The 174871-nt window shown below is 67.1% G+C and carries 155 protein-coding genes, 2 tRNA genes and 1 pseudogene (1 of these 158 running past the window's edge); 81 read left to right on the top strand and 77 right to left on the bottom strand.

Features of this window, described 5'->3' with window-relative positions; all coding sequences use genetic code 11:
• The first annotated feature begins 364 nt into the window (after window positions 1-364).
• Window positions 365-811 carry a hypothetical protein gene (locus FBZ90_RS12695; protein ID WP_145732626.1) on the top strand — a complete coding sequence of 149 codons (447 nt, stop codon included), beginning with the start codon at window positions 365-367 and terminating at the stop codon, window positions 809-811.
• 74 nt (window positions 812-885) lie between these two features.
• Here FBZ90_RS12695 and FBZ90_RS12690 read toward each other — a convergent pair whose 3' ends face one another.
• Window positions 886-3225 carry a HAMP domain-containing protein gene (locus FBZ90_RS12690; RefSeq protein ID WP_145732624.1) on the bottom strand — a complete coding sequence of 780 codons (2340 nt, stop codon included), beginning with the start codon at window positions 3223-3225 and terminating at the stop codon, window positions 886-888.
• Between the two features lie 327 nt (window positions 3226-3552).
• On the opposite strand from FBZ90_RS12690, the gene FBZ90_RS12685 reads away from it, so the two are divergent.
• Entirely contained in the window at window positions 3553-4749 is a 1197-nt protein-coding gene (locus tag FBZ90_RS12685) for a glycosyltransferase (RefSeq protein WP_186455780.1), read from the top strand.
• On the opposite strand, the gene ygfZ is transcribed toward FBZ90_RS12685, so the two are convergent.
• Window positions 4718-5638, bottom strand: a complete 921-nt coding sequence (gene ygfZ, locus FBZ90_RS12680) for a CAF17-like 4Fe-4S cluster assembly/insertion protein YgfZ (protein WP_145732621.1) — start codon at window positions 5636-5638, stop codon at window positions 4718-4720. The two genes, FBZ90_RS12685 and ygfZ, sit on opposite strands and share 32 nt — an antisense overlap.
• A gap of 181 nt (window positions 5639-5819) precedes the next feature.
• Here ygfZ and FBZ90_RS12675 point away from each other — a divergent pair, with 181 nt between their 5' ends.
• The 3 genes from FBZ90_RS12675 to FBZ90_RS12665 all read left to right on the top strand — a co-directional run bounded on the left by FBZ90_RS12675 (window position 5820) and on the right by FBZ90_RS12665 (window position 8737).
• The gene (locus tag FBZ90_RS12675) at window positions 5820-6770 is read left to right on the top strand and encodes a glycosyltransferase family 9 protein (RefSeq protein ID WP_145732620.1); all 951 of its coding nucleotides are present in this window, start codon (window positions 5820-5822) and stop codon (window positions 6768-6770) included.
• A 131-nt stretch (window positions 6771-6901) separates the two neighbouring features.
• On the top strand, window positions 6902-8311 hold the full coding sequence (locus tag FBZ90_RS12670) for an O-antigen ligase family protein (RefSeq protein WP_186455779.1): 1410 nt from the start codon (window positions 6902-6904) through the stop codon (window positions 8309-8311).
• Between the two features lie 81 nt (window positions 8312-8392).
• On the top strand, window positions 8393-8737 hold the full coding sequence (locus tag FBZ90_RS12665) for a hypothetical protein (RefSeq protein ID WP_145732618.1): 345 nt from the start codon (window positions 8393-8395) through the stop codon (window positions 8735-8737).
• Between the two features lie 72 nt (window positions 8738-8809).
• Here the strand turns inward: FBZ90_RS12665 and FBZ90_RS12660 are convergent, their stop codons facing one another.
• The 4 genes from FBZ90_RS12660 to FBZ90_RS12645 all read right to left on the bottom strand — a co-directional run bounded on the left by FBZ90_RS12660 (window position 8810) and on the right by FBZ90_RS12645 (window position 12273).
• Window positions 8810-9772 carry an NAD(P)H-dependent flavin oxidoreductase gene (locus FBZ90_RS12660; RefSeq protein WP_145732616.1) on the bottom strand — a complete coding sequence of 321 codons (963 nt, stop codon included), beginning with the start codon at window positions 9770-9772 and terminating at the stop codon, window positions 8810-8812.
• Between the two features lie 264 nt (window positions 9773-10036).
• The gene (locus tag FBZ90_RS12655; protein ID WP_145732615.1) at window positions 10037-10318 is read right to left on the bottom strand and encodes a hypothetical protein; all 282 of its coding nucleotides are present in this window, start codon (window positions 10316-10318) and stop codon (window positions 10037-10039) included.
• A 270-nt stretch (window positions 10319-10588) separates the two neighbouring features.
• The gene (locus FBZ90_RS12650) at window positions 10589-11485 is read right to left on the bottom strand and encodes an SDR family oxidoreductase (RefSeq protein WP_211102006.1); all 897 of its coding nucleotides are present in this window, start codon (window positions 11483-11485) and stop codon (window positions 10589-10591) included.
• 35 nt (window positions 11486-11520) lie between these two features.
• A complete protein-coding gene (locus FBZ90_RS12645) occupies window positions 11521-12273 on the bottom strand; it encodes an SDR family oxidoreductase (protein WP_145732613.1) in 753 nt (250 codons plus the stop codon).
• A 180-nt stretch (window positions 12274-12453) separates the two neighbouring features.
• Between FBZ90_RS12645 and FBZ90_RS12640 the strand changes: the two genes are divergently transcribed.
• A complete protein-coding gene (locus FBZ90_RS12640) occupies window positions 12454-13320 on the top strand; it encodes a LysR family transcriptional regulator (protein WP_420872594.1) in 867 nt (288 codons plus the stop codon).
• Here FBZ90_RS12640 and FBZ90_RS12635 read toward each other — a convergent pair.
• The 4 genes from FBZ90_RS12635 to FBZ90_RS12620 form a co-directional block, all read right to left on the bottom strand.
• Window positions 13310-14266, bottom strand: coding sequence for an NAD-dependent epimerase/dehydratase family protein (locus FBZ90_RS12635; RefSeq protein ID WP_145732610.1), 957 nt, complete (start codon window positions 14264-14266; stop codon window positions 13310-13312). The two genes, FBZ90_RS12640 and FBZ90_RS12635, sit on opposite strands and share 11 nt — an antisense overlap.
• Window positions 14267-14341: 75 nt before the next feature.
• Window positions 14342-14695, bottom strand: a complete 354-nt coding sequence (locus FBZ90_RS12630) for a hypothetical protein (protein WP_145732609.1) — start codon at window positions 14693-14695, stop codon at window positions 14342-14344.
• A gap of 234 nt (window positions 14696-14929) precedes the next feature.
• A complete protein-coding gene (locus FBZ90_RS12625; protein ID WP_186455778.1) occupies window positions 14930-16300 on the bottom strand; it encodes an MFS transporter in 1371 nt (456 codons plus the stop codon).
• Between the two features lie 7 nt (window positions 16301-16307).
• The gene (locus FBZ90_RS12620; protein ID WP_145732606.1) at window positions 16308-17003 is read right to left on the bottom strand and encodes a PadR family transcriptional regulator; all 696 of its coding nucleotides are present in this window, start codon (window positions 17001-17003) and stop codon (window positions 16308-16310) included.
• Window positions 17004-17121: 118 nt separating this feature from the next.
• Here FBZ90_RS12620 and FBZ90_RS12615 point away from each other — a divergent pair, with 118 nt between their 5' ends.
• Window positions 17122-17469, top strand: a complete 348-nt coding sequence (locus FBZ90_RS12615) for a winged helix-turn-helix domain-containing protein (protein ID WP_145732605.1) — start codon at window positions 17122-17124, stop codon at window positions 17467-17469.
• Here the strand turns inward: FBZ90_RS12615 and modC are convergent.
• The 3 genes from modC to modA are packed head-to-tail and all read right to left on the bottom strand — an operon-like array spanning window position 17466 to window position 20095.
• The gene (modC, locus tag FBZ90_RS12610; RefSeq protein WP_145732603.1) at window positions 17466-18569 is read right to left on the bottom strand and encodes a molybdenum ABC transporter ATP-binding protein; all 1104 of its coding nucleotides are present in this window, start codon (window positions 18567-18569) and stop codon (window positions 17466-17468) included. The two genes, FBZ90_RS12615 and modC, sit on opposite strands and share 4 nt — an antisense overlap.
• Window positions 18569-19270, bottom strand: coding sequence for a molybdate ABC transporter permease subunit (gene modB, locus FBZ90_RS12605; RefSeq protein WP_145732601.1), 702 nt, complete (start codon window positions 19268-19270; stop codon window positions 18569-18571). Before modB ends, modC begins: the two co-directional genes overlap by 1 nt.
• 24 nt (window positions 19271-19294) lie before the next feature.
• Entirely contained in the window at window positions 19295-20095 is an 801-nt protein-coding gene (gene modA, locus FBZ90_RS12600) for a molybdate ABC transporter substrate-binding protein (protein ID WP_145732599.1), read from the bottom strand.
• Window positions 20096-20360: 265 nt separating this feature from the next.
• On the opposite strand from modA, the gene FBZ90_RS12595 reads away from it, so the two are divergent.
• Window positions 20361-20753, top strand: a complete 393-nt coding sequence (locus FBZ90_RS12595; protein ID WP_145732597.1) for a hypothetical protein — start codon at window positions 20361-20363, stop codon at window positions 20751-20753.
• A gap of 104 nt (window positions 20754-20857) precedes the next feature.
• On the top strand, window positions 20858-21340 hold the full coding sequence (locus FBZ90_RS12590; protein WP_145732595.1) for a glutathione peroxidase: 483 nt from the start codon (window positions 20858-20860) through the stop codon (window positions 21338-21340).
• Here the strand turns inward: FBZ90_RS12590 and FBZ90_RS12585 are convergent.
• The 7 genes from FBZ90_RS12585 to FBZ90_RS12555 all read right to left on the bottom strand — a co-directional run bounded on the left by FBZ90_RS12585 (window position 21337) and on the right by FBZ90_RS12555 (window position 28523).
• Window positions 21337-21963, bottom strand: a complete 627-nt coding sequence (locus FBZ90_RS12585; protein WP_145732593.1) for a GNAT family N-acetyltransferase — start codon at window positions 21961-21963, stop codon at window positions 21337-21339. The two genes, FBZ90_RS12590 and FBZ90_RS12585, sit on opposite strands and share 4 nt — an antisense overlap.
• A gap of 24 nt (window positions 21964-21987) precedes the next feature.
• Complete coding sequence (locus FBZ90_RS12580; protein WP_145732591.1) at window positions 21988-22416, bottom strand: hypothetical protein; 429 nt, start codon at window positions 22414-22416, stop codon at window positions 21988-21990.
• Between the two features lie 82 nt (window positions 22417-22498).
• The gene (locus FBZ90_RS12575; RefSeq protein WP_145732588.1) at window positions 22499-23911 is read right to left on the bottom strand and encodes a short-chain fatty acid transporter; all 1413 of its coding nucleotides are present in this window, start codon (window positions 23909-23911) and stop codon (window positions 22499-22501) included.
• Window positions 23912-24000: 89 nt separating this feature from the next.
• Window positions 24001-24576 (bottom strand): RDD family protein, encoded by a 576-nt coding sequence (locus FBZ90_RS12570; RefSeq protein ID WP_145732586.1) that lies wholly within the window; start codon window positions 24574-24576, stop codon window positions 24001-24003.
• A 538-nt stretch (window positions 24577-25114) separates the two neighbouring features.
• A complete protein-coding gene (locus tag FBZ90_RS12565; protein WP_186455777.1) occupies window positions 25115-26161 on the bottom strand; it encodes a retroviral-like aspartic protease family protein in 1047 nt (348 codons plus the stop codon).
• A 180-nt stretch (window positions 26162-26341) separates the two neighbouring features.
• Complete coding sequence (locus FBZ90_RS12560) at window positions 26342-27412, bottom strand: retroviral-like aspartic protease family protein (protein ID WP_186455776.1); 1071 nt, start codon at window positions 27410-27412, stop codon at window positions 26342-26344.
• Window positions 27413-27839: 427 nt separating this feature from the next.
• On the bottom strand, window positions 27840-28523 hold the full coding sequence (locus tag FBZ90_RS12555) for a Crp/Fnr family transcriptional regulator (RefSeq protein WP_145732580.1): 684 nt from the start codon (window positions 28521-28523) through the stop codon (window positions 27840-27842).
• Between the two features lie 106 nt (window positions 28524-28629).
• Here FBZ90_RS12555 and FBZ90_RS12550 point away from each other — a divergent pair, with 106 nt between their 5' ends.
• Window positions 28630-29418: a class II aldolase/adducin family protein gene (locus FBZ90_RS12550; RefSeq protein ID WP_145732578.1), complete on the top strand. Its 789-nt coding sequence runs from the start codon at window positions 28630-28632 to the stop codon at window positions 29416-29418.
• A gap of 185 nt (window positions 29419-29603) precedes the next feature.
• Here FBZ90_RS12550 and ppk2 read toward each other — a convergent pair whose 3' ends face one another.
• Entirely contained in the window at window positions 29604-30599 is a 996-nt protein-coding gene (gene ppk2 / locus FBZ90_RS12545) for a polyphosphate kinase 2 (RefSeq protein WP_246130382.1), read from the bottom strand.
• A 196-nt stretch (window positions 30600-30795) separates the two neighbouring features.
• Between ppk2 and FBZ90_RS12540 the strand changes: the two genes are divergently transcribed.
• On the top strand, window positions 30796-31290 hold the full coding sequence (locus FBZ90_RS12540) for a PaaI family thioesterase (RefSeq protein ID WP_246130377.1): 495 nt from the start codon (window positions 30796-30798) through the stop codon (window positions 31288-31290).
• On the opposite strand, the gene FBZ90_RS12535 is transcribed toward FBZ90_RS12540, so the two are convergent.
• The gene (locus FBZ90_RS12535; RefSeq protein WP_145732576.1) at window positions 31234-32712 is read right to left on the bottom strand and encodes an MFS transporter; all 1479 of its coding nucleotides are present in this window, start codon (window positions 32710-32712) and stop codon (window positions 31234-31236) included. The two genes, FBZ90_RS12540 and FBZ90_RS12535, sit on opposite strands and share 57 nt — an antisense overlap.
• 260 nt (window positions 32713-32972) lie before the next feature.
• Here FBZ90_RS12535 and FBZ90_RS12530 point away from each other — a divergent pair, with 260 nt between their 5' ends.
• A complete protein-coding gene (locus tag FBZ90_RS12530) occupies window positions 32973-34022 on the top strand; it encodes a LacI family DNA-binding transcriptional regulator (RefSeq protein ID WP_145732574.1) in 1050 nt (349 codons plus the stop codon).
• 17 nt (window positions 34023-34039) lie between these two features.
• On the opposite strand, the gene FBZ90_RS12525 is transcribed toward FBZ90_RS12530, so the two are convergent.
• A complete protein-coding gene (locus FBZ90_RS12525; protein ID WP_145732572.1) occupies window positions 34040-35689 on the bottom strand; it encodes a tryptophan halogenase family protein in 1650 nt (549 codons plus the stop codon).
• Between the two features lie 345 nt (window positions 35690-36034).
• Here FBZ90_RS12525 and FBZ90_RS12520 point away from each other — a divergent pair, with 345 nt between their 5' ends.
• The 3 genes from FBZ90_RS12520 (at window position 36035) to FBZ90_RS12510 (ending at window position 41282) form a co-directional block, all read left to right on the top strand.
• Complete coding sequence (locus FBZ90_RS12520) at window positions 36035-38335, top strand: TonB-dependent receptor (protein WP_246130375.1); 2301 nt, start codon at window positions 36035-36037, stop codon at window positions 38333-38335.
• Between the two features lie 216 nt (window positions 38336-38551).
• Complete coding sequence (locus FBZ90_RS12515) at window positions 38552-39607, top strand: LacI family DNA-binding transcriptional regulator (protein ID WP_145732570.1); 1056 nt, start codon at window positions 38552-38554, stop codon at window positions 39605-39607.
• Between the two features lie 196 nt (window positions 39608-39803).
• Window positions 39804-41282 (top strand): GGDEF domain-containing protein, encoded by a 1479-nt coding sequence (locus tag FBZ90_RS12510; protein WP_145732567.1) that lies wholly within the window; start codon window positions 39804-39806, stop codon window positions 41280-41282.
• A gap of 18 nt (window positions 41283-41300) precedes the next feature.
• Here the strand turns inward: FBZ90_RS12510 and FBZ90_RS12505 are convergent, their stop codons facing one another.
• Together FBZ90_RS12505 and FBZ90_RS12500 are read right to left on the bottom strand one after the other, a co-directional pair.
• A complete protein-coding gene (locus FBZ90_RS12505) occupies window positions 41301-42290 on the bottom strand; it encodes a tetratricopeptide repeat protein (protein WP_145732565.1) in 990 nt (329 codons plus the stop codon).
• Between the two features lie 35 nt (window positions 42291-42325).
• A complete protein-coding gene (locus FBZ90_RS12500; protein ID WP_145732563.1) occupies window positions 42326-43294 on the bottom strand; it encodes a LysR family transcriptional regulator in 969 nt (322 codons plus the stop codon).
• Window positions 43295-43372: 78 nt separating this feature from the next.
• On the opposite strand from FBZ90_RS12500, the gene FBZ90_RS12495 reads away from it, so the two are divergent.
• The 5 genes from FBZ90_RS12495 (at window position 43373) to FBZ90_RS12475 (ending at window position 48133) form a co-directional block, all read left to right on the top strand.
• Window positions 43373-44617 carry an acyl-CoA dehydrogenase family protein gene (locus tag FBZ90_RS12495; protein WP_145732561.1) on the top strand — a complete coding sequence of 415 codons (1245 nt, stop codon included), beginning with the start codon at window positions 43373-43375 and terminating at the stop codon, window positions 44615-44617.
• Window positions 44618-44621: 4 nt separating this feature from the next.
• Window positions 44622-45503 carry an SDR family oxidoreductase gene (locus FBZ90_RS12490; RefSeq protein ID WP_145732560.1) on the top strand — a complete coding sequence of 294 codons (882 nt, stop codon included), beginning with the start codon at window positions 44622-44624 and terminating at the stop codon, window positions 45501-45503.
• A 77-nt stretch (window positions 45504-45580) separates the two neighbouring features.
• On the top strand, window positions 45581-46618 hold the full coding sequence (locus FBZ90_RS12485; RefSeq protein ID WP_246130370.1) for a phosphotransferase family protein: 1038 nt from the start codon (window positions 45581-45583) through the stop codon (window positions 46616-46618).
• 4 nt (window positions 46619-46622) lie between these two features.
• The gene (locus FBZ90_RS12480) at window positions 46623-47342 is read left to right on the top strand and encodes a histidine phosphatase family protein (RefSeq protein ID WP_145732556.1); all 720 of its coding nucleotides are present in this window, start codon (window positions 46623-46625) and stop codon (window positions 47340-47342) included.
• A 26-nt stretch (window positions 47343-47368) separates the two neighbouring features.
• Window positions 47369-48133 carry an SDR family oxidoreductase gene (locus FBZ90_RS12475; protein ID WP_145732554.1) on the top strand — a complete coding sequence of 255 codons (765 nt, stop codon included), beginning with the start codon at window positions 47369-47371 and terminating at the stop codon, window positions 48131-48133.
• A gap of 74 nt (window positions 48134-48207) precedes the next feature.
• Here the strand turns inward: FBZ90_RS12475 and FBZ90_RS12470 are convergent, their stop codons facing one another.
• Window positions 48208-49077 carry a DUF4349 domain-containing protein gene (locus tag FBZ90_RS12470; RefSeq protein WP_145732552.1) on the bottom strand — a complete coding sequence of 290 codons (870 nt, stop codon included), beginning with the start codon at window positions 49075-49077 and terminating at the stop codon, window positions 48208-48210.
• A 242-nt stretch (window positions 49078-49319) separates the two neighbouring features.
• Between FBZ90_RS12470 and FBZ90_RS12465 the strand changes: the two genes are divergently transcribed.
• From FBZ90_RS12465 to FBZ90_RS28110, 3 genes are all read left to right on the top strand, one after another.
• Entirely contained in the window at window positions 49320-50807 is a 1488-nt protein-coding gene (locus FBZ90_RS12465) for a metallophosphoesterase (protein ID WP_186455775.1), read from the top strand.
• A 14-nt stretch (window positions 50808-50821) separates the two neighbouring features.
• Complete coding sequence (locus FBZ90_RS12460) at window positions 50822-51562, top strand: HAD family acid phosphatase (protein ID WP_145732548.1); 741 nt, start codon at window positions 50822-50824, stop codon at window positions 51560-51562.
• A gap of 111 nt (window positions 51563-51673) precedes the next feature.
• On the top strand, window positions 51674-52924 hold the full coding sequence (locus FBZ90_RS28110) for a DUF3667 domain-containing protein (protein ID WP_211102004.1): 1251 nt from the start codon (window positions 51674-51676) through the stop codon (window positions 52922-52924).
• A gap of 25 nt (window positions 52925-52949) precedes the next feature.
• Here FBZ90_RS28110 and FBZ90_RS12450 read toward each other — a convergent pair whose 3' ends face one another.
• Window positions 52950-53867, bottom strand: a complete 918-nt coding sequence (locus FBZ90_RS12450; RefSeq protein ID WP_145732546.1) for a hypothetical protein — start codon at window positions 53865-53867, stop codon at window positions 52950-52952.
• 502 nt (window positions 53868-54369) lie between these two features.
• On the opposite strand from FBZ90_RS12450, the gene FBZ90_RS12445 reads away from it, so the two are divergent.
• The 4 genes from FBZ90_RS12445 (at window position 54370) to FBZ90_RS12430 (ending at window position 62819) form a co-directional block, all read left to right on the top strand.
• Window positions 54370-56070: a methyl-accepting chemotaxis protein gene (locus FBZ90_RS12445; protein WP_186455774.1), complete on the top strand. Its 1701-nt coding sequence runs from the start codon at window positions 54370-54372 to the stop codon at window positions 56068-56070.
• 190 nt (window positions 56071-56260) lie between these two features.
• Window positions 56261-56671: a hypothetical protein gene (locus tag FBZ90_RS12440; protein WP_145732542.1), complete on the top strand. Its 411-nt coding sequence runs from the start codon at window positions 56261-56263 to the stop codon at window positions 56669-56671.
• Between the two features lie 201 nt (window positions 56672-56872).
• Window positions 56873-59401, top strand: coding sequence for a DUF3141 domain-containing protein (locus FBZ90_RS12435; RefSeq protein WP_145732540.1), 2529 nt, complete (start codon window positions 56873-56875; stop codon window positions 59399-59401).
• A gap of 136 nt (window positions 59402-59537) precedes the next feature.
• Entirely contained in the window at window positions 59538-62819 is a 3282-nt protein-coding gene (locus FBZ90_RS12430) for a DUF3857 domain-containing protein (protein WP_145732538.1), read from the top strand.
• Between the two features lie 74 nt (window positions 62820-62893).
• Here FBZ90_RS12430 and FBZ90_RS12425 read toward each other — a convergent pair whose 3' ends face one another.
• Window positions 62894-63802, bottom strand: coding sequence for a hydrogen peroxide-inducible genes activator (locus FBZ90_RS12425; RefSeq protein WP_145732536.1), 909 nt, complete (start codon window positions 63800-63802; stop codon window positions 62894-62896).
• 156 nt (window positions 63803-63958) lie between these two features.
• Here FBZ90_RS12425 and FBZ90_RS12420 point away from each other — a divergent pair, with 156 nt between their 5' ends.
• Together FBZ90_RS12420 and FBZ90_RS12415 are read left to right on the top strand one after the other, a co-directional pair.
• Entirely contained in the window at window positions 63959-65440 is a 1482-nt protein-coding gene (locus tag FBZ90_RS12420) for a catalase (protein ID WP_145732534.1), read from the top strand.
• Window positions 65441-65961: 521 nt separating this feature from the next.
• Window positions 65962-66651: a LysE family translocator gene (locus FBZ90_RS12415; RefSeq protein ID WP_186455773.1), complete on the top strand. Its 690-nt coding sequence runs from the start codon at window positions 65962-65964 to the stop codon at window positions 66649-66651.
• 2 nt (window positions 66652-66653) lie between these two features.
• Here the strand turns inward: FBZ90_RS12415 and FBZ90_RS12410 are convergent, their stop codons facing one another.
• Genes FBZ90_RS12410 through FBZ90_RS12395 form a run of 4 tightly spaced genes read right to left on the bottom strand, consistent with a single transcriptional unit; the run spans window position 66654 to window position 69065 of the window.
• Complete coding sequence (locus FBZ90_RS12410; RefSeq protein ID WP_186455772.1) at window positions 66654-67100, bottom strand: periplasmic heavy metal sensor; 447 nt, start codon at window positions 67098-67100, stop codon at window positions 66654-66656.
• Between the two features lie 50 nt (window positions 67101-67150).
• The gene (locus tag FBZ90_RS12405; RefSeq protein WP_145732528.1) at window positions 67151-67588 is read right to left on the bottom strand and encodes a hypothetical protein; all 438 of its coding nucleotides are present in this window, start codon (window positions 67586-67588) and stop codon (window positions 67151-67153) included.
• Entirely contained in the window at window positions 67585-68196 is a 612-nt protein-coding gene (locus FBZ90_RS12400; RefSeq protein WP_145732526.1) for a sigma-70 family RNA polymerase sigma factor, read from the bottom strand. The genes FBZ90_RS12405 and FBZ90_RS12400 overlap by 4 nt, the downstream gene beginning before the upstream one ends.
• Window positions 68193-69065: a sterol desaturase family protein gene (locus FBZ90_RS12395; RefSeq protein WP_145732524.1), complete on the bottom strand. Its 873-nt coding sequence runs from the start codon at window positions 69063-69065 to the stop codon at window positions 68193-68195. The genes FBZ90_RS12400 and FBZ90_RS12395 overlap by 4 nt, the downstream gene beginning before the upstream one ends.
• Before the next feature lie 170 nt (window positions 69066-69235).
• On the opposite strand from FBZ90_RS12395, the gene FBZ90_RS12390 reads away from it, so the two are divergent.
• The 7 genes from FBZ90_RS12390 to FBZ90_RS12360 all read left to right on the top strand — a co-directional run bounded on the left by FBZ90_RS12390 (window position 69236) and on the right by FBZ90_RS12360 (window position 73735).
• Complete coding sequence (locus FBZ90_RS12390; RefSeq protein ID WP_145732522.1) at window positions 69236-69517, top strand: cysteine rich repeat-containing protein; 282 nt, start codon at window positions 69236-69238, stop codon at window positions 69515-69517.
• Between the two features lie 171 nt (window positions 69518-69688).
• Window positions 69689-70432, top strand: coding sequence for an ATP phosphoribosyltransferase (gene hisG / locus FBZ90_RS12385; protein WP_145732520.1), 744 nt, complete (start codon window positions 69689-69691; stop codon window positions 70430-70432).
• Window positions 70422-71714 (top strand): histidinol dehydrogenase, encoded by a 1293-nt coding sequence (hisD, locus tag FBZ90_RS12380; protein ID WP_145732517.1) that lies wholly within the window; start codon window positions 70422-70424, stop codon window positions 71712-71714. Before hisG ends, hisD begins: the two co-directional genes overlap by 11 nt.
• Window positions 71715-71725: 11 nt before the next feature.
• Window positions 71726-72226 carry a UPF0262 family protein gene (locus FBZ90_RS12375; protein ID WP_145732515.1) on the top strand — a complete coding sequence of 167 codons (501 nt, stop codon included), beginning with the start codon at window positions 71726-71728 and terminating at the stop codon, window positions 72224-72226.
• An 8-nt stretch (window positions 72227-72234) separates the two neighbouring features.
• Window positions 72235-72723, top strand: coding sequence for an arsenate-mycothiol transferase ArsC (locus FBZ90_RS12370; RefSeq protein ID WP_145732513.1), 489 nt, complete (start codon window positions 72235-72237; stop codon window positions 72721-72723).
• A 175-nt stretch (window positions 72724-72898) separates the two neighbouring features.
• Window positions 72899-73330: a T6SS effector amidase Tae4 family protein gene (locus tag FBZ90_RS28800; protein WP_145732511.1), complete on the top strand. Its 432-nt coding sequence runs from the start codon at window positions 72899-72901 to the stop codon at window positions 73328-73330.
• On the top strand, window positions 73331-73735 hold the full coding sequence (locus FBZ90_RS12360; protein WP_145732509.1) for a hypothetical protein: 405 nt from the start codon (window positions 73331-73333) through the stop codon (window positions 73733-73735).
• An 8-nt stretch (window positions 73736-73743) separates the two neighbouring features.
• On the opposite strand, the gene FBZ90_RS12355 is transcribed toward FBZ90_RS12360, so the two are convergent.
• Window positions 73744-74682: a type 2 periplasmic-binding domain-containing protein gene (locus FBZ90_RS12355; protein WP_186455771.1), complete on the bottom strand. Its 939-nt coding sequence runs from the start codon at window positions 74680-74682 to the stop codon at window positions 73744-73746.
• A 363-nt stretch (window positions 74683-75045) separates the two neighbouring features.
• Between FBZ90_RS12355 and FBZ90_RS12350 the strand changes: the two genes are divergently transcribed.
• Entirely contained in the window at window positions 75046-78327 is a 3282-nt protein-coding gene (locus FBZ90_RS12350; RefSeq protein WP_246130368.1) for a S41 family peptidase, read from the top strand.
• A gap of 357 nt (window positions 78328-78684) precedes the next feature.
• Here the strand turns inward: FBZ90_RS12350 and ybaL are convergent, their stop codons facing one another.
• The 6 genes from ybaL to tyrS form a co-directional block, all read right to left on the bottom strand.
• The gene (ybaL, locus tag FBZ90_RS12345; RefSeq protein WP_145732505.1) at window positions 78685-80427 is read right to left on the bottom strand and encodes a YbaL family putative K(+) efflux transporter; all 1743 of its coding nucleotides are present in this window, start codon (window positions 80425-80427) and stop codon (window positions 78685-78687) included.
• Window positions 80428-80612: 185 nt separating this feature from the next.
• Window positions 80613-84251: a M1 family aminopeptidase gene (locus FBZ90_RS12340; protein ID WP_246130362.1), complete on the bottom strand. Its 3639-nt coding sequence runs from the start codon at window positions 84249-84251 to the stop codon at window positions 80613-80615.
• A 41-nt stretch (window positions 84252-84292) separates the two neighbouring features.
• A complete protein-coding gene (locus FBZ90_RS12335; RefSeq protein WP_145732503.1) occupies window positions 84293-85183 on the bottom strand; it encodes an ABC transporter ATP-binding protein in 891 nt (296 codons plus the stop codon).
• A 134-nt stretch (window positions 85184-85317) separates the two neighbouring features.
• The gene (locus FBZ90_RS12330) at window positions 85318-86067 is read right to left on the bottom strand and encodes a hypothetical protein (RefSeq protein WP_145732501.1); all 750 of its coding nucleotides are present in this window, start codon (window positions 86065-86067) and stop codon (window positions 85318-85320) included.
• A gap of 129 nt (window positions 86068-86196) precedes the next feature.
• Window positions 86197-86502, bottom strand: coding sequence for a hypothetical protein (locus FBZ90_RS12325; protein WP_145732499.1), 306 nt, complete (start codon window positions 86500-86502; stop codon window positions 86197-86199).
• Window positions 86499-87785, bottom strand: coding sequence for a tyrosine--tRNA ligase (gene tyrS / locus FBZ90_RS12320; RefSeq protein ID WP_145732497.1), 1287 nt, complete (start codon window positions 87783-87785; stop codon window positions 86499-86501). Before tyrS ends, FBZ90_RS12325 begins: the two co-directional genes overlap by 4 nt.
• A 142-nt stretch (window positions 87786-87927) precedes the next feature.
• Here tyrS and FBZ90_RS12315 point away from each other — a divergent pair, with 142 nt between their 5' ends.
• The gene (locus FBZ90_RS12315; protein WP_246130360.1) at window positions 87928-89022 is read left to right on the top strand and encodes an anhydro-N-acetylmuramic acid kinase; all 1095 of its coding nucleotides are present in this window, start codon (window positions 87928-87930) and stop codon (window positions 89020-89022) included.
• A 12-nt stretch (window positions 89023-89034) separates the two neighbouring features.
• Here the strand turns inward: FBZ90_RS12315 and FBZ90_RS12310 are convergent, their stop codons facing one another.
• Together FBZ90_RS12310 and FBZ90_RS12305 are read right to left on the bottom strand one after the other, a co-directional pair.
• Window positions 89035-89799: a substrate-binding periplasmic protein gene (locus FBZ90_RS12310; protein ID WP_145732496.1), complete on the bottom strand. Its 765-nt coding sequence runs from the start codon at window positions 89797-89799 to the stop codon at window positions 89035-89037.
• A 106-nt stretch (window positions 89800-89905) separates the two neighbouring features.
• Window positions 89906-90562, bottom strand: a complete 657-nt coding sequence (locus FBZ90_RS12305; RefSeq protein ID WP_004271979.1) for an alpha/beta hydrolase — start codon at window positions 90560-90562, stop codon at window positions 89906-89908.
• 261 nt (window positions 90563-90823) lie between these two features.
• Here FBZ90_RS12305 and cysE point away from each other — a divergent pair, with 261 nt between their 5' ends.
• The 4 genes and pseudogenes from cysE to FBZ90_RS12285 all read left to right on the top strand — a co-directional run.
• Window positions 90824-91564, top strand: a complete 741-nt coding sequence (cysE, locus tag FBZ90_RS12300; RefSeq protein ID WP_145732492.1) for a serine O-acetyltransferase — start codon at window positions 90824-90826, stop codon at window positions 91562-91564.
• Between the two features lie 40 nt (window positions 91565-91604).
• Window positions 91605-92768: a cysteine desulfurase family protein gene (locus tag FBZ90_RS12295; RefSeq protein ID WP_145732491.1), complete on the top strand. Its 1164-nt coding sequence runs from the start codon at window positions 91605-91607 to the stop codon at window positions 92766-92768.
• 81 nt (window positions 92769-92849) lie between these two features.
• Complete coding sequence (locus FBZ90_RS12290) at window positions 92850-93542, top strand: hypothetical protein (RefSeq protein WP_145732489.1); 693 nt, start codon at window positions 92850-92852, stop codon at window positions 93540-93542.
• 157 nt (window positions 93543-93699) lie between these two features.
• A pseudogene (locus FBZ90_RS12285) lies at window positions 93700-94443 on the top strand (YoaK family protein); the annotation flags it as partial.
• 43 nt (window positions 94444-94486) lie between these two features.
• Here the strand turns inward: FBZ90_RS12285 and FBZ90_RS12280 are convergent.
• Entirely contained in the window at window positions 94487-96505 is a 2019-nt protein-coding gene (locus FBZ90_RS12280; protein WP_246130353.1) for a CocE/NonD family hydrolase, read from the bottom strand.
• A 388-nt stretch (window positions 96506-96893) separates the two neighbouring features.
• Here FBZ90_RS12280 and FBZ90_RS12275 point away from each other — a divergent pair, with 388 nt between their 5' ends.
• The 5 genes from FBZ90_RS12275 (at window position 96894) to FBZ90_RS12255 (ending at window position 101130) form a co-directional block, all read left to right on the top strand.
• Window positions 96894-97208, top strand: coding sequence for a ferredoxin family 2Fe-2S iron-sulfur cluster binding protein (locus FBZ90_RS12275; RefSeq protein WP_145732486.1), 315 nt, complete (start codon window positions 96894-96896; stop codon window positions 97206-97208).
• Between the two features lie 113 nt (window positions 97209-97321).
• On the top strand, window positions 97322-98485 hold the full coding sequence (gene mnmA, locus FBZ90_RS12270; RefSeq protein ID WP_145732485.1) for a tRNA 2-thiouridine(34) synthase MnmA: 1164 nt from the start codon (window positions 97322-97324) through the stop codon (window positions 98483-98485).
• 38 nt (window positions 98486-98523) lie between these two features.
• Complete coding sequence (locus FBZ90_RS12265; protein ID WP_145732484.1) at window positions 98524-99399, top strand: class I SAM-dependent methyltransferase; 876 nt, start codon at window positions 98524-98526, stop codon at window positions 99397-99399.
• Between the two features lie 64 nt (window positions 99400-99463).
• The gene (locus tag FBZ90_RS12260) at window positions 99464-100492 is read left to right on the top strand and encodes an alpha/beta hydrolase family protein (RefSeq protein ID WP_145732483.1); all 1029 of its coding nucleotides are present in this window, start codon (window positions 99464-99466) and stop codon (window positions 100490-100492) included.
• Window positions 100493-100608: 116 nt separating this feature from the next.
• Complete coding sequence (locus FBZ90_RS12255; RefSeq protein ID WP_145732481.1) at window positions 100609-101130, top strand: META domain-containing protein; 522 nt, start codon at window positions 100609-100611, stop codon at window positions 101128-101130.
• A 99-nt stretch (window positions 101131-101229) separates the two neighbouring features.
• Here the strand turns inward: FBZ90_RS12255 and FBZ90_RS12250 are convergent.
• Window positions 101230-101304: transfer RNA gene (locus FBZ90_RS12250), tRNA-Met, on the bottom strand.
• 255 nt (window positions 101305-101559) lie between these two features.
• Between FBZ90_RS12250 and FBZ90_RS12245 the strand changes: the two genes are divergently transcribed.
• On the top strand, window positions 101560-102132 hold the full coding sequence (locus FBZ90_RS12245) for a hypothetical protein (RefSeq protein WP_145732479.1): 573 nt from the start codon (window positions 101560-101562) through the stop codon (window positions 102130-102132).
• Here the strand turns inward: FBZ90_RS12245 and FBZ90_RS12240 are convergent.
• On the bottom strand, window positions 102102-103448 hold the full coding sequence (locus FBZ90_RS12240; protein WP_145732477.1) for an AmpG family muropeptide MFS transporter: 1347 nt from the start codon (window positions 103446-103448) through the stop codon (window positions 102102-102104). The two genes, FBZ90_RS12245 and FBZ90_RS12240, sit on opposite strands and share 31 nt — an antisense overlap.
• 89 nt (window positions 103449-103537) lie before the next feature.
• Window positions 103538-104194: a TetR/AcrR family transcriptional regulator gene (locus FBZ90_RS12235; protein WP_211102003.1), complete on the bottom strand. Its 657-nt coding sequence runs from the start codon at window positions 104192-104194 to the stop codon at window positions 103538-103540.
• A gap of 61 nt (window positions 104195-104255) precedes the next feature.
• On the opposite strand from FBZ90_RS12235, the gene FBZ90_RS12230 reads away from it, so the two are divergent.
• The 4 genes from FBZ90_RS12230 to FBZ90_RS12215 all read left to right on the top strand — a co-directional run bounded on the left by FBZ90_RS12230 (window position 104256) and on the right by FBZ90_RS12215 (window position 108376).
• On the top strand, window positions 104256-104705 hold the full coding sequence (locus FBZ90_RS12230) for a monooxygenase family protein (protein WP_145732473.1): 450 nt from the start codon (window positions 104256-104258) through the stop codon (window positions 104703-104705).
• A 104-nt stretch (window positions 104706-104809) separates the two neighbouring features.
• Complete coding sequence (locus FBZ90_RS12225) at window positions 104810-105922, top strand: isoaspartyl peptidase/L-asparaginase family protein (RefSeq protein WP_145732471.1); 1113 nt, start codon at window positions 104810-104812, stop codon at window positions 105920-105922.
• Window positions 105923-105926: 4 nt separating this feature from the next.
• Entirely contained in the window at window positions 105927-107231 is a 1305-nt protein-coding gene (locus tag FBZ90_RS12220) for a metal-dependent hydrolase family protein (RefSeq protein ID WP_145732469.1), read from the top strand.
• An 8-nt stretch (window positions 107232-107239) separates the two neighbouring features.
• Window positions 107240-108376 carry a hypothetical protein gene (locus FBZ90_RS12215; protein ID WP_145732467.1) on the top strand — a complete coding sequence of 379 codons (1137 nt, stop codon included), beginning with the start codon at window positions 107240-107242 and terminating at the stop codon, window positions 108374-108376.
• A gap of 25 nt (window positions 108377-108401) precedes the next feature.
• Here the strand turns inward: FBZ90_RS12215 and FBZ90_RS12210 are convergent, their stop codons facing one another.
• From FBZ90_RS12210 to FBZ90_RS12200, 3 genes are all read right to left on the bottom strand, one after another.
• Window positions 108402-109016, bottom strand: coding sequence for a glutathione S-transferase family protein (locus FBZ90_RS12210; protein WP_145732465.1), 615 nt, complete (start codon window positions 109014-109016; stop codon window positions 108402-108404).
• Between the two features lie 148 nt (window positions 109017-109164).
• Window positions 109165-109671: a DUF1993 domain-containing protein gene (locus tag FBZ90_RS12205; protein ID WP_145732463.1), complete on the bottom strand. Its 507-nt coding sequence runs from the start codon at window positions 109669-109671 to the stop codon at window positions 109165-109167.
• A 118-nt stretch (window positions 109672-109789) separates the two neighbouring features.
• Window positions 109790-112168: a S8 family serine peptidase gene (locus FBZ90_RS12200; RefSeq protein ID WP_186455770.1), complete on the bottom strand. Its 2379-nt coding sequence runs from the start codon at window positions 112166-112168 to the stop codon at window positions 109790-109792.
• 338 nt (window positions 112169-112506) lie between these two features.
• Here FBZ90_RS12200 and FBZ90_RS12195 point away from each other — a divergent pair, with 338 nt between their 5' ends.
• Window positions 112507-113901 (top strand): class II 3-deoxy-7-phosphoheptulonate synthase, encoded by a 1395-nt coding sequence (locus FBZ90_RS12195; protein ID WP_145732459.1) that lies wholly within the window; start codon window positions 112507-112509, stop codon window positions 113899-113901.
• Window positions 113902-113978: 77 nt separating this feature from the next.
• On the opposite strand, the gene FBZ90_RS12190 is transcribed toward FBZ90_RS12195, so the two are convergent.
• Window positions 113979-114410, bottom strand: a complete 432-nt coding sequence (locus FBZ90_RS12190) for an OsmC family protein (RefSeq protein ID WP_145732457.1) — start codon at window positions 114408-114410, stop codon at window positions 113979-113981.
• A gap of 269 nt (window positions 114411-114679) precedes the next feature.
• Between FBZ90_RS12190 and FBZ90_RS12185 the strand changes: the two genes are divergently transcribed.
• Window positions 114680-115453 carry a hypothetical protein gene (locus FBZ90_RS12185; protein ID WP_145732455.1) on the top strand — a complete coding sequence of 258 codons (774 nt, stop codon included), beginning with the start codon at window positions 114680-114682 and terminating at the stop codon, window positions 115451-115453.
• 11 nt (window positions 115454-115464) lie between these two features.
• Here the strand turns inward: FBZ90_RS12185 and FBZ90_RS12180 are convergent, their stop codons facing one another.
• Both FBZ90_RS12180 and FBZ90_RS12175 read right to left on the bottom strand, forming a co-directional pair.
• Window positions 115465-115968 (bottom strand): hypothetical protein, encoded by a 504-nt coding sequence (locus tag FBZ90_RS12180; protein WP_145732453.1) that lies wholly within the window; start codon window positions 115966-115968, stop codon window positions 115465-115467.
• 167 nt (window positions 115969-116135) lie between these two features.
• The gene (locus FBZ90_RS12175) at window positions 116136-116684 is read right to left on the bottom strand and encodes a TetR/AcrR family transcriptional regulator (RefSeq protein ID WP_145732451.1); all 549 of its coding nucleotides are present in this window, start codon (window positions 116682-116684) and stop codon (window positions 116136-116138) included.
• A 65-nt stretch (window positions 116685-116749) separates the two neighbouring features.
• Between FBZ90_RS12175 and FBZ90_RS12170 the strand changes: the two genes are divergently transcribed.
• Entirely contained in the window at window positions 116750-117652 is a 903-nt protein-coding gene (locus tag FBZ90_RS12170) for an alpha/beta hydrolase family protein (protein ID WP_145732449.1), read from the top strand.
• Here FBZ90_RS12170 and FBZ90_RS12165 read toward each other — a convergent pair.
• On the bottom strand, window positions 117649-118365 hold the full coding sequence (locus FBZ90_RS12165; protein WP_145732447.1) for a hypothetical protein: 717 nt from the start codon (window positions 118363-118365) through the stop codon (window positions 117649-117651). The genes FBZ90_RS12170 and FBZ90_RS12165 overlap by 4 nt on opposite strands.
• Before the next feature lie 208 nt (window positions 118366-118573).
• Between FBZ90_RS12165 and FBZ90_RS12160 the strand changes: the two genes are divergently transcribed.
• Window positions 118574-120919, top strand: coding sequence for a DUF6600 domain-containing protein (locus FBZ90_RS12160; RefSeq protein WP_145732445.1), 2346 nt, complete (start codon window positions 118574-118576; stop codon window positions 120917-120919).
• Between the two features lie 23 nt (window positions 120920-120942).
• Here FBZ90_RS12160 and FBZ90_RS12155 read toward each other — a convergent pair whose 3' ends face one another.
• Window positions 120943-121260 (bottom strand): chorismate mutase, encoded by a 318-nt coding sequence (locus FBZ90_RS12155; protein ID WP_145732443.1) that lies wholly within the window; start codon window positions 121258-121260, stop codon window positions 120943-120945.
• Between the two features lie 304 nt (window positions 121261-121564).
• Here FBZ90_RS12155 and FBZ90_RS12150 point away from each other — a divergent pair, with 304 nt between their 5' ends.
• The 4 genes from FBZ90_RS12150 to FBZ90_RS12135 all read left to right on the top strand — a co-directional run bounded on the left by FBZ90_RS12150 (window position 121565) and on the right by FBZ90_RS12135 (window position 125401).
• Window positions 121565-121822 carry a hypothetical protein gene (locus FBZ90_RS12150; protein ID WP_145732441.1) on the top strand — a complete coding sequence of 86 codons (258 nt, stop codon included), beginning with the start codon at window positions 121565-121567 and terminating at the stop codon, window positions 121820-121822.
• A gap of 249 nt (window positions 121823-122071) precedes the next feature.
• A complete protein-coding gene (locus tag FBZ90_RS12145) occupies window positions 122072-122581 on the top strand; it encodes a hypothetical protein (RefSeq protein WP_145732439.1) in 510 nt (169 codons plus the stop codon).
• A gap of 201 nt (window positions 122582-122782) precedes the next feature.
• Window positions 122783-123991 carry a glycoside hydrolase family 27 protein gene (locus FBZ90_RS12140; protein ID WP_246130347.1) on the top strand — a complete coding sequence of 403 codons (1209 nt, stop codon included), beginning with the start codon at window positions 122783-122785 and terminating at the stop codon, window positions 123989-123991.
• A 150-nt stretch (window positions 123992-124141) separates the two neighbouring features.
• Window positions 124142-125401 carry an alkaline phosphatase family protein gene (locus FBZ90_RS12135; protein WP_211102002.1) on the top strand — a complete coding sequence of 420 codons (1260 nt, stop codon included), beginning with the start codon at window positions 124142-124144 and terminating at the stop codon, window positions 125399-125401.
• Window positions 125402-125408: 7 nt separating this feature from the next.
• Here the strand turns inward: FBZ90_RS12135 and FBZ90_RS12130 are convergent, their stop codons facing one another.
• The 3 genes from FBZ90_RS12130 to FBZ90_RS12120 form a co-directional block, all read right to left on the bottom strand.
• The gene (locus FBZ90_RS12130; RefSeq protein WP_145732435.1) at window positions 125409-127853 is read right to left on the bottom strand and encodes a methyl-accepting chemotaxis protein; all 2445 of its coding nucleotides are present in this window, start codon (window positions 127851-127853) and stop codon (window positions 125409-125411) included.
• A gap of 165 nt (window positions 127854-128018) precedes the next feature.
• Entirely contained in the window at window positions 128019-129122 is a 1104-nt protein-coding gene (locus tag FBZ90_RS12125) for an alpha/beta fold hydrolase (RefSeq protein WP_145732433.1), read from the bottom strand.
• A 91-nt stretch (window positions 129123-129213) separates the two neighbouring features.
• On the bottom strand, window positions 129214-130575 hold the full coding sequence (locus FBZ90_RS12120; RefSeq protein ID WP_145732431.1) for a chloride channel protein: 1362 nt from the start codon (window positions 130573-130575) through the stop codon (window positions 129214-129216).
• Between the two features lie 257 nt (window positions 130576-130832).
• Here FBZ90_RS12120 and FBZ90_RS12115 point away from each other — a divergent pair, with 257 nt between their 5' ends.
• Window positions 130833-132659 carry a tetratricopeptide repeat protein gene (locus tag FBZ90_RS12115; RefSeq protein ID WP_145732429.1) on the top strand — a complete coding sequence of 609 codons (1827 nt, stop codon included), beginning with the start codon at window positions 130833-130835 and terminating at the stop codon, window positions 132657-132659.
• A 49-nt stretch (window positions 132660-132708) separates the two neighbouring features.
• Here FBZ90_RS12115 and FBZ90_RS12110 read toward each other — a convergent pair whose 3' ends face one another.
• The gene (locus tag FBZ90_RS12110) at window positions 132709-133050 is read right to left on the bottom strand and encodes a BufA1 family periplasmic bufferin-type metallophore (RefSeq protein WP_145732427.1); all 342 of its coding nucleotides are present in this window, start codon (window positions 133048-133050) and stop codon (window positions 132709-132711) included.
• Between the two features lie 190 nt (window positions 133051-133240).
• Between FBZ90_RS12110 and FBZ90_RS12105 the strand changes: the two genes are divergently transcribed.
• Complete coding sequence (locus FBZ90_RS12105) at window positions 133241-135511, top strand: tetratricopeptide repeat protein (protein ID WP_145732425.1); 2271 nt, start codon at window positions 133241-133243, stop codon at window positions 135509-135511.
• 63 nt (window positions 135512-135574) lie between these two features.
• Window positions 135575-136258 (top strand): alpha/beta hydrolase, encoded by a 684-nt coding sequence (locus FBZ90_RS12100; protein ID WP_145732423.1) that lies wholly within the window; start codon window positions 135575-135577, stop codon window positions 136256-136258.
• 24 nt (window positions 136259-136282) lie between these two features.
• Here the strand turns inward: FBZ90_RS12100 and FBZ90_RS12095 are convergent, their stop codons facing one another.
• From FBZ90_RS12095 to FBZ90_RS12070, 6 genes are all read right to left on the bottom strand, one after another.
• Window positions 136283-136483 (bottom strand): helix-turn-helix transcriptional regulator, encoded by a 201-nt coding sequence (locus FBZ90_RS12095; protein ID WP_145732421.1) that lies wholly within the window; start codon window positions 136481-136483, stop codon window positions 136283-136285.
• Window positions 136484-136516: 33 nt separating this feature from the next.
• Window positions 136517-136939, bottom strand: a complete 423-nt coding sequence (locus FBZ90_RS12090; protein ID WP_145732419.1) for a hypothetical protein — start codon at window positions 136937-136939, stop codon at window positions 136517-136519.
• A gap of 95 nt (window positions 136940-137034) precedes the next feature.
• Complete coding sequence (locus FBZ90_RS12085) at window positions 137035-137790, bottom strand: substrate-binding periplasmic protein (protein ID WP_186455769.1); 756 nt, start codon at window positions 137788-137790, stop codon at window positions 137035-137037.
• A gap of 195 nt (window positions 137791-137985) precedes the next feature.
• A complete protein-coding gene (locus FBZ90_RS12080) occupies window positions 137986-138867 on the bottom strand; it encodes a protein phosphatase CheZ (RefSeq protein WP_186455768.1) in 882 nt (293 codons plus the stop codon).
• Entirely contained in the window at window positions 138867-139250 is a 384-nt protein-coding gene (locus FBZ90_RS12075; protein WP_276509093.1) for a chemotaxis response regulator CheY, read from the bottom strand. Before FBZ90_RS12075 ends, FBZ90_RS12080 begins: the two co-directional genes overlap by 1 nt.
• Before the next feature lie 296 nt (window positions 139251-139546).
• Window positions 139547-140788, bottom strand: a complete 1242-nt coding sequence (locus FBZ90_RS12070) for a glycosyltransferase (protein ID WP_186455767.1) — start codon at window positions 140786-140788, stop codon at window positions 139547-139549.
• Between the two features lie 359 nt (window positions 140789-141147).
• On the opposite strand from FBZ90_RS12070, the gene FBZ90_RS12065 reads away from it, so the two are divergent.
• The 4 genes from FBZ90_RS12065 to FBZ90_RS12050 all read left to right on the top strand — a co-directional run bounded on the left by FBZ90_RS12065 (window position 141148) and on the right by FBZ90_RS12050 (window position 146593).
• Window positions 141148-141705: a hypothetical protein gene (locus FBZ90_RS12065; RefSeq protein WP_145732414.1), complete on the top strand. Its 558-nt coding sequence runs from the start codon at window positions 141148-141150 to the stop codon at window positions 141703-141705.
• 117 nt (window positions 141706-141822) lie between these two features.
• On the top strand, window positions 141823-142365 hold the full coding sequence (locus FBZ90_RS12060; RefSeq protein ID WP_145732412.1) for an FKBP-type peptidyl-prolyl cis-trans isomerase: 543 nt from the start codon (window positions 141823-141825) through the stop codon (window positions 142363-142365).
• A 180-nt stretch (window positions 142366-142545) separates the two neighbouring features.
• Entirely contained in the window at window positions 142546-145659 is a 3114-nt protein-coding gene (locus tag FBZ90_RS12055; protein WP_246130386.1) for a ligand-binding sensor domain-containing diguanylate cyclase, read from the top strand.
• A 136-nt stretch (window positions 145660-145795) separates the two neighbouring features.
• Complete coding sequence (locus FBZ90_RS12050) at window positions 145796-146593, top strand: crotonase/enoyl-CoA hydratase family protein (protein WP_145732407.1); 798 nt, start codon at window positions 145796-145798, stop codon at window positions 146591-146593.
• Here FBZ90_RS12050 and gcvA read toward each other — a convergent pair.
• From gcvA to FBZ90_RS27810, 4 genes are all read right to left on the bottom strand, one after another.
• Window positions 146578-147498 (bottom strand): transcriptional regulator GcvA, encoded by a 921-nt coding sequence (gcvA, locus tag FBZ90_RS12045; RefSeq protein WP_145732405.1) that lies wholly within the window; start codon window positions 147496-147498, stop codon window positions 146578-146580. The two genes, FBZ90_RS12050 and gcvA, sit on opposite strands and share 16 nt — an antisense overlap.
• Before the next feature lie 76 nt (window positions 147499-147574).
• Entirely contained in the window at window positions 147575-148858 is a 1284-nt protein-coding gene (murA, locus tag FBZ90_RS12040; protein ID WP_145732403.1) for a UDP-N-acetylglucosamine 1-carboxyvinyltransferase, read from the bottom strand.
• Between the two features lie 148 nt (window positions 148859-149006).
• The gene (dcd, locus tag FBZ90_RS12035; protein WP_088873773.1) at window positions 149007-149561 is read right to left on the bottom strand and encodes a dCTP deaminase; all 555 of its coding nucleotides are present in this window, start codon (window positions 149559-149561) and stop codon (window positions 149007-149009) included.
• A 192-nt stretch (window positions 149562-149753) separates the two neighbouring features.
• Window positions 149754-149909: a hypothetical protein gene (locus tag FBZ90_RS27810; RefSeq protein ID WP_186455766.1), complete on the bottom strand. Its 156-nt coding sequence runs from the start codon at window positions 149907-149909 to the stop codon at window positions 149754-149756.
• Between the two features lie 223 nt (window positions 149910-150132).
• Here FBZ90_RS27810 and FBZ90_RS12030 point away from each other — a divergent pair.
• The 3 genes from FBZ90_RS12030 (at window position 150133) to FBZ90_RS12020 (ending at window position 154626) form a co-directional block, all read left to right on the top strand.
• Window positions 150133-150207, top strand: a tRNA-Thr gene (locus FBZ90_RS12030).
• Between the two features lie 277 nt (window positions 150208-150484).
• Entirely contained in the window at window positions 150485-151900 is a 1416-nt protein-coding gene (locus tag FBZ90_RS12025; RefSeq protein WP_145732401.1) for a DUF2252 domain-containing protein, read from the top strand.
• Between the two features lie 320 nt (window positions 151901-152220).
• Window positions 152221-154626: a TonB-dependent receptor gene (locus FBZ90_RS12020; RefSeq protein ID WP_145732399.1), complete on the top strand. Its 2406-nt coding sequence runs from the start codon at window positions 152221-152223 to the stop codon at window positions 154624-154626.
• Here the strand turns inward: FBZ90_RS12020 and FBZ90_RS12015 are convergent.
• Window positions 154620-155708, bottom strand: coding sequence for a helix-turn-helix transcriptional regulator (locus FBZ90_RS12015; RefSeq protein WP_145732397.1), 1089 nt, complete (start codon window positions 155706-155708; stop codon window positions 154620-154622). The two genes, FBZ90_RS12020 and FBZ90_RS12015, sit on opposite strands and share 7 nt — an antisense overlap.
• 108 nt (window positions 155709-155816) lie before the next feature.
• Between FBZ90_RS12015 and FBZ90_RS12010 the strand changes: the two genes are divergently transcribed.
• The 3 genes from FBZ90_RS12010 (at window position 155817) to FBZ90_RS12000 (ending at window position 157377) form a co-directional block, all read left to right on the top strand.
• Window positions 155817-156458, top strand: a complete 642-nt coding sequence (locus FBZ90_RS12010; protein WP_145732395.1) for a hypothetical protein — start codon at window positions 155817-155819, stop codon at window positions 156456-156458.
• A gap of 76 nt (window positions 156459-156534) precedes the next feature.
• Window positions 156535-156927 (top strand): hypothetical protein, encoded by a 393-nt coding sequence (locus FBZ90_RS12005; RefSeq protein WP_145732393.1) that lies wholly within the window; start codon window positions 156535-156537, stop codon window positions 156925-156927.
• Window positions 156928-157134: 207 nt separating this feature from the next.
• Window positions 157135-157377, top strand: coding sequence for a hypothetical protein (locus FBZ90_RS12000; protein ID WP_145732391.1), 243 nt, complete (start codon window positions 157135-157137; stop codon window positions 157375-157377).
• Between the two features lie 18 nt (window positions 157378-157395).
• Here the strand turns inward: FBZ90_RS12000 and FBZ90_RS11995 are convergent, their stop codons facing one another.
• Window positions 157396-157926 (bottom strand): hypothetical protein, encoded by a 531-nt coding sequence (locus tag FBZ90_RS11995; protein ID WP_145732389.1) that lies wholly within the window; start codon window positions 157924-157926, stop codon window positions 157396-157398.
• A gap of 498 nt (window positions 157927-158424) precedes the next feature.
• On the opposite strand from FBZ90_RS11995, the gene FBZ90_RS11990 reads away from it, so the two are divergent.
• A complete protein-coding gene (locus tag FBZ90_RS11990; protein WP_145732387.1) occupies window positions 158425-158841 on the top strand; it encodes a hypothetical protein in 417 nt (138 codons plus the stop codon).
• A 44-nt stretch (window positions 158842-158885) separates the two neighbouring features.
• Here FBZ90_RS11990 and FBZ90_RS11985 read toward each other — a convergent pair whose 3' ends face one another.
• The 3 genes from FBZ90_RS11985 to FBZ90_RS11975 all read right to left on the bottom strand — a co-directional run bounded on the left by FBZ90_RS11985 (window position 158886) and on the right by FBZ90_RS11975 (window position 161547).
• Entirely contained in the window at window positions 158886-159359 is a 474-nt protein-coding gene (locus FBZ90_RS11985) for a helix-turn-helix domain-containing protein (protein ID WP_186455765.1), read from the bottom strand.
• 1170 nt (window positions 159360-160529) lie between these two features.
• Window positions 160530-161258 (bottom strand): hypothetical protein, encoded by a 729-nt coding sequence (locus tag FBZ90_RS11980; protein ID WP_145732383.1) that lies wholly within the window; start codon window positions 161256-161258, stop codon window positions 160530-160532.
• A 37-nt stretch (window positions 161259-161295) separates the two neighbouring features.
• Entirely contained in the window at window positions 161296-161547 is a 252-nt protein-coding gene (locus FBZ90_RS11975) for a hypothetical protein (protein WP_145732381.1), read from the bottom strand.
• Between the two features lie 255 nt (window positions 161548-161802).
• Here FBZ90_RS11975 and FBZ90_RS11970 point away from each other — a divergent pair, with 255 nt between their 5' ends.
• The 5 genes from FBZ90_RS11970 to FBZ90_RS11950 all read left to right on the top strand — a co-directional run bounded on the left by FBZ90_RS11970 (window position 161803) and on the right by FBZ90_RS11950 (window position 170988).
• The gene (locus tag FBZ90_RS11970; RefSeq protein WP_186455764.1) at window positions 161803-162723 is read left to right on the top strand and encodes an SIR2 family protein; all 921 of its coding nucleotides are present in this window, start codon (window positions 161803-161805) and stop codon (window positions 162721-162723) included.
• 12 nt (window positions 162724-162735) lie between these two features.
• Complete coding sequence (locus FBZ90_RS11965; protein WP_145732377.1) at window positions 162736-164502, top strand: ATP-binding protein; 1767 nt, start codon at window positions 162736-162738, stop codon at window positions 164500-164502.
• 72 nt (window positions 164503-164574) lie between these two features.
• Window positions 164575-165828 carry a ComEC/Rec2 family competence protein gene (locus FBZ90_RS11960; protein ID WP_145732375.1) on the top strand — a complete coding sequence of 418 codons (1254 nt, stop codon included), beginning with the start codon at window positions 164575-164577 and terminating at the stop codon, window positions 165826-165828.
• A 195-nt stretch (window positions 165829-166023) separates the two neighbouring features.
• Window positions 166024-167247: an exonuclease SbcCD subunit D gene (locus FBZ90_RS11955; protein WP_145732373.1), complete on the top strand. Its 1224-nt coding sequence runs from the start codon at window positions 166024-166026 to the stop codon at window positions 167245-167247.
• Window positions 167248-167250: 3 nt separating this feature from the next.
• Window positions 167251-170988: an AAA family ATPase gene (locus FBZ90_RS11950; RefSeq protein WP_145732371.1), complete on the top strand. Its 3738-nt coding sequence runs from the start codon at window positions 167251-167253 to the stop codon at window positions 170986-170988.
• 423 nt (window positions 170989-171411) lie between these two features.
• On the opposite strand, the gene FBZ90_RS11945 is transcribed toward FBZ90_RS11950, so the two are convergent.
• From FBZ90_RS11945 to FBZ90_RS11935, 3 genes are read right to left on the bottom strand one after another with little or no spacing between them, the layout of a single operon-like run.
• Window positions 171412-172263: an LPO_1073/Vpar_1526 family protein gene (locus FBZ90_RS11945; RefSeq protein ID WP_145732369.1), complete on the bottom strand. Its 852-nt coding sequence runs from the start codon at window positions 172261-172263 to the stop codon at window positions 171412-171414.
• A complete protein-coding gene (locus tag FBZ90_RS11940; RefSeq protein WP_145732367.1) occupies window positions 172250-172507 on the bottom strand; it encodes a hypothetical protein in 258 nt (85 codons plus the stop codon). Before FBZ90_RS11940 ends, FBZ90_RS11945 begins: the two co-directional genes overlap by 14 nt.
• 5 nt (window positions 172508-172512) lie before the next feature.
• A complete protein-coding gene (locus tag FBZ90_RS11935; protein WP_145732365.1) occupies window positions 172513-172767 on the bottom strand; it encodes a hypothetical protein in 255 nt (84 codons plus the stop codon).
• Between the two features lie 185 nt (window positions 172768-172952).
• Between FBZ90_RS11935 and FBZ90_RS11930 the strand changes: the two genes are divergently transcribed.
• A complete protein-coding gene (locus tag FBZ90_RS11930) occupies window positions 172953-173669 on the top strand; it encodes a hypothetical protein (protein ID WP_145732363.1) in 717 nt (238 codons plus the stop codon).
• A gap of 226 nt (window positions 173670-173895) precedes the next feature.
• Here the strand turns inward: FBZ90_RS11930 and FBZ90_RS11925 are convergent, their stop codons facing one another.
• Both FBZ90_RS11925 and FBZ90_RS11920 read right to left on the bottom strand, forming a co-directional pair.
• Window positions 173896-174462, bottom strand: coding sequence for a hypothetical protein (locus tag FBZ90_RS11925; RefSeq protein ID WP_186455763.1), 567 nt, complete (start codon window positions 174460-174462; stop codon window positions 173896-173898).
• 15 nt (window positions 174463-174477) lie between these two features.
• Window positions 174478-174783: a hypothetical protein gene (locus FBZ90_RS11920; protein WP_145732361.1), complete on the bottom strand. Its 306-nt coding sequence runs from the start codon at window positions 174781-174783 to the stop codon at window positions 174478-174480.
• Window positions 174784-174860: 77 nt separating this feature from the next.
• On the opposite strand from FBZ90_RS11920, the gene FBZ90_RS11915 reads away from it, so the two are divergent.
• Window positions 174861-174871, top strand: partial view of a hypothetical protein gene (locus FBZ90_RS11915; RefSeq protein ID WP_145732359.1) — the start only. Its footprint extends 283 nt past the window's final position; 11 of the gene's 294 nt are visible here — the first part of the coding sequence; its start codon is at window positions 174861-174863; its stop codon lies off the right edge, out of view.

Genomic DNA, 174871 nt, shown 5'->3' with positions numbered 1-174871 from the left:
CCGCAAAAGCGGCCCGTAGCCCCTCGATCAAGCCTTCAATCGGCTTGGTTCATGGGGAAAGGGGCCTTAACGCTCCATTCTTCCGCACCCTGCTAAACCAAACGGGGGCGGGGGGCGGCGGATGGCCGCACCTTCCGACCCGAAGCGGATATCCCATGCGAATGCTGTTCTTATCCCTTCTTCAGCCAGCCGTCGGGCCTATGACGCGGCGCATTTAGAAGGGGAGGAGTAGACCGCAGCATCCCGGCGGTATGCGACATTGTGTCGCTGCGACGACGGGTCGTTAACCGCAATCATGCAATGAATAACGGTCATGCAACCAATATGCTCCCGAGCCTTACTATCCATTAAGTGGTGACTCGTTATGCATATTCGGTTAGCGCTTGCTGCCACCCTGGCCATATTCAGCTTGTCGGCCTGCTCCTCCATTATCGAGGGCACCTCCCAGGAAATCGCCGTCAACACCACTCCCGCCGGCGCCAGCTGCGCCCTGGAACGGGAAGGCGCGGTCATCGCCCGCGTGAGCCAGACCCCCGCCTCGGCCACGGTGAAGAAGACGAAACACGACATCACCATCCGGTGCACCAAGGATGGTTTCCAGGAAGCGACCTTCCTGGACAAATCCGGCACCGCCGGCGCCACCGTCGGCAATATCCTGGCCGGTGGCGGTATCGGTTGGGCGATCGACAGCGCCAGCGGCGCTGACAACAAGTACGACAGCCCCGTGAACGTCACGCTGGTGCCGGTGGGTACCGCCGTCCCGGCTCCGGCCGCCGCGCCCGTGGCGCCGGCCGCCCCGGCTGCGAAATAAGCAGCCGCTGCGGAAGCCAAAAGGGCGGCGGCTGATTGGCCGTCGCCCTTTTTCTTTGCCCTGAGGGGGCCCCCTCAGCCGCCGGTGGCGGCGCGCAGCTGTTCCGCGATGGCCGCCAGGCGGTCGCCCAGCTCCTTGGTCGCGGCGGTGCTCGCCTGCTCATGGGCGCGGCTGGTGTCGACCAGCGCTTTCAGATGGTCCGTCAGGTCCAACAGGCCGCGTATGGTGCGGTCGGCCGCCTCCATGCGGATGCGCAGGCCGTCGGCCAGCGTCGCGACGGTGGCCAGATTGGGGTCCACCCGCGGGGCCAGCGCCTCCGCCAGGCTTCCGGTCAGGGCGCGCAGCGCCTCCGTCGCCTCGTCCTGGCGCGCAAGGGCGCGGTTCAAGGCGTTGGTGGCGCCGCTGGCGTCGGTCGCCAGGCCGGCGGCCTCGCGCTGAAGGTCGCGCACCGCGCCCTCCACCTTGGCGCCGGCGTCGCCCAGGCCGGCGCTCAGCATGTCCGACAGGCGGGTGGCGGTGTCGCCGATGCTGCCCGCCCGGTCGCCCAGGGCGTGGGCGGTCGCCTCCAGCCGGGCGATGGCCTCGTCGGCGGCGGCTTTCTGGTCGGGATCGGCGCTGCGGCGTTCCAGCTCGGCGCGCATGGCTTCCGACACCTTGCCCAGTCCCTCCAGGGTGCGTGTCATTTCGCCGGCGCGCAGCGCCACACCGGCGGCGGCGCCCGCCAGGTCGCGCTGTACCGCGGCCAGGCTTTCCGCCACCGGCTCCAGCCGTGTGCTGTTGGCCTCGGCGGCCGTCTCGATCAGGCGGTTGGCCCGGTTCAGACCATCCAGCGCGCCCGACAGGTTGCGCGTGACCTCGTCCGCCGTGCCGCGCAGCAGCTCGGCCGAGCTTTCCACGCGGCCGGTCACCCGTTCCAACCGGTCACCGGCGTGGGCCAAGGCCGCCTGCAGGTTGCGGTCGCTGTTGCCCACCGCTTCCGTCGCCCGCGTCAGGCCGCTCGTGGCCTCCGCGGTGCTGCTGGCCAACATCTCGCCCGACGCGCGCAGCAGCTTGACCGAGGCCAGCAACTTGGATTGCAGGTCGCCCATGGCGGTGTTCATGCGCTCGTTGGCTTCCTGCGCGTCGCCGGTGGCGCGGCGCAACGCGCCCTCCGTCTCCGACAGGCCGCGCACCACGCGGCCCACATCCTCGCCCGCGGTCAGGACCGTGCTGGCCACCAGGTCGGCGTTGCGGCGCAGGGCCTCCACCAGATTGTCCAGCCCGCCGCCGCCGCCCCGGTCGTCAAAGGCGTGCACCTGCAGGGCGGCGCGGCTCAACAGCTCCGTCGCCTCCTTGATCTCGCGGTTGCTATCGCCGGCCGCCTTGGCCACGGCGCCACACAGTTCACCCATGCGGCGCACGCCGTCCGTCAACTCCTGGCGCGTGTCACCCAGCAGCGCCGTCAGGTCGCGCCGCGTGTCGGCCACCAGGCTCGACACGGCGTCGCCGTTGCCGGCCAGGGTGTCGCCGGCGCTGCGCAGCCGGCTGGTCAGTTGGCCGAACAGGTCGCCGGCGCCCCCGTCGAACTTCAGGCGGGCCCGCCCGTCCTCGGTGATGATGGAAACGTCCGGCAGGTCAGCCACTTGGCGGCGGAAGGATTCGATGGCGCGGGCCATGTCACCCAGCTCGTCGGCGCGGTCGGTGCCGGCCACCGGCACGCGCCAGTCGCCCCGGGCCACGCCGCTCACGCTGTCGCGCAGCTGGTCCAGCGGCACCAGCAGCCGCAGCCGGATCAGCCACAGCGCGGCGGCGGCGGTGGCCAACATGGCGCCAACCGCCGCGATGCCCAGCCAGAACCCGGCGCGGGCCGGTCCGGCCAGGACATCGGCCGTGGCCTGCACCTCTTGCCGGCGCAATTGGGCGATACGGTCGGCCACGGCGGCGTGCAGTGTCATCAGCGACAGGCCGGTGGCGCCGGACAGCGCCTGCGGCTTGTCGCCCGCAGCATTCACCGCCGCCCGGTACCGGTCGACCAGACGGTGGAGGTCGCGCGCCAAATCCGACTCGGCGGTGGTCAGGCGGTTGCCTTCAAAGGCCCGAACGTTGCGGTCGGCCGTCTCAAGGGCCTGGGAAATGTCGGCCCGCGCCTGCACGCTGCCGGTCTCGGCATAGACAGCCAGGGCGTTCAGCAGGCCGCCGTTGCCCAAAGCCGATCGCGCCTCATCCAAGGCGCGGGACTTGGCCGCGGCCACGGCCGGCGTTTCATCCAGCGAGCGGTCGACCCGGCTGAACAAGGCCATGTTATAGGTCGCTGCCGCCACCAGGGCGATCGAGGCGGCGATGACCAGGGCGGTGATCCAGCTGCTGGCGCGACGCAGGCTGCCCCCCGTCGCGCCCCTGCTGGCCGTGGGCGTTGAACTGACCCCTGACTTCATACCCCCACCCGCCTATCGCCCGCGTACCGGGCCACCGGAGGCGACCCATTCCCAAGGCGTCATGGTGTGTAAGGGTGGCCGGCCTTCGTCAATTACTTTGTAAGGCGCGGTTTGGCCACGGGGTGGCGATGGGTTGGTATCGCTGGCGCGTAATAAGAAAGCGCGCCCTGCGACCTTACGCGCCGGGTGCCGCCCCGGGGCTTGCCCCCACGCCGGCCAGGGCGTAGGAAGGATCAGGTCGGGCAGGATGACATGCCTGGATCCTGGCTGCGGGGGCCCGGTTGGCTGCACCGGTGTGGCTGCGCGGGTTTCGTGTCGAGGGCCTGTATGCGTATCGTCCAGATTATCTTGTCCAAGGGCTTTCGCGGGGCCGAGCGCCACGTGGCCAGTCTGGCCATGTCCCAGGCGCGCCATCACGATGTTTTGCTGATCGTGCGGGCCGATTGCGCCGACGCGGGCGGCCGGTCCATTCGCGACGAGCTGCCGCCCTCGGGCGAACTGCCGGGTCTGAGGGTGGTGACGGTGGGACCTGGGCTGATGGCGCCGGGGATTTGGAGTCACATCCGCCGGTTCCGGCCGGATGTCATCCACTGCCATGGCGGCCGGGCGGGCCAAACCGTGGGACGGCTGCGGCCCTTGCTGCCGGGGCGGCCATCGGTGCTGGCGACCATGCATCCCGATTACCGCCGCCGCTGGTACCAGAATCACGATGCCGTCGTCGCGACCACGGACTGGCAGGCGCAGGAAGCCAAGCTGGGCGGCTTCGAGGGGCGCATCGCCCGTGTGAATCTGTGGCAACAAGCCCATCCCGCCCCTGACAGGGGGCGCGTCGCCGCGTTGCGCGCCGAAATGGGCGCTGAACTGCCGGGCGACATGCTGGTGTTGGGCGTGGGGCCGCTGGTGCGGGAAAAGGGCTTCGACCTGCTGGTCAGCGCCGTGCGGGGCCTGGATCGTCCGAACCTGAAATTGGCCATCGTGGGCGACGGGCCGGAGATGGGGCCCCTGCGCCAGCAGGCGGCCGATTGCCCCGCCATCCGTCTCATGGGCTTTCGCGGCGACGTTAAGGATTTCTACCACGCCGCCGACCTGTTCTGTTCCCCCTCCCGGTTCGAACCTTTCGGCCTGGTGTTCCTCGAGGCCTTGGACGCCGGCGTGCCGGTGGTGGCTTCCGCCTCGGAAGGGGCGCGCACCGTGCTGCAACCGCCGTCGCTGGAGGGGCATGACGCCTTCGGCGTGGCGGACGGGGTGCGCACGGGCAACGGATTGGCGCTGGCGCCCTTGGCGGCGCTGGGCGATGCCGATGATTTGGCGGAGGCCCTGGGCGTGGCGCTGAACGCCGTGGCGCAGGCCCGGGACTCCGGTATCCGCCTGCGCCATCGCCCCGCGCTCGCCGCATACAGCCAGGCCGCCAGTCTGGAGGCGTTGGAGCGCCTCTATGCCGAGTTGGTCGCGTCCGCTGAGGCCGCCGCGTCCGCCGAAGCTGGCACGGTGCCTAAGGCCGGGGCGCCGGCACCGGGCCACTGACGACAAGCGGCACGCCGCCGCTGGTCAGGGCCACGTCAGGCTTTTCCACATCCTCGATACGCAGCAGGGCCAGGCCGTGCGCACCCAGGCCGCTGCGCATCTCCCCCACCTCGCGGTCGCCCCAGACGACGGGCGTCCCGGCGGGCGGCAGGGACTGCCCGGCGGTCGCCGCCACCCGCATGAGGCGCTTGCGGATAAGCGCGCGGTAGTGAGTGCGCGCCGTCAATTCCTGCCCCATATAGCACCCCTTGTCGAAGGCCACGGCGTGCAGATGATCCATGCCGTTTTCCAGCGGTATGGATTTCTCGGGGACCAGGTCGCGGCTGCCGTCGGGCACGCCGAGGTCGAGACGCAGGCGGGTATAAGCCTCCGCCGCGTCCGGCAGGGCCTCCACCGCCGCGCGCGGCGCCACCAGGCGCAGGCCAAGGCCGGGATGGCGCGGGTCGGTATAGGCGATGGCGATTCCGTCCGGCGTCTCCACAGTCCAGGCGCTTCCGGGTTCCCCGTTCCCTGCCACGCCAGGGGCGACGGCCACGGCCCACTGCGCGCTCGCGTCGGCCAACGTCACCTTGGACCGCAGCTTGTACAGGGACAGGCGACGCAGCAGGTCGGCGGCCCGCGCGGACTCCGTCTCGATCAGCAGCGTCTCTTCCCCGGCGGCGTCGACATGGGCGATCACGAACATTTCGTGCAGGAACTTGCCCTGGGCCGTCAGGAACAGGGCATAGATGGCGTGCGACGGGTCGACGCGCCGGACGTCGTTGGTGATCAGGCCCTGCAGGAAGGTGCGGGCGTCGGGCCCGGTCAGCGCCAGGACGCCCCGCTCTGCCAATCGACCGGCACCCGCCGCCGGGACGGGGGGCCAGGAAAGTGCGACGCCTTCAGTCATGATGCCGAACCTGAACAGTTTCCCAAGGAATGGCTTCAACACGTAAGGGACGGGGCCCCTCACCGCAAGGGGTGCAGTTCCGAGGCAATGGTCCGCCGCCATCGCCGCATTGGCAAGCGTCTGATGACGCTTGTATAAGGGGCCGTCGCCGGAATCGGCCGTGGGTGTGGGGGTCAGTCTGTTGCGGGTTCTGTTCATCACCTCCACCCGTCTGGGCGACGCGGTGCTGACCACTGGCCTTCTGGGGCATCTGGTGGACAACCTGCCCGATGCGCGTTTCACCATCGCCTGCGGTCCAATCGCCGCCCCCTTGTTCCGCGCCGTGCCGCGCCTGGACCAGATCATCGCCATGCCCAAGCGGCGCATGGCGGGCCATTGGCTGGCCCTGTGGCGCCACGTGGTGGGCCATCGTTGGGATCTGGTGGTGGACCTGCGCGACAGCGCGGTTTCCTGGCTGGTTCTGGCCCGTCGCCGCGCCACCTTCCGGGGCGGCGATGATCGCCAGCCCAAGGTCGTCTCCCTGGGCCGGGTGCTGAGCCTGGACCCGCCCCCCAGCCCGCGCCTTTTCCTGGATGACGCCATTCGGGCCCAGGCGCGCGCGCTGGTCCGCCCCGATGGCGGGCCCATCCTGGCGCTGGGGCCCGCAGCCAATTGGACGGGCAAGGAATGGCCCGCCGACCGCTTCGCCGCGCTGGCCCAATGCCTGGTGGCGGGGCCGCTGGCCGCCGGGCAAGCCCCCGCCCGGGTCATGGTCCTGGCGGCGGAGGCGGAACGGCCGCGTTGCGCCCCGGTGCTGGATGCCCTGTCCGCCGCGCTGGGCGCGCACCGTGTCATCGACCTGGTGGGGCGCACCGATCCCCTGCTGGCGGGGGCCTGCCTGGAACACGCCCGCCTGTTCGTGGGCAACGACAGTGGCCTCATGCATGTCGCGGCGGCGGCAGGAACGCCCACCCTGGGCCTGTTCGGTCCCACACCGTCGCATCTTTACGCCCCTTGGGGCCCCCGGGCCCAGGCCGTGGTGGCGCCGGTCCCGGCGAATGGCGGGGGGGAGCCCACGGCCGAGGCCCGCATGGCGGCGCTGCCGCTGGAGCAGGTGGCCGCCGCCGCCGCCGGCTTGCTGGCCCGGATATGATCCCGCATATCGTGCCAATGGTATGATCCTGTGAAAAAGCGCTGGGAGCTGGCCTATTCCCGAGTAAAAGGGGTGGGGCTTGCATGGCGGGGCTGGGGGGCCTTGAGCCATCGGACAGAGACTGGAGCAAGATGTCGTTGACCCGGACCACGCCTGACCTGCGGACCACAGCGCCGGTTCTTCCCCCGCCTCATCCCGTCGGGCGTACCGTCGCCACCCCGGTGCCGTCGTTCAGCCTGCCCTGGATGGGGCTGACGCTGTTCCTGGTGACGATACTCGGCTTCATCTGCGCCCTGCTGCCCCTGGGCACGGCGCCCACGCTGATCAGCCTGTCGGTGCTGGGGGGCATCCTCTATGCGTTGCGTGCCCGGCGGCTTCCCGCGTTCCTGACCGCCCGCGCCACCTGGCGGGCCAGCCCGATGCTGCCGCTCGTGCTGTGCCTGGCGCTGGGCGCGGTTTCCGTGTTGTGGACGCCGGTGCGCAAGGACGGCGTCACCCAACTGTTGACCTTCCTCTACACGGTCGTGCCGTTCCTGTTCTGGATGGGCACCCTGCGCGAGGTGGATGACCGGCGGCGCTGGCTGCTTCTGCGCTGGGCCACCCTGGGCATGGTCGTGGGCCTCGCCATCTTCGCCATCGAGGTCTTGGGTGATCAGCCCATCTATCGCCTGGAAAAGGCGCTGGAGGGCACCAAGGTGGATCATGACCGGGCGTTGAACCGGCCGGCGGTGCTGTTCGCCACCTTGGCGTGGCCCTTGGGACTGGCGCTGGCCCGCCTGGCCTGGGTCACTGGCCGCGGCGCTTTCGCCCGGCTGCCGGCGCTGGCGGCGATGGCGCAGCCCCCGGCGGGGCGCGCCATGCCCTGGGCCTGGGTCATGCCCGCCGCCTTTTTCCTGACGGCCTTGGGTGGCACCAGCGCCTCGGCCAAGGTGGGCCTGGGGGCCGGCCTGGTGTTCTACGGCCTGGCGCGGCTGTCGGCCCGCACGGCGCGGGTGGTGATGATCGCTGTGCTGCTGGCCGGGCCCGTGCTGTCCATCCCGATTTCCCTGGGCCTGCACCGCGCCGGCCTGACGGAAGAGACGCGGATGCCGTGGAGCTTCCGCCATCGGGTGGAGATATGGGATGTCGCCGCCCGCCGCATTCTGGAAAAGCCGGTGTTCGGCTGGGGGCTCGACAGCTCCCGCAACATCCCGGATGAGGGCGAAGTTTCCAAGTTCCATCCAGAATCCCCCATCATCCCCCTACATCCGCACAACATTTTCCTTCAGGTGTTGTTGGAGCTGGGCGTGGTGGGCAGCATCCTGCACACTTGGCTGGGGGCTGGGCTGGCCTTGGCCACGCGGCGTCTGCCCGCCTATGCCCAGGCCACGGCGTTGGCGGCCATCGCCGCCACCATCGCGGTGGGCTGCTTCTCCTACGGCGCGTGGCAGACCTGGTGGCTGTGCGGCATCATGCTGGCGGCGGGCCTGCTTGAACTGAATTTGCCTGCGGGCTGGTGGGCGCGCGGCCAAGGATCGGCGAAGGCGCGTCAGAAACGCTGATGGCTTGCGGGCGGCGGGCTGGCGGGGGTAAATGGCACCCCCATATCAACGCTTCCCCGTCATTCCTTTGAGGACACGCCCATGTCGCCCGCGAAAAAGAACCCGCTGAAGCTGAATCCCCTGCAGCTTAAGACCCTGACCCTGCTGCAGGTTCTGGCCGGGATCGAGGGCGTGGGCCAGCCGGTGGTCGAGGGCGGCGTTCTGGTCGACCGTTTCCCCCATGCGCATGGCAACCACTTCCACCTGGGCCCCTATACCGTGATGTCGGCCGACGCCACCGGCCTGAGCAACCCGGCCGCCTGGGTGGCGCTGGAGCGCAAGGGCCTGATCAAGTCGCAATTCCCCAACGCCGCCATCATCACCGAGGAAGGTCTGGCGTACGACACCGGCATCCGCGACCAGATCCTGCACGGCTCCGACCATTGAGCCTCGGTTGAACAAAAAGGGGCGCGACGGCCGGACCGTCGCGCCCCTTTTTCTTTTGTTGGCGCTTTTTCCTTACAGGCTCAACCGGGCGCGGGCGGCGGCATACTCCGCCTTCAGCCGCGCGATGAGGTCGGCGGTGGGCATGACCTCGCCAATGGCGCCCACGCCCTGGCCGGCCCCCCAGATGTCCTTCCAGGCCTTGGCGCCCGGTGCCGCCGCCGCGCCGAAGTTCATCTTGCTGCGGTCCACCTGGGGCAGGTTATCCGGGTCCATGCCCGCGGCCACGATGCTGGACTTCAGGTAGTTGCCCGCCACGCCGGTGAAGAAGGGCGTGTAGACGATGTCGGAGGCGCTGGCGTCGACGATGGCCTGCTTGTAGGCGGCGGCGGCGTTGGCCTCGGTCGTGGCGATGAAGCGGGTGCCCATGTAGGCGAGGTCGGCGCCCATGGCTTGTGCCGCCAGGATGGCGTCGCCGGTGGCGATGGCGCCGGACAGGATGATGGGGCCATCGTAGAAGCGCCGCACCTCCCCCACCAGGGCGAAGGGGCTCAGCGCTCCGGCATGCCCGCCGGCCCCGGCGGCCACCAGGATCAGCCCATCCACCCCGGCCTCCAGCGCCTTCTCCGCGTGGCGCAGGCTGATGACGTCGTGGAACACCAGGCCACCATAGCTGTGGACATGGGGCACGATGTCGCCCGGCGCGCGCAGCGAGGTGATGATGATCGGCACCTTGTGGCGCACGCACACCTCCATGTCGTGCTCCAGCCGGTCATTGGATTGGTGGATGATCTGGTTGACGGCATAGGGCGCGATCTTCGCGTCCGGGTTGGCGGCGCGGGCGTCGGCCAGGGTGGTGTCGATGCGCGTCAGCCACGCGTCCAGCGTCTCCTTCGGCCGGGCGTTCAGCGCGGGGAAGGATCCGACGATGCCGCCCAGGCACTGGGCGATGACCAGATCCGGGTTGGACACGATGAACATGGGCGAGGCGATGACCGGCAGCGCCAGGTTCTGGGCAAGGACGGGCGGCAGGCTCATGGAATGGCATCTCCCCTGTATTTCTTGAACGGCCGCGGGCGGCCGATCCGGCCTCAATGCCATGGGCCCCCGGGGCCGTCAATGCGGGGGAGGGGGCCGCTTTTCCAGGAGAAATGGCAAAGCCCAGGCGCAGCCCACTGCCGGTGCGGACAAATTTTTTCAGGGGACCCGCGCACAAGAAAACGGGTGGGGACCGGGGCCGCCGGTCCCCACCCGAGGCGCCTCAGACGGGAGGGGAACCACGAGACTGAGGATTGGGAGGGATTAAGGGTAGTTCCGCGGTACCGGCGCCGGGGGTGGCGCCATGGTGGTGGAATTGGGCGGGGCGACGCTGCCGATCAGGTTGTTGTCGGCGTCGTAAACCGCGCCTCCGCCGGCGGGATAGAATACCACCTGGCCGGCGGTGCGGCCGCGCTCATCCACCATGCGGTAGCTGTGGCTGAGGTCCACGCGTTCGGGCCGGGGTGACCCGCAGGCGGCGACGGTGGTCAGCGCGGCGCCGGCCAACAGGCCGCGCCATAAGAAGCGATGGCGATTATTTTTCATGATTTTCTCCGGTCGGCATGGGTTTAAACGACGCCCCCAAGTCTTTTTCACGGATCAGGAAATGAGATTTTAAGTAACCAATTACAGGTGGAACGCTATCACGGACACCGCCACCTGTCATGAAGCAGTCCGACGTAGGCGGAAAGGACGGTGAAATCTGGTGTTTGTCTTTCCAATGACGAAAGGGGGTGCCAAAGGACTGGGAAACCCCCTTCCGGCCTACGCGGGTCGATCTATAAAAGGCTGGCTCGGACTATTCGGCGTGGTGTTTCAGGACACCTTAGGGGACAGCAGGTCTTCCAGCCCGATTCGGCGGAACATCTCGGCCCGCACGCGGTCGGCGACGCCGTTCACCACCTCCGCCCCGTCCTGCGACGGGTCGATGTGGGTGCGGAAGGGGCGCTTGCCATGGGGTAGGTCCACCACCCGCACGATGGCTTCGCCCACGCTGGCGGCGTCGGCGTCCGGCGGCTCCAACGCGGCCAAGCCCTCCAGCGCTTGGGTCGGCACGCCGGCGTAGGGCCCGTCATCGTACTCGGCGGCGCGGGCAGTATCGGCGGGGGAGCCGGCATGGGCGAAGTGGTTGGTGCCTTTGGTGAAGGCGCCCGGGACGATGATGGCGGTCTCGATGCCCCAGCGGGTCAGTTCCGGGGCATAACTGACGGCTAGGCTGTCCATGGCGGCCTTGGCGGCGAAATAGGGCGCCAGATAGGGTGGGGTGCCACCCCGTGTGCTGCTGCTGGATACCCATACCACCAGGCCCTTGCCCTGGCGCCGCAGGTGGGGCAGGGCCGCGCGGTTCAGCCGCTGGGTGCTCAGCACGTTGATGTCGAACAGCTGGGCGTACTGCTCCGGCGTGAAGGCCTCGGCCGGGCCGAAGGACATGTGGCCCGCATTATGGACGATCACATCCAATCGGCCCGCCTCCTGGACGATCTGGGCCACGGCGGCTTCGACGGAGGCATCGGACTGCACGTCCATGTCCGCCGTGCGCAAGTCCACGCCGTGCTCGGCGGCAAACGCTTTGGCCTTTTCCACCTGCGGGGCGTTGCGGCCCGATGTGTCGCGCATGGTGGCGTAAACGGTGTGGCCGGCCCGGGCCAGGGCGCGGGCGGCCATCGCGCCGAAACCGCTGGAGGCGCCGGTGATGACGATGATCTGTTTCATGATCGGGTCCTCGCAATTCTGTCGGGGTGCGGATTTCAGATGATGCCGCCATTGGCGCGCAGCACTTGCCCGTTGATCCAGGCGCCGTCCGGGCCCACCAGGAACGCGACGGCGGCGGCGATGTCCTCGGGCTGTCCCAACCGCTCCAGCGGGGCCTGCTTGGCCAGGCGGTCCACCACCTCCTGCGGCTTGCCGTCCAGGAACAGCTCGGTGGCGGTGGGCCCCGGGGCGATGGCGTTCACCGTGATGGACCGCCCGCGCATCTCCCGCGCCATGACGATGGTCAGGGCCTCCACCGCCGCCTTGGTGGCCGCGTACACGCCGTACGTGGGCGGGTACAGTCCCACGATGCTGGAAGAGAAATTGACGATCCGGCCGCCGTCGCGCAGGCGCTGCGCCGCCTCCCGCAGGGTGTTGAAGGTGCCCTTCAGGTTGACATCGACCAGCTTGTCGAAGGTGTCGTCACCCATGTCGCCGATGGCCCCCAGGGGCATGATGCCGGCGTTGTTCACCAGGATGTCGATGCCGCCGAACGCGGCCTCCACCCGGTCGAACATGCTCTTCACCGCCGCGGCGTCGGCCACATCCGCCTGTACGGTCAGGGCCCGTCCGCCCGCCGCCTCGATCGTCGCGGCCACGGCATCGGCGGCGGCGGCATTGCCGGCGTAGTTGACGATGACGGTGTGCCCGTCGCGACCCAGCCGTTGGGCGATGGCGGCGCCGATGCCGCGGGACGCGCCCGTTACCAGCGCGATCCTCGGGGCGGTTTTGGTGGTCGTCGTGGTCATGGTGTGATCCTTTTCTTCGCCAGGGGCCTCTGCCGGGGACCTCCCCCGTCGCGGGGGCGCCCGTGGTGGTGACGAAGAAAAGGTGCCCCCTCAGGGTTTCTTGGATAAACCCCCCATTTCTGGCATCACTAGACAAATTCCATAAACAATCTGCCGGGCATCATGGACCGCTTCGACGCCATGCGCGTTTTCACCCGTATCGTCGAGCGGCGCAGCTTCACCGCGGCGGCGGAGGATCTGGGCATGCCCCGCGCCACCGTGACCCACACCCTGCAGCAGTTGGAGGGGCGGCTGGGCACGCGGCTGCTGAATCGCACTACCCGGCACGTCAGTCCCACCCTGGACGGCGAGGCTTTCTACCAGCGCTGCCTACGCCTGCTGGCCGACGTGGAGGAGGCGGAGGGCGCCTTCCGCGCCACCAATCCCAAGGGCCTACTGCGGGTCGACGTGCACGGCACGCTGGCGCGCCACTTCCTGTTCCCCGCCCTGCCGGACCTGCTGGCCCGCCACCCGGGCCTGGAACTGAGCATCAGCGAGGGCGATCGCCTGGTCGACCTGGTGCGGGAGGGGGTGGATTGCGTGCTGCGGGTGGGCGAACCGCGTGACAGCGCCCTCATCGGGCGCCGGGTGGCCTTGCTGCCCCAGGCCACGGTGGCCAGTCCGGCCTATCTGGAACGTTTCGGCATGCCGGCGACGCTTGAGGCGTTGGAAGGTCACCAGGCGGTGAACTTCGTATCCTCCTCCACCGGTCGGCCTTATCCCTTTGAATTCACGGTGGGGGAGGAAACGCGGCGCCTGACCCTGCCCGGACGGATCAGCGTCACCGGCGCCGACAGCTTCACCGCTGCGGCGCGCCTGGGGTTGGGCCTGATCCAGGTGCCGCGCTATCATCTGGCGGCGGACCTGGCGGCGGGCACCATGGTGGAGGTCCTGTCCCTGTATCCCCCGCCCGCCCTGCCGGTATCGGTGCTGTATCCGCAGAACCGGCAGTTGTCGCCGCGGGTGCGGGTGTTCGTGGACTGGGTCGCGGCGCTGTTCAGGGCGTAGGCCGGACGCCGCGCAGGTGAGCGCTCACCGTGCGGGCCAGGGCGTCGTCCTGGGTCAGCGGCGGCTGCCAGTCGAAGGCCGCACGGAAGGCGGCGTCATCGATCTCCAGCGACCCGGTCAGGCGGTCGACGATGCCAGACAGGCGGGGCAGGCGGCCAGCCAGGCGCCAGATGGCCGGCGGCAAGGTGACCTGCCAGGGGCGCTTGCCGGCCGCGGCGGCCAGGCGCGTCACCAGCTGGCTTGTGGACAGGGCCGGCTGGTCGGCGACCAGGAAGGTGCCGGTCACGTCCGGCCGCTCCACCGCGCGGGTGATGGCGTCGGTCAGGCTATCCAGGCTGATCAGGCTGCGCCGATTGCCGATGCCACCCAGGGGCAGCACGGGCCAATCCGTTGCCAGGCGCAGCAACGCCGCCATGTTGGCCTTGACGCCCGGCCCGTGCACCAGGGGCGGACGCAGGATGGCCAGTGACAGGGCGCCGTCCGGCGGGCATAGGGCCAGCAACGCCTGCTCCGCCGCGCGCTTGGAATCGCCGTAGGCGTCCTCGGGCCGGGCCGGGTCCCGTTCCGTCAGGGGGCGGCCGGGGGGGCTGTGGTCGCCCTGGGCCTTCACGCTGCTGAGATAGACCAGGCGGCGCAGTCCCGCCGCTTGCGCCGCCTCCGCCAGCCGTACGGTGGCGGTGACGTTCAGGGCCTGCAGCGCCGTCGGCGTGACATGGCGCTGATGCGCCAGGCCCGCCAAGTGGATCAAGGCGTCCGCGCCCGACAGTACCGGGGCCCAATTCACGGGGCCGGCGATGTCACCCACCGGCGCCGCCATCACGCCCGCCGGCAGGGGGGCGTCGGGTGTACGCACCGCGGCCACGACCTCATGGCCACTCGCCAGCAGGCGGGGCAGCAGGGCGCGGCCCACGAATCCGGTGGCCCCGCTCACCACGATCTTGGCCATGTCCGCCTTCCCGATGCCCCGTCTCTTCCGGCGCCTCAATGACACGGACGCGCCCCGTACGGCAACCGGATACGGTCAATGCAGATTCGCGGCGGTGGCGATCTTGTGGCGGACGCGACCGGTCGCGGCCGCCAGGGCGGTCGCGCGTTGCAGCAGCCAGCCCCGCAACTCCACCGGCTGGCGCTGCAGGATGGCCTCCACCGCCAGGGCGTCGGCCGCCGTGAGATCGGTGTCGGCGTTCAGCAGCAATTCCGCCAGCGCGCGACACTCGGCGGTTTGGGCCGCCGTTCCGGTGTGAAACAGGTGACGCATGCGCGCGGCGGCACCATCCGGGTCCTGGCCATACGGCATGCCCCCGCCCGATAGGGTGTGGGGTTGGGCCTCGCACGCGGGCTGCGGCTCGATCTCGGGGGTGTCTGGTGGCGTCATCGGGCCGTTCCTTCGGAGGGAAGTGGTCGGTCGGGACTACGCGTGATTCGTTGGCGCCCCCGCCAGCCCTCTTCGGGGCTGTTGACCGGCCTTTCATGCGATGGGCCTGAGGGTGGGGGGACGGGATGTTGAACGCCGTCACCCTACCATCCGGGCGCCCCCGTCGGGAGGCTGCCAAACGGAGAGGGCCGTTCGGGCTAGCCCCCCCCATTTTGACAGGCGGACTCCAGGCGGTCAGACCGCCGATGGGTTTTCCACCGGCGTCTCTGCCGGCGCGGTGGCGGGCGGGGTGCGGGGCGGCAGGGCGATGGCCCGCAGCGACCGGGACGTCAGGCCCAGGCTGACGATGCTCCACAGGGCCAGCCCGCTGCCCAGGAACATGATCTGCGGTGGCACATAACGCATCAGCCAGCCGCAGAGGGCGGAGGACAGGGGGGCCAGGCTCATGACGATGAACATGAACAGACTCATGCCCCGCCCCAGCATGGCGGGCGGGATGCGGCGCTGGATCCAGGTGAAGACGCCGATCTGGATGAAGCCGGCCAGGCAGCCCGCGGTCCCCATCAGCAAGGCCGCTTGCCAGGTGTGCCGGGCCAACCCCATGGGCATGAACACCAGTGCCAACAGCGTGTCCACCAGCAGGATGGTGGCGCCCAGCGTGCGCAGGCGGAAGGACGGCCGGGCGCCGGACACCATCATGCCCACCAGGGTGCCCACGCCATGCAGACCCATCATCAGGCCGTAGCCATCGGCCCCATCGCCCAGCCGGTCGCGGGCGAAGACCGGCAGCACCGCCTGCATCGGCCCGCCGATGAAGAAGGTGGTGGCGGAGAAGTAGAGGCAGAGGGCCCGCAGCTCCGGGTCGTTCCAGAAGTGGCGGATGCCATCGCCGATGGATCGGAAGACCGTGCCCAGCCGTTCCACCCGCGCCGGCTGGCCATCCCCCGGCAGGGTCAGCATCCGCACCCGGTAAAGCGTGACGGCGGAGATGACAAACGTGGCGCAGTCCACCAGGAAGGCGGTGCCCAGGCCGGCCAGATCGCCGGCTGCCTGTGCCCCGGCGGCGGCCCTTCCGCTGCCGCCCACCACCGCGATCAGGCCACCGGCCATCAGCGGTCCCAGCAGCAGGGTGGCCTGGCGCAGGCCCATCAGCATGCCGTTGGCCGCCTGCAACTGGTCGCCCGGCACCACACGGGGCAGGATGGTGGTGCCGGCCGGTATGCTGAAGGCGCTGGCCAAGCCTATGCTGAAGGCGACGACACACAGGATGGGCACCGTCAGGGTGCCGGTCAGCACCCCGATGCTCAGTCCGCCCAGCAGCACCGCGTTCACATATTTGGTCAGCAGCAGCACGCTGCGCGCCGGATAGCGATCCACCAGCGCGCCTCCCACCAGCAGGAACACGGCGCGCGGCAGGCTGATCAGACCCAGCACCACCCCCATGGTCAGCGTGTCGTTGGTGACGGCCAGCACCAGCCAGGGCATGGCCAGCAGGCTGAACTGGTCGCCCAGCATGGAAATGACGCCGCCGCTCATCAGCCACAGGAAGTTGCTGTTGCGCATCAGGGGGTTCGGCGGGCGCTTGGGTTTGGCTTCGCGGCGCATGCGGGCCTCACGGGGATGGGGGTGGAGCGGGCTTGGACGCCCTGCGGGACCGTCTGGGCCGCGCGGCCTTGGCGGCGGGCGGCGGGGGCAACTGCTGGTATTCGGGCGGAAGAGTGACCTGGCCGGTGGGAAACAGCCCCATGCGGCGGGCGGCGTCATAATCGGGCGGGCGGATGTCGCCCGTCTCCAGCGTCTCCACCAGCTTGGCCAGCCAGCTGTTCTCCGTCTCCAGATGCGCCAGGCCGTTTTCCAGGATGGCCCGCATGCCGGTGGAATGGATGGGCGCCATGTAATCCGCCAGGGCCTTAAGGGGCGCGTAATAGCCGCGCTGCGCCTCCAGCCGCTGGCGCAGGGCCGCCGCCACTGTGGCCGGGTCGGTATGGTGCAGGAACATCAGCGCGGGATAGAGCGGATGATAGCGCGGTGTCAGGTCGGCCAGCCGTTCCGCCATCAGGGCGTGGAACCGGGCGCGGCCGGCGGCCGTCAGGCCATAGGTGGTGCGCTCGCCCCCCCGGGCCACCGCCTCCACCCCCTTGGCCTCGATCAGGCCATCCCGGGCCAGGCTGCGCACGGCGTAGTACAGCGTGCCCACGTCCACATCGATGTAATGGTCGACATGGGCCGCCGTCAGCCGCCGTTTGATTTCATAGGGGTGCAGGTCGCCGCCCTGCAGCACGCCCAGGATGAGGAGTTCCGCTTTCATAGTTTAATCAAACTAATTTAGTTGGATTAAACTATCAACCCACTTGTTCGGCCTTTTGCGGCGCGGGTCGCGCATGCCCCTTGCAGGCGGACCCGGCCCGCGATTCAATGCGCGGGCCATGAACCGTCTGACCCTCCGCATCGATTTCGGTGACCAAGGCGCTGTCGGCCCCGGCAAGATCCGTCTGCTGGAGGCCATCGCCGAACACCGCTCCATCTCCGCCGCCGGGCGGGCCATGGGCATGTCCTATCGCCGCGCCTGGCAGCTGGTGGACGCCCTCAACCAGACGTTCGCCCAGCCCTCCGTCACCACCCAGGTGGGTGGCGGCGGCGGCGGCGGGGCCGCGCTGACGGAATTCGGCGAGGAGCTGGTGGCGGCCTACCGCGCCATGGAAAAGGCGGCGGCCGCCGCCACGGCGGACGTGCGCGCCGGCCTGGCCGCCCGCTTGCGGGCCCCGGCCGATTAACTCCCCTGGTCCAAGGCCACGGCCTTGACGATGGCCCACAGCGGTTGTCCGGGGGTGATGGCCAGCACGCTGGCGCTGGTTCGGGTGACGCGGGCCAGCAGGGGGGCGCCCCCGCAATCCAGCCGCACCACCCGGCTGCCGTCGGCGTCCTCCCGCACGTCATCCACCACACCCGGCAGGACGTTCAGGGCCGACAACCCCTGTGGCGGCCGGTCAGATAGCAGCACGTCACGCGCGGGAATGCGCAGTCGGGTGCGGGTGCCGGGCACCAGGTGACCCGGCACATGGGGAACCAGGATACGGCCGGCGGGGGTATCCAAGGCGAATAGCCCATCCCCGCTCTCGTGGCTCACCACGGCGTCCAGCAGCGCCCCCGCCTCCGCCCCGCCTGTCAGGTCCATCAGGTCGGGACGGGACCAGAGGGTGGAGGGCGCGCCCAAGGCGCGGACGCGGCCCTGGTCCATCATCACCACCGTGGTGGCCAGGCGCGCCACCTCCGCCACCGCATGGGTGACGTACAGGATGGGCAGGCCGGCATGGTCGCGCAGCCGCTCCAGATAGGGCAGGATCTCGGCCTTGCGCGCTTCATCCAGCGCGGCCAGCGGCTCATCCATCAGCAAGATGCGCGGCAGCGCCAGCAGGGCGCGGCCCAGGGCCACGCGCGCCTTCTCGCCGCCCGACAGCGCGGCGGGCCGCCGGTTCAGCAGATGCGTGATGCCCAGCAGGTCGGCCACCGACTCGCAAGTGGGCGAGTCCGGGGTCAGATGCCGGCGCGCGAACCAGCGGCCGTACAACAGGTTCTGCCGCACCGTCAGGTGGGGCAACAGCCGCGCCTCCTGGAACACATAGCCGACGCGCCGGCGGTGGGGCGGCAGCCACAGGCCCGCGGCCGTGTCCACCAGGGGAACGCCGTCCACGGCGATTCGGCCCCGGTCGGGCCGCTTCAGGCCCGCCACGAGGTCAACCAGGGTGCTCTTGCCCGATCCGGACGGACCGAACAGCACGGTCAGGCCCGGGCCGGCGCTGATCTTGGCGTCAACCTGGAAGGTCCCCTGCCGCAGGGCGATGTCCAGGTCCAGCGCCGCGACGGCTTGGCCCATCACGACACCCCGCCCAGGCGCCGCCCGACCTTGCGCGCCAGTGCCTCCGACAGCAGCAATGCCATCAGTGACAGCGCCACCGACACCGCCACCAGCCGCAGGGCGCCGGCGTCACCGCCGGGGGACTGGGTGTAGGTGTAGATGGCGCCCGACAAGGTCTGGGTGCGGCCGGGGATGTTGGAGACGAAGGTGATGGTGGCGCCGAATTCCCCCAGCGCCTTGGCGAAGGCCAGCACCGCCCCCGCCAGAACGCCGGGCAGCATCAGGGGCAGGGTCACGGTGGCGAACACCCACAGCGGCGGCGCCCCCAGCGTGCCGGCCGCTTGCTCCAGCTTCGCGTCCACCGCCTCGATGGACAGGCGGATGGCCCGCACCATGAGGGGGAAGCCCATCACCCCCGCCGCCAGGGCCGCCCCGGTCCAGTTGAAGGCGAAGACGATGCCCAGGCTGGACAGGGGTTTGCCCAGCCACCCCTGCCGGCCCATCAGCAGCAGCAGGCCATAGCCCGTCACCACCGGCGGCAGGATCAGGGGCAGGTGGACGACGCCGTTCAGCAGGTCGCGGCCCCAGAACCGGCCGCGCGCCAGCGCCAGCGCCACGGCGATGCCGGGGGGCAGCGCCGCCAGGGTGGCCCAGATGGCCACCTTCAGGCTGAGCTGGATGGCGGCCACCTCATCCGGGCCAAAGCCAAGGTCGATCATGAAGGCCCGTTGCTCAGCAGAAGGTCACTTCGCCGAGAGTACGGTGAAACCCTGGGCCTCGAACAGGGGGCGCGCCTTGGCGCTGGCCAGGAATTCCAGGAAGGCCTGCGCCTGGGGGCTGGTGCTGTCCTTGACCAGGGCGATCGGGTAGAGGATGGGCGCGTGGCTGTCGGCCGGGAAGGTGGCGACGATGCGCACGCCCGGTTCCGCCACGGCATCGGTGGCGTAGACGATGCCCAGCGGCGCCTCGCCCCGCGCCACCAGGGCCAGGGCGGCGCGGACGTTTTCCGCCGGGGCGAGCCGGTCCTGCACCTTGTCCCAGGCACCCAGCTTCTGCAGCGCGGCCTTGGCGTATTTGCCGGCGGGCACGGCGGCCGGGTCGCCGACGGCCAGGCGGCCGCCTTTCTGCGCGGTGTCCAGCGCCTGGTCCAGGGCCACACCCGACTTGATCTCGATGGCGGCTTTGCTGTCGGCGGCGGCGACCAGCACCAGGCGATTGCCCAGCAGGTCGCGGCGGGTGGCGGGCTGGACCAGGCCCTTGCCGGCCAGATAGTCCATCCAATCCTCATCGGCCGAGATGAAGATGTCGGCGGGCGCGCCTGCCTCGATCTGCTTGGCGAGGGCGGAACTGGCCGCATACGTCACGGTGGCCTTGGCCCCGCCGCTGGCGACATAGGCGGTGTTGGCAGCATCCAATGCATTCTTCAGGCTGGCCGCCGCGAATACCAGGGGGCCCGCCGATTGGGCCCGACCGGGGGAGGCCCCCACCGCCACCGCCGAAATCAGGACCGCGGCCAGCACCAGCCGATTTAAAAACCTACCCATGTTCCTGCCCCCTCGCGCTTAATCCGAACGCTATATCCCGATGAATATAGCGTGTGGCGCCGTCCGCCGCCATGGGAACCGGTGCCGCGACCCCATCACGGCCGATCCGCCAACGGCACAGCGGTAAAAGACAGTCGCGGTATTTATGGGCGGACCGCATGCCCTCTTGTCGCTGGCGACCGGATGGGCGCGCGCGCCACCTTGGTTCCTGTCCGCATGCGGGGGCCTCCCCGCGCCTGTGCCACGCCTTTTGGGGGATGTCGCCATGACCAGCATTTCGTCGACCACCGGCACCAACATGACGGTTTCGCTCACCTCGCTGCTGCAAAGCGGCGGGTCCACCGCCAGCAGCGCGTCCTCCGCGTCGTCGTCGGCGTCCTCTTCGACCGACAGCAGCGGTTCCACCAGCAGCGCCTCTTCCGCGAAGACGGTCACCAGCTCGGTCACCACCACCGCCTCCGACGGGTCGACCACCACCACGGTCAGCTATTCCGATGGCTCCTCGACCGTGACCACCACGCCGCCGACCCAGTCGGCCACCCAATCCGCCAACAGCGGCCAGGGCGGCTCCAGCCAATCCGGCAGCAGCAATGATGGCAGCGCCAGCAATAGCGCCAGCCAGGGGTCGCAGATCAGCGCAGTCAACATGCTGGTGTAATCAAATTACATTGCGCGCAATCGAATTAATCCTGTAGCCTCGGGGTCGAATAGGATCCCGGGGGCGACAGCCCTCCGGGACGTCTGGTCCGAACGGGGGGAAACATGGCCACGGTTTACGACTTCACGGTTCGGGACGCCGCCGGCGCGCCGGTGGATATCGCGGCCTACAAGGGCAAGGTCGTGCTGGTGGTCAATGTCGCCAGCAAATGCGGCTTCACCCCACAGTACAAGGGGCTTGAGGCCCTCTATCGCAAGTACAAGGACCAGGGCCTGGTTATCCTGGGCTTCCCCTGCAACCAGTTTGGCCAGCAGGAACCGGGCGACGCGCAGGAAATCCAAAGCTTCTGTTCCCTGACCTACGATGTCACCTTCCCGGTGTTGGCCAAGGTCGAGGTCAACGGCCCCGGCGCGGAACCGTTTTATGAGCACCTGAAAGCCCGCGCCCGCGGCTTCCTGGGCAGCAAGTCCATCAAGTGGAATTTCACCAAGTTCCTGGTGGGCAAGGATGGCAAGGTCAAGCGCTACCCTCCGCTGGCCAAGCCCGAGCAGCTGGAAAAGGCCATCCAGGCGGCGCTGGCGGCCTAACCCGCCCCCTCCCCGTATTCATGGGCCAGCAGGCCCATGACCAGGCTGTCGTGCCAGTGGCCCATCAGGGAAAAGGTCTGCCGCTCGCGTCCCTCGATGCGGAAGCCCAGCGTCTCATAGCAATGGATGGCGCGGGTGTTGATGGTCAGGACCCGCAGGCCGATGCGGTGCAGGCCCAGGGGGCCGAAGGCGTAGGGGAACAGCAGGCGCATCGCGCGCATACCAAGGCCCCGGCCCAGCACGGCCGGGTCCAGCAGGCCTATACCCAGGCTGGCGGTGCGCAGCCCGGGGGCCAGCGCCTCGTTCACCCCGCCCAGGCGGACGCTGCCCACCATGCGGTCGGGCAAGGGGCCGCTCGCTCCTCCGGCGCCGGGCTCCGGCAGGGCGATGGCCCAGCTGTAGGGAAATTTAAGCTGGTCCGTCATCCATGCCTCGGCATCCGCCAAGGTATAGGGCGGGTTCCCGCCACTGCCATCCCAGCCCATCAGGCGGTGGATTTCCGCGTCCCTTCCCAGAGCGAGGCGGGCGACGCAGTCGTTGCCGCGCAACGGCCGCAGGATGACGCCGCCGTCGCTCAAGGTAGGCAGAATCGGGGGGGCGGGAATCACCGCCGCATCGGTCATGATGGCATCGCCGCCTAGGGGTCGTCAGGACTCGATCTTGATCTGGTCCGGATCGGACACCACGATGTGGGTCTGGTAATAGAACTTGTCGGTGCGCTCCCCCTTCTGGTTCAGGTACCAGATGGTCACGCGCCGCGCCTCGCCCAGGACGGTGATGCGGTGGCCCTTGAAGGTGGCATCGGCGTCCTGGCCGTACATCTGCTTGAACGCCGGCAGGGCGCTGGGCAGGATCTCGATCGTCAGGGTGTGCGGGTCCCGATAGTCTTCCTGGGAATTCAGGAAGACGCGGCCGTTCTGCCGCCCCGTCGCCACCACGTCCAGGATGTATGTGTCGGACCAGACGTCGGGCGCCACGGCAGCCGCGTAATGGACCGCGTCCTCTGTGGTCAGGGGCTGGGTGGCACACCCCGCCAGCAGGGCGGAACCGAGGGCGAGAAGGGCGGCGGTTTTCATGGGCGAACCTTTTGGCCAGGTTGAGGCGCCGGTAGGATAGATCAAGCCGGCGCCCGTGTTCAATTTCGGGCGGGGCGCCCCGTCAGGCCGCCGGCGCCAGCAGCCATAACAGGAACAACACCAAAGGTAGGTGGAACAGCAGCTGCGTAAAGCTGAAGCCCACGATGTCCTTGGCCTTCAGGCCCAGCACGCCCAGCAAGGGCAGCATCCAGAACGGGTTGATTAGGTTGGGCAGGGCCTCGGCCGCGTTGTATATTTGCACGGCCCAGCCCTTGTGGGCGTTCACGTCGATGGCGGCCTGCATGACATAGGGCGCCTCGATGATCCACTTGCCGCCGCCCGATGGCACCAGAAAGCCCAGCACGGCGGAATAGACGCCGATGACCACGGGGAAGGTGCCACCGTTGGCCAGGCTGACGAACAGGTGCGCCAGGTGGTGGGAAATGGATTGTCCATCCGCCCCCGGCACCTGGGTCAGTAACTGGGCGATGGCGCCGTAGAAGGGGAACTGGATCAGGACGCCGGCCGTGCTGGGCACGGCCTTGGATACCGCGTTCAGAAAGCCGCGCAGCCGGCCATGCAGCAGCAGACCCAGCATGACGAAGAAGAAATTGTAGGTGTTGAGGTTGGAGATGACAGCCAGCGCCGGCTTGTTCTGGAACTCATGCACCAGGAATCCGGCGCCCAGCGCCACGATGACCAGCGGCAGCAGGGGGGTCAGTTCCAGCCAGTCACCAGGGCGCGCGACGGCGCTCTTTTCAGGGTTCGCCTCGGTCACGTCGATGCCCAGGTCGGCGGCGGTGCGGGCCTGCGCATCGCCAGGGGCCGAGTAATAGGCGATGGCGACGGAGGCCAGCAGGATCACGAGCCCCATCGCCATGGACTGCCACAGGAAGATGGTCTGGCTGAGGGGGATGACGCCGGTGATGTCAGCCACCGCTTTGGGCAGGCTGGCGGGGTTGGCTTGCAACATGGCGGCGGATGAGCTGAGGCCCAGGGCCCAGGTGGCGCCCAGGCCCAGATAGGCGGCGGCCCCCGCCGCGCGGTAATCCACGCGGATGTCCCGCCGCCGCGCCAGCGCCCGCACCAGCAGGGCGCCCAGCACCAGGCTTAGGGCATAGTTCAGGTAGGATGCCGCCATGCTGGCGAAGGCGGTGAAGGCCACCGCCCCCCGGCCCGTGGCCGGGACGCGCGCCAGCCACTCGATCAGCCGCAGCACCGGGGGCGAACTGGCCACGACATAGCCGGTGATCACCACCATGGACATCTGGATGGTGAAGGGGATCAGCGACCAGAAGCCATCGCCCATGCCGGTGGCAATGGCCGCCACCGGCGCGCCCGTCGCCAGGTTGCCCGCCGCCACGATGATGACCCCCAGCACAACGAACACGAAGGCGTCGGGGAACCACTTTTCCGCCCAGCGGGTGAACGCGATGGCGCTGCGCGCCAACAGCCCACCATCCGTCCCGGCATCCGCCATCTTATTGATTGCCATTCACGTTTCCTCCACGCGGATCTTCTCGCCGCGCCCTCAACCTTAACGGCAGGGGCGGGGAAAACCAGCGGGAAGGTGGGGCTTCGGGCTTAAACCGACTCGTCAGGGCGGTGGAACACCCGGGTGCCGCAGATGCGGTCGTGGCCGGCGGTTTTCTGGTCGGTGAAGGCCACCATCAGGTAATTGACCAGGATGGCCACGCAGACGATCAGGGCCACGCCGCCGTACAGCAGCGGCGACGCCTTGCCCAACGGTTGCAGCAGGACCAGGGGCAGGCTGATCAATTCCTGCACGCCGATGCGCGCGAAGGCCAAGGCGGGGCTGACGGGCGCGCCATCGGGCCTGCCCACCACCAGGTTCATGAAGCGCTTGCCCGGTGTCGCCCGCATCCGGCTGGCGACGAACAGCGTATGATAACCAAGGTACAGGGCGATGTTCACAAACACCGCCGTTGGCGGTGTCAGCGCGGCGAGGTCGATTGTTTCAGGCGGCGGGGGCGCCAGGGGATAGCCGAAGAGTACGGCCAGGGTCAGTGACAGGACAAACAGGATCAGGCCGTCGATGATTGCGGCCAGGGCCCGGCGCCAAAAGCCGCCATAAGTCCATCCTGCGGGAATGGCCGTGTCGGTGACGGTGAAGGCGGCTTCGGTCGTTTCGACGCTCATGAGCCCTCTATATCGTATGAATCGTGGTGGGACCTTAAGGACATAGGTCCCGCACCTGTAAGGACAATGCCGCCACAACGTGTGTCACCGCCTTAAATGAGACGGGGCCCGGTAGGGCAACGGCACTGTCCGTAATATTCTCTCTATTAAAACGCCGTTCACATTGAAATAGGGTGTCGTGCCGAATTAATGGGCCGTTCATCCCAAGTAAACGACGCTGTGATTATTGTGGGACAACGCTTATCACCCTGGGATCGACAGGGCAAGAGGGGTGACATGATAGTTTGTTGACTAAGCACCGACTTGTGACAGGTTGTGACAGTTTGTACACCCCTCCGGATTCATCGGAAGTCAAAGTTCAATTTCTGATTGGGATTTCTCGCTGCCCGGTCACATTTGCCGTCAGGCAATGGGGCGGCCGTCCTCGCGGGAACCATCCCCATTGCCTCGAAAACCCCGGCGAGTCGGTGTCGCGCGCGTGGATGGGGTGCCGTCGGTCCCCAACCATTGGCCATTGGGACGGGAATGGTCTGCGTGATCAGGGGTGCTTGCCGGTGTCCGTCACGGTGGCCGGCGGTGCGGCCGTGGGTGCGCCATCGGCTAGGGGCTCCGGCTGCGGGGCCACCCGGCGCAGCCGCGGGCCGGTCACCTGGAAGATGGGCCCGCCGACATAGGTGAAGTATACTTTGCGCTGGCTGTGGGCGACGAACATGCGGTGCGCCCTCAGGAAATCCAGGCCCAGCAGCATCTCCGGTATTTCCCTCCCGCCGTGGCTGAACAATTCGCCAAAGCGCAGGCGCACGTGCCTGATTTGCTCATCCCCCAATTCGAAGCTGTCGAACACCCCGATGTAGTCGTCGACCGCGTCGTTGCCGATGCCATGTGACGTGCCGCTGCGGGTGACACCGGGGCTGTCCTTGGTGACACCCGCCTTTTCCGCCGCGCGTTCCGTCATCACCGAGGTATAGGCCCCCGTGTCCAGGGCGGCGCGGAGTTCCGTGCCATTGACCTTCACCGTCAGCCAAATCTTGGGGTTGGTCTGGCTGGAACGGCCGATATCGGCCTCATTGTAAGCCCCGCCCCAATAGGCGAGGACGACGTCGTCGCAATCCTGAGGCTTGAACAGTTTCACCCGGCTATGGGCGATGTCCAGGTCCAGGTCGAACCGGGACAGGAAGCTCTCGCCCAACAGGCCCACGACGTTGGGGGGACCAATGTCATGGTTGCCCGCCACAGGGAAATCCAGGTTATGGGTCGTCCAAAGGCCCAGAGAGAAATCCTTGATCCTGGCGACGTCGACGCTGACCCGCCCCCCGACGCCATCGACATACAGGTTGGGCAACCAATGATGGGTGAGGTTCAGGCGGGCGGCGGCGGGCGTGGTCAGCATGCCCATGGCGGCACCCGTGTCCATCAGCAGATAGACCTTCTGCGCATTCACCTCGACCGGCACCAGGGGCGCGTTGCCGTCCATGACCAAGTCCAGGGTGCCGACCGAGAGCAACTGGCATTTCGAGGATTCGGCCGCCGCAGCCGGCATGGCCAGCAGTACCCCGACGATGGCGCCGGCCACGCGTGCCCGCATTCCGCTCCAAAGCGTCATCCCCCGACCCCGCTTTCATCATCGGCGCCCCAGCGCCGTATCCTTCGGCGTGTCTCATGCCCGGGTCCTGGCAGGCAAGCGGGTGTTGTGGCCTTTTTGTCGCAGGATGGTGCCGCGTATCGGTCTCCCCACCCCCGCAAGTCCAAGGGACAAGAGCGTCCGTTACTTTTTGCCCTCCGCCTGCGCGTCTTTGGAGGCGTCTTCAGCGCCCGGCTCGGGGATTTCGCGGCGCAGGCGGGGTCCCATCACCTGGAAGACCGGTCCACCGACATAGGAGAAGTAAATCTTGCGCTGGCTGTGGGAGATGAACATGTGGTGGGCGCGCAGGAAGTCCAAGCCCAGCAGCATCTCCGGCATGTCGCGCCCGCCGTGGCTGAACAGTTCGCCAAAGCGCAGCCGGACGTGCTTGATCTCCTCATCCCCCAGGCGGAAGCTGTCGAAGACGCCGACATAGTCCTGTACCAGATCGTCGCCTATGCCCACCGACTTACCAGTACGCGTTACGCCCGGACTTTCCGGGGTCAGCCCCGCCCGGGCCGCCGCCCGTTCGGTCAAGATCGAGGTGGACGCGCCGGTGTCCAGGATGGCGCGGATTTCCTCACCATTGATCTGGACCTTCAGCCAGATCTTCGGATTTTCTTTCGAGAAGCGGCTGAATTCCGCTTCGTTAAAAGTGTCGGTCCAGTAGGCTAAGGCAAAATCCTCACAGTCCTTTGGCTGAAAAAGCCCCACCTTATTGTGGGCGATATCGATATCCAGATCGAATTTGGATAGGAAATTCTCCCCCATCACGCCGAATATCTTCTCATTATCCGACAGGTCATGGTTGGTGAAGACTGGATAGTCAACGTGGTGGGCCTTCCAATCGCCCAGACGCAATTCATCGAGCCTGGCTTCCTCAACGCTGACCCGGCCTCCGACACCTTCCATATAAATTCCAGGGACCCAATGGCCGGACAGATTCAGCCTTTTCGCCGCTGGCTTTGTGATCGTGCCGAAGGTGGCGCCAGTGTCCATTATCAGGTAGCCGTCCTGGCCATTCACGCCCACGTCCAGCAAGGGCATGTTGGCATCCATGGTCAGGGCCAGGGTTCCGACGCGCAGCAACTGGCACTTCGGCTTGTCCCCCCCCGCCCATGCACGGCCATGGGGGCCAGGCGCGGCGCAGGCCAGGGTCAGGCTCAACAGGGCCCCCGCAAGGCGGCGGAAGGCGCGTCGGCGATGCGTCGTCATAGTCATGCGTCTCTCTGCATTGAAGGCCGTGAACCGGCTGATCCGTGGGGTCGGGAGCGGCGGTTCCAGGTGGGAGTCCAGCTGGGTCCCCATGTGGAGGGCCTACGTGGGGAAGGCCCAGCGGCCAAGCCGGACTTGGCCTTGACGACGGCAACGATCCGGCAGGCGGCCGCCGCGTCAATGAAGTCCGTCGCCGGGCGGGTTGGCGCCGGCGCAATGCATACGGCCCGACGCCCCCCGGCGTCGAAACCATGCCGATCCCCAACCGGGACCGGGTTCCCCATCGTCACAGTCCGATATCCCCAAGGCCGTCACACCACGCGCGGCCATTGCATGAACAATGCCATGACCCTCTCGGGTTGTGGAAGATGGTAGATGCCGATTTGCAAATAGCGGCCTGCGCCAGGGCTGGGACTTATTGCCTCACCTAACCCTCAAAACGGTCCAGGGCCGCCATGTCCCGCACCTCGATGCCGCCGTATCCCCGGCGCACCAGGCCCGCCCCCTCCAGCCGGCCCAGCGCCCGGTTGGCCGTCTGGCGGCTGAGGCCCAGCATGCCGGCCAGGTCCTCCTGCGATAAGGGCAGCTGCACCGGCCCGCTTCCCGCACCCTCTTCCAGCCGGCAGAGCAGGGCCAGCAGGCGGGCGGTGCGCTGAGGGGTGGGCAGGGCCAGCACCTCGCCCAGGTAATGGGTGGCCTGGCGCAGGTGGCGGCTGAGGATGCCGGCGAAGTTGGCCCAGCGGCGGGGATCGGCCTCCACGATGCGCGCGAAGGCCTCGCCTGGCAGATGCAGAACCAGGCTGTCGCCCTTGGCCACCGCCGTCTGCCCCCGGGGCAGGCCATCCACCATGGACACCTCGCCGAACCAATGGCCGGGCCCGGCATGCAGGATCACCACCTCCCGCCCGTCCTCCTGCACGGTGGCCAGGCGCATGCGGCCCGTGACCAGGGCATACAGCCCATCCGGCGCGTCGCCGCCACGATAGACGGCCTGGCCGTCGGCGTAGGCGCGCAGCCGCCCCCGCGCCAGGATCTCGGCGCGCAGATCCGCCGGCTGCTCCGCCAGCCATCCCCGCCCCTCCAGCACCTGGGCTGCCGCCCGCTTGTCCATTCGGCCGTCCTCCCGTTCGGTTGGGCAAGATTGTCAAATCCGCGACATTCTTGGAAGCCGTCCAGGCGTAGGCTGCCTTCCTCAGAAAAACACCGGGAGGACCCCCATGTTCGACACCGCGCCCACGCTGGCCCCCGCCGACCAGCCGCCGTTACGCGACCGCGTCTCACCCGAGGAATGGCGGTTGCGCGTCGATCTGGCGGCGGCGTATCGCCTGGTCGCGCTGTTCGGCTGGGATGATCTGGTGTTCACCCATATCTCGGCCCGGGTGCAGGGACCGGAACACCATTTCCTCATCAACCCCTACGGCATGCTGTTCGAGGAAATCACGGCCAGCAGCCTGGTGAAGGTGGACATGGACGGCAAGGTGGTGCTGGACACCGGCTTCCCCGTGAATCCCGCCGGCTTCACCATCCATTCCGCCGTGCATCAGGTGCGGGAGGATGCGGGTTGCGTGCTTCACCTGCACACCGCCGACGGCACGGCGGTCTCCACCCTGGAGGAGGGGCTGCTGCCGCTGAACCAGACGGCGCAGCTGGTGATCGACGACCTGGCCTATCATGACTATGAAGGGGTGGCGTTCGAGCATGACGAACGCCCGCGCCTGCAGCGCGACCTGGGCACCAAGAACACCATGCTGTTGCGCAACCACGGCACCCTGACCGTGGGCCGCACGGTGGCGGAGGCGTTCACCCGCATGTACTTCCTGGAACGGTCCTGCACCATGCAAGTGCGCACCCTGACCATGGGGCGGCCACTCTACCCCGCTCCCCAGGGGGCCATCGAGCGCAACATCCAGATCAGCCGCCAGGGTGTGTCCCAGGCGGCCAACCTGCTGGTCTGGCCGGCCCTGCTGCGCCGCCTGGCGCGGCAGATGCCGGGATATCAGGACTGACGCTCACGCCCAGTCAGCGCCATGACCGGCACGGTCATGGCGCTGTAGGACGCGACCGCGTCCGCCGGAGCGAGCACCGCCCAATTAGTGTAAAGGGGGGCGCCGCGAGGACAGGCCAGGCCGCCGGACGGCGGCGCCCGGCGTTTGAGGGAACACTAAAAGCCTCGGCCTCTCACCCGTTCCCATCAATACCCTTCATCCACCCAGTGCTGGCTGGACTTCTTCGGCCGCTTGTAGCCGTTGTCTGGCTGGCGCGGAGGCAGGGGCAGGTCCACCGGGCTCAGATCCTTGTAGGGGATCTGGTGCAGCAGGTGGGCGATGCAGTTCAGGCGCGCCTTCTTCTTGTTGTCGGCGTCGACGATGTACCAGGGGGCGTGGGCATGGTCGGTATGGGCCAGCATCACGTCCTTGGCCTTGGAATATTCCACCCAGCGGCCGCGCGATTCCAGGTCCATGGGCGACAGCTTCCAGCGCTTCATGGGGTTGTGCATCCGCTCCACGAAGCGCTTCTCCTGCTCCTCATCGCTGACGGAGAACCAGTACTTGATCAGGATGATGCCGGATTTCACCAGCATTTCCTCGAACAGAGGGCAGGCGCGCAGGAACTCCTGGTATTCATCCTCGGTGCAGAAGCCCATGACCTTTTCGACGCCGGCGCGGTTGTACCAGCTGCGGTCGAACAGGACCATCTCTCCCTGGCCGGGCAGGTGCTGGACATAGCGCTGGAAATACCATTGGCCCTTCTCCCGCTCTGTCGGGGTGGCCAGGGCGACCACGCGGCAGATGCGGGGGTTCAGGCTCTCGGTGATGCGCTTGATGACGCCGCCCTTGCCGGCGGCGTCGCGCCCCTCGAACAGCACCACGACCTTCAGGCCCTGGATGCGCACCCATTCCTGCAGCTTAAGCAGCTCGAACTGCAGGCGGGCCATCTCATCGATGTATTTGTAGTGCTTGGGCGGACGTCCGGGCTTGCCCGGGCCCAGGATGTTCCACCGGTCCTCAATGCGCTTGTGTTCCTTGGCGTTGCGCAGGATTTCGCCGTCCAGCGCCGGGGCCGGGCTTATGTCCGCCATTTCTTCCGGCGTGGGGTTCCCCACTTCACCGCTCGCCTCGGCGCCTGGGGCGGCGCCGTTGCCGTTCTGCGTGTTCTGGTTCGCGTGCTTCTTGGACTTGCCGGCCATGGCGTATCAGGCCTCTCGGTAAAGTGGGCGGGTGAACCGTTATGGTTCCTTGCCAAGTACCTTGTCCCCGAATGGGGCGCCCCATCCTTGCGCCATGTCAATGCTCACCCTTTGGTTATGTGGCTTGCATCATGAAAGCCATAAGGCCAGAATCGCGCCGGACGCCACGACGACGGGAGGGATGATGATGGCCCAGGTGAACGACGCAGAAAAGCAGGTGGGCGAGGCGGAGCGCATGGCGGCGCTGGCCCGCATGGATGGCCTGGCCTTCCTGCATGCCCTGATGGCGGGGGATCTGCCCCCGCCGCCCATCAACCAGACGCTGGGATTCACATTGACCCATGCCGAGGTCGGCTACGCCGTTTTCACCGGAACCCCGGTCCACGCCTATTACAATCCCATCGGGTCCGTTCATGGCGGGTGGATCGCCACCCTGCTGGACAGCTGCATGGCCTGCGCCGTGCAGACCACGCTGACCGGCGGGCGCGGTTACACCACCCTGGAACTGAAGATCAACTACGTCCGCGCGGTGACGGAGGCGACGGGCCCGGTGCGGGCCGAGGGGCGCATCATCCACGCCGGCGGCCGCACCGCCACGTCCGAGGGCCGGCTGCTGGATGGCCAGGGGCGGCTGTTAGCCCACGGCACCACCACGTGCCTGATGTTCGATCCCCGGCCGCCCCAGGCCTGAGGGGGGAGAGGGTAATGGGGTGGCGGGCGTGGTTCCGGCCGCACGGCCGGCCAGCGCCTCCACCACCCGGCGATGCATGGCGCCGTCCAGCGGGTATCCCGCCATCAGCGCCAGGGTGGTGAGGAACAGGCCGCAGGGCAGCAGCGACATCAGTTGGCGCAGGCCGCTCAGCGTTTCCGCCGATTGCGTGGCGTTGGGCACGAAGCCGATGGCGGACAGCAGCCAGCCCAACAGGGCGCCGGCCAGGCCCAGCGCCACCTTCTGCGCCAGGGAGGCCACTCCGAAAATCTTGGCCTCGTCCCGGCGGCCGAAGCGCCATTCATTGTAATCGACCAGGTCGGGCAGCATGGCCCAGAAGCCCACGGCGTGGACGGTGCAGCCCACGAACAGGGCGGCTATGGCCGCCACCGCCAGGGCGGGCTGGTCGCTGGGCGCCAGAAGGAAAGCCAGGGATGACAGGGCCGCCAGACCGGTGCCCAACTGCCACGACACCTTCTTGCTGGTGCGGCGGGACAGCCACACCCAGAAGGGGACGCTGATGGCGCTGGCGGCGGAGAAGGCGGGCATGGCATAGGCGGCCAGGTCCATGTCGCCCACGTCATACTTGAAGAAATAGACCAGGTTGCGGAACTGCAGGGCGCCGGCCACCTGGATGAGACCGATGGACAGCAGCAGCCGCATCAGCGGGCCGGACCGGCCCAGGGTGCGCAGGAATCCGACGACATCGCTGTCAAGGGTGGCGCGGGAGGCCGGCGCCAGGGCTGGCCACGGCTCCTCCTTCACCACGCTGGCGCACAGCCAGAACAGGGCGACGGACAGGGCGCCGACCACCAGGCCGCTGATGCTGTACCCCAAACCCCCATAGGCGCTGGCGTGTCCGCCGGTCGCCATGTGGTCGATCCGGGTGGCCAGCGCCGGCAGCAGGAAGGACACGGTGATGCCGCCGATGAAGGCGCAGGTCATGCGATAGCCCGTCAGGCTGGACCGCTCCTCCGCGTCCTGGGTGATGCGCGCCGACAGCGAGGCGTAGGGGATGGACACGATGGTGTAGACGCCGCGCCACACGGTATGGCTCAGGATGGCATAGGCGATCAGGCCAGCCTGGCCCAGGCCCGGCGCGGCGAAGCACGCCGCCATCACCGCCCCCAGGGGCAGGCCCCCCCACAGGATGAAGGGACGGTAGCGGCCCAGCCGGGTGCTGGTGCGGTCGGCCCAGACCCCCATCAGCGGGTTGGCCAGGCCGTCAACGATGGCGGCCACCAGGAAGCCTATGCCCACCCACACCGGGGGCACGCCCTGCACGTCCGTCTGGAAATAGGCCAGGAACAGGGTCATCGCCTGCCAATGCAGGTTCAGGCCCAGGTCGCCGATGGCGTAGCCCAGCTTGATCTTCAAGGCGACGGGCGCCTGTCCGTAAGCCATTTTCCCCCCTGGGTCTTTATCCGTGGGCCTGGTGGCGGTAAGGGGAATGACAGCGGTGCCATCGTCCCCTAGCGCCTCGACCGCCCCCAGGAAACAACATCCTGTGGCGGTCGCGCCAGCGTCCCTTTCGGCCAGGTGGGGGGCAAAGACGGTCAAATGATGGACGCGCGCGTTTTTTTGCGCCAACGATGCAGGATTGCCGCAACCGGGCGCCTTGGGCGATTGTGAGCCGGCATAGTTGAGGAATGGGGAGTGGACATATGGCGGGGCCTGACCGCAAGCCGACGATCATCGATGTGGCGCGCCTGGCGGGGGCGTCCATCAAGACGGTGTCGCGGGTCATCAACAAGGAACGCTATGTCAGCCCCGACATGCAGGAGCGCATCGAGAAGGCGGTGGCCGAATTGGGCTATCAGCCCAACATGATGGCCCGCAGCCTGGCCAGCGAGCGTTCCAACCTCATCGGCCATCTCTACGGTGATGCCGGCGGCCCCTATACCCTGGAGATCCAGGTGGGCCTGCTGAACCGCTGCCGCGACCACGGCTACCACTTGATGATCGAGGAAATCGATTATCGCAGCGCCAATGTGGAGCAGCGGGCCAGCGCCATCGTCAACCAGATGCGCCTGGACGGCGTCGTGCTGACGGCCCCGGTGACCGACAACCCCGTCGTGCTGCGCATCCTGGAGGATGCGGGCGTGCCCTATGTCCGGGTCACGCCGCAGCAGGAATCGGAAACCTCCCCGTCCGTCCGTATCGACGAGCGGCAGGCGGCCTATACCCTGACCCAGCACCTGCTGGCGCTGGGGCACCGCCGCATCGGCTTCATCAAGGGCAAGGCCAACCACACCGCCACCATCCTGCGCTACACCGGCTATTGCCAGGCGCTGACCGATGCCGGCGTGGCGGTGGATCCGGTGCTGGTGGAGCAGGGGGAGTTCACCTACGCCTCGGCCGTGCCCTGCGCCCGCCGCCTGCTGGATCAGCACAACCGGCCCACGGCCATTTTCGCCAGCAACGACGAAATGGCCGCCGCCGTGGTGGCGGAGGCGCACAACCGCAGCTTCAGCCTGCCGGCCCAGTTGTCCGTCGTCGGCTTTGACGACACGCCCCTGGCGGAAATGATGTGGCCCCCCCTGACCACCGTGCGCCAGCCGGTGCGCGAAATGGCGGAGGCGGCGGCGGACATCCTGATCGGCCTGCTGTCCCAGCGCGGCAAGGTCGATTGGCCCAAGCCCGTGCCCCACCAGGTGCTGGCCCATACCATCCTGCTGCGCCAGTCCACCGCCCGTCCGCCGGCCAAGGGCTGAGGGCCGCCTCTGCGGGATCAGCGGCGGCTGCCAGCCTGCGCGGCGGGGGGTGGACGGAAGCCGTTGCGATAGACCTCCTCCACCAGGTCGCGGTGGCTGGGCAGGCTGGACAGGGCCTGGGGCGTCACGGTGCGCAGGCCCTGGAACTCATGCCGCGCCTCCTCCATGCGGCGGTACAGGGCCCGTGCCGGCTCCAGGTCGGTTTTGAAGCCCATGCCATACAGGACGTATTGATAGCTGGCCGGCAGGAAGGTTTCGTGGTCGGCCACGAAATCGAACCGGCCGGGCGGCCGGTGGGCCCAGAGGGCAAGGCGGTCGCGCAGCGAGTCCGGCACGGTGGCGGGGTCGGCGTTGTCCCGCCAATAGGCGCTGTCCGTCCGCCGGGTCAGGCAATAGTGCAGCTTCAGGAAATCGACGATGCGGTCATACCGCGCGCCCATCAGCGCGTTGTAGGTCCGGGCGGTGGCGGCCATGGCCGCCGCTGTCTGGGCGCTGTCCAGACCCGATGGCCCCCAGGGGAAGAACTGGGCGATCATGTGGGCCGCCACCTCGATCAGCATGATGCCGGTCGATTCCAGCGGCTCGAAAAAGCCGCCGGACAGGCCCACCGCCACGCAATTGCCCACCCAATGCCGGTTGCGGCAGCCGGACTCGAACTTCAGCAGGCGGACGTCACGCCCGGCCGCCATGGGCCCGATATACCGGCGCAGCACCTCTTCCGCGCGGGCGTCGTCGGTGTGGCGGCTGGAATAGACATAGCCGGTGCCGCGGCGGTCGTTCAGGCCGATGTCCCATGTCCAGCCCGCCTCATGCGCCGTGGCCACGGTGTAGGACGGGATGGGCGCGTCCGGCCGGTCGTAGGGCACCTGCAGGGCCACCGCCCGGTCGTTGAACAGCACGTCGCCCCAGGGTTTGAAAGGCACCTTCAGCGCCTGGCCGATGATCTGCGCCCGGAAGCCGGTGCAGTCGATGTACAGATCTGCCGTCAGGCCGCCGTGCTCGCGCGTGTCCAACCGCGCCACGGCGCCGCTGCCATCCAGCACCACCCCATCGACCGTGCCCACCAGGTGGTGGACCCCCAATTCCACCGCCACGGTGCGCAGCAGGACGGCCAGCCGGTTGGCGTCGAAATGATAGGCGTAGTTCAGCGGCGCGTGATAGGGCGGGTCGATGGCCCGCTTCGGCCCCCGGCAGGCATCCGCCACCGCCTTCTGCAGGGTCACGGCTTCCGCGAACGGCAGGTCCCCGGCGGCGCCCAGCAGCCAATAGGGCAGCAATTCCGGCCCCTTGACCTGGTGGGGAAAGTTGAAGGGGTGGAAATAGTGGCTGTGCCCCGGCACGGCGCCCAGGGCCTGGGTGGGGGCCGCGTCCGGCGCCGGCGCTTCCGCCCAATCCACGAAATGGACGCCTTGCTTGAAGGTGGCGCTGCTTTCCCGCAGGAAGCGCGCCTCATCGATGCCGATGGCCGCCAGGGTGGAACGGATGGTGGGGAAGGTGCCTTCCCCCACGCCGATGATGCCGATGTCGGTCGATTCGATCAGGGTGATGTCTGTCCCGCCGGACAGGCCCGTGCCCAGGGTCTTGGCCAGGTAGGCCGCCGTCAGCCAACCGGCCGTGCCCCCGCCCACGATCAAGATCCGGCGCCGGGCGCCCTCCGCAACGGTCATTCGCATCCTCCCTCCCGCGCTGGGCGCCCGACGGCGCCATGGCGGATTTTCTTATGTTTCCCAACGCCTGAGGACCAGTTCCCCCCGCCAGCGGGGCTTGGGATCGCCCCTTGGTTGCGGGCCTGTTGTTGCAGTGCCGCAGGCGTCATTTTGGCCATGGGGCAAGAATACCACGATTGGAGCAACATGACAGCGCTGTGCGACAACGTTGTCATAATTTTGTTGACAGTACGGACCGCCCCGCTAAACATGCCAGCCACAACAGCACCGCACCCAACGCGTGTGGCGGTCGCTGCTGAATATCCGCCTTGAGTAATCAGGCTAGAATAAAAGGGAGGAAGCGAGATGAAGGCGAGACTCGGACTCTATCTGCAAGCTGCGGCCGTGATTGCCCTTTCCGGTGGCGCGTACGCGCAGACCGCGTCGGCTCCGGCCAACTCAGACACCATTGCCGAAATCGTCGTTACCGCGACCAAGCGGGAAACCAAGCTGCAGGAAACCCCGATCGCCGTCTCGGCGTTCAGCCAGGACAGCCTGGACAAGCAGCAGGTGAAGGACATCACCGACCTGTCCAAATACGTGCCCAGCCTGGCCTTTGGCCAGCAGGGCGACCAGAACGCCATCACCCTGACCCTGCGCGGCATCGGCAACGACAGCGCGTATACCGAGGTGGCCGACCCCGAGGTCGCCATGTATGTCGACGGCATCTATTCGCCGCGCGCCCAGGGCGCCTCGGTGTTGATGTACGATATGGAGCGCGTGGAAGTGCTGCGCGGGCCGCAGGGCACCCTGTTCGGCCGCAACGCCACCGTCGGCGCCGTCAGCCTGATCTCCGCCAAGCCGACCTTCGACAAGGAATACGGCAACGCCGAGGTCGTCGCCGGTTCCTACGGCCGGTTCGGCACGCGGGGCATGTTCAACATGCCCGTCTCCGACAAGCTGGCCTTCCGCGTCGCCTTCGTGACGGATAAGCACGACGGCTATGTCGACTACCAGCCGGCCCCCAACGTGGCCGGCGTCAATCCCGCCGCCTACGTGACCAGCGGCCCGAAATACTACGCTGGCGACCAGAAGTCCTTCCGTGTCAGCGGCGCCTGGCGGCCCACGGACAGCTTCAGCTGGGATTTGAACTTCGAGTGGTATGAGGACACCGGCACCCCGGTCGAACCCCTGATGCAGACCCCGCGTCCGGGCAACAATTTGTGGTCGGTGCAGGCCGACACCGCGCCGTTCCAGGACCGCACCGCGAAGTCCGTCCACAGCAAGATGGACTACGACATCAACGATTACCTGCAATTCTCCTACATCGCCGGCGCCTCCTGGCTGGGCGGCAACAACCAGGTGGACGCCGACGCCGGCACCCTGCCGCCGACCAGCGCCACCACCCCGTCCGGCGCGTTCGAGCAGAACAGCACCATCTGGTCCAGCTATGAGTTCTTCAGCCACGAGTTGCAGCTGAAGTCGTCGGGCGTTCACACCGTCGACTGGATCGTGGGTGCCTATTATTCCCACGAAACCAACAAGATCCGCTTCGACATCGACCAGGCCAACGGCTATCGCCTGGGAACCTTCAGCTGGGCCGGCAGCTTCATCCAGTCGGATCGTGAGATCGAATCCGCCGCCGGTTTCGGCCAGGCCACCTGGCACGTCACCGACGACATTCGTCTGACGGGCGGTGTGCGCTACACCCGCGACGACAAGGAAGACATCGGCGGCCGCAACGTCACCTGCAACGGCTGCACCCAGGGCATCTTCGGCCGCGATCCCTATTCCATCCCCGGCTACACGGCGTCGCCCAACGACGTCTATGGCCAGTGGAGCAAGGCCACCTGGCTGGTTCGCGCCGACGCCGACGTCATCAAGGACGTGCTGATGACCTATGCCAGCGTCGGCACGGGCTTCAAGTCGGGCAACATCGAGGACGGCGGCAAGCTGGCCGGCCCCGAGACCCTGACCAACTACGAAGTCGGCGCCAAGACGACGCTGTTCGGTGGCCGCGCCACCTTCAACGTGGCGGCCTATTACGAAGACTTCACGGGCTATCAGGTGAACCAGGCGGTCACCACCCGTGACGCCGCCGGCCATGTCATCGGCTCGCAGATCGTCACCCAGAACGCCAAGGGCGCCAAGGCCTATGGCCTGGAAGCCGAACTGGCGGCCAAGATCACCCCGCGTGACACGATCAACCTGGCGCTGTCCGCCCAGCATACCGAGCTGGAGGAACTGCAGAGCATCGACGCCCGGCTGTACAGCGGCGGCGACGTTTCCCACCTGGTCGAGCTGAAGGGCAACGAGCTGCCCCATGCCCCGTCCCTGTCGGGCACCGTCGGGTATGAGCACGTCTTCGACCTGCCCAACGGTGGCACGCTGACGCCGCGCGTCTCCACCCACTTCGAGACGCGCAGCTACCTGTCCTTCTTCAACGTCGCCAACTATGACGAGCAGAAGGCCTACACCCGCACTGACCTGTCGGTCCGCTACGACGCGCCCAGCGGCAAGTGGTCCTTGGAAGGCTTCGTCCAGAACCTGGAAAACGCCAACATCAAGACCAATGCCGGCGCCTTCGGCGGGCCGGCGACCCCGGTGTGGACCGCCGTGTACCAGCCGCCCCAGACCTGGGGTGTGCGGGCCCGCGCCAGCTTCTGATCCGTTCGTTCGCGTGTTGACCCCGGGGCCTGAGGGAATGGTTTTCCCCAGGCCCCGGGCCCTTTCCTGGCAGGATGCACTCTCCCCGAATCCTGCGCCTTGATGGGCGGCGCCCCCGCGCCGCCCATCCTTTATCCCTTTTTCTTTATTCCTTTTCCGCCGCCCTATCCGGCGCCATAACGATGGCGCCCCACACCCCTTGATTTGGAATACTCCATGGTCCAGCCGGAGAAGCGGTCGATCACCATCCGGGAGGTCGCGGACCTGGCCAAGGTGTCCATCAAGACCGTGTCGCGGGTCATCAACCGCGAGGCCGGCGTTTCCCATGAGACCCAGAGCCGCGTCCAGGATGCCATCAACCGCCTGGACTACCGCCCCAACCTGAACGCCCGGGGCCTGGCCGGTGACCGTTCCTTCCTGATCGGGCTGTTTTACGACAATCCCAGCGCCCACTATATGAGCGACGTGCAGACGGGTGCCGTGGCCCGCTGCCGCGAGGGCGGCTTCCATCTGCTGGTGGAACCGTGGGACAGCACGGACCCCGCCGTCGGCGACCAGGTTCTCGACCTCATTTCCCAGTTGCGGTTGGAGGGTGTCATCCTGACCCCGCCGCTGGTGGATCACGCCGGCGTGTTGCAGGCATTGCGGGCGTCCCGCATTCCGCTGGTGCGCATCGCGCCCGACACGGACCGCGAGACCGCGCCCTTCGTCTACATGGACGACTATGCCGCCGCCCGCCAGATGACGGCCTATCTCATCAGCCTGGGCCACCGCCGCATCGGTTTCCTGCTGGGCCATCCCGACCATGGCGCCACGGAACAACGCTACCAGGGCTTTCGCGACGAATTGGCGGATCACCGCATCCCGCTGGATCCCGACCTGGTGCGGCCGGGCCATTTCTCCTATCGCACCGGCATGGCCTGCGCCGAACAGCTGCTGACCCTGGCCGATCGGCCCACCGCCATCTTCGCCAGCAACGACGACATGGCGGCCGCCTCGGTCGCGGTGGCGCAGCGTCTGGGCTTGTCCGTACCGGCCGACCTGTCGGTTGCCGGCTTCGACGACACGCCGGTCGCGCGCATCATCTGGCCGCAGCTGACCACCATCCGCCAGCCCATCACCCGCATGGCGGCGGCCGCCGCCGACCTGCTGATCGACCGGGCGGTACGGCGCCAGCCGTGGAGCCATCCCATGCCGCGGCGGCTGCTGGAGTTTGAGGTCGTGGTGCGGGAATCGACAGCGCCACCTCCCTCCAAAGGGGGGCGCCGGTGACCCCGCCGGGCTAACCCGCCTGTTATAGTTCTCTTGGCTCGCTGGTACCGGCACCATGAACAGGATGCATGGGCAAGCGGGGGCGACAGACGGCGGCATGTCCAATCTGATCACCAAAATAACGGCTTGGTGGCAGGGGGATGACCCGCCCGGGCCGCGCCCGGCGACCTCGGCGCGGCGACCATCCCTGGAATCCGTGACGCCCGAGTCGGTTTCGGACGATTTGCAGAACCGTCTGAGCACCATCCTGGAACGCCAGGCCAGGATCTGCGCCGGCACGGTCCAGCTGCTGGGCCTGGAAAGCCTGCGGGACAGGCTGGGGGCCCGTTGGCCAGCCGTTCGGGATCGGGTGCATCAGTTGACGGAACGGCTGCTGAAACAGTCGCTGGACCCGGCCGATATCGTTTTCCCTTATGGCACCGACACCTATCTGGTGGTGTTCGCGCGCCTGGACGAACGCGCCGCCAGCCTGCTGTGCGCGCGCATCCTGCGGGATCTCCAGCGCCTGTTGTTGGGCGACGCCGATGCCGCCACCATCGTGGTGCGCACCGCTGTGCGCCAGGTTTCCGGCGACCTGGTGGTTCGGCCGCACCGCCTGTCCGACATGATGGCGGATGCCGCTGACGCCGATGCCGCGTCCGAATCCGGGGCCGAATCCGGGGCCGAATCCGGGGCCGACTCGGGGGGCGGATCAGGGGGCGACCACCAAGGCCCACCGGGCGGGCGGGCCCCTGCCACCCTGGCCGGCGCCGGTGGCGCTGCTGGCGAACCGGGGTGGGTGCCGCTGATGGCGCAGGGGGGAGGCAGCTTTCGCCAGGAGGACGTGACCGCGGCCTGGGCCGCGCGGGGACAACTGGGGCCGCTGGAAATCGTCTACCGCCCCGTCTGGGATGCCGTCCACCAGTCTGTATCGCTTTACGTCGCGCGTGGCCGGCGGGTGCGGCGCGGGGGCCAGGCGGTTTACGGCTACGACACCATTCCGCAGACCGCAGCCGGCAGCTTGTCCGCCGAGAACCTCGCCGCGATCCTGGAATTGGATGAGGAGACGGTGCGGCAGGCCATCGCCGTGTATCTGGACCTGTATGACAGCCGTTTCCGTTTCTACCTGTCCTTGCCCGTCCACTACGAAACCCTGGCGGCCATGCGCCGCCGCCGATCCTATCTGGCGCTGGCCAGCCGCATCCCGGCGCATCTTGTTCCCTTTCTCAGTTATCACCTCGTGGGCTTGCCCGCGGGGACGCCCACCGGCCGCCTGGCCGACTTTGTCACCGCGTTGCGCCCGGTCGGCCGGGGGGTCACGGTGGAGGTGCGCCTGGGCCGTCAGGACATGGGCATCCTGGAGGCGGCGGGGGTCAAGGGCGTGGGGGTCGTCCTCCCGGGGGTGGACGATCCCCTGGCGCTTCCCACGGCCCTCGACGGCCCGGGGACGGAACGGCCCCTCGCCGACCGGGTGGCCACCGATCTGGGCCTGGTCGCGGCGGAGGCACAGCGGCGGCGCCTGAAGCTTTATGTCGAGGGCGTGCACACGGTGGAGGCGGAGGCGCTGATCGATCGCGTCGGCGCCGATTTCCTGGCCGGCGACCTTATCGGCGGCTGGACGATGACACCCCGGCACATCGCCCGCCTGACGCGCGTGGAATTGCTGGCCAATTCGCGGCAGACTTCCGGGGCGTGATGGTGCCCAGGCCGGTGCTTATTGCGCCGTCGTGCCCGGCCGTCGGTCCGCAGGCAGCAGGGCGCGCAGGCGTTTGGCCTCCGCCAGATCCTTGGGCGCGCCGTCGCCGCTTTCATACATCTGCGCCAGCAGGTTGATGGCGCCCTGTTCCCCGCCATCGGCCGCCTTGCGCAGCCACTGCAGGGCCTTGGCGTCGTCACGGGGGACGCCTTCGCCCTGGCGGTATTGGAATCCCAGGGCGAACTGGGCGGGCGCCCACCCCCGCTCCGCCGCCATCATGTTCCAGCGCGCGGCCTCGACCGGGTCCTTGGCGACGCCTACGCCCGCCAGGTAAATGGCCCCCATCTGACCCTGGGCGCGGACGAAGCCCTGGCTGGCCGCCTGCTTGTACAGGCGCGCGGCCTCCGTGAGGTTGGCCTGCACGCCGGTGCCGTTCTGGTACATCCAGCCCAGGTTGGTGAGACCGGCGGGATCGCCCTGGCGGGCACCCAGGGTATAGAGGCGTACCGCCTCGGCCACGTCCTGGGGCACGCCGCTGCCGTGTTCATAATGCCAGCCCAGGCTGACCTGGCCGCGGGCGTTGCCCTGGTCGGCCGCCAGTTTGTAGAGGCGCGCGGCCTCCGCCGGGTCCTTGGGCAGGCCGTTGCTGCCCTGGTCGTACAGCACCGCCAGCCCCACCTGGGCCTGGGCGTTGCCCCTGTCCGCCGCCTGGCGCAGATAGGCCAGGGCCTTGTCCTTGTCCACCGTCACGCCCAGGCCTTGGCCGTATGCCTTGGCCAGTTCCACCATGGCCCCGGCATCCCCCTGCTGGGCCAGCGCCGTCAGCTTGGGCAGGGCCTCGGCATAATCATGCCTGGCCATGGCCAGGCGGGCCATGGCCAGGTCGGCCGCGGTGTCGGCCCGGGCGGGGCCCGCCCCCAGGCCAAACCCCAGCAGGGCGGCGAAGGCCAAGGGCAGGATGCGTCGGAACAACGGGCTTAAGCGGGCGGGGCGCAGGAATCGCGGCATGGCGGGGGTCCTTGACCTTGTGATGACGGCGCCCCTCAAGCCGGGCGCAGAACGTCGCGCAGCCAGCGACTGGCGGGGTCGGTGTCGCTGGTCCGATGCCAGTAGAGATTAAACGCCAATGGCGGCATGTCCAGGGGAAGGGGCAGGATGTTCAGGGTACCCCGGCTGCCATCCACCAGCGGCTGGCCATGATGGCGGCCCATGGTCAGCAAAAGCCCACCCCCATTCAGGCCGGTTTCCGCTACCACGCGGCAGGCGGTTTCATACCGTTGGCAGCGCAGGGCGATTTTTCGCTGTATGCCCAGGCGCAGCAGGGCGTAGTCCTCCACCGCCGGTCCGCTGCGGCGGGAGGAGACGGCGATGTGGGCCGCCGTCCGATATCCGTCCAGGTCCACCGGCGCATGGCCGGCCGCCGCGACCAGGCAATAATCGTCCCGCAGCAGGGGCAAGTGGCACAGGTCCGGGTCGGGCGCCAGCGCCACGTCCACCGCCAGATCCATGCGCCCCCGGGCCAGGTCGGCCTTCATGGTCGCCCGATCCAGCCGCACGCTGTCCAGCCGGGGGCTGGACCCTTCGGCCAGATGCTGTCTCAGGCGCGCCATCATGACCGGCAGCAGGGCCGGCTCCACCGCCTCGGGCATGGCGATGACGGCCTGGCGCAGGTCGCGGTCCGGCTGAAAGTCCTGTACGTCGGCCAGGGCCCGTCCCAGGGCGGCCAGCGCCTCCCTCACGCGGGGCGCCAGGCGGCGCGCCAGGGCCGAGGGGGCCACCCCCCGGCCGTCGCGGGGAAACAGCGGTTCATTTCCAACCCCCGTGGCCCCCGTGCCCAGGTGCGGGCCCAACTGGTCGCGCAGGCGGGCCAGGGCGTGGCTTACCGCCGACTGCGACAGCGCCAGCTCATCCGCCGCGCGGGTCAGGCTGCGCGCCCGGTACACGGCGTCGAATACCCGCAGCAGGTTCAGGTCCAGCCTGGCCAGCAGGCGCGTATCATGAACGTCATTCATGGTTTATCGCGCATAAACTTCCGGACTGTTCATGTCAATCCGGCGCTACACTCCCCTCAACAAAAGGGAGAGGACGCCATGGACTTTCAGCCCAGCGCGCGGGCCCAGGACTATCTGGACCGTGTCCGCCGCTTCATCGCCGATCATATCGCGCCGGTGGAGGCGCAGTACTGGCGCGACGTGGCGGCCCATGACGGCCCCGACTGGACCGGCTGGCGGGTGCCGCCGAAGATGGAAGAGCTGAAGGCCCGTGCCAAGGCGGAAGGCTTGTGGAACCTGTTCCTGCCCGATGCGGAACTGGCCGCCGGCCTCAGCACCCTGGAATACGCCCCCATCGCCGAGGCCACCGGCCACAGCCTGATGGCGCCGGAGGTGTTCAACTGCAACGCCCCCGACACCGGCAATATGGAGGTGCTGTGGCGCTACGGCAGCCCGGCGCAGCGGGAACAATGGCTGCAACCCCTCCTGGCCGGTGAGATCCGCAGCGTCTTCTGCATGACGGAGCCGGAGGTCGCCTCCTCCGACGCCACCAATATGGCCGCCACGGCGGTGGTGGAGGGGGATGAGGTGGTGGTGACGGGCCGCAAATGGTGGTCCAGCGGCATCGGCGACCCCCGCGCCCGCATCGCCATCGTCATGGCCCGCACGCCCGATGAAAACCGCGATCGGCATCACCAGCATTCCATGGTGCTGGTGCCCCTGGACGCGCCCGGCGTGCGGATCGAACGCATGTTGCCCGTCTTCGGCAGCCTGGACGCACCGCACGGCCATGGCGAGGTGACGTTCGACCGGGTCCGCGTGCCCGCGTCCAACCTGATCGCCGGGCCCGGCATGGGGTTTGAGATCGCGCAGGGCCGCCTGGGTCCCGGCCGCATCCACCATTGCATGCGCTGCCTGGGGGCGGCTGAGGCGGCCTTGGACCTGATGATCCGCCGGGGCACCAGCCGTACCGCCTTCGGTCGGCCGCTGATCGACCTGGGCGGCAACCGTGAGCGGGTGGCGGAGGCGCGCGTGGCCATCGACCAGGCCCGCCTGCTGACCTTGTTCGCCGCCTGGAAGATGGACAAGGTGGGAACCCAGGCGGCGTTGACGGAAATTTCCGCCATCAAGGTGGTGGCGCCCAGCGTGCTGGAGCGGGTGGTGGACGCCGCCATCCAGATCCATGGCGGTGCGGGCGTGTCGGGTGACACGCCCTTGGCCGGCTTCTACGCCCAGGCGCGGTCCCTGCGCCTGGCCGATGGTCCGGATGAGGTGCACAAGGCCATGATCGCCCGCATCGAACTGGCCAAGCGTGGCTACAAAAAGACCAAAGGGGAGGGTTGACGGCATGGTGGCGATCACACCGAAGACGGGCAGCGGCGGCGGGCGCATCTTCATCACCGGCGGGGCCAGCGGCCTGGGCCTGGCGCTGGGCAAGCGCTACGCCCGGGCGGGCTGGCGCGTGGCCGTGGGCGACATCAACCCGGATGCCCTGGCGGCGGCGGTGGCGGAACTGTCGGCCATCGCCCCGGATGCCTTCGCCATCCCGTGCGACGTGCGCGACGACGGCGCCCTGGACGCCGCAGCCCAGGCATTGACCCAGCGCTGGGGCGGGGTCGACATCGTCGTCAACAACGCCGGCGTGGCCCAGGCCGGCAACATCGACGACACGCCGCTGGACGACTGGCGCTGGATCATCGACATCAACCTGATGGGGGTGGTGCGGGGGTGCAGGGCCTTCACGCCGATGTTCAAGGCGCAGGGCCATGGCTATTTCGTCAACACCGCCTCCATGGCCGGCCTGCTCGATATGCCGATGATGAGCGCCTACAACGCGACCAAGGCGGCGGTGGTGTCGCTCTCGGAAACCTTGCAGCATGAACTGGCGCCCAGCGGCATCGGCGTCAGCGTCATCTGCCCGTCCTTCTTCAAGACTAACCTGGCATCCAGCCTGCGCACCTCCGATCCCCGCTTGCGCGCCCGGGTGGACAAGCTGCTGAACCGTCCCGGCATCACGGCCGACGACGTGGCCGAGTATGTCTACCAGGGCGTGGCCGTGGGCCGCTGCCATCTGCTGCCGCATAAGGAGGGACGCCGCTTTTGGCTGATGAAGCGGTTGATGCCCCGCGCCTGGTACGTGGCCATGATCGACCGGCGGGCCCGCAGCATGGCGGCACCGTCGCGCACCGCCGCCGCCCAGGCCCAGCAGCCGACGGCCGGCGCCCGATGACGGTGGCGCCGGGTGAGGTCCCACCCCGGCCCGTGACCGACCGGGCCGGCCCGGTAAGGGCGGGGGAGGAGCTAGACGTGGCCGCGGTTGACCGCTGGCTGAAGGGCCAGCGGCCGACGCTGACGGGCCAGCCGCAGGTGACGCAATATTCCGGCGGCGCCAGCAACTGGACCTATCGCCTGGCCTATGGCGAGGACGGGGTGGAGGGCGACTTCATCCTGCGGCGCCCCCCCGCAGGCACCAAGGCCAAGTCCGCGCACGACATGGTCCGCGAATTCCGCGTGCAGCAGGCGCTGAAGCCCGTCTTTCCCTGGGTTCCCACCATGGTGGGGCTGTGCCAGGACGACCAGCTCATCGGTGCCGACTTTTATGTCATGGAACGCATCGCCGGCATCATTCCCCGTGCCAACCTGCCGCGGGGCCTGGACATGGGCCCGGATGCCGTGCGCCGCCTGTGCCTGGCCATGGTGGACAAGCTGGTGGCGCTGCACCGGGTGGACCCGGAGGCGGCTGGCCTGGCGGGCCTGGGCAAGGGCGAGGGCTATTGCCGCCGCCAGGTGGAGGGCTGGTCGGGGCGCTACCTCAAGGCGCGCACCTGGAACGTGCCCTCCTTCGCCCGGGTGCGGGCCTGGCTGGCGGCCAACACCCCGGCGGACAGCGCCGCTTGCGTCATCCACAACGACTGGCGCTTCGACAATCTGGTGCTGGATGCCGCCGACCCGACGCGCGTGATCGGCGTGCTGGACTGGGAGATGGCCACCATCGGCGACCCGCTGATGGATTTGGGCGGGGCGCTGGCCTATTGGGTGCAGGCGGACGATGATTTCATTATGCGCTCCACCCGCCGGCAGCCCACCCACCTGCCCGGCATGCTGACCCGCGACGCGGTGGTGGCCCACTATCTGGCGGCCATGGGGGACAGGCTGGACGCCCAGGCGGTGGACTGGACCTTCTACGAGGTGTTCGGCCTCTTCCGCCTGGCCGTCATCGCCCAGCAGATCTACTACCGCTATCACCACCGCCAGACGCGCAATCCGGCGTTCAAGCGCTTCTGGCTGCTGGTCACGTATCTGGACTGGCGCTGCCGCCGCATCCTGCGCCGGGCCGGGCGCTGATCCCATGGTGGCGCTGTACCTCATCCGCCACGGCCAGGCCTCCTTCGGGGCGGACGATTACGACCGCCTGTCGGCGCCGGGCATCGCCCAGGGCCGGGTGGTGGGCCAGCAGCTTGCCGCCCGGTTGGGAGCGGCGGACATCATCGCCCTCAGCGGCAGCCTCAACCGGCACCGCGACACCGCCGCCGCCTGCCTTGAGGCCATGGGCCGGGGCGGGACCGCCGTGGCCGTCGACACGAACCTCAACGAGTACGACCCCGCCGACCTGGTCGCCCGCCATCGGCCGGATTTGGCCGATGCCGCCGCGCTCCGGGCGGAACTTTCCTCCGCGCCCGATCCCCGCCGCGCCTATCAGGCGCTGTTCGCCGAGGCGGTGACCCGGTGGATGGCCGGGGACCACGATGCCGACTACACCGAAAGCTGGCCCGTGTTCCGCGACCGCGTGTTGGCCGGCCTCGCGCGGGCGGCCCAGGCAGGAGGGCGGACGGGTGCCGCCGTCCTGGTCTTCACCTCCGGCGGGCCCATCATGGTGGCGGTGCAGGCGGTGCTGGGCCTGGATGCCGCCGCCGCCCGCCAGGTCCATTGGGGCCTGGTCAATGGCGGCGTTACCAAGCTGCTGGTCCCGACCCGGGCCGTGGACCGGGTGGGGCCTGGCTGGTCGCTGTCCAGCCTCAATGAGCAGGCGGGCCTGGAAGGGCCGGACGGCCTGCTGACCTATCGCTGATCCGACCTCCCCGAATCGAGGCGCCCATGACGGCCCCATCCACCCCAAATCGCACGATCCTCATCACCGGCGCCAGTTCTGGCCTGGGCCTGGGCATGGCCCGGGAATTCGCCGCCCTCGGCCGGGACTTGGCGCTCTGCGCCCGCCGCACCGACCGGCTGGAGGCCTTGCGGCGGGACCTGCTGCAGGCGCATCCCGGCATCCGTGTCGCCATACGCCCGCTGGACGTCACCGACCACGCGGCGGTGTTTGAAACCTTCCATGCTTTCGATAGCGAAATGGGTGGATTGGACCGCATCGTCGTCAATGCCGGCATTGGCTCCGGCCGGCGCATCGGCACCGGCCATTTCGCCGAGAACCTGGCGACGGCCCAGACCAATTTCGTGGCGGCCCTGGCGCAGTGCGAGGCCGCAGTGGAGTTATTCCGGTCTCGTAATAAAGGCCACCTGGTCGTCGTCTCGTCCATGAGCGCGCTGCGCGGCCTACCCAAGCATCTGACCACCTACGCCGCCACCAAGGCGGGCCTGGCCGCCCTGGCGGAGGGCATCCGGGCCGAGCTGTTGCGCACCCCCATCCGGATCACCACCCTGTTCCCCGGCTATATCCACACCGAACTGAACGCGGGCGCCAAGCGCCTGCCCTTCGCCATCGCCGGCGATGTCGGCAGCCGCCTGCTGGTGAAGGCCATCGAGCGGGAACCGGCCACGGCCCACGTCCCCACCTGGCCCTGGGCCTATATGGCGCCGGTCCTGAAGCTGCTGCCCCTGTCGCTGGTGGCGCGGTTGGCTTAAGCGGCCTTGAACCGCCAACGGCGCCACACCAGCCAGCTGGCCAGCACCACCACTGGTGTCCAGGGGACGCCAATTTAGCGCCGTAACAGGCGCTTCAGCGGGTGGCGCAAGATCCAGCCGGCCAACAGGATCAGGGGCAGCCAGGGCAGCAGCGCCGCGATCGTGGCGATCAGTGACGCGGTGGCGCGGACCACGGTCTGGCCAAAGCCCTTGAACGCGCGGCTTATGGGGGTGAGGTCGGTGTCCCCAGCCACCGCCGCTTCACCGTTGTAGTCGATGTCAATCCGCACCATTTCCGTCTGTCGGCGCAGGTAGTCGCGCTGAGCGGTCAGGCTTTCGATTTCCCCCTGGGCGTTCGCCAGTTCCCGTTCAGCCGCCACCAGATCGGATACGGCCATAGGGGTGGGGCCGTGCATCAGTGCGGTCAGCCGGTCTCGCAGGGCAACCTTGCTTGCCAGGCGCTTGTCCGTATCCAGCACTGTCGTCGTCATGTCTTCAGTGGCGATGCTGTGCGAGGTCACACGGGCGGGCGGTGCCGTCAGGTCGGCCACCAGCGCAGCCACGTCCTGTGGAGGAATACGGACAGAGGTCCGGGCCGTGATCCTGTTGGCATAGCCACGCTCCAGATTGCTTTCCAAGACGAGGCAGCCCAGCTTAGCGCATGTCGCCAGGTTGCGGTTCTGTACCGCTTCAACCGCGTTGGCCGGCAGGCCAAGGCTGTAGGACTGCGTGACGGCGAGATATTTGCCTTGATCCTGCTCTCCCCGCCTGGCTCCCGTCACGACGATCTGTTCGGTACCGGCCTTGTCCGCGACGGGTGCCCGCGCAGCAATAAGCGGTGGAGGCGGCGGTGCCGGCACGCCGGTGGACATCTCGTTGTCACACCCCGCCAATGCCATCAGCGCCACCGCCGTAAGCACCAGCCCCCATCCCGTCCGTCCCATGTCCCCGCCCCATGATGTCGCCGCCCGGCAATGCGGCGTTAATACGAAACGGTATCCAGCCACTCGGCTGAATACAACCAGGAATGCCCAGGGACGCCGGGAAACAAACGATGGTGTGCCGGGTCAAATCCTGTCCATTTGGTCATGTTTTTGCGGTGTGGCGGCCAGCGCCATTGACAGGGCGGGGGCGGCCCGCCATCAACGGTGCGCGATACTGCGGGTGCGAAACCGAGGGGCAGCTGGTGGTGAAGCGGATGACCTTGCCGGGCTTGGCCACGGCGGTGGCGATGGGCTTGTGCCTGTTGGGGGCAAGTGTGGCCTGGGCGGCCAAGCCGGCCGGTACCGTGGCCTCCGTGGCGGAGCCGGCACCCTTCCTGGTGGTCAGCGACCTGCATTTCAATCCCTTGGATGACGCCAGCTTGGCCGCCCGGCTGGACGCGGCACCCGCAAAGGAGTGGCCGGCCATCCTGGACAGCGCCGCCGGGCGGCGCCTGTCCCCCTTCGGCCGGGACAGCAACTGGTTCCTGCTCCGCTCCGCCTTCGCGGCCATGCGACAGGCCCAGCGGCATCCCGCCTACATCCTGCACACCGGCGACATGCTGGCCCACGACTTCCGCGACACGTTCGAGGAGACCTTGCCGGCGCACAAGGGGGATGACGCGGCCTACCGCGCCTTCACCTTGAAGACGGTGACGGTGCTGCTGGAAGCCCTGCGGCAGACCTTCCCGGGCGTCCCGGTGCTGACGGCGCTCGGCAACAACGACAGCTATTGCGGCGACTATGCCGTGGCGCCCAACGGTCCGTTCCTGGCGGACACCCTGCCGCTGCTGACCCAGGGCTTCGGTCCCGGCCTGGGGGAGGGGGCGGATGCGGCGGCCATAGACCGAGACTGGCGCCTGGCCGGCAACTACGTCATCCGCCATCCGACCTTGAAGGGCGTGCGCATCGTGTCCTTCGACACGGTGCCCCTGGCCCGCAAGTACAAGAACAGCTGCGGGCGCCCCGGTGACACGCCGCAGGACACCACGCTGGCCTGGCTGCACCAGGCGCTGGCCGACGCCAAGGCGGCCGGCGACAGCGTCTGGCTGATCACCCATGTCGTGCCGGGCATCGACAGCTATGCCACCGCCAGCGCCTGGGCCAAGGCGGGCAAGGAGGCGGCCACCGCCGGCCAGCCGGCGCCCTCCTGCACCGCGCCGGTCGAACTGTTCGCCCCCGGCATGGAGGCGCGGTTCGAGGCGGAGCTGGCGCCCTACCATGACATCGTGAAGGTGCTGTTCGCCGGCCATGTCCATATGGACGATTTGCGCCTGATGGGTCCCCCCGGTGCCGGGGTTCCTGTGCTGGTGACGCCGGCCGTCAGCCCGGTCTACCAGCAAAGCCCGGCGTTCAAGCTGGGGGTGGCGGCGGCCGATGGCTCGGTCGCCCACCTGACCACCTACTACCTGGCCAATCTGGTCGATGGGCCCAGCCTGCGCACCGCCCGCTGGCTGCCCGAGTACGATACGGCCCGGGTTTGGGGGGCGCCGGCCCTGACGCCCCAGGCGTTGCGCGCCATCATCGCGCATATCCGCGACAGCGGGCCGGCCAGGGCGCGCTATCGCGCCATCTACAGTGTCGCCCGGCCAGATGCCTCCGCCATGACGCCGGATAATCAGCCGCTGTATCTGTGCGCCCTGGACCAGACCCTGGTCGATGGCTACACCCGCTGCGCTTGTCCCCAGCCCTGAAGGAGCCCGCCCGCATGTCCGTTCGCGCCCCGTCCCTCCGGGGCCTGCCCCTCCGCGTTCTGGCCGCCCTCAGCCTGGCCACGCTGGCCGGTTGCGCCCATCAGGCGCCCCTGGCGCCGATAGCGCCGGCGCCCGGCCTGCCCAACCTGGGTGTGGTGAAGACCCAACTGGTGGCCTATCACGACAGCGGCGCCTATGACCGCGACCTGGCCCGCGTGGCGGGCGAGGCCGCCGCCTGGATCAAGGCGCGTGCCGCCACCTTGCCGGCCGGCGCCCGTCCCGCCCTGGTGCTGGATATTGACGAGACATCGCTCAGCAACTGGCCGCAATTGCGGATCAACGACTTCGGCTACATCACCGCCGGCGGCTGCGACCTCGATCGGGGGCCGTGCGCCGCCCCGGTCTGGGAGATGATGGGCCGGGCCGCTGTCATCGCGCCGACGTTGGAGGTCTACCGTCAGGCGCGGGCCGCCGGCGTCGCCGTCTTTTTCATCACCGGCCGGCCGGAGACGGAGCGCGAGGCCACCGCCCGCAACCTGACGGCCGCAGGCTATGAGGGCTGGGCCGGCCTGGTGCTGCGGACACCTGGGACCCACAATCCATCGGCGGCGGACTACAAGGCGGCGGAGCGGGCGCGTATCGAGGCCCAGGGCTACACCATCATCGCCAACATGGGCGATCAGGACAGCGACCTGGTCGGCGGCCATGCCGAGCGTGGCTTCAAGCTGCCCAACCCCTTCTATTTCATCCCCTAAGCCGTCCTAACCCCTTAGGACGCCCCGCCAATCTTGCAATTAAGCCGTACTGCCCGCATCCTCGGCGCCGGCCCCGCGCCGCTGCGGGGGATGGCCTTGGGGGGCAGGGGAATGAGCGGGGAGATTGAGGCGGCCGGCGGCCTGGCGGAAGCCAGCTTGGTCGCCAGGGCGATCGAGGGTGAGCGGCATCAGGCCGCCGTCACCCATGAGGATGGCCACCACCGGTGCGCCAATTGCGGCACGCATCTGACCGGGGCCTACTGCCACGCCTGCGGCCAGCCGGGGCATGTCCACCGGTCCATGCTGCACATCGTGGAGGAGTTCTTCCACGGCATCCTGCATTTCGACAGCAAGGTGTGGCGCACCTTCCCCATGCTGGCCTTCCGCCCCGGCAGCCTGACGCGGCGCTATGTCCATGGGCATCGCGTGCGCTACGTCTCGCCCTTGGCGCTGTTCCTGTTCTGCGTCTTCCTGATGTTCTTCTCCCTGTCCTTCGTCGATACGCCGGCGAAGTCACTGGGCGGCAACCCGCTGAAAAGCCTGGATCACCAGTCTCTGGCCGAAGGGCGGGCGGAACTGGAGTCCACCGTCGCCGACGCCAAGGGGGAACTCAAGGACGCGGAAAACGATCTGGCGGAGGCCCAGCGTGAGGGGCGCGACGTGGCCGACGCCACCGCCCTGCGGGACAAGCGCCGGCAGGAACTGAAGGTGGCGGAGGCCATGCTGAAGGCTTTCGACGCGGCGGCGGCGGCCGGCCTGAAGGCCAAGGCCGCGACCGAGGCGGTGGGCGGGGAGACGAAACCGGACGCCTCAGTGGTCAAGACGCCGGCCGTCACCGATGAGGAACCCGCCACCACCGATGAACCGGCCTGGGCCCGCTCCGCCAAGCAACTGGCCGATTCCAAGCAGCTGTTCGACGTGGACCTCGGCATGCCCAAGCTGGAGGAGCATGTCCGCCACGCCCTGCGCAATCCCGAACTGACGCTCTACAAGATGAAGGAATCTGCCTCCAAGCTGTCCTTCCTGCTGGTGCCGCTGTCGGTGCCCTTCATCTGGCTGATGTTCCTGTTCAAGCGCGGCGTCTTTCTCTACGACCATGTGGTCTTCGCCCTGCACTCCCTCTCCTTTATGGCGGTGCTGACGGCGGTCGCGGCGCTGGGGTCGCGGGCCGGGCTGGGGGCGGATGCCATCGGCGTCCTGATGTGCTTCGTTCCCCCCATCCATATGTACGCCCACCTCAAGGGCGCCTACCGGCTGGGCACGTTCGGCGCCCTGTGGCGCACCATCGGCCTGTTGTGGGTGGCCATGCTGGCGCTGACCTTCTACCTGATCTTCATCGTTTCCATGGGCCTGGTGGAGTAGGGGATGGCGGAATCGCGGCCCGCCGCTATTCCAGGCTTTCCGTCAGGCTGGCGGCCAGGGCGCGGGTGGGTGCCGTGGCATCGGGGTTGGGCAGGGCCAGCACCCGCCGCCCCTGCCTGGTGTAGGCCATGGCCGCCTGGATCTGCGGGTCGTTGCGGAACAGCGCCATGAACGAGCCGTCGGCATAGGCCTCATACAGGCCGTCCAGCAGCATGTCGGCCAGGCGGTCGTTATGCTTGGCCACGAAGAAGTAGAGATAGAAGTCGCGGTAGAACAGGGCGACATCGCGAGCCACCGTCACCGGCACGCCGGCCGCTTGCGCCCGCTCCACCTCCGGCTCGATATCCAGGCTGCTGCGGGGCACGGCGTCCGCGGCGCCATCGGCGACGTCGGCGTACGGGTTGCCGGCCGTCTCGCGCACGGTTTGGCCGGCGGCGCGCAGCAGGCGGGCTTCCGGCCACCCGGTTCCCTGCGCCAGGGCCAGGGGCTGGCCGTCCTGCAGCTTGGCTTGGCCGGCCTCACCCACCGCCAGCAGGCGATATCCCATCAGTCCCCGGTCCAGCGGCACCCGCACCGGCTGGAAATGGGCCTCCAGCGCCGGCGCCGTGGGCAGCCAATAGACATCCACCACGCCGTTGTCCGGCTGCTCCAGCAGGCGCAGCACCCGGGCGGTGGGCAGGGGGTGGTCGTCGATCTTCAGCACATAGGGCCGGCCGCTCTTGGCCAGCGCCAGCTTCAACACCTTCAGCACATAGGCGGAGGCCGTGCCCTGGTTCAAGGCATGCACCACCAGCGGCGCCGGCGCGGGGGGCGCGGCCGCCGGCGCGGCCAGGCCGCCCATGTCGACGGGGTCGTCGTTGCGACCCGCGGCGAGGGCCGGCGCCGCCATCAGGCAGAGCGCCAGCCAAAGGGCGCATAAACGGGGAACAGGGGGCAGGGGCATGGCGCAAACACATCCTGCGGCCGCCTTCTGCCAAAGGGGCCGTTCTCGCTTGGTGGTGGCGGGCCCTGCCGGCGGATTTCCCGCTTGGGGCCCTTGTTGGGACCGACCTTATCGGCGGCCTTCTCCCTCGGCGACCGCTGATCCTTCGGACCAGGGTTGCCTGTCGGCCGCAAGACTATGCCAACAAGGGTTAGCCGGTCGTTAACGCTTGCGGCCTAGGCCGCGAAGCGCTTGGCCGCTTGAGTGCGATGAATCGACTTTTGCGGGTGCGGCATTTACGCACGCCAACGCCACGGCAGGACCGGCCTGAGGAGGAGAAAGGGGAGATAATATAATACTATCAAAGATTTATATCATGGCGTGCCAGGGCCTTAATGAGTTGGAGATTAACTCCTCCTTAACCGGAAAGGTTGAATGAGGGATGATGATGGTATGGCCCCTCCACGGGCATCCATGGCCAACCCCATCCCGAATCCAGAACCATCCAGGAAAGGAAGAAATCATGACTGCCTGGCGCAACCTTTCCATCCGCTTCAAAATCCTGACGGTTTTTCTGGTGGTGTTTCTGACGACGCTGGGCTTGGGCCTGTTCGGTCTCGGCCGGACGGCGGCGGTGAGCAATACCGCCGCTGACATGCGCGACAACTGGCTGCCTTCCACAGCGGCCTTGGGCCGGCTGGGGGTGGCGGTGACCGACGCTCGCGCGGTGGAGGGGCGCCTGGTCATCGCCGCCGCCGCCAACGATGCCGCGTTGCTGAAGGCAGCGGAGGCTCAGTACGCCGACGCGGTGGGCCAGGCGGACAAGGCCCGGGCCGATTACCAGCCGCTGGTCACCCTGGGCACGGATGACGAACGCCTGATGAAGGCCTTCGACGACATGTGGGCCCAGTACAAGGCGGTGGCCGCCCAGGTGGATGACCTGGCCCGCAAGGGGGAGGCGACAAAAGCCCTGCCCCTGTTCCTGGGCGATGAACTCAAGGTCTTCAAGGCCGCGCAGGAAAGCGTCCTGGCCGATACCGACTTCAACCGGGTGGAAGGCAAGAAGGCCGCCGATCGCGGCGCCGCCCTGTACGCCACCGCCCTTTGGATGACCTGGGCGGCCATCGCCGCCAGCGCTCTGCTGTGCGCGGGCGCCACGGTGGTGATCGTCGCCGGCGTGGTCCGGCCCATCGCCCGCACCACCGGCGTGGTCGAAACCATGGCCGCCGGCGATTTGGCGGTTGCCATCCCCAATACCGACCGGGGTGATGAGGTGGGGACACTGGCCCGCGCGCTGCGGGTGTTCCGCGACGGCATGGTCCAGGCCCGCGATCTTGCCCAGGCCCAGGAAATGGAGCGCCAGGCCAAGGAACGCCGCGCCCAGGCCCTGGAACATCTGGTCCAGGGATTCGAGGCCAAGGTGGCTCAGTTGGTCAACGCCCTGGCGGGGGCCGCCACGGAGATGGAGGCCACGGCGCAGAGCATGACCAGCACGGCGGAACAGACCAACGCCCAGTCCAGCGCCGTGGCCACCGCCGCGCAGCAGGCCTCCGCCAACGTCCAGACCGTGGCCTCCGCCACCGATGAGATGGTGGCGACCGTGCAGGAGATCGGCAGCCAGGTGGAAAAGTCCCGCACCATCGCCACCAAGGCGATCCAGGAGGCGACAGAGACCAGCGGCACCGCGCGCCGCCTGGCCGACAGCGCCCACCGGATCGGCGAGATCGTGCAACTCATCAGCGACATCGCCGGCCAGACCAACTTGCTGGCCCTCAATGCCACCATCGAGGCGGCGCGGGCGGGTGAGGCGGGCAAGGGCTTCGCCGTCGTGGCCAGCGAGGTGAAAAGCCTGGCCAACCAGACCGCCAAGGCGACGGGCGATATCGAAAGCCAGATTGGCGAAATCCAGGGCCTGACAACCCAGGCCGTGGCCGCCATCGAAAGCGTCAGCCGCACCATCAACCAGATGTCGGACATCGCCATGGCCATCGCCTCCGCCATCGAGGAACAGTCGGCCACCACCTCGGAAATCGCCCGCAGCGTGAATGAGGCCGCCAAGGGGACCGAGGATGTGTCCCGCAACATCACGGGCGTGCATCAGGCAGCGGTGGCGACCGGCGCCGCCGCTGGTCAGTTGCAAGAGTCCGCCCGCGACGTGTCGCATCAGGCGGAGGACCTGAACGCCGAGGTTTCGCGTTTCATCACCGGCGTCAAGGCGGCCTAGGAACATCTGTTTCGCTCTGGTGTGGCGCCCCGGGATAACCCGGCCCCGGGGCGGCCCCTTGCCGGACGTAGCCGCCCTGAAGGCCCGTTCATCGCGGCTTTAATGAACGGGAGGGTCTTCTGCTATGGAATTTTAATGCCCGCCTGGCGGCTCAATGGGGGCCTGAACGACCCTTGCCGGATAGGCCGCCATGTTGGGCTTCAACACCCTGATCGACCTCGTCACCCACGCCACGGCCCAGCGGACCGTGCCACCCGAAGCATCCGCCCCCCGGGCCGCCGATTGGTCCTTCGCCACGCCCGCCCACCTGCCGGCCGGCGGTTCCGTCATCGTCGACCTTGCCGCCGGCCGGGTGTGGATCAGCGATCCCCGCCGCGCGGGTGACTTCCCCCTGGCGCATGTGACGGTCCAGTCCGTCCGTCCCGCCGACATCGCCCGGCCGGAGGCGCTGGCCCAGATCGTGGTATGGGCGGGCGAGCCCGTGCCCTGGCGCTATCGCATCCCCTGCGCCTCGTGGCGGCAGGCCCGCACGGTGGCCGCCGAATTGGCCATCGTGCTGGACGGCGCGGCGGCGGCCCGGGATCGCTGCCTCAGCTACTGACCCACGCACGGGACGGTCGGGGCGGTGGGCGGCAGGCCCCGGCCCGGGATAGGTCGCCGGTCGAGAGCCCCGGCGGCCTATCCCCTTTGTGCGACGCAAAACCTTCTTCGCACTTGCGGGAGCGGTTGGCTATACTCCCACCCCGCGGGGTTATTCCGTCGTCCTGGCAGTGGGACGGGAAGGATTGGAGAGGGACAGCCGATGGCTTCTACCGACGCGACCAGCCCTAAGGGCCCGTTCCGGGTGCCGGAGGGTTTCCTGGATCCCAGCAATCATTGGCCTTTCCGCCTGTGGCAGGATGGCTTGGCGTACACGATCGACGCCTGCCAGCGCACGGCCCTGGTGATGGATGTGCTGCGCCAGCGCGGCGCCCAGTACCATGAGCACATGGCCCAGACGGCCCCCACGGTGCTGAGCTTCGAGAGCGAGACCGTGCTGGACGGCGCCACCTTGCCCCGGCCGGTGAATTATTCGCTGCAACGCATCATCCCGCCGGCGGGCGTGGAACTGGACCTGAAGAAGCGCCCCTTCGTCATTGTCGACCCCCGGGCCGGCCATGGCCCCGGCATCGGCGGCTTCAAGTCGGACAGCGAGATCGGCGTGGCCTTGGGCGCCGGCCATCCCTGCTATTTCATCGGCTTCCTGCCGCGGCCCATCCCGGGCCAGACGGTGGAGGATGTGATCGCGGCCGAGGCCGCCTGCCTGGAAAAGGTCATCGAGCTGCACCCGGAGGCCGAGGGCAAGCCGGTGGTCATCGGCAACTGCCAGGCCGGTTGGCAGCTGATGATGACGGCCGCCATCCGCCCCGACCTGTTCGGCCCCATCATCATCGCCGGCACGCCCTTGTCCTTCTGGGCCGGTCAGCGGGGGAAGGACCCCATGCGCTACAGCGGCGGGCTGCTGGGCGGCAGCTGGCTGACCGCGCTTGCCAGCGATCTGGGCGCCGGCCTGTTCGATGGCGCCTGGCTGGTGCAGAACTTCGAGAACCTGAACCCAGCCAACACCCTGGTCGGCAAGCAGTACGCCCTGTGGGACAAGGTGGACACCGAGGCGCCGCGCTATCTGGGCTTCGAGAAGTGGTGGAACGGCCACGTCCTGCTGAACGGCGATGAAATCCAGTACATCGTCGACAAGCTGTTCGTCGGCAACCGCCTGGCCACCGCCGACATCGTCACCAAGGATGGCGTGCGCGTGGACCTGCGGGCCATCCGCTCGCCCATCATCGTCTTCTGCTCCAAGGGCGACAACATCTCGCCGCCACCGCAGGCCCTAGGCTGGATCTGCGACCTGTATGAAAGCGTGGACGACATCCGCTGCCACGGCCAGACCATCGTCTATGCCGTACACGAGAGCGTGGGCCACCTGGGCATCTTCGTTTCCGCCGCCGTGGCGCGGAAAGAGCATCGCGAGTTCGCGTCCAACATCGATTTCATCGACGTGCTGCCCCCCGGCCTGTATGAGGCGCAAATCCTGCCGGCCGAGGCCGCCCCCTCCGGCAAATCGGGGCAGGAGGGTGATCCCAACGTCCTGCGCTTCGCCGCGCGCAACATCAATGACGTGGCGGCGCACGTGCAGCCGCTGCCGGACGATGAACGCCGTTTCGCCACCGTGGCCCGCCTGTCGCGGGTGACCCTGGGGTTGTACCGGGACTTCATGCAGCCCTGGGTGCGGCAGCTGGTGGGCGAAACCACGGCGGAGGCGCTGCGCAACCTGCACCCCCTGCGCCTCAGCTACGAGCTGTTCTCCGACACCAACCCCTGGCTGAACGGCGTGCCGGCCCTGGCCGCCGCCGCCCGGCGCGACCGCCGCGCGGTGGGGGAGGAAAATATGTGGCGCCGCATGGAACAGCAACTGGCGCACCACATGGAAACGGCGCTGGACGTCTATCGTGACCGCCGCGACGCGACGGCGGAGGCGCTGTTCATGGGCATCTATGGCCACCCCCTGACCCAGGCGTTGTTCGGGTTGGACGCGGACGACGCCCCGCCGCGCAGCCACCCGGGCGAAACGCCGGAACACCGCCGCTTCCTGGCGGAGCAGGGCGCGGAACTGCGCCGCCGCCTGCATGTCGGCGGCCTGCGTGAGGCCGGCTTGCGCGCCCTGCTGCATGTGGCCCTGGCCGAGCGCATGGCCGATGCCCGGGGCTTCAACGCCCTGCGCGGCTTGCGCGACACCCACGGCCGCGGGCTGGAGCTGGCGGAGTTCAAGCAACTGGTGCGGGACCAGTTCCTGATGTTGCTGCTGGACCCGGCCGCCGCCCTGGAAACCCTGCCGGAACTGCTGGCCGGTGCCACGGCGGAGGAGATCCACCAGCTGTCGGACACCCTGGTGGCGGTGGCCAATGCCGCCGGTCCGCTGGACACGCGTGGCCAGGAACGGCTGGACAGCATCGTGGCCCTGTTCCGCGATGTCGCGGCCAAGAAGGCGCCCGGCGGCGCCGTGTCCCAGCCAAAGCCCGCCCCGGAGGAGGCGCCGAAGCCGGCCACGGCCAAGGTGCGCCGCGCCAAGGCGGCCCCCACCCCCAGCGAGCCACCGCCGGCCGAGACGTCGGTTATCAGCGAAGCCCCCACCAGCCCGCCGGTGGACGGGACGGCGGAACCCGAGCCCGGCCCCGTCGCCACCGCACCCGTCACCGTCTCCCCCGTTGCCACTGGCCCCGTTGCCACTTCCCCGGCGAGCGTACCCAAGCGTGCGCCCGCCCCCCGTCGCGCCACGGTGCCGCGCCGGTAAGGAAGGGCGACGCTTTCCGCCGTTGGTTCCACGCTGCGCTGGCAAATCCCTTTGGCCGGGAACATGGCCTTTGTCTAAACTATCCCCCGGGGACGGCGGCTATCGCCGGTATGGCTTGGTCGGGGGGTAAAAAAAGATGCGGTGGTGGAGAGTGGCGGCGGTGTCCATCCTGTGGATGGGCGGGGCCGTCAGTGGCGTCCATGCGGCGGACAAGCCGGTGGTGGCCCCGGCGGAGCCATGGGTGAAGACTGTCACGGCGCCGGAAACCTTGGCGGGTGGCAGCCCATCCGCCGCCACGCAAACCTTGCTGACTGATCTGCAGTTGCACCAGGCGGCGGATGGCCGGTCCTTCTATACGCACAAGGTTGTGCGGGTGCAGACGCCGCAGGGGCTGGGTCCCCTGGGGTCGCTGCTCATGAGCTGGAATCCGGACATCGACGTCCTGACGCTGCACCAGTTTCAGATACGGCGCGGCACCCAGCGAATCGATCTGCTGCCCGGCGCGCAGCCCTTCACCGTCCTGCGGCGGGAACGTAATCTTGAGGCGGCGGCGCTGGACGGAACCTTGACCGTCACCTTGCAGCCCCCGGGGCTACAGGTCGGCGACGTCCTGGAATACGCGTATACCTTAAAGCAGAACGATCCGGTGTTGCAGGGCAACGTCAGCGACGTGTTCGGCCAGGATTGGTCCGCGCCCACGGCCCGCGTCTTTGTGCGGGCCACTTGGCCGCAGTCTCGGCCCTTGCGCTGGCGCCTCACGGAAGGTTGGGACAAGCCGAAGACGGGACCGGGCGAATTCAGCATCGACATGCAGAATGCGCCCGAAATCCATGGGCCAAAAGGCGCGCCCTCCCGCTTCTTCGATTTTCGCCAGTTGGAGATCAGCTCGTACTCCAGTTGGGCGGACGTCGCCGCGCTGATGGAACCGCTGTACACCAGGGCATCGGTGCTGGCGCCGGATTCGCCCTTGAACGCCGAGGTGGCGCACATTCGCGCCGCGTCGTCCGATCCCAAGCTGCGTGCCGCCCTGGCCCTTGCCTTGGTCGAGGATCAGGTGCGCTATCTGTTTCTGGGCATGAACAGCGGCGCCCTGGTTCCGGCAATGGCCGACCAGACCTGGACGCGCCGCTTTGGTGACTGCAAGGCGAAGACGGCCCTGCTGCTGGCCTTGTTACACGCGCTGGATATCCAGGCGGAGCCGGCCCTGGTCAGCACCGATGATGGCGACGGCCTGGACGCTCGCCTGCCCATGCTTGATCTGTTCGACCACGTGATGGTCCGCGCCCATATCGAGGGCCACGTTTATTGGCTGGATGGCACGCGGGAAGGGGACGCCGGTCGCGATCTGGATCGCCTGCCCGTGCCGTATTTCCATTGGGCTCTGCCGTTGCTGCCCCAGGGGGCGGCCCTTGTGCCCCTGGTGCCGCCAACGCCGGACGAGCCGACATCGTGGACCACGTTGCGCATCGATGCCTCAGATGGCGCCTTCCTGCCCGCGCGTGTCCATGCCGAACGGGTCATGACGGGCGACGACGCTTTGAAGATGAAACTGGATCTGGACGACCTGTCCGCCGAGGCGCGCGATCGCAAGCTCCGGGAGTATTGGACCAAGCGTTTCAGCGGCCTGGACGCCAAGACGGTCAGCACCCACTTCGACATCCCGTCAGGTCGCGAGGTCATGGTGGTGGACGGCGAGCAAATCCTGGAATGGAAGCCTGCCGGCTCCGGTGCCCAGCGCGTGGTGCTGCACCAGGGCGAGTTGGGCTGGAAGCCGGACGTCAAACGCGATCCAGGCCTCGGTCAGGATGCGCCCTATGACAGTGATTTCCCCTACTATGGCCGCACCTTGACCACCCTCATCCTGCCGCCCGAGGCCACGGGTCTTAAAACGGAAGGAAGGGAGGTCGATCTGACCCTGATGGGAACCACCCTGCACCGCCAGATCAAGCTGGACCGCAACGTCCTGACCCTGGACGTCGTCACCCGCATCCTGGCGCCCGAATTTTCCGCCCCGGCCGAGACTGTCATCGCCGAGGCTGCGCAGATCAGGGCCCTATCACAGGAGACGGTGACCCTGGTCTTGCCTGCGGACTATCGCGGCACGGAAAAGGAACGCGCCTTCATCCTGGCCAAGACTCCGGCCACGGCCGAGGAATTCGTGTTCCGGGCGTCCCTGCTGACGCAGAAGGGCGATATCGCGGGCGCGTTGGATGCCGCTGACAAGGCCATTGCGCTCAAACCGGACTTGGCAACGGGATATGCGATCCGCGGTTATCTGCGCCTGTCTCAAAGCAAGCAAAAGGAGGCGCTGGCGGATTTCGCCAAGGCGCTGACCCTTGATCCCGCCAGCGTGCCGGCCTTGAACGGTACCGCGATGGTTGCCTTGAGCCAGGAGCGCTATGACGACGTGGTACTGCTGACCACCAGGATTTTACAGTTGGCCCCGGCCGACAGCCTGGCGCTGGAAAGCCGCATGGGCGCCTACCGTAATCAGGGGAAGGAGACAGAGGCGTTCGCCGACGCCACGGAGCTCAAACGCCTCGATCCCCAGCACCTGGTGGCCTTGCAAACCCGTGCAGAGGTCTTTCGCCGGCGTGGCCAACTGGATGCGGCCTTGGCGGAGGCCGATGAGGTCGTCAAGCTGCGACCGGCGGTACCCGAGGCCCTGATATTTAAGGCGTATATTCTGGGAGGCATGGGCAAGCGGGCCGACGCGCGAGCGTTGCTGGACCAAGCGATCGCCCTCAAGCCCACCTCTCTGGCCTATGCCCGGCGCGCCTATACCTGGGACCACACCGACTATGCGCACCAGATCGCCGACCTGAAGGCCGCGTTGGCCGCCGATAAGGACAGCCCCGATCATCAGGATATCCTTGTCGCCCTAGGCGAGAGCCAAGGGCTGTCCGGAGATCTGCCGGCGGCGGAAAAGACGCTGGCCCAGGCTATAAATCGTGACAAGGACAAGTCCGGCATGATGGCCTTGCTGGCGCGGGGGAAACTGTATGCCCGGCTTCACCGGACCCAGGAGGCGCAGGCGGATTTCGCAAAGGCGCGGGATATCGCCGGCGACGATCCGTCTCGTCTGAACGAGGTGTGCTGGGCCCGTGCAACCGCCAATTTCGAACTGGACGCCGCCTTGGCCGATTGCGATAGCGCACTGAAGGTGCGGCCCGAGGCATGGCACATCAAGGACAGCCGGGCGTTCGTTCTGTTGCGCTTGGGCCGTTTTGACGAGTCGATCGCGGAGTATGACGCGACCTTGCGCGCCCGTCCGACCGTTGGCCCGTCTTTATATGGTCGCGGACTGGCCAAGCTGGCCAAGGGGCTGACGCAGGAGGGCCAGGCGGATCTGCAGGCGGCGCAGGTCGTATCGCCCTCCGTGGCGGAGGAATTCGAGGATTATGGCCTGAAGCCTTAGCGCGATCGCCTCAGATTGAACCGGCCCGGGGAAAATCACACGGAGGCACAAAGGCGTGAAATTATTCCGAGTTTTCAGCCTTTTCGACGAGCGTCGTCGGTATTCTGGGGCCTTGCCGAGTGGACCAACCCGGCCAGCGCGTCCAGCGCCGGTTGGCGGGTGAAGGTCGCGCGGCTGACCAGGCGGATCAGCCGCCCCGCCGCCGCACCGGCCAGGGGGCGGAAGGCCACGTCCTGACGGCCGGCGTGAACCTGGGCCGCCAGCGCCGGCACCAGCGTTGTGCCATAGCCGGCGGCCACCATGTTCAACAAGGTCTCCAGGCTGGTGGCGCGCAGGGACCAGCCGCCTGGATCGGGCCGGGCGCACGCCGCCAGGGCCTGGTCCCGCAGGCAATGGCCGTCGGCCAGCACCAGCAGGTCGGCCGCCAAGGCCGCCTCGTCCACCGCTTCGCCGCTGTCCGCCAGCGCGTGGCCGGGGGGCAGGGCGGCCAGGAATCCTTCCTGGAACAGCGGCCGCTCCACCAGGTCGTCGCCCGCCACGGGCGTCGCGATCAGGGCGGCGTCCAGTTGGCGGCGGCGCAGCCGTTCCACCACCGCGTCGGTGGTGTCCTCCCATAATTCCAGGGTCAGGGCCGGACAGCGCTGGCGCAGGGGTGCGAAGATCCGGGGCATCAGATAGGGCCCCAGGGTGGGGATGACGCCCAGGGTCAGGGGCCCGGCCAGGGGGTCGCGGGCGCCCGCCAGCGCCACGATGGCGTCCGCCTCCGCCACCGCGCGGGCGGCATGGACCAGCACCTCCTCACCCAAGGGGGTCGGCGCCACCCATTTGTTGGTGCGCTCGAACAACGGGGCGCCCAGCCGCGCCTCCAGCTTGGCCACTTGGCTGCTCAATGTCGGCTGGCTGACGTGGCAGGCGGCGGCGGCCCGGCCGAAATGACGGTGCTGGGCCACCGCCAGCAGATATCGCAGATCACGCAGGTTCATGGGGCGCCCTTCGCCTCGTGTGATAGGCATGTTGATATATGTGACCTATCGTCACGATTTGAACAATCGATTTTACCAATGGGCGCGAACGGCCTAGCTTTGCGGTGTCGGGCGCCGCGGGCGCCCTAGCCAATGAGACGACGAGGGACCTTAGCCATGACCCAGCAGCCGCCCCGCATGACCACCACGGCCGGCGCCCCCATCGCCGACAACCAGAACAGCCTGACCGCCGGCCCGCGTGGTCCCGTCCTGATGCAGGACTATCAGCTGATGGAAAAGCTGGCGCACCAGAACCGCGAGCGCATTCCGGAGCGCGTGGTGCATGCCAAGGGCTGGGGTGCCTTCGGCACCCTCACCGTGACCCACGACATCACCCGCTATACCCGGGCCAAGCTGTTCGGCGCCGTGGGCAAGAAAACCGACCTGCTGATCCGCTTCTCCACCGTCGCCGGTGAACTGGGTGCCGCAGATGCCGAGCGCGACGTGCGCGGCTTCGCCGTCAAGTTCTACACCGAGGAAGGCAACTGGGACGTGGTGGGCAATAACACGCCCGTGTTCTTCATCCGCGACCCGCTGAAGTTCCCCGACTTCATCCACACCCAGAAGCGTCACCCCCGCACCAACCTGCGCAGCCCCACGGCCATGTGGGACTTCTGGTCCCTGTCGCCGGAAAGCCTGCACCAGGTCACCATCCTGATGTCGGACCGGGGCCTGCCGCCAAGCCCGCGCTTCATGAACGGCTACGGCAGCCATACCTACAGCTTCTGGAACGACCAGGGCGAACGCTTCTGGGTGAAGTTCCACTTCAAGACCCAGCAGGGTCACAAGCACCTGACCAATGACGAGGCGGCCCAGGTGGTGGGCCGGTCGCGCGAAAGCTATCAGGAGGACCTGTTCGGCAGCATCGAGGCGGGTGACTTCCCGCGCTGGACCCTGCAGGTCCAGGTGATGCCCGAGGCCGACGCCGACAAGACGCCCTACAACCCCTTCGATCTGACGAAGGTGTGGCCGCACGCCGACTATCCGCTGATCGACGTCGGCGTGGTGGAGTTGAACCGCAACCCGGACAACTACTTCGCGGAAATCGAGCAAGCGGCGTTCAGCCCGTCGAACGTGGTGCCCGGCATCGGCCACAGCCCGGACAAGATGCTGCAGGCCCGCATCTTCTCCTACGCCGATGCCCACCGCTACCGCCTGGGCACGCATTACGAGGCGTTGCCGGTGAACCAGCCCAAGTGCCCAGTGCACCACTACCACAAGGACGGGGCCATGCGCTTCTTCCGCAACGACACCGGCAACCCCGACGCCTATTACGAGCCCAACAGCCTGGGTGGCCCGGCCCAGGACCCCAGCGTCGCCGAACCGCCCCTGCGCCTGTCGGGTGATGTCGCCCGCCATGACCACCGTGAGGGCAATGACGACTACAGCCAGCCCCGCGCCCTGTTCACCCTGATGGACCAGGGCCAGAAAAGCCGGCTGTTCGCCAACATCGCCGCCGCCATGCAGGGGGTGCCCCACGCCATCGTGGAGCGTCAGCTGGGCCACTTCGCCCAGGTCCACCCCGATTACGCCGAGGGCGTGCGGCGGGCCCTGGCCCAGGCGACCGATGCCGCCCGCCCGGAAACCGCCGTCCCGTGACCGGACATCCTATGATTTAACCGTCCCCCACCCTGGAGCCCGTCCCCCAAACCGGCCCTTCCCCGTACGTCCCCTTACCGGGAACCGGCCTTGGCACCAGGGAGCCTGGTGACCGGGTGTGCCCTGAAAGCCACCCGGTCACCTTTTTCTTTAACCAAACCGCACTTTTAGATTGTGAGTTGATGGGCTGCCGGCTTAGCCTCCAGCCCATCACAACAAATGGTCATATTCCGATGCGCCTCGTCCCCCAATTTAGCCAGCAAACCGCTGTGCCGGTTGGGGCGGGGCTTTGTCTGTTTATGGCAGGGGTATTGGGGGACAACGGCTAAACGCCGCCACCAACGCACCCGATAACAGGCCCCGCGAGCACCGCCCGCGGGGCTTTTTTGTATTTCCGACTCCCCAATCCCGCCCGATGCCATCGTCCGTCCCCCACCGTCCGTTCTTGGGGGGCGATGGACTCACCGCCTGGTGTTTCCAGTGTGGCGCGGGAACGACCTTTTAAAATTGGGATGGTTCTCATGGACCTCGACACGCTGATCACCATCGCGCCCAACCTGTTCCTGCCGGCCGCCTTCGCTGGCGTCTTCCTCAAGGCCATGCTGCTGGGCCTGGGCGTGGCCGCCCCGGTGGGGCCGATGGCTTTCCTGTGCATGCGGCGCACCCTGGCCGGCGGCTGGCGCCTGGGCCTGGCCACCGGGGCGGGCATCGCCAGCGGCGACGGGGTCTACGCCGGTGTTGCCGCCCTGGGCCTGACGGAGGTGTCGGCCTTCGTGGCCGACCATGGCCGGCCCCTGCACCTGGCGGCCGGCCTGTTCCTGGTCTGGCTGGCGGTCGCCGCGCTGCGCCTGAAGCCGCCGGCGGCTGACAGCCGGCCGGTGACGACCGGCCCCCTGTCCGTGCCCCGGGCCTGGGGCTCCGCCTTCCTGCTGACCCTGACCAACCCGCCCACCATCATCGTCTTCGCCGCCATGCTCACCGCTGTCGTCCCCCCGGCCGCCCTGGCGGGCGCCGACATGGCGCGGCTGCGCATCACCACCACCGTCGCCGGCGTGGCGGCCGGATCGATGCTGTGGTGGGCCATCCTGGTCGCCGGGGTGGGAACCCTGCACGGCATGATGGCGCCCCGCCTGGCCCGCGCCCTGGACATCACCACCGGCCTGGCCTTCCTGGCGTTCGCGGGACTGGAGTTGTGGCGGGCGGTGCCGTGAGGTCAGCGTCCGCGATAGCGGGCCAGGATGTGCCGGCCCTCGGGTGACATCTTGGGCAGCACCTCCATCATGATGTCCTCCAACACCGGACTGATGGGTTGGCGCTCCTCCCGGGCATGGGCCATGGCGGCGCGCAGCGCATCGGGATCCAGCGGTGTCCGGTCGATTTCGGCCCTGACTTGGCTCATGGCGTCGGCGAAGCGTCCCTGTGCCGCCTCCAGTTGCCCCATGTGGCTCAGGATGGCGTCCCGCAGCAGGCGGCTGTCCTCCGGCGGTAATTGTTCCGCCAGCTGGCCGATGATGGTGGCCAGGGCGTTTCCGGCGGCGGAACGGGCCAGCGTCGGGGGAAGGGCCCCCAGGACCGCGCGCTGGCGCCACTGCTGCGCGCCAAGGAAGGCCAGCAGGAACAGGTTCAGGGCCAGGGACAGGATGAAAACCAAGCGCAGCATAGGTGACCGCATCGGAGCAAGCCTTCATTGGGCGATGGACGGAGGAGGCGCTACTGAACCAGCCAGTCGCCGCCCACACCGGTCTGGGTGAACAGGGTGGACAGCGAGGTCGTGGCCGTCATCGCCGTCTCGGGCGCCGGCGTCAGCCAGGTGCCGACCAACCAGCCGGCCACCGCCATGGTGGCGAACATGGCACCGGCCGGCCGCCAGGATAGCCACCGGGTCCAAGGAAGCGCGGCGGGGACCTGACGCTGGCGGATGCGGCGCAGGCTGGCGTCGATGCCGGCCCGGATTCGGTCTGCGTCCGGCATGCCTTCCAGGTCGTCGTCCACAAGCGGCATCCGGCGGCGCAAGGCGCCTTCCCACAGGGCGCGCGCATCCGCGTCCCGGTCACGCAGGCGCCGCGCCGTCTGCCGTGTGCCTAGCGGCCAATGCTCGATGTCCGGCCCGTGGGCTGCCAGCAATTGGGCGAATTCCTCGAGGATCATGGCTCACCCCCTGTTCCAACAAGTTCCTTGCTGCCCTTGGCCAACGCCCGCTCCAGGGCGTTTCGGGCGCGATACAGCAACGACCAATAGGCGCGCAACGTCAGGCCCAGCATCGCCGATGCCTGCGGCCCCGGCATCTCCTGGTAATAGAACAGAACCAGGGCGGCGCGTTGCCTTTCCGGCAGGGTGGCCAGGGCATCCCGCACCTTCTGCCGTTCCGACCGGCGTTCCATGCGTTCGGTTACGCCTTCCGCCGGATCAGCCACGTTCAACGCCTCTTCCAGCGGGGCATGGCGGCGGGCGCGCAGCCGATCCACGCACAGCCGATAGGTGACGGTGTACAGCCAGGTCGACAGGCGGGCGCGGCCGGGCGCCCAGCGGCCCGCGTGGTTCCATACCCGCACCAGCACCTCCTGCGCCACGTCGTCGGCCTCGGCATCCGACGCCAGCAGCCGTCTGGCCAGGCGCCACGTAGTGGCGTAGTGGCGCTGACCCACCTGGCGCAGTGCCCGCTCATCACCCCTCGCGATGCGGGCCATCAGCGCGTCGTCGTCTTCCCCGCCGTCATGACACGCCGGCGCGAGGCTGCTGGGGTGCCGCTCCGTCACGGCGCGTCCCGTTGCGGAATAAGGGCATGCGCGCTCAAACTGTCGCCAGGCCGGCCGAACAGTTGGCCCAGGCGCGCGCGCAAGCCTCGCGCCCGGATCACGTCACGCCCCATGGCCACCCATTCGCGCGAGCACACCACCACCGGGTTGACGCTGGGCGTGGCATGGGCCAGCCCGTATGTCAGCGGCACCTCCGGCCGCGCGGCGGCGAAGGTGCCGAACAGCCGGTCCCAGACGATGACCACGCCGCCGTAGTTCCGGTCGAGATAGCAAGGGTTGCTGGCGTGATGCACCCGATGGTGGGCGGGGGTGTTCAACACCCATTCCAGCGGGCCCAGTGTCCCCACCGCCTCGGTATGCAGCCAGAACTGGTAGAACAGGTTCAGCGCCAGCATGGCCGCCACGGCCACCGGGTTGAAACCCAGGAAATACAGGGGCAGGTAGACCAACCATCCACCGGACAGGGTTTCCGTCGCGCCCAGGCGGAAGGCGCTGGCCAGGTGCAGGGCGGTGGGGGAATGATGGACGCTGTGCGACGCCCAAACCCAACGCACTTCATGCCCCAGACGGTGCGCCCAATAGTAGCAGAACTCCACCGCCGCGAACAGCAGGGCCAAGCCCCACCAGCGGTCCAAGGGCAGGGTGGCGGCGCGGTGCGTCCAGACGAACCAGGCGACAGCCCCCAGGATGCCGGCTGACGCCAGCTTCGCGGGAACGCGGATCAGGAAAATGGCGAGTGAGGTCGCCGTCTCCGCCCAGGGGTAGGGCCGGCGGCGATGGGCGTACCAAGCCAGTTCCGCCACCACCGCCGCCGCGACGACGGGGTAGAACTCCAAGGGAATGACACTGGCGCCACCAGGGATGGCCATGACCGGGCCTCACGCGGAAAGGGGATTTGATGCTGATACGCCGGTCAGCGCTGTTTGTATTTGGGTCGCGCGGCGAATTTTTCTGGATGGCCGGGCGAAGATTTGCCCGTGACTCCCGCGTACCAGGGCCAGACGGCGGATTTGCCGCCGCTGATGACAAGGATGCCCCCATGATGACCCAGATGCTTTCCCGCGCCATCCTCGCCCTTTCGCTGGTCGTGGCGCCGGTTGCGGCATTCGCCCAATCCCAGGACGGCCAGCCGGCGCACCCGGTGGCCCGCGCAGCCATGAAGGCTTGCCAGCAGGATCGCCAGACGCTGTGCAAGGATGAGCAACCCGGTGGCGGCCGCATCCTGGCCTGCCTCAAGGCGCATGAGGACAAGCTGTCGCCAGACTGCAAGTCGGCGCTGGCCACCCTGCCGGCCCATGGCCCGGCTCCGCAGGGAAATTAAGCAAGCCTGCACGGGGATGGTGGCGGGAGGGGCTGTGAGCCACTGGGCGGCGCCTCCCGCAAACGGGCAGGTCTGCCCTCCATCCCAGGGCGTTGGCGGGGGCGGATGATCTGCTATTCTGCGGCCCTCCGGACCCGGAATGGGGTTCGTCCATCGGAGCCCGCGTTTCCCATGCCTGCCGCCGCGCCGCCCTCATCCGCCCCGCTGTCCCCGGTTTCCCCGTCCGGGCATGCGCATACGGCCGCCGTCTCCGGCGCGCCGGAGCGGCTGACCCTGGCCCTGCCCAAGGGCCGCATCCTGGATGAGGTGCGGCCGCTGCTGGAAGCCGTGGGGTTGAGGCCCGAGGCGGCCTTCGATGACCCCAAGAGCCGGGCGCTGCGCTTCGCCACCAACCTGCCGCATGTGGAGATCATCCGCGTGCGCAGCTTCGACGTCGCCACCTTCGTCGCCTTCGGCGCCGCCCAGATGGGTGTGTGCGGCAACGACGTGCTGATGGAATTCGACTACCCCGAAATCTACGCGCCCCTGGACCTGGGCATCGGCCATTGCCGCCTGGCCGTGGCCGAGCCGGTGGCCGAGGCCCAGGGCGACGACCCCTCGCGCTGGAGTCATGTGCGCGTCGCCACCAAATATCCCGAGGTTACCCGCCGCCACTTCGCCCGCCGTGGCGTGCAGGCGGAATGCATCAAGCTGAACGGCGCCATGGAACTGGCGCCCAGCCTGGGCCTGTGTCAGCGCATTGTCGACCTGGTGTCCAGCGGCGCCACCCTGAAGGCCAATGGCCTGGTGGAGATCGAGCATATCGCCGATGTGACCTCGCGCCTTATCGTCAATCGCGCCGCGTTCAAGACGCGCCACCCCGAGATCCAGGACTGGATCAACCGTTTCACGGAGGTTGTCAGCCATGCCGCGTGACCTGCGCACCACCGATGCCGGCTTCGAGGCGGACTTCGACCGGCTGCTGCATGCCAAGCGGGAATCCCAGAGCGACGTGGCCGACGCCGTGGCCGAGGTGCTGCGCGACGTGCGCCTGCACGGGGATGAGGCGCTGATCAAGTACACCAGCCGCTGGGACCAGCTGGACCTGACGCCCGACCGGCTGCGCATCGCCGAATGTGAGATCGAGGCCGCCGTGGCCGCCTGCGATCCCGAGGTGATCGAGGCGCTGAAGGTCGCCGCCACCCGTATTGAGGCTTTCCACCGCCGCCAGACGCCCGACACCTACGATTACGTGGACGACGCGGGCGTGCGCCTGGGCGCCCGCTGGACGCCGCTGTCGGCCGTGGGCCTGTACGTGCCTGGCGGCCTCGCCTCCTACCCCAGCTCCGTCCTCATGAACGCCATTCCGGCCAAGGTGGCGGGCGTGCCGCGCCTGGCGATGGTGGTGCCGACGCCGGAGGGGGCGCTGTCCCCCCTGGTGCTGGCGGCCGCCCGCATCGCCGGGGTTGATGAGATCTACCGCGTGGGCGGCGCCCAGGCGGTGGCGGCCCTGGCCTACGGTACGGCCACCATCCGCCCGGTGGACAAGATCGTGGGACCCGGCAACGCCTATGTCGCCGCCGCCAAGCGCCAGGTGTTCGGCACCGTGGGCATCGACATGATCGCCGGCCCGTCCGAAATCCTGGTGGTGGCCGACGGCGCCAACGACCCCAGCTGGATCGCGGCCGACCTGCTGTCGCAGGCGGAGCATGACAGCAGCGCCCAATCCATCCTGATCAGCGATGACGCCGCCTTCATCCAGGCGGTGCGGGCGGCGGTGGACACCCACCTGAAGACGCTGCCCCGCGCCGTCATCGCCGGCGCCAGCTGGCGCAACAACGGCGCCACCATCCTGGTGCGCGACCTGGATGAGGCGGTGGCCCTGGTCGACCGCCTGGCGCCGGAACACCTGGAACTGGCGGTCGCCGATCCGGACGCCCTGGCGGCCAAGGTCACCCACGCCGGCGCCATCTTCCTGGGCCGCTACACGCCCGAGGCCATCGGCGACTATATCGCCGGCCCCAACCATGTGCTGCCCACCGCCCGCAGCGCCCGCTTCTCCTCCGGCCTCAACGTGCTGGACTTCATGAAGCGCACCACGCTGGTGGGCTGCGATGCCGCCAGCCTGGGCCGCCTGGGGCCCCAGGCGGCCATCCTGGCGGATGCCGAGGGCCTGGGCGCCCACGCGCTGTCGGTCCGCGTTCGGTTGGGCGGCTGAGGGGCGCCCGGATGTCCGACGCCAAGCCTCCGGATGATGGCCGCCAGCGCATCGTCCACGTCCAGCTGGTGGAACAGACGGCCATCCGCCGCCGGCCGGAGGTGGAGCATGAGCGGGCGGTGGCCCTGTTCGACCTGGTGGAGGAGAACCAGCAGTTCCAGCTGGTGGACCATCCGGACGCCGGCCCCTATCGCCTGTACCTGTCCATCGAGGACAACCGCATGGTCTTCGACCTGCGGGACGAAGGGGATGCGGAGGTCGACCGCATCACCCTGCCGCTGACCCCGTTGCGCACGGTCATCCGCGATTATTTCCTGATCTGCGAGGGCTATTACAAGGCCATCAAGACCGCCAGCCCCTCGCAGATCGAGGCCATCGACATGGGGCGGCGGGGCCTGCACAATGAAGGCTCCGACCTGCTTCGTGAGCGGCTGGCCGCCAAGGTGACCATGGACCATGGCACCGCCCGCCGCCTGTTCACCCTCATCTGCGTCCTGCATATCCGGGGCTGAGGGCGGCAATGGCGGATACCCCGGATCCTTTCGCCGCCTTCGCCCCCGCCGTGCACCCGGCCCAGATCACCAGCGTCCTGTTCGCCTGCACCCACAATTCCATCCGTTCGCCCATGGCGGCCGCCCTACTGCGCCACCTGCACGGCCATCGCCTGTATGTCGACAGCGCCGGCGTGCGCGAGGGCGACCCCGACCCTTTCGCCGCCGCGGTGATGGAGGAGATGGGTATCGACATCAGCCGCCACCGCGCCAAGACCTTCGACCAGCTGGAGGACACCAGCTTCGACCTGGTGGTGTCGCTGTCGCCGGAGGCGCAGCACCGCGCGGTGGAAATGACCCGTACCACCGCCTGTGACGTGGAATTCTGGCACACCTTCGACCCCAGCTTCATCGAAGGCAACCGCGAGACCCGGCTCGCCGCCTATCGCCAGGTGCGCGACAGCCTGCTGGCCCGCATCAAGCAGCGCTTTCCGCTGGGGCCTGTGCCGGTGTTATAGCCCATCCGGTGGCGCTTGATGGGAATGTTTCCCGGCCTAGTTCCGTTACGGCGAGAGCCAATGCGGCTTCGTTTTTCTTGGAAATGACGGAGAAACGAATGAAGCCAAGCTTTGACCGTATGTGGGCCAACTTCCCTGATCACAGCACTTACCCCACGTTACGGGATTTATACACGTGGCTTGGTGGGGCGGCGGAAAAAATATTCAGAGTGAAGGGTTCGGACAAAACGGGAATACATGCGCCTCTCGAATGAGCGTTGCTCTAAACAAGTCTGGAGCCCCAATCGTCGGAAATATGCCCGGTGTCCGAACAATTGGTGCGGCTGATGGTTCTCGAATTATATTCGCTGTGGCGGATATGAGGACTTATCTTGCTCACACGTTAGGGAATCCAGACATAGACAACACAAGCCCGTTTGATGATAAATTCAAAAATAAGAAGGGTATACTTGCGTTCAGCGTAAACTGGACTGGCGCATCAGGTCATATCGCACTTTGGAATGGCGCTACATATCGTGAGCCAGCGCACGACAACTTCGCAACCTATGTCCATCCAGTTATCTCAAGTATTAGAACGTCAAGGGGCGAATTTTGGGAGTTGATATAAATGAATATGAAATTTTCGTGCGTTCTCATGGGAGTTGTTAGCTTTTTCGCCGCCGGTTCCATTGCCCTTGCTTCAGGCCGCAGCGCGATACAGCGGGATGTTGAAAGCTACGCCATCGCCGTTTGCTTCGCGTCTCAGGAGGATCAACCTTACCTGAAGGACCAGGGGTATGCCTGGGCGGAGGTCATCGTCCAGGGGCGCGGGCGGGGACCAGAGTCATTGGAGCCCTTGCGGGCAGCCATAAAGAAGGTGTTGGCCAAGGGCCATGTGCCGGTGGGATTTGACGAGGCTCATCCCATGGAAGGCAAGGCGCTTCCCGTGCTCTATTGCGGCGAGATCATCGACAATCCGACCGTGCGCGCCGCCATTACCGAGGTTGTGGCCAAGATCGCCAAGAGTCGCTGATTTTCAGCTCACCGTCCGTCCCGCCCATACCAGAACTTGTCCGGCAGGGCGGCCGTCTCCGGCGACAGCAGCGGGTTGGGGATGTCGATGCGGCGGCGGGTGTCCAGGTGGGCCTCGGTCAGCATCTGGCGGATGTAGGGGCTGTCGTTGAAGTATTTGAGGTAAGATCCGTCCTCATAGGCTTTCAGCAGGCCCTGTTCGATCACCGACGCCAGGGCCTCGTTGGCCTTGCTGGTGTAGAAAAAGCTGTCGAAGGGATAGACCAGGACCAGGTCCTGCTCCACCGCCAGATCGGGCACCTCGGGCGCGCGTTGCGCCACCTCCGCAAAGATCTCATTGGCCCCGCGGGGGAAATAGTCGATGCGGTTCAGGCCGACCAGGCGGAACAGCAGATCGTAGCGAAAGGCCTCCACCGGCAGTCCCGCCGCCTGCAGGATGTCCACGTCCGGCCAGCCCAGGGCCTGGCCCGCCGTCAGCGCCTTCAGGTCTTCCAGACCCCGGACGGCGGAGAAGCGGGCCTGCGCCGCCCTGTTGATGATGAACAGGCGATAGCCCAGGACGCCGCGGTAGATCGGGATGCGGATGGGCCGCAGCTCCCGCTCCAGCCGCGCGGACATGCCATTCCACAGCAGCGTGATCTCCCGCCCCTGTTGCAGGGCAACGGCGGCGCGTGCCTGCTCCATGGCCAGGGCGCTGGGGCGGATGGTGTAGTGGGCGCCCATCTTGTCCAGCGCCAGGCGCAGCAATCCCAAGGGGTAATCGTCACGCGGGTCGGTGGCGTTCTCCGTCGCGCGGGGATAGACGATGGTGAAGAAGGCGGGGGCGTCGGCCGGCTGTGGCCCGCTGGCCAGGGCCCGGCCTGGCGATGCCACCATTCCCACCACCATCAGGGCCCCTATCGTCAGGGCCATGCGCAGCACGGCCCCGGGCCACCGTTTCCAGCCCATCGCTTTTCCCCCCTGGTCCATGGGACCGGGTTCCGGTCCTGGTGCCGGCGCGGATTCTGCCATCCCGGACAGCATTTCCCACCGGGAATCGACGGCGCGACATCGATTTGAGAAAGGCCCAGGGGCGCCCGTCCAGGGTGCGACCGTCGGCCCCGTCTTCCCGGTCATCAAGGCCGTTCAAGGCTGTAGCGGGCGGCTGCACGGTATGGAACAATCGGCTTAAGTCTTTTCACAACCCGGCGGTGTCTGATGCGTTGGCTTGGCGTGGCGCTCGCGTGCCTTTTGGTTTCCGGTTCGGTCATATCCTCTGGGGCCACGGCCCAGGTCAAACCGCCCGAATCAAAATCCGCCCCGCCGCCGCTGATGCTGCAGCATCCCAGCCTGTCGGCCAGCCTGATCGCCTTCGACTATGGCGGGCAGATCTGGACCGTGCCGCGGGCGGGCGGCCAGGCCACGCTTCTGGTGGCCGGGCAGGGGCAGAACAGCGGCCCCGTCTTCTCCCCCGACGGCAGCCTGGTGGCCTATACCGGCACCTATGATGGCAACACCGACGTCTATGTCGTGCCCGCCACCGGGGGCCAGCCACAGCGCCTGACCTGGCATCCGGGCCGGGATGTGGCGGTGGGCTGGACGCCGGACGGCAAGAACGTGCTGTTCCGCACCCTGCGCACCACGCCGCGCGACCTGGAACAGCTCTACACCATTCCGGTCGGCGGTGGGGTGCCGGTGCAACTGCCGCTGCCCTCCGGTTTCCAGGCCAGCTATTCGGCGGATGGCGCCCGCCTGGCCTATGTCCCCTTTTCGCAGTGGCAGCCGGCGTGGAAGCATTATCGCGGCGGCCAGACCTCGCGGGTGTGGATCGCGGCGTTGAGCGACAGCAGCGTGATCAAGATCCCGCGCGACAACTCCAACGACCGTATCCCGCGCGACAACTCCAACGACCGTAACCCGATCTGGGTGGGCGACACCGTCTATTTCCTGTCGGACCGTGACGGGCCCGTGGCCCTCTACGCCTACGACGTCAAGACGGCCAAGGTCTCGTCCGTCGTCCGCAATGACAAGGGCTTCGATATCCAGTCAGCGGCGGCCGGGCCCGGTGGCATCGTCTATGATCAGTTCGGCAGCCTGAACCTGTACGACACCGCCACGCGTCAGACGCGCGCGGTGCCGGTGACCATTTCCGGGGAGCTGCCGCAGACCCGGGCGCACCTGGAAACCCTGGATCCGGATCAGATCCTGCACGCGGCACTCTCCCCCACCGGCAAGCGCGTGCTGTTCGAGACGCATGGCGAGATCCTGTCGGTGCCGGCGGAAAAGGGCGATGTGCGCAACCTGACGCAAAGCCCCGGCGTGGCCGACCGCGACCCGGCCTGGTCGCCGGACGGCAAGACGGTGGCCTGGTTCTCCGACGAGGGCGGGGAATATGCCCTACACCTCCGGTCGTCGGATGGGCAGGGGCCGGTGAAGGTCATCGGCCTGGGCCAGCCGCCCAGCTATTTCTACAGCCCGGTCTGGTCGCCCGACAGCAAGAAGATCGCCTATACCGACAAGCGGCTGAACCTGTGGGTGGTGGACGTGGAACACGCCGGCGACCATCCCACCCCGGTGAAGGTCGACACCGACCGCTATGACAGCCCCACCAGCCAGCTGAGCCCGGCCTGGTCGCCGGATAGCCGCTGGATCGCCTATTCCAAGCAATTGCCCAACCATCTGCATGGCATCTTCGTCTACAGCCTGGCCGACAAGAAGACGCAGATGGTGACGGACGGGCGCAGCAACGCCATGTCGCCGCGCTTCGACCGGGGCGGCAAGTACCTGTACTTCGTGTCGTTCACCGACAACGGCCTGGACCAGGGCTGGCTGGACATGTCCAGCATGGGCCGCGCCACCAATGGCCGTGTGTATGTCATGGTGTTGCGCCGCGACCTGCCGTCGCCCCTGGCGCCCGAGAGCGATGAGGAGCCGGCGGCCGACAAGAAGGATGACGGCAAAAAGGACGGGGATAAGAAGGACGGCGACAAGAAGGGGGAGGGCAAGAAGGGCGCGGATGTCCGCATCGACTTCGCCGGCCTGGAGCAGCGCACCCTGGCCCTGCCCATCCCGCGCGTGAACCTGGCGGGCCTCGACGTGGGGGCGGAGGGCGTCATCTTCGCCAGCGCCGCCCCCGTCGCCCTGACGGACGAGGATTATCTGGAGGGGGGTGAGAACGGCCCGCCCAGCCTGGAGGTCGCCCGTTTCGACCTGAAGACACGCAAGACCGACAAGTTCCTGGACAGCGTGGACCCCGGCAGCTTCTTCGTCTCGGCCGACGGACAGAAGGTGCTGTACGCCCAGCACGGCCGTTGGTTCGTGAACGGCGCCGACAAGGCGCCGGACGCGGGGGCCGGGGCCCTGAAGCTGGACGATATGCAGGTGTGGGTGGACCCGCGCGCCGAGTGGCGGCAGATGTACCATGAGGCTTGGCGCATCGAGCGCGACTTCCTCTACGACCCTAAGGCCCAGGGCCTGGACCTGGCCAAGGCGGAGCGGGTCTACGCCCCCTTCCTGGAGGCGCTGGCCGGCCGCGTGGATCTGAACACCCTGTTCGCCGAGATGACCGGCCACATCGGCCTGGGCCACACCTTCGTGGGCGGCGGCACCTTCCCCAAGCAGGACAAGGTCAGCGTCGGCCTGCTGGGCGCCGACTACAAGGTGGTGGGCAACCGCTATCAATTCGCCCGCATCCTGGAGGGCGAGAACTGGACACCGGGGGCGCGGGCGCCCCTGACCCAGCCGGGCGTGAACGTCGCCGTGGGCGACTATCTGCTGGCGGTCAACGGTAACGAGGTGAAGGCGGATCAGGAGGTCTACCGCTATTTCCTGGGCACGGCCGGCAAGCAGACTGTGCTGACCGTGGGCCCCAAGGCCGACGGCGGCGGGTCGCGCCAGGTGACGGTGGTGCCCCTGGCCTCGGAGGCCAAGCTGCGCCTGCACACCTGGATGGAGGAAAACCGCCGCAAGGTCGACGAACTGTCCGGTGGGCGCCTGGCCTATGTCTACCTGCCGGACACGGCCGCCGGCGGCTTCGCCAACTTCAACCGCTACTACTACTCCCAGGTGGGCAAGCAGGGCGCCATCATCGATGAGCGTTTCAACCACGGCGGCCAGATCGCGGACTTCATTGTCGAGCAGATGAAGAAGACGCCGCAGATGATCAACACCACCCGCGAGGGTGAGGACATGGTGGAGCCGGCCCAGGCCATCTATGGCCCCAAGGTCATGATCATCAACCAGATGTCGGGATCGGGCGGCGACGCTTTACCCTGGCTGTTCCGCAAGGCGCAACTGGGCACGCTGGTGGGCGTGCGCACCTGGGGCGGCTTGGTCGGCATCGGCGGCTATCCCCCGCTGATGGACGGCGGTTCCATCACCGCCCCGCGCTGGGCGATCTACGGCACCCATGGGGAGTGGGAGGTGGAGAACATCGGCATCCCGCCGGACGTTGAGGTGGAGCAGGATCCCGCCCTGATCCGCCAGGGCCACGACCCGCAACTGGAAAAGGCGGTGGCCGTGGCGCTTGAGCAACTGGCCAAGAACCCGCCGCCGACCTTCAAGCGGCCTGCCTATCCGGACCGCAAGCCGGTCCTGCCGGACCCGGCACGGTGAGGGGGCGGTAACGTAAAAAGGGGCGCTGGGCACTCCCTCCAGCGCCCCTTTCTTTATCCCTGTGCCATGTCGCGTCATACTCAGGGGATACCGAAACCTTTTTTGGATTAGGCGTGCCCATGACCCGCATCGTTGGCGCATCGTATGCGCGTCGCCATCTGTCAGCCCTGTTGGGGGAAACGGTGGTCATCTCCCACCGGGGTATTCCTGTGGCGCGGTTGGAGCCCTGGGTGCCAGCAGCGGGGGACGATGCTTGGGATTAGCTCATGGCGACGCTTAAGCTCGGTCTGCCTTTGGGCGGCGGCCACACCGAACGGGACGATTTATATGACCGCTGAATCACACCCCGAAGACTGATCACACCGCTTCCGCCATCGCCCCGTCCGGCGGGGGTTCCCGGGCCGGCGCGGGGTCGGGGATGCGCAGGCCGTGGGTGTGGGCCAGCATGGCCTGGGCGATCTCCCGCTCGCCCATGATGACCAGGCTGGCACCGTGCTGGCGCAGGTGGTCCACGGCGGCGTCGGTGTGGGCGCGGGCGATGATGTCCAGATGCGGGTTGCGCTTGCGCGCCTGGGCCACCACCTGCCCGGCCTCGAAGCTGTTGGGCACGGCCACGAACAGCCACCGCGCCCCCTCGACATTGGCGGCGGCCAGCACGTCGGGCTGGGCGGCGTTGCCGGCGATGACCTCCTGCCCGCTGGCGCGCAGCTGTTCCAGGATGCCGGTGTCCTCCTCCACCACCAGCACCGGCGTGCCGTCCTGGCGCAGGGCCTCCCCCACCAGCCGGCCGACGCGGCCATAGCCGATGATGATGGCGTGCTCGTCCAGGGCGGTGGGCTCAGGCGCGGTGAAGACCTTGACCTTGGCCGGGGCCGCCGCCACCTCGGCGGTCCCTGGGACCGTCCCCTTGCGCTGGCGCAGGGTGGCCAGCCGCTGCAGGCCGATGAACACCACCGGGTTCAGCAGGATGGACAGGATGGCGCCGGCCAGGATCAGGCTTTGCCCCGTGGGCGGCAGCAGGCCCAGGTCGACGCCGAACGCCGCCAGAATGAAGGAGAATTCGCCGATCTGTGCCAGCCCGCCGGCGATGGTCAGTGCCGTGCTCTCGCTGTGGCGGAAGGCCCGGACCAGGCCATAGGCCGCCGCGACCTTGCCCACCAGGATGATGGCCAGGGTGCCCAGCAGGGGCAGCGGATGCTGGATGATGATGTGCCAGTCGAACAGCATGCCGACGGATACGAAGAATAGCACGGCGAAGGCGTCGCGCAGCGGCAGCGATTCCTCCGCCGCCTCATGCGCCAGGGGGGATTCGGCCAGGGTCATGCCGGCGAAGAAGGCGCCCAGGGCGAAGGACACGCCAAACAGCTCGGCGGCGCCGAAGGCCACGCCCAGGGCCACCGCCAGCACCGCCAGGCGGAACAGCTCGCGTGAGCCGGTCTGGGCGACGCGGTGCAGGACCCAGGGGATCAGCCGCCGCCCGCCCACCAGCATCAGGGCCACGAACACCGCCACCTTGCCCAGGGTCACCGCCAAGGTCAGGCCCAGCTGCGACATCGATGGCGTGCCCATGCCACCAAGCAGGTCACCCAGCGCCGGCAACAGCACCAGGGCCAACACCATGGCCATGTCCTCGACCACCAGCCAGCCGATGGCGATCTTGCCACCTTGCGTTTCCATCAGCCGCCGTTCCTGCAGGGTGCGCAGCAGCACCACGGTGCTGGCGACCGACAGGGCCAGGCCGAAGACCAGGCCGGCCCCCAGGCCCCAGCCCATCAGGTGGGCCAGACCCATGCCCATCAGGGTGGCCACGCCGATCTGCGCCAGGGCGCCCGGTATGGCGATCAGCTTCACCGACATGAGGTCGGACAGGGAGAAGTGCAGGCCCACCCCGAACATCAGCAGGATGACGCCGATCTCGGCCAGTTGCGGCGCCAGATGCTGGTCCGCGACGAAGCCGGGCGTGAACGGGCCCAGGATGACCCCCGCCAACAGATAGCCCACCAGGGGCGAGATGCGCAGGCGTGTGGCGATGGCGCCCAGAACGAAGGCGCAGCCAAGGCCGCCGACGATGGTGGCGATCAGGGGGGTCTCATGCATCATGGGCGGGGGGTGGCCTCCGGGATATGGTTCTGGGGGCGGATGCCCCGGTTGGGGGCAGCCTACCAGGACGAGCCCTCCGGTCCCACCCCGCAGCGGGCTGAATCCGCACGCTGCCCCTGTTTTACCCGGTTAAAAGCAACCGGCAGTGACGGGGGGCACGGATGCCCACCCGCCACCGCCAGCCATCACGGCGCGGATTGGCCCAGCCGCGCCACGTTGTCGTCGGAATTGCGGTCGATCAGCTTGTTGTAGGGATCGATGCCGACATAGTCCGGCTTCTTGTCCACCACCAGCTCGATGGTCTGCTCCCCGAAATGAAGCGGGTGCTTGGCCAGGTGGATGACGTCCTGGTCGCCGAAGGTGGGCGCCCCCGGGTCGGCATGGAACAGGCCGATGTCGATGGGCATGGCGACGAAGGGGACGGGCGTTTCCTTGCCCTGGCCGTCCGCCTCGAATTTCGAGGCGCTGACCGTCACGCTGACCTTGAAGTGGCCGTCGGGCAGGGCCTCCGCGTGCGAGCCCGTGACCTTCAGGTCGTACAGCACGATCTTTTCCAACAGGTCGCTGATCAGGTCCGCCTGACCCGGTGCCTCCGCCTTCAAGGCCGCCACCAGATCGGTGGACAGGGCATATCGGTCGGTGCGGGCCTTGCCGTCCTTCAGCAGGCGGGCCAGTGCCCGGTTCACCGTGTCCTCACCCAGGTAATCCTTGAGGGCGTACATGGCCAGCGAGCCCTTCCTGTAGTGGATGTAGGGCTGTCCTTCGACGCGCACCAGCGGCAGTTCCTCCAGTTCCTCGTGGCCGCGATTGCGCAGGTAGCTGTCCAGCTCGTATTTCAGGAAACGGCGGATTTGGTTGGGGCCGTATTCATGCTCCATCACCATCAGCGCGCTGTACTGCGCCAAGCTTTCCACCAGCAAGGTGGTGCCCTGCACATTGGCGGCGATCAACTGATGGCCCCACCACTGATGGGCCACCTCATGCGCCGTCACATAAAAGACGGGGTCGATCTTGGTCTTGTCCCGCAGGTCGGCGATGAAGCCGATGCCCTCGGAATAGGGCACGGTGTTGGGGAAGCTCTGGGCGAAGCTGGCGTAGTCCGGAAACTCCAGCACCCGCAGTTGGCGGTGCTGGTAGGGGCCGAAATTGGCGCTGCAATAGCTCAGCGCCCGCTTCATGCCCAGGATCATGCGGTCCACGTTCCAGGCATGCGGCGCGTGGTAATAGACGGCCAGGTCCACGGCGTGGTCGCCCTCGCCCCAGGTATCCCGCGCCACGGTATAGCGGGCCGACAGCCAGGACTCGAAATGGGCGATGGGGCTGTCGGTGTGATAGTGGAAATAGTGGCGGTTGCGGCCGGCGGCGTCCTTGGCCGTCCATTCCCGGTCCAGATAGCCCGGCGCGATGGCCGTCTGGTCCGGCGCGGTGGAGACGGTGGTCTCGAAGTCCACCAAATCCGCGTCCGGCCCCAGGTCCGATACCGCCCATTGGCTCTGGTCCTCCAGCTTGGGCAAGCGGTCGATGGGGGCAAGGCCATACCGGCGGCGTTTGAACTTGTCATCCAGCAGGCGCGCGCGGTCGAACCCGATGATGGGCAGGGCGCGGCGATAGCCGATGAAGCTGCCGTTGTCCACGACAAGGGGGACTGTGGCGTCGTTGGTGAAGCCGGGGTTGCGCTGGCTGATGGCGAAGTCCAGTTCCCGCGTCTCCCCCGGGGCCAGGGGCTGGTCCAGGGTGAAGATGTAATAGTTCAGGGCGTGGTCTTCGGTGGTCAGCTTGGCCCCCTCAAGGGCCGTCTTCTCCAGCGTGATGCGCACGGGCAGCACCATGTGCACCTGGGCGATGGGGGCCTGGGTGTGGTTTCTCAGGGTATAGTGCCCGCGGGCGTCGAAACCCTGCAGCTCGGGATAGATGTCCACGTCCACCGACACCTTGGTGATGCGCGGCTGGGGCAGGGTCTCGTACTGGCGATAGGCCCGTTCGAACGCCACCTGCTGGTCCTCGTTCATCTGCCGGTCGCGGTATTCGTTCAGGACGTGGGTGTTGTGGTGGATCCAGACGCCGCTGCCGATGAAGCCCAGCAACAGCAGGACCGCCAGGGCGCGGGTGGGCCCGGTCCAGCCGGTCACCAGGGCCCGGCCCCGGTCGCGCCAGGTTAAGGCGCGGCTGCGCGGCCACAGCAGATGGGTCAGCAGCAGCAGCATCAGCGCCGCCATGCCCCAGTAGACGTTGAACCAGGTATCGGCCAACAGGAACCGGCCATAACCGTTCATATCCGACAGCAGCAGGGTCGGTGAGCCGCCATAGAGCAGCAGGTTGTCCTCCAGCCCCAGGCGCTGCGCCACCAGGGTCAGCACGACATAGACCACCATGATGGCGTAGCCGACGAACTTGTTGGGGGACAGCACCTGCACGAACAGGGTCAGCGCCGCCACGATCAGCATTCCGGGAAAGGCCATGCCCAACAAGGGCGTCAGGTACAGGCCGGGTTCGATGGGCACCGGCCCCCGGGCGATCTGCATCGCCATCGTGGGCACCATGGCCACCAGCCACAGACCGGCCAGCACCATGGACACCGCCAGGAACTTGGACAGGGTGAAGACCCACCCGGGCGCGGGCGTCGCGCCCAGGATCTCGGCCACGCCCGCCTGCCGCTCCCGCCATACGAATTCGCCGGTGTAGTAACCGGCGATGGCCAGGGGGGCGATGGAGAAGGTGCCCAGGATCGCTTGCACCATCAGCCGGGTCACGGGGTAGGTGGCGGTGCCGTAGAGCGTTTTCTGAAGCAGCAGCGAAGCCATCATGTTGACGACGCTGAGCGCCAGCAGGATCCACAGGCTGGGGCTGCGCAGGGTGGCGCCCACCTCGAACGCCAGGCGCCGGCGCAGCATCTGCCAGGCGGCCCCGGCCCCTAGGCGCCCAGTCCCCAGGCGCGGGGCGACGGGCCGCAGAGGGGACGGAGCGGTGGGGGCATCCTTGGTGGGTCGGGGGGCCGCTTGGCGGGGGCCGCGGCGCAAAGCCCAGCTGTCCGCCGCCAGCCCCAGGCCGAACAGGGCCAGGGCCGCGCTGATCCAGATCAGGCGGTTGCTCAACAACTCCCCCGCCAGGGCGGGCAACTGGGTGTTGCGCTCCACCACCGTCCAGTAGCGGGTGGCGTTGGCCAGTGGCGCCAGGCCGAACGGGTCGACATAGGCCGCGAGGACGCGGCGGGAGGGTTCCGCCAGGGCGCTGCTGATCAGGGCGTAACCGCTGATCAGCACGATCATGACGACATAGGTCGCCATCTGCCGGCGGGTGAGCGCCGCCACCAGGAAGAACAGGGCGCCCGTCACCAGCAGGTTGGGCAGGCTGAACACGCCCAGCGCGAACAGGTAGTCCAGCGGGCGGAAGGCGCCGAAATGCTCCGGGTCAACCCACCAGGCCAGGCGCCCCAGCAGGATGCCCCATTGGCAGGAGGAAACCGCGGCGGCGCAGGCCACGAAGGCGCCAAGCAGCCGCCCGGTCAGCATCAGGGGGCGTCGCACCGGCGTGGCCCCCACGATGCCGGCCATGCCGGTGTCGGCGTCGCGCAGCACCGGGTCGGTCAGGCCGCGCAGGCCGATGGTCATGCCGAACAGGCTGAGGATGGCTGCGATCTGCAGCACCATGACCGGGCTGTCCATATGGACGCCGTTGCTGCGGCCCCCGATCTGGATCTGGTCGATGGTGGTGGCCAGGAAGGTGATCAGGAAAAAGATGATGAAGTTGATGATCAACGCTGGTTGGCGCAGCTGATAGCGCAGCTCGAACCAGGCGATACGGGCGATGAGGCACAGCGCGGCCATGGGGGCGGACCTGTCCGTTGGCGTGGTGGCGGGAAGGGGGATCAGGCGGCCAGCACGGTGGGATGGCGCCGCTGGTACAGGGCGGCGAAGTACACATCCTCCAGATCGCCCGGCACCGCCTCGAACCCGTCGCCGGGGCTGGCGTCGGCCAGCACATGCAGGACGCTGCGCCCACCCACCAGGCGGGTGGCGATGACCTGATACGCCTGGCGGTGGGCCTCCACCTCCGCCTTGGCCACCACCTTGCGCCAGACACGGCCGCGCATGCCCTCGATCAGCGCGGCGGGGTCGCCGGCCGCCACGATCTGCCCGCCCTCGATGATGGCCATGCGCGGGCACAGGTCGGCCACGTCGTCCACGATGTGGGTGGACAGGATGACCACCACGTTCTCGCCGATGTCCGACAGCAGGCCGTGGAAGCGGTTGCGCTCCTCCGGGTCCAGGCCGGCGGTGGGTTCATCCACGATGATCAGGCGCGGGTCGCCCAGCAGGGCCTGGGCGATGCCGAAACGCTGGCGCATGCCCCCGGAAAAGCCCGACAGCGCCTTCTTGCGCACGTCGTACAGATTGGTCTGCTGCAGCAAGGCCGCGACCTGCTCCCGGCGTTCCGCCTTGTTGGCCAGCCCCTTCAGCACCGCCAGATGGTCCAGCATGTCCTCCGCCGAGACGCGGGGATAGACGCCGAATTCCTGCGGCAGATAGCCCAGGGCCTGGCGCAGGCGCGCCGGTTCCGCCAAGACGTCGATGCCATCGAAGGTGATGCGCCCGCTGGTGGGCTGCTGCAGGGTGGCGATAGTGCGCATCAGGGTGGATTTGCCGGCGCCGTTGGGGCCCAACAGGCCGAACATCCCCCGGGGGATGTCCAAGGTCAGGCCGCGCAGCGCCTGCACGCCGTTGGCATAGGTATGCGTCAGCCCATCGATCTGCAGCATCGTGTGAATGTCCCCCGCGTTTTTCCCTGGAATCAGGGCGTTGGCAGCCATGGTATTGCGACCGCGACGCAAATCAACGCCATTATGGGGCGATGGCATGGGGCCAATTACGCCTTTGGCTTGTGGGGTGTCGTTCAGGTGCCCGTCCGCTGATCCGCCGGTGGGGGCGTGACCTTGCGCGGCGCGCGCTTGCGCTTGGGTTTAGGGGGAGCCTCGGGGGCGGGCGTTATCGCGGGCGTGACCGGCAGCGCGGCCTCCGCCGGTGGCGTCTCCTCCGGCATGGCGGGGACCTTGCTGGCCACGGTATCCGACCCCATCGGGACTGGTGGCGCCGTTTCGCTGCCGGCTTGGCGGACCCGGGTCCAGGCATAGATGAGGGCCATCAGCACGAAGGACAGGGAAAGCAGGCCGCCCGCCAGCATGTGCACCGTGTCGCCCCGGCGCAGCAGACTGAGACCGAACAGGATGCCCAGGGCGCACTGCCCCGGCACGAGCAGACGCGCGCCCAGCCGCCGCCAGGGATAGGCCCTCAGGTGGGCCAGGACGGGCAGCACCCCGGTGCGTGTGGCTTGCCAAACCCGATCCGCCCAGCCGCGCAGGCGCCCCGCCAACGGCTTCAGGCGGTTCCACGCCAGCGCGCCCGCGTGGGCCGCGCGGCGCGTCCCCTCCCGGCGCGCCCGCCAGGCCGACAGTATGCGTGCGGCGGCGGCCGTGGCCATCCGCGCTGTCACGGGCCGCGCCTGGTGCCATAGCGTACCCAGCCAGAGGCGGCAGAGCGTCCAGGCGATGGTGGCCCGGCGGCCGAGACCGGCGCGCAGGCGATACAGGATGCGGGCTGCGGCCCCCGCCGGCCGGCCGCTTTCCGGATTGGCGTCTTGTGACATGGGCGCCCCCTTGCTCCCCCGGGGCGCCGCCCCCGGCCCACCCCATGCCACCAGTCTGGCATGTCGGCGGCGGCCCGCAAGACCGCCGGCCTATGCCCTATGGACAGGGGTTACGCTCTGGGGCGGGGATCAGAACCCGAGGCCGAAGGCCAGGCGCAGGCCCTCGTGCAATTGCGCGCCATAGCCGCCCAGCACCGCCAGCCGTTCGATGACCACCAGGATCAGCACCGAGAACAGCACCAGGCGCAGGGTGGCGCGCAGCCGCCGCTCCGGCTTCACCTTGGTCCACACCCGCATCAGGGCGGCCAGGAAGCCCAGCCCCAGCAGGCCGGCCGCCACCCGCAGGGCGACGACCATGCCCAGCGTGCCGAACAGCGCCACGCAGACCGCCATGCCCAGCAGGATCAGGCGCAGGGTCATGCCCTTGGTGTTCATCGGGCGACCTTCACCAAGGCGTGGTTCTTCTTGCCGGACGACAGCTTGATGATGTCGCCGTCGGTGATGTCGGCGGGGGTGATCTTCGCCTGTTCATCGGCGATGCGGATGTCATTCACCTTGGCGCCGCCGCCCTTGATCAGGCGCCGGGCCTCGCCGTTGCTGCCGGCCAGGCCGGAACGCAGCAGCAGCGCGTAGGCGGGGATGCCTTCCTCCAGTTCCGCCAGGCCGACGTCGATGGTGGGCAGGCCTTCCGCCGTGGCACCTTGTTCGAAGGTCTGGCGGGCGGTTTCGGCGGCCGCCGCCCCCGCCTCCTCGCCCCGCATCAGGGCGGTGACGGCGTTGGCCAGGATCTTCTTGGCCTCGTTGATCTCGGCACCCTGCAACGCCTCCAGCCGCGCGATCTCATCCAGGGGCAGCTCGGTGAACAGGCGCAGGAAGCGGCCCACGTCCGCATCCTCGGTATTGCGCCAGTACTGCCAGAAATCCCAGTCGCTGAGGCGTTCGGCATTCAGCCAGACGGCGCCGTTGGCGGTCTTGCCCATCTTGGCGCCCGACGCGGTGGTCAGCAGCGGGGCGGTCAGGCCGAACAGGGCGGCCTGCGACACGCGCCGGCCCAGTTCCACGCCATTGACGATGTTGCCCCACTGGTCGGACCCGCCGCATTGCAGGGAGCAGCCGTACCGGCGGTTCAGCTCCACGAAGTCGTAGGCCTGCAGGATCATGTAGTTGAATTCCAGGAAGGTCAGCGGCTGTTCCCGGTCCAGGCGCAGCTTCACGGAATCGAAGGTCAGCATGCGGTTGATGGTGAAATGGCGGCCCACGTCACGCAGGAAGGGGATGTAGGCCAGCTCATCCAGCCAATCGGCGTTGTTGGCCAGGATGGCGCCGTTGGGCCCGTCGTTGAAATCCAGCAGCCGGTCCAGCGGCTTGCGAATGCCCACGATGTTCTGGGCGATGGCGTCGTTGGTCAGCAGCTGGCGGGATTCGTCCTTGCCCGACGGATCGCCGATCTTGGTGGTGCCGCCGCCCATGAGGGCGATGGGGCGGTGTCCCGTCTTCTGCATCCAGCGCAGGATCATGATCTGCACCAGGCTGCCCACGTGCAGGCTGTCGGCGGTGGCGTCGAAGCCGATATAGCCCGTCACCGGGCCGGTCAGGAAGGCGGCGTCCAGCCCCTCAAGATCGGTGCATTGATTGAAGAACCCGCGATCGATCATCGCGCGCAGGAAGTCGGACTTGGGGGCGTAGGGGTGGGGGGCGTAGGGGGACGCGCTGCTCATGGGATGAACTCTGCCAGCTTTGAAGCGACTGTCGAAAAGGAAGACGTCTGTTATCACATCCCGTGATTTCGTAAAACCAAAGGGGCCACAAATCGGGCGGGAACCGGAAGCCGTTCGGGACCGGCGCCGGGGAAGGAACGGGATGATGAGCATGGTTTGCGCGCTGGGCCTGATGAGCGGCACCTCGCTGGATGGTATCGATGCCGCCCTGGTGCGCACCGATGGCCGTGACCGGGTGGAGCCGGGTGCCCACCTGACGCTGCCTTATGAAGATGGGTTCCGCGACCGGCTGCGCGCCGTTCTGGGGCAGGTGGACGGTCCCCAGGTGCGGACGGTGGAGGACGAACTGACCCGGCTGCATGCCCACGCCGTTTCCGTGCTGCTGGAACAGGCGGGCCTGGCGCCGGCGCAGGTGGACCTCATCGGTTTCCATGGACACACCATCCACCACGCCCCGCACCAGGGCGTCACGCGCCAGATTGGCGACGGCGCCCTGTTGGCGGCCCTGACGCGCGTGCCCGTGATCAATGATTTCCGCGCCGCCGACGTGGCGGCGGGCGGGCAGGGCGCGCCCCTGGTGCCGCTGTTCCACCGGGCCCTGGCGGCGGACCTGCCCCGGCCGGTGGCCCTGCTGAACATCGGCGGGGTGGCCAACGTCACTTGGCTGGGGGCTGGCGCGGATGCGGTGCTGGGGTTCGACACCGGTCCCGGCAACGCCCTGATCGACGATTGGGTGCGGGCCAGGGCTGGCCTGGCCTATGACGAGGGCGGGGCGCTGGCGGCGCGGGGCCGGGTGGACCCGGCCGCGCTGGCGGCCTTGATGGCCCATCCCTATTTCGCGGCACCGGCGCCCAAATCGCTGGATCGCGACGCCTTCGACCCGGCGCCGGTGGCCCACCTGTCCGCTGCCGACGGGGCGGCCACCCTGACCCATTTCACCGCCGCCGCCGTGGCCGCCAGCATGGCGCACATGCCGGAGGCGCCGCGCACCTGGCTGGCCTGCGGGGGCGGGCGGCATAACCGGACCCTGATGCGGGCCCTGTCGGACGCCCTCGGCACGCGGGTGGGCAGCGTGGATGAGGTCGGTTGGTCGGGCGACGCGGTGGAGGCCCAGGCCTTCGGCTATCTGGCGGTCCGCTCCCGCCTCGGCCTGCCGCTGTCCCTGCCCGGCACTACTGGTGTGCCGGCGCCCCTTACGGGCGGTCGTTTCCATCCGGCGCCGGGACGGGGGCGGTAACGGGGCGGAGGCTCAGTCGCCCGCCAGCGGTAGTCGGGCTTCTTCGACGATGGCTTGATTCAGCCGCTCGATCACCGTGTTGGGGGTGGACAGGGTGCACATCACCCGCCCCGGCTGGTTGGGGCCGACGTTGGGGGCCGGTATGGTACGCAGGTCGCCCGCGGGGATGCCCTGTTCCGCCATGATGCGGTCCAGGGATCGGTGGTCAATGATGGCGTAGTCGATGCGGCCCTTGTTGATCATGGCCACCAGGACGCTCATGCCGCCGCGCACCCGCTCCCGGTTGGGGGCGTCGTGCGGGGGCGGGGGGCTGGCCGCTTCGCTGGAAGCCGCGCGCACATATCGCTCCTCCGCCCATGATCCATCAGAGAAACCGAAGACCAGCTCGGGGCGGGCCAGCAGCTCCGGCAAGGTCGGCGCGGTGCCGATGCGGGGGTCGCTGGTCCGCACCAGCAGCACCCAGTCCGGCACCGGGCCCAGCGGCTCGGTGAATTTGAAACGGTTGGCACGGTCGGCGGTCAGTGCCCAGTTCACCGTGCACAAGGGTTGCCGGCCGGCCTCCAGATCCGTCAGCAGGCGGCGCCTGGCCCAGGGCTCCTGCCACACCAGGGTCAGGCCGGCGCGGGCCGCCACGCGGTTCATCACGGTGGCCAGGGGACCGTAAGGCTGCTGCGTTTCCCGGTTCCAGCCCAGCAAGGGCGGCTGCTCGGCGAACACCATGGTCAGGGTCGGGTTGGGCGGCGTCGCGTCATCGATGACCGCCCACGCCGCCGGCACGCCGCAAAACGAAATACCCAGGAAAAAAAAGATACCAACCGGAGAAACGGCTTTCAGTGCGCGTCTCCCCAGGCGGGCACATGCTTGGACAAAGGCCTGGCCGCAGCTATTCAGCGGCAAGTGTCTTGCCCAGGTTGCTGTCCAGGTAGGTCCCAACGACCTCGTTCAACGCGTCGGAGCGGTCGTTGAAGAAATGGTTGGCCCCCTCGACCTTCTTGAAGTCGATCTTGATGTCGCGCTGGTTCGACAGCTTGTTGACCAGCTTGGTCACCGCCGCGTCGGGTACCAGCTCGTCCTTGTCACCATGGACGATGAGGCCAGAGGAGGGGCAGGGCGCCAGGAAGCTGAAATCGAACATGTTGGCGGGCGGGGCCACCGACACGAAGCCGTCTATTTCCGGCCGGCGCATCAGCAACTGCATGCCGATCCACGCTCCGAAGGAAAAGCCGCCGATCCAGCATGCCGTGGCGTTGGGATTGTAGGTCTGCAGCCAATCCAGCGCCGATGCCGCGTCCGACAGCTCGCCCTCGCCGCGGTCATAGGTACCTTGGCTGCGGCCGACGCCGCGGAAATTGAAGCGCAGGCAGGAGAACCCGCGCTGGGCGAAGGCGTGGAACAGGGTGTAGACCACCTTGTTGTTCATGGTCCCGCCATACTGCGGGTGCGGATGCAACAGCAGGGCGATGGGGGCGTTGGTCGACTTGCCGTGAAGGTAGCGCCCTTCGATCCGTCCGGCCGGCCCGTTGATGATGACTTCAGGCATCGTGCTCCGTTTCCGCTGCTGTAGGGGAACTGCCACCCGTACCATGGGGACCCGAAGGGGGGAGGACCGGCCGTGTCATGGCCCCGGCCCCCGGCATCGCTTGACCCGGCATGCGCGCGATCTTATATCGCAAGGCTGGGCCTCCTGGAGCCGTGTGCGGACGCATCGAACAATCTGACCCCCCGTTTGGCGGGATGGCCAGGCTGCGCTGATGGCAGGACGACCATTCCGGGCGCGATTTATACCACAGCGAGCGCATCGGTGTTCAAGCGTCTTCAAGAAGAGATCGAGGGCATCAAGGCTCGCGACCCCGCCGCGCGCTCCACGTTGGAGGTCCTGCTGTGCTATCCGGGCCTACATGCTGTGCTTTTGTACCGGATCGCCAACCACTGCTGGCGTCATGGCTGGCCGACGCTGGGGCGATTTATTTCGCACGTCGCGCGCATGGCCACCGGCATCGAAATCCACCCGGGCGCCACCATCGGTGCCGGATTCTTCATCGATCACGGCATGGGCGTGGTGATCGGCGAGACGGCGGAGATCGGGCGTAACGTCCACCTCTATCACGCGGTCACCCTGGGTGGCACGTCGCTCAGCAAGGGCAAACGCCATCCCACCGTGGGCGATAACGTCATCATCGGCGCCGGCGCCAAGATCCTGGGCGCCATCACCATCGGCGCCGGTGCCCGCATTGGCGCCAACGCCGTTGTCGTGTCCGACGTGGCGGCCGGCGCCACCATGGTGGGCATCCCCGCCCGCGCCGTCACCGCCAAGGCGAAGACGGAAAAGGACCAGTTCCTGGCCTACGGCACACCATGCAGCAATATGCCCGACCCCGTCGCCCGCGCTTTGCAGGCGTTGACCGACCAGGTCAGCACGCTCAGTCGCCGCATCGAGGAGCTGGAACAGGCGGCCCCCGCCGTTCCCCTGGTGCCGCCACAGATGATTTCCGCCGCCGTTCTGGACGAGGATGGCGGCAAGCCCGGCTGGCCGTCCGTCTAGGCGTGTCCGGTGTCCCTTCTTCCGTGATCGGTCATAGCTGATGCCGTCGATCTATCTCGACCATAATGGCACCTGTCCGCCCCGCCCCGAGGCCGTCGCCGCCATGGTGGCGGTGCTGTCCCTGCCAGGCAACCCGTCCTCCGTCCATGCCCAGGGGCGTGAGGCGCGGCGGCGGGTGGAGGTGGCGCGCCGACAGGTGGCGGACCTTGTGGGCCTGCCGCCCGCCACCCTCATCTTCACCGGCAGCGGGACGGAGGCCAACGCCCTGGCGCTGGCCGGCGCCGTTGGCCGGCGTGTGATCACCAGCGCTATCGAGCACGCCAGCGTGCTGGAGGCCACCCTGGGCGCCATCCGCTGCCCGGTCACTGCCGACGGTGTCGTGGATGTCGGCGCCTTGAACGGGCTGTTGGCCGGTGGCCCGGCGTTGCTGTCCCTCATGGCCGTCAATAACGAGACGGGCGTCATCCAGCCGGTGGCCGAGGTGGCGGCCCTGGCGCGGCGGCACGGCGCCCTGTTCCATTGCGACGCCAGCCAGGCGGTGGGCCGCCTGTCCTGGGATTGGGCCGCCATCGCCCCCGATTACCTGACCATTTCCGCGCACAAGATCGGCGGTCCCCAAGGGGTGGGTGCGCTGGCGGTGCGTGATGGCGCGCCCTTGAGCCCCCTTCTGCGGGGCGGCGGGCAGGAGCGGCGGCGCCGGGCGGGGACGGAAAACGTGGCCGGCATCGTGGGCTTCGGCGCCGCGGCCGCCGTCTGTGACGTGGCCGCCTTCAATCGGTTGGCCAATTTGCGCGATGGGCTGGAGGCGCGGTTGCGCGCAGCGGCACCGGGTTTGAGGGTGGCGGGCGCCGGCGCGGACCGGGTCGCCAACACCAGCTGCCTGGTGACGCCCGGTTGGCGTGGGGAAACCCAGGTGATGGCCCTGGACCTGGCGGGATTCGCCGTCAGCAGCGGCTCCGCCTGTTCCAGCGGCAAGGTGGCGGCCTCCCATGTGCTGGCGGCCATGGGCCTGACGCCGGACCTGGCCGGCTCCGCCATCCGCGTCAGCCTGGGCTGGTCCACCACCGCGGAGGAGGTGGGGCGCTTCGTGGACGCCTGGATTGGCCTGCACGCCCGCCGCGCGCCGTCGCCGGTGGCGCAGCAGGCGGACCTATCGCCACAGGATAGGCAGTCTGTCGTTTCCCAGACGACACGGCAGCAGTAGGGTTGCGCCCCGGCCGACGCGAGAAGGCCGGGCTGAGTAAAGTGTCCCCGGGGGCGGGGGTGTAGCAGGGGTGGCGGACGCATGGTCGAGGGAACTGGCGGGACTGAAGGCCCGCGCAATGGTGTGGGACAGGGTGTCTCCGGCGTGGTGCCGGGCGGCATGAGCGATTGCTGGGCCTGCGGCAAGCCGGTTTCCGGTCGGGCGCTGTTCTGCCACAACTGCGGCGCCATCCAGCCGCCGGCCGACCTCGACGCCTTCGCGCGCCTGAACCTGGAGCGGCGGTTCGATGTGGAACGCGCCGTGCTGGACCGGCAGCGGGCAGGCTTCACCCGCATCCTGGCCCCCGAACGGTTGAAGACGCGGGGGCCCCAGGAACGCGCCCTGGCCGATCGCCATCGGCAGGCGGTGGAACAGGCCTATGCCATCCTGCGCGATCCGGCCGCGCGTGCCCGTTACCTGCTGGACCTGGTGCGGCCGGAGGGCCCGTTGCCCGGTACGCCCGGCAAGGGGCCGGAGGACGCCGACATGGCGGACCTGGCCGCCCAGGTGGCGGACCTGCACGCGGCCAACCCGGTGGACGAGGATTTGCTGGAACAAGCGACCCTCGGGGTCATCGGCGCCATCGCCGGCGCCTTGGTGGACCTGTCGGCCGCGTTCCACACCGACAACCTGGCAGCCGTGCCGCCGTTGGCCGACCGCCTGTCCCTGTGTCAGCAATTGGGGGAGGCGTTGGGTGCCGTCACGCCGCCGGCCAACGATCCCGCCAACGATTAAGACGCAACATCCTTGATCGCGCCCCATCCCCCGGCGCTATCCTGGGGGCGGGCGGCGCCCGTGCCGCCCGGCAGCCACCGGGATGCGGGGCATGGACAAGACCTACAGCGGCGTTTCTTCCTTTGACGATATTCCCCGGCCAGGGCCGGCCGGGCCCTTGGACCGCCTGCGGCGCCTGATCGCGCCGGAACGCGGCGACCGGGAGGATGCGCAACTGGCCGTGGCCTTGTGCTTCGTCGCCGGCATGACCAACGCCGGCGGTTTCCTGGCGGTGGGGCAGTACACCTCGCACATGTCCGGGGTGGTGTCCGGCTTGGCCGACAACTTGGTGCTGGGCGCCAGGGACATGGTTTTGATGGGCCTGAGCGCGCTGGGCGCCTTCCTGGCCGGTGCCGCCTCTTCCGCCATCCTGATTAACTGGGGACGCCGCCGCGGCAACACCAGCCAATATGCCATGCCCCTGTCGCTGGAGGCGGCCCTGCTGCTGCTGTTCGGCGCGCTGGGCATCCTGCGCCCCGCTGTCCCCTATTTCCTGAACCTGGCCGTGCCCCTGCTGTGCTTCATCATGGGCCTGCAGAACGCCATCATCACCAAGATATCCCGCGCCCGCATCCGCACCACCCACATGACGGGGATGGTGACGGATATCGGGATCGAGCTGGGCAAGATGCTCTATTGGAACCGGCGGTCGCAGGACGCGGTTAGGGCTGTCGGCCAGGATGGCGCCCGCGTCCAGGCCGACCTGCCCAAGCTGCGCCTGTTGAGCAGCCTGGTTGGGTCGTTCTTCGGCGGCGGGGTTCTCGGCGCCCTGGGCTTCAAGGTCATCGGCTTTTCCGTGACGGTGCCGTTGGCCCTGCTGCTTCTGCTGCTGGCCATCGTGCCGCTGATCGACGACCTGCGGCGCGCGCCCGCGCCCCGGTGAGGGGTGTCGGGTTGAGTGGGGGTCAGGGCGCCCCCACCCCCGGCATCACCCGCACTTCCAGCGCCGAGGGATAGTCGGGGCTGCGATAAACCCGCTCCCGCGCGGCCTTGAAGTCCTCCGGCTTGGCGTTGGGGATGTCGACGAAGGTCTGGGGGTTGCGGTCGGTCAGGGGGAACCAGCTGCTCTGGATCTGCACCATGATGCGGTGGCCGCGGCGGAAGGTGTGGTTGATGTCGGCCAGGGCGTAGCGGATGGGCGTCACCTGATCCGGCACCATGGGTTCCGGCTTCTCGAAGCTGTTGCGGAACTTGCCCCGCAGCGGGTCGCCGCGCACCAGTTGCTGGTAGCCGCCCATCTCCACCGAGGGCGGCGGCACGTCCGCCTTGGGGTCGCCCGGCCCCTCGCCGCTGGGCTGGCCGGGCGGCAGCTCCTGGGGATAGACGTCGATGAGCTTCACCACCCAGTCGCTGTCGGTGCCCGAGGTGGAGACGAACAGCTTGGGCGACACCGGACCGACGATGGTCACATCGTTCTCCAGCGGGGCGGTCTGGTAGACCAGCACATCCGGCCGCGTGGTGGCGAAGCGTTGGTCGGCCACCATGTACTCCTTGGGCACGTCGGTGGTGACATAGCCGACATAGGGCACCGGGTGGGCCGGGTCGCTGACATATTCGTCGAACTTGGTGCCGTTCTTCGCCTGGGCCGGCGCCGTCCAGGCCAGTCCACCGCCGGGCTGCAGGTACAGCGTGCGCGTCTGCGCCTGCTTCGGCGGCCAGGAGGCGTACTGGCGCCAGACGTTGGTGCCGGTTTCGAACACCGTGGCCTTGGACAGCTTGGCGTCGGGCGCGCCCTTCAGGTGCTGCTCGAAGAAGGGGAAAAGGATGTTCTTGCGATAATAATCGCCGGTGTCGGACGCGAAGTCGACCGCGCCCAGCTTGCGGCCGTAGGACCGGGCCCAGCCGCCATGCACCCAGGGGCCGATCACCAGGCTGTTGGGCGTGCCGGGGTTCTGCGCCTCGATGGCGTTGTAGGTGGTGAAGGGGCCGTGCAAATCCTCCGCGTCGAACCAGCCGCCCACGGTCAGCACGGCGGCCTTGATGTTCTTCAGGTGCGGGGCGATGGCGCGCGGCTTCCAATAGTCGTCATAGGTGGGGTGGTCCACCATCTCGCGCCAGTTGATCCCGTCCTCCTTGCTGAACAGGTCGCTGATCTGCGCCAGGCTGCCCTTTTTCAGGTAGAAGTCATAGCCGTCGGTGGTGCCGAAATCGTAATCTCCCCACCCGCGCGGCTCCGTCGTAGGGTTCTTCTGCGGCTTGAAGGCGGCGTAGAAGCTGAAGTTGGCGGCCAGCATGTAGGCGCCGCCGTGATAGGCGTCATCCCCCATGTACAGGTCGGTCACCGGCGCCTGGGGGGAGGCGGCCTTGATGGCCGGGTGGCTGTCGATGATGCTGGATGATGTAAAGAACCCCGGGTAGCTGATGCCCCAGATGCCGACCTTGCCGTTGTTGCCCGGCACGTTCTTCAGCAGCCAGTCCACGCTGTCGTGCATGTCGCTGCTGTCGTCCGTATCGGTCTTGGACTTCTTCACGTCGATGTGCGGGCGCATCTCCACCCAACTGGCGCCGGACATATAGCGGCCGCGCACATCCTGGAAGACGAAGATGTAGCCGGACTTGTCGAAGTCCGGCGACGGGCCCAGTTGCTTGGGGTAGGCCTCGCTGCCGTACCACAGCTCCCCATGACCGACCCGCGCGCCGGCGCCGTAGGGCGTGCGCACCATCAGGAAGGGATAGGTCCTGGACTGGTCCTTGGGCACGTAGACGACGGTGAACAGCTCCACCCCGTCGCGCATGGGAATGCGATATTCGTATTTGGTGTAGTGTTCCGGCACGCTGTAGGGCTTGTCCTGCCCTTGTTGCGCCGCGCCCTGGGACGCCGCCTGCGCCAGCGCCACCGGCGCCGTCATCGCCCCCGTCAGCGTCACTGTCAGGCCCAGCGCCGCCACGGCGCGCCGCATGCCCTTACCCAATCCCCGATCCATGCGATCCCCATCCAGGATGGTTCGACGCCCGGCGCCCGAACCGTTGGGCACCCAAGCTAAGCCATTATGGATCCAGGTGGAAGGGCGGACTGGGAACCGGTTTCAGGGGCAGCCGTCGGTGAGAGGGGCATCCGCAATTCGGTGGCCGGACGACGTCGCTACTGCGATAGGGCTTCCTGATCCGCCGGCTGCGGATGCGATGGCATGGGCGCACTCCATAGCCTGTCTGGTCGCGGGGGCGGCTCTTTGGCGGCCGGCATGCGCGACGCCATCTTTACAAGCGCTCCGCCGCCCTCTACCAAAGCAGGCTGATCCGGCGGGCGTCCGCAGCGCCCGCCGGTGACATCCAGATTTGTTGGCCAACCCCTAGTTAGAGCGATGCAGTGCCATGCCCAAGATGACGTTCGTTGAGACCGATGGAACCCGCCGCGAGGTGGACGCGCCGCTGGGCCTGTCGATCCTGGAGGTCGCGCGTCGGCACAACATCGATCTGGAAGGCGCCTGCGAGGGCTCGCTGGCCTGCTCCACCTGCCATGTCGTCGTGGCGCCGGAATGGTATGACCTGCTGCCCGACGCCAAGGAGGATGAGGAGGACATGCTGGACCTGGCGTTCGGCCTGACCAAGACCTCGCGCCTGGGCTGCCAGATCCGTATCTCTGAAGAGCTGGACGGCCTCGTCGTCATGCTGCCGGGCGCCAAGTAAGCCGGCGCCAGCGCCGCTTTCAACCCTGATCGCCAAACGCACAGGCCGGCCTTGCGGGAATGACCGCCAGGCCGCGCTTGCGCTTTGGCGCGTCTTGGCCCATATGCGGGCCCATGAATTCCCTAGGCTTCGATAAGGCGCCGGCCGACACCCGCGTGGTGGTCGCCATGTCCGGCGGGGTGGACAGCTCGGTCACCGCGGCTCTCCTGAAGGAGGAGGGTTACGACGTGGTGGGCGTCACCCTGCAATTGTACGACCACGGCATGGCCGTGGGGCGCAAGGGTGCCTGCTGCGCCGGCCAGGACATCTACGACGCCTCCCGCGTGGCTGAGACCATCGGCATCCCCCATTACGTCCTGGACTACGAGTCCCGCTTTTCCGACGCGGTGATGCAGGACTTCGCCGACAGCTACCTGCGCGGTGAAACGCCCATCCCCTGCGTGCGCTGCAACCAGCGGGTCAAGTTCCGCGACCTGCTGGACCAGGCCCGCGACCTGGGGGCGGAGGCCTTGGCCACCGGCCATTATGTGCGCCGGGTGCAGGGCGCCAACGGGGCGGAACTGCATCGCGCCGCCGATCCGGCCAAGGACCAGAGCTATTTCCTGTTCGCCACCACCCAGGCGCAATTGGATTTCCTGCGCTTCCCCCTGGGCGGCATGCCCAAGACGGAAACCCGGGCCCTGGCCGACCGCTACAACCTGCCGGTGGCCGACAAGCCCGACAGCCAGGACATCTGCTTCGTCCCCAACGGCTCCTACGCCGCGGTGGTGAACCGCCTGCGTCCCGGCGCCGTGACGCCGGGCGACATCGTCCATGTCGATGGCCGCGTTTTGGGCCGGCATGACGGCGTCATCAACTACACCGTCGGCCAGCGCAAGGGCTTGGGCTTGGGCGGCAATGCCACCCTGGCGGCGGAACCCGGCGGCGACACCGACCCGCTGTACGTCGTGCGTGTGGATGCCGCCAGCGCCCAGGTGGTGGTGGGCCCGCGCGCCGCGCTCGCCCGCACCCGGGTTATGGTGCGCGAGGTCAACTGGCTGGGCGACGCCGCCCCGGCCGATGGCCTGCCCGTGACGGTCAAGTTGCGCTCCGCCCAGCCGGCCCTGTCGGCCCGTCTGTTCCTGGAGGGCGAGGCGACCGCCCCCGGGGGGGGGGCTCAAGGGGGCGCTATCGTGGAGCTTGACCAGCCCCAGTTCGGCGTCGCCCCTGGCCAGGCCGCCGTCTTCTACCGGGGCGACCGCGTCCTGGGTGGCGGCTGGATCGTGGGCGCCGCCTAGCATAAGGTGGGCTTCCCAGGTTTCGAAGCGGAAGCCCCATGCATCCCGGACGCCCCAGCCGCACCGCCCTTGCCGTCGCCGGTTTGCGGGCGGCGCACCAGATCATGGACGGGCCGGTGGTTTTCGCCGATCCGGTCGCCCTACCCATCCTGGGGCCGGGTGCCGAGGCCCGCATCCGCTCGGATGAGGCGCGGCTGCACACGCCCACCGTGCGCTTCCTGCGCGCCTCCGTCGTGGCCCGCAGCCGGTTCGCCGAGGATACGCTGGCCACCGCCGTCGCCGATGGCGCGCGGCAGTACGTGGTGCTGGGCGCCGGCCTCGACACCTTCGCCTACCGCAATCCCTATCCCGATCTGCGGGTGTTCGAGGTGGATCACCCGGCGACGCAGGCGTGGAAGCGGGACATGCTGGCGGCGGCGGGCATCCTGCCACCATCCAGCGTCGCCTATGCCGGCGTGGATTTCGAGCGCGACACCTTGGCGGAGGGGCTGGCCCGCGCCGGCTTTGACCGGAATCGGCCGGCTTTTGTCGCGTGGTTGGGGGTGGCCATCTATCTCACGCGCGACGCCATCCTGGATACGCTACGCGCCATCGCCGCCCTGCCTGTCGGCAGCGGTATCGTTTTCGACTACAGCCTGCCGCCGGACACCCTGAGTGAGAAACAGCGCGCCGCTTTCCAAGCCATGGCGGACCGCGCGGCGGCGGAGGGGGAGGCGTGGCGCAGCTTCTTCATCCCAGAAACCCTGGCGGCGGATTTGAGCGCCGTCGGCTTTGGCACGGTCACGGATGTCGGGGCGGCGGAGTTGAACCCCCGGTACTTCGCCGGCCGCACCGATGGCCTGGGCCTGGGCGGCATCAGCAGGCTGGCGCATGCCGCCGTTACCAGCCCGTCACCAATCGCGCCTGGATTGTAGCAATCCGCACGCCTACACTCTCCGGTGAAACGCCGCCGGGGAATGGATGATGCGGATAGGGCTGATGGCGCTGGGCTTTTGGGGGTGGGCGCTGACGGCATCGGCGCAGGCGGCCGGTGTGCCGGTGCCGGGATGGCCGCTGCTGGAACATCATGTCATCGATCCGCTGGGCCGCGACATCACCTATTACCTGTCCGTGCCCCACGGGGCGCCCCGTCCCCTGGCGGTGATCATTCAGGGGTCCGGCTGCGCCGCGCTGTTCCATGACCGGGAGGGGGCTGCGGACGGGCGCAAGAGCACCAGCTTCTTCGCCCTGGGCGCCGCCTTGAAGGATGGCCGCTTCACCGTCCTGGCGGTGGAAAAGCCGCACGCCGGCCTGCCACCAGGGGCCAAGACATCGGGCGCCGAAGGGTGCGCCGCCGAGTTCAACCGGGACTTCACGGCCGAACGGTGGCTGGTCGCGTTGCAGGCGGCGCTGGCGGACGCGCGACGGCAGCCCGGGGTCGATCCCGCCCGCACCCTGGCCTTCGGTCATTCCGAAGGGGCGGTGATGGCCGCCCTGCTGGCGGGGCACGACGCCACCATTACCGACGTCGCGGCCTTCGGCGCCGGCGGCCCCACCCCCCTGTTCGACATCGTCGCCTTCGCCTATCTGGGCGGCGGCTGGGCCCATATCGGCCGCGATGGGCTGGATGGTCTGGCCGACCAGGTGCGGGCCATCAATGCCGACCCTGACAACGCCACCGCCTTCGTCTGGGGCCATCCCTATCGGCGGTGGAGTTCGTTCCTACGGGTGTCGGCGACGGAGGAACTGCGCCACGCCAAGGCGCGGGTCTACCTGGCGGGCGGGACGGAGGATCAGGCGACGCCGCTGCTGTCCCTGGAACTGACGGCCGCCACCCTGCTGGCCGACGGGCGGGACGTCACCTTGCGTCGCATCGCGGGCGCCGACCACAGCCTGGCGGTCACGCCCGGCGCCGCGTCGGAAACCGGGGCGGAATATGCCCGCGCGTTCGCCTGGTTCTGGCAAAAGGACGGTTCCACGCCCCCGCCTGGCCCGGCCCCGCTTAGGCCAGAGGGCAAGGGGCCCTAGCCGGTCGGTTCAATCATAAGGAGGTATCGCCAGGGATGACCCGGCGCGCGCATAGTGATCACACCACATTCGGCATGCGGAACAAGGGCTTGCCGGAAATTTTGGAGGGATGAGGGATGCGGCGTGCCGTTGTGATCGCCTGTCTGGCAACCTGGGCCTTGGCCGGCTGTTCCATGCCCAAGCCCATGTCCAACGTCTCGGCGGAGGACTTGGCGGGCACCGGCTGGGAACTACAGCATTGGGAGCAGAACAACGGCGCTGCCTATCCCCTGATGCCGGGCGGCAATGGCGGCCCCATCAGCATCCGATTCAGCCGTGACGGCGCCGCCAACATCCTGTCGGGCAGCGCCGGCTGCAACCGCTACCGTGGCGGCTACACGCTGGCCAGCGGCTATCTGCAGGTGATGCCGGCCGCCACCACCCGCATGGCCTGCCTGTCCCCGGAACGCGCCAAGCTGGAGCAGGACTATCTGGCCGTCCTGGCCAGCGCCACCACCCTGACCCGGGAGGTCGACCCCGGCCGCAACGTGGACACCCTGACCCTGGCCAGCAGCGCGGGCGACGAATTGCTGTTCGTGCGGGTGATGAACGGAGAGGCGCCAGAGCCGGCGTCCGTCGGCAACACAGTGGGCCAGTAAGCGCTATACGGGCGTCCTGAAACAACAAACCCCCGGGAGCCGTGCAGGTCTTCCCGGGGGTTCGTGTAAGCGGCCGGTGCGGGTTAGACACCGCCGGATTGGTAGCAGCGGAGGGATTTGAACCCCCGACCAAGGGATTATGATTCCCCTGCTCTACCACTGAGCTACGCTGCCATAAACCGCCGCCGGACGGGCCGGCGTTGGTGAGGGCCGTCATGTAGGACACCTGACGGGGGCCTGTCAAGGGCCTGACCAAGGCCATGGCGCATTTTTCGGCATGGGTCCGATGCGTGAACCATCGCGGCCCTTATCAGGCGCCAATCTCAGCCGCGCGGGGAGATCGGCACGGCCAAGAACAGGTGGCGGGGCTATGATACCACCGATACAGTCACCGCCGCATCCTATCCGCCCGGACGCCGTCAAACCCGCATGCTGTCCCTGATCACGGCCCCTTTCCGCCTGCTGTTCCGCCTGGTGACGTTCCTCATCCTGATGGCGATCGTGCTGGTGGTGGTCTTTCCGTACGCGGTGGACCTGCCCGGCTGGGCGCAGACCGTCATGGCGCGCCTGAGCGACGATCCCGCCAGTGGCGTGGTGATACGGGCCAGTCCCGAGGTGCAGCACGGCTTCATCGCCCGCCTGGTGCTGCATGACCTTAGCCTGGCCAATCCCGTGACGCCGGACCGCCCCTCCATCACCGCCGCCCGCGCGGTGGTGGAGGTGGACCCGCTGGCCTCGCTGACCAGCGGCCGCCTGGTGCTGCGTACCCAGGTGCTGGACCCGGTCATCTATGCCGACCGGCCCATCAATCTGCGCGGCCTGCTGGCGGGGGTGGATCGCAACCTGGGTGCCGCCGGCGTGGCCAACACCGTCAGCCTGGTGGGTGGCAGCGTCAGGCTGTCGACCAAGGGCGGGGAGACGGGCATCGACCTGGGGGCGGTGACGCTGGAGGCGGCGCCCGTCCGGTCCGATCACGCGGGCACGGGGCGCGACCCGTCCTGATCCGCCGCCCCGATGTCGTCGGGGCGATGGTGGATGTCGGCCGTGCGTGCCAGCCAGGCCAGCAGCAGCAGGCCGGGAACGCCCAGGCTGGCGCTGACGGTGAAATATAACGGCCAGGAATTGAGATGATCCGCCAGCCAGCCGGTGCCGCCCGACAGGATGTCCAGCGGCAGGGTGGCTAGGCTGGATAGAAGGGCGTATTGCGTGGCGGTGAAGCCCGCGTCGCACAGGCGGGAGAGGAAGGCGGTGAAGGCCGCGGCACTCATACCCCCGGCGAAGAACTCCAGCCCCACCACCAAGCCCAGCAGGACCACGCTGTGCGGCTGGGTCGCCAGCACGGCGTACATCAGGTTGGTGATGATCATGCAGGTGCCGCACAGGAACAATCCCCGCACTTGACCGATGCGCGCGGCCAGGGCGCCGCCGATGACGGCGCCGGCGATGGCGCAGGCCATGCTCAGCATCTTGGTGACGGCCGCGATCTCCACCTTGGTGTAGCCTTCGCTCAAATAGAAATTGGTGGCCATCACGTTCACATAGACGTCGCCCAGCTTGTAGATGGCGACGAACACCAGGATGGCCAGCCAGCCGCGTCGGGTGGCGAAGTGGGTGAAGGGCGCCACCACCGCCTCCTGCACCCAGACGTCGAAGCGCTGGTGCGGCGGCGGCGGCGGGCGCGCCGGCTCCGGCGCCAGCACCACGGCCACCATGCCGATGGCGACCAGCGCCGCCATGACGGTATAGACGGTGGACCAGGGCATCAGGGTGGAGAGGTAGAGGGCCCCGGCCCCCGCCACGATCATGCCCAGGCGATACCCCACCAGATAGGCGCTGGCCCCGGGGGCCTGTAAGGTTTCCGGCAGCAGTTCAATGCGCAACGCGTCCAGCACGATATCCTGGCTGGCCGAGGCGAAGGAGGTGGCGACCGTGGCCACCGCCAGCCAGTAGAGGTTGGCGGCAGGATCGCTGGATGCCATGGCCAGCAGGGCCAGCATCAGGGCCGCCTGCGTGGCCAGGGCCCAACCCCGCCGCTGCCCCAGCGCGCGCGTCAACACCGGCAGGGGCAGCCGGTCGATCAGGGGCGCCCACAGCGGTTTGAAGGTGAAGGGACTGCGCACCATGGCGAACAGGCCAATGGCCGTGCGGCTGACATGCACCTCCGTCAGCCAGGCCGACAGGGTGGAGAACAACAGGAAATAGGGCAGGCCGCTGGCGAATCCCAGGAACAGCACCGTCAGCACGCGGCGGTCCAGCCATTGGGTCCAGCCGGCGGTGGCCGGGCCCGTGGCGCTGGGCGGGGCGGAGGGTGCGGTCATGGGGGCGGCGCTATCTGCAAGGGCGGTTCTTGGGGGCGGCATCATCGCCTGCGGGGGCCGCCCCCGTCCAGGCTTCAGGCGTCCAGGCTTCAGGCACTTACGGACGGCGGTCTGGCGGCGACCAGACCGGCGGTGAACAGGCTGGTCACCTGCCGAGCCAAGGCCTCGGGCGCCGCCATCCCCCCCGGCATGCCGTGCAGGCGGCCGTCCACCGCCAGGCAGGCCAAGCCATGCACCAGGGACCAGGCCGCGACCACAGCGGTATCGCGCCGGTCCTCCGCGACCAGCCCGGCCACCCGGGCCGACAGGATGTCATAGCCGCTGCCGGCGGTCTTCTTGGGGCCGGGGGGCTGGGGGCCAGGGGGCTGGTGGGCAGGGGCCTTGGGTCCAGGGGCCGCGCCCGCGGACGGCGCCCCCAACATCAGGCGGAACAAGGCCGGGCGCTCACAGGCGAAGCGCACGTAGGCGACACCCTGTTCCACCAAGGCCTGGCGCGGGTCCGCCTGGGTGTCGGCTGCAGCCAGCCGGTCGCGCAGGTCCGCATATCCCTGGTCCGCCACCGCCGCCAACAGGGCGGCCTTGTCGGCGAAATGGCGATAGGGCGCCATGGCCGACACGCCGGCACCCCGTGCCGCCGCGCGCAGGCTCAGCGCCTCCACCCCGCTTTCCTCCAGCAGGGTCAGGGCGGTGCGCACCAGGGTTTCGCGCAGGTTGCCGTGATGATAGCCCGCCTTCTCTGTTGACACTGTAAACATCCTCGTTTTAGATGCCTCATGTTTACGCAGTAAACTTCATCGTGAGGGTGCCATGCAACAGCGCCGCGCCTCGGTCGACCTGTCCGCCTATCCGGACCTGGTCGTAATCTACCTGGGTTTTCATGTGAACAGCCTGCGGGGCCTTCTCGGCCTGATGCGCCTGGGCCGGGGTCTGACCCGCATCGCCCGGGACTTTCCCGAGGGCCTGCTGGCGCATGAGCAGGTCATCTACGGCCTGCGCCATATCGGCATGCGGCAATACTGGCGCGACCTGGACAGCCTGGAGCGCTTCACCCGCAGCGAACCCCACCGCACCTGGTGGCGGGACTTCCTGGCCAAGGACAGCGGTGCCGGCTTCTGGCATGAGACCTACCGGCGCCAAGGCGGGATGGAGGCCATCTACGTCAACATGCCCCGGCCCATCGGCTTTGGCGCCTTCGCTGACGCCCGCCCGCCCACGGGCCCGTTCATGAGCGCGCGCGACCGCCTGGCCACCGGCTAACCGTTCCGACGGCTGGGTCTTTATCCTTTATCCGTTTTGCGGGACTATCGTCAGCCCCCTCTTGCGGGGGGCGGCAGAAGATACGGCGTTGGACGGAGGGGCATATGGGGGCGAACGGGGCACGGCTGCTGGCGGGCGCGGCGTTGGGTTGGGCGCTGTTGGGCGGCACCGCCCTGGCGGCGGAAAAGGCACGCCCTTGGGCCATGGAACTGCACGGCGGCGCCGGCACCGTCGATCCCGCCAAGCTGACGCCAGAGGTCGCCGCCGCCTACCAGGCCGGCATGACCGCGGCGCTGGAGGCCGGCACCGCCGTGCTGAAATCCGGCGGCACGGCGGTGGACGCGGTCGAGGCCGCGGTGAAGGTGCTGGAGGATGATCCTCTGTTCAACGCCGGCCGGGGTGCCGTCTTCACCGCCGCTGGCCGCAACGAGATGGACGCCGCCATCATGGATGGCGCCACCCTGAAGGCGGGATCCGTCGCGACCGTCACCCATACCCGCCACCCCATCAGCCTGGCCCGCGCCGTCATGGAAAAGACGCCGCATGTAATGCTGGCGGGCGAGGGCGCGGACGCCTTTTCCAAGGAGGCGGGCCTGGAACAAGCCGACCCCGCCTGGTTCTTCACCGAGCGGCGCTGGCAGGCGCTGGTCAAGGAACTGACGGACAAGGGCCTGCCCGTGCCGCCGCGCCCGGCGGGCGCCCCACCGGAACCGGACAAGCACACCCTGCTGGAGTTGCGGAACTTCGAGCCGGCGGACGCCCATCGCTTCGGCACCGTGGGCGCCGTGGCCGTGGACGCCCAGGGCAACGTGGCCGCCGCCACCTCCACCGGCGGCATGACGGCCAAGCGGCCAGGCCGTATCGGCGACAGCCCCATCATCGGCGCCGGCACCTATGCCTCCAACCAGTCCTGCGCCGTTTCCGCCACCGGGTCCGGTGAGTATTTCATCCGCCTGACGGTGGCGCGCGAGATCTGCGCCCTGGTACAGTACAGACATATGAAGCTGCAGGTGGCGGTGGATGAGGTCATCCAGCACCGGCTGACGGCCCTGGGCGGCGACGGCGGCGTTATCGCCGCCGCGCCCGACGGCACGCTGGCCTGGGGCTTCAACACCAGCGGCATGTACCGCATCCGGGTGAAGCAGGGCGGCACGCCGGAATTCGGCATCTTCAAGGATGAGGGCGCCGCCAAGGCCCACCCCAAGAACGAGCCCTGACGCCATGCGCCGGTTCACTCCAAGGGGGCTGCTCGCGGCCTGCGCCGCCATTTGCCTCGCCGTGATGCCGCTGGCGGCCTGGGCGGATGAGGCGTCCCTGCTGATCCGCCCGGCCCGGGTCTGGACGGCGGAGGAGATGGCCCCCCGTGCCGGCTGGGCCGTGCTGGTGCGGGGCGATCACATCCAGGCGGTGGGGCCGGAGGCGTCGCTGGGCGCGCCGGCGGGGGTGCCGGTGCTGGACCTGCCGGACGCCACCCTGCTGCCCGGCCTGATCGACCTGCATTCCCACCTGTTCCTGCATCCCTATAACGAGGCGCCGTGGGACGATCAGGTGCTGCGCGAAAGCCTGTCCTACCGCACCTTGCGGGCGGGGCGGCAGGCGACGGTCACCCTGATGGCGGGCTTCACCACCCTGCGCGACCTGGGCACGGAGGGGGCGGGCTATGCCGACGTCGGCCTGAAGAAGGCCATCGAGGATGGCCTCGTCCCCGGCCCCCGCCTGTTCGTCGCCACCCGCGCCATCGTGGCCAGCGGCGCCTATGGCCCCTCCGTCGCCAAGTTCCGCGAGGACATGGACCTGCCCCAGGGGGCGGAGGAGGCGAGCGGGGAGGCGGCGGTTGCCGCCGCCGCCCGTGGCCAGGCGGCGCGGGGTGCCGATTGGATCAAGTTCTACGCCGATTACCGCACCGGACCGGACGGCGGTACCCGCCCCACCTTCAGCCAGGCGGAGATGGCGGCCTTGATCGCCGCCGCCCATGACACCGGCCGTCCGGTGGCGGCGCACGCCACGTCGGATGAGGGCATGCGCCGGGCCGTGCTCGCCGGCGTTGACACCATCGAGCACGGCTATGGCGGCACTGATGCCACCTTCCGGGAAATGGCCAAGCGCGGCGTCGCCTATCTGCCCACCTTGACGGCACCGGAGGCCACCAGCCGCTATTTCAAGGGCTACGTCCCCGGTCAGTCCCCGCCCACGCCGGCCATGCAGGCAGCGGAGGCCGCTTTCCGGCGGGCGCTGAAGGCGGGGGTCACCATCGGCTGCGGCAGCGACGTGGGCGTCTTCGCCCATGGCGAGAACGCGCGCGAGCTGGTGTGGATGGTGCGCTACGGCATGACCCCGGCCCAGGCGCTGACGGCCGCCACCGCCACCAACGCCCGCATCCTGGGACAGGCCGACCATTTTGGCCGCATCCACCCCGGCCTGCTGGCCGACCTGGTGGCCGTGACCGGCGATCCCACCCAGGACATCGACGCCGTGGCCAAGGTCGTCTTCGTCATGAAGGGTGGGGTGGTGGTTCGGAAGCCATGAGGGGGCTGATGGCTCAGTGGACATTACCGTCTGCAGTGGCGGACATCCTGGATCAGGTGGTGCTCGGGTTGCGGCAGGGGCGGGTGCTTCCCCGAAGTGTCGCGGCAGCGGTTGCCGCTCTATCGACCCTTCCCCCCCATCATGTGCTATCGGTGCGAGAGCATATCCGGCGTCTGCTGGGCACGGTCTCGCCGCCACACAGGCAGAAAGCGTGGCAATGGTGGTGGCGCCCTGAGGACATGCATGCCTTACTGCATGCTACCCCGCGCCTGGAATACCTGTTCTTGTTTCACCATAGCGGGTACATCCGCGAGGCGGCCCTGCGGAAAATCGAGGGTAAGGTGCCGGGTCCGCTCTGGCTGACGGCTGTGGCCTACCAGATGAATGACTGGGTCGCGGAGGTGCGGGCGGCGGCAAGGGACTGCATGGCGCGTACGGTCCCCCTAATGGATATGGCGACCGTCGCGGATACCGGCTTCTTCCTGCTGACCCGCACGCTGACATGGGGCCGGTGGCGGCTTGAACCGCAATGCGACCCGGAAAACCTGTTCCTCATGAGACCGGAAATGGCCGATGCCCTGGCCCGTCGGATATGCGGCGCCACCCATGGGCCCGCAGGCAGCGTGCTGCGCCAGGCTTTGCGTCAGCCATACATGGATGGCCATTTACCTTTCCTGGCCACGAATGCGGTTCAGCCCATCGTGCGTATGGTGGCCTTGCACACGCTGATAGAAGGGCGGGCCGCGTGGCCGGACGGCTGGCGTCGGGAAATGATCAATAAGCCGTTCAATATCTTCCGCTCGGTTCCGTTGTACGCGACCAGGCCTATCGTCCGTCCGGCGTCCAAAACCTACTATCTGGAACAAGCCGCTAGGGATCGGTCCGTGGTTGTGCGCCGCTTGGTGGCAGCGACCTTGGCCCAGGCGTTGGGTCGCGAAAAAGGGGCTGTTTGGGAAGAGTGGCGGCCGTTGCTGGCCCGCCTGAAACAGGACCCTGATCGTTCCACTCGGGAAAGCATCGCCTTTATCCAGCGCCATCTCGCGCAAGAGGGCGGTCCTCTGGTGCCGTTCCCTGAAACACTTTCTGGTGGTGAGAATTTCGACCCCGATCGCATTTCCAACCGGGGCCGCGAGGTTGACCTTTAGAAGCGGCGCTCCGCCTGTCCCTTGATCAGGCCGCCGCCGCCATGGCCTTGGCGAAGCGTTGGAAGGCCGGGCGGTTGGCCAGACGGTTGAGATAGGCGCGGAAGATCGGCTTGTCCTGGAACAGGCCCATGACGTCCATGGCCCAGTACAGCATGACGCCCCACTGGGTGTCGGCGGCGGTGAAGCGGTCGCCGACGGCGTAAGCGTGGGTGGTCAAGGTGCGTTCCAGGTTCGCCACCATGTCCGCGAAGGTGCCGAAGGCCGCCCCCTTGCCCTCGTACTGCCATTGGTTCAGGTGCGCCACCAGGCAGGGATCCGCCACGGCGTCGACGTAAACGACACTGGTCAGGTAGGGGCCGCGGCGCGGATCGTCCAGGGCGGGGGCCAGGCCCGCCCGCGGAAAGGCGTCGGCCAGGTAGAGGGTGATAGCCGCGCGTTCCGTGACCACCACATCGCCTTTGGCCGTGGCGTGGCGGATGGCTGGCACCTTCTTGTGCGGCTGGACGGTGCGATAGCTTTCCGAAGCGCCCCCCTGGGCATGGATGTCGATGATCTCGGTCTCATAGGCGACGCCCAGCTCCTCCAGCAGATAGTGGATGCTGGAGGAGCGGGTGTGCGGGCAGTGGAAGAAGGTGAGCATTCGGGGCCTCCCGGGGTTGGTGTCGGAAGGACCATGACAGAGTATACTGACAGAATATGGCAGTAGCCTGCTGCCCATAAAGCGCGGTCAAGAAAAAGGCGGCGCCCTGGGGACGCCGCCTTCTACTGGGGAAATCCTTGGATGTCGTTTACGACCGGCCCAGGAAGTCCATCTTGCCCAGCTCCACGCCGTTGTGACGCAGGATGTCGTAGGCGGTGGTGACATGGAAATAGAAGTTGGGCGTGGCGAAGAACAGCAGGAAGGCCTGGCCAGGGAAATGCATGTCCTCACCCCGGATCTTCAGGGTGACGGTGCGCTCCTCACTGCCGTCGACCTGGGCCGGGGTCACGCTCTTCAGGAAGTCCACCGTCTTGGCGATACGGGCCTGCAGGTCGGCGAAGGTGGTTTCAGTATCGGGGAAGCTGGGGACTTCAATGCCGGCAAGGCGGGCGACCGCGCCCTTGGCAGCATCGCTGGCGATCTGAATCTGGCGGGCCAGGGGGTGCATGTCGGGGGCCAGGCGGGCGTTCACGAACACCGACGGGTCGATCTTCTTGGCCTCGGCATGGGCCTGGGCCTTTTCCAGGATGGCCGACAGGTTGCCCAGAAGGCGCAGGAACACCGGCACGGACGCCTGGTACATGGAAAGCGACATGGGTGCGCTCCGATCAAGGTTGGAATGTCGGCCAAGATACGGAGCCGCCGCGCGCCGGATGTGCGCCCGGTCACCTTGACACCTGAATTTCACAGGACCGGACTGGCGAACCCCGTCCCTAGAATCGGAAGTTGAGGCCGACGCGGGCCACATGATCGGTCAGGCCCCGGATGTTGCCGGCGTCCTGGCGCAGTTCCAGGCTGGTGTTCAGGGTCAGGGCCTGGCCCCAGCGGCCGGTGGCCACGGGGGCCGCGTAGGTCAGGGCCATGTCGGTTTCCGCCCCGTCCGGTCGCAGGGAAACCCGGGTCGGCACCGTGGTGGCGTAGCCCTGGTCGTCCACGCTGGTCATCAGCAAGGTGGCGCTGCCGGCCACCACCCGCAGGGGCCGGCGCCAGAGGGCCGTCAGGCTGTCGCCCGCCGCGATGGCATCGCGCTGGGCCAGCGCCAGGCCGTAGGACCGGGACAGCAGCGGGCCGATGCCGCTGACCACGCCCTGGACGTTTTCCGATGCCGCGCTGCGCGCCAGGCTGGCATCCACCATCAGGCTGCCGCCCTGCCACAGGGTCATGGCCGTCGCCACCCCCACCGAGACGGTGTTGTTGTGGTCGCCCAGCCCCAGAACGCCGCCGCCGCGATACCGGCTGCCCAGCAGGCCGTCGCGTTCATCCAATAGGCTGGCGGTCAGGCTGGTGGTCCAGCCCCGTGCCAGGGTCCAATTCAGGCCGGCGGCCACGGCGTCGGCCCGGCGGTCCCAGCCGGCCCCCGTCAGCACCGGGCCCCGCCAGGGGTTCCAGTCGGCGCCCAGGTCGCGGCGATCCGTGCTATCCAGCGCCGAGGCGCCCGACCAACTGACGGCCAGCCGCGCGCCGCCCAGGGCGCGGCCCAGCCAGCCGTCCAGATCCGCCCCCAGGGCCGCGAAGCCGCCGCCCTGGGCCAAACCAGTGAGGGCGGTTGACACGCCCAGGGTGCCGGCGGCGTCGGCCACCGCCGTGCCGCCGCCCCACAGCGCCTGCGCGAAGGATGCCGAGGCCGGGAAGCCCCTGCCGGTGGCGAGCGTCAGGCCGCCCTGGCTGTAGGCCAGGGCCCAGCCGTCGCGGCCGGCATAGCCCTCGCGCCCGGCCAGGGGCAGGCTGGCCGGGAAGGCCCGCGCGCTGGCGCCGCCACCGCTGGCATCGCCGGTATAGGCCAGCGTCAGGCTGCCGCCATCGGCGAACTTGCTGCTGCTGGTCGTCACTGTGGGGGCGGGCAGGGCCGCGACGATGGACGAGGCGGACACCGGCTGCTTGGCGACCAGGCCGCTGAGGTTGACGGTGAAGTTGCGCTGATAGCCGTCGAAGGCGGTATAGGCCGCCAAGTGGGCGCTGATGCTGTTCAGCGCGCCCAGCGCGCCGCCGGTGATCAGCGTTCCGCTCAGGCTGGTGACGGGCAGGGACTTGCCGTTGGCCTGCACCACCGACAGCGTTCCCAGCGGCTTGAACGCCGCCGTCAGGTTCATCAGGCCGTTGCCGTACGTGCTGTCCACGCCCTTGGTCCCCATATCGGTGGCCGAGGCGAACAGGACGGCGGTGGCGGTGCCGTTGCGGTACAGCACCGGCCACGTCGCCTCCAGCAAGGCGACGGCGCCGGACACCATGGGCGCCGCCATGGACGTGCCGCTCCAATAGGCCAGGGCGTTGCTGCCGTACTGGATGCCGGGCGCGACGATGCTTTCCCCTGGCGCCATCAGCCAGAGCGAGGCGTAGCTGACCCGCGTGGTGCCGGCGATGGCCGATCCGGTACCGGGCGTGTTGGAAAAGCTGGACAGCTTGTTGGCGCCGTTGACCGACCCGGCAAAGGCCAGGTGGGCCAGCGCGGCGGCGGACAGGCCGCCGGTGTTGGCGCCGCCGTTCAGCACGGTCGCGGAGTTGCCGCCGGCGAACACCAGCACCGCCCCCTTGGCGGCCGCGTAGTTGATGGCGGAGACGATGGCGCTGGTGGGCAGATAGGTCAGCGACAGGTTGATGACCCGGGCGCCGGCGTCGGCGGCCTTGATGATGCCGTTGGCGACATCCACGTCGCTACCGCTGCCGCCGACGTTCAGCGCCTTTTCCGCCAGGATGGTGGCCTTGGGCGCGATCCCGGCCATGCCGCCGCCCGAACTGGTGACGGCGCCGGCGGCGATGGCCGCTGTGGCGGTACCGTGGCCGTTGTCGTCGGTGTAGGCCTTGGGGCAGGTGAAGGTGCGCGCCGCACAGGCGGAGGCGGTGGACACGCGGCCCGTGACGTCCGCCTGGGTCGCCACCACACCGGTATCGACCACGCCGATGGTGATGCCGCTGCCGCCGGTGGCCGCCACCTCAATGGCGTTGGTCAGGCCCAGTTGCGACCACCAGCTGGAGGAGTAGCCCGGCGCGTAGGTCTGCGCAGTCCCCATCCCGGGGACGAAGAGGCCGGCCAGCAAGCCCAACCGAGCCAGAGGACCGAAGGTGGCGCGCGGGCGCGTGTGCTGGGCGGTCATACCATATCTCCCGGGCGCCTTTGGCGGCCCCGCGACCTGCCCGTTCTGGGCATGCGAAGGCGCCCAGTCTAATCCAATTTGCCTAGGCCTGTGCACTGCCATCTGGATAGGTGGCTTTGGTTCGAGGACGGGCGCTGTCGGCAACCGCGTTTGCTGGGTAACAGTAATGCGCAAAAAGCCCCCAAGAAGACTGGAAAAGTATAAAATGGGGCAGTACATAACGAGACCGGCTTGTTGCCAGACTAGAGGGGCCTTCCGCCCGCGACCTGGGTAATCCCCCGGCGCTACGCTTAACGTCTTGGGATACGGGGCGGTTTTCGGGTTTCACGAGGTGGGTCATGGCACTGGAAAAGGCGGGGCGCTGGGCGCCCGATAGCTGGCGGTCTCGGGAAGTGAGGCAGATGCCCTCATATCCGGACATGCAGCGCCTGGAGGCTGTTGAGGCCCGCCTGGCCAATTATCCGCCGCTGGTTTTCGCCGGCGAGGCCCGGCGCCTGAAGGACCATCTGGGGCGCGTGGCCAAGGGCCAGGGCTTTCTGCTGCAGGGTGGCGACTGTGCTGAAAGCTTCGCCGAATTCCACCCCAACAACATCCGCGACACCTTCCGCGTGATGCTGCAGATGGCGGTGGTGCTGACCTTCGGTGGCGCCACGCCGGTGGTGAAGGTCGGCCGCATGGCCGGCCAGTTCGCCAAGCCGCGCTCTGCAGACCTGGAGGAGATCGGCGGCACCGCCCTGCCGTCCTACCGTGGCGACATCATCAACGGCTTCGACTTCACCGCCGACGCGCGGGTGCCGGACCCGGAACGCATGGTCCAGGCCTACAACCAGGCTGCCAGCACCCTGAACCTGCTGCGCGCCTTCGCCCAGGGCGGTTATGCCGACCTGCACAAGGTGCACCAGTGGAATCTCGGCTTCGTTGACCGCAGCCCGCAGGGCGAGCGGTACCGCGATCTGGCCAACCGCCTGGATGAGACGCTGGCCTTCATGGCCGCGTGCGGCATCACCGCGGAAACCACCGCCCAGATCCGCGAGACGGAGTTCTTCACCAGCCACGAGGCGCTGCTGCTGCCTTATGAGCAGGCGTTGACCCGCATCGACAGCACGACGGGCGATTGGTACGACGTTTCCGCCCACATGCTGTGGATTGGCGACCGCACCCGCCAGCCCGACGGCGCCCATGTGGAATTCCTGCGCGGTGTGAAGAACCCCATCGGCCTGAAGTGCGGCCCGACCACCGACCCGGATGAGCTGATCCGACTGATCGACATCCTGAACCCGATGGATGAGGCCGGCCGCCTGACCCTGATCGCCCGCATGGGCCATGACAAGGTGGGCGATAAGCTGGCGCCGCTGCTGCGCCGTGTGCGCGACGAAGGCCGCACCGTGGTGTGGAGCTGCGACCCCATGCACGGCAACACCGTCAAGTCGGCCACCGGCTACAAGACGCGGCCGTTCGAGCGCATCCTGGCCGAGGTGCGGGGCTTCTTCGATGCCTGCCGGGCGGAGGGCGTGCATGCCGGCGGCGTGCATTTCGAGATGACGGGCCAGGACGTGACGGAGTGCACGGGCGGCGCCCAGGCCATCACGGAGCATGCGTTGGCCCAGCGCTACCACACCGCCTGCGACCCGCGCCTTAACGCTAACCAGGCCCTGGAACTGGCCTTCCTGGTCGCTGAGGGCCTGAAGGCCTCCCGCACCGGTCAGCCCCGCCGGACAGAGGCTGCCGAATAAGGGCTGTTTCTGTATCGACATGAAACGGGCGGGGCCTCGCGGCACCCGCCCGTTTTTTCTGCGCTGGGCGGCGGCGATCAAGCCAACGCGGCGTCCAGCGTGATCTCGGCGTTCAGCACGCGGGAAACCGGGCAATTGGCCTTGGCCTCGGCGGCGATGTCCTGGAATTTGCCGGCCTCGATGCCGGGCACCTTGGCCCGCACCGTCAGCTTGACGGCGGAAATGCGCCAGCCGGCACCCTCGCCCTCCATGGTCAGCAGCGCGTCGGACTTGATCTCTTCCGGGGTGAAACCGGCGCCCGAGAGCATGAAGGCCAGTGCCATGCTGAAGCAGCCGGCGTGGGCGGCGGCGATCAGTTCCTCGGGGTTGGTGCCTTTGCCGTCGCCGAAACGGGCGATGTAGGAATAGGGCACGCTGGACAGGGTGGCACTCTGCGTCGTCAAGGCGCCGTCGCCGTCCTTGCCCGTGCCATGCCAGACGGCATTGGCGGTGCGCTTCAACTGGGCCATGCGATCTCTCCTCGATGGGGGGTACACCCTTGGCCGATCTATCGACGGGCCGGGCGATGGGGATAGACTAACAAGCTATCGTGTCAGTTCCATGCGGATGTCCCGCGATGCGCTGGCCGCAACCAGTACGGGCCCGCAATGCATCACTTTCGCCTTCCCTCGTCCGTCTGCCCGGGACATGCCCGGTGACGGGGCGATCGTTTTGGTTGGTGTTGTGCAGCCTTTGGACGGGCGCCGTCCTGCTTCCCGCCACGGATGCGCAATCCCAGGTGTCGTACCAGGATCGGGCCTGGCAGCGGGTGGATCCGGCGACCCTCGCCTTCCGCGGTGAAATCCTGCCCCGGCGTTTCCTGCCGGGGGAACATCCGCTGGGGGATGCCGACCTGCTGGCCCGCAACCTGACGGCGGAGACGCGGACCCTGGTGCTGGATTCCGGTGGCGGCGACGTGACGGTCGCCCTGGCCATGGCGCGCCTGATCCATGAGCGTGGGTTGGATGTCAGGGTTGACGGACGTTGCGCCTCGGCTTGCGCCCTGCTGCCCTTCCTGGCGGGGCGGCACAAAGTGGTGGCACCCGGCGCCGTGGTGGAATTTCACTCCACCAACAGCCTGGATCCGCGCGACACCCCGGACGCGCGCGCCCGGCTGACGCGGGAAATGGAGGCGATCCGCGGACAATTGCCCGACCTGTCGCGGGATGGCGTCACGGTCACGCCGCCAGACCTGGGGGGCGCCACCGTGGATGCCATCCTGGCCGCCCGCCGGGGCAACGCCGCGCAATTGCGTCAGGCCATCGCCGGGCTCTATAGGGAATGGGGGATGGCCCCCGTGCTGCTGGATGACATCGACCGGTCGACCGACGCCTATCTGGCCGGCCATCCCGGTCTGCTGCGGGACCAAGTCTGGTGGTGGTTTCCCTCCAGCCTGATGATGGAGCGCTACGGTGTCACCGGGCTGGACGCCGCTCTGGTGACGGCCGACACGCTGACGCGCCTGGGCCTGGAGGTGGGTGGCATCCACCTGTCGGCGGAGCACCGGCCCTGACGCGTTCCTGCTTATGAACTGTGAGGATCCATCCACCACCGGCGGCTCAGGGTTTTCACGTCGTCCATCTGCCGATCCAGCACGCCCAGCATGCCCCCGGTCCAGGTTTCGAACGCGGCGCCGCCATCCAGGGTCCGCACGTTTTGGGGCAGGGTGCGGATCAGGGTGGCAATGTTCTGTCCTTGCCCGTAGTCATGCCCCAGTTGCCGGAAATAGAACCCGGGCAGGATGAAGCGGGGCGCGCCCCGGTAGGCGAGAACGACCGTGTCGTAGCTGTGTTCGTTGAGCGCGGCGGCGGCTTGCAACAGGACACGCAAGACGTCCAACGGCGTGGCGGTGCGCTGGGCGCCCCACACGTCCACCACCAGCGTCCCCGGCAGGACCAGGGCCCGGTGGTAGGCCACGACGTGGACGGTGCTGTTGGCGGGGTCCTGATCCAAGGCCCGCGCCACGGGCAGGGTGACGCTGGCCAGGTTCCACCCGGCGACCATCGCGGCCACGACGGCCAGGCCCAAGGCCCCTTTCGCCCACTTGATCAAAACCCAACCTCGCCAACCAACGCGTTGGCGTCATGCTAGCGCGCCCAGGAAGGAATGCAATCCACAGGCGTAAAATGCCGCAATATTAATCTGTTAACGGGTAAGATCTTCTACCTTTGTATTCAGACGGGCCGTTACCTGGCTTACAGCACCATGGCTGCGGCCAACCGGAACGGCGCCCGGCTGCGTTGCACCCGCGCCAGCAGCCAGGCACCCTCCAGCGCGATGAAGAATCGCGCCGCGCGTTCGCGCGGATCGCTGACCCCTAGACGCTCGGCATGTCCCGCTGTGCGCGCCGCCCAATCCTCCAGCACCTCCGCCACGACGACGGACAGGCGGGTGGACTCCGGTATGGCACCGATGACCAGGGCGGTGACGGGGCAACCGTCGCGCCAGTCCGACGCCTCGAACCAATCGGCGATGGTGTCGGCCAGGGCGTGCACACCGTCGGCAAAGGTGGGGGCGTCGGCGAACGCCTGGTCGATCATGCGGCCGATGCGGTGGCCCGCCAGCCGGGCCGCCTCTTCCGCCAGCTCTTCCTTGCCGCCGGGGAAGTGATGGTAGAACGAGCCCTTCGGGGCGCCGCTCACGGCGATGATCTCATTCAGGCCGACGCCATTGTAGCCCCTGCGCCGGAACAGGGTCACGGCGGTATCAACGAAGTGCTTCTTGGCATCGGACAGGCGTGGCATGCCTCTTCATGCCAATTGTATGTCGGTCGGTCTAGTGATATCCATTCTATGGTGATCGCCATAGAATGGATCACCAACCGCACGACAAGGGGGGATGGATGCCGGAGGGCGCGGTGGAACAGGCGGTGGACTTCGCCACCCCGGACGGCGCCCTGTTGGCTGGCCGGCTGACGCTGCCGCCTCACGGGCGGGAACCGGCGCTGGCGATCGTCCTGCATGGGGCCACAGGTGTGCCCCGCGATTACTATCGCCGCTTCGCCGCATGGCTCTCCGTTGCCAAGGATGCGGCGGTGCTGACCTATGATTATCGGGATTTCGGTGCTTCCGCCGCCGGTCCGGTCAGCCGGTCGGATGCCACCATGGCCGTATGGGGGGTGGTCGACCAAGCCACAGCGCTGGATCACGTGTGCCAGCGGTATCCCCAAGCCGAGATTTGGGTCGTCGGCCATTCATTGGGCGGTATGTGCCTGCCCTTCCATGCCAGTGCCGGACGCGTGGCGCGGTTGATCGCCGTGGCTTCCGGCCCCGCCTATTGGACCAAGCATCCCTGGCGCTACATGCCCGCGGTCATCGCGTTCTGGTTCCTGCTGGGGCCGCTGGCGACCCTGATGTGCGGCTATCTGCCGGGTCGCCTGTTGGGCCTGGGCGCGGACCTGCCCAAGGGGGTGTTCTGGCAATGGCGGCGCTGGTGCGTGTCCCGTGGCTTCTACCGGGCCGACTGGGGGCGGACCATGCCCCATCCGGTGCCGGACCGCATGACTGGATCGGTGACCTTGGTCGGTATCGCGGATGATGACATGATGCCGCCGGAGAGGGTGCGCCGGTTGGCGGAATTTTATCCCGCCGCGACCATCCGTCACCGCGTCATAACCCCGGCGGAGGCTGGGGCGAAGGCCATCGGGCACTTGCGCCTGTTCGCTGAGCGCAATGCCCAGGCGTGGCCGCTGTTGCTGGAGGGGGGCGTTTAGGCGGCCACGGCCGCCGGCGGCGTCACCGCGCGCTCCAGGCGGCCCAACAGGGTGCCGAACAGGGCGGTTTCCAGGGCGCACATCCGGCCCAGGCGCACCGGGTCCCAGGCGCCCAGCGCCTTCAGCCGGTCCGCCATGTCACCGAGATGGCCTTGCTCCTCCGCCAGCAGGCTTTTCAGCGAGATCCGCGACCCCGTCTGGCGCAGCGCCGTCTCATACAGGTGGTAGAACCACACGGCGCGGAATTCCACAATCAGCGACACATGCAGGTACAGCACCTTTGAGCGAGGCGGCTCACCGGCCAGCGCCTGCTCCACGCCGATGTCCAGCTTCTGGAAGTACAGCCGCCCAGCGGCCGGGGACAGCAAATCAGCCTGGACGTAGTCCAGCGGGCGGCGGGCCACCGCTTCGGCCTGGCGCTTGAAGAAGAAGGCGTGGCGGGCTTCCTCCGCCAGGTGCTTCAGTGTCGGCAGGTCCATGCCGGGACCGTGCTGGGTCGCCATGATCTTGTTGCTGCCCATATGCTCCATGAGCGACAGCTCATTCATGAAGCGGGCATGCGAGAGCGGCGTGCGCAACACATTGGACAGGAAGGCCCGGACCCGGGGAACGAGGGGGGCGTTGTCGGTTTCGAACATGCCCCGCACTGTTTCCAAGGGGACCGCCTCCAACGGGACCGTGTCGGGGGAAACCGCATCCAAAGACTGCTGCATGACCTCAATCCTATTCACTCGGACCTTCACGCCGGCCGGCGCGCCGATTTGGAACTTTGGCGCGGGGCCGCACTGTGCGCGTGCCTTTTGGTGCCGGGCAACATGAATCGCATCCTGTCCAAATAGGGGCCATCATTCGGCGCAGTTATGCCACCATCGGGGGGCAGCCTGACATGGATCGAGGATAACCAGGGTGGATTCCGCCATCATGTCCAGTTTCATCGTGCCCCGGCGCTCCGCCGTTCTGCGCGGCACCATGACCGCGCTGGCGGTTTTATTGGCTTTCTCCCCCGTGATGAACGGCGTGGCGCGGGCCCAGGAAGGACCGTCCGCCTACGACGATGGCGGCGACCAGTACGCCGGCGACCCGCCTACCCGGGTGGGCCGCCTGGCACGGGTGCAGGGCACCGTGTCCTTCCACACCGCCGATGGAACGCAGTGGGACCCCGCCATCCCCAACTACCCGCTGACCAGCGGCAACGCCCTGTGGACCGAGCCGGGTTCCAGCGCCACCGTCGACGTGTCCACCACCCGCCTGGTGATGGACGGGGCCACCGAGTTGGACATCGACACGTTGGACGACCGCAACATGAGCGCCGACTTGGCGCAAGGGCGCGTCTATGTCCGGGTTCGGGGCCTGCTGCCGGGCGAAAGCTACAGCGTGCGCACGCCGCGCGGCACCGTGACGCTGGACGCCCCCGGCCGCTATGAGATCGTGGCGGGCGATACGGAATCCCCGACGCGCATCATCGTGCTGGAGGGCGCGGCGCGCGTCAGCGGCCAGGGACTGTCCCTGAGCCTCAACGGCGGCCAGACTGGGGAGATCACGGGCGACACTCCGCCCAATGTCAATGTCCGGCCCGCCGATCATGATTCCTTCCTTGTCGCCATGCTGCGGGCCGACCGCGTCGGTTCCTCGCCACCACCGCCGGCGGTGGTGGCCGCCATGCCGGGCGCCGATGACCTGGATGATTACGGCAGCTGGCAGGCGACGCCCCAGTACGGCCAGGTCTGGTATCCCCAGGTGGATCCCGGCTGGGTTCCCTATCGTGACGGCCATTGGGCCTACGTCGCGCCCTGGGGGTGGACCTGGATCGACAATGCGCCCTGGGGCTTCGCCCCCTTCCATTACGGACGCTGGGTGGATGTCGGCGGCCGGTGGGCGTGGGCCCCGGCGGGCGCCGTGGTCACCGTCGGCCCGCCGCCCCCGCCGGTTTATGCCCCGGCGCTGGTGGCGTTTTTCGGAGCTGGCGTGGCCATCGGGGTTTCCATCGGCGGTCCCCATTATGCCGATCACCCCCCGGTCGGATGGTGCCCGTTGGGGTGGCAGGAGCCCTACCATCCCTGGTATCGGGCCAGCCCGCGCTATGTCGAATATGTGAACAGGCCGGTGGTGCGCGACATCACGGTCATCCACAATGTCACCAACGTCACGAACGTCACCAATATCACCATCAATAACTTCGCCAATCGCCGCGGCGCCTCGATGATGCCGGCCGATGCCATGGTCGCGGGGCGTTTTGGCCCGCGCGACGGCGGCGCGCGCCCCTGGGATGGCCGGCAGTTCGCCGACGCCCGCATGGTGGTGGGCCGGCCTCCGGTGCAGCCGACGGCCGCCACCCTGGGCGTCACGCCCCAGATGGCGCAGCGCCTGCACCTGCCGGGGCCGCCGCCAGGCATTGGGGGCGGTCAGCCCCCGCCCAGCCCCGGTCCCCAATTCCAGCCCCATCCGCCGGGTGGTCCGTCCCGTCCCCTGGACCTGCGTGGCCCCGGCGGTGGACCCCATCCCGACGCCGCCCAGGCGGGCGCTTTCCGCCCTGGCGATCCGCGGGGTGACAGGCCGGGCTTCGATCATGCCGGGGGCATCCGCGCCCTGGACCGTCGCGCCGATGAGCCGGGCTTCCGCTCCAACTCTCCGGCGCCCAACCCATCCTCGCCCAACCCCATGGCACCCAACGCCCCGGCACCCAACGCCGCCGCGCAGGGGCGGCCTATGACCCAGCCTGGCGCGTCCCCGGCGAGCCCGCTGCCACCGTTGGCCAACCACAACCAACCGCCCGGCCCGCCCGCTTGGCGCGGCCGCCCCGGTCCGTCGATGGAGCCGTCGGCGCCCCATTCACCCACGCCGACTCCACCCGCGCCTGGCCAGTCGGCCGCCCCGCCGCCGCAACACCCGGCGCCGGCCCAGCCGCAACCTCAGTCGCAGGCGGCGCACCAGCCTGAACGGCCCCAGCAGGATTTCCAGAGGGATTTTCACCGGGACTTCCAGCGGGATTTCCGGCGGGACACTCCTCAGCCGGCCGGACGGCCGGAGGGGCCTCAGATGCGGCCGCAATCACCGCCGGAACCCCAGCCCCACAGGGACGCGGAGCATCGGCCCCAGCCCCCGCAAATGCCGCCGCCGCACATGCCGCCGCCCCAGGCGCGGCCGGAGCCGCCACACGCGCCCCCGCCGCAACAGCACCCGCAGCAGCCCCAGCATCATCCGGAGCCGCAGAAGCCGCAACCTGCACCGGGGCGCAACAATGATGCGCCCCAGCCCCATAGTCCCTGACCCGACAGCCCCGGATCGCTATCTCAGGCCTGGTCCGCCGCCCGGAAGCTGTCGTGGTGGCGGATGACCTCCTTGATGATGAAGGTCAGGAACTTGGTCGCGAAATCGGGGTCCAGGTTCGCCCCCTCCGCCAGGCGGCGCAGGCGTTCGATTTGCGCCGCCTCCCGGCCGGGGTCGCTGCTCGGCAGGTCGATACGCGCCTTCAGCGCGCCGACCTGCTGGGTGCATTTGAAGCGCTCCGCCAGCATATAAATCAGGGCGGCATCGATGTTATCGATGCTGTCGCGCAGGCGCTTCAGCTCGGGATGGATGGCGGGGGCAGGGTGCTCGGCGCCGGACATGGCCACTCCTCAGAATTCGCAGACGGCGCCGACAGTACAGTCCAGCGGCCGGGATCGTCAGTGAAAATTATAAGCGGCTGTTTATAACAAACGATCGCAGCTACCCCAAAAGGTGGAAGGGTCGGTCCGGAAATCCGGGGAAAAGCGTACTGAATTTGCGTCAGCGCTTCGGGCCGGGGGGCGTGGCCCGCCCCGGGATGGTCTTATTGAATCCCGCGGCGCGGCGTTTTTTCGCCACCTTTGGGCGGTCTTCTGAACAGGCCCGGAAGCACCGGGAACTGTTTCTGTCAGAAGGATTGAGATCATGCCCGTCCTGACCCGCCCCACCACCAGTGGTCCGTCGCCCGCCGGACAGTCCTGGGGCCAGTCCTGGCGCCGTCGCGGGATCGCTGCCCTGACCTTGGCCTTCGGCCTGGCGTTGGCGCCGCTGATGACGGCGGGCAGCGCCCAGGCGGAGGTGGTGCATCACCGGGCGGCTCACCGCCCCCATCATCACCACCACCATCACCATCATCACGCCGTGCACCATGTTCACCACCGGGTGGCCCACCCGCACGGCTAATCCCGACATAGGCGCCGCGGCGCCTGTAATGCGCGCCCCGGTGGAACCGGACGGTTCCCCGGGGCGTTTCAATACGGACACGAGTTCAAGCCGGCGGGGGCTGGCGTTAAGCCCTTGGCGGAGCAAAGGACATAGGTCCACCAGCACCACATTATTTGCCGTGTTGCGACTTCTTTTCGCCACCTTTGGCCGCTCCCCTGACGGCACCCCTCTCATGAGACCCTTTCAATGAGGAATGGAGGACGACCCATGTTCACGAAGTTGACCACCGCGGGATGGGCCCGCACGGCGACCGCGCTGACCCTGGCCGCTGGGCTGGCGTCCGCCCCCGTTCTGAATGCCGCCGCCTGGGCGCAGACCGCGCCGCCGGAGGGCACCCCCATGCCGGGCACGCCGCAGGCGGGGGATACCCAGCCGCCGGGCCCGGATGCAACCACTCCCAGCCCGTCCAATGCCCACAGCCTGCCGGCCGACCGGGGCGGCCCGGACATGTCCTCGCCCTCCCCCATGCCGCCGGCGCCGTCGGACCAGAGCGGCCCCATGGCGTCCCCGTCCGCCCCGGCGGTGACGGAGAAGCCGCCGGTGGTCCAGCCCTTGCCGCCGCACGACCCCAACGATGACAAGGGCAAAGCCCACAAGGCCTCCAAGAAGTCCGGCAAGCACACCTCCCACCACAAGAAGATGGACGGTGATGACGGGGACGCCACCCCGTCCGGCGACAGCGGCACCACCGGCCAGTCGGACATGCCGCACCTTTAACGACCTATTCGCACGCCGCTTGGTGTGAATGGCAAACCCCCGAGGCTCCGCCCCGGGGGTTTTGTCGTTGGGGGACGGGTCTGGGCGCCAGGGAATGAATTGTGATGATGGCATATTAATCGTATAATTAGAGCGTAAGGCGGCATCCCGCCCAACAACGGGTCCCACGGTATAACGGGGCCGGAACGGAGGAGACGTTCGATGCGAAAAATGATCTTGGCCCTGGCGGCCCTGCTTTTGGTACCGCTGCTGACGCTGGCCCATCCGGCCAAGGCGGAGGATCGCAAGGATCCGCCCCGCCAGCCCAACGGCCTGGCCCTGACCCCGCCCATGGGCTGGAACACCTGGAACAAATTCGCCTGCGAGATCAACGAGGAGGTGATTCGCAAGGCCGCCGATGCCCTGGTGAGCAGCGGTATGGCCTCCGTGGGGTACAAGTACGTGGTGATCGACGATTGCTGGCACGGCGCGCGCGACGCCCACGGCGACATTCAGGCCGACCCGGCGCGCTTTCCGTCGGGCATACGGGCGCTGGCCGATTATATCCATGCCAAGGGCTTGAAGTTCGGCATCTATTCCGACGCGGGCCGCCTGACCTGCGCCGAGCGGCCGGGCAGCCTGGGGCATGAATACCAGGACGCGGCCCAGTATGCAGCCTGGGGGGTGGATTACCTGAAATACGACTGGTGCTTCACCGGCACGCAGGACGCCAAGGCAGCCTACACCCTGATGAGCGACGCGTTGCGCGCCTCGGGTCGCGACATCGTCTTCAGCATGTGCGAATGGGGCACCGCCAAGCCCTGGCTGTGGGGTCGCAACGTCGGCAACCTGTGGCGCAGCACCTGGGATATTTACGACGGCTGGCAGGGCAGGCAGGGCAATTCGCTGGGGGTGATGGATATCCTGGACCAGATGGCTGACCTCTACCCCTACGCCGGCCCTGGCCATTGGAACGACCCTGACATGCTGGAGGTCGGGAACGGCGGCATGTCGGATACCGAGTACCGCGCCCACTTCAGCCTCTGGGCCGTACTGGCCGCCCCGCTCATCGCGGGCAATGACTTGACCAACATGACGCCGGCCATCAAGGCCATCCTGACCAATACCGAGGTCATCGCGGTGGACCAGGACCCCTTGGGCGCCCAAGGCCGCCGTGTGGCCAAGCAGGGGGACCTGGAGGTTTGGGCCCGACCCCTGGCCAGCGGCGACAGGGCCGTCGTCCTGCTGAATCGGGGCACGGCGCCCGCGACGATCACCGTCAACTGGCCGGACCTGGGATATCCGGCGAAGCTGCCGGCCAAGGTGCGTGACCTGTGGCAGGCCAGGGACCAGGGTACGTCCAAGGGCAGCTACACCGCCGAGGTGGCGGGGCACGGCGTCGTCATGGTGACGATCCGCCCCGCCGTCTGACGCCCCCGCGCCCCTTTTTGCCGACGGGTGCCGCAGCCTTGCCGCGTGTCAGTGCCTCAGTAGCGCGGGAAAAAGGGGCGGGTTGGCATCATGGGGGTTATGCGGAATCGAGCCCGGAGTCCGGGGCGGTGGCTGGGGCTGGCTTTTGCCGTGGGGGCATTGGCCGCCCTTGCCGCGTGCGTCGACATTCCGGACGGCGCGCCGCTGCCGGACGCCGCGGCGCCACCCCCACCGGCCTATGTGGCCGACGCCGTGCCGCCGCCCCTGATCCTGGTGTCCATCGATGGCTTCCGGGCCGACCTGATCGACCGGGGCCAGACGCCCACGCTGTCGGCCCTGGCGGCCGATGGCGTGAGGGCCCAGGCCATGCGGCCGTCCTTCCCGTCATTGACCTTTCCCAACCATTACACGCTGGTGACGGGGCTTTATCCCGATCACCACGGCATTGTGGACAACACCATGGAGGACGGGGTGCTGGGGCGCTTCGCCCACAGCGACCGCGACGCCGCGGGCGATGCCCGCTGGTGGAACCAGGCGACGCCCCTGTGGGTCAGCGTGCAGGAAGCGGGACGGCACAGCGCCACCGTGTTCTGGCCGGGGTCCGAGGCGCCCATCCAGGGAGTGCGGCCTGACCATTGGCTGCCCTTCGATGCCAAGATGACGCCGGACCAGCGGGTGGACGCCGTGCTGGGTTGGCTGGACCTGCCGGGCGACCAGCGACCCGCTTTCCTGACGCTTTATTTCGATCAGGTCGACCATGCGGAGCATGAGGCCGGGCCGGCCAGCCCGGCGGCCGACGCGGCTGCTGCCCTGGTGGACCGGGCACTGGCCCGACTGGTGGAGGGGTTGAAGCGGCGGGGACTGTTCGATAGGGTAAACTTGGTCATTGTCTCGGACCATGGCATGACCGCCACGTCGCCGGACCGTCGTATCGTGCTGGATGACCGGGTGGACATGGCCGCGCTGCATGTGGTGACGACTGGTCCGCTGGCGACCCTGAGCGTCGCCCCCGCCCGGCCGGAGGTGGCGGCCCGCCTGCTGAGCCGGCAGGACCATATGGAGTGCTGGCGCAAACAAGACGTGCCGGCGCGTTTCCACTATGGCCGCAACGAGCGGGTGCCGCCCATCCTCTGCCTGGCGGACGAGGGCTGGGTAATCACCACCCGCGCCACCCTGGCCGCGCGCAAGGACAAGCCGGCCACCTTGGGCGAACACGGCTACGACAACGCGCTTCCCGCCATGCGCGCCCTGTTCGTGGCCCACGGCCCCGCCTTCCGCCACGGCGTGGTGGTGCCGGAATTTCCCAACGTCGACGTCTATCCCCTGCTGGCCCGTTTGGTGAGCATTCGGCCCGAACGCAACGATGGCCATGTCGAGGACGTGCTGGACATGTTGCGCCCGGGGTTCTAGCGACAATCTAGAACTCGAAGCCCAGGCGTACGTTTCCCCACAGGCGGCGGTCCACCACGATGGGGCAGTCGATTTCCTTCATGCGCCGGATGCGGCCGTCACCCTCGTCGCGGTGATAGGCCTGGATCAGGAAGGGGCGGCTGTTGCGCGCCGCCGCCAGCGCCGTGCGGTCCATGTAGCGGCGGCGGCCCCGGGCCCCGTCGTAGGCTCCAGGGCCGGTGTTGTGGGTGGGCACGTAGCCGTTGGTTGCCGTCGCCACACAGAAGACGATCCGCCGGTCCAGGTCCAGCACCGGGTCCTGCAAGGGCGGGAACACCGCGTCCGCCAAAGCGGCATAGGGGGCGGTGAACTGCTCCGGCACCGTTCCGGGAATAGGCTCCAGCCCCTGGTCGAACAGCGCGTCCTGGTCAATGCGGCCGTCCCGCAGCGCCTGGGCCAGAGCCCGGGCCATGCCGGCGGCGACTTCCTGCGCGGCGGTGATCAGCACCTCATCGGCCGCGATCATGGCATGGTATACCGCCGCCAGCCGCCCCCGGATCGCGCCATCCAGATCCAGGAACCGTACATGCAAGCCGGCGGGGCTGCGGCCGGCCAGGTCGCAGGCCAGGTCGCCGACGCCATCCAGGTGGAGGGTTACGGCCGTCCCGTCGGATGCCGCGGCCCTCTCCTCACCGTCCGGCAGGGCCACCGCCCCGCCCAGGGATAGATCCGTGACCCGGGCCGCCAGGCGCCGTCCATCCAGGGTGAGGGTCGCGGGCAAGTCGCACGGGATGCGGTCGAACGCGCGTCGGTCCCCCGCCACCGACTGGCGCAGCACCATCAATAGGCGCGTCTTCATCTCGCCGACCGCCTGGTTGGTGGCGGCGACCTGGCGGCTGACCGTGCCCGCGGCCAGGCAAACGGTCTCGGCCTGCCCCCGGATATGATCCACGCTGCCTGAGACCTGGTTGGCGACGTCCGCGGATTGCGCCGCCCCGCGTCCGATCTCGGCATTGGCGGCGGCTTGTTCCTCGACCGCCGCCGCCGTGGCCGTGGCCGCCTGGTCAATCAGCTCGATGGTGCGGATGACGGCGTCCAGCGCCTGGACACTGCCATCCATGGCGCCGGCGATGTCGGTCACCTGCCGGGCGATCTGGTCCGTCGCCCGGGCGGTTTGGGCGGACAGGCTTTTCACCTCCCCCGCCACCACGGAAAAGCCTTTGCCGGCCTCGCCCGCGCGCGCCGCCTCGATGGTGGCGTTCAGCGCCAGAAGGGTGGTCTGGCTGGCGATGTCATGGATCAGGGCCAGCACCTGGCCCACCTCCGCCGCGGCGGTTTCCATGCGCTGCAGGGCGCGGGCGGCGTTGCGGGCGTCCTCCACCGCGCGGCGGGCGATGTCGCTGGAGCGGGCCGCCTGGCTGGCGATCTCCGTTCCGGCCGCCCCTTGCTGCTCCGCCGCGGCGGCCACGGTGGTGGCGGTGCCGCTGGCTTGCGCCGCAGCGGTTGCCACCACCACGGTATCCTGGCGCACCTCCTGGATATTGCCCAGCAGCCCGGTCACGGCGGACACCACCTCCGCCGAGGTTCGGTTGATGTCCCGCCAGGTGGCCTCCAGGTCGCTCTCGATCAGCTGGCAGGTTTCCAGCAGGGCGCGTCGGCTGGCCTCCCGGCTCCGGGTTTCCAGTTCCGCGCGCTCGCGCGCCTGATAGGCCAGGATGGCGCGCAGGGCGCGCAGCCGGGCGGCGGCGGGTTGGAAATCACGCAGGGGCGGCAGGTCGATGACGCGCAGATGGTCGCCCTGGATCAGGGCATCGATGTCCTGGCGCTGCCGCTGCAGGATGCCACGGATGCGCCGCGCCAGCAGCCAAGCCTGGACCAGCGCGCCCGGCACCGCAAAGGCCACGGCCGCCATGATCGGCGCCCCCGCCGCGACGATCCCCAGCCCGGCGATGGGCATCAATGCCAGGCCCGCCAGGCGGGCGTCCAGCGTACCCAGCCAACGCAGGGCCGCGTGCACGGGCCCCCTTCGCAGGACTTGGCCCCCCAGCAAGCGCAGGCCGCGCCCACCCTGGCGAAGCGTGGCGTATAGCCGTTCCGCCGCCGCGACATCCGCCCGGCTGGGTTTGGTGCGGATGGAAACGTATCCGGTGATCCGGCCGCCCTCCTGCACCGGGGTGACGTTGGCCCGCACCCAGTAATGGGCACCCGACTTGGCGCGGTTTTTCACCACCCCTTCCCAAGGCTGGCCCGCCTGTACCGTGGCCCACAGGTCGGCGAAGGCGGCCTTGGGCATGTCCGGGTGCCGGACCAGGTTGTGGGGCGCGCCCAACAGTTCCGCTTCACTGAAGCCGCTGGTGGCGACGAAGGTCTGATTGACAAAGGTGATCCGTCCTTTGTCATCGGTTCTGGAAACCAGCATGTCCCCGTCACGGATGGGGACTTCCTGCTGGGTGACGGGGCCGTTGTTGCGCATGTCGTCTCCTGCCAAGTCTTGGCGGTGGCGGCGTTTTTCGGCCTTTGTCCTTTATTTCAGGTGTTTGTGATTGATGTGGCGCAAAGCTATACTAAAGAGTGTGGGCGATTTATTTGGGGAATAATGCGCCCTGTTACTCTTGCGGTGACTGACGTCCTGGTGTCGTCAGCCCTTGGCCCCCGTCCGGGCCAGCAAGTCTGCCAGTTTGTCCTGCCACAGGACGGCCCAGGTATGGCTGCCGTGGCCATGGGTCTGATCGCTGGCCGGGATCAGGATGAACTGGCCGTGGGGAATGCGCTTCACCAGCTGTTCGGCGATGCCCAGTTCCGGCGGGTTGATGAAATCGTCGCCGGAGTTGACCCACAGCACCGGCGCCTTGATGGTTTCCAGCTTTGGCGATGGATCATAGGTGCGTGAGGCGTCCAACTGGTAAATCAGGTCGTTGGCGTCGATGTGATCCATCTGGGCGTGGGTCAGGGTCTCCACCGCCTGGTCGGCCGCGTCCCGCGTGGGATAGGCCTTCTGCATCTGGATGGGTGCGCTGCCGGCGACGACCAGCAGGCTGGCGGCGGTGCGCAGGCCCTGCTGGGGCTGGGTCTTGTACTCGCCTCCCTGCCAGGCCGGGTCGGCCTTGATGGCGGCGATAGCCATCTGGCGCCACAGGCGGTTGCGTCCCGCGATGGTCTGCGGCAGGCAGGCCAGAGGCATCAGCGCGTCCATGGCGTCGGGGTAGGTCTCACCCCAGACGAAGGCGTGCATGCAGCCCATGGACGTGCCCATGACCAAGCGCAGATGGTCCACGCCCAGCTTGGTCACCAGCTGATGCTCCAGCGCCACCATGTCGTCGTAGTCGTACTGGGGGAAACGGGCGCGCAGGCCGTCGCTGGGCTTGCTGGACTTACCGTGGCCCACGTCGTCGGGCAGGATGATGTAATAGCGTGCCGGGTCCAGCACCCCACCGGGCTGGAACAGCACGTCGCTGAACTGCGGACGCAGGAACTGGGCGCCGGTGCCACCCGTGCCGTGCATGATCAGGATGGCGTTGTCGACACGGCCTTTGGCGTCGCGGTGCGGCGTGCCCAGGGTGGTGTAGTGCAGGCGCACCTCCGGCAGGGTCTCCCCAGTCCCGAACTTGAAATCCGTCACCGTCACGTCGCCCTCTCGGGTGACCGGCGCCACCGGCCCGGCGGCGAGGGCCGTGGCGCCGGCCAGCAGGGCGGCGCCGAGCATCAAGGGCGCCCAAACGGCGCGGGCGACGGATCGGATCATGGCGTGAAGGCTCCAGGCGGTTTCTTATCGTATGCAATATACGGTGATGACCCGGGAGCCAGGTATAGGCCGTTGGTCAGGAACCGCTGGATCAGCGGGCGGTGGAGGGGCCGCGCGCCGCGATGGCCTTGTGCGCCCTGTCCAGGAACCCATGGGACAGGGCGTGGTACACGGCCTCAGCCCCCATCATGCGGGCAGCACCACAGCCGATCAGGCTGCCGGCCATGATGGGCACCGCCATGGCGTGGTTGCCCGTCATCTCCAGCACGATGACGAAGGCGGTGATGGGCGCCTGCACCACCCCGGCGAAATAGGCGACCATGCCCACCAGCACCGCGACCTCGCCATTGGCGCCGGGCAGCAGGTGCCCCAGTTCCGCGCCCAGACCCGCTCCCACGGCCAGCGAGGGGGAGAAGATGCCGCCCGGGATGCCGCTGACGGATGATAGGGCGGTGGCCAGCCACTTGGCCGGCCCGAAGACGGGGGAAACGGCGGCCGCCGCCTGCGGATGGGATGCAGCCTCCAGCAGGGCCTTGGCCTGGGCATAGCCGGTGCCATAGGTGTCGCCGCCGGTGGCCAGGCCCAGCAGGGCCAGGACCAGGCCGCACAGGGCCGCGAAGGGAACGGGGTGGGCCTTGATCCAGCGCCCCACCCGGCCGGCATGGCCGGGCCAATGGCCGATTCCCTTGGCCATGCGCACCACCACGCGGCTGAAGGAGCCGCCGGCCAGGCCGCCGACCACCCCGCACAACGGTACCAGGACCCAGTCCTGCCAGGTCGCCATGTGGGCCGTGCTCTGGCCGAAATAGAGATAGTCGCCCTGGATGGCCAGGGGGGCGGCGCCCGCCACGGTCACGGCGGCCAGCACCAGGGCGCCGGTCCGCATGTCGAAGCCGCGCCCCATCTCCTCGATGGCGAAGACGATGCCGGCCAGCGGCGTGTTGAAGGCGGCGGCCACGCCGGCGGCGCCACCGGCCAGCAACAGGCCGGGGAAGCGGCCGCCGAAGGTGGCGCCCACCCGGTGCATGAGCGACGCGCCCACCTGCACCGTCGGCCCCTCGCGCCCGATGGAGGCGCCGACCGCCAGCCCCACCAGGGTCAGCACGATCTTGCCCACCGCCAGGCGGATGGACACCAGCGCCGTCCGCTCCCGCTGGTCGCGCAGCTCACGCGCGGCGATGGCCTGGGGAATGCCGCTGCCGCCGGCGTTGGGGAAATAGCTCCGCGTCAGCCAGGCCGACAGCGCCAACCCCGCCGGGGTCAATAGCAGGGGCAGCCAAGGGCGCCCGGCGGTGGCAGCGCCGAACAGTTCCTGCGCCTTGTCCGCCAAGGCGGCGAAGACGACGGCCGCCAGACCCACCAGCACGCCGCCGCCCCAGAACACCAGGCGCCGCTGCCAGCCCTCGCGGGAAAACCACAGGCGCCGCGTCCGTCGATATGCTGCCAATGCCATGGGGAACGGCCCCTTCTGGGGAAAACGTGTTTGGGACAGGATGTGTCGGAGAATTCAGCCTAGACCAGGATTTCGTTGGCGGCGACCTGATCCTGAGCCTGGATAAGGGGGAGCAGGGCCGCCGGCCGGGCATGCCTGGCAGCGGGCGGCTTATGGCATGTCCGCTTAGGCGGTTCCAATGGTGTAGGGTGCGGCGAAGTGACCAACCACGCCCGCTGCCCTCGCGCCGGGCTGAGTCCCCAAGGAAGTGACCGCCCATGTCCGATAGGCCCAATGCAGACGATCGCGCCCGCATCCTATTGGGCCAGGCGCACGATCGGTTGGGGGCAGGTGACCTCGCGGCGGCTGAAGCGCTGTGCCGTGACGCCGTGATCCTTGATCCCGCCTGTGCCGGCGCCTGGAATATCTTGGGCGCCCTGTTGCTGCGGCGGCGCGACCCCGCGGCCGTGGACAGCTTCGCCCAGGCTGTCCGCCACGCCCCGCGAGTGCACGAACACCACCGCAATCACGCGGCCGCCCTTAACCTGTTGGGCCGGGCTGCAGATGCGGAGGCGGTGCTCAGCCGTGCCCTATCCCTTCTGGGGCCTGATGGGGGGCTGCTATGCGCCCTGGGGGATGTCCGCATGGCCCGGGGCGACGCCGCCGGCGCCGTCACCGCCTATCGCGCGGCCCTGGACCATCTTCCACCGGGGCCAGAGCGGGTGCGGCGGCAAGGTAGTTTGGTCCGCGCGTTGTCCGCCTGCGGCTGGTGGGACGAGGCCTTGACCGTGGCGCGTGACCGGGTGGCCGCGTCCCCTGACATGCTGACCTGGCGCGATCTGGCCAACACACTGATGGCGGCCGGACAGCCGGACGCCGCGGTGGAACCGGCGCTGGCCGCCGTGGCCTTGGCGCCCGACCAGGCCGATTTGCGCGTCATCGCCTCCGCCGCGCTGACCGACGCCAACCGTGTGGACGAGGCGGAGGCGCAGGTGTCCGCTGCGCTGGCGCTGGCGCCGGACATGGCCGAGGCGCACGCCAACCGCGGTTTCATCGCCTTGCGCCACGACGATGCCGCCGGTGCGGCAACCGCCTTCCGTGCCGCCCTGGACGGCACACCGGCAAGCGGCGCCGCCACGGTGGCGGCCGCGCAAGAGGGGCTGGGGATGGCCTTGCTGCGCCAGGGCGACATCGCCGGCGGCGTTCCACACTTCGCTTGGCGCTACCGCGCGCCGGGCATGCGCCCCGCCCTGCCCGGGGTGCCGGAGTGGGATGGCGTGGTGCGCCCCGGTGCCGCGCTGGTGGTGACGGCGACGCAGGGTTTGGGCGATGCCATGCACTTCATCCGATATGCCCCGCTTCTGCGTCAGGCGGGCATGCGGGTCGTTTTCCGGGGGATGGAGGCCCTGGTCGATTTATTGAACGCATCCGGTGTGGTGGAGTCCGCGGGACCCTTGGCCCAGCCGCTTCCCCCAGGCACCGAGTGGGCACAGGCGGATTGCTTGGCGCTGCTGCCCCTGGCGGCGACATCGCTGGGTTTCGCGGCCGGGACCATACCCTATCTGGCGCCCCCGCTGTCCGCCACCCAGCGCTGGGCCGGGGCGCTGGCGCCGCTGCCACCGTTCCGCGTCGCCTTGGCATGGGCGGGGTCAACCCGCTTTGCCTATCACCGGCATCGGGCACCGCGACTGGCACCGTTGCTGCCCCTGCTGGACGATCCGGCCTTGGCGGGGCGGGTGGGGTGGGTCAGCGTCCAGACCGATGATGGCCGGCGCGATCTGGCGACGGTGGGCGCCACCCTGGCGACGCGGGGCGATTTCCTGGACTTGGGCGCCGGCTTGCGCACACTGGCCGATACCGCCGCCATCCTGATGCAGGCGGACCTGGTCATCGCTCTGGATACGGGGGTGGCCCATTTGGCCGGGGCTTTGGGGCGGCCGTTGTGGCTGATGCTGGATACGGGCAGCGAATGGCGCTGGTTTTCGGGCCGGACCGACAGCCCCTGGTACCCCACCGCCCGCCTGTTCCGTCAGCATAGCCCCGGTGACTGGGCCGGGGTGGTCGATGACATGGCGGGCGCGCTGCGGACCCTGGTTGCGCAATGACGGCGGGCGGACAGGTGGTCCGGTCCCGCCGTCATCGTCTGCCCGATGGTTACTTGCCGTCCTTGGGCGTGCCGGTACCGTTGAACGGTTCCGTCTTGCCGCCCATGCTGGCGCAGGTGCCGGCCTTTACGGCCTTCCAATCCTGGCCGTCATAGTTCTTGGTGGATTGCCCGGCGCAGGAATGGGTGCCGGCGGCGTTGGCGCAGCTGTTCTGCCCGGCCTTGGACACGCCGTAGCACTTCTCGGTGCTGTCGGCGGCATGCGCGGGTGCGGCGAACGCCGCCAGCGCCAGGGCGCCGGCCAGTGCGACCGCGACGGTGGCCGCGGTCTGGGGTGCGGCCGGGTTAGCGGGGACCTGCCGGATGGGGGACGGAACGCGGGAATGAGACATGGCCTTCCTCCTGTTGGGACCGGACAGCGACCCTCGTGGCCCGCGCCGGATAGCGCGAAGATAAGGGCAGGCGCGACCGGTTGCAAAACGCCCTTTGGCTGGATCGTGCGGCAAAACGCATAATGGTCGGCGCCGGGTCGCGGCACCATGCCCGTGCAAGACGTAGACGCCCCCAAGGAAACGACGCCCCATGACCGACCTGCTGCCCGCCGACGATCTGGTGCGCTATGCCGTGGGCCTGCATAAGGCCGGCCGGCATGAGGCCGCCGAGGCGATCTTCCGCCAGGTGCTGGCGCGGGACCCGGGCCGCGGCGACGCCGCGCACCTGTTGGGCATGGTCCTGGCGCAGACCGGCCGCCTGAAAGAGGCGGAGGCCCACATCCGCCAAGCCCTGGCGCGTTTCGATGCCATGGCCGACCTGCATGCCAGCCTGGGCCTTGTCCTGGCGGACCTGCACCGCCTGGACGAGGCGGTGGCGTGCTGGCGGCGTGCGCTCGCCCTGGCGCCTGCCGACACCGCATGGGCGGAAGAGATACGGGGACGCCTGGCCGCCGCCACCAAGGCGCTGCCTATGCCGCCGCCAAAAGGCGACGCGGCGGCCCTGCTGGCTTTGGCCCGGCAGCGGCTGCGCGCGGATGATCTGGGTGGGGCGGAGCGCCTGTGCCGGGAGGCGTTGGCCGAGGACGACAGCTATGCCGACGCCTGGAACATGTTGGGTGTGCTGGCCCTGCAGACACGGGATGAGGCCGCCATCGACCATTTCGCGGCGGCGGTGCGACATGCGCCGCAGGTCGCGGCCCACCGCGCCAACCATGCCACCGCCCTGTATCAGCTGGGCCGCCTGGCCGACGCGGCCGAGGTGGTGAACAATGCCCTGGTGGTGATCGGGGCCCGCGCCAGCTTGCTGGCGCACCTGGGCGACATCCGGTTCGCCCAGGGGGACAGCTTCGCCGCCGCCGCCGCCTATCGGCTGGCGCTGGAGCATCTGGACCGGGAGCAGGACCAAGGCATGGCGCCGGAGGTGGAGCGCCCCCGGGTCCAGGGCAATCTGGCCCGCGCGCTGTGCGCCTGCGGCTTGGCCCGCGACGCCGCGGCGGTGGCCCGTGACCGGGCCTCGTCGGCGCCCGGCATCGACGCCTGGCGGGACCTGGCGATCACCCTGCTGGCGGCCCACGACGCCGACGCGGCGATCGAGCCCATCCTGCGCGCGGTGACGGCGGCGCCCGAGCGGGCCGACCTGCGGGTGACGGCCGCCGCCGCCTTCATCGACGCCAACCGCATCGATGAGGCGGTGGCCCATGTCGCCACCGCCCTGGACCTGGACCCCGGTTCCGCCGAAGCGTATGCCAACCGCGGCTTCATCGCCTTGCGACGGGGCGACGCCGTTGCGGCGGCGGCGGACTTCCGCGCCGCCCTGGACCGGCACCCGCCCACGCGGGACGCCAACATCGCCGTCCTGCACCAGGGGTTGGGCATGTCCCTCCTGCAACAGGGGAACATCGCCGCTGGCGCGCCCCATTTCGCCTGGCGTCGCCACATGCCGGGCCTGGGGTCGGCGCTGCCCGGTTTACCGGAATGGGATGGCACGGTGATGCCGGGCGCCCATCTGGTCATCACCGCCACCCGGGGGCATGGCGACGTGCTGCACTTCATCCGCTATGCCCCCTTGCTGCGGGCGGCGGGCATGCGCGTGGTGTTCCGGGGCATGGACACGCTGCTGGACCTGATCGCCGCGTCCAACCTGGTGGAGGAGGTGGGCCCGTTGGGCCAGCCCCTGCCGCCACCGTGGCCGGGCGGCCAGTGGGTGCAGGCGGATTGCATGGCCCTCCTGTCTCTGGCCGGGACGCCGCTGGGCTGGGCCGGGCACACCGTCCCTTACTTGACGCCGCCGCCCGACGCCGTGGCCCGCTGGCACGGCGTGCTGGATATCCTGCCGCCGGTGCGGGTCGCCCTCAGCTGGGCGGGCTCCACCCTGTTTCCCTATCACCGTCACCGGTCGCCGCGCCTGGCGCCCCTGCTGCCGTTGCTGACCGATCCGCGCCTGGCGGGCCGGGTGGGCTGGGTTTCGGTGCAGACGGACGATGGGCGGCGGGACCTGGACACGGTGGACCTGCCCCTGGCGGCGCGGGAGGACTTCCTGGACATGGCCGATGGCCTGCGCAGTTTCGCCGACACCGCCGCCGTCCTGGCCCAGGTGGATCTCGTCATCAGCATGGACACGGCCGTCGCCCACCTGGCCGGGGGCCTGGGGCGCCCCCTGTGGCTGATGCTGGACACCGGGGCGGAATGGCGATGGCTGACCGCGCGCGCCGACAGCCCCTGGTATCCCACCGCCACCCTGTTCCGCCAGGCGCGGCCCGGCGACTGGCCGGGTGTCGTCGCGACGTTGGCCGATGCGCTGGCCGCCCATGTCGGGTCCGTGCCGACGCCAGCCGCCCTTGGGTCAGGTCATTCGGGTTAGGGGCGGGCCTCAGCGCTTGAAACCACCGACATCTCCGCCCCATCGTTTCGGGGTGAGGTGACGATGCTGGACTTGACGGGCGTTTTTGATCGGTCGGGGGCGCTGCCCCGTCCCCCCTATCGCGGTCTGTGGGCGGAGTTCTGGTCCTTGCCCACCTATCGGCCCGCGCCGCCGCCGGCGGTGCCGCCCGGCGACCGGACCGTCCTGGTGATTCCCGCCTTCCTGACCGCCGATCCCTTCACCCAGCCCCTGCGCCAATTCCTGACCCGATGCGGCCACACCCCCCACCCGTGGCGGCAGGGCATCAACGTCGGCCCCACGGCGGCGGCTCGAACCGGGCTGCGCCATCGGTTGGACGCGCTCTCTCAGGCAGCGGGCGGGCCCATCGATCTGGTGGGCATCAGCCTGGGCGGCCTTCTGGCCCGGGATCTGGCGCAGGCGCGCCCGGACCAGGTGCGCCGGGTGGTCACCATCGGCAGTCCGGTCCGCCTGCCGACCGCCACGCCCCTGGAACCCCTGATCCGCTTGTTGGCCCGCCATTATGCCGACGACCTTGATCCCAGCCGGCTATCCCAGCCCCTGCCCATGCCGACCACGGCGATCTACAGCCGCGACGACGGCGTGGTCGCCTGGGAAAGCTGCTGGGTGCCTGAGCCCCTGGGCCGCGTGGTGGCCGTGGACGGCGCCCATGTCACCATGTGCCGCAACCCCGACGTGCTGCGGGCCGTGGCCGAGGCGCTGGCTTAGAGGCGCCAACCCGGCTGGCGGATATCAGGACGCCGCGTCGTCGCGGAAGATCATTTCGATGGGCAGGCCGAACAGCCGCCCGATCTTGAAGGCCAAGGGCAGTGAAGGGTCATAGCGCCCGGTTTCCAGGGCGTTGACGGTCTGGCGCGACACCTCCAGTCGGCGGGCCAGGTCGGCCTGGGTCCACCCGTAGCGGGCGCGCATCTCACGCAGGCGGTTGTTCATGACGGCCGCGCCCCGTCGTGGCCGGTGGGGGCCTCACACCTCGTCATTCTCGTCCCCCTCCGCCTCGTCCCCCTCCGCCGACCCCTGCAGCCACCGCGCGAGGAACTGCCCCAGGACCAGAAGCACCACCATCAGCGGCCACACCAGGAACATGGACAGGCGTGGAAAGCCCGCGACCTCCAGGAAACCATAGGTGACGGTGAGAAGGGCGGTGCCGGCGAAGGCGAAGCCGATGGCGATCAGCTGCACCCGGCCCTCCTCGGGCCCGCTGCGCTTCAGATGGCGCACCACCGCCCCCCAGATTCCGACGCAGGCCACCATGGGGGCGATGGCCACCACCGTCCGCATGCCCCCTTGCACCCAGCCGTTGTTCAACGCCACCAGGGACAAGGTCATCAGCAGGGCGTAAGCCAGCAGGGCGACGACGAACTCGATCAAATAACGTTTGCCGGGCATGGGCGTCTTCCGTTGGGGCGTTCCCATTGGCGGGGCTATCCCCCGGAGAATACAGGCATCGTGGCCACTGGGACAAGTATGCGTGACATGGTCCGCTAGGCATCGGTGATGATGGTGTTGAGGGCGTCCAAGCGGCCGGCAAGGGGGCCATCGCGGCGGATCAGCATGCGGACCTGAAGGGCGGCCAGGGCGAAGGGCAGGGGCGCCAGCTCCTCCTCCAATCGCATCCTCTCCAGCAGGTGCAGGCCGTTGAGGCGCACCAGCACGCAGAAATCCGCCCGGCCATAGCGGACGCGTTGCAGCATGCCCTCCACCGTGCCGCTGCGCTCCAGCTTCAGGCCACGCGCCTCCAGCGCATCCATGTCGGCGCCGTAGGCGCTGCCCAACGGGGCGACACCGACGCGTCCCAACAGATCGTCCACGCCGCGATACGCGCCCATGTCCTGGCGGCGGACAAAGGCGCACACCTCATCATTGGCATAGGGCGCGGTATAGAGCATGCGATCCGTCCGCTCCGCGTTCCACAGGGCGGAAACCAGCAGGTCCACCTGGCCATGGGCCAGTGCCGCCAGGGCGCGCTGCCAACGGCCGAACGCCAGCGGGACGGTGGACAGGCCCATGTGTCCGAGGGCGGCGTCTGCGCGCTCCACCCCCAGGCCGCGCAGGTGATCGCCCTCCTCCCAGCTGTAGGGGTACCAGGCGGGGTTGCCGGCGATGCGGATAACACCGGGCTGTGCCTTCACGCCGCCACTCGCTGCCGTCAGGGCGAATGCGCCCCAGGCCAAGCCGCGACCCAGAAGGCGGCGGCGGTCAATCTCGCCTCGGGCGATGCTGTTGCCGGATGCCCTCATCCGCGCCGTCCCATCCCAGCCTGGGGAAATCCAGTCCAACCGGTCGCCAGCCGAACCATCCAAGGTCATTCCCGGACAGGATGGCAAAGGACGATGGGGCTGTCGCCCGCTTATGTCGTCCGGCCACGATCTTTCATACGGGCTTCTACAGGAGGCAAAGCAAACCCCCGGACCAGGGGGCCGGGGGTGTTGGCGTTACGGGAACATATCGTCCACGGCGCTTTGGCTCAGCTTGCCGTCGCTGCTGGGCGGTTCAGGCGCCTTCGCGGGCTTGGGCGGCGGCGGGGGAGGTGGCGGCGGTGGGGGGACCGGCGCCGGAGCGGCGACGGGCGCGGGCGGTGGCGGAGGGGGGGCGGGCGGCGTCACCGGCGCGAAACCGCCGTCCATGAGCGCATCCACCATGTTCTGGTCGATGCCGCCACGCAGGGCCGGGCCGTGCATCAGGTGCGAATCCGGCCGGACATCCTGCGGATCGTCCATGATGGCCTCGGCGGCTTCGCTCTCCAGGCCCCAGATCTCGATCATGGTGTGCACCCGGCGCTCGATATAGCGCATGGTGTTCACGACCTTGGTCATGCGTTGGCCGGTGATGTCCTGGAAGCTGCACGCGGTCATGATTTCCATGACCTCATTATCCAGCTCTCCGGCCACTGCCGGCGACTCGGTGCGCAGGCGGTCGGCCACCGACTGGATGCGCTCGGCACCGTTCAGGATCTCGGTGGTAGCATGTTCGGTGGCTTGGAGGATGGCGTCCAATTCCTCGGTCGCCAGCATGATGCGGTTGGCTGAGGGGTCGTCCGGCTTCAGGGCCGCGATCTCCCGCCGGGTCTGGGCGATGTGCGACGCCATCTCCTGCAACTCGCGGCGCAGGATGCGGATATGGGCGCCGGAGCTGTCGACCTCGCCCCCCGTCTTGGCTTCCTTCAGCAGGCGGCGCACGTCATCGATGGCGACGACGCGGCCCCGGCGGTCCCGCATGCGCAGAAAAGCACGACCCCGCGCCGTGGACTGCAGCGCGTCCTCGATACGGGCGTATTCCTCGTCAGACAGGTCGGAAAAGAAATCCGACACAGGCATCACCCCAACGCGCCGATGACGCTCTCGATCTTTTTCTTCAGCGTGTCGGCGTTAAAAGGTTTCACGATGTAGTTGTTGACGCCGGCTTCCTTGGCGGCGACCACGTTCTCGGTTTTGGACTCGGCGGTCACCATGATGAAGGGCGTGCCCTTCAGCCGGACGTCGGCGCGCACTTCCTTCAGAAGTTGCAGGCCGGTCATCGGTTCCATGTTCCAGTCCGAGATGACCAGGCCAAAGCTGGACGCGCGCAGCTTGGCCAAGGCCTCGGCACCGTCGGCGGCCTCGTCGATCTTGGTGAAACCGATCTGCGTGAGCAGGTTCCTGATGATGCGCCGCATCGTCGCATAGTCGTCGACGACAAGGACCTGGATATTCAAGGACACGCAAACCCCCAAGAGCCAAAAGTTGAGCGGAGGATGGAAACAGGGCGCGGGAGAGTGCCCCCTCCGATCCGGTGGCCGGTCAGGAAATCCTGCCGGGTGGGCATTCTGCCCATTCCGGGACATGAAAACACTCCCCGGCCCCGTCCCTTCTGAACGGCGCCGCGCGGCACTTTGGAAGGGGCCCAAACGGTTGTCAAGCATCGCCCCGGGATAGCTTGTCTCTTTGCCCGGTGTACCAGGGCCGCCGTCAAAGGCTTGAGACCCCTGCAACTCTTGGATGGACGCGCCGATCGGGGCTAGGGCTGGGCGGCCAAGGCCAGGATATGGTCGCAAGCCTCCGCCACGGCGGTGCCGGTGCCGACGCCGGCCGCAACCTCGGCGCACCGCCGCCTCAACGTCGCGTCGGTGTCCAGGCGCGTCAGCGCTGCCGCCACGGCGGCGGGGCGATAGTCCCGCAAGGACAGCCGCGCGGCGACGCCCAGCGCCACGGCGCGGGCGGCGTTGTCGAACTGGTCGTGGGCCATGGGGCGGATCAGCTGCGGCACGCCCGCCGCCAGGGCCTGGCTGGTGGTGCCGATGCCGCCATGGTGGACGAAGGCGGCGCAGCGGGGCAGCAGCCGGCTGAAGGGGGCGTAATCCGCGCGGATGACGCCCGGCGGCAAGGAGGCCGGCACCTGGTCGGCATGGCGGGTCAGCAGGATGGCCCTGTGGCCGGACAGGCGGCAGGCCGCGACCGAGGTGGCGAAGAAATCCAGGGCGCGCGCCGTGGCGGTGCCGGACGTGAAGGCCACGGGCGCCGGCCCCGCCGCCAGGAAATCCGCAAGATCGGATGGCAAGTCCGTTCCCGGCAGGCCGTCGTAGAGGGGAAACCCGGTCAGGGCCAGGTTTGCCGGCCAATCCGGCTGGCGCGGCGCGAACCAGTCGGGAAACAGCCCGATCACCCGGTCAGACTGGTTCAGCCACGCCCCCATGGGCCGGCGCACCGGCGCCAGACCAATGGCGCGCCGGTGGCGGTTCAGCACCGCGCCCAGAGTGGGCGCCACGACCAGGGCGTCCACCAGGCGCCAGAAAAGGCGCTTCAGCCAGGGCGGAAGGGTGATGCCGTTCGCGGGGCCTGGCAGGGTGTTCTCGCTGCGCAGGGCGGCGGGGGCCAGGTGAACCGTGACGCACGGAACCCCGTGCCGTTCCGCCAGCGACCGGATGACGAAGGCCAGCGTGCTGCCGACCACCAGCGTTTCCCCGGGTATGACGGCGGCATCCAAGATGGGCCAGGCGGTCTCGCCCGTCTGCTCCATGGCCCGCGCCATGACGCCCAGCGAGCGCAGGGGGCGGTTCAAATCGGGATGGCGCAGCAGCGCGTCGTAAAATTCCGCCGTGCCCACCGCCGTGAAGCGCAGGCCCGCCTCGCGCGCCACGGTCTCGAACACCGCGGCGGCATAGAGATGCGGCGCGTGCCCGCGCCGCTGCAATTCCCGGCCCAAGGCGATGAAGGGCAGGACGTCCCCGTGCGACCCGGCAGCGATGATCAGGATTTTCACGAGGGGACGCCTGCCTTGCACGGGTTGATGCCCAGGGCTTACGCCGGATGCCGGGGTGGGGCAAGAGGGGGAGGTCCATCCGGCGGACGGGCCTCGGTCATTGCCTGGCACCGGCTCGGACGTTAGGGTCCCCGTCCCACTCTCGCCATACCGGAAGGGGCATTCCGCCCATGCGACGTCCGTTCCTCCTCGCGGGGCTCGTGCCCGCCATCCTCCTGACGCTATCATCCGCCGCGTTTTCGCAGACGGCGTCATCGGCCAAGACGTCCCCCGCGGCCGCGGCGCCGGCCAAACCGGCGCCTGTTAAGCCAGCCCCTGCCCGGCCGGCGGGCGATCTTCCGGCGGGCGGGCTGCCCCGGATGGGCGGTGACTATCAAGCGGCTGAGGCCTTGACGGTCAATGGCGTGCGCCAGGACCTGCGCATTTTCCGGGACCAGGGACGGGAACGGCGTGAGATGACGGAAGGCGGGCTCAGCACCATCCTGATCCTGCGCCCCGACCGCGACGCGGCGTTCGTGCTGCAGCCGGAATCGCACATGGCGGCCCCCTTGTCGCCCCAGGACCCGGAGGCCGCGCCCGACTTGACCCGCCTGTCCCAACTGGATGCCGAGGCCTTGGGGCGGGAGACATTGGGGGGCGAGGCGGTGGTGCGCTATCGTGTCGTCGGCACCTATGAGCAGGGCGGCGGCTTCGAGGGCCAAGTCTGGTCCACCACCGATGGGATCTACATGCGGGTCGAGGGCACGGCCAATGACGGCGACGGGCCGGTCAACATCCGGCTGGACCTTGCCGACCTGAAGCGCGGGCGCCAGGACGGCGGCCTGTTCGAGCTGCCCAAGGGCTACACCATGATGAATTTCGGCCCAATCGACGCGCCCGTGCCGGAGGGCTTGCGCGGGGACGCGCCCAAGCCGTAATCCTTATTCCCGCGTGGTGGGGGCAAGCCACGGTCCAGGGTATAAACACCGGCGCCCATCGCCTGACGCCGCCCTGTCGGGTGGCTGGCGGGCGGCCGGTTTCGCAGGAGCGGTTTGATGCGCGGGCATAACTTTATGTACTCCACCCTGCTGGCGGCGACGCTGGCCCTTCCGTTCCTGGCAGGTGCCGCCCAGGCGCAGGTGCCGTTGAACGCCCGCCCGGCCATCGGTGGCCAGGTCGACGCCCAGCACCAGTTCATCCTGGATTACGCCAAGCAGCCCGGCGTGGAAATGTCCACCAACGGCGTGGCCTATCGCTTCCTGCGCAAGAAGGAACCGGCGGTCGGCCAGCAGCCCGGCCCCAGCAACCGCATCCGTGTGCATTACGAGGGCCGGCTTATCGACGGCACCGTCTTCGACAGCTCCTACCAGCGGGACGAGACGGCGGTCATGTCGCTGGAAAAGGTGGTGAAGGGTTGGGTCGAGGTGGTCCCCCGCATGCATGTCGGCGACAAGATCGAAATGGTCATCCCGGCGGAAATGGGCTACGGCCAGAAGGGCTCGGGCGATGGAGTCATTCCCCCCGGCGCCACCCTGATCTTCAAGGTTGAATTGTTCGAAGTCATGCCTGGTGAGCTGCGCAGCAAGGGCGCCGGCTGATCCTACGGCACCACGCCCGTCGCTCCTCCGGTACCGCCTTGCCAGACGGGCCCTTAAAGGGCCTTGCGTTGTCGCGTCCAACCCCGTCAGATCATGGGGCATACGCCATCCGGGGAATAACCTCGAGGATGGTAGGGGGCAGACATAGGCAACGTTTTGGATCCAGCCACCATCGTGAGCATGGCAACCGCCACCACCGCAGGGGGGGCAAGGCTGGGCCGCTGGGCGGCCGTCCTCCTTTTTCTTGTTTTGGGCCTGGGGTTCGTGCGGTCCCCGGCGACAGCCCAGGAATACGCTTTCCGTTCCTATACCCAAGAGGACGGTCTGGGTAACCTGTCCATCACCGCCCTGGCCCAGGACTCCCTGGGCTTCCTCTGGGTGGGGACGGAGAATGGCCTTTATCGTTTCGATGGCGGAAAGTTCCAGCGTTTTGGCCCCGCTGATGGGTTGAAAGAGCCCTATGTCAGCGCTGTTCACATCACTCCGTCCGGTGTTCTGTGGGTTGGCACCACGGGGGGACTTTATCGCTGGGATGGCCGCCGCGCTTTCGTTCCGGTGACACGGGACGGACGTCCCGTGCCGGTCTGGCAGGGGCAGAAGTTGGCGTCGCTTGATGCCAGTCGTCTGCTGGTCGTGGGACGGGAGGAACTGCTGGTGGTGGAGGCGGAAAGGTCCGCCGCCGCCGGCCCCAGCTGGGTCGCCCACCCCTATTTCACAGCCGAACAGAAGGCGGCCCAACCGGCGCTTGCCCGAATCCTGAGCGTTCGGGTTTTCGGCGTAGGGGAGCAGGGGGGCGGCGATATCTGGCTGGGCTGCGCGGAAGCCTTGTGCGAGATACGTCAGGGCGTCGTGACGCTGTGGGGGCCCGACCAGGGCGTGCCCGAGGATCGCTGGGGCGGTGTGGTGCGCGATGTGGACGGAACGCTGTGGGCGCGCGGTACCCATCAGCTGCTGGCGCTGGCCCCCGGTGCCGGTCGCTTCACGGCGGAACTGCCACAGCCGTCGAACCGCAGCACCGTGCGGGTGTTCCTGCCGCTGCTGCAGGACATGGACCGTGCCATCGTCACCTTCGGCGATCGGGGATTGATGCGCTTGGTGCGCGCCGGGGAGGGGGACACCGAGCCCCATTGGGAAGAGGTGAGCGACGCCAATGGCCTGCCCGCGCGGGAGGTCAGCGCCTTGCTAGTCGATCATGACGGCGATCTTTGGATAGGCTCCGGCGGCCTGGGGCTGACACACTGGGTCGGCTATCGCAGCTGGGCCAACTGGACGGCGCGCCAGGGACTGATCCATGACTCGGTTTGGTCCTTCCACCGTGACCGCGCGGGGGGGCTGGTCATCGGTACCGACGCCGGCCTAGCGCGCCTGGAAGATGAGGATGACGGCGTCCCGCGCTTGGGCCCGGCGCCGGGCGGGCAACCGGTGCGCAATCACCAGGTGGGCGCGCTGACGCTCGACAAGTCGGGGCGCCTCTGGGGCGGCACCTTCTCCGGCCTGCTGTTTTATCAGGATGCCGGCAAGAACGGCGCGGAGCCGCCGCCGGCCGTCGTCGTGGGCCATTTGCCCCTGATCTTCCAGCTGCTGGTCGACGACCGGGGGCGACTTTGGGTCATGACCCGGAAAAAGGGCCTATTCGTCGTCGACAGGCCGGACGGACCCGATCCGCAGGTGACGCCCCTGGGTGCCGCCCTGCCCATTCCCCCGGACAGTTCGATTTCCAGCGGTTGCCAGGCGCCGTCCGGGGCCCTGTGGTTCGCAACCGAAGCCGGCTTGCTGCGCTATGGCGAGGGCAAGTGGACGGCGCCTGGCATCGCCGGTGTGGCCTCCAGCACCCGCTTCAACGTCATCGCGTGCGCCCGTGACGGCAGCCTGTGGCTGGGGGGCGAGACGGTCCGTCTGGCGCATCTGCGGGAACCGCTGGGCGCAGCGTCGGGCGCGGGCGGCACCCTGCTGCAGCCGGTGGGTGATGTCGCGAACGATCTGGTGGGGGACCGCCAGGTGTTGGGCGTGGTCGAGGACAGGCGGGGGTGGATATGGCTGGCCACGGACAGTGGCGTCCTGGTGTGGAATGCCGGGGCCCTGCGGCAGTTCAGCCACGACAGCGGCCTGGTATGGAACGACTGCAACCAGAGCGCCTTGATGGAGGATGCCGACGGCACCCTGTGGGTGGGCACCAGCAAGGGGCTGACACACATCACCCGGCCGGATCTGCTGTTCAATCGGCCGGCGCTGGTGACCCGGGTCACGGGCATCGAGCGTAACGGCGTCGACCTGCCGGCGGATGGCAATTTCGAACTGCCGTGGGATACCTCCCCGCTGACCTTCCACCTGACCACCCCCAGCTTCCGCAGCCGCGGGGGGCAAATCTATCGCTATCGCCTAAATGGTCTGGAAGGGAACTGGAACATCACCGCCACGGAGGAAATCCGCTATTCGGCACTGCCGCCGGGTGCCTATGAGCTGGAGATTGTCGCCCGTAACACGGCGTTGCAGGCCATGGCGCCGTCCGTCCTGGTGCCCTTCACCATCCGGCCCCCCTGGTGGCAGACCAGGTTGTTCTTCGCCGGTGCCGCCCTGGGCATCGTCGCGCTGGGCGTTGCGATTTATCGCTGGCGCAGCCACGCCGACCTGGAACGGCGCCGCACCCTGGAAATCCTGGTGGAGGCGCGAACCCGCGAGCTGGAGGCCTCGCGCGAGCAGTTGCGCCAACTGGCCATGTACGACAGCCTGACCCGCTTGTGGAACCGTCGCGCCATCCTGGACCTGCTGGAACTGGAATTGGCGCGCCGGCGGGATGATGGCGCGCTGACCGTGGTGCTGGCGGATGTCGACCATTTCAAGCGCATCAATGACACCCACGGTCATCCGGCGGGCGATGCCGTGCTGGTCGAGGTGGCGCGCCGGCTGTCGGCCGCCGTGCGCAGCTATGATGCCGTCGGCCGCTATGGGGGCGAGGAGTTCCTGATCCTGCTGCCCGGGCTGGGGCGGGATGATTGCGCCGATGTGCTGAACCGCCTCCACGACGCCATTCGCCAGACGCCCATTCCCTTGGGCGACGGTGTCCCCGCTGTACCCCATGAAGACCCGGACGCGGATGGGCTGGCGCCAGGCGTGCATGTCGACGCCTTCGGCGTCAGCCTGACCGTCACCTGTAGTTTCGGTGTCATCAGCGTGGGGCCAGGCAATTCGGTGCCGCCCCTGGCAGAGATCATCAAGCGGGCGGACCAGGCGCTCTATCGCGCCAAACACCAGGGACGGAACCGGGTAGAGTATGCGGACGGCACCCCCGCCTGACTGGGCGGGGTCCCGCCTGGGTGGTCCTTGCCACGATATCGGATGAGAATCCTTCACCTGAGGGTGAGAAAGGCCCGTTTGTCCGGGCGGCGGTGACCGGGGAACAGTGGGGGCATCCTTCCCATTGAGGTGTCCCATGACCACGCCCATCCTGATCAGCGCCGTCGATGACCACGGCATCGCCACCCTGACCCTTAATCGGCCCGAAAAGCTGAATGCCCTCAATTATGCGCTGGTGGACGCCCTGCTGGCCGCATTCGAGGCGATGGAGGATGACGGCGCGGTGCGCGCCGTCATCCTGACCGGGGCTGGCGACCGTGCCTTTTCCGCAGGCGGTGATATCCCCGAATTCGCGGCCAGCGTTCGCCGGGGTGCGGCGGCGGCGGTGCGCGACTTCGTGCGCCGGGGCCAGGCGCTGACCAGCCGCATCGAAGCCTACCCCAAGCCCATCATCGTCGCCGTCAACGGTTTGGCCTATGGCGGCGGCTGCGAGATTACGGAGGCCGCGCCGCTTGCCGTGGCCAGCGACCGCGCGCTGTTCGCCAAGCCGGAGATCAAACTGGCGATGCCGCCCACCTTTGGCGGAACGCAGCGCCTTCCCCGTCTGGCGGGACGCAAGCGGGCATTGGAGCTTCTGCTGACTGGTGACAGCTTCACGCCGGAGCGGGCGCTGGACCTGGGGCTGGTGAACGGCGTGGTGCCGCATGACCAGTTGATGCCCGCCGCCCGGGAGTTGGCGCGCCGCATCATTCGCCACGCGCCCGGCGCGGTGGCCGGTATCCTCGCCGCCGTGACGCGCGGGGTGAACGTGCCCATCGCCGAAGGGCTGGCGGTGGAAAGCACGGCCTTCGCCGCCCTGGTACCCGGCCACGACCTGACGGAAGGGCTCGGTGCCTGGATTGAGCGGCGCCCTGCCGTCTACACCGGACGCTGACCAGGGGGTGGAAGGGCGGACAGTTCCGCCTTGAGCCAGGCACGGAAGGCCGCGACCTCCGGGCGGTTGCGGCCCACTCGGCTGGTCACCAGCCAATAGCTGGTGCGTATGGCCTGGGGAGGCCCAAGTACGGCGACCAGGCGGCCGGCGGCCAAGTCCCCCTCCACGACGGGTAGGCGGCCCATGGCGACCCCCAGGCCGTTGGCGGCCGCCTCCAGCGCCATATGCACCGTGTCGAAATGGAGGCCCGGGGCGGTGGGGGACGGTAAGGCGCCGCGCCGCGCCGCCCAGGCGGCCCATTCCTCCGCCACGCTATCGACATGCAGCAAGGGGTGGGCCGCGAGATCGGCCACGGAGTTCAGCCGTGCGGCCAGGCTGGGGGCGCAGACCGGCACCAGGGACTCATCCACCAGCCGGCTGGCGTGCAGGTTGGTTCCCTCCTCCGGCCGCCAGTCGTCCTGGCGCATGCGGATGGCCACGTCCACCCCGTCGCGGGGCAGATCGGCCGGCCGGTGGCTGGTGTCCAGTACCAGTGTTATGTCGGGGCGCTTGTCGCGGAAGCGCGGCAGGCGCGGCACCAGCCAGCGCAAGCCGAAGGTGGGGGCGACGCTGACGGTCAATGACCCCGCCGGTGTGGTGCCGGGAAGGGCGGCGGTCACGGTGGCCAGCCGGTCCAGCATGGCGCGGACTTCAGGCAGCAAGGCCTGACCTGCCGCCGTCAGGGCCAGGCTGCGGTGCTGGCGCAGGAAAAGGGGACTGCCCAGCCATTGCTCCAGCGTCTGAAGCGCGTGGCTGACGGCGCTGGGCGTCAGGTTCAGCTCCTCCGCCGCCCGTTTGAAGCTCAAATGCCGTCCCGCCGCCTCGAACGGACGCAGGGTGCTCAGCGGCGGCAGGTGGTAGGGCATGGCGACGGCTCATCCATTTCGGATGAGCATAATTCATCCTGGGGACGGGATGCCACGCCCCCAGGATGCCATCGCGTCAGTCGCCCTTCAGACGCTCCATCTGGGCGCCGCAGGCGTTGAGTTTGTCTTCGATGCGCTCATAGCCGCGATCCAGGTGGTAGATGCGGTTGACGGTGGTTTCGCCCTGCGCGGCCAATCCGGCCAGCACCAGCGAAACCGAGGCGCGCAGGTCAGTCGCCATTACCGGCGCGCCGGTCAGGCGCGGCACGCCGCGCACCAGGGCGGACGAGCCGTGGACGGTGATGTTGGCGCCCATGCGCGCCAGTTCCGGCACATGCATGAAGCGGTTCTCGAAGATGGTCTCGGTGATCATCGAGGCGCCCTTGGCGGTGCACATCAGCGCCATCATCTGGGCCTGCAGGTCGGTGGGGAAGCCGGGGAAGGGCTCCGTCATCACGTCCACGCCCAGCACCTCGCCGTTGGCGCGCTTCACCTTAAAGCCGGTGTCGGTGGGGGTGAACACCACCTCCGCTCCCGTCAGGGCCGTGGCCACGGCCTGAATGTGCTCCAGGTTGCCGCCCACCAGTTCCAGCTCGCCCCCGGTGATGGCGGCGGCCATGACATAGGTGCCCGTCTCGATGCGGTCGGACACGATGCGATGGCGGGCACCGTGCAGCGTCGGCCTGCCAACGATGTGCAGGCGGTCGGTGCCGATGCCGTGGATCTCGGCGCCCATGGCCACCAGGCAGTGGGCCAGGTCGGTGATCTCCGGCTCACGCGCGGCGTTGATCAGGACCGTCTCGCCCTTGGCCAGGCAGGCGGCCATCAGCAAATTCTCGGTGGCGCCCACCGACACCTGGGGGAAGACGAACTCGGCCCCCCGCAACCCGTCGGGAGCGGAGGCGTGGATATAGCCGGCCTCAAGCTCGATCTTGGCGCCCATGGCCTGCAGCCCCTTGATGTGCAGGTCGACGGGGCGGGTGCCGATGGCGCAGCCGCCAGGCAGCGAAACCTTGGCCTTGCCGAAGCGGGCCACCAAGGGGCCTAGCACCAGCACGCTGGCGCGCATCTTGCGCACCAGGTCGTAGGGCGCCTCGGTGGAGGTGATGGTGGCCGCGGTCAGGTTCACCGCCCGCTGGGCGCAGGAGGTGGCGCCCCCCTCGTACACCATGTCCACACCATGCTGGGCCAGCAGGTTGGCCATGGTGGTGATGTCGGCCAGGTGAGGCAGGTTGTCCAGCGTCAGCGTCCCCTCGGTCAGGAGACAGGCGGCCATCAGCGGCAGGGCCGCGTTCTTGGCGCCGCTGATGCGGATGCTGCCGTTCAGCGGCGCGCCGCCGCGGATGCGTAACTTGTCCATGGGAAAGGGCCGATCGGTTCGAACGTGCCGGTCTTGGGCCCGGTGTCGGGCGGTGCCGGCTGAAATGGCGGAAAGGGTAATGACGAAGAGGTGTGGCGGAATTGGGGCGACGGCGGGCCGCCGCCCGGATGGCCGAGCGGGCCGCCGTTTACAGGCGCGGCAGGGTCACGCCGCGCTGGCCCATATACTTGCCCGAGCGGTCGGCGTAGGACGTCTCGCAGATGGTGTCGCCCTTCAGGAACAGGAACTGGCACAGGCCCTCGTTGGCGTAGACCTTGGCGGGCAGTGGCGTGGTGTTGCTGATTTCCAGGGTCACATGGCCCTCCCACTCCGGCTCCAGCGGCGTGACGTTCACGATCAGGCCGCAGCGGGCGTAGGTGCTCTTGCCCAGGCAGATCACCAGCACGTCGCGGGGGACGCGGAAATACTCCACCGTGCGGGCCAGCGCGAAGCTGTTGGGCGGGATGACGCAGACATCGGTCTTGCGATCGACGAAGCTGGCGTCGTCGAACCGCTTGGGATCGACGATGGCGCTGTCGACATTGGTGAAAATCTTGAACTCGTCCGCCACGCGCGCGTCATAGCCGTAGGAGGACAGGCCGTAGGAGATGACGCCCTCGCGCTTCTGCGCCTCCACGAACGGTTCGATCATGCCCCGGTTCTGCGCCATGTCGCGGATCCAGGTGTCGGGCATGATGGCCATGGGCGTCGCTCCTGCGGTGGATGGGTGTCATGTATCGCGCGATGCAATACGTATTGCTCTTCTTAGACCCTCGCCGCCCGCCGCTCAAGGTGACTCTGACGCTTGCCGGGGGCGCCTGCCTGGCGGGGATACGCACCAGGAATGGGCACCGCCACGCTGCCCCACCCACCAGATGTGGTTAAGCCGCCGGGCTTATTCGCCATCGGCCGCCGGGGTGTCGGCGGCGTCCTCCCGCTCGCGCGACTGCACCTTGCGGCGGCGCAGGTTTTCGCGCAGGGCGGCGGCCAGACGCTCCTCCCGGGTCATGGACTTATCGGCGCCGGATTTCGCGGGCGGCTTGTCGGTCATGGGGTGGTGCTACTCCTGAGGGGCTGGGCTGGTGGTGGGCGCCTGTGGCGCTTGCCCTATCGCGGGGCTTCGAAAATAGGCGCAGAATGGCGGCGCGCCAAGGGTTTCGGCCTGGTGAGGCGGGGCATCGCCGACGTCCCGATCAAAATTCTTTCATTTTCTTCGCTCAAAAGGCTTGCATCCCCTCCGCCCCTGTGGCAATTACCCCGCCCACCGGACGGGCGCTGCCGTAGCTCAGTGGTAGAGCACTCCCTTGGTAAGGGAGAGGTCGAGAGTTCAATCCTCTCTGGCAGCACCATCCGAACTTCCTAAAAATCAAATGCTTAGGTCCGCGTCGCGGTAACGTGACGGTGCGGGCTGTTGTCGTTTCTGTGGCTTGTCGTTTCCATGTCCGGGTAGGGAACGGTCCAGCGTCCGGTTAAAAGTCCGCCCCCTAAACACCGCACGCGCCGCCGCGTTTGTGACCCGACCCTTTGGGCGGGGTTCATATCGGTGCCACAATCCATTCCGACACTTTGGCGCTCGCCGTGGCGGCCCTGCCGCCTTTCCGAACCGCCACCGCCCGGAGATGCCTCATGCCCGACCTCGCCGCCCTGCGCGCCCTGCCCGCGGAAAAACGCAAGGAGGCCGGCAAGGCCCTGCGCGACGCCGCCCCCCGCTCCGGCAATGCCGCCTTGCCATCCCTGGCGGGCCGGTCCGACCCCATCGCCCTGTTGCTGTCGACCTCGGCGCAGCGCATCCAGTCGTTGCTGCCGGTGCGCTGGGCCCGCATGGCGGCCAGCCCCTTCACCTTCCTGCGTGGCGCCGCGGCCGTCATGGCCCGCGACCTGGGACAACTGCCGGTCAGCGGCATCCGCGTCCAGGCATCCGGCGACTGTCACCTGATGAATTTCGGCGTATATGCCAGTCCGGAGGGGCGGGCGGTTTTCGATCTCAACGACTTTGACGAGACGCAGTCGGCCCCCTTCGAATGGGATGTGAAGCGGCTGGCGGCATCCCTGGTGCTGGCCGCCCAGGATGCGGGTCACGCGCCCGGTGCCGCGAAGGACATGGCCCGGGCCGCCGTCACCGCCTATCGCCTGCGCATGGCCGAACTGGCGACGTTGGATCCGCTGGTCGCCTGGACCAGCCGGGTGGACATCACCGCCATGGCGCAATGCATTCAAGATGAGGCCGCCCGCGCCAAGGAAATGGACCTGCTGGCCAAGGCCGCCGCCACCCCGTCGGCTGGTGACGATTTCCCCCGCCTTGCCGAGGGCGACGGGCGTGAGGCTCGCATCCGTGACGCCCCGCCCCTGATCTATCATTTTGATGAGGAGACGGACCGTCAGGGCCAGGCGGCCCTGCGTGCCCGCGCCCTGTTCGCCCGCTACCGGGACACCTTGCCGGAGGAACGGCGCTTTCTCATCGACCGCTATCAGCTGGCCGACGTGGCCTTCAAGGTGGTGGGCGTCGGCTCCGTCGGCACGTTCTGCGCCATCGGCTTGTTCATCGACCCCGATGGCCATCCCCTGTTCCTGCAGGTGAAGGAGGCGATGACGTCCGTCCTGGCGCCTTATGCCGGCGCGTCCCCCTACGCCAACCAGGGACAGCGGGTTGTGGTGGGACAGCGCACCCTGCAGACGGTCAGCGATGGTTTCCTGGGGTGGGCGGCGGATGACGCGGGCCGCCATTTTTATATCCGCCAGTTGAAGGACCGCCGCCTGGCGTCGGCCGGCACCCTGATGGAAGGCGACCGCCTGGACTTCTATGCCACCCTGTGCGGCGCCACGCTGGCCCGTGCCCACGCCCGCTCCGGCGATGCCGCGCTCATCGCGGGTTACCTCGGCAATTCCGAGACCTTTGACGACGCCGTGGCCGGCTTCGCCGCCGGCTATGCCGAGATCAGCGCGGCGGATCACGCCCTTCTGAAGCAGGCTGTCGCCGATGGCCGGCTGGCGGTGGCAGACCTGCCCGCCAAGGGCAAAGGCAAGGGGAAGAAGGGCGGCTGAGCGTCGGTCGCCGCCCCCACATGTAACCCGAAGCCTGATCGTCGCGATTTTGCGCCGATTCGCTTTTTCCGTGCGCCCTTGAAGGGCGTGGGTGCGGCAATTTGTCTGACCTTGTGGTCAGAAAACAGTCACAAAACCTGACCGTTTGATCAAGTTTCTGTCAAATTCGCGCTCGCGAAGCGCGAAGGGCATACCGCCATCGAGCTTTCCCCCCAACGTCTTGAAGTTGCAACATTCCAATGTTAGTGCAAATGCACAAACTTTGAGGGGCGGCCCGTCGGGAAGCAGGGCGCCGGTTGGATAAATATCGGGGGATTCTCATGATGATTTTCACGCGGGGCGGTGCTGCCGTCCGCGAATGCTCACGCCTGCGCGGCATTCTGCTGGCGGGGGCGGCGCTCAACGTGATGGTGTGCGCGGGCGCCATGGCGCAGGAGGCCTCTTCGGCCGGCGACGTGGAAACCATCCTGATCACCGGCAGCCGGCCGGTGAACGCCAATGGCATGATCACAGTGCAGGAGGCGCCTAAGTCGGCCTCCTCCGTGACCCAGGAATTTATCAAGGACCAGCCGGCGGCGGCCAACCCCTTTCAGCTGATCAACCTGGCGCCGGGCGTCAACTCCAATGGCCGCGACGCCACCGGTACCGGTCGTGGCGCCATTTCCGTGCGCGGATTCCAGTCCAACCAGATCGGCCTGATCCTGGACGGTGTGCCGGTGAACGACAGCGGCACCTTCAACGTCTATCCCCAGGAATACATCGACGCCGAGAACCTGTCCCAAGTCTACATCATGCAGGGGGCGGGCGACGCCGACACCCCCAATGTGGGCGAGACGGGTGGCAACATCGGCATGGTGATCCAGAAGCCGTCCGATGATTTCCATGTCATGGTGCAGCAGGGCCTGGGCGATAATAGCCTGCGCCGCGAATTCGTGCGCGTGGACACCGGCGACATCGGCTTCCGCACCAAGGCCTTCATCTCCTACTCCAACGCCGCGGTGGACGTGTGGCGTGGCGAGGGCACGACCAAGCGCCAGCATGTCGACGCCTCCATCGCCCACGACATCGGTGATAGCAGCCGCATCGCGCTCAGCGCCTTCTACAACACGGCCGAAACCTATTCCTACCAGGCGCTGAACAAGGCGCAGCTGGCCCAGTATGGCTATGACTTCAACTTCGCCACCGCCTATGCCCCCACCGCGCCGGCGGTGAACGGCACGGTGCAGAACGACAACAACGGCCCGCTGCTGACCCAGCGCTCCAACTACTACAAGCTGGCGACCAATCCGTTTGAAAACTTGGTGGTGTCGGTGAAGGGCAACTTCGCCCTGACGGATAACATCCGCCTCGATGTCCAGCCCTACCTCTGGTACGGCTTTGGCGGCGGCGGCACCGCCGGCTACTTCTCCGAAACCAACGCGGCGCAGTTCGGTGTCGCGGGCCAGAAGTTCACGGGCGTCGACCTCAACGGCGACGGCGACAAGCTGGACACCAAGCTGTTCTACAATCCCTTCGCCCAGCAGCAGATGCGTCCCGGCTTCCTGACCCGCGGCAAGTGGACCTATGGCCACAACGAACTGGTGATGGGCTTCCAGTACGAAATCGGCAAGCTGCGGGAATGGAAGCCGCTGCTGTCCGTGGACGCCTACGGCAACCCGGTCAGCCTGTGGCCCGACCTCTATAACGAGCACGTGGTCCGGGCCGATGGTTCCGTGGTCCGCACCCAGGACCAGAAGACGACGACGGAAGTGGTGCGTCCCTTCGTGGTCGACACCCTGAACCTGTTCGATGACAAGCTGGCGCTCAGCGTCGGACTGCAGCACTCGCAGATCAACCGCAGCGGCATCAACTATCTGCCGGTCAGCCTGCGCACCGCCGGCAATGCCGTGGCGCCGACCCGCCCGGAACTGGATCAGGGCAAGTTCGTGCCCAGCGCCGGCGCCGTCTATCACATCGACGACAGCAACCAGGTCTTCGTGTCGGCCACCCAGACCTTCCGCGCCACCGACAACTCCGCCCTCTACACCCCGGGCGTGAATCTCTCCACCATCCAGCCGGAAACCACGGTGGATCTGGAGGCGGGCTACCGCTACGGCGGGCCGTGGTTCATCAGCTCCTTCACGATCTTCAACACCAACTACAGCAACCGCCAGCAGTCGCTGTTCGACGTCACCGCCAACACCACGGTGTCGAAGAACATCGGTGGCGTCATCATCAAGGGCATGGAGGCCGAGGTCGGCACGAAGCCCATCGATGGCTTCTCCGCCTATCTGTCGGCGGCCTACACCCAGAGCCATCTGAAGAACGACATTTATGTCGGCCTGGCCAACGGCACGACCGTTCCCCTGCCGACGGCGGGCAAGCAGCTGACCGATACGCCGGAATGGCTGGTGTCTTCGCTGCTGCGCTATGAGCGGGACAACTACTTCGCCCAGATCCAGGGCAAGTACACCGCCCACCGCTTCAGCAGCCTGACCAATGACGAGGAGGTGCCGTCCTTCTACACCTTCGACGTCGCGGCGGGGTATACCCTGCCGGAATCGCTGACCGGCCGGTTCAACACCCGCCTGGTGCTGTCGGTCACCAACCTGTTCGACAAGCGCTACCTGGGTGGCATCAACTTCGGCAACAACGCCCAGCCCTACAACGGCGTGGCGGCCAACCTGCCCAGCTATCAGCCGGCGCCGCCCCGTTTCATTTCCGCCAAGATGACGGTCACCTACTGATCCAGGGGATCATCGTTGGAGGGGGGCACCGGTGGCGACGCCGGTGCCCTTTCCGTATCAGCCGTCCGCGTCGTCTGATACCGGGCCTGATACCGGCGGTGCAGTTCCGCCGCCAGGTCCGCCATATGGGCGCGCAGTTCCGGCGGGCCCAGCACCTCGACCGTCAGGCCCAGTCCCAACAGCTGGCGCGCGGTCCATTCCACCGATTCCAGGGGGATGTCGGCCTCCGCCCAGCCGTCGGCGCGGGTGGGCTGTAGGGAGGCGCTGATCCGTTCGTTGAAGGCGGGCCCCAGGTTGCGCAGGGATTTCAGGCCGGCGGCGGTGGCCTTCACCCGGGCCGTGCCGATGTAAAGGCCCGCTTCGAAGCTCTGCAGCGATGCCTGCCAATGGGCGGGCAGATCAAAATCCGCAGGCCGGTCGAACCGCCGGTCCAGCACCGTGTGGGTGAGGATGCTGGAGACGCGGTAGGTGCGGGGCGCCTGGGGGCCCTTGTCCGCGTCGGGAAGACCCATCTCCGTCCGTGAGCGGGCGACCATGTACCAGACGCCGCCCTTCAGCACCAAGCCCAGGGGCTCCACCGTCCGCTCCACGATGCCGGTCCAGCGCTCATAGCGCATGCGGATGATCTGTTCGTTCCATACCGCGCGGGCGATGTCGGGCAGGATGTCCACCTTGCCCGGCTCCTGGAACCAGCCCACCGGGTCCAAGTGGATGCGGGCGTTCAGGCGCGCGGCCATCTGCCGTCCCTGCTCGGGCAGGGCGGCCAGCAGCTTCAGCTGGGCGGCGGCCAAGGTGTCGCCCAACCCCAGATCCGCCGCCGGTCCCGGCAGGCCCGCCAGGAACAGGCTTTCCGCCTCCTGCGCTGTCATGCCGGTCAGCCGGGTGCGATAGCCGTCCATCAGTTGAAAGCCGCCGTCGCGTCCCCGGTCGGCATAGACGGGGATGCCGGCCGCGCTCAGGTCGTCGATATCGCGGTAGATGGTGCGGACGGTGACCTCAAGCTCATCAGCCAGGGCCTGGGCGGTCTGGCGACCCCGGGTCTGAAGCAGCATGAGCAGCGAAAGAAGACGGCTGGCGCGCATGAATTTCAAACTAGCAGATCATACCTGACAAAAGGTGTCAGGTTTTGTCCGGTAGAGTGCGTTCACCGGACAAAACGCCCGGTTTTCCCATCGCGGAGGACCGTTTCCATGGACGTCGCCAGCACCTTTACCCCTACCCGCCGTGCCGCCCTGATGGGCGCCGGCCTCATGGCCTTCGCCGCCGTCCCGGCACGGGCGGAGCGTTTGCCCACGGTCGACCGCCGTCCGACCGATCCGGACCAGCCGGACCTGCTCACTGGCGGCCCGGGAGCGGGCGACTTCGACTTCCTGGCCGGCCGCTGGTCGGTGCTGAGCCGCCGCCGGTTGAACCGTTGGGTGGGCGATGATCGTTGGGACGAGACGCGGGCCAGCGCCCACGGGCAAGTCATGCTGGGCGGCCTGGCCTGCCTGGATGAGCTGGAACTGCCGGCGTTGGCGGACCAGCCCGGTGCCGCCGTCACCTTCCGCCTGTACGACCCGGCGGCCCGGCATTGGGCTTTCCACCGGGTGGACGGGCGCACCGGCACCTTACAAGCCCCCCTGACCGGGCGTTTCACCGGGGGCCTGTTCGCCGGCCGGCGGGGTGACTTTCGCGGCCAGGATTTCGATCCGCTGCTGGGTCAGCCGGTTGAGGCGCGGGTGGTCTGGTCGCGCATCACCACCACCTCCGCCCTGTGGGAGCAGGCTTGGTCGGCTGACGCGGGCCGCAGCTGGGAAACCAATTGGACCCTGACTTTCAGCCGAACCTGATGGGGCTTGACCTCAATCATACTTGAGGTTTTAGCGTGATCAGCGGTTTCCGTGACAAGAGGGAAGGAAGGCCGCCATGAAACTGCAAGCCGTTGCATTGCTCACATTGACCCTGATTGTCGGGGCGGGGGTGGTCAACCGGGCCCTGGCTTGGCCGCCCGACCTGCTGCCTGCGGATGCCTTGCCCCTGAAGGCCGCGCTTCGCGCTGATCCGCCGCCCGCGCCACGCCCGCCGGTGGCTGCCGTCCCGCAGGCGGCGCCGGAGGACGGGATGAACCATGATGGCCCGGGGTTGAGGGGGGCGCCGGCCAGTTGCTCGCGCTGGACGGACGGTGACGTCGGCGCGTCGCTTGGCGGGCAACCGGCTTCTGCCCTTTTGGATGCGTTTGATCAGCATCGCGGGCGCGCCGTCGTTTCGTGGTGGCCGCGGTCGGCTCTGACTTCCGGATCTTGGTTGGCGCCATTCTGATAAGACCTATGGTCTTGGTTCGCCCTTTTGGGGCCGCCTTTTGGCGGGCTTGGCGTTTCACCGCGTCATCGGGACAGTGCGGGGGTTGCCCTGTTCCCCCTCCGGGAGGCCAAAGTGGACCAATCCGTAGTACAGACCCCATCCCCGCCCGCGATCCGGGGCCGTCGCCGACGTTGGCTCAAGCCTTTGCTGTTGGGGGCCGCCGTCATGGGCGCGGGGCTGTTGCTCAGCGCTTGCGCCACCCAGCCGCCACCCATGGCGGGGCGCGAATTGCCTGGCTTTCTCTATGGCTTGCTGCACGGGCTCATCGCGCCCTTCAGCTTCCTGTACAGCTTGGTTTCCGATACCCGTGTCTACGCCTATCCCAACCCGGGCCGCTGGTACGATTTCGGTTTCCTGCTCGGGGTCAGCGCCTGGGGCAGCGGCGGCACCACCGTGGTGCGCCGCTGACACCTTTCCGGGCAGATCCTAGGACGATGCCGCCCCGAACGGGCTGTTGGCCGGATAGCGGGGCGGCAGGGCGCGGATAAGCACATCCGTCCCCGGTGTTGGGCTGAAGGGCGATACCAGGGCCAGACCGCGCTCCAGCGTCCAGAGTGCCGCCTCGCGGCTATCGCCCGCCTCCTCCGCCAGGCCGGCCTGGGCCAGCACGTCCGCCTGCTTCAATAGGCTGGCTGCCGCTTGCATGCGCACGCGCAAGGTGGCGGCAGGGCGCAAGTCCGCCTCGCGGATTTGGCCGTGCGCTTCCAGCGTGGCTTCCAACTGTCCCATTCCCTCCAGCGCCTGCTCCAGCGACGGCACCGCCGTCTCCGTCAACTCATTCAAGGCGGCTTGCCCGTGCCGTTGGTCCAGGCGCCGGCTGGCCAGACGGACGCTCAGCGCGGCCCGCGCCACCAGGCGGGCCACGGCCGGAACCTGTGCCGCCAAGGTGGGTGGGGCCGAGGAGGGCGTGAACAGGGGGGCGGTGGGAATAGACGGCACGGTCGACGCGGAAGACATGGGGGCGGGCTCCGTCATTGGCTTTTGATGGGGAACCCCGGGGCGGTGGCCGCCGATCGGCGCCTGCCCGCCCCGGGGAAGGGGCGACCCGCCCGGGGAGGGGCAGGGGGCAGGTCGCCGTCGCCGGCCGGCGACGATGGGGAAGGCGCCGGCCGGTGAAGATTACCCTGCCAGGAGAAAAATACGCCGTCAATCGAAATCGGAGATAAATCCCCTTGCCGGAAAAATCTCCCGCCGTTGCCTGTGGCGCCACCGCTTGACCGTTCTTCGCCAAAATGAGAACGTAAAGGGAACATATGGCAGGCGCCATGGGGCGCTTTGCGGCCAAGGGTGCACGTTAATCGGGAGCTAAAGTCTAAAACTATCGACATCGTATGCGTTGCGTCGAAGCTCTGGCTTGCCTCCCCAACCGGGAAACAGGCCGGAGCTGAGTGCGGCTGCATCAGGGAACGGCGCTCTGGGATTAGGACCGGCGCCATTGCGGGATAGAGGAGTGGAATGTCGGGTCGCGTGTCGCAACGGCGCTTGCCCCTGGCCGGGGAGGTTTATTCCGGCATGCCCGAAGTATCGCCCGTCGGGCGACGCTTGCGGGTGATGGTGGGCGGCGTGCCGGTGGTGGCGGCGGTCAGCGACACTTGGCCGTGGACGTTGTTGTCGCTGACCCGGCATCGGCAGGTCGACATGCTGCCCTCCCTCCATCGGGTGGCGGGGGGTGTGGCCATCGCCGCCGACGCCTGGGTGGCGCTGGAAACGTCCCCAGCACCCGTCGACGGACCCGCCGGTTTGCGTGTGCGCCTCTATCTGGTGGATGCCTTGCCAGCCGACTCCATGGCGATGGCGGACGCCGCCCACAATCCAACGGACATGGTGCTCAGCCGCGACTTGGCGGCCAGCCTGGGGTGGGTGTCATGCTGATCCGTTTTTTCGCAAAGGCTCGCAAAGACGGCGCCACCGGCGCGTCAGCGCTGGGCGATCTCGCGTTCTATCTTCAGCTTTTCCAGGTCCAGTTGGAACAGACGCACAAGCTGGGCGGCCAAGTCCAGGTCGCCCTGGCGATAGGCGGCGCGCACCTTGTCCAGCACCGCGTCCAAAACGGCATGCTCCGGCAATGGCGGCGGTTCATGCCCGGCATAGGGTACGGAGGGTGGGGCGCTGAGATGACCGGCCTCGGTACCCGAGTCGCCACTCAATCGGCTCTCCCCGATCAGATCCTCGATTCGGCAGCCCAGGCCCCGCGCGATCTTATAAATGGTGTCCGCCCGGGGGGAGGCGGACTTGCCGTACATGATGCCTTTGATGGTGCCTTCGTTCAGGCCGGCCACCCGTTCGAACTCCGCATACCCAAGGCCCAGCGCCGCCAGGCGACGGCCCAGCCGCTCAGCCAGCGGGCTGGGCGCGGGGGTGTTTGGAGGGGCTTTGGCGGTGGAGGTCATGTGGGGAAATTTACCCTGGAACGGACGTGGCGTCGTGGGAGAATTATACCCTAGATTATGGGGTATTTTTATCCTATCCTTGGCGGTATGACCAGGGGCTAACATCCCTTTTCATAGAATTCCAGATTGATCAAGGAAAGGCAGATTGGTTGCGGATTCTGTCAACAAATTCGCGCATCACAAAAATAGTGATCTATTTTCAGTAAGTTATCAAGAATCTCCAGGTTTCCGACCCGTGTTCGGCATCGAGTTCCGCAAGGAACGGCTGCCCCGGCCGGTTCCGGGAGGCAGAAGGCAGCTCGTGTCCGGGCTGGCCTCGGCAGGTTGGGTGGGCTTTGGAGCCGTGCCTTGTCTGACAAGGCATCGGGGTTTGGGCACGACGTTCTGATGGAAGAGATCATTGAGGTATTGGACGCGGTAAGGTCGCTGTTGCCCATGATCATTCCGCCGCCGGGGCAACTGGTGGACATTACGCAGGGGCTGGTGCCCCCAGTACCTTAAGGATTCACACAAGCCGGGCCATGCTAGATCACCTTCGGTCTGATTTGACGAGCTGTCGGTTGTGATAGCTTTCATCGATACCGGGATATTTGACGGATTTCTCGATAGTTGATTGTATCTATTATAGATAGATCCCCGTCTTTCTTCCAGATTTCATCAATCCGACGAGTAAATTCGCTTCGAAATATGCTCATATATTCACCCAAGCGCCTCCGATAGGCCTGTCGCTTAGATAGAGATTTTGAAGAAATAGGAATTAGATCAATATCTTCCGCATTAACTACGCATGTTATGCTCTTAAAGTACTCATCATTGATATATATTTTTGCATATAGAGTTAAATTACCGCTTGTTGGCAAATAAAAGGCTCGGGCAGATCGATCCTGAAAAACCTCTCGCGAGTAGTTCTCTCTGCCTCGGCGTGATTTATCATACCGGCTGAATTCTCAATGCGGCCGAGCCATCCAAGCGCATGAACGGTGTGAGCCCTGATATCGTCGATTCGTTTCTTTTTTATTAGATCCACCAAGCAGCCTGTATAATACCGAACGCTATTTCCCATTATCGATTCAATTTCATGAATGATGGCATAATGCCTATTCGTGACACCACCATAGAGGCCTTCGTTCTCAATCTGGGAGCAAAGGTTCTTAATATAGTCTTCGTCAATCATTTGCGACCAGCCTCTCCATTGGTCGGTTCTTTCTTAGCAAGAATTGCCTTTATGGCTGCCACGGCTGCGTTGGCTATCTCACCCTGACCGAGGTGGCCGCTTTGAGGTGTCTCGGGGACAAATAGCGAGCCGTGGCAGCGATTCCTCCTGAGCCCCCACATGCGAGCGGCGCGGAGGCACACGACGACGCGTTCACCCTTCACAGCTTGAGGGAAGAGCACCTGCTGGGCCCAATCGATGGCCATTCGGCTGGATGGCAAGGCCGCGAGCGTCTGCCGATCTGGAGCCTTCTTGGAATGGTAGGCGCCGATGTCAAGGAACGCCACATGGTGACGTAACATCATGGGATCGCCAAGGCGGGCTGTACGGGCTTTCCACCATTTCCAGGCGCCGCCGATTTCACCCTTCAACGGTAGAGGCTGATTACCCTGCCTCATGAGGTGGTAACGGTGTGGTCCGGATTTGGAGGCAGCCTCCTCGACATCGGCGTCTTCCAGGCCTGGCGACAAGACGAGGAAGACCACTGGTGCGGTTCTTAGCGGGCCCATGAAGGGGAGAGGCAGGCACCTGAGATCAAGCCCGTCTACCTGCTTTGGGGCAGGGTGTTGTTCGTTCCAGTTTTGGTTTCCTTCATCTAGGCGAGCCAGAACGGGAGCATCGGCGGGATGGATGCGGTCGCTGGGCCCCACATGAGCCCAGAAGTCGAATAGCTCATCGTATTCCATACCGGACCTCTGCAGCCTCAGCTTCGTTGCCGTCGTCTTAGTGGCTTTCCGCTGCACGATTACCGGCAGCCTGAGCCGCCTTTTCGCACATATAGAAACCGTCCTTGGTGGTGCCGTAGTAGCGAGAGCCCTGGAGATGGTAGATGGCCGAGGCGGGGTTCACCCATACCACAGGTGACTTGCAGACCTTGGCAGCGGCGGCCGGGTCGGAATAGTGCTTGCCTTCGGCGGCTAGGGCGACCGGAGAGGCCAAGAGGGCGGCGGCGATAATGGCGGCAACGAGGCGCATAGGTATTCCTTCGCATAGGGAAATCTATCGCGAAAGTGTATTGGTTGCCCGCACTGCGTGCAATACGGTACCTATGAGGCGCTATTTCCAGAGGTGGAGCGATTGTCGTCACGTTCCTGCATTTGAGATGGTGGGTTAATAATCATGCCAAGGTCGCCATATGAGGAAGCCGAAGATCTAGCGCAGTCCTGCCTGCAAAAGATACCGGTCATCGTGTTGGGGAGTGGTGCTTCCATGGCTTATGGGGTGCCTGGCATGCCCCAACTTGCCCAGCACCTGAGAGCGAGTAAGCCTGAGGATTTGGATACGCCTGCTTCCGAGATATGGGGTCGATTCTTGGCCGCAGCAGAGGAATATGACCTAGAGGCTGCTCTAACGAGAGAGTCTATGCCTGATTCTCTCACTAACCATATAGTCAAAGAAACCTGGAAATTTTTGATAAAATCGGACCTGGCTCATTTTCAGAAAAATATTTCCAACAGAGATATCAATCCACTTACGAATCTATTCCGCTATTTGTTAAGAACAGTAAAAAAAGAAATCGACGTTGTAACAACTAACTATGATCGCCTAGCTGAATATGCGGCAGAATCCGGTGGTATTCATCACTTTACCGGATTTGGATATGGCCATCTCCGCACGTGGCACGGCTCTGAGAGCACTCATCTTCTCATCGGGAGGCGACCTGTTGCTACAGCCAACGTCTGGAAGGTCCACGGTTCTTTAGATTGGTTTCAGACCGCTGACAGGACCGTAATTGGCTTACCGGTGACAGGTGTTCTGCCTGCTGGCCTTTTGCCGTCCATCGTCACACCCGGCGTGGAGAAATATCGCATCACCCACGGTGAGCCATACAGGACGATTTTGGACCGGGCGGATCGGGCAATGTCGAACGCTCAATCCTATCTATGTATTGGATTTGGCTTTAACGACCAGCATATACAGCCGAAGCTAGTTCAGAAATGTGAAAGGGATGAAGTTCCTCTGGTCGTAATAACGAAGAAATTATCAGAACAGGCACGATCATTCCTTCGCCGTGGTAGTTGTCGTCAATACATGGCTCTTGAGGAGAGCGCTGGGGGAACGTGTATGTATACCCAGGGACATCCTGATGGGATTGAGATTTCTGGTCATAATCTGTGGAGCCTCCAGGGCTTCTTGCAATTGGCGATTTGAAGGAACGCTCCGATGTCTCTATTCGACTACCCGGACCAAGATGCGCTTGGATCAGTCTTGTCCGTCGACACTGGCATGGTCGTCGTACGAGTAGCGGATATAGAACGGCTGCGTCAGCTTCAAGTGAACCGGCTTGTCGTCCTTCGCAGCAGCCGTGCTGGTCAGCACCTTGTTGGCATCATCCAAAAGATTACGCGCAGCATTTCGGAGCGCCGAATTGCCGCCATTGAGCCTGATGATGCGGACGACCAGGAGATAGGTGCCGATCAACCATCAGAAATTAACCTTGTTCGAATTGCTTTAATCGGAACGTTTGTCGATCGGCACCGTGGTGCAACAAATGTCTTCCTGCGTACATTGGAAACGGTGCCTGAGATCGACGCAGATTGCTTTTCGGTTGAGAATGAGAAGTTGACTGGTTTTATGCAGGCAGTTGCCCGTATTGCCAAGGATGGTCAACGATTATTGCTTGGAAAATATACGCTCGACGAAAAGGCTGATGCGTATCTGAATGGCAATAAATTCTTTCAGAGACATGCCGCAATTGTTGGAAGCACTGGTTCTGGTAAGTCCTGGGCTACCGCTACGTTATTGGAGCAAGCGGCTGATTTGCCGAATTCCAACGCCATAGTGTTCGACATCCACGGAGAGTACGGCCCTTTGCAGGGACCCGGCTTTCGACACCTTCGGGTGGCTGGTCCCGGCGATCTAGGAGATACGTCGTTGGCGGATGGGGTCCTATTTCTGCCCTATTGGCTGCTTGGCTACGAGGCGTTGGTCTCCATGCTAGTTGATCGGAGTGACCAAAACGCTCCCAACCAGGCGATGGTCGTTCAGCGGGCCATCGTAAAGGCAAAGCAGGCTTACATCAGCGGCCTGGGGCGCGCTGATTTGCTGGACAACTTTACCATCGACAGCCCAATTCCCTTCGATATTGATGCCGTTCTCGGAGAACTGGAGAGACTGAATACCGAGATGGTGCCCGGGGCGAAGACGGAAAAGCAGGGCGATTTTCATGGGAAGCTTAGCCGCCTCATAGCTCGCCTGGAAAGTAAGCGGAGCGATCGGCGGCTGGGATTTATGTTCCAGGGCGGGTCAGACACGATGCGCTTTGAGTGGCTCCAGGAGATGGCGGCGGCCCTAGTTGCAGGTCGCGCCGACTTGCCGGGGCAGACTGGTGGGGTCAAGATCATCGACTTTTCGGAGGTGCCGTCCGACATCCTGCCGCTCATCATCAGCCTGGTCGCACGCCTTACCTTTTCTATTCAGCAGTGGATGCTTGCCGATCGGCGGCATCCGGTGGCGCTCTTTTGCGATGAAGCCCACCTATACATCCCCGACCGGGCGCAGACTGATGCGGCTTCAGAAATTGCGATTCAGATTTTCGAACGCATTGCCAAGGAAGGGCGAAAGTACGGCGTCGGTTTGGTGGTTATCAGCCAGCGTCCGTCTGAGGTGAATCGCACCATCCTCAGTCAATGCAATAACTTGGTTGCGATGCGGTTGACCAATGGTGACGATCAGGGGGTGATCAAGCGCTTATTGCCCGATAGCCTGGGCGGCTTTGGCGACCTTTTGCCCGTTCTAGATACCGGTGAGGCTTTAGTGGTGGGAGATGCAAGCTTGCTTCCCTCGCGGATCCGAATCGCTGAGCCCACTAACCGTCCAGCTAGCGGAACCATTGAATTCTGGGACAGATGGGGAGCGGTGGAAGGTGGTGGCAGCAACGTCGTTCAAGAGGCCGTAGATGGCTGGAGAAACCAGACATTGAGAGTGTAGTAATATTTATGTATTGACCATGGGGTTTTGGTCTATTGGGGCATAAACTGAAATTGATGGTGGAGGTATCACGTGTTTTTTGAATTAAAGATCGAAGAAAAGCGTGAGCTACCTAACCAGGTTTACGTAAGAGCTGATACTGCGTTTTCGGAGGACGGTCGGGTATGGCTTGAGGCAGTTGATGCTATCTGGTTTGATGGAAACTCGAAAAAAAACGTAGGATTCGGTCAGGTTGCCGAATCGGCGTTATCTATTGTTGAGGCTAGATTATCGCCCCAAGCATGGAACGCTATGCGTGCTGATGCGCGTTGGCTCGCCCTGGATTTAGGAAATAAGCCCCATGACATGGGCGTGACAGTTAAACACTATGGTAACTTGTTTGCTGATGGAAAATTGAGATCTCTTAAGAATGTTCAGGGCGTCTACGGGCCAACCGCGAATGAGCTTGATAAAACAGTTGATACGAGTTCAATTCAAGACGCCGATCCGGCAGATATCGCGGAATTACTAGATATTAATGATAGAATAATAGATCCGTCAGTTGCGGTATATGATGTGGGTCAAGGAAACTGTAATGCCCTATTGGCGCGTAATGTTCCTTGCATATATTTTGACATTGGAGGAGGTGTTCTTGATCATGCTCTGACTTTTCCTGCTACTCTGAAAAATTTCTGTTTCTCGTATGGGCCAGCCATCGTACTATCCCACTGGGATTGGGATCATTGGTCTTCTGCTTATCGAGATCCCAAGGCATTTGACGTAAAATGGATTGCTCCTAGGCAAAACTTTGGAAATATTCATGCGGCTTGCGCTTCGCGAATTGGTTCCAATTTAATGTTTTGGCCAAATGCTCATAGAATTGGAAATAATAATATATGGATTGAGAAATGCCAGTCGCGTGGCAAAAACCGGAATCATACCGGTTTAGCATTCATAGTTGAGTTTGACGGTAATCGAATTATACTGCCTGGAGATGCGCGCTATTCGTCATTTCCCTCTGGAAAGCCAGGCTCGCCGGACGTTCTTTCGTTAGTCGCGCCTCATCACGGCGCTGATATGCGCAGTGCTCATGTTCCTTGTAGTACGGCACGGCCAGAGAGCCGGGTGGCGATCTCTTGCGGCGACCCTAACCGTTATGATCATCCCCGTTGGAATACTATAGAACGCCACGGGTTGGCGAACTGGCAGCAATTTTTGCGAACCGATAACCGTCGGTCGAATCAGCCCGCTCACATACGACTTGAATTTCCCGGTCATTCAAAGCAGCCTTCTGGTTTGGTGCCCTGCGGTGAAAATATGTGCCAACTATCAACTCGGCAATCCTGATGCGTCTGTACAATTATAAAATATAATAGTTAATACGATGATAATAAAAATAGAATATTCGACAGATTCCGAGAGATTTTGATTTGGTCACTGACATATTCTTTTAATATGGCGCCTTCATGGTCAAAGTTCTCAGGGGCTGTCGCATGAATTTTCAAAGGTGCCTATCGGTCTATCAGGAAGGCGGGCAGCACCTTGCGTATCCTACACACTGCTGACTGGCATATCGGGCAGACGCTGAATGGCTGGACCCGCGAGGTCGAGCACCAAGCGTTCCTGGAGCAACTGGCCGATGTCATCGAGGAAGAAGCGGTCGATGCGCTGGTCATCGCCGGGGATGTGTTCGACGGCATTAATCCCTCGGGTGACGCGCAGCGCATGCTGTATTCGGCTCTCGCCAAGTTCAGGCGGCGGCGCCCACACCTAACGACGGTGATGATCGCCGGGAACCACGACCCCGCTGGCCGCCTGGAAGCGCCCGATGCCGTACTCCAGGTAATCGGCGTGCATGCTCTGGGCACCTTGCGCTGGAAAGATGGCCAGGTCGATATGGACCGCCACCTCATCCCGGTCGCCGATGCAGATGGGCAGGTACGGGCGATGGTGTTGGCCATCCCCTTTCTGCGCGCCGCCGATCTGCCTGGCCTGACGTTGGGTGCTGAAGTCACCGCCGGTTCTCCCGTGGTCGCGGCGACCCGGGCGTTCCATCAGCAACTTGCTGCCCAGGCGCAGGCCCGCGCGGGCGGTTTGCCGATCATTGCTACTGGCCACCTCCACTGTGCCGGTGGAACCGAATCCGAAGGCGTGGAGCGGCGCATCCTGATTGGCGGCGAGCACGCCGTGCCCCCTGAGATCTATGACCCTGCGTTCGCCTACGTGGCTCTCGGCCATCTCCACCGGCCGCAGAATCTTGGTGGCGGGCGGGTGAGGTATTCCGGTTCGCCCTTCCCTCTGTCGGCGGCGGAGATCGGCTACGACCACGGCGTCACCTTGGTCGATATCCGGGAAGATGGGGTGACGGCCACTCACCGCCCGCTCCCACGCCCCATCCTATGCCTGCAATTGCCGGAGCGAGGCGGAATGAGTGTGGGGGACCTGGATGCGGTCCTGATGGCGCTCAACCTGGATGCGTCGGCTCCACGGGATCGGCATCCCTTCGTGTGGTTCAGGTTCCTGGCGGACCGTCCCGTTCCCAACCTGTTGGCCGAAATCGAGACGGTGCTGGAACGCCATGCCGTCCGGCGTGCAGGTGTCAGGATTGAGCAGGCAGCCCGTGCTGCATCGGAAGCTGCGCCGCCGGTGTCTTTAGCCGAGACCTCCCCCGAGGAGCTGTTCGCAAGCGTGTTCCAGGAAATGCACGGGATGGCACCTGATGCCCGCCACCTGGCAGCTTTTCGCGATGCCCAGGTGGGGGAATAAGCGATGCGCATCCTCGCCATCCGGGGCCAGAACATCGCCAGCCTGGCCGACAAGTTCGAGATCGATTTCACGGCGGAGCCACTGAAGTCGGCGGGCCTGTTCGCCATCACGGGTGAAACGGGTGCTGGCAAGTCGTCCATCCTCGATGCCCTTTGTCTCGCGCTCTATGGGGATTGTCCGCGCTTTGGCCTGACGGGTGGCAATGAGGATGTGCCCGACGCCGGTGGCGAATCGATCAAGGCGCGGGATGCGCGAGGTGTCCTGCGTAGGGGGGCATCGCAAGGTTACGCCATGGTGGATTTCGTCGGACTCGACGGCGAAGCCTACCGGGCCACCTGGACCGCGCGGCGAGCGCGAGGGCGGGTGGATGGGCGCCTACAGAATATCGAGCGTAGCGTTCAGCGTCTGTCCGATGGCCAGGTGCTCGATAGCCAAACGAGAGCTGTCGAGGCGAAGGTTCCCGCGCTGACGGGGCTCACGTACGACGAGTTCCGCCGTACGGTGCTGTTGGCTCAGGGTGACTTCGACGCCTTCCTCCGTGCCGACACCAAAGACCGTGGTGCCCTGCTTGAGAAGGTGACGGGCACAGAGATTTACCGCGACATCTCGATTCGCGTTTTCGACCGATACAGCAAGGCGAAGGCTGATCACGACCTCCTTGTGGCCCGCCGCGCTGAGCACCAGCTTCTGTCGGAAGAGGAGCGTGCTGCCCTTGACGACGAAGAGAAGGCTTTGCTGGCAGCCATTGAGGTGGCGCGAACCGGGCGTCAGCTCCTTGAAGTAGACATTGCTCGTCATCGGGCCCTGTCGGAGGCCCAGCGCCGTCACGGGGAGGCGGTTCAGGTCGTGGCCGATGCGGACGCCGCTCTTGTGGAAGCAGCGGGAGATCGTGCCGACCTGGACCGAATTGATCAGGCGGAACCGCTCCGGCTCCCGTGGGTCCGGGTCAGGACAGCAGCAGCCAGTGTGACCAAGGCGGAGGGAGAGGTTTCGCGAGCGCAGATCATCCTGGAGCAGGTCGTCCAGCAGGCTGTTGCCCGCCGACAAGAGCAGGACATCGCGCAGGCTGCCGTGAATGAGGCCGAGCGGGTCTTCAAGGAGTTCGGGCCCATCTGGTCCAAGGCTGCGGACCTCGACAGTCGTATCGTTCGCGCCGACCAAGAGGCATCCCAAGCCGCCATGGCAGCGGCAGCAGCGGTGGACGAGCATTCACAGGCTCTGGTGCAGTTACGCGAGCTGGATGCCGAAAGGGCCCAAGCCCAGGCCCGGCGACAAGATGCCCAGGCTGTCCTGGAGGCGCGACCCCAGGCGGCTCTGCTGGTTCGGAATTGGAACCAGATCACCCAGGCCTTCGATGACCGGCACGCGGCCCGCCGGAGCGCCCTTAAAGCTCGCCAGCAGGCTGGTGTGGTTGATGCCGAGGTGCAGGGGCTGCGGGCGGCGCTTGGCGAGTTGGAGGGGCAGGATGTTGCTGACCAGGCGGCGCGGTCCGAGTTGAATCGCGGTATCCTGGACCATCAGGATCGGCTCGTCCTGCTGGTCCCCGAGGTCACTGCCCGCCGAGTGGAAGCCTTGGGCGACCAACTGACTGTTTTGGGCGATCTGAAGCGCACGTCAGAGGACTATGACAGGGCTCAAGCGCAGGCCCGCACGGCTCAGACATCCCTCGCGGCAGCCGAAGCGGACAGAGACGCCGCAGCGAAGCAGGTCCAGGACGCAGAGCGGGGCATTGGAGAGGCCGAAGCTGAGGTCAAAGCGCTGATGGCACCGACTGACCGTGCATTGGCGGCTGTCTCGGATAGCGCGCAGCATCTTAGGAAGGGATTGGTGCCAGGACAGCCTTGTCCGGTTTGTGGCGCCGAAGAGCATCCCATTCATGCCGACGCGGTATTGGCCGAGTTGGCTCGTGGCCTTCAGGCTGACCTCGATGCTGCCCGGGAACGTGCCGAGAAGGGTCGGCAGCTTTCCACTTTGGCCAAGGGGAAGGTCGCGCAGGCGGAAGCCGTCGCCAAGCAATTGCGGGCAAGCATTCAAGAGGCCGGTGAGAGGGCTGAAGCGGCTGAACGCCTTTACGTCGAGACCCTTCCCAAGGCGGAGCGGTCTGACCTTCCCGCCGGACCGACCGGTGCTGTGACCGCCATACTTGAGGTGGGCCGCCAGGTTGCCGAGGAGCGGCGAACCCTACAGGGCCAACTTGGGCAGGCGGAAGAATTGCGTCAGGCAATCACCCGCTTGACCGACGAGCGAGACCGGCTGACGGACGCGTTGGAACAGCGGCAGGGAACACGGCAACGCCTTTCCGATGAGGCGAACGCCAAAGGGCAGTCCTATGCGCTTTACATGCAAACTGCTGCCACGGCCGAGGAACGTATCGAAGCCATCGATGCGGGCCTCGCCTCGGCGCTGGAGACTGGGGATTTGACCCAGGACGACCTGGAGATGGATGCGGACGAGGTACGTCAGGTTCTCGCCGACCTGGTGACCGACCGAGAAAATGCTGAGGCGGAGGTTCTTGCGGTGGACGCTGCCTTGGCTGGGCTCGCTCCCCGTATCAGCGGCATACAGGCCCGTGCTGACGAACTGCTCATCGGTGCCGAGAAATTGAAGGCGGCGGCCGACGCGCGGACGGAGGAACTGATCCAGTTGCGGGGCGAGCGGGCGGGACTTCTCGACGGCGAGGCCACTGATGCTCACCGGACCCGGATCAATGACGCCCGGACGGCGGCCATCGCCGCCAGGGATGAGGGGCAGCAGAAGGTCCAGGCTGCGGAGTCTGCGGTCGCCACGGCCAAGCAGGCGCTGTCGGGGGCGACAACGGCTTTGGCCGAGTCTCAGGCTGAGCAGGTGGAGGCCAATGGCATTCTGGACGAGGCTCTGGCGAGCGTCGGGCTAACCGCCCCCGAGCTTTCCGAGATCCTTTCCCGGCCGCGAGCTGAGGTGGATGCGTTGCGGAGCCGTCTGACGGCACTGGCGGACCGGCGGACAAGTGCGCACGCGGCGCTACGGGAGCGTCAGGGTGACTTGGCTGCTGCGGAGGCCGCCGGTGTTCCAGAGGTGCCGCTGGAGGATCTTCAGCAGCAAATTTCCGGCATCGACAGCGAACAGTCTTCTCGGCTGGAGCGAGTCGGGGCCATTCGTGGGCGAATGCAGACGGATGCCCAGGCCAGGAGGAACCTGGCTGGGCTTGAGGCCGAGATCGCGGAAGCACGGGCCACGTTCGATGTCTGGCAGGCCGTCAACAGCGCCGTGGGTTCCAAGAACGGTGACCGGTTCGTCCAGCATGCGCAGTCGATCACGTTGGACCTCCTGGTCGACCGGGCGAACCACCATCTTGCCGACTTGAAGCCCCGCTATCGGCTGGTTCGTGCGGGCCAGGACTTGGCCATGCATGTGGTGGATCGGGACATGGGGGACGAGGTCCGGTCGGTTCGCAGCTTGTCTGGCGGCGAACGCTTCCTGGTTTCCCTGGCCTTGGCTTTGGCGCTGTCCCGGATGGGTGGACATGGTGGGCTGGCGGCCACGCTGTTCATCGACGAGGGCTTTGGGTCGCTGGACGCCGAGAGTTTGGACTTGGCCATTGATGCGTTGGAGGCGTTGCAGAGCCAGGGGCGCACCGTGGGTGTCATCAGCCACGTCGAGATGATGAAGGACAGAATTCCTGTGCAGGTAAACGTTACGCGGTCGGGCGGCGGCAAGAGCCGCGTATCCATCAAAGGGGTAAACTGGGCTGAAAGCGTGTAAACCCTGGTGGCGAGCAACAGGTTGTCATCTGGAGCGGGCCAAGAGAAGTCAGCCGAGCTTCACAGGCTTCATTATCGAATGGTATGGCGGCTTATAGGAATACCAGTTGGTAACGAGCTGGACTTCTCTCAGGGGAGATCGATCTCAGGGTGTTGCTCTTTCATTTACCGGAGATATCGAGGGTCGGCCTCCCCCGCGTTTTGAATTTTATGAAAATCTCGACCTGATGTGGCGGTGTATAATCATCTATTCAATCCCAATAGTTTGGTCAAAATATCAGAAAATAATCATCGAATTTCATGAACGCTAGATTTTTGCAAGAATGCCAGATTGGTAGAGAATGCTTCCGTCTGGCGATCGCCTCGCGAGCAATTTTATTTTTCCACGATATAACAATGGCCTATAAGTTTGTGGCGTTCGCTTCTATCGAAGCCAGATGCCATAATCGATATTACCTATAACAGTAGATATATGTGACAAAGCGATAGCTTGGCCGACGCTTGTCAGCGTCAGAGCTCCAAGATTCTTTTGAAGGAATATTTCGATTTCATTATAAAATGTGGGTGCTTTCTGAGAAAATAATGACTTCAAATCATTTCCACTCGCCGCTCCCAGATGTTTATACGACCCATTATTGAACTCGTCATATAATTCCACGCCAACTAATGTATTTATAGTGCAACAACCAGCGTACTCTAGATAAGATAATTGACTAATTGGTAGATTTATGCCCTCTTGAAAAAGAGGGAAGATTGCTTTATGCAGGCTCTCTATAACCGATATGTCGCCGCGCGAGGCAAGATGTCTAACAGAGAAGTAGAATGATATAAATGATATTTGCTGTTTCGTGATTCTTGGAACAACATTTATGGCTTCTGAAATTACAATGTCTTTGTATGGCGAGCTATCCTTAGATAGGCGCTCCACAATAAGATTAGCTAGCGATTCTATGTCTGTAGAATTGCCTTTCCGGGCGCTAGCCTTAAATGCGTCGTTGATTACTGACTGAACATCAGGCTCTGCTAATTTTTCCAGAACGACCTTTTCAATACGCTCCGAGAATTTCCTCTCCACATTTTCTGAAAAACGCTGGAAATTAATTTGGGCCGCATTACGCGCTTCATCTTGAAACGCAGTCAGGCTTTCTCGAAGAAGAAGTTGGAAGACTTCTCGGGCGTCGGAAATAGTCATTCCCTGATGGATGTAGACATTATTTCCAGCCTGAATTGCAGTAGAGCTGCCGTCAACCTTCTGATTTTGCTTATCGCCCAGCACGGATGCCTCCACTGTTTTCTACATTAATATCTCCACCGGCTTGAATAGCCGTGGAGTTGTTATTTACATTTTGAGATTGTTCTCGTGTCTTGGGAAGACGCTCCTTCTTTACAAGCATTGATCCAATGAAGGCGGCAAATGCCGTTGCTGCGGCAACTACGGAGTCAAACTTCGGTTCCATGACAAGCCAGGCCAAGGCAGCCAGCAGCGCCACGCCCGAGGCGATTCGGAAAAAGTTAATCATGGAGGTCAGTGGCTCTCAGCCTGGCGATTCCCGGCGGCTTCGGCGGCCTTCTGGCACATATAGAAGCCGTCCTTGGTTGTGCCGTAGTACCGGCTTCCGGGCATGTGATAAACGCCCGAGTTGGGGTTGACCCACACCACGGGCGACTTGCAGACTTTGGCGGCTGCGGCGGGGTCGGAATAGTGCTTGCCCTCGGCGGCTAGGGCGGCTGGTGACGCTAGCAGAACGGCGGCGAAAAAGGCGGCAACGAGACGGCGCATTTCGATAAATCCTTGTAGCTGAGATGACCTCGTCAGATTGTATAATCCTCGCTTCGCGCATACGGTAGCGCGCATTTTGGCATTTTTGCCCCGGCGCCCAAATTTCGGCACCGGGAGGTGTTGGGCGTCCAGATGTGGGGCGTTACGAGATGTAGTGTCCTTAAAGCCCCCTGCTGAGGCATGAGATGATCGAGCTAAATCAAGAGAATATTGAATTCATATGCCATGTAATGGACGAGTTGGATGCTATTGATGAGGCAAAGTCTGGGTTTCTGAAAGAAAGAACGCTCCGAGAATTGGCGATGCGGTTACGGCAGGTACTGCAACCGCACGATTCTACGCTAATGAGATTGTTTAAAATTTTCGGAGAAAAGGTGAGGGTTTCTCATTTGGTATCTGGCGCGTATTTAGGAGTTGTACAAGATCTTAGTTCGCCTGCGACATATGCGGTGGAATTCCTTCCCGAAATAAACAGTGACCTAGTGAGTGAATTTTGGGAAAGAAATAAGAGATCCGGCTGCCTTCCAATTGGAACTCCCACACCAGGATTACCGGAAGAAAATTTTATTCTGGATTCCGATAATCCGGTGTCATTGGATATTTTTTGCAAGACCCCTATAGCATTTGTGGGCGACGTGATCATCACGCGATTTCAATTAGTTGAATGGGCAGCAAATAAGAAAGGAAATGCTCATTTTGACGATAGAAGGAAAAATTCGGTAGAGGAGGCAATTGATAAATTATGGTCGATGAACATGTTTACGGGTGCTGGTGACGGCAGGAAGAGGATTAGAATAATTTATGAAATGATTCAAATTATTGCTAAGGAAATTCTACGATCGCCTGCTCTTGTGAGCATGAGATTGCGTCTCCATCCAATTCATGAAAAATTTGGGAGATGAATCGTTCAATCTCACTAAAAATTCCAGGCTATATTCAGAATATATTTTAATCACACCAACATACAGGAAAATTTTGCATAGAAATCCGACTTCACTGAATGTGTCTATGGCAATCATTTCAGGTATATTGCCAACTATCGAAAATGTTTACCTTCTACACCTGCATTAGGCTCTGCTTCGCTATCAGCGGAAATCATGGATGCATGATCTATTTTGATCAATATACCTATGTCACTCCAGTTGACACATTATAATGCGTGGCGGGCCGGTGCTCCTCAGTCTCGCGCGGCGGCGGCATCCAGCGGCCAGCCAGGCGTTCTTGGACAGCATCCCAGAGATAGCGGCCATCACCATCGTCGGCCGAGAAGGACTTGCCGACAACGATGTTGGGAGACCAGGACTGTGGGACCGGAATCCACTGATCTTCTGGGAAGAAGAAGAGCTGCTCCAGCAAGCGGCAGCCGATTTGGTAGTCCTGACGATGATCAGGCTGTTCCCGCCGATAGCGGGCCACTCTGGCTCGCATTTCCGCCAGGGAGGTGGCGCCGTTACTCCGGGTGAACGTTTCCCATGCCATGGACACCGGCAGGAAGGTCGCGTGCCCGAATATGCCTCCGCCCACGATGAAGTTTCGGGGGCTGTGGAGTTTGAACAGGAAGAGCTCGCCGGGCTGGAGGGCCTTGAAGGCTGTCTTGCCACCGGGCTGCCAGAAGTTGACCTCCTCCAGGTTTGGCTGGGCGGCCAGGTACTGGTACCAGTCGAAGTCGGTGACCGCGACGAAGATGCTGATCAAGGCATGGGTCCAATTTCAGTGGGGCGCTTCCCCATCGCGTGGCTTGGTGCCCGCCTGACCGGTGTATGGGTTGACGTTGCCCTTGGTGGAGTAGTTGTCGTTCCGCGTCTTGTTCGGGTTCGTCTGCATGTGCCCGTGGACGTAGGTGCCCCGTTTGGTGACGTGGGGACGGACGTAGTGGTCATGGCTGTAGGATCGGTGGCTGCGAGCATGGCCATGATGCCCGCCGTGGCCGCCGTCATGGCCACCTCCACGAGCTTCCGCTGTTGAGCTGAAGACCAGGCCGCACAGGGCAGCGGCAAATAGGGCGACGGAGCGCATTGTTGAAATCCCCACCTTTATATGCACGCGGAAGATGGTAGCGTTCCATGCCATAAATGCAAACGGTGGAGAGGGGCATGCGGGGTGT

The organism is Nitrospirillum pindoramense, from assembly GCF_007827955.1.
Classification (GTDB): Bacteria; Pseudomonadota; Alphaproteobacteria; order Azospirillales; family Azospirillaceae; genus Nitrospirillum; species Nitrospirillum amazonense_B.
The sequence above is the reverse complement of the archived record's forward strand: the minus strand, read 5'-3'. Positions and strand labels throughout refer to the sequence as shown.

Bases quoted from the DNA above. Each gene is read 5' to 3' on its own strand.
- FBZ90_RS12150 (WP_145732441.1), top strand. From the start codon at position 121,565: ATGCCCGTCCTGACCCGCCCCACCACCAGTGGTCCGTCGCCCGCCGGA.
- FBZ90_RS12350 (WP_246130368.1), top strand. From the start codon at position 75,046: ATGCTGCAGCATCCCAGCCTGTCGGCCAGCCTGATCGCCTTCGACTAT.
- FBZ90_RS11940 (WP_145732367.1), bottom strand. From the start codon at position 172,507: ATGATTAACTTTTTCCGAATCGCCTCGGGCGTGGCGCTGCTGGCTGCC.
- dcd (WP_088873773.1), bottom strand. From the start codon at position 149,561: ATGGCCATCATGCCCGACACCTGGATCCGCGACATGGCGCAGAACCGG.
- FBZ90_RS12000 (WP_145732391.1), top strand. From the start codon at position 157,135: ATGGGCGCGGGGCTGTTGCTCAGCGCTTGCGCCACCCAGCCGCCACCC.
- FBZ90_RS12355 (WP_186455771.1), bottom strand. From the start codon at position 74,682: ATGGGCTGGAAACGGTGGCCCGGGGCCGTGCTGCGCATGGCCCTGACG.
- FBZ90_RS12450 (WP_145732546.1), bottom strand. From the start codon at position 53,867: ATGCCCCTGCCCCCTGTTCCCCGTTTATGCGCCCTTTGGCTGGCGCTC.
- FBZ90_RS12280 (WP_246130353.1), bottom strand. From the start codon at position 96,505: ATGGATCGGGGATTGGGTAAGGGCATGCGGCGCGCCGTGGCGGCGCTG.
- FBZ90_RS12645 (WP_145732613.1), bottom strand. From the start codon at position 12,273: ATGACCACGACGACCACCAAAACCGCCCCGAGGATCGCGCTGGTAACG.
- FBZ90_RS12505 (WP_145732565.1), bottom strand. From the start codon at position 42,290: ATGCCGCGATTCCTGCGCCCCGCCCGCTTAAGCCCGTTGTTCCGACGC.
- FBZ90_RS12100 (WP_145732423.1), top strand. From the start codon at position 135,575: ATGCTGGACTTGACGGGCGTTTTTGATCGGTCGGGGGCGCTGCCCCGT.
- tyrS (WP_145732497.1), bottom strand. From the start codon at position 87,785: ATGAGCAGCGCGTCCCCCTACGCCCCCCACCCCTACGCCCCCAAGTCC.
- FBZ90_RS12695 (WP_145732626.1), top strand. From the start codon at position 365: ATGCATATTCGGTTAGCGCTTGCTGCCACCCTGGCCATATTCAGCTTG.
- FBZ90_RS12140 (WP_246130347.1), top strand. From the start codon at position 122,783: ATGCGAAAAATGATCTTGGCCCTGGCGGCCCTGCTTTTGGTACCGCTG.
- FBZ90_RS12050 (WP_145732407.1), top strand. From the start codon at position 145,796: ATGACCACGCCCATCCTGATCAGCGCCGTCGATGACCACGGCATCGCC.
- FBZ90_RS12190 (WP_145732457.1), bottom strand. From the start codon at position 114,410: ATGGCCCAGTTGAAGCGCACCGCCAATGCCGTCTGGCATGGCACGGGC.
- FBZ90_RS12315 (WP_246130360.1), top strand. From the start codon at position 87,928: ATGATGAGCATGGTTTGCGCGCTGGGCCTGATGAGCGGCACCTCGCTG.
- FBZ90_RS11990 (WP_145732387.1), top strand. From the start codon at position 158,425: ATGTCGGGTCGCGTGTCGCAACGGCGCTTGCCCCTGGCCGGGGAGGTT.
- FBZ90_RS12175 (WP_145732451.1), bottom strand. From the start codon at position 116,684: ATGCCACGCCTGTCCGATGCCAAGAAGCACTTCGTTGATACCGCCGTG.
- FBZ90_RS12430 (WP_145732538.1), top strand. From the start codon at position 59,538: ATGCGGTGGTGGAGAGTGGCGGCGGTGTCCATCCTGTGGATGGGCGGG.
- FBZ90_RS12440 (WP_145732542.1), top strand. From the start codon at position 56,261: ATGTTGGGCTTCAACACCCTGATCGACCTCGTCACCCACGCCACGGCC.
- FBZ90_RS12550 (WP_145732578.1), top strand. From the start codon at position 28,630: ATGTTCGACACCGCGCCCACGCTGGCCCCCGCCGACCAGCCGCCGTTA.
- FBZ90_RS12490 (WP_145732560.1), top strand. From the start codon at position 44,622: ATGGTGGCGATCACACCGAAGACGGGCAGCGGCGGCGGGCGCATCTTC.
- FBZ90_RS27810 (WP_186455766.1), bottom strand. From the start codon at position 149,909: ATGACCGACAAGCCGCCCGCGAAATCCGGCGCCGATAAGTCCATGACC.
- FBZ90_RS12410 (WP_186455772.1), bottom strand. From the start codon at position 67,100: ATGCTGCGCTTGGTTTTCATCCTGTCCCTGGCCCTGAACCTGTTCCTG.
- FBZ90_RS12245 (WP_145732479.1), top strand. From the start codon at position 101,560: ATGCTGTCCCTGATCACGGCCCCTTTCCGCCTGCTGTTCCGCCTGGTG.
- ppk2 (WP_246130382.1), bottom strand. From the start codon at position 30,599: ATGGCCGGCAAGTCCAAGAAGCACGCGAACCAGAACACGCAGAACGGC.
- FBZ90_RS12595 (WP_145732597.1), top strand. From the start codon at position 20,361: ATGACCAGCATTTCGTCGACCACCGGCACCAACATGACGGTTTCGCTC.
- FBZ90_RS12265 (WP_145732484.1), top strand. From the start codon at position 98,524: ATGCATCCCGGACGCCCCAGCCGCACCGCCCTTGCCGTCGCCGGTTTG.
- FBZ90_RS12295 (WP_145732491.1), top strand. From the start codon at position 91,605: ATGCCGTCGATCTATCTCGACCATAATGGCACCTGTCCGCCCCGCCCC.
- FBZ90_RS12480 (WP_145732556.1), top strand. From the start codon at position 46,623: ATGGTGGCGCTGTACCTCATCCGCCACGGCCAGGCCTCCTTCGGGGCG.
- FBZ90_RS12010 (WP_145732395.1), top strand. From the start codon at position 155,817: ATGGACGTCGCCAGCACCTTTACCCCTACCCGCCGTGCCGCCCTGATG.
- FBZ90_RS12340 (WP_246130362.1), bottom strand. From the start codon at position 84,251: ATGGCCGCGCTGTGCCTCATCGCCCGTATCGCCTGGTTCGAGCTGCGC.
- FBZ90_RS12370 (WP_145732513.1), top strand. From the start codon at position 72,235: ATGGCGGATACCCCGGATCCTTTCGCCGCCTTCGCCCCCGCCGTGCAC.
- FBZ90_RS12635 (WP_145732610.1), bottom strand. From the start codon at position 14,266: ATGGCCAAGATCGTGGTGAGCGGGGCCACCGGATTCGTGGGCCGCGCC.
- ygfZ (WP_145732621.1), bottom strand. From the start codon at position 5,638: ATGACTGAAGGCGTCGCACTTTCCTGGCCCCCCGTCCCGGCGGCGGGT.
- FBZ90_RS12665 (WP_145732618.1), top strand. From the start codon at position 8,393: ATGTCGCCCGCGAAAAAGAACCCGCTGAAGCTGAATCCCCTGCAGCTT.
- gcvA (WP_145732405.1), bottom strand. From the start codon at position 147,498: ATGCCCTACCACCTGCCGCCGCTGAGCACCCTGCGTCCGTTCGAGGCG.
- FBZ90_RS12025 (WP_145732401.1), top strand. From the start codon at position 150,485: ATGCCCGACCTCGCCGCCCTGCGCGCCCTGCCCGCGGAAAAACGCAAG.
- FBZ90_RS12620 (WP_145732606.1), bottom strand. From the start codon at position 17,003: ATGAAAGCGGAACTCCTCATCCTGGGCGTGCTGCAGGGCGGCGACCTG.
- FBZ90_RS12520 (WP_246130375.1), top strand. From the start codon at position 36,035: ATGAAGGCGAGACTCGGACTCTATCTGCAAGCTGCGGCCGTGATTGCC.
- FBZ90_RS12655 (WP_145732615.1), bottom strand. From the start codon at position 10,318: ATGAAAAATAATCGCCATCGCTTCTTATGGCGCGGCCTGTTGGCCGGC.
- mnmA (WP_145732485.1), top strand. From the start codon at position 97,322: ATGAATTCCCTAGGCTTCGATAAGGCGCCGGCCGACACCCGCGTGGTG.
- modB (WP_145732601.1), bottom strand. From the start codon at position 19,270: ATGATCGACCTTGGCTTTGGCCCGGATGAGGTGGCCGCCATCCAGCTC.
- FBZ90_RS12685 (WP_186455780.1), top strand. From the start codon at position 3,553: ATGCGTATCGTCCAGATTATCTTGTCCAAGGGCTTTCGCGGGGCCGAG.
- FBZ90_RS12690 (WP_145732624.1), bottom strand. From the start codon at position 3,225: ATGAAGTCAGGGGTCAGTTCAACGCCCACGGCCAGCAGGGGCGCGACG.
- FBZ90_RS12420 (WP_145732534.1), top strand. From the start codon at position 63,959: ATGACCCAGCAGCCGCCCCGCATGACCACCACGGCCGGCGCCCCCATC.
- FBZ90_RS12055 (WP_246130386.1), top strand. From the start codon at position 142,546: ATGGCAACCGCCACCACCGCAGGGGGGGCAAGGCTGGGCCGCTGGGCG.
- FBZ90_RS12500 (WP_145732563.1), bottom strand. From the start codon at position 43,294: ATGAATGACGTTCATGATACGCGCCTGCTGGCCAGGCTGGACCTGAAC.
- FBZ90_RS11970 (WP_186455764.1), top strand. From the start codon at position 161,803: ATGCCCCAACTTGCCCAGCACCTGAGAGCGAGTAAGCCTGAGGATTTG.
- FBZ90_RS12360 (WP_145732509.1), top strand. From the start codon at position 73,331: ATGAATATGAAATTTTCGTGCGTTCTCATGGGAGTTGTTAGCTTTTTC.
- modC (WP_145732603.1), bottom strand. From the start codon at position 18,569: ATGGGCCAAGCCGTCGCGGCGCTGGACCTGGACATCGCCCTGCGGCAG.
- FBZ90_RS11920 (WP_145732361.1), bottom strand. From the start codon at position 174,783: ATGCGCTCCGTCGCCCTATTTGCCGCTGCCCTGTGCGGCCTGGTCTTC.
- FBZ90_RS12120 (WP_145732431.1), bottom strand. From the start codon at position 130,575: ATGGCATTGGCAGCATATCGACGGACGCGGCGCCTGTGGTTTTCCCGC.
- FBZ90_RS12405 (WP_145732528.1), bottom strand. From the start codon at position 67,588: ATGATCCTCGAGGAATTCGCCCAATTGCTGGCAGCCCACGGGCCGGAC.
- FBZ90_RS11935 (WP_145732365.1), bottom strand. From the start codon at position 172,767: ATGCGCCGTCTCGTTGCCGCCTTTTTCGCCGCCGTTCTGCTAGCGTCA.
- FBZ90_RS12445 (WP_186455774.1), top strand. From the start codon at position 54,370: ATGACTGCCTGGCGCAACCTTTCCATCCGCTTCAAAATCCTGACGGTT.
- FBZ90_RS12155 (WP_145732443.1), bottom strand. From the start codon at position 121,260: ATGTCCGGCGCCGAGCACCCTGCCCCCGCCATCCATCCCGAGCTGAAG.
- FBZ90_RS12530 (WP_145732574.1), top strand. From the start codon at position 32,973: ATGGCGGGGCCTGACCGCAAGCCGACGATCATCGATGTGGCGCGCCTG.
- FBZ90_RS12005 (WP_145732393.1), top strand. From the start codon at position 156,535: ATGAAACTGCAAGCCGTTGCATTGCTCACATTGACCCTGATTGTCGGG.
- FBZ90_RS12535 (WP_145732576.1), bottom strand. From the start codon at position 32,712: ATGGCTTACGGACAGGCGCCCGTCGCCTTGAAGATCAAGCTGGGCTAC.
- FBZ90_RS11965 (WP_145732377.1), top strand. From the start codon at position 162,736: ATGTCTCTATTCGACTACCCGGACCAAGATGCGCTTGGATCAGTCTTG.
- FBZ90_RS12525 (WP_145732572.1), bottom strand. From the start codon at position 35,689: ATGACCGTTGCGGAGGGCGCCCGGCGCCGGATCTTGATCGTGGGCGGG.
- FBZ90_RS12305 (WP_004271979.1), bottom strand. From the start codon at position 90,562: ATGCCTGAAGTCATCATCAACGGGCCGGCCGGACGGATCGAAGGGCGC.
- FBZ90_RS12495 (WP_145732561.1), top strand. From the start codon at position 43,373: ATGGACTTTCAGCCCAGCGCGCGGGCCCAGGACTATCTGGACCGTGTC.
- FBZ90_RS11985 (WP_186455765.1), bottom strand. From the start codon at position 159,359: ATGACCTCCACCGCCAAAGCCCCTCCAAACACCCCCGCGCCCAGCCCG.
- FBZ90_RS12020 (WP_145732399.1), top strand. From the start codon at position 152,221: ATGATGATTTTCACGCGGGGCGGTGCTGCCGTCCGCGAATGCTCACGC.
- FBZ90_RS12390 (WP_145732522.1), top strand. From the start codon at position 69,236: ATGATGACCCAGATGCTTTCCCGCGCCATCCTCGCCCTTTCGCTGGTC.
- FBZ90_RS12080 (WP_186455768.1), bottom strand. From the start codon at position 138,867: ATGCCTGTGTCGGATTTCTTTTCCGACCTGTCTGACGAGGAATACGCC.
- FBZ90_RS12230 (WP_145732473.1), top strand. From the start codon at position 104,256: ATGCAACAGCGCCGCGCCTCGGTCGACCTGTCCGCCTATCCGGACCTG.
- FBZ90_RS12210 (WP_145732465.1), bottom strand. From the start codon at position 109,016: ATGCTCACCTTCTTCCACTGCCCGCACACCCGCTCCTCCAGCATCCAC.
- FBZ90_RS12590 (WP_145732595.1), top strand. From the start codon at position 20,858: ATGGCCACGGTTTACGACTTCACGGTTCGGGACGCCGCCGGCGCGCCG.
- FBZ90_RS12015 (WP_145732397.1), bottom strand. From the start codon at position 155,708: ATGCGCGCCAGCCGTCTTCTTTCGCTGCTCATGCTGCTTCAGACCCGG.
- FBZ90_RS28110 (WP_211102004.1), top strand. From the start codon at position 51,674: ATGAGCGGGGAGATTGAGGCGGCCGGCGGCCTGGCGGAAGCCAGCTTG.
- FBZ90_RS12435 (WP_145732540.1), top strand. From the start codon at position 56,873: ATGGCTTCTACCGACGCGACCAGCCCTAAGGGCCCGTTCCGGGTGCCG.
- FBZ90_RS12090 (WP_145732419.1), bottom strand. From the start codon at position 136,939: ATGCCCGGCAAACGTTATTTGATCGAGTTCGTCGTCGCCCTGCTGGCT.
- FBZ90_RS12425 (WP_145732536.1), bottom strand. From the start codon at position 63,802: ATGAACCTGCGTGATCTGCGATATCTGCTGGCGGTGGCCCAGCACCGT.
- FBZ90_RS12225 (WP_145732471.1), top strand. From the start codon at position 104,810: ATGGGGGCGAACGGGGCACGGCTGCTGGCGGGCGCGGCGTTGGGTTGG.
- FBZ90_RS12395 (WP_145732524.1), bottom strand. From the start codon at position 69,065: ATGGCCATCCCTGGTGGCGCCAGTGTCATTCCCTTGGAGTTCTACCCC.
- FBZ90_RS12205 (WP_145732463.1), bottom strand. From the start codon at position 109,671: ATGTCGCTTTCCATGTACCAGGCGTCCGTGCCGGTGTTCCTGCGCCTT.
- FBZ90_RS12115 (WP_145732429.1), top strand. From the start codon at position 130,833: ATGTCCGATAGGCCCAATGCAGACGATCGCGCCCGCATCCTATTGGGC.
- FBZ90_RS12335 (WP_145732503.1), bottom strand. From the start codon at position 85,183: ATGCTGCAGATCGATGGGCTGACGCATACCTATGCCAACGGCGTGCAG.
- FBZ90_RS12615 (WP_145732605.1), top strand. From the start codon at position 17,122: ATGAACCGTCTGACCCTCCGCATCGATTTCGGTGACCAAGGCGCTGTC.
- FBZ90_RS11975 (WP_145732381.1), bottom strand. From the start codon at position 161,547: ATGCGCCTCGTTGCCGCCATTATCGCCGCCGCCCTCTTGGCCTCTCCG.
- FBZ90_RS12325 (WP_145732499.1), bottom strand. From the start codon at position 86,502: ATGAACACCAAGGGCATGACCCTGCGCCTGATCCTGCTGGGCATGGCG.
- FBZ90_RS12165 (WP_145732447.1), bottom strand. From the start codon at position 118,365: ATGCAGCAGTCTTTGGATGCGGTTTCCCCCGACACGGTCCCGTTGGAG.
- FBZ90_RS12630 (WP_145732609.1), bottom strand. From the start codon at position 14,695: ATGACGCCACCAGACACCCCCGAGATCGAGCCGCAGCCCGCGTGCGAG.
- FBZ90_RS12585 (WP_145732593.1), bottom strand. From the start codon at position 21,963: ATGACCGATGCGGCGGTGATTCCCGCCCCCCCGATTCTGCCTACCTTG.
- FBZ90_RS11980 (WP_145732383.1), bottom strand. From the start codon at position 161,258: ATGGAATACGATGAGCTATTCGACTTCTGGGCTCATGTGGGGCCCAGC.
- FBZ90_RS12565 (WP_186455777.1), bottom strand. From the start codon at position 26,161: ATGCGGGCACGCGTGGCCGGCGCCATCGTCGGGGTACTGCTGGCCATG.
- FBZ90_RS12670 (WP_186455779.1), top strand. From the start codon at position 6,902: ATGTCGTTGACCCGGACCACGCCTGACCTGCGGACCACAGCGCCGGTT.
- FBZ90_RS12105 (WP_145732425.1), top strand. From the start codon at position 133,241: ATGACCGACCTGCTGCCCGCCGACGATCTGGTGCGCTATGCCGTGGGC.
- FBZ90_RS11930 (WP_145732363.1), top strand. From the start codon at position 172,953: ATGATCGAGCTAAATCAAGAGAATATTGAATTCATATGCCATGTAATG.
- FBZ90_RS12110 (WP_145732427.1), bottom strand. From the start codon at position 133,050: ATGTCTCATTCCCGCGTTCCGTCCCCCATCCGGCAGGTCCCCGCTAAC.
- FBZ90_RS12475 (WP_145732554.1), top strand. From the start codon at position 47,369: ATGACGGCCCCATCCACCCCAAATCGCACGATCCTCATCACCGGCGCC.
- FBZ90_RS12415 (WP_186455773.1), top strand. From the start codon at position 65,962: ATGGACCTCGACACGCTGATCACCATCGCGCCCAACCTGTTCCTGCCG.
- modA (WP_145732599.1), bottom strand. From the start codon at position 20,095: ATGGGTAGGTTTTTAAATCGGCTGGTGCTGGCCGCGGTCCTGATTTCG.
- FBZ90_RS12625 (WP_186455778.1), bottom strand. From the start codon at position 16,300: ATGCGCCGCGAAGCCAAACCCAAGCGCCCGCCGAACCCCCTGATGCGC.
- FBZ90_RS12570 (WP_145732586.1), bottom strand. From the start codon at position 24,576: ATGAGCGTCGAAACGACCGAAGCCGCCTTCACCGTCACCGACACGGCC.
- FBZ90_RS12085 (WP_186455769.1), bottom strand. From the start codon at position 137,790: ATGAGGGCATCCGGCAACAGCATCGCCCGAGGCGAGATTGACCGCCGC.
- FBZ90_RS12470 (WP_145732552.1), bottom strand. From the start codon at position 49,077: ATGGGACGGACGGGATGGGGGCTGGTGCTTACGGCGGTGGCGCTGATG.
- FBZ90_RS12560 (WP_186455776.1), bottom strand. From the start codon at position 27,412: ATGACGACGCATCGCCGACGCGCCTTCCGCCGCCTTGCGGGGGCCCTG.
- FBZ90_RS12065 (WP_145732414.1), top strand. From the start codon at position 141,148: ATGGGCGGTGACTATCAAGCGGCTGAGGCCTTGACGGTCAATGGCGTG.
- FBZ90_RS12650 (WP_211102006.1), bottom strand. From the start codon at position 11,485: ATGAAACAGATCATCGTCATCACCGGCGCCTCCAGCGGTTTCGGCGCG.
- FBZ90_RS11950 (WP_145732371.1), top strand. From the start codon at position 167,251: ATGCGCATCCTCGCCATCCGGGGCCAGAACATCGCCAGCCTGGCCGAC.
- FBZ90_RS12220 (WP_145732469.1), top strand. From the start codon at position 105,927: ATGCGCCGGTTCACTCCAAGGGGGCTGCTCGCGGCCTGCGCCGCCATT.
- FBZ90_RS12095 (WP_145732421.1), bottom strand. From the start codon at position 136,483: ATGAACAACCGCCTGCGTGAGATGCGCGCCCGCTACGGGTGGACCCAG.
- FBZ90_RS12160 (WP_145732445.1), top strand. From the start codon at position 118,574: ATGTCCAGTTTCATCGTGCCCCGGCGCTCCGCCGTTCTGCGCGGCACC.
- FBZ90_RS12290 (WP_145732489.1), top strand. From the start codon at position 92,850: ATGGTCGAGGGAACTGGCGGGACTGAAGGCCCGCGCAATGGTGTGGGA.
- FBZ90_RS12060 (WP_145732412.1), top strand. From the start codon at position 141,823: ATGCGCGGGCATAACTTTATGTACTCCACCCTGCTGGCGGCGACGCTG.
- murA (WP_145732403.1), bottom strand. From the start codon at position 148,858: ATGGACAAGTTACGCATCCGCGGCGGCGCGCCGCTGAACGGCAGCATC.
- FBZ90_RS11995 (WP_145732389.1), bottom strand. From the start codon at position 157,926: ATGTCTTCCGCGTCGACCGTGCCGTCTATTCCCACCGCCCCCCTGTTC.
- FBZ90_RS12555 (WP_145732580.1), bottom strand. From the start codon at position 28,523: ATGGACAAGCGGGCGGCAGCCCAGGTGCTGGAGGGGCGGGGATGGCTG.
- FBZ90_RS12200 (WP_186455770.1), bottom strand. From the start codon at position 112,168: ATGACCGCCCAGCACACGCGCCCGCGCGCCACCTTCGGTCCTCTGGCT.
- FBZ90_RS12195 (WP_145732459.1), top strand. From the start codon at position 112,507: ATGGCACTGGAAAAGGCGGGGCGCTGGGCGCCCGATAGCTGGCGGTCT.
- FBZ90_RS12125 (WP_145732433.1), bottom strand. From the start codon at position 129,122: ATGATCCGATCCGTCGCCCGCGCCGTTTGGGCGCCCTTGATGCTCGGC.
- hisG (WP_145732520.1), top strand. From the start codon at position 69,689: ATGCCTGCCGCCGCGCCGCCCTCATCCGCCCCGCTGTCCCCGGTTTCC.
- FBZ90_RS12275 (WP_145732486.1), top strand. From the start codon at position 96,894: ATGCCCAAGATGACGTTCGTTGAGACCGATGGAACCCGCCGCGAGGTG.
- FBZ90_RS12240 (WP_145732477.1), bottom strand. From the start codon at position 103,448: ATGACCGCACCCTCCGCCCCGCCCAGCGCCACGGGCCCGGCCACCGCC.
- FBZ90_RS12660 (WP_145732616.1), bottom strand. From the start codon at position 9,772: ATGAGCCTGCCGCCCGTCCTTGCCCAGAACCTGGCGCTGCCGGTCATC.
- FBZ90_RS12375 (WP_145732515.1), top strand. From the start codon at position 71,726: ATGTCCGACGCCAAGCCTCCGGATGATGGCCGCCAGCGCATCGTCCAC.
- FBZ90_RS12515 (WP_145732570.1), top strand. From the start codon at position 38,552: ATGGTCCAGCCGGAGAAGCGGTCGATCACCATCCGGGAGGTCGCGGAC.
- FBZ90_RS12460 (WP_145732548.1), top strand. From the start codon at position 50,822: ATGTCCGTTCGCGCCCCGTCCCTCCGGGGCCTGCCCCTCCGCGTTCTG.
- FBZ90_RS12580 (WP_145732591.1), bottom strand. From the start codon at position 22,416: ATGAAAACCGCCGCCCTTCTCGCCCTCGGTTCCGCCCTGCTGGCGGGG.
- FBZ90_RS12260 (WP_145732483.1), top strand. From the start codon at position 99,464: ATGGCGCTGGGCTTTTGGGGGTGGGCGCTGACGGCATCGGCGCAGGCG.
- hisD (WP_145732517.1), top strand. From the start codon at position 70,422: ATGCCGCGTGACCTGCGCACCACCGATGCCGGCTTCGAGGCGGACTTC.
- FBZ90_RS12145 (WP_145732439.1), top strand. From the start codon at position 122,072: ATGTTCACGAAGTTGACCACCGCGGGATGGGCCCGCACGGCGACCGCG.
- FBZ90_RS12330 (WP_145732501.1), bottom strand. From the start codon at position 86,067: ATGTCACAAGACGCCAATCCGGAAAGCGGCCGGCCGGCGGGGGCCGCA.
- FBZ90_RS12170 (WP_145732449.1), top strand. From the start codon at position 116,750: ATGGATCACCAACCGCACGACAAGGGGGGATGGATGCCGGAGGGCGCG.
- FBZ90_RS12575 (WP_145732588.1), bottom strand. From the start codon at position 23,911: ATGGCAATCAATAAGATGGCGGATGCCGGGACGGATGGTGGGCTGTTG.
- FBZ90_RS12640 (WP_420872594.1), top strand. From the start codon at position 12,454: ATGCGCGTTTTCACCCGTATCGTCGAGCGGCGCAGCTTCACCGCGGCG.
- FBZ90_RS12130 (WP_145732435.1), bottom strand. From the start codon at position 127,853: ATGCGCAACAACGGCCCCGTCACCCAGCAGGAAGTCCCCATCCGTGAC.
- FBZ90_RS12255 (WP_145732481.1), top strand. From the start codon at position 100,609: ATGCGGCGTGCCGTTGTGATCGCCTGTCTGGCAACCTGGGCCTTGGCC.
- ybaL (WP_145732505.1), bottom strand. From the start codon at position 80,427: ATGATGCATGAGACCCCCCTGATCGCCACCATCGTCGGCGGCCTTGGC.
- FBZ90_RS12215 (WP_145732467.1), top strand. From the start codon at position 107,240: ATGGCTCAGTGGACATTACCGTCTGCAGTGGCGGACATCCTGGATCAG.